At 64.0% G+C, this 228,538-nt stretch carries 202 protein-coding genes, 1 tRNA gene and 1 riboswitch (2 of these 204 cut by a window edge); of the genes, 104 read left to right on the top strand and 99 right to left on the bottom strand.

Going from position 1 to position 228,538, the window contains the following annotated elements:
- Positions 1 to 869: the 3' portion of a hypothetical protein gene (locus U5822_RS04820; protein WP_322854492.1), read on the top strand. The gene continues 478 nt to the left of window position 1, outside the view; the window shows 869 of its 1,347 coding nt (coding positions 479-1,347); the start codon falls outside the window, past its left edge; its stop codon occupies positions 867 to 869.
- Positions 870 to 890: 21 nt separating this feature from the next.
- On the opposite strand, the gene U5822_RS04815 is transcribed toward U5822_RS04820, so the two are convergent.
- Entirely contained in the window at positions 891 to 1,820 is a 930-nt protein-coding gene (locus tag U5822_RS04815; RefSeq protein WP_322854491.1) for a 2-hydroxyacid dehydrogenase, read from the bottom strand.
- A gap of 307 nt (positions 1,821 to 2,127) precedes the next feature.
- On the opposite strand from U5822_RS04815, the gene U5822_RS04810 reads away from it, so the two are divergent.
- The 4 genes from U5822_RS04810 to U5822_RS04795 all read left to right on the top strand — a co-directional run bounded on the left by U5822_RS04810 (position 2,128) and on the right by U5822_RS04795 (position 7,861).
- Positions 2,128 to 2,922 carry an IclR family transcriptional regulator gene (locus U5822_RS04810; RefSeq protein WP_322856884.1) on the top strand — a complete coding sequence of 265 codons (795 nt, stop codon included), beginning with the start codon at positions 2,128 to 2,130 and terminating at the stop codon, positions 2,920 to 2,922.
- A gap of 186 nt (positions 2,923 to 3,108) precedes the next feature.
- The gene (locus U5822_RS04805; RefSeq protein WP_322854490.1) at positions 3,109 to 5,202 is read left to right on the top strand and encodes a 3-hydroxyacyl-CoA dehydrogenase NAD-binding domain-containing protein; all 2,094 of its coding nucleotides are present in this window, start codon (positions 3,109 to 3,111) and stop codon (positions 5,200 to 5,202) included.
- A gap of 19 nt (positions 5,203 to 5,221) precedes the next feature.
- A complete protein-coding gene (locus U5822_RS04800; RefSeq protein ID WP_322854489.1) occupies positions 5,222 to 6,406 on the top strand; it encodes an acetyl-CoA C-acyltransferase in 1,185 nt (394 codons plus the stop codon).
- A 39-nt stretch (positions 6,407 to 6,445) separates the two neighbouring features.
- Positions 6,446 to 7,861: an aldehyde dehydrogenase family protein gene (locus tag U5822_RS04795; protein ID WP_322854488.1), complete on the top strand. Its 1,416-nt coding sequence runs from the start codon at positions 6,446 to 6,448 to the stop codon at positions 7,859 to 7,861.
- 123 nt (positions 7,862 to 7,984) lie between these two features.
- Here the strand turns inward: U5822_RS04795 and U5822_RS04790 are convergent, their stop codons facing one another.
- Complete coding sequence (locus tag U5822_RS04790; protein WP_322854487.1) at positions 7,985 to 8,566, bottom strand: QsdR family transcriptional regulator; 582 nt, start codon at positions 8,564 to 8,566, stop codon at positions 7,985 to 7,987.
- A gap of 55 nt (positions 8,567 to 8,621) precedes the next feature.
- On the opposite strand from U5822_RS04790, the gene U5822_RS04785 reads away from it, so the two are divergent.
- The 4 genes from U5822_RS04785 to msrB all read left to right on the top strand — a co-directional run bounded on the left by U5822_RS04785 (position 8,622) and on the right by msrB (position 13,163).
- Positions 8,622 to 9,599, top strand: a complete 978-nt coding sequence (locus U5822_RS04785; RefSeq protein ID WP_322854486.1) for an NAD(P)H-dependent flavin oxidoreductase — start codon at positions 8,622 to 8,624, stop codon at positions 9,597 to 9,599.
- A 106-nt stretch (positions 9,600 to 9,705) separates the two neighbouring features.
- Positions 9,706 to 10,407, top strand: coding sequence for a response regulator transcription factor (locus tag U5822_RS04780; protein ID WP_322854485.1), 702 nt, complete (start codon positions 9,706 to 9,708; stop codon positions 10,405 to 10,407).
- 3 nt (positions 10,408 to 10,410) lie between these two features.
- Positions 10,411 to 11,886: a sensor histidine kinase gene (locus tag U5822_RS04775; RefSeq protein WP_322854484.1), complete on the top strand. Its 1,476-nt coding sequence runs from the start codon at positions 10,411 to 10,413 to the stop codon at positions 11,884 to 11,886.
- 95 nt (positions 11,887 to 11,981) lie between these two features.
- Entirely contained in the window at positions 11,982 to 13,163 is a 1,182-nt protein-coding gene (msrB, locus tag U5822_RS04770; protein WP_322854483.1) for a peptide-methionine (R)-S-oxide reductase MsrB, read from the top strand.
- Here msrB and U5822_RS04765 read toward each other — a convergent pair.
- The 4 genes from U5822_RS04765 to U5822_RS04750 all read right to left on the bottom strand — a co-directional run bounded on the left by U5822_RS04765 (position 13,160) and on the right by U5822_RS04750 (position 21,384).
- Positions 13,160 to 13,885, bottom strand: a complete 726-nt coding sequence (locus U5822_RS04765; RefSeq protein ID WP_322854482.1) for a 3'-5' exonuclease — start codon at positions 13,883 to 13,885, stop codon at positions 13,160 to 13,162. The genes msrB and U5822_RS04765 overlap by 4 nt on opposite strands.
- Positions 13,875 to 15,752 (bottom strand): putative nucleotidyltransferase substrate binding domain-containing protein, encoded by a 1,878-nt coding sequence (locus U5822_RS04760; protein WP_322854481.1) that lies wholly within the window; start codon positions 15,750 to 15,752, stop codon positions 13,875 to 13,877. Before U5822_RS04760 ends, U5822_RS04765 begins: the two co-directional genes overlap by 11 nt.
- A 119-nt stretch (positions 15,753 to 15,871) precedes the next feature.
- The gene (locus U5822_RS04755; RefSeq protein WP_322854480.1) at positions 15,872 to 18,889 is read right to left on the bottom strand and encodes a parallel beta-helix domain-containing protein; all 3,018 of its coding nucleotides are present in this window, start codon (positions 18,887 to 18,889) and stop codon (positions 15,872 to 15,874) included.
- 23 nt (positions 18,890 to 18,912) lie between these two features.
- Positions 18,913 to 21,384, bottom strand: a complete 2,472-nt coding sequence (locus tag U5822_RS04750; protein ID WP_322854479.1) for a hypothetical protein — start codon at positions 21,382 to 21,384, stop codon at positions 18,913 to 18,915.
- A gap of 354 nt (positions 21,385 to 21,738) precedes the next feature.
- Positions 21,739 to 21,959: riboswitch (cobalamin riboswitch) on the top strand.
- A gap of 183 nt (positions 21,960 to 22,142) precedes the next feature.
- Here U5822_RS04750 and U5822_RS04745 point away from each other — a divergent pair.
- The 7 genes from U5822_RS04745 (at position 22,143) to U5822_RS04715 (ending at position 29,673) form a co-directional block, all read left to right on the top strand.
- On the top strand, positions 22,143 to 23,924 hold the full coding sequence (locus tag U5822_RS04745) for a TonB-dependent receptor domain-containing protein (RefSeq protein ID WP_322854478.1): 1,782 nt from the start codon (positions 22,143 to 22,145) through the stop codon (positions 23,922 to 23,924).
- Between the two features lie 29 nt (positions 23,925 to 23,953).
- On the top strand, positions 23,954 to 24,877 hold the full coding sequence (locus U5822_RS04740) for a cobalamin-binding protein (protein ID WP_322854477.1): 924 nt from the start codon (positions 23,954 to 23,956) through the stop codon (positions 24,875 to 24,877).
- 46 nt (positions 24,878 to 24,923) lie between these two features.
- On the top strand, positions 24,924 to 25,838 hold the full coding sequence (locus U5822_RS04735; protein ID WP_322856883.1) for a FecCD family ABC transporter permease: 915 nt from the start codon (positions 24,924 to 24,926) through the stop codon (positions 25,836 to 25,838).
- A gap of 3 nt (positions 25,839 to 25,841) precedes the next feature.
- On the top strand, positions 25,842 to 26,609 hold the full coding sequence (locus tag U5822_RS04730; protein ID WP_322854476.1) for an ABC transporter ATP-binding protein: 768 nt from the start codon (positions 25,842 to 25,844) through the stop codon (positions 26,607 to 26,609).
- Between the two features lie 34 nt (positions 26,610 to 26,643).
- Positions 26,644 to 27,312, top strand: a complete 669-nt coding sequence (locus tag U5822_RS04725; protein WP_322854475.1) for a DNA-3-methyladenine glycosylase I — start codon at positions 26,644 to 26,646, stop codon at positions 27,310 to 27,312.
- A 95-nt stretch (positions 27,313 to 27,407) separates the two neighbouring features.
- Positions 27,408 to 28,925: a sensor domain-containing diguanylate cyclase gene (locus U5822_RS04720; RefSeq protein ID WP_322854474.1), complete on the top strand. Its 1,518-nt coding sequence runs from the start codon at positions 27,408 to 27,410 to the stop codon at positions 28,923 to 28,925.
- Between the two features lie 88 nt (positions 28,926 to 29,013).
- A complete protein-coding gene (locus U5822_RS04715) occupies positions 29,014 to 29,673 on the top strand; it encodes an energy-coupling factor ABC transporter permease (protein WP_322854473.1) in 660 nt (219 codons plus the stop codon).
- A 19-nt stretch (positions 29,674 to 29,692) separates the two neighbouring features.
- Here the strand turns inward: U5822_RS04715 and U5822_RS04710 are convergent, their stop codons facing one another.
- Together U5822_RS04710 and U5822_RS04705 are read right to left on the bottom strand one after the other, a co-directional pair.
- Positions 29,693 to 30,226, bottom strand: a complete 534-nt coding sequence (locus U5822_RS04710) for a response regulator transcription factor (protein WP_322854472.1) — start codon at positions 30,224 to 30,226, stop codon at positions 29,693 to 29,695.
- On the bottom strand, positions 30,219 to 31,475 hold the full coding sequence (locus tag U5822_RS04705) for an ATP-binding protein (RefSeq protein ID WP_322854471.1): 1,257 nt from the start codon (positions 31,473 to 31,475) through the stop codon (positions 30,219 to 30,221). The genes U5822_RS04710 and U5822_RS04705 overlap by 8 nt, the downstream gene beginning before the upstream one ends.
- A 146-nt stretch (positions 31,476 to 31,621) precedes the next feature.
- On the opposite strand from U5822_RS04705, the gene U5822_RS04700 reads away from it, so the two are divergent.
- From U5822_RS04700 to U5822_RS04680, 5 genes are read left to right on the top strand one after another with little or no spacing between them, the layout of a single operon-like run.
- Positions 31,622 to 32,863 (top strand): efflux RND transporter periplasmic adaptor subunit, encoded by a 1,242-nt coding sequence (locus tag U5822_RS04700; protein ID WP_322854470.1) that lies wholly within the window; start codon positions 31,622 to 31,624, stop codon positions 32,861 to 32,863.
- Positions 32,860 to 36,024 carry an efflux RND transporter permease subunit gene (locus U5822_RS04695; protein WP_322854469.1) on the top strand — a complete coding sequence of 1,055 codons (3,165 nt, stop codon included), beginning with the start codon at positions 32,860 to 32,862 and terminating at the stop codon, positions 36,022 to 36,024. Before U5822_RS04700 ends, U5822_RS04695 begins: the two co-directional genes overlap by 4 nt.
- A gap of 28 nt (positions 36,025 to 36,052) precedes the next feature.
- A complete protein-coding gene (locus U5822_RS04690) occupies positions 36,053 to 36,754 on the top strand; it encodes an ABC transporter ATP-binding protein (RefSeq protein WP_322854468.1) in 702 nt (233 codons plus the stop codon).
- Between the two features lie 4 nt (positions 36,755 to 36,758).
- The gene (locus tag U5822_RS04685; protein ID WP_322854467.1) at positions 36,759 to 39,047 is read left to right on the top strand and encodes an ABC transporter permease; all 2,289 of its coding nucleotides are present in this window, start codon (positions 36,759 to 36,761) and stop codon (positions 39,045 to 39,047) included.
- Positions 39,044 to 40,141, top strand: coding sequence for a lipocalin-like domain-containing protein (locus tag U5822_RS04680; protein WP_322854466.1), 1,098 nt, complete (start codon positions 39,044 to 39,046; stop codon positions 40,139 to 40,141). The genes U5822_RS04685 and U5822_RS04680 overlap by 4 nt, the downstream gene beginning before the upstream one ends.
- A gap of 1 nt (position 40,142) precedes the next feature.
- Here U5822_RS04680 and U5822_RS04675 read toward each other — a convergent pair whose 3' ends face one another.
- From U5822_RS04675 to U5822_RS04640, 8 genes are all read right to left on the bottom strand, one after another.
- Positions 40,143 to 40,868: a proteasome-type protease gene (locus U5822_RS04675; protein WP_322854465.1), complete on the bottom strand. Its 726-nt coding sequence runs from the start codon at positions 40,866 to 40,868 to the stop codon at positions 40,143 to 40,145.
- Between the two features lie 184 nt (positions 40,869 to 41,052).
- Positions 41,053 to 42,261: an ammonium transporter gene (locus U5822_RS04670; protein WP_322854464.1), complete on the bottom strand. Its 1,209-nt coding sequence runs from the start codon at positions 42,259 to 42,261 to the stop codon at positions 41,053 to 41,055.
- A gap of 212 nt (positions 42,262 to 42,473) precedes the next feature.
- Positions 42,474 to 43,454 carry a MotB family protein gene (locus tag U5822_RS04665; RefSeq protein ID WP_322854463.1) on the bottom strand — a complete coding sequence of 327 codons (981 nt, stop codon included), beginning with the start codon at positions 43,452 to 43,454 and terminating at the stop codon, positions 42,474 to 42,476.
- 3 nt (positions 43,455 to 43,457) lie between these two features.
- The gene (pomA, locus tag U5822_RS04660) at positions 43,458 to 44,234 is read right to left on the bottom strand and encodes a flagellar motor protein PomA (RefSeq protein ID WP_322854462.1); all 777 of its coding nucleotides are present in this window, start codon (positions 44,232 to 44,234) and stop codon (positions 43,458 to 43,460) included.
- Positions 44,235 to 44,302: 68 nt separating this feature from the next.
- A complete protein-coding gene (locus tag U5822_RS04655) occupies positions 44,303 to 44,722 on the bottom strand; it encodes a YkvA family protein (protein ID WP_322854461.1) in 420 nt (139 codons plus the stop codon).
- 70 nt (positions 44,723 to 44,792) lie between these two features.
- A complete protein-coding gene (locus tag U5822_RS04650; protein ID WP_322854460.1) occupies positions 44,793 to 45,413 on the bottom strand; it encodes a tRNA-uridine aminocarboxypropyltransferase in 621 nt (206 codons plus the stop codon).
- Positions 45,407 to 45,904 (bottom strand): DUF6231 family protein, encoded by a 498-nt coding sequence (locus tag U5822_RS04645; protein WP_322854459.1) that lies wholly within the window; start codon positions 45,902 to 45,904, stop codon positions 45,407 to 45,409. The genes U5822_RS04650 and U5822_RS04645 overlap by 7 nt, the downstream gene beginning before the upstream one ends.
- Complete coding sequence (locus U5822_RS04640; RefSeq protein ID WP_322854458.1) at positions 45,901 to 47,226, bottom strand: DASH family cryptochrome; 1,326 nt, start codon at positions 47,224 to 47,226, stop codon at positions 45,901 to 45,903. Before U5822_RS04640 ends, U5822_RS04645 begins: the two co-directional genes overlap by 4 nt.
- Before the next feature lie 253 nt (positions 47,227 to 47,479).
- Between U5822_RS04640 and U5822_RS04635 the strand changes: the two genes are divergently transcribed.
- A complete protein-coding gene (locus tag U5822_RS04635; RefSeq protein ID WP_322854457.1) occupies positions 47,480 to 48,592 on the top strand; it encodes an S-(hydroxymethyl)glutathione dehydrogenase/class III alcohol dehydrogenase in 1,113 nt (370 codons plus the stop codon).
- A gap of 13 nt (positions 48,593 to 48,605) precedes the next feature.
- On the opposite strand, the gene U5822_RS04630 is transcribed toward U5822_RS04635, so the two are convergent.
- Both U5822_RS04630 and U5822_RS04625 read right to left on the bottom strand, forming a co-directional pair.
- Complete coding sequence (locus tag U5822_RS04630) at positions 48,606 to 49,652, bottom strand: peptidoglycan -binding protein (RefSeq protein ID WP_322854456.1); 1,047 nt, start codon at positions 49,650 to 49,652, stop codon at positions 48,606 to 48,608.
- Complete coding sequence (locus tag U5822_RS04625) at positions 49,649 to 50,377, bottom strand: MotA/TolQ/ExbB proton channel family protein (protein WP_322854455.1); 729 nt, start codon at positions 50,375 to 50,377, stop codon at positions 49,649 to 49,651. The genes U5822_RS04630 and U5822_RS04625 overlap by 4 nt, the downstream gene beginning before the upstream one ends.
- A 152-nt stretch (positions 50,378 to 50,529) precedes the next feature.
- On the opposite strand from U5822_RS04625, the gene U5822_RS04620 reads away from it, so the two are divergent.
- Positions 50,530 to 51,483, top strand: a complete 954-nt coding sequence (locus U5822_RS04620) for an AraC family transcriptional regulator (RefSeq protein ID WP_322854454.1) — start codon at positions 50,530 to 50,532, stop codon at positions 51,481 to 51,483.
- On the opposite strand, the gene U5822_RS04615 is transcribed toward U5822_RS04620, so the two are convergent.
- The 3 genes from U5822_RS04615 to U5822_RS04605 form a co-directional block, all read right to left on the bottom strand.
- Positions 51,480 to 52,289 (bottom strand): IclR family transcriptional regulator, encoded by an 810-nt coding sequence (locus U5822_RS04615; protein WP_322854453.1) that lies wholly within the window; start codon positions 52,287 to 52,289, stop codon positions 51,480 to 51,482. The two genes, U5822_RS04620 and U5822_RS04615, sit on opposite strands and share 4 nt — an antisense overlap.
- Positions 52,290 to 52,406: 117 nt before the next feature.
- Positions 52,407 to 53,405 (bottom strand): porin, encoded by a 999-nt coding sequence (locus U5822_RS04610; protein WP_322854452.1) that lies wholly within the window; start codon positions 53,403 to 53,405, stop codon positions 52,407 to 52,409.
- A gap of 93 nt (positions 53,406 to 53,498) precedes the next feature.
- The gene (locus tag U5822_RS04605; protein ID WP_322856882.1) at positions 53,499 to 54,617 is read right to left on the bottom strand and encodes an S-(hydroxymethyl)glutathione dehydrogenase/class III alcohol dehydrogenase; all 1,119 of its coding nucleotides are present in this window, start codon (positions 54,615 to 54,617) and stop codon (positions 53,499 to 53,501) included.
- A 149-nt stretch (positions 54,618 to 54,766) separates the two neighbouring features.
- Here U5822_RS04605 and U5822_RS04600 point away from each other — a divergent pair, with 149 nt between their 5' ends.
- Complete coding sequence (locus U5822_RS04600; protein ID WP_322854451.1) at positions 54,767 to 55,648, top strand: LysR substrate-binding domain-containing protein; 882 nt, start codon at positions 54,767 to 54,769, stop codon at positions 55,646 to 55,648.
- A 33-nt stretch (positions 55,649 to 55,681) separates the two neighbouring features.
- Here U5822_RS04600 and U5822_RS04595 read toward each other — a convergent pair whose 3' ends face one another.
- The 9 genes from U5822_RS04595 to U5822_RS04555 form a co-directional block, all read right to left on the bottom strand.
- Positions 55,682 to 56,395, bottom strand: coding sequence for an ABC transporter ATP-binding protein (locus tag U5822_RS04595; protein ID WP_322854450.1), 714 nt, complete (start codon positions 56,393 to 56,395; stop codon positions 55,682 to 55,684).
- On the bottom strand, positions 56,392 to 57,162 hold the full coding sequence (locus U5822_RS04590) for an ABC transporter ATP-binding protein (RefSeq protein WP_322854449.1): 771 nt from the start codon (positions 57,160 to 57,162) through the stop codon (positions 56,392 to 56,394). Before U5822_RS04590 ends, U5822_RS04595 begins: the two co-directional genes overlap by 4 nt.
- Before the next feature lie 2 nt (positions 57,163 to 57,164).
- Positions 57,165 to 58,121, bottom strand: a complete 957-nt coding sequence (locus tag U5822_RS04585; protein WP_322854448.1) for a branched-chain amino acid ABC transporter permease — start codon at positions 58,119 to 58,121, stop codon at positions 57,165 to 57,167.
- Positions 58,122 to 58,134: 13 nt separating this feature from the next.
- Positions 58,135 to 58,998, bottom strand: a complete 864-nt coding sequence (locus U5822_RS04580) for a branched-chain amino acid ABC transporter permease (protein ID WP_322854447.1) — start codon at positions 58,996 to 58,998, stop codon at positions 58,135 to 58,137.
- A gap of 95 nt (positions 58,999 to 59,093) precedes the next feature.
- Positions 59,094 to 60,269, bottom strand: coding sequence for an ABC transporter substrate-binding protein (locus U5822_RS04575; RefSeq protein WP_322854446.1), 1,176 nt, complete (start codon positions 60,267 to 60,269; stop codon positions 59,094 to 59,096).
- A 274-nt stretch (positions 60,270 to 60,543) separates the two neighbouring features.
- Positions 60,544 to 62,004 carry a benzaldehyde dehydrogenase gene (locus U5822_RS04570; protein ID WP_322854445.1) on the bottom strand — a complete coding sequence of 487 codons (1,461 nt, stop codon included), beginning with the start codon at positions 62,002 to 62,004 and terminating at the stop codon, positions 60,544 to 60,546.
- A gap of 30 nt (positions 62,005 to 62,034) precedes the next feature.
- Positions 62,035 to 63,597, bottom strand: a complete 1,563-nt coding sequence (locus U5822_RS04565) for a GMC family oxidoreductase (RefSeq protein WP_322854444.1) — start codon at positions 63,595 to 63,597, stop codon at positions 62,035 to 62,037.
- A gap of 16 nt (positions 63,598 to 63,613) precedes the next feature.
- Positions 63,614 to 64,201: a gluconate 2-dehydrogenase subunit 3 family protein gene (locus U5822_RS04560; RefSeq protein WP_322854443.1), complete on the bottom strand. Its 588-nt coding sequence runs from the start codon at positions 64,199 to 64,201 to the stop codon at positions 63,614 to 63,616.
- A 65-nt stretch (positions 64,202 to 64,266) separates the two neighbouring features.
- On the bottom strand, positions 64,267 to 65,178 hold the full coding sequence (locus tag U5822_RS04555) for a transporter (protein WP_322854442.1): 912 nt from the start codon (positions 65,176 to 65,178) through the stop codon (positions 64,267 to 64,269).
- A gap of 294 nt (positions 65,179 to 65,472) precedes the next feature.
- Here U5822_RS04555 and U5822_RS04550 point away from each other — a divergent pair, with 294 nt between their 5' ends.
- Positions 65,473 to 67,371, top strand: coding sequence for a sigma-54-dependent Fis family transcriptional regulator (locus U5822_RS04550; protein WP_322854441.1), 1,899 nt, complete (start codon positions 65,473 to 65,475; stop codon positions 67,369 to 67,371).
- A 15-nt stretch (positions 67,372 to 67,386) separates the two neighbouring features.
- Here U5822_RS04550 and U5822_RS04545 read toward each other — a convergent pair whose 3' ends face one another.
- The 5 genes from U5822_RS04545 to U5822_RS04525 form a co-directional block, all read right to left on the bottom strand.
- On the bottom strand, positions 67,387 to 68,313 hold the full coding sequence (locus U5822_RS04545) for a methyl-accepting chemotaxis protein (RefSeq protein ID WP_322854440.1): 927 nt from the start codon (positions 68,311 to 68,313) through the stop codon (positions 67,387 to 67,389).
- A gap of 174 nt (positions 68,314 to 68,487) precedes the next feature.
- Positions 68,488 to 69,276 (bottom strand): alpha/beta fold hydrolase, encoded by a 789-nt coding sequence (locus U5822_RS04540; protein ID WP_322854439.1) that lies wholly within the window; start codon positions 69,274 to 69,276, stop codon positions 68,488 to 68,490.
- A gap of 14 nt (positions 69,277 to 69,290) precedes the next feature.
- The gene (pcaF, locus tag U5822_RS04535) at positions 69,291 to 70,493 is read right to left on the bottom strand and encodes a 3-oxoadipyl-CoA thiolase (protein ID WP_322854438.1); all 1,203 of its coding nucleotides are present in this window, start codon (positions 70,491 to 70,493) and stop codon (positions 69,291 to 69,293) included.
- 8 nt (positions 70,494 to 70,501) lie between these two features.
- Complete coding sequence (locus tag U5822_RS04530; RefSeq protein ID WP_322854437.1) at positions 70,502 to 71,278, bottom strand: CoA-transferase subunit beta; 777 nt, start codon at positions 71,276 to 71,278, stop codon at positions 70,502 to 70,504.
- A complete protein-coding gene (locus tag U5822_RS04525; RefSeq protein ID WP_322854436.1) occupies positions 71,278 to 72,093 on the bottom strand; it encodes a CoA transferase subunit A in 816 nt (271 codons plus the stop codon). The genes U5822_RS04530 and U5822_RS04525 overlap by 1 nt, the downstream gene beginning before the upstream one ends.
- A 196-nt stretch (positions 72,094 to 72,289) precedes the next feature.
- Between U5822_RS04525 and U5822_RS04520 the strand changes: the two genes are divergently transcribed.
- Positions 72,290 to 73,069: an IclR family transcriptional regulator domain-containing protein gene (locus U5822_RS04520; protein WP_322854435.1), complete on the top strand. Its 780-nt coding sequence runs from the start codon at positions 72,290 to 72,292 to the stop codon at positions 73,067 to 73,069.
- On the opposite strand, the gene U5822_RS04515 is transcribed toward U5822_RS04520, so the two are convergent.
- Positions 73,070 to 73,972: a LysR family transcriptional regulator gene (locus U5822_RS04515; protein WP_322854434.1), complete on the bottom strand. Its 903-nt coding sequence runs from the start codon at positions 73,970 to 73,972 to the stop codon at positions 73,070 to 73,072. It abuts the gene before it with no gap.
- A gap of 106 nt (positions 73,973 to 74,078) precedes the next feature.
- Between U5822_RS04515 and U5822_RS04510 the strand changes: the two genes are divergently transcribed.
- From U5822_RS04510 to U5822_RS04465, 10 genes are all read left to right on the top strand, one after another.
- Positions 74,079 to 75,200, top strand: coding sequence for a muconate/chloromuconate family cycloisomerase (locus tag U5822_RS04510; RefSeq protein WP_322854433.1), 1,122 nt, complete (start codon positions 74,079 to 74,081; stop codon positions 75,198 to 75,200).
- A gap of 32 nt (positions 75,201 to 75,232) precedes the next feature.
- On the top strand, positions 75,233 to 75,523 hold the full coding sequence (gene catC / locus U5822_RS04505; RefSeq protein ID WP_322854432.1) for a muconolactone Delta-isomerase: 291 nt from the start codon (positions 75,233 to 75,235) through the stop codon (positions 75,521 to 75,523).
- 67 nt (positions 75,524 to 75,590) lie between these two features.
- Positions 75,591 to 76,532, top strand: coding sequence for a catechol 1,2-dioxygenase (gene catA, locus U5822_RS04500; RefSeq protein WP_322854431.1), 942 nt, complete (start codon positions 75,591 to 75,593; stop codon positions 76,530 to 76,532).
- 121 nt (positions 76,533 to 76,653) lie between these two features.
- On the top strand, positions 76,654 to 78,030 hold the full coding sequence (locus U5822_RS04495) for a Rieske 2Fe-2S domain-containing protein (RefSeq protein WP_322854430.1): 1,377 nt from the start codon (positions 76,654 to 76,656) through the stop codon (positions 78,028 to 78,030).
- On the top strand, positions 78,027 to 78,518 hold the full coding sequence (gene benB / locus U5822_RS04490; RefSeq protein WP_322854429.1) for a benzoate 1,2-dioxygenase small subunit: 492 nt from the start codon (positions 78,027 to 78,029) through the stop codon (positions 78,516 to 78,518). The genes U5822_RS04495 and benB overlap by 4 nt, the downstream gene beginning before the upstream one ends.
- Positions 78,519 to 78,537: 19 nt before the next feature.
- Positions 78,538 to 79,566: a benzoate 1,2-dioxygenase electron transfer component BenC gene (gene benC / locus U5822_RS04485; protein WP_322854428.1), complete on the top strand. Its 1,029-nt coding sequence runs from the start codon at positions 78,538 to 78,540 to the stop codon at positions 79,564 to 79,566.
- On the top strand, positions 79,563 to 80,342 hold the full coding sequence (benD, locus tag U5822_RS04480) for a benzoate diol dehydrogenase BenD (protein WP_322854427.1): 780 nt from the start codon (positions 79,563 to 79,565) through the stop codon (positions 80,340 to 80,342). The genes benC and benD overlap by 4 nt, the downstream gene beginning before the upstream one ends.
- A gap of 47 nt (positions 80,343 to 80,389) precedes the next feature.
- Complete coding sequence (locus U5822_RS04475) at positions 80,390 to 81,739, top strand: MFS transporter (protein ID WP_322854426.1); 1,350 nt, start codon at positions 80,390 to 80,392, stop codon at positions 81,737 to 81,739.
- Positions 81,740 to 81,854: 115 nt separating this feature from the next.
- Entirely contained in the window at positions 81,855 to 83,084 is a 1,230-nt protein-coding gene (locus U5822_RS04470) for a benzoate/H(+) symporter BenE family transporter (RefSeq protein ID WP_322854425.1), read from the top strand.
- Positions 83,081 to 83,548 carry an acyl-CoA thioesterase gene (locus U5822_RS04465; protein WP_322854424.1) on the top strand — a complete coding sequence of 156 codons (468 nt, stop codon included), beginning with the start codon at positions 83,081 to 83,083 and terminating at the stop codon, positions 83,546 to 83,548. The genes U5822_RS04470 and U5822_RS04465 overlap by 4 nt, the downstream gene beginning before the upstream one ends.
- Before the next feature lie 13 nt (positions 83,549 to 83,561).
- Here the strand turns inward: U5822_RS04465 and U5822_RS04460 are convergent, their stop codons facing one another.
- Positions 83,562 to 84,245: a type 1 glutamine amidotransferase domain-containing protein gene (locus U5822_RS04460; protein ID WP_322854423.1), complete on the bottom strand. Its 684-nt coding sequence runs from the start codon at positions 84,243 to 84,245 to the stop codon at positions 83,562 to 83,564.
- 213 nt (positions 84,246 to 84,458) lie between these two features.
- Between U5822_RS04460 and U5822_RS04455 the strand changes: the two genes are divergently transcribed.
- Together U5822_RS04455 and U5822_RS04450 are read left to right on the top strand one after the other, a co-directional pair.
- Positions 84,459 to 85,841 (top strand): ribonuclease J, encoded by a 1,383-nt coding sequence (locus tag U5822_RS04455; protein WP_322854422.1) that lies wholly within the window; start codon positions 84,459 to 84,461, stop codon positions 85,839 to 85,841.
- A gap of 89 nt (positions 85,842 to 85,930) precedes the next feature.
- Positions 85,931 to 86,362, top strand: coding sequence for a hotdog fold thioesterase (locus tag U5822_RS04450; protein WP_322854421.1), 432 nt, complete (start codon positions 85,931 to 85,933; stop codon positions 86,360 to 86,362).
- A gap of 5 nt (positions 86,363 to 86,367) precedes the next feature.
- Here the strand turns inward: U5822_RS04450 and U5822_RS04445 are convergent, their stop codons facing one another.
- Positions 86,368 to 87,732 carry a cyclic di-GMP phosphodiesterase gene (locus U5822_RS04445; protein WP_322854420.1) on the bottom strand — a complete coding sequence of 455 codons (1,365 nt, stop codon included), beginning with the start codon at positions 87,730 to 87,732 and terminating at the stop codon, positions 86,368 to 86,370.
- Between the two features lie 177 nt (positions 87,733 to 87,909).
- Here U5822_RS04445 and U5822_RS04440 point away from each other — a divergent pair, with 177 nt between their 5' ends.
- Positions 87,910 to 88,587 carry a hypothetical protein gene (locus tag U5822_RS04440; RefSeq protein WP_322854419.1) on the top strand — a complete coding sequence of 226 codons (678 nt, stop codon included), beginning with the start codon at positions 87,910 to 87,912 and terminating at the stop codon, positions 88,585 to 88,587.
- Between the two features lie 39 nt (positions 88,588 to 88,626).
- Here U5822_RS04440 and U5822_RS04435 read toward each other — a convergent pair whose 3' ends face one another.
- Positions 88,627 to 89,358, bottom strand: a complete 732-nt coding sequence (locus U5822_RS04435; RefSeq protein WP_322854418.1) for a sulfite exporter TauE/SafE family protein — start codon at positions 89,356 to 89,358, stop codon at positions 88,627 to 88,629.
- Between the two features lie 112 nt (positions 89,359 to 89,470).
- Between U5822_RS04435 and U5822_RS04430 the strand changes: the two genes are divergently transcribed.
- Entirely contained in the window at positions 89,471 to 89,929 is a 459-nt protein-coding gene (locus U5822_RS04430) for a YchJ family protein (RefSeq protein WP_322854417.1), read from the top strand.
- 1 nt (position 89,930) lies between these two features.
- Here U5822_RS04430 and U5822_RS04425 read toward each other — a convergent pair whose 3' ends face one another.
- Together U5822_RS04425 and U5822_RS04420 are read right to left on the bottom strand one after the other, a co-directional pair.
- On the bottom strand, positions 89,931 to 90,320 hold the full coding sequence (locus tag U5822_RS04425; RefSeq protein WP_322854416.1) for a thiol-disulfide oxidoreductase DCC family protein: 390 nt from the start codon (positions 90,318 to 90,320) through the stop codon (positions 89,931 to 89,933).
- Entirely contained in the window at positions 90,304 to 91,656 is a 1,353-nt protein-coding gene (locus U5822_RS04420; RefSeq protein ID WP_322854415.1) for a CHAD domain-containing protein, read from the bottom strand. Before U5822_RS04420 ends, U5822_RS04425 begins: the two co-directional genes overlap by 17 nt.
- A 229-nt stretch (positions 91,657 to 91,885) precedes the next feature.
- Here U5822_RS04420 and U5822_RS04415 point away from each other — a divergent pair, with 229 nt between their 5' ends.
- Complete coding sequence (locus U5822_RS04415; RefSeq protein WP_322854414.1) at positions 91,886 to 93,562, top strand: methyl-accepting chemotaxis protein; 1,677 nt, start codon at positions 91,886 to 91,888, stop codon at positions 93,560 to 93,562.
- Between the two features lies 1 nt (position 93,563).
- On the opposite strand, the gene U5822_RS04410 is transcribed toward U5822_RS04415, so the two are convergent.
- Positions 93,564 to 94,748 (bottom strand): response regulator, encoded by a 1,185-nt coding sequence (locus U5822_RS04410; protein ID WP_322854413.1) that lies wholly within the window; start codon positions 94,746 to 94,748, stop codon positions 93,564 to 93,566.
- A gap of 188 nt (positions 94,749 to 94,936) precedes the next feature.
- Between U5822_RS04410 and U5822_RS04405 the strand changes: the two genes are divergently transcribed.
- The 10 genes from U5822_RS04405 to U5822_RS04360 all read left to right on the top strand — a co-directional run bounded on the left by U5822_RS04405 (position 94,937) and on the right by U5822_RS04360 (position 106,364).
- Complete coding sequence (locus tag U5822_RS04405; RefSeq protein WP_322856881.1) at positions 94,937 to 96,001, top strand: TRAP transporter substrate-binding protein; 1,065 nt, start codon at positions 94,937 to 94,939, stop codon at positions 95,999 to 96,001.
- A gap of 127 nt (positions 96,002 to 96,128) precedes the next feature.
- Entirely contained in the window at positions 96,129 to 97,250 is a 1,122-nt protein-coding gene (gene potA / locus U5822_RS04400; protein WP_322854412.1) for a spermidine/putrescine ABC transporter ATP-binding protein PotA, read from the top strand.
- Positions 97,243 to 98,103, top strand: a complete 861-nt coding sequence (gene potB / locus U5822_RS04395; protein ID WP_322854411.1) for a spermidine/putrescine ABC transporter permease PotB — start codon at positions 97,243 to 97,245, stop codon at positions 98,101 to 98,103. Before potA ends, potB begins: the two co-directional genes overlap by 8 nt.
- Positions 98,100 to 98,870, top strand: coding sequence for a spermidine/putrescine ABC transporter permease PotC (gene potC, locus U5822_RS04390; RefSeq protein WP_322854410.1), 771 nt, complete (start codon positions 98,100 to 98,102; stop codon positions 98,868 to 98,870). Before potB ends, potC begins: the two co-directional genes overlap by 4 nt.
- Entirely contained in the window at positions 98,867 to 99,907 is a 1,041-nt protein-coding gene (locus tag U5822_RS04385) for an extracellular solute-binding protein (protein ID WP_322854409.1), read from the top strand. Before potC ends, U5822_RS04385 begins: the two co-directional genes overlap by 4 nt.
- Positions 99,908 to 100,060: 153 nt before the next feature.
- Positions 100,061 to 101,146, top strand: coding sequence for an extracellular solute-binding protein (locus U5822_RS04380; protein WP_322854408.1), 1,086 nt, complete (start codon positions 100,061 to 100,063; stop codon positions 101,144 to 101,146).
- A 4-nt stretch (positions 101,147 to 101,150) separates the two neighbouring features.
- Complete coding sequence (locus U5822_RS04375; RefSeq protein ID WP_322854407.1) at positions 101,151 to 102,242, top strand: ABC transporter ATP-binding protein; 1,092 nt, start codon at positions 101,151 to 101,153, stop codon at positions 102,240 to 102,242.
- Complete coding sequence (locus tag U5822_RS04370; protein WP_322854406.1) at positions 102,239 to 103,099, top strand: ABC transporter permease; 861 nt, start codon at positions 102,239 to 102,241, stop codon at positions 103,097 to 103,099. The genes U5822_RS04375 and U5822_RS04370 overlap by 4 nt, the downstream gene beginning before the upstream one ends.
- 12 nt (positions 103,100 to 103,111) lie before the next feature.
- A complete protein-coding gene (locus U5822_RS04365) occupies positions 103,112 to 103,972 on the top strand; it encodes an ABC transporter permease (protein WP_322854405.1) in 861 nt (286 codons plus the stop codon).
- A 160-nt stretch (positions 103,973 to 104,132) separates the two neighbouring features.
- Positions 104,133 to 106,364, top strand: coding sequence for a sensor domain-containing diguanylate cyclase (locus U5822_RS04360; protein WP_322854404.1), 2,232 nt, complete (start codon positions 104,133 to 104,135; stop codon positions 106,362 to 106,364).
- A gap of 17 nt (positions 106,365 to 106,381) precedes the next feature.
- On the opposite strand, the gene U5822_RS04355 is transcribed toward U5822_RS04360, so the two are convergent.
- The 5 genes from U5822_RS04355 to U5822_RS04335 all read right to left on the bottom strand — a co-directional run bounded on the left by U5822_RS04355 (position 106,382) and on the right by U5822_RS04335 (position 110,589).
- Positions 106,382 to 106,822, bottom strand: a complete 441-nt coding sequence (locus tag U5822_RS04355; protein WP_322854403.1) for a universal stress protein — start codon at positions 106,820 to 106,822, stop codon at positions 106,382 to 106,384.
- A 36-nt stretch (positions 106,823 to 106,858) separates the two neighbouring features.
- A complete protein-coding gene (locus U5822_RS04350; RefSeq protein WP_322854402.1) occupies positions 106,859 to 108,145 on the bottom strand; it encodes a TRAP transporter large permease in 1,287 nt (428 codons plus the stop codon).
- Positions 108,146 to 108,180: 35 nt separating this feature from the next.
- Positions 108,181 to 108,774, bottom strand: a complete 594-nt coding sequence (locus U5822_RS04345; RefSeq protein ID WP_322854401.1) for a TRAP transporter small permease — start codon at positions 108,772 to 108,774, stop codon at positions 108,181 to 108,183.
- A 107-nt stretch (positions 108,775 to 108,881) separates the two neighbouring features.
- Entirely contained in the window at positions 108,882 to 109,910 is a 1,029-nt protein-coding gene (locus U5822_RS04340) for a TRAP transporter substrate-binding protein (protein ID WP_322854400.1), read from the bottom strand.
- 139 nt (positions 109,911 to 110,049) lie between these two features.
- Entirely contained in the window at positions 110,050 to 110,589 is a 540-nt protein-coding gene (locus U5822_RS04335; RefSeq protein ID WP_322854399.1) for a YqiA/YcfP family alpha/beta fold hydrolase, read from the bottom strand.
- Positions 110,590 to 110,781: 192 nt separating this feature from the next.
- Between U5822_RS04335 and U5822_RS04330 the strand changes: the two genes are divergently transcribed.
- Positions 110,782 to 111,330 (top strand): glutathione peroxidase, encoded by a 549-nt coding sequence (locus tag U5822_RS04330; protein WP_322854398.1) that lies wholly within the window; start codon positions 110,782 to 110,784, stop codon positions 111,328 to 111,330.
- A 9-nt stretch (positions 111,331 to 111,339) separates the two neighbouring features.
- Here the strand turns inward: U5822_RS04330 and U5822_RS04325 are convergent, their stop codons facing one another.
- Complete coding sequence (locus U5822_RS04325) at positions 111,340 to 112,329, bottom strand: LLM class flavin-dependent oxidoreductase (RefSeq protein ID WP_322854397.1); 990 nt, start codon at positions 112,327 to 112,329, stop codon at positions 111,340 to 111,342.
- Positions 112,330 to 112,556: 227 nt separating this feature from the next.
- On the opposite strand from U5822_RS04325, the gene U5822_RS04320 reads away from it, so the two are divergent.
- The gene (locus U5822_RS04320; RefSeq protein ID WP_322854396.1) at positions 112,557 to 113,429 is read left to right on the top strand and encodes an Nmad3 family putative nucleotide modification protein; all 873 of its coding nucleotides are present in this window, start codon (positions 112,557 to 112,559) and stop codon (positions 113,427 to 113,429) included.
- Here the strand turns inward: U5822_RS04320 and U5822_RS04315 are convergent.
- Complete coding sequence (locus U5822_RS04315; protein WP_322854395.1) at positions 113,395 to 114,171, bottom strand: crotonase/enoyl-CoA hydratase family protein; 777 nt, start codon at positions 114,169 to 114,171, stop codon at positions 113,395 to 113,397. The genes U5822_RS04320 and U5822_RS04315 overlap by 35 nt on opposite strands.
- 115 nt (positions 114,172 to 114,286) lie before the next feature.
- Between U5822_RS04315 and U5822_RS04310 the strand changes: the two genes are divergently transcribed.
- Positions 114,287 to 115,432, top strand: coding sequence for a mechanosensitive ion channel family protein (locus tag U5822_RS04310; RefSeq protein WP_322854394.1), 1,146 nt, complete (start codon positions 114,287 to 114,289; stop codon positions 115,430 to 115,432).
- 47 nt (positions 115,433 to 115,479) lie between these two features.
- Positions 115,480 to 116,235 (top strand): putative 4-mercaptohistidine N1-methyltransferase, encoded by a 756-nt coding sequence (locus U5822_RS04305; protein ID WP_322854393.1) that lies wholly within the window; start codon positions 115,480 to 115,482, stop codon positions 116,233 to 116,235.
- A 29-nt stretch (positions 116,236 to 116,264) separates the two neighbouring features.
- Here the strand turns inward: U5822_RS04305 and nfsA are convergent, their stop codons facing one another.
- Positions 116,265 to 117,002, bottom strand: coding sequence for an oxygen-insensitive NADPH nitroreductase (gene nfsA, locus U5822_RS04300; protein ID WP_322854392.1), 738 nt, complete (start codon positions 117,000 to 117,002; stop codon positions 116,265 to 116,267).
- A 234-nt stretch (positions 117,003 to 117,236) separates the two neighbouring features.
- On the opposite strand from nfsA, the gene U5822_RS04295 reads away from it, so the two are divergent.
- Positions 117,237 to 118,415 carry a GGDEF domain-containing protein gene (locus U5822_RS04295; protein WP_322854391.1) on the top strand — a complete coding sequence of 393 codons (1,179 nt, stop codon included), beginning with the start codon at positions 117,237 to 117,239 and terminating at the stop codon, positions 118,413 to 118,415.
- On the opposite strand, the gene U5822_RS04290 is transcribed toward U5822_RS04295, so the two are convergent.
- Positions 118,408 to 123,003: an EAL domain-containing protein gene (locus U5822_RS04290; protein ID WP_322854390.1), complete on the bottom strand. Its 4,596-nt coding sequence runs from the start codon at positions 123,001 to 123,003 to the stop codon at positions 118,408 to 118,410. The genes U5822_RS04295 and U5822_RS04290 overlap by 8 nt on opposite strands.
- A gap of 90 nt (positions 123,004 to 123,093) precedes the next feature.
- The gene (locus U5822_RS04285; protein ID WP_322854389.1) at positions 123,094 to 124,062 is read right to left on the bottom strand and encodes a helix-turn-helix domain-containing protein; all 969 of its coding nucleotides are present in this window, start codon (positions 124,060 to 124,062) and stop codon (positions 123,094 to 123,096) included.
- Positions 124,063 to 124,279: 217 nt separating this feature from the next.
- Between U5822_RS04285 and U5822_RS04280 the strand changes: the two genes are divergently transcribed.
- The 3 genes from U5822_RS04280 to eat are packed head-to-tail and all read left to right on the top strand — an operon-like array spanning position 124,280 to position 127,977.
- A complete protein-coding gene (locus U5822_RS04280; RefSeq protein WP_322854388.1) occupies positions 124,280 to 125,692 on the top strand; it encodes an ethanolamine ammonia-lyase subunit EutB in 1,413 nt (470 codons plus the stop codon).
- Complete coding sequence (gene eutC / locus U5822_RS04275) at positions 125,685 to 126,515, top strand: ethanolamine ammonia-lyase subunit EutC (RefSeq protein ID WP_322854387.1); 831 nt, start codon at positions 125,685 to 125,687, stop codon at positions 126,513 to 126,515. The genes U5822_RS04280 and eutC overlap by 8 nt, the downstream gene beginning before the upstream one ends.
- A 25-nt stretch (positions 126,516 to 126,540) precedes the next feature.
- A complete protein-coding gene (gene eat / locus U5822_RS04270; protein ID WP_322854386.1) occupies positions 126,541 to 127,977 on the top strand; it encodes an ethanolamine permease in 1,437 nt (478 codons plus the stop codon).
- Between the two features lie 52 nt (positions 127,978 to 128,029).
- Here eat and U5822_RS04265 read toward each other — a convergent pair whose 3' ends face one another.
- Both U5822_RS04265 and U5822_RS04260 read right to left on the bottom strand, forming a co-directional pair.
- Positions 128,030 to 131,149 carry an EAL domain-containing protein gene (locus U5822_RS04265; RefSeq protein WP_322854385.1) on the bottom strand — a complete coding sequence of 1,040 codons (3,120 nt, stop codon included), beginning with the start codon at positions 131,147 to 131,149 and terminating at the stop codon, positions 128,030 to 128,032.
- Between the two features lie 203 nt (positions 131,150 to 131,352).
- Positions 131,353 to 131,670 (bottom strand): hypothetical protein, encoded by a 318-nt coding sequence (locus tag U5822_RS04260; protein ID WP_322854384.1) that lies wholly within the window; start codon positions 131,668 to 131,670, stop codon positions 131,353 to 131,355.
- Between the two features lie 294 nt (positions 131,671 to 131,964).
- On the opposite strand from U5822_RS04260, the gene katG reads away from it, so the two are divergent.
- Positions 131,965 to 134,193 (top strand): catalase/peroxidase HPI, encoded by a 2,229-nt coding sequence (katG, locus tag U5822_RS04255; RefSeq protein WP_322854383.1) that lies wholly within the window; start codon positions 131,965 to 131,967, stop codon positions 134,191 to 134,193.
- A 72-nt stretch (positions 134,194 to 134,265) separates the two neighbouring features.
- On the opposite strand, the gene U5822_RS04250 is transcribed toward katG, so the two are convergent.
- Positions 134,266 to 134,706 carry a hotdog fold domain-containing protein gene (locus U5822_RS04250; protein WP_322854382.1) on the bottom strand — a complete coding sequence of 147 codons (441 nt, stop codon included), beginning with the start codon at positions 134,704 to 134,706 and terminating at the stop codon, positions 134,266 to 134,268.
- A gap of 142 nt (positions 134,707 to 134,848) precedes the next feature.
- Between U5822_RS04250 and U5822_RS04245 the strand changes: the two genes are divergently transcribed.
- Positions 134,849 to 135,472, top strand: coding sequence for a TetR/AcrR family transcriptional regulator (locus U5822_RS04245; RefSeq protein ID WP_322854381.1), 624 nt, complete (start codon positions 134,849 to 134,851; stop codon positions 135,470 to 135,472).
- A 13-nt stretch (positions 135,473 to 135,485) separates the two neighbouring features.
- Here the strand turns inward: U5822_RS04245 and U5822_RS04240 are convergent, their stop codons facing one another.
- Positions 135,486 to 136,391 carry a LysR family transcriptional regulator gene (locus tag U5822_RS04240; RefSeq protein WP_322854380.1) on the bottom strand — a complete coding sequence of 302 codons (906 nt, stop codon included), beginning with the start codon at positions 136,389 to 136,391 and terminating at the stop codon, positions 135,486 to 135,488.
- A 161-nt stretch (positions 136,392 to 136,552) separates the two neighbouring features.
- Between U5822_RS04240 and U5822_RS04235 the strand changes: the two genes are divergently transcribed.
- Positions 136,553 to 137,029: a DoxX family protein gene (locus U5822_RS04235; protein ID WP_322854379.1), complete on the top strand. Its 477-nt coding sequence runs from the start codon at positions 136,553 to 136,555 to the stop codon at positions 137,027 to 137,029.
- Positions 137,030 to 137,827, top strand: coding sequence for a DODA-type extradiol aromatic ring-opening family dioxygenase (locus U5822_RS04230; RefSeq protein ID WP_322854378.1), 798 nt, complete (start codon positions 137,030 to 137,032; stop codon positions 137,825 to 137,827).
- Here the strand turns inward: U5822_RS04230 and U5822_RS04225 are convergent.
- The 3 genes from U5822_RS04225 to U5822_RS04215 all read right to left on the bottom strand — a co-directional run bounded on the left by U5822_RS04225 (position 137,818) and on the right by U5822_RS04215 (position 139,835).
- Positions 137,818 to 138,237 carry an acyl-CoA thioesterase gene (locus U5822_RS04225; RefSeq protein WP_322854377.1) on the bottom strand — a complete coding sequence of 140 codons (420 nt, stop codon included), beginning with the start codon at positions 138,235 to 138,237 and terminating at the stop codon, positions 137,818 to 137,820. The genes U5822_RS04230 and U5822_RS04225 overlap by 10 nt on opposite strands.
- A gap of 46 nt (positions 138,238 to 138,283) precedes the next feature.
- The gene (locus U5822_RS04220) at positions 138,284 to 139,441 is read right to left on the bottom strand and encodes an iron-containing alcohol dehydrogenase (protein ID WP_322854376.1); all 1,158 of its coding nucleotides are present in this window, start codon (positions 139,439 to 139,441) and stop codon (positions 138,284 to 138,286) included.
- A 148-nt stretch (positions 139,442 to 139,589) separates the two neighbouring features.
- Entirely contained in the window at positions 139,590 to 139,835 is a 246-nt protein-coding gene (locus tag U5822_RS04215; protein ID WP_322854375.1) for a hypothetical protein, read from the bottom strand.
- Positions 139,836 to 140,055: 220 nt separating this feature from the next.
- Between U5822_RS04215 and U5822_RS04210 the strand changes: the two genes are divergently transcribed.
- The 4 genes from U5822_RS04210 to arsJ all read left to right on the top strand — a co-directional run bounded on the left by U5822_RS04210 (position 140,056) and on the right by arsJ (position 143,935).
- On the top strand, positions 140,056 to 140,787 hold the full coding sequence (locus U5822_RS04210; protein ID WP_322854374.1) for a substrate-binding periplasmic protein: 732 nt from the start codon (positions 140,056 to 140,058) through the stop codon (positions 140,785 to 140,787).
- Between the two features lie 134 nt (positions 140,788 to 140,921).
- Positions 140,922 to 141,686, top strand: a complete 765-nt coding sequence (locus U5822_RS04205; RefSeq protein WP_322854373.1) for a metalloregulator ArsR/SmtB family transcription factor — start codon at positions 140,922 to 140,924, stop codon at positions 141,684 to 141,686.
- Positions 141,687 to 141,732: 46 nt separating this feature from the next.
- A complete protein-coding gene (locus tag U5822_RS04200) occupies positions 141,733 to 142,737 on the top strand; it encodes an ArsJ-associated glyceraldehyde-3-phosphate dehydrogenase (RefSeq protein WP_322854372.1) in 1,005 nt (334 codons plus the stop codon).
- Position 142,738: 1 nt separating this feature from the next.
- Entirely contained in the window at positions 142,739 to 143,935 is a 1,197-nt protein-coding gene (gene arsJ, locus U5822_RS04195; RefSeq protein ID WP_322854371.1) for an organoarsenical effux MFS transporter ArsJ, read from the top strand.
- 63 nt (positions 143,936 to 143,998) lie between these two features.
- Here arsJ and U5822_RS04190 read toward each other — a convergent pair whose 3' ends face one another.
- The 9 genes from U5822_RS04190 to U5822_RS04150 all read right to left on the bottom strand — a co-directional run bounded on the left by U5822_RS04190 (position 143,999) and on the right by U5822_RS04150 (position 151,383).
- Complete coding sequence (locus U5822_RS04190) at positions 143,999 to 144,262, bottom strand: sulfurtransferase TusA family protein (RefSeq protein ID WP_322854370.1); 264 nt, start codon at positions 144,260 to 144,262, stop codon at positions 143,999 to 144,001.
- Positions 144,243 to 144,383 carry a hypothetical protein gene (locus U5822_RS04185; RefSeq protein ID WP_322854369.1) on the bottom strand — a complete coding sequence of 47 codons (141 nt, stop codon included), beginning with the start codon at positions 144,381 to 144,383 and terminating at the stop codon, positions 144,243 to 144,245. Before U5822_RS04185 ends, U5822_RS04190 begins: the two co-directional genes overlap by 20 nt.
- The gene (locus U5822_RS04180; RefSeq protein ID WP_322854368.1) at positions 144,380 to 145,552 is read right to left on the bottom strand and encodes a formate dehydrogenase subunit gamma; all 1,173 of its coding nucleotides are present in this window, start codon (positions 145,550 to 145,552) and stop codon (positions 144,380 to 144,382) included. The genes U5822_RS04185 and U5822_RS04180 overlap by 4 nt, the downstream gene beginning before the upstream one ends.
- An 84-nt stretch (positions 145,553 to 145,636) precedes the next feature.
- A complete protein-coding gene (gene fdh3B / locus U5822_RS04175) occupies positions 145,637 to 146,245 on the bottom strand; it encodes a formate dehydrogenase FDH3 subunit beta (protein ID WP_322854367.1) in 609 nt (202 codons plus the stop codon).
- 15 nt (positions 146,246 to 146,260) lie between these two features.
- The gene (locus U5822_RS04170) at positions 146,261 to 149,146 is read right to left on the bottom strand and encodes a formate dehydrogenase subunit alpha (protein WP_322854366.1); all 2,886 of its coding nucleotides are present in this window, start codon (positions 149,144 to 149,146) and stop codon (positions 146,261 to 146,263) included.
- Between the two features lie 87 nt (positions 149,147 to 149,233).
- Complete coding sequence (locus U5822_RS04165; protein WP_322854365.1) at positions 149,234 to 149,425, bottom strand: ubiquinol-cytochrome c reductase iron-sulfur subunit N-terminal domain-containing protein; 192 nt, start codon at positions 149,423 to 149,425, stop codon at positions 149,234 to 149,236.
- 41 nt (positions 149,426 to 149,466) lie between these two features.
- Entirely contained in the window at positions 149,467 to 150,078 is a 612-nt protein-coding gene (locus U5822_RS04160) for a TorD/DmsD family molecular chaperone (RefSeq protein WP_322854364.1), read from the bottom strand.
- Between the two features lie 115 nt (positions 150,079 to 150,193).
- Entirely contained in the window at positions 150,194 to 150,805 is a 612-nt protein-coding gene (locus U5822_RS04155) for a DUF3306 domain-containing protein (RefSeq protein WP_322854363.1), read from the bottom strand.
- Complete coding sequence (locus U5822_RS04150; RefSeq protein WP_322854362.1) at positions 150,805 to 151,383, bottom strand: DUF3305 domain-containing protein; 579 nt, start codon at positions 151,381 to 151,383, stop codon at positions 150,805 to 150,807. The genes U5822_RS04155 and U5822_RS04150 overlap by 1 nt, the downstream gene beginning before the upstream one ends.
- A gap of 147 nt (positions 151,384 to 151,530) precedes the next feature.
- Here U5822_RS04150 and U5822_RS04145 point away from each other — a divergent pair, with 147 nt between their 5' ends.
- The 4 genes from U5822_RS04145 to U5822_RS04130 are packed head-to-tail and all read left to right on the top strand — an operon-like array spanning position 151,531 to position 155,588.
- Entirely contained in the window at positions 151,531 to 153,510 is a 1,980-nt protein-coding gene (locus U5822_RS04145; RefSeq protein WP_322854361.1) for a 4Fe-4S binding protein, read from the top strand.
- A gap of 18 nt (positions 153,511 to 153,528) precedes the next feature.
- The gene (locus tag U5822_RS04140) at positions 153,529 to 154,374 is read left to right on the top strand and encodes an Mrp/NBP35 family ATP-binding protein (RefSeq protein ID WP_322854360.1); all 846 of its coding nucleotides are present in this window, start codon (positions 153,529 to 153,531) and stop codon (positions 154,372 to 154,374) included.
- Positions 154,371 to 155,075: a biotin/lipoate--protein ligase family protein gene (locus tag U5822_RS04135; RefSeq protein WP_322854359.1), complete on the top strand. Its 705-nt coding sequence runs from the start codon at positions 154,371 to 154,373 to the stop codon at positions 155,073 to 155,075. Before U5822_RS04140 ends, U5822_RS04135 begins: the two co-directional genes overlap by 4 nt.
- 36 nt (positions 155,076 to 155,111) lie before the next feature.
- Positions 155,112 to 155,588 (top strand): DUF6505 family protein, encoded by a 477-nt coding sequence (locus U5822_RS04130; RefSeq protein ID WP_322854358.1) that lies wholly within the window; start codon positions 155,112 to 155,114, stop codon positions 155,586 to 155,588.
- Here U5822_RS04130 and U5822_RS04125 read toward each other — a convergent pair whose 3' ends face one another.
- The 7 genes from U5822_RS04125 to U5822_RS04095 all read right to left on the bottom strand — a co-directional run bounded on the left by U5822_RS04125 (position 155,589) and on the right by U5822_RS04095 (position 161,184).
- Positions 155,589 to 156,851 (bottom strand): molybdopterin-binding protein, encoded by a 1,263-nt coding sequence (locus U5822_RS04125; protein WP_322854357.1) that lies wholly within the window; start codon positions 156,849 to 156,851, stop codon positions 155,589 to 155,591.
- Positions 156,848 to 157,369: a molybdopterin-guanine dinucleotide biosynthesis protein B gene (gene mobB / locus U5822_RS04120; RefSeq protein ID WP_322854356.1), complete on the bottom strand. Its 522-nt coding sequence runs from the start codon at positions 157,367 to 157,369 to the stop codon at positions 156,848 to 156,850. The genes U5822_RS04125 and mobB overlap by 4 nt, the downstream gene beginning before the upstream one ends.
- On the bottom strand, positions 157,366 to 157,953 hold the full coding sequence (mobA, locus tag U5822_RS04115) for a molybdenum cofactor guanylyltransferase MobA (RefSeq protein ID WP_322854355.1): 588 nt from the start codon (positions 157,951 to 157,953) through the stop codon (positions 157,366 to 157,368). Before mobA ends, mobB begins: the two co-directional genes overlap by 4 nt.
- Before the next feature lie 50 nt (positions 157,954 to 158,003).
- On the bottom strand, positions 158,004 to 158,873 hold the full coding sequence (fdhD, locus tag U5822_RS04110; RefSeq protein WP_322854354.1) for a formate dehydrogenase accessory sulfurtransferase FdhD: 870 nt from the start codon (positions 158,871 to 158,873) through the stop codon (positions 158,004 to 158,006).
- 99 nt (positions 158,874 to 158,972) lie between these two features.
- Positions 158,973 to 159,773: an ABC transporter substrate-binding protein gene (locus U5822_RS04105; RefSeq protein WP_322854353.1), complete on the bottom strand. Its 801-nt coding sequence runs from the start codon at positions 159,771 to 159,773 to the stop codon at positions 158,973 to 158,975.
- Positions 159,774 to 159,785: 12 nt separating this feature from the next.
- Complete coding sequence (locus tag U5822_RS04100) at positions 159,786 to 160,496, bottom strand: ATP-binding cassette domain-containing protein (protein WP_322854352.1); 711 nt, start codon at positions 160,494 to 160,496, stop codon at positions 159,786 to 159,788.
- Positions 160,489 to 161,184, bottom strand: a complete 696-nt coding sequence (locus tag U5822_RS04095) for an ABC transporter permease (RefSeq protein ID WP_322854351.1) — start codon at positions 161,182 to 161,184, stop codon at positions 160,489 to 160,491. The genes U5822_RS04100 and U5822_RS04095 overlap by 8 nt, the downstream gene beginning before the upstream one ends.
- Positions 161,185 to 161,848: 664 nt before the next feature.
- On the opposite strand from U5822_RS04095, the gene U5822_RS04090 reads away from it, so the two are divergent.
- Positions 161,849 to 164,482: a bifunctional diguanylate cyclase/phosphodiesterase gene (locus U5822_RS04090; protein ID WP_322854350.1), complete on the top strand. Its 2,634-nt coding sequence runs from the start codon at positions 161,849 to 161,851 to the stop codon at positions 164,480 to 164,482.
- Positions 164,483 to 164,548: 66 nt separating this feature from the next.
- Here the strand turns inward: U5822_RS04090 and U5822_RS04085 are convergent, their stop codons facing one another.
- Positions 164,549 to 166,840, bottom strand: a complete 2,292-nt coding sequence (locus tag U5822_RS04085) for a 7TM diverse intracellular signaling domain-containing protein (RefSeq protein ID WP_322854349.1) — start codon at positions 166,838 to 166,840, stop codon at positions 164,549 to 164,551.
- A 378-nt stretch (positions 166,841 to 167,218) separates the two neighbouring features.
- Here U5822_RS04085 and U5822_RS04080 point away from each other — a divergent pair, with 378 nt between their 5' ends.
- The 4 genes from U5822_RS04080 (at position 167,219) to U5822_RS04065 (ending at position 174,230) form a co-directional block, all read left to right on the top strand.
- Positions 167,219 to 170,701 (top strand): PAS domain S-box protein, encoded by a 3,483-nt coding sequence (locus U5822_RS04080; RefSeq protein ID WP_322854348.1) that lies wholly within the window; start codon positions 167,219 to 167,221, stop codon positions 170,699 to 170,701.
- A 218-nt stretch (positions 170,702 to 170,919) separates the two neighbouring features.
- Complete coding sequence (locus U5822_RS04075) at positions 170,920 to 171,792, top strand: metal-dependent hydrolase (protein WP_322854347.1); 873 nt, start codon at positions 170,920 to 170,922, stop codon at positions 171,790 to 171,792.
- Positions 171,793 to 171,825: 33 nt separating this feature from the next.
- Positions 171,826 to 172,662, top strand: coding sequence for an SDR family NAD(P)-dependent oxidoreductase (locus U5822_RS04070; protein ID WP_322854346.1), 837 nt, complete (start codon positions 171,826 to 171,828; stop codon positions 172,660 to 172,662).
- A gap of 44 nt (positions 172,663 to 172,706) precedes the next feature.
- Complete coding sequence (locus U5822_RS04065; RefSeq protein ID WP_322854345.1) at positions 172,707 to 174,230, top strand: flavin-containing monooxygenase; 1,524 nt, start codon at positions 172,707 to 172,709, stop codon at positions 174,228 to 174,230.
- Positions 174,231 to 174,298: 68 nt separating this feature from the next.
- On the opposite strand, the gene U5822_RS04060 is transcribed toward U5822_RS04065, so the two are convergent.
- Positions 174,299 to 174,375: transfer RNA gene (locus U5822_RS04060), tRNA-Arg, on the bottom strand.
- A gap of 97 nt (positions 174,376 to 174,472) precedes the next feature.
- Complete coding sequence (locus tag U5822_RS04055; protein ID WP_322854344.1) at positions 174,473 to 175,015, bottom strand: YaeQ family protein; 543 nt, start codon at positions 175,013 to 175,015, stop codon at positions 174,473 to 174,475.
- A 75-nt stretch (positions 175,016 to 175,090) separates the two neighbouring features.
- Between U5822_RS04055 and U5822_RS04050 the strand changes: the two genes are divergently transcribed.
- The 12 genes from U5822_RS04050 to U5822_RS03995 all read left to right on the top strand — a co-directional run bounded on the left by U5822_RS04050 (position 175,091) and on the right by U5822_RS03995 (position 186,529).
- Positions 175,091 to 175,456: a CidA/LrgA family protein gene (locus U5822_RS04050; RefSeq protein ID WP_322854343.1), complete on the top strand. Its 366-nt coding sequence runs from the start codon at positions 175,091 to 175,093 to the stop codon at positions 175,454 to 175,456.
- Positions 175,449 to 176,171, top strand: coding sequence for an LrgB family protein (locus U5822_RS04045; protein WP_322854342.1), 723 nt, complete (start codon positions 175,449 to 175,451; stop codon positions 176,169 to 176,171). The genes U5822_RS04050 and U5822_RS04045 overlap by 8 nt, the downstream gene beginning before the upstream one ends.
- 156 nt (positions 176,172 to 176,327) lie before the next feature.
- Entirely contained in the window at positions 176,328 to 177,890 is a 1,563-nt protein-coding gene (locus U5822_RS04040) for an ABC transporter substrate-binding protein (protein ID WP_322854341.1), read from the top strand.
- 87 nt (positions 177,891 to 177,977) lie between these two features.
- Positions 177,978 to 179,027: an ABC transporter permease gene (locus U5822_RS04035; RefSeq protein WP_322854340.1), complete on the top strand. Its 1,050-nt coding sequence runs from the start codon at positions 177,978 to 177,980 to the stop codon at positions 179,025 to 179,027.
- Positions 179,024 to 179,956, top strand: coding sequence for an ABC transporter permease (locus U5822_RS04030; protein ID WP_322854339.1), 933 nt, complete (start codon positions 179,024 to 179,026; stop codon positions 179,954 to 179,956). The genes U5822_RS04035 and U5822_RS04030 overlap by 4 nt, the downstream gene beginning before the upstream one ends.
- A 16-nt stretch (positions 179,957 to 179,972) precedes the next feature.
- The gene (locus U5822_RS04025; RefSeq protein WP_322854338.1) at positions 179,973 to 180,971 is read left to right on the top strand and encodes an ABC transporter ATP-binding protein; all 999 of its coding nucleotides are present in this window, start codon (positions 179,973 to 179,975) and stop codon (positions 180,969 to 180,971) included.
- Positions 180,968 to 181,984 carry an ABC transporter ATP-binding protein gene (locus tag U5822_RS04020; RefSeq protein WP_322854337.1) on the top strand — a complete coding sequence of 339 codons (1,017 nt, stop codon included), beginning with the start codon at positions 180,968 to 180,970 and terminating at the stop codon, positions 181,982 to 181,984. Before U5822_RS04025 ends, U5822_RS04020 begins: the two co-directional genes overlap by 4 nt.
- A gap of 60 nt (positions 181,985 to 182,044) precedes the next feature.
- Positions 182,045 to 182,959: a LysR family transcriptional regulator gene (locus U5822_RS04015; protein WP_322854336.1), complete on the top strand. Its 915-nt coding sequence runs from the start codon at positions 182,045 to 182,047 to the stop codon at positions 182,957 to 182,959.
- Positions 182,952 to 184,244: a Xaa-Pro dipeptidase gene (gene pepQ / locus U5822_RS04010; RefSeq protein ID WP_322854335.1), complete on the top strand. Its 1,293-nt coding sequence runs from the start codon at positions 182,952 to 182,954 to the stop codon at positions 184,242 to 184,244. The genes U5822_RS04015 and pepQ overlap by 8 nt, the downstream gene beginning before the upstream one ends.
- A gap of 99 nt (positions 184,245 to 184,343) precedes the next feature.
- A complete protein-coding gene (locus U5822_RS04005; protein WP_322854334.1) occupies positions 184,344 to 184,550 on the top strand; it encodes a bacterioferritin-associated ferredoxin in 207 nt (68 codons plus the stop codon).
- Positions 184,551 to 184,690: 140 nt separating this feature from the next.
- A complete protein-coding gene (gene bfr, locus U5822_RS04000; protein ID WP_322854333.1) occupies positions 184,691 to 185,167 on the top strand; it encodes a bacterioferritin in 477 nt (158 codons plus the stop codon).
- A 9-nt stretch (positions 185,168 to 185,176) separates the two neighbouring features.
- Positions 185,177 to 186,529: a phosphohexomutase domain-containing protein gene (locus U5822_RS03995; RefSeq protein ID WP_322854332.1), complete on the top strand. Its 1,353-nt coding sequence runs from the start codon at positions 185,177 to 185,179 to the stop codon at positions 186,527 to 186,529.
- A 90-nt stretch (positions 186,530 to 186,619) separates the two neighbouring features.
- Here the strand turns inward: U5822_RS03995 and U5822_RS03990 are convergent, their stop codons facing one another.
- Together U5822_RS03990 and U5822_RS03985 are read right to left on the bottom strand one after the other, a co-directional pair.
- Entirely contained in the window at positions 186,620 to 187,750 is a 1,131-nt protein-coding gene (locus tag U5822_RS03990) for a phospholipase A (RefSeq protein ID WP_322854331.1), read from the bottom strand.
- A 10-nt stretch (positions 187,751 to 187,760) separates the two neighbouring features.
- Complete coding sequence (locus U5822_RS03985; protein WP_322854330.1) at positions 187,761 to 188,099, bottom strand: hypothetical protein; 339 nt, start codon at positions 188,097 to 188,099, stop codon at positions 187,761 to 187,763.
- A 199-nt stretch (positions 188,100 to 188,298) separates the two neighbouring features.
- Here U5822_RS03985 and U5822_RS03980 point away from each other — a divergent pair, with 199 nt between their 5' ends.
- Entirely contained in the window at positions 188,299 to 188,712 is a 414-nt protein-coding gene (locus U5822_RS03980; protein WP_322854329.1) for a c-type cytochrome, read from the top strand.
- A 66-nt stretch (positions 188,713 to 188,778) separates the two neighbouring features.
- Here the strand turns inward: U5822_RS03980 and U5822_RS03975 are convergent, their stop codons facing one another.
- The 3 genes from U5822_RS03975 to rep all read right to left on the bottom strand — a co-directional run bounded on the left by U5822_RS03975 (position 188,779) and on the right by rep (position 193,727).
- Positions 188,779 to 189,333 (bottom strand): hypothetical protein, encoded by a 555-nt coding sequence (locus tag U5822_RS03975; protein WP_322854328.1) that lies wholly within the window; start codon positions 189,331 to 189,333, stop codon positions 188,779 to 188,781.
- Between the two features lie 20 nt (positions 189,334 to 189,353).
- The gene (locus U5822_RS03970) at positions 189,354 to 191,612 is read right to left on the bottom strand and encodes a galactose oxidase early set domain-containing protein (RefSeq protein ID WP_322854327.1); all 2,259 of its coding nucleotides are present in this window, start codon (positions 191,610 to 191,612) and stop codon (positions 189,354 to 189,356) included.
- 96 nt (positions 191,613 to 191,708) lie between these two features.
- Positions 191,709 to 193,727, bottom strand: a complete 2,019-nt coding sequence (gene rep / locus U5822_RS03965) for a DNA helicase Rep (RefSeq protein ID WP_322854326.1) — start codon at positions 193,725 to 193,727, stop codon at positions 191,709 to 191,711.
- Between the two features lie 137 nt (positions 193,728 to 193,864).
- Between rep and U5822_RS03960 the strand changes: the two genes are divergently transcribed.
- The 4 genes from U5822_RS03960 to rmf all read left to right on the top strand — a co-directional run bounded on the left by U5822_RS03960 (position 193,865) and on the right by rmf (position 199,952).
- Positions 193,865 to 195,601, top strand: coding sequence for a GGDEF/EAL domain-containing response regulator (locus U5822_RS03960; protein WP_322854325.1), 1,737 nt, complete (start codon positions 193,865 to 193,867; stop codon positions 195,599 to 195,601).
- A gap of 55 nt (positions 195,602 to 195,656) precedes the next feature.
- The gene (locus U5822_RS03955) at positions 195,657 to 197,999 is read left to right on the top strand and encodes a Tex family protein (RefSeq protein WP_322854324.1); all 2,343 of its coding nucleotides are present in this window, start codon (positions 195,657 to 195,659) and stop codon (positions 197,997 to 197,999) included.
- 68 nt (positions 198,000 to 198,067) lie between these two features.
- Positions 198,068 to 199,627 (top strand): glutamate--cysteine ligase, encoded by a 1,560-nt coding sequence (gene gshA / locus U5822_RS03950; protein WP_322854323.1) that lies wholly within the window; start codon positions 198,068 to 198,070, stop codon positions 199,625 to 199,627.
- A 109-nt stretch (positions 199,628 to 199,736) separates the two neighbouring features.
- Positions 199,737 to 199,952, top strand: a complete 216-nt coding sequence (rmf, locus tag U5822_RS03945; RefSeq protein WP_322854322.1) for a ribosome modulation factor — start codon at positions 199,737 to 199,739, stop codon at positions 199,950 to 199,952.
- A gap of 14 nt (positions 199,953 to 199,966) precedes the next feature.
- On the opposite strand, the gene U5822_RS03940 is transcribed toward rmf, so the two are convergent.
- Positions 199,967 to 200,410, bottom strand: a complete 444-nt coding sequence (locus U5822_RS03940; RefSeq protein ID WP_322854321.1) for a flagellar basal body-associated FliL family protein — start codon at positions 200,408 to 200,410, stop codon at positions 199,967 to 199,969.
- 123 nt (positions 200,411 to 200,533) lie between these two features.
- Between U5822_RS03940 and U5822_RS03935 the strand changes: the two genes are divergently transcribed.
- Both U5822_RS03935 and rsd read left to right on the top strand, forming a co-directional pair.
- Positions 200,534 to 201,040: a disulfide bond formation protein B gene (locus tag U5822_RS03935; RefSeq protein WP_322854320.1), complete on the top strand. Its 507-nt coding sequence runs from the start codon at positions 200,534 to 200,536 to the stop codon at positions 201,038 to 201,040.
- Positions 201,041 to 201,141: 101 nt separating this feature from the next.
- Positions 201,142 to 201,621 (top strand): sigma D regulator, encoded by a 480-nt coding sequence (rsd, locus tag U5822_RS03930; protein WP_322854319.1) that lies wholly within the window; start codon positions 201,142 to 201,144, stop codon positions 201,619 to 201,621.
- Between the two features lie 67 nt (positions 201,622 to 201,688).
- Here rsd and bamJ read toward each other — a convergent pair whose 3' ends face one another.
- The 3 genes from bamJ to U5822_RS03915 form a co-directional block, all read right to left on the bottom strand.
- Positions 201,689 to 202,411 carry a BamJ family beta-barrel-assembly machinery protein gene (bamJ, locus tag U5822_RS03925; protein ID WP_322854318.1) on the bottom strand — a complete coding sequence of 241 codons (723 nt, stop codon included), beginning with the start codon at positions 202,409 to 202,411 and terminating at the stop codon, positions 201,689 to 201,691.
- A 124-nt stretch (positions 202,412 to 202,535) separates the two neighbouring features.
- A complete protein-coding gene (locus tag U5822_RS03920; RefSeq protein ID WP_322854317.1) occupies positions 202,536 to 202,919 on the bottom strand; it encodes a DUF4124 domain-containing protein in 384 nt (127 codons plus the stop codon).
- Positions 202,916 to 203,476, bottom strand: a complete 561-nt coding sequence (locus U5822_RS03915; RefSeq protein WP_322854316.1) for a DUF2390 domain-containing protein — start codon at positions 203,474 to 203,476, stop codon at positions 202,916 to 202,918. Before U5822_RS03915 ends, U5822_RS03920 begins: the two co-directional genes overlap by 4 nt.
- 46 nt (positions 203,477 to 203,522) lie before the next feature.
- Between U5822_RS03915 and U5822_RS03910 the strand changes: the two genes are divergently transcribed.
- The gene (locus tag U5822_RS03910) at positions 203,523 to 205,472 is read left to right on the top strand and encodes an ATP-binding cassette domain-containing protein (protein ID WP_322854315.1); all 1,950 of its coding nucleotides are present in this window, start codon (positions 203,523 to 203,525) and stop codon (positions 205,470 to 205,472) included.
- Positions 205,473 to 205,478: 6 nt separating this feature from the next.
- On the opposite strand, the gene ppx is transcribed toward U5822_RS03910, so the two are convergent.
- Positions 205,479 to 207,008, bottom strand: coding sequence for an exopolyphosphatase (ppx, locus tag U5822_RS03905; protein ID WP_322854314.1), 1,530 nt, complete (start codon positions 207,006 to 207,008; stop codon positions 205,479 to 205,481).
- 251 nt (positions 207,009 to 207,259) lie between these two features.
- On the opposite strand from ppx, the gene trxA reads away from it, so the two are divergent.
- Positions 207,260 to 207,586 (top strand): thioredoxin TrxA, encoded by a 327-nt coding sequence (trxA, locus tag U5822_RS03900; protein WP_012139190.1) that lies wholly within the window; start codon positions 207,260 to 207,262, stop codon positions 207,584 to 207,586.
- A gap of 261 nt (positions 207,587 to 207,847) precedes the next feature.
- Here the strand turns inward: trxA and U5822_RS03895 are convergent, their stop codons facing one another.
- The 4 genes from U5822_RS03895 to moaB are packed head-to-tail and all read right to left on the bottom strand — an operon-like array spanning position 207,848 to position 210,387.
- A complete protein-coding gene (locus U5822_RS03895) occupies positions 207,848 to 208,303 on the bottom strand; it encodes a molybdenum cofactor biosynthesis protein MoaE (protein ID WP_322854313.1) in 456 nt (151 codons plus the stop codon).
- 1 nt (position 208,304) lies between these two features.
- The gene (gene moaD / locus U5822_RS03890; RefSeq protein WP_322854312.1) at positions 208,305 to 208,565 is read right to left on the bottom strand and encodes a molybdopterin converting factor subunit 1; all 261 of its coding nucleotides are present in this window, start codon (positions 208,563 to 208,565) and stop codon (positions 208,305 to 208,307) included.
- A gap of 2 nt (positions 208,566 to 208,567) precedes the next feature.
- The gene (locus U5822_RS03885) at positions 208,568 to 209,782 is read right to left on the bottom strand and encodes a molybdopterin molybdotransferase MoeA (protein ID WP_322854311.1); all 1,215 of its coding nucleotides are present in this window, start codon (positions 209,780 to 209,782) and stop codon (positions 208,568 to 208,570) included.
- A gap of 32 nt (positions 209,783 to 209,814) precedes the next feature.
- Positions 209,815 to 210,387 carry a molybdenum cofactor biosynthesis protein B gene (moaB, locus tag U5822_RS03880; protein WP_322854310.1) on the bottom strand — a complete coding sequence of 191 codons (573 nt, stop codon included), beginning with the start codon at positions 210,385 to 210,387 and terminating at the stop codon, positions 209,815 to 209,817.
- A 356-nt stretch (positions 210,388 to 210,743) separates the two neighbouring features.
- Between moaB and rho the strand changes: the two genes are divergently transcribed.
- The 3 genes from rho (at position 210,744) to U5822_RS03865 (ending at position 214,757) form a co-directional block, all read left to right on the top strand.
- Positions 210,744 to 212,006 (top strand): transcription termination factor Rho, encoded by a 1,263-nt coding sequence (rho, locus tag U5822_RS03875; protein ID WP_322854309.1) that lies wholly within the window; start codon positions 210,744 to 210,746, stop codon positions 212,004 to 212,006.
- A 257-nt stretch (positions 212,007 to 212,263) separates the two neighbouring features.
- Entirely contained in the window at positions 212,264 to 213,751 is a 1,488-nt protein-coding gene (ubiD, locus tag U5822_RS03870; RefSeq protein WP_322854308.1) for a 4-hydroxy-3-polyprenylbenzoate decarboxylase, read from the top strand.
- A gap of 13 nt (positions 213,752 to 213,764) precedes the next feature.
- Positions 213,765 to 214,757: a 2Fe-2S iron-sulfur cluster-binding protein gene (locus U5822_RS03865; protein ID WP_322854307.1), complete on the top strand. Its 993-nt coding sequence runs from the start codon at positions 213,765 to 213,767 to the stop codon at positions 214,755 to 214,757.
- A gap of 35 nt (positions 214,758 to 214,792) precedes the next feature.
- Here the strand turns inward: U5822_RS03865 and U5822_RS03860 are convergent, their stop codons facing one another.
- From U5822_RS03860 to U5822_RS03835, 6 genes are all read right to left on the bottom strand, one after another.
- Entirely contained in the window at positions 214,793 to 216,034 is a 1,242-nt protein-coding gene (locus U5822_RS03860; RefSeq protein ID WP_322854306.1) for a heme biosynthesis HemY N-terminal domain-containing protein, read from the bottom strand.
- Positions 216,031 to 217,158: a uroporphyrinogen-III C-methyltransferase gene (locus U5822_RS03855; protein ID WP_322854305.1), complete on the bottom strand. Its 1,128-nt coding sequence runs from the start codon at positions 217,156 to 217,158 to the stop codon at positions 216,031 to 216,033. Before U5822_RS03855 ends, U5822_RS03860 begins: the two co-directional genes overlap by 4 nt.
- Positions 217,159 to 217,175: 17 nt before the next feature.
- Complete coding sequence (locus tag U5822_RS03850) at positions 217,176 to 217,979, bottom strand: uroporphyrinogen-III synthase (RefSeq protein ID WP_322854304.1); 804 nt, start codon at positions 217,977 to 217,979, stop codon at positions 217,176 to 217,178.
- Complete coding sequence (gene hemC / locus U5822_RS03845) at positions 217,960 to 218,901, bottom strand: hydroxymethylbilane synthase (RefSeq protein WP_322854303.1); 942 nt, start codon at positions 218,899 to 218,901, stop codon at positions 217,960 to 217,962. The genes U5822_RS03850 and hemC overlap by 20 nt, the downstream gene beginning before the upstream one ends.
- 95 nt (positions 218,902 to 218,996) lie before the next feature.
- Complete coding sequence (locus U5822_RS03840; protein WP_322854302.1) at positions 218,997 to 219,758, bottom strand: LytR/AlgR family response regulator transcription factor; 762 nt, start codon at positions 219,756 to 219,758, stop codon at positions 218,997 to 218,999.
- A gap of 9 nt (positions 219,759 to 219,767) precedes the next feature.
- Entirely contained in the window at positions 219,768 to 220,832 is a 1,065-nt protein-coding gene (locus U5822_RS03835; RefSeq protein WP_322856880.1) for a sensor histidine kinase, read from the bottom strand.
- Positions 220,833 to 220,933: 101 nt separating this feature from the next.
- Here U5822_RS03835 and argH point away from each other — a divergent pair, with 101 nt between their 5' ends.
- A complete protein-coding gene (argH, locus tag U5822_RS03830; RefSeq protein ID WP_322854301.1) occupies positions 220,934 to 222,343 on the top strand; it encodes an argininosuccinate lyase in 1,410 nt (469 codons plus the stop codon).
- Between the two features lie 14 nt (positions 222,344 to 222,357).
- Here argH and U5822_RS03825 read toward each other — a convergent pair whose 3' ends face one another.
- Complete coding sequence (locus U5822_RS03825) at positions 222,358 to 224,796, bottom strand: EAL domain-containing protein (protein WP_322854300.1); 2,439 nt, start codon at positions 224,794 to 224,796, stop codon at positions 222,358 to 222,360.
- A gap of 104 nt (positions 224,797 to 224,900) precedes the next feature.
- Between U5822_RS03825 and U5822_RS03820 the strand changes: the two genes are divergently transcribed.
- The 3 genes from U5822_RS03820 to lysA all read left to right on the top strand — a co-directional run.
- The gene (locus U5822_RS03820) at positions 224,901 to 227,759 is read left to right on the top strand and encodes a class I adenylate cyclase (RefSeq protein WP_322854299.1); all 2,859 of its coding nucleotides are present in this window, start codon (positions 224,901 to 224,903) and stop codon (positions 227,757 to 227,759) included.
- 64 nt (positions 227,760 to 227,823) lie between these two features.
- Complete coding sequence (gene lptM / locus U5822_RS03815; RefSeq protein WP_322854298.1) at positions 227,824 to 228,000, top strand: LPS translocon maturation chaperone LptM; 177 nt, start codon at positions 227,824 to 227,826, stop codon at positions 227,998 to 228,000.
- A 39-nt stretch (positions 228,001 to 228,039) separates the two neighbouring features.
- Positions 228,040 to 228,538 carry the 5' end (the start) of a diaminopimelate decarboxylase gene (lysA, locus tag U5822_RS03810; RefSeq protein WP_322854297.1) on the top strand. The gene runs 752 nt beyond the window's last position, so the window shows 499 of its 1,251 coding nt (coding positions 1-499); its start codon is at positions 228,040 to 228,042; its stop codon lies off the right edge, out of view.

Here is a 228,538-nt window from a genome sequence, read left to right as displayed (position 1 = left end):
CCCGGTTGCGCTGGCTCCGCAGCGTGTTGATCAGCGCCCTGCGCGGTTTTTCCCTGGTGCCCCTGGTGGCGCCCACCAGTGTCGCGGTGGCGATTCTGACCCGCGAGCTTACCGACCTAAGCTGGTCCATGCTGGTGCCGTTCGGGATCCTGGTGGCCGCGGGTCTGGTACTGCTGGGCTGGCTCCTGGAGCAGCGCCGGTTCCGTCAGGTCAGCGCCGAACGGGTGGCCCTGGACGGCTGGCCCGAGGGCACCGGGAAGCTGATGCAGTTGATGCTGGCGGTGTTTGCCGGCATGGGCCTGCTGGTGGCCCTGACCGACCTGAAAGTCTCCGCCGCCGCCATGCTGGTGGTGCCCGGCATCACCCTGGGCTACATGCTCTGGCGGGACCGGGCGCCGGCCGCGGCGGCCCAGGAGGGGGCGACCCAGGTGGCGTCGATGGTGAACGAAATGGCGATTTTTGCCGCGTCGGCGATTCTGGGTGTCGCCCTGTCCGGGGTGATTCCCAGGGACGCGCTGGCGGGACTGGCGACGTCGGGGGCGGGGGTGTTCCTGCTGGCCGCGGGTGGACTGCTGATGATGCCGTTGTTGTCGGCCATCGGCATCATTCCGATTACCGTGCTCAGCATTCAGGCCGGGTTGTTGCCGCCCCTGGTGGCCCAGGGCATGGACCCGCTGCCCATTTCCCTGGCGCTGGTCACCGGGTTTTCCCTGGCCATGATGCTGTCGCCGTTCGGCCCCGCGGTCATGCTGCTGTCGCGCTTTGGCCAGGTGTCCCGCTGGAAGGTGGCATTCCGGTGGAACGGCACCTTTGTGCTGCTTGCCATCCCCCTGTTGCTGGCGTTTCTGGCAGTGATTACCCGGTCCTGATAACCGGTCTTAATAACCGGCTTAATAACCCCGTGACCGGTCGACCACGCCGGAAATGGCGCGCCCGGCGGCGTGGTCGCGGATCTTGGTGCTGATCTGCTCGATCGTGGTGTCGCGCAGGGTGCGGGCCGAGACGTGTGGGGTGATGGTTACGGACGGGTGGCGCCAGAACGGGTGCTCAGCTGGCAGCGGCTCCTGGCGGAACACGTCCAGCACGGCGTGACTGACCCGGCCGTCATCCAGCGCCTGCAGCAGGTCCTGGTCTACCAGGTGCTCGCCGCGACCGACGTTGATCACGACCGCATCGGCCTGCAGCTTGCCGAGCAGGCGGCGGTCAATCAGGTCCCGGGTCTGTTCGGTCAGGGGCAGGGTGTTGACCAGGACCCGAGTGGCGCCCAGGAACCTGTCCAGGTCCTCGGTACCGGCGTAGGTAGTCACGCCTTCCAGCTGGTGCGCGCCACGGGACCAGCCGCTGACCGGGTAGTCCAGGGCGGCTAGGGTGCGGGCCACGCGCTGGCCAATCTGGCCCAGGCCCATTGCGCCCACTGGCCACTGATGGCGCTGGGTCGGTCGGTGGATCTGCCAGCGGGCCTCAGCCTGCTGGTCGCGGTAACGGGCCATGCCGCGGCTGATGTCGACCACCTGGTGCAGGACGTACTCGGCCATCTGGGCCGACATGCCGGCGTCTTCCAGACGCACGACGGTGAGTTCCGGCGGCAGGTAGGGCAGCGCCATCAGGCCGTCCACCCCGGCCCCGAGATTGAACACCGCCTTCAGGCCGGGTTCACGCTCGAACAGGGCCGCCGGCGGTTGCCAGACAATGGCGTAGTCGGCGTTGACGGTGCCGCCGTTCGGGTCCCAGGCGATCACCTCGGCGTCGGGCAGGTGCTCCTGAATGGGGCGGGTCCAGCGTTCGGGTTTGGGATCGCCGGCAACAAACAGGACTTTCATGGCAGCTCCGTATTCGAAAAGTGTCGTTTAACTGGTTATGCTGTTTCGATCAGCAGAACGATGTGTCGAAAGCGGTTGGTGAGGGTCCAGTCGGGCATCACTCCCGCCGGAGAATTTTGAAACACAAAGAAAGAGTGTTTCACATTCGGCACGATTTTTGAAAAGACTTTGTGGTACTTGATTTTTCGAACCATTAAAATACCGCATCTTTAAAATGGGTGGCCAAGCTTGGAGCCACCGGATCAGGCGATGCTGTTGGAGGGCGCCTACTATTATGTCGAAAGCACAGACCACCTCACCGGAACTCATGGTTGCCTCCGGTGATGGCGAACCGGTAAAGCCGGAAAAAGACCGCAAATTTGTTGAGGCGCTCTCCCGTGGGCTTGATGTCCTGCGCGCCTTCAGCCAGGGCTCGGTCATCCTGGGCAACCAGGACATCGCGCGGATCACCGGGCTGCCCAAGCCGACCGTGTCGCGCATGACCTACACCCTGACCAAACTGGGATACCTGAGCTACAACCAGCAGCTGGAAAAGTACCAGCTCAGCTCCGGCGTCCTGGCCCTGGGTTATGCCTACGTCTCCAACCTGAAAGTGCGCCAGCTTGCCAAGCCGTACATGGACGAGTTTGCCCGCCAGACCAACATGTCCATCGGTCTGACCTGCCGTGACCGCCTGCACATGATCTACGTGGAAAACCGGTTGCCGCCAGAGGCGTCCCTGTTGCGCATGGACATCGGTCTCAAGTTGCCGATGGCCACCACCTCGGCCGGTCGCGCCTATTACTGCGCGATCACCGACAAGGCCCGCAAGACCATCGACGACGCCATGGAAGCCAAGTACGGGCCGGCCGGCTGGCTCGAGAAGAAAGAAGGCCTGGACCGGGCCAAGGAAGACTTCGAGAAGCACGGCTTCTGTCTGTCCCTGGGGGAGTGGGATCGCAACATCAACTCCGCCGGCGTGCCCATCCACCTGCAGGACGGCACCATTATGGCGCTGACCTGTGCCGCGCCGTCCTACCTGGTGTCCGGCGAGAAGCTGCGCGAATCCATCGCCCACCAGCTGGCGATGCTGGCCAGCGATATCGAGTCCCTGGGCGTCTGACCGGCCACCGGAGCGCCGGCGACCACCGCGCCCAATCGGCTCAAACCTGAAAAACCGCAGAGGCAACTCTGCGGTTTTTTTATGCCCGGTCTTTAATTCATGGTTGAAACCACGAAAAAACTCCTATTAAATCGTTCCTAAGTTTCGCTTGTTAAAACTAGATTCCATATTAGGCGAGGAGAGCATATGTCTGAGGTCGTAACCTATAACCGTGACGGCAGCGTTGGCGTGATCACTGTTAACTATCCGCCGGTCAATGCCCTGGGCCATGCGGTTCGTTCCGGCCTGCTCGCGGCCCTGAACCAGGGCCTGGCGGACGCCGAGGCCAAGGTTCTGCTGCTGGTGTGCGAAGGCCGCACCTTCATCGCCGGCGCCGATATCCGTGAATTCGGCAAGCCGATTCAGGAGCCGGTGTTGCCCGAGGTCATGAACCAGTTCGAGAACAGCAGCAAGCCGGTGATTGCCGCCATCCACGGTACCGCCCTGGGTGGTGGTCTGGAAACGGCCCTGGGCTGCCATTACCGCGTTGCCCTGGGCAGTGCCAAGGTTGGCCTGCCGGAAGTGAAGCTGGGCCTGCTGCCCGGTGCCGGCGGCACCCAGCGTCTGCCCCGCCTGACCGGCGCCCGCAAGGCGCTGGAAATGATCACCACCGGTGACTTCGTGGCCGCGCCGCAGGCCCTGGAACTGGGCATTGTCGATGCGGTCGAGGCCGGTGACGACATCCGCGAGGTGGGCCTGGCCTACGCCCGCAAGGCCGTCGAGGAAGGCTGGCCGGTGCGCCGGGTGCGCGACCTGACCGACAAGGTCGAGGCCGACAAGGGCAGCGAGGTCTTCGATGAATTCCGCGCCGCCCTGGAAAAGAAAGCCCGTGGCCTGTTCTCGCCGTTCAAGTGCGTCGACGCGGTCGAAGCGGCCTTTACCCTACCGTTCGACGAGGGCCTTCAGCGCGAACGCGCCCTGTTCTCCGAATGCATGGCGTCGCCCCAGCGTGCCGGTCTGATCCACGCCTTCTTCGCCGAGCGCGAGGTGTCCAAGGTCAAGGGCCTGGCCAAGGACACGCCGGTACGGGACGTGAACAGCGTCGGCATCATCGGTGCCGGTACCATGGGCGGTGGCATCGCCATGAACTTCGCCAACGTCGGCATTCCGGTCACCCTGGTGGAAGTCAAACAGGAAGCCCTGGACAAGGGCCTGGGCGTCATCCGCAAGAACTACGAGAACTCCGCCAAGAAGGGTCGCATCAGCCAGCAGCAGGTGGAAGAGCGGATGGCGCTGATCACTGGCAGCCTGACTTACGACGACTTCAAGGACGCCGACATGGTGATCGAGGCGGTGTTCGAGAACATGGCGATCAAGAAGGAAATCTTTGCCAAGCTCGACGCCGTGTGCAAACCCGGCGCCATCCTGGCGTCCAACACCTCCACCCTGGACATCGACGAGATTGCCTCCGCCACCGCGCGGCCCCAGGACGTGGTCGGCATGCACTTCTTCAGCCCGGCCAACGTGATGAAGTTGCTGGAAAACGTGCGCGGCAGCCAGACCTCGGATGAGGTCAAGGCCACGGTCATGGCGGTGGCCAAGAAGATCAAGAAGGTTGGTGTGCTGGTCGGCAACTGCTACGGCTTCGTCGGCAACCGCATGCTGCACAAGCGCGGCGCCGAGGCCATGGCGCTGGTGAACGAAGGCGCCACGCCCCAACAGGTGGACAAGGTCCTGACCGACCTGGGCTACCCCATGGGTCAGTTCGCCATGTCGGACCTGGCGGGCATCGACGTCGGCTACCGCATCCGTCAGGAGCGCCGCAATTCCGGAGAGGACGTGCCCCTGAGCTGGCTCGACAAGCTGGCCGAGCAGGACCGCTTGGGCCAGAAGACCATGGCCGGGGTCTACCGCTACGAGGAAGGCAGCCGCAAGCCCATCCCCGACCCGGCCGTTGACGCCATCATCGAGGAATTCCGCAAGGAGCAGGGCATTACCCCGCGCCAGATCACCGACCAGGAGATCCTGGAGCGCTGCATGTTCGTGATGATCAACGAAGGCGCGAAAATCCTGGAGGAAGGCATCGCCGATCGTTCGCTGGACATCGACATCGTCTGGATCTACGGCTACGGCTTCCCGGCCTACCGCGGTGGCCCCATGTTCTGGGCCGACCAGATTGGCCTGGACACCATCCTGAACGCGGTCGAGAAGTACTACGACGAGCTTGGTGGCGACCAGTGGCAGCCGTCGGCGCTGCTGAAGAAGCTGGTGGCCGACGGCCGTTCCTTCGGCGATCTCTAACCCAATTCGGGAGCTTTCCATGTCAGATGCAGTCATTGTTTCCACCGCGCGCACCGGTCTGGGCAAGTCCTACCGGGGCGCCCTGAACAACACCCACAGCGTCGACCTGGCCGGACACGTGATCCGGCACGCGGTCGAGCGGGCCGGAATCGACCCGGAGGTGGTTGAGGACGTGATCCTGGGCGCCACCTTCCACGAAGGGGCCCAGGGCAAGAACATGGCCCGGCTGGCGGCGATTCGCGCCGGCCTGCCGGCCACCACCGCCGGGCTGTCCATCAACCGGTTCTGCAGTTCCGGACTGCAGTCCATCGCCATCGCCGCCCAGCGGGTGGTGTCCGAAAAGGTACCGGCCATGGTCGCCGGTGGCGTGGAATCCATCTCCCTGGTGCAGAACGACAAGCTCAACAGCTTTCATGCTCGCAATGAATGGCTGATGAAACACAAGCCCGAACTGTACCTGTCGATGATTGAAACGGCGGATATCGTGGCCCAGCGCTACCAGGTCAGCCGTGAGGCCCAGGACGAATACGCCCTGATCTCCCAGCAGCGCACGGCCGCGGCCCAGGAAGCGGGCCGGTTTGATGATGAAATCGTGCCGTTCGACGCCACCATGCTGGTGAAGAACAAGGAAACCGGCGAGATCAGTGAGCGCGACGTTACCCTGAACCGGGACGAGTGCAATCGCCCGAACACCACCCTCGAAGGCCTGCAGGGCCTGGATCCGGTGCGCGGCGAAGACCAGTTTGTCACCGCCGGCAACGCCAGCCAGCTGTCCGACGGCGCCTCCGTATGCACGGTCATGAACAGCACCTTTGCCGAACAGAACAACATCGAGCCCATGGGCATCTTCCGGGGCTTTGCCGTCGCCGGCTGTGAGCCGGACGAAATGGGCATCGGCCCGGTGTACGCAATTCCGCGGTTGTTGCAGCGCAATGGCCTGACCATGGACGATATTGATCTGTGGGAACTGAACGAAGCCTTTGCCTCCCAGGTGGTGTACTGCCGGGACCGGTTGGGCATTCCCATGGACAAACTCAACGTCAACGGCGGCTCCATCGCCATCGGTCACCCCTACGGTGTGACCGGGTCCCGGCTGACCGGCCATGCCCTGATCGAGGGCAAGCGTCGCGGTGCCAAGTACGTGGTGGTTACCATGTGCATCGGCGGTGGCCAGGGCGCGGCTGGCCTGTTCGAGGTGGTGTGACCCGGGGCGTCGAACTTTCGCACAGAGGAGGAAACCGGCATGAAGGATCTGAGCAGGAACTACATCAACGGACAGTGGGTGGACTGGCAGGGCGATACCCTGGACGTGTTCGAGGCGGCCACCGGCGAGGTCATGGCCCGGGTCCCGGCCTCTGACCGCGACCAGATGAACCAGGCCATTGCCGCCGCCGACAACGCCTTTGAAGCCTGGTCCGAAAGCACCCTGGAGCAGCGGCTCAAAGTGCTGGAGCAGCTTCATGCCGGCCTGAAAGAACGCCGCGGCGAGATCGCCGAGACCATCAGCCGCGAGGTCGGCATGCCGATCAAACTGGCCACCGGGATCCAGGCCGGACTGCCCGCCACGGTCACCGAAAGCTACCTGAAACTGTTGCCGGACTTCGCCTTCACCGAGCAGGTCGGCAACTCCGAAGTGCAGTACGCACCGGTGGGGGTGGTTGGCTGCATCACGCCCTGGAACTACCCGCTGCACCAGGTGATCCTGAAAATCGTGCCGGCCATCGCCGCCGGGTGCACCGTGGTGCTCAAGCCGTCCGAAATCGCCCCCCAGAGCGCCTACATCCTGGCCGAGATCCTCGACGGCACCGACCTGCCCAAGGGCGTGTTCAACCTGGTTTGCGGTCTGGGTGAGACCGTGGGCGATACCCTGATTTCCCACCCGGACGTGCGCATGGTGTCCTTTACCGGCTCCACCCGCACCGGCGGTCGCATCGCCCACGCCGCAGCTGAAGATTTCAAACGCTTCGCCCTGGAAATGGGTGGCAAATCCGCCTCGGTGGTGCTGCCGGACGCCGATCTGGGCGCGGCAGTGAAGGGCACCGTCAACAACTGCCTGCTCAACTCCGGACAAACCTGTACCGCGCTGACCCGGCTGCTGGTGCCGGCCGACCGTCACGACGAAGCCTGCGAACTGGCGGCCGCCGCGGTGGCGAAAATGACACCGGGTAATCCGCTGGAAGACACCACCCGCCTGGGACCTCTGGCCTCGGCGCAACAGCGGGACAAGGTCCGGGGCTTCATCCAGATCGGTCTCGACGAGGGCGCCACCCTCGTAGCCGGTGGTCCAGATGCGCCGCAAGGCTGTGATCAGGGCTACTTCGTGCAGGCTACGGTGTTCGGCAACGTAAAACCGGACAGCCGCATTGCCCAGGAAGAAATCTTCGGCCCGGTCCTGAGCATCATCCCCTACACCGACGAAGCCGACGCCATCCGCATTGCCAACGGCACCGCCTATGGCTTGTCCGGCGCGGTCTGGTCCGCCGACCAGGACAACGCCAAGCGGATCGCCGGAAAATTGCGCACCGGCCAGGTCTTCGTCAATGGCGGCGCCTTCAACCCCCTGGCACCCTTCGGCGGTTTCGGCCACTCCGGCCTCGGCCGCGAATTCGGCAAATGGGGCCTGGAGGAATTCCTGGAAGTGCGGTCCCTTCAGCTGTAACCCGAGAAGTTTGCTCGGTCCCCGGGGTGGGGTGTCTTTTCTGCCGGGAAAAAGATGTCTGAGCGCAGCGAGTTATTTTTCCCAGAAGAAAAGATACCCCGCTGCGGGGGCCAGGCACCGAGTCTAGGCTTTGCCACCAAGAAGGATGCGAACGGCCGTACACGCGTCCTCGAGTTCTTCATCCCGGGGCTCACGACCACCCAGGATGTCGCTGTACAGGCAGGATTCAGCCAGGCGGACCATGAAGTAGGACAGGCTTTCGATGTTCATGGGAGGGGTGATCTGGCCCCGGGCCACCTGGTCTTTCAGCAACCGGGTGTTGGCCTCCACGGTGCGGCTGCGCAGCGTGGACTGAGACGAGGTCAGGATTTTCAGCGCGTATTCCGGGTCCTGGTGGATGAACTGCCGCAGGGGCCCGAAATGCAGGACGGTGGAGTTGATGTGCCGGTACACGCCCACCACGTAGTCGATCCCGGTACCGGGCGTGACCGCCAGTGCCTCCTGGCGCAGGGGATCGTACATCGACCAGAGGACCTCGCCGATCAGCAGGTCCTTGTTGCCGACCCAGCGAAACAGGGTGGCCCGGCCGATGTTGAGTTCGTCGGACAGCGAGGCGAGATGGATGCGCTCGCCCTTGAGCCACATGCGCCGGGCCCGCTTCAGCGCGTCGGCCGGGGTTGCTCGGGTTGGTGTGTGCTCGGTCACTGAAACCTCTTGCCGTGGTTTGACGCCATTCTAAACACAATAAAGGGAAGCTGCTATGCAGACCAGAATCACCGAATTGTTTGGTATCCGTTATCCGATTATCCAGGGTGGCATGCACCATGTAGGTTACGCCGAACTGGCCGCAGCGGTTTCCAACGCCGGCGGGCTTGGCATCATCACCGGGCTGACCCAGCCCACGCCCGAGGATCTGGCCCGGGAGATCGCCCGGTGCAAGACCATGACCGACCGGCCGTTCGGGGTCAATCTGACCTTCCTGCCCTCGTTCAAGGCGCCGCCCTATCCCGACTACATCGACGCCATCGTCGAAGGTGGGGTGAAAGCGGTGGAAACCGCCGGTCGCAGTCCGGAGCAGTACATGCCCCAGCTGAAGGCTGCCGGTATCAAGGTGATCCACAAATGCACCTCGGTGCGGCACGCCTTGAAGGCTGAGAGCATTGGCTGCGACGCGGTCAGCGTGGACGGATTCGAGTGCGGCGGCCATCCCGGTGAGGACGACATTCCCAACTTCATCCTACTGCCCCGGGCGGCCGAGGAACTGACCATTCCGTTCGTGGCCTCCGGGGGCATGGCCGACGGCCGCAGCCTGGTGGCGGCCATGGCCCTGGGTGCCGAGGGCATGAACATGGGCACCCGGTTCCTGGCTACCCAGGACGCGCCCATCCACGACAACGTCAAGCGGGCGATCGTCGAGGCGGACGAACTCCAGACCCGGCTGATCATGCGCAACCTGCGCAACACCGAGCGGGTGATGAACAACGCCGCGGTCGAGGAAATCATCCGGATCGAGCAGGAGAAAGGCGAGGCCGAGACCATCGACGACATCCGTCACCTGGTTACCGGCGCCAAGGGTCGACTGGTGTTGCAGGAAGGCAAGATGGACGAGGCCGCCTGGAGCTGCGGCATGGTGGCTGGCCTGATCCACGATATCCCCACCTGCGAGGAGCTGATCAGCCGGATCATGGCCGATGCCGACGCCATCGTGCGCGAGCGCCTGACCGGCTTCCTGGCCTGACGCCATCGCCGCCGTGAAGGTTTTGTGAACTTTCCGGGTTACACTCAGACGGTGACGGCGTGCCGGATGCGCGCTGATCGCGGACACTGGGCAAGGGCCGGAAACCATGACGCGGACCGTACTGATCATTGAGGACAACCCGGGCATCGGTGAGCTGGTGCGCATGCAGGTGGCCGACCTCGGGATGCAGGCCTTGCTTGAGGATCGGGGCGATACAGGTCTCGAACGCTTCCGCCAGGGCGGTATCGATCTGGTCATCCTGGATCTGATGCTGCCGGGCAAGGACGGTCTCTCGGTGTGCCGGGAGATCCGGTCCAGCCCGGGCTACGTGCCGGTGCTGATGCTGACCGCCAAGAGTACCGAACTGGATCGGGTGCTGGGACTGGAAATGGGCGCCGACGATTACCTCACCAAGCCATTCAGCGTGGCGGAGCTGGCGGCCCGGATCAAGGCGCTGTTCCGCCGCGTCGACGCCCTGTCGGCGCCGTCCCGGGGTGAGCCCGAGGCTGGCCTGCTGGAGGTGGAAGGCCTGCGCATCGATCCGGTGCGGCGCCGGGTCCATGTCGACGACCGGGAAGTGGAGCTCACCGCCCGGGAATTCGACCTGCTCTGGCACTTCGCCCAGCACCGGGGCCGGGTGTTCAGCCGGGCGCAACTGCTGGACTCGGTCTGGGGCTACAACCACGAAGGGTACGAGCACACCGTGAACACCCACATCAACCGGCTTCGCAACAAGATCGAGGCGGACCCGGCCGCACCGCGCTACGTCCAGACCGTCTGGGGCGTGGGCTACCGGTTTATGGACTGAGCCATGGCGCTGTCGCTGTTCCGAACCCTCTACGCCCGCCTGGCCCTGGGCCTGTTTCTGCTGCTGGTGATCGTCGGTGGCCTGTTCACCGCCCTGAGCCTGTACTCGGTGCGCGAGTACACCGCTGCCGTCAACCAGGAACTCAACCGGGACCTGGCCCGCAACCTGGTGGCCGACCGCAACCTGGTGACCGAGGGGCGGCTTAACCGGGCTGCGCTCAAGGAGTTGTTCCAGCTCTACATGACCATCAACCCCAGCATCGAGATCTACCTGCTCGACCGGGATGGCCAGATCCTGTCCTACTCGGCCGACCCCGACAAGATCAAGCGCAACCGGGTCTCGCTGGCGCCGATCCGGACCCTGCTGGCGGACCCCGGGGCCTATCCCCTGCCCGGGGACGACCCGCGCAGCCACGATCGGCGCAAGGTTTTCTCGGTGACCCCGGTGCCGTCCGAGGCCAACCCCAGCGGCTACCTGTACGTGGTGCTGCGCGGCGAGGAGTACGACAGCGCCGAGAGCATGGTGCACAGCGATCGGCTGTTGCAGATGGGTGCGGGCGCCCTGGCGGTGAGCCTGTGCGTGGGTCTGCTGGCGGGCCTGGTGTTTTTCCGGCTGCTGACCCGCCGGCTGTCGCGACTGACCGAGCGGGTGGAGAGTTTTGAAGTGGGCGATCCGGAAGACCGGTCCGGTACGGACGCCGAGCCGGTCCCGACCGGCGGCGACGACATTGACTACCTGACCGGCCAGTTCGACCGCATGGCCCGGCGCATCGCCGCGCAGCTCGACCTGCTCAAGGACAAGGATCACCAGCGCCGGCAACTGGTGGCCCAGGTCTCGCACGACCTGCGTACCCCGCTGGCGTCGATCCAGGGCTACCTCGAGGCCCTGCAACTGAAACAGGCCGAGTTGAGTCCGGACGAACGCGCCCGCTTTCTCAAGGTGGCGCTGGCGGAAAGCCATCGCCTGGGCCGGCTGGTGGATGAGCTGTTTGAGCTGGCCGCGCTGGAGGCCCGGGAGCAGCAGCCGGCGCCAGAACCCTTCCTGCTGGCCGAGCTGGTCCACGACGTGGTGCAGAAGCATGAGCCGGAGGCGGAACGGGCCGGGTTGGCGCTCGCCATCGTCGATGCCGACCCGGTCATGGTGACCGCGGACATCGCCATGACCGAACGCATCCTGGACAACCTGATCAGCAACGCCATCGGCCATGGTCCCGCTGGCAGCCGGGTCACCGTGGCGGTTCGGGCCAGCGATGGCGGTGCCAGCATCCTGGTCGCCGACGCCGGCCCCGGTATCGACCCCGAGGACCTGGCGCACCTGTTCGAACCCTTCTACCAGGCCTCAGGCGCTGCCCGTGCCGGCCATGCCGGCCTGGGCCTGGCCATCGCCCAGCGCCTGGCCGAGCTGCAGAAGGGCCGGATCTCGGCCCACAACGGCGACCCTGCCGGCGCCGAGTTCCGGGTCTGGCTGCCGGCACAATAAACCCTCGCCGTTATAGATTCGTAATAGTCTTTGAACGTTTTCGTGAAGCCGCGCCCCTACGCTGGCAGCATGGATTCATTCACAGGAGAGGATGTATGAAACGCAATCTGAAAGCCTTTGTCGCGGCGCTGGTGGTGGGCTCGGCCAGCGCCCTGTTCGCCGCCTACGCCACCGCCGACAAGCAGGCGAACGACACCGAATTTGCCCCGGACAACCCGGACCTGGCGGTGGCCACCTTTGCTGGTGGCTGCTTCTGGTGCGTCGAGGCCGGTTACGAGAAAATCCCGGGCGTGGTCGAGGCGGTGTCCGGCTACGCCGGTGGCGAGGAGCCCAACCCCACCTACAAGCAGGTGGCCTCGGGCCGCACCGGCCACACCGAGGCGGTGCAGGTCTACTACGACCCGGACCAGATGACCTACGAGGGCCTGTTGCAGGGCCTGTGGCGGATGATGGATCCAACCGACGCCAACGGCCAGTTCGTGGATCGGGGCCAGCAGTACCGCCCGGCGATCTTCTACCACGACGCCGAGCAGAAGCGCCTGGCCGAGGCCGCCAAGGCCGAACTCCAGGCCTCGGGCGTCTACGACAAGCCGGTGGTGATCGAGATCGTGCCGCTGCAGACCTTCTACCCGGCCGAGGGGTACCACCAGGATTACTACAAGAAGAACCCGCTGCGGTACAACTTCTACACCTTCAACTCAGGCCGGTACCAGTTCATCGAGAAGGTCTATGGTGAGGACTACGAGCTGGATTTCAGCCAGTTCCAGCCCGACGCCATGACCAAGACCGCCGAGCCGGAGCCGGCGCCCGGCTTTGACGCCCAGAGCTTTGTCAAACCGGAGCGGGACGTGCTGAAGCAACGCCTGACCGACATGCAGTACAAGGTCACCCAGCGCGACGGCACCGAGCCGGCCTTCAACAACCGGTACTGGGACAACAAACAGGCCGGGCTGTACGTGGACATCGTCTCCGGCGAGCCGCTGTTTTCGTCCCGGGACAAGTACAAGTCTGGCACTGGCTGGCCCAGCTTCACCCGGCCCATCGCCCCGGATGTGCTGGTGGAGCGGGAGGACAAGTCGTTCTTCATGACCCGCACCGAAATCCGCAGCCGGCACGCGGACTCCCACCTGGGCCACGTGTTCAGTGACGGTCCGGCGCCCACCGGTCTGCGCTATTGTATGAACTCGGCGGCGCTGGAATTCATCCCGCTCGAACAGATGGCGGCCCGGGGCTACGGCGAGTACATCGACGCGGTCACCGGCGGCCAGAGCAGCTAAAGCCAGAGGTCCCGGACCGGCGTGTCCGGGCCGAAATGGTGGTGTACCTGGGCCTGCAACAGCTCCGCGGTGGCAATGGCGTCAATCAGGGCATTGTGGGCGGCGTAGTGGGGCAGGCCGTAGCGGGTACGGCTGTCGGGCAGCCGGATGGACACCGGCTTCTTGCCCCAGAACTGCTGCCACCGGGTCGGATTCCGGTGCGGGTGCAGGTGCGCCTCGATCGCCATGGTGTCCAGCACCGGAAACTGAATGCCTTCCCCCAACCGCCACTTCAGGGCGACGTCCAGAAACCCCCGTTCAATGGCGCGGTAATGCACCACCGGAATGCGGCCGCGCATCAGCTCGAACATGGGCTCGAGGATGTCCTCCATGTCCGGCGCCTTGGCGATGTCGGCGTGGGTGATGCCGTGGATCTCGATGGAGGTCTGGTGCAGCGGCAGGCGCGGGCGCACGATCCAGTGGCGACCGGCCCCGAGCTGGATGCCGTTCAGGGTGAAGGGCACCAGCCCGACGCTGACGATGGAATGCTGGTTCGGGTCCAGGCCGGTGGTTTCGAAATCCAGCGCCACCAGGGGCACGTCCCGGACCGGGGCGTCGGCAGCCGCGCAGCCGGCCTCGTAGTAGCCCTTGACCAGCGGGTGCCGGGCCCGGCCCGCCAGTGTCCGGAGTTTCTCAGGCCAGTTCTCGGACTTGGCGTCGGCGCCAATGGGTTCACTGGACATTGCGACCCACCCCGGCGTTGTACCGGAAACGCAGGAATTTCTGGGCGTTGCTGACCACCTGGAAGGCGTCTTTCAGGTGGCTGCGCTCGAACGGCGACAGGTCTTCGGGGTGCACGTTGTTGTCGGGTTCCTGGCCTTCCTCGATGGCAATGGCCTGATGCCGGATCCGGACAATGGAAATGAACTCCAGGGCGTCGCGCAGGTTGCCCAGATCGTCATCCAGCAGCAGCTTGGTCTTGCCGATGGCGCGCAGGCGCTCGAAGGAGTTCTGGGCCCGGGAGCCGCACGCCAGGGCGTGCACCCGGATCAGGTCGGACAGGGGCGCGGTGCCCCGGCGCTTGAGGTTGAAGCTCTTGCGCTGCTGGCCGTCTTCCTCGAGCACGAAACTGCGGAAAAACCCGATCGGCGGTGTCCGGTTCAGGGCATTGCGGGCCAGCAGGGTCAGGAAGCGCTGACTGTTGCTGGCCTTTTCCGCCACCAGGGTTTTCAGGTCCTCGGCGAACTCGGTCTTGCCGTAAATGCCGTCCAGGTCGAAGAAGATGTTGCTGTTGAGCAGGGCCTCGGCCTTGGGGTTATCGATCCAGTCGGTGAAGTAGGCGCGCCACACGCTCAAAGGCTGGCGCCACTTCTGGTTGGTGGCCATGATGTCGCCGGTGCAGTAGCTGTAGCCGCACTCCGCGAGGCCATCGCTGACAAACCGGGCCAGATTGAGAAAGTACTCGTCGTGCAGCTTGGGGTTAAAGCTGTCGTCCAGGATCATGGCGTTGTCCTGGTCGGTCACCACCAGCTGCTCGTCCCGGGCCATTGAGCCCAGGGCCATGAAACAGTAGGGCACCGGCGGCGGTCCGAATTTCTCCTCGCCCAGCTCCAGCAGCCGCTGGGTGAAGCTGCGGCCAATGCCGGCCATGGCGCTGCCGATCATGTGCGAGTTGGCGTCTTCGTTGACCATCCGGACAAAGCTGTCGCGCACGTCCCGGCTGATCTTCTGCAGACCCTGAACATCCTGCTGATGGTAGATGTTGCTGACCAGGTACAGGCTGCTCTGGCTCTCGTATTTGACGATGTCCGACAGCGCAATCACGCCGCGGACCTCGTTCTTGTCCATCACCGGCAAGTGGTGCACGTTGTTGTGCAGCATGGTCAGCATGGCTTCGAAGATGAAGGCACTGGCGCGGATGGTGATCAGCCCCTCGGACATGATGTCGCGGATCGGGGTCTCGGACGGCAGGGCCTCGGCCAGGGCGCGGGTGCGCAGGTCCCGGTCGGTGATGATGCCTTTCAGGTCGGAATGGCCGTTCTGTTCCTCCATCAGCAGCAGGGCCGACACCCCCTGATCGGTCATGATCCGGGCCGCTTCCTGCAGGCGCACGGTGCAAGGCGCGGACACCACGTCCCGGCTGATCAGCCGGGTCACCCTGGAGGTCATCAGTTCGTTCGACTTTTCACGGCGGGAAAGTGCCGATCTCAGTCGGGATTTGTCCTCAATTTCGACGAAGTCCGCGAAATTGTCGTCATGTTCGAACAAATACCGGAACATCTCCTCGGGGAAGCGGTAGATCAGCGTGTCTTCCAGGGCCTTGGCCGGGAAGCGCACCTTCTGGTGCATCAGCAGGCCAAACTGGCCGAAGATCTCCCCCTCGCCGATGCGGTTGTAAAGCTCGCCGGAGCGTCGGTAGATCTCCACCGCACCACTGCGGATGTAGTACAGCCAGTGGTTGGCGTCGCCGAATTCCAGGATGCTGGTGCCGGCGCGGAAGTATTCCACCTCGATGGTGCCGACCACCTGCTCGAGCAGTTCCTCGGGCATCTCGTCAAACGGCGGGTAGTTGGCCATGTGGTTGCGGATGTCGATCAGCTCGGCCTGCATAACGGTCCCTGCTCCGTGCTCTGAAAGTCGTTGTAAAGACAGGAATATAGCAGGCTCCTGGCCGGAGCAGAAAGCCGGAGGCCGCGAACGCGGCCTCCGTGGGGAAGGGGAACCCCGGGTCAGTCGCCCAGGGACTGGAAGATGCTGCCGTTGCCGCAGGCGTCGCCGTTGCTGTAATCGCTGTCGACCACCTCGTTGATCCAGTACCGCAGCAGTTCCAGACCCTCGGTGTGGGTCACACTGCGGGCGATGGGCGGCATGCGCCGCTGTGGATCGTTCTCGCTGGCGACCCGGCATTCGACGATGGAGCTGTCGGCATCGCCCGGCACCACGATGTGCTGGCGACCGCAGGAGCCACCACCGGTGGCGGTGGGTTTCTTGCAGATGCCGTAGCCGGCATCGACCGCGCGGTAATGATCCAGGTAGTAGCCGGTGTTGGAGGCGGCGCCGCGATCGTTGTGGCAATGCTGGCAGTTCACCTCCAGGTAGGCCCGCAGCCGCGCTTCCACATCGTCCGGGGAATTGGCCGGCGCGCCGCTGTCGCCCGGCTTGTTCCAGTGCGGCAGGCGCTCGATGTTGGTGGCCACGCCCTCGCCGTTCAGTTCCAAGTTGGGCACGTTGGTGAGCAGGCCCTGGTCGACCCAGTACTGAAGCTGGTTGACCTGGGGGGAGCCACCCTGGCCGCCGGTGCCCATGAACGTCGACTCGGGCTGGTAGGCCCGGTTCATGTTGCGGGGCTTGGGCCCAATCGGTGCCGAGCCCGCCTCCTGGTCGTCGTTGCTGTGGCAGGTGATGCACTGGTTGGCGTTGGGGATGGCGTAGGCGTCGGTCGAGCCGGTCAGCAGCTCGCCGGTAACCTGATCCTCATAGTGCCAGCTGACGGCCCGGGTGCCCCCTTCCGGAGCCAGCCGTGTGACGGCCTGGCCATTGCCGTCGGTGTCCCAGATGTAGGTGATACCGTCCCAGAAGCCACCGCCGGTGGAGCTGGTGCGCTTGATCAGCAACCGGGTTTCCACCAGCTCTTCGCTGCCCTGGCTCTCATCGGTGAAGGCAAAGGTCTTGGCCAGCACGGTGCCGTTCGGGAAATGGATGGTGCCGTTCAGGTTGTTGCCGTCCTGGCCATCCCGGTACACCGCCCGGGTGCCGGGCGGCAGGAAGGCGACCCGGTACTTGGTGGCGTAGTCGGAGAAGAGTTTGCTGTTCAGAACGTAGGGCACGCCGTTGCCGTGGGGCGTGCTGCGCGGATCGTTTGGATCGGCAAACAGGTTGTACTGCTCCAGTCGTGGACAGTTGACCGCCAGGGCGTCCCAGTTCACCTCGCCAGAGCGGGTGGGGGCGTTACACAGCCGGTCGATTTCCGCCTGACTGGGCGCCGGGTCTACGGTGCCGCTGCGCTCGAACGGCGGAATGGTCACTCGGGGCAGCGGTGGCAGCAGTTTTCCGTATTGGCCCTGGCAATCATGCACCGAGGCGTCGGTGTCGCCCACTGCGCCGTCCAGGCCCGCCAGCACCGACTGCAGGCCTTCCAGGCTGAGGATGCTGGGGTCCTGTTCGGCCGCAGCCAGCACCAGTTCCAGGCCCTGGGTGCCGTGGAAATTCAGGTATGGCTGGCCCTCACCCCGGTACTCGTTGGTGTGAAAGCACGAACCCCACTGGGGCTGAATCCGGTTGCCCGCGGCGTCGAACTTGTACTTGTTGTAATGGCAGGCCGGGTTGGGGTGTTCGTTGGTGTGGATCGGCTTTCCGTTGCTGTCCTGGGGCACCGGGTCGCCGTTGGCGTCCTCCGGGTAGGGGCAGTCGGCGTCCAGCTCATCCAGCAGGCCGTCCCAGACGATGTGCGCGCCCTTGCCCGGGTTGGTGATGTTCTTCAGCCCGATCAGGGTTGGCAGCACGCTTTCCACCTGGCCTTCCAGCAACACTTTCTCGTAATTGGGCGGCGGCAGGTCGTAACCGGAATTAACCATTACGTTGTCGTGAATGTGCAAGCCCTCAGTGTAGGGGTCGAGCTTCTTGTCGGTGGTCTTGCCCTTGCCGTCGATCAGCTCGTAGCTGGCGTAGATGATGGCTGCGGTGCTGTGATCCTCGAACCGGTTGTTGACGATCTCGATGTTGTCGTAACCCAAAGTCAGGAACCCGGTGCCCCGGGGCACCGCCGACACCAGGCCGCTGTGGGCGAAGTTGTAGGTGTTGTTGTTGCGGGCCAGGTTGTTGAGCATCACCGAGGTGTCGCCGTACTGGGTGATGTTCTCCAGGTCGTAGATCAAAAAGCCGCCGGTGTTGCACTCGGCGAGGTTGTTGTCGTACTCGCCGCCCTGGACGTTCTCGATCTCAAAGCCCATGACGTTATAGACCGCGCGACTGTTGCGGATGATGGCGGTGTTGGTCTGGCCGACGTAGATGCCGGCGTCCGAGGCGCCCACCGACTCGGCGTTGTCCACCAGAATGTTTTCCGACTCCACCGGGTAAATGCCGTAGCGGCCGCTGGCCGAGCTGGGAACATAGTCCGGGGTCGGATCGCCTTCGTTCATGGGCGGCTCGGTGCAGGCCACCTGCAGCCGCTCCGGGTAGTTGCCGGCGGTGATGAGTTCCCCGCCACCGGACCAGTAAGCCCGCACGTTCAGCAGGGTGCCCCATTTGACGCCTTTGAGCTTGAAAGCATCGCCGGGGGAGTCGGCAATGGTCAGGTCGCGCACGGTGATGCCACGCACGTTCAGGGCTTCCAGGCCGGTTACATTGTCGCTGTTGCGGAACGACAGCACGGTGGCGTCCCGACCGCAGCCTTTGACCGTTACGTCCTCGGTGGCCTGGATCAGCAGGCCATGGTCGAGTTCGATGAAACCGCAGTCGAACTCCAGGGTGTCGCCCGGGCGCAGCTGGATCATGGCGCTGACCATGTCCCGGGTGGCGTCGGGACCGGCTTCCACGAAGAAGGTCCGGCCCTCGCTGAAGGGGTTGTTCGGTGGGGTGACCACCGACGGTGGCCTGGGCGGTGTCTGGGGTTGGGTGGCCTTATCGCTGGCGGCGGGGGACGATGAATCGCCGCCCCCGAGGCAACCGGCGAGCACCAGGCTGGCGGCGGTGGCCAGCAATCCGGAACGGAGGCGCAGGGTGCGCCCGGTGGTGTTGGTTGTTGTCATTGTTGGTTCTCCGAATGCTCGATTCACTGAGGTGCGTTCTCAATGCGTTCCCACATCCGCAGGTAGGCTTCCGCGGAGGTGAACAACTGGTTGACGGCGTCGTCGATCTGGGCCGGTGGACGGTCGCTGTGACGGATCATGTCCTCGATCTGGTCCGGGTAGAGGCCGTAGTGGGCCACGCCCCGACCGTCGTAAAGGCCGAATTCCCGGTCGCCGGTGCGCTGCTTGTGGAAACGCACGCGGCCGTCGACGGAGGTGAACGGGTACAGGGAGGCGTCGTCGGCGGGCGTGCCCGGGTTGGAGGCCAGCTGGGCAATGCCGTTGACGTCGGACGCAAAGCCGGCGCCACCGAAGGGCCCGACCTTGAAGGCGTCGGACCGGGGCCGATTGCCGTCCCGGGTCAGGCGGTCGACCCAGCCACCCCGGGTGCCGCCGAAGGAGGCGCTGACACCACCCTGGGCGGCAATGCGGTCGCGCAGGGCCTCGGTACCGCCCCAGCCGCCGTGGCTGTTGATCACCGGGTAGTCCAGGGGTTGGGTCAGGGCCAGGATCCGGGCCGCGGCCTTGCGGCTGATGTGATCGGTCTCGATCATCATCTTGCGCTTGATCAGTTCCTGGATCAGGAAGTCACCCAGGTCGCTCAGGCCCCGCCGGTTGCAGTGCTGATCGGTGCCGCGGCGGGGATCCAGGGCCGCCATCTCCTCCGGGGTCTCGGGAAAGCGGTCGCCCAGGTAGTCGATCTGGTACAGCAACTGGTCGATCAGGCCGAACGGCTGCAGCGAGGCATTCTGGTCCGGCTCGTCACCGGTGTATTCCACTTCCTCCGGGCAGGCCTCGAACTCGACCGGGTGACCGGTCTCCAGCAGGTTGCCGCCGTAGAGGATGGCGCCAATGCCGACGCCACTGGACAGGTCCGGCAGGTGGCCACCGAAGGCGTTGTCGAACTTGTGCACCGGGAAGATGTTGCGGACCCCCAACTGGTACAGCTGGTCGAGACGCTCGACGATCTCCGCCCGGGTGCATTCGGCCACGCCCTGAAACTCGCCGCAGCGGAACACCTTGGACATCTCGATGCCCAGCACCACCGCCAGGTGGCCGTCGGCGATCGCCTGGCGGGCTTCGCCGGCGCTGGTGACAATGCGGAACCAGCCGAGCCCCGGGCCGCCGTGCTGGGCGTCGATGTAGGCCTGCATCTCGTACATGCGCTGGATCTGCAGCAGGATCGCCTCCATCGGGTCGCAGTCGTTCTGTTTCTGGGGATTGATCCGGCACAGCACCTCGTTGTGCACCAGGTGATTGACCAGGATTTTCATGCCGGCGAGGTGGGCCCGTTCCAGCCAGCGGAAGTAACTCTGGTGGTGTTGCAGCGAGTTGTGACGGGGCCAGTCGTTGAAGCCGGGCCAGCCCTGGGTGTCGTGCAGGCCGATGCCCGAGGTGGCCAGTTCCACAAAGCCGGTGGCGCCCCAGGGGCCGTGCACCGCTTCGCAGTCTTTCAGGGCGTGGGTTACCCCGAAGCGATGGAAGGGCGCGCCGTAGTTGACCCGGCCGCCAATGAATTCGTAGGCCGAAATGTGGGAGTGGGTGTCCACGAACCCGAACACGTCGTCCTGGTCGATGCCCGGGACCCTGCGGAAGCGCTCGACCTCCTTCAGGTAAATGGCCGGCTCGGCATCGCTCAGCAACTCGGCATTGAGTTCGGCTTCCGGGTAGGAGGTGCACCCCTCGGCGGGTACCAGCCGGAATTCGTTGGCGGTGCCGGCGAGGGCGGGGGAGGTCAGGGTCAGGGCGTCACCATCGACGCCGAGCAGCAGCCCGGTGACGTCGGAGGCCAGGGTAAAGACCTCGTCCCGGACCGTATTCAGTCGCCAGACTGCCAGATCGCTGGGGGCATCCACCATCGCCAGCGCTGGCGCGACCGTGATGTCGCCGACCCGGTCGCCGGCCGCCTCCAGGCTCTCGCCCAGCTCCCGCAACAGGCCACCCAGGGGCGCAATGGGGTCCAGCACCAGATTGGTGGTGTCGCCCAGCCCCGCGACCAGGTAGCTGAGCTCGCCGATGAAGGTGCCGGTGTCGTCGAGGAACTCACCGGCCGGATCGCTGATGCCCAGCAGCTCGAAGGCACCGGTGCTGGCCGGGCTGCGTTCGAATCCGGACATCAGCAGATAAGAGCCCAGGTCGGTCGGTTTCAGATAAAACGGCGTGGCCTGGCTGGCGGTGTCCGTTGCGCGGTATTGGTTGGCGTCCGGTGTGGCCGTCAGGTAGCGGTCGGCTGCGGTCAGGGCATAGCAGCCGTTGGCCGGACTGTAGCGGGTGATGAGCGTGTCGGGCGCCTTGGTCGGCCCCGGTTGCGCCGGGCTGGCGGCCGTGGGGACGGGGCTGGGCTCATTGCCATCGTCGCCACCGCCGCTTTTACAGGCAGGCAGGGCTAGCAGGGAGCTTGCCAGCATCAGGCCCGCCAGGGACTTCGGCAGAAAGGGGCGTTTGCTGTGTGTCATGGGCCTCTCCGTAGGCACTGTGGCGCGGGTTGAGCGCCGGTTTTTGTTGTTTGGAGATAAATCTGCGTGAGCACTCGCTCTTACTTTCCCGTGCTCGCAAGCACTCCGGCACCGGGCGTGACGAAGTGAAACGGTTTGTAACACGGGTAAAAAAATGTGATTTAGATCACATTGGGCCAATCTGATGGCCGTCCGGGCCAGGGAGTGATGTCCGGCGCCAGGCCAGGCGCGGCTCTGACGCCGGACCGTCGCACAAACACCGTCGGGGCCGGGGAGGTGTTTTGGCCCGGAATGAATGATCCGGCCGTCAGTCCGGCCCAGGTTTAATTGAAAAGGGACGGCGCTGTTGCTAGCCTTGCCGCACTTTTTGCAGGTGTCCGTCGCAAAGCGCGACGGGTGAAACGGGAAATCGGTGAGTCCGGCCATGGCCGGCGACTCCGATGCTGCCCCCGCAACGGTAAGCAGGACAACGGCAATCTGATGCGCCACTGTGCCTCTGGCATGGGAAGGTGATTGCCCGGGAGCGACCAGTTCCGCCTGCAAGCCCGGAGACCGGCCTGCAGGAACACCCGACGTTGCGGTGGGCAATAAGGGTGGGCGACTCTCCCGACCCGTACTCCGTGCCCGTCTGCCGCCCGCCCCTCTGACTCCCCGTGCCGCAGCAATACCGATAATTCCCGTGCGGGTGCGCGCGGAACATGGAGTTGATCAGAATGCCCCGATTGTCCCTACCTGCCACCGTCGCAGGGGTTTCCCTCGTGTCCCTTCAGTCCCTGTCCTTCCAGGTCCTGGCCCAGTCCGGGCAGGACAACACCGCCATGGACCCGATCGTGGTCACCGCCACCCTGGGTCCCAAGACCGTGGGCGAGAGCCTGTCGTCGGTCACGGTGATCGAGGAAGAGGAAATTCGGCGTCAACAGCCGAAGGAGTTCCGCGAGGTGATCGAGTCCCAGCCGGGGGTGTCGGTGGTCGGCAATGGTTCCTACGGCAAACAGACCAGCGTGTTCCTGCGCGGTAACGCCTCGGACGCCTCGATTCTGCTGGTGGACGGCATTCGCATCCGCTCCGCCACGGTCGGCGGTCCGGCCTGGCAGTACCTGCCGCCGCAACTGGTGAACCGGGTTGAGATCGTTCGTGGCAGTCGCAGTAGCCTGTACGGCGCCGACGCCGTCGGTGGCGTGGTGCAGGCCTTTACCACGCCCACCCGACAGGGCACCCAGGGCTGGGTGGAAGCCGGGGCCGGCAATTTCGACAGCCAGCAGTACGGCGCCGGTGTGTCCTCGGTGGAAGGCGGCTCCCGCCTCAACGTCGGCGTCAACCACTTCCAGACCGACGGCGCGCCGGTCGTTCGCGGCGGTGACGACAAGGGCTACGACAACACCTCCGGCGTGGCCAGCGCCAGTCACGAATTCAGCAATGGCGTGCGCGCCGGCTTTACCTTTCTGGGCGCCGAGGGCCGCACCGAGTACGAGGGTGGCGAGGAAGATTTCCGCTTCCAGACCGCCGGCGTCAACCTGGAAGTGCCGGTCACCAGCCATTGGCGCGCCGCCGTGCAATTCTCCGACGCCCGGGACGAGCTGGAGGACTTCAGCAGCTTCCCCGGCCGATTCAATACCCAGACCCAGAGCTCACGCCTGGAAAACTGGCTGACCTACGGTACCCACGAATTCGTGCTGGGCGCCGAGCAACAGGTCGACCGGGTGGAGAGCACCACCGCCTACGACGAATCCAGCCGTGACAACACCGCGGTCTTTGGCCAGGCACTGTTCAATTTCGGCGCCCTGGATACCCACCTGAGCCTGCGCAATGATGACAACGAAGCCTACGGCAACCAGACCACCTGGGGCGCCGGGGTCGGTTACGAGTTCGACCGCCATCACCGGGTCCGCACCAGCGTCGGTACCTCGTTCAAGGCGCCGTCCTTCAACGACCTGTACTTCCCGGGCTTTGGCAATCCGGACCTGGAACCGGAGGAAGCCACCAGCTACGAAGTGGGCTTCGAGGGCCGCTACGTGAGCTGGTTCTGGGACGTTGCGCTGTTCCACACCGATGTGGAAGACCTGTCTCTGCCAACCCAGGATGCCGCCGGCAGTGTGCCTGAGGCGCGCCTGCGCGGGGTTGAGCTCAGTGCCGGCTGGCAGTCCGACGGCTGGTCCCTGAAAGCGGCCGCCACCGTGGGCGACTACGAAAACAAGGAAGACGACCAGCAACTGATCCGCCGGGCCGAGAACACCGTGCGTGTGGACCTGGACAAGGAACTGGGCCAGTGGGTGCTGGGCACCACGGTCCGGGGCGAGAGCTACCGCTACGATGGCGTGTTCAATCCGTCCACCTTCCAGGTCGACCGCAAGCGCCTTGCCGGCTTCGGCGTGTGGGATCTGCGCGCGTCCCGGACCCTGGCGCCGGGCTGGCTCGCCTCCCTGACCCTGGACAACGTGCTCGATCGCGAATACAGCACGGCGGCCAACTCACCCACCGCCAACTTTATCAGCGCTGGCCGAACGGTGTTCCTGTCGGTACGGTATGATTTCGTCCGATAACATGAGCTAGCGTGGCGGCGGGAGCCAGCATGGAGAGAGGGGAAAACCGGCAGACCATCCGGCAGGGCAGCGCCCGGCTGCTGTGGGTCACCATACTGGTGCTCCTGCTGTCGGGCCGGGCCGCGGCCGAACCGGAGCTCTGCGCCCGGGACGCGCTGGACCAGCGCCTCTGCCTGGCGGAGCCCGCCACCCGGATTGTAGCGCTGTCCCCCGGCGCCACCGAACTGCTGTTTTCCGCCGGCGCCGGTGACTCTGTGCTGGCGGTCAGTGCCTGGAGCGACTACCCGCCGGAAGCGGCGGCCCTGCCCCGGGTCGGTGACAGCAACCGGCTCGATCTGGAGGGCATCGTCGCCCTGGCGCCGGATCTGGTGGTGGCCTGGGTCGATGGCAACTCCCGCAGTCAGCTGGAGAAACTGGCCAACCTGGGCATTCCGGTGTTCTGGCTGGCGCCCCGCCGGTTCGAGGACATCGCCCAATCGGTGGAAGATCTGGCCCGCTTGACCGGCCGTCCGGCCCTGGGCGCGGAGCAGGCCAAGGACTTTCGGGACGGCCTGGCCCGGCTCCGGGCCGAGCATGCCGACGCCCGCCCAATCAGTGTGTTCTACCAGATCTGGGATCAGCCGCTGATGACGGTGAATCGCGAGGAGCTGATCAGCAAGGCGATTGGCCTCTGTGGCGGGGTCAACGTCTTTGGTGATCTGCCCCGGCTGGTGCCCCGGGTCAGCACCGAGGCGGTCCTGGCCGCCGATCCGGAGGCCATCGTCACCTCGGGGCGTGAGGACGGCGACCAGGCCTGGCTCGAGCGCTGGCGGCGCTTCCCCGAGTTGACCGCGGTGCGCACCGGCAACCTCTTCCTGGAGCCGCCGTCGCTGCTGGTGCGTCCCACCCTGAGAATGCTGGCGGGAACCCGCCACCTGTGCGATACCCTGGAGCGCGCCCGTGGCAATCTCTAGTGTCCTGCGCCCGTTACTGCTCCTGTTGCTGGCCTGCCTCGGGGCCATGGTGCTCTCGGTCAGCATCGGCTCCAGCGCCATGGACCTGGGCCAGACCCTGGCGGTCCTGGCTGGGGGCGGCACCGAGCTGCACCAGACCCTGATCCTCGATCTGCGCCTGCCGCGGACCCTCAGCGCCTTTGCCACCGGCGGGCTGCTGGCGGTGGCCGGCGCCCTGATGCAGGTGCTGTTGCGCAACCCCCTGGCCGACCCCTACGTGCTCGGGCTGTCCGGTGGCGCCGCGGTGGGCGCACTGCTGGCCATGCTGGCGGGACTGGCCGGCACCCTGGTGTCCGGCTCCGCCTTTGCCGGGGCGCTGTTGGCCACCGTGCTGGTGTTTGGCTTGGCCCACGGCACCGGCAGCTGGACGCCGTCCCGGCTGCTGCTGACCGGCGTGGTACTGGCGTCCGGCTGGGGCGCGCTGATCACTCTGATCCTGGCCATGACCCCGGCCAGCCGCCTGCCGGGCATGCTGTACTGGTTGATGGGGGATCTGTCCCACGCCGCCGCCCCGGGGCCGGCCCTGGGCATTCTGCTGCTGATCTGCCTGTTGGTGATTCCCCTCGGCCGCACCCTGAACGTCCTGGCCCGTGGCCCCATGCAGGCCGCCGCCCTCGGGGTGTCGGTGCGGCCACTGGAGTGGCTGGTCTACCTGCTCGCCAGCCTGCTGACGGCGACGGCGGTGACCATGGCCGGCAGCGTCGGGTTCGTCGGTCTAGTGGTCCCGCACATGCTGCGCCTGGTGCTGGGCAACGACCAGCGCCTGATTCTGCCGGCCTGCGCCCTGGCCGGCGGTGGCCTACTGGTGCTGGCAGACGCCCTGGCACGGGTTGTCATTGCGCCGGAACAGCTGCCGGTGGGCGTGATCACCGCCCTGGTCGGGGTGCCCACCTTCCTGTACCTGCTGCACCGGAGTCGCTAGCCCATGACCGCTCTGGCCACCCGCGAGCTGATCATCGACATCCCCGGACGCCGGTCCGGCCGGCCCTTGACCCTGGGCCTGGAGCCGGGGCAGGTGTGGGGGGTGCTGGGCCCGAACGGGGTTGGCAAGAGCACCCTGATGCACACCCTGGCCGGACTGCGCCCGGCCCGAGCCGGCGAGGTCCGGGTCGGTGGCCAGGCCCTGGCCGGTGTGAAGCGCAAGACCCTGGCCCAGAAGCTGGGACTGGTGTTCCAGGACCGGCTCGACGGTTTCCCGGCCACGGTGCTGGAAACCGCCCTGATCGGACGCCATCCCTGGTTGCGGCCCTGGCAGATGGAAAGCCGCGCCGACCGTGAGCTGGCCGAGCAGGCGCTGTCGGCCCTGGATGTCATCCACTTGCGCGATCGGCTGGTACATACCCTGTCCGGTGGCGAACGCCAGCGCGTGGCCATCGCCACCCTGATGACCCAGTCGCCGGACATCTGGCTGCTGGACGAGCCCACCAACCATCTGGACCTGCACCACCAGGTCGCGGCCATGGAGCTGCTGACCGGGCAGGCCAGTGCCGGACGGACCGTGTTCATGTGCCTGCACGACCTGAACCTGGCGGCGCGCTGGTGTGACCACCTGTTGCTGCTGTTCCCCGACGGTGAGGCCTGCTGGGGCCAGGCCGAGAACATGCTGGTGCCGGCGGCGCTGGAGCAACTCTATGGCCAGAAACTGGTGACGGTGCAGGCGGACGGCGCCCCGGTTTTCGTGCCGGCCCGGTAACCGGTTCGGCCCTGATCAGTTTGGGAGATCAACCATGAGTTTTGCACGAATCTACGAGCAGGCCGTGGCCCGCAAGGGCGGCGAGGCGGCGCTGCGGACCCTGCTGCCGCCCCTGGCGGACCCGGGCCATCTGGAGGCGCTCACCGACGATCGCTATCTGGCCGAGGTAACCAAGTGCATCTTCCGGGCCGGGTTCGTCTGGCGGGTGATCAACCAGAAGTGGCCGGATTTCGAGGCCGCCTTCGAGGGCTTCGTGCCGCTGTACTGGCAGCAGGTGCCGCCGGAGGTGCTGGAACGGCTGGCCCAGGACGAGCGCATCGTCCGCAACATGCAGAAAATCCGCACCGTGCCGGAGAACGCGCGGATGATCGTCGACGCCGCCCGGGACCACGGTAGCTTTGGCCGGTTCCTGGCGCACTGGCCGTCGGACGACCAGGTCGGCCTGCTGCTCTGGCTCAAGCGCCACGGCGCCCGCCTGGGGGGCGCTACCGCCCAGTATTTTCTGCGCAGCGTGGGTTGGGACGGCTTCATCCTGTCCCGGGATGTGGTCGCGGGCCTGCGCCGGGAGGAGTTGCTGGACGCCTCGCCTGGCAGCAAGAAAGCCCTGGACCAGGCCCAGGCCGCGTTCAACCGCTGGCACGAGGAAACCGGCCTGCCGTACAGCCACCTGTCCCGCATTCTGTCCTTTACGGTCGAGAGCTGACCCGGCCTTGATGGCCGGCTCGGCCTGACCGGCCGGCCTGAACTACACTAAGAAATAAATGGAGAAGCGAATCCTCGTTTAGGAAAGGGCTGGTTATGGCGAAGAGTCACGCTAAAGCGACGGTGGCGCCGGCGCCGTCTCCGGATTTTTTTCACAAGCTCGCTTCTTCGGTTCCGAGCATACTCTTCGCTTATTGGCTCAGCGCCGATCGTCAGTCCCACGCGTTCCCTTACATCAGCGCTCACGTCCTGCATTTGTTCGGCATTGAGCCTGAAGATCTCAAGCAGGCTGCCGACCCTTTATTTTCCCTGATCCATACCGACGACCTGGCGGGCGTCGGCGACAGTATTCAGGAATCCGCCCACAGCTTCGAACCCTGGCAATATCGGGCGCGCCTGCGCCTGCCCGATGGCAGCTATGAGTGGTTCGAGGCCCACTCACGGCCCGAGCGCCAGGCCGATGGCAGCATTATCTGGTACGGCCAGTTCTACAACGTCCAGCACTACAAGGACATGGAACAGGAGCTGCGGGCCAGCGAAACCGAGTACTCGTTCCAGGCCGGATTCCAGAAACTGGTGGCCCGGCTCTCGTCCGAGTTCATTAACCAGGGGTTTGGCTCCATCGACGAGTGCATCGGCGAACTGCTCCAGAGCGTGGGCCAGTTTTTCGACATGGATCGGGCCTATCTGTATGCCTTCAATGACAAGTACACCGCCATCACCAAGACCCATCAATGGCGTCGGCCCGGGGTCACCGCCCTGGTAGATAAGGATGAAACCATCGCGGTGGATGCCTTTGACTGCTGGCGCGAGCGTCTGCTGGCGATGGTGAATGAAAACCGGCAGGTGCCGGGCGAGGACCGCGACGACAACCTGTCCGGGGTCGAGGTGGTGCACGACCATTCGCCGTCGGCGGACGCCGCCTCGGTGTTCTGCGTGCCGGTCCGGGTGCAGGGCCGGGTGGTGGGCTTCCTCGGGCTGGATTCCCTGGCGCCCCGGGACTGGCGTGGCGACCTGGGGGATTTGCTGACCATCGTGTCCGGCCTGCTGTCGGGCGCCTTGGAGCGCAACCTGCTGGAGGAGCAGCTGCTGAGTCAGTCAATCCGCGACCCGATGACCGGGCTGCACAACCGCCGCTACCTGATGCCGCGACTCAATGAGCTGGTAGAGCGGGCCGAGCGCTACGACGAGAACTTCACCATCGCCATGATCGACATCGATCACTTCAAGCAGATTAACGACTCCACCGGCCATCTCGGCGGGGACTACACCCTGCGCCACTTTGCCGAAATCGTCACCGACCTGGTGCGCGCCACCGACGTGGTGGCCCGGTTCGGTGGCGAGGAGTTTATTGTGGTGTTCCCCGGCACCGAACAGGCCAGTGTGCGCCAGATGATTGGCCGTATCCTGAACGCAGTGCGGCAGGGCCACTTTGTCTTCGACCGCCGGCTGATCCCGGTTACCGTCAGCATCGGGGTGGCCTCGGCCCGGGAAAGCGAGGACCACATGATGTCGGTCGACGCCGTCATCGGTCGCGCCGACCATCGTCTGTACCTGGCCAAGCAGGCCGGCCGGGATGGCGCCGTGGACGTGTCCGGGCCCATGGGGCTCTAGCGCGCTAAAACCGGGCAACCGTAGTCCTCCCGAGTGCCGGTCCCGTATCATGGACACTCTGTCCGACAGACCAACGGTGGCACGCGCAATGGGAATGACCGACAACCTGCTCCCGACCAGCCAGTGGTTGATTACCCTGGTGCTGTTCGCCCTGATCCTGGTGCGGGCGCTGCGGGTAATCGACTGGCAGGCCCTGCGTCGGGACAACGCGCTCCAGCATTCCCTGTTCGGGGCCGCGGTGGTGCTTGGTTTTCTCTGGCAATTGCGGGCCGGGATTTCCCCGGGCCTGGCGATTCACGTGTTCGGCATTACCGTGGTCACCCTGATGCTGGGCTGGGCCCTGGCGGTGGTGGCCGGGCTGCTGGCCCTGGTGATCACCGTGATCACCGGCCGGGAACCGTTGCTCATGTTTGCCGCCAACGGCCTGATCACCGTAATGGTGCCGGCGCTGGTGAGTCACGCCATCATGTTGTGGGAGCGCAAGCGCAATTTCCGCAACTTCTTTGCCTACATCTTCTTCTGCGGGTTCTTCGGGGCAGGCATCGCGGTGGCGGCGGCGGGACTGGTGATGTGCCTGTTGCTCTGGACCAGCGGCGTTTACGAGTTCCACGAGCTGGTGCACGAATACATCCGCTACCTGCCGCTGTTCATGATTCCCGAGGGCTTCGTCAACGGCACCCTGGTCACCGGGTTGATGGTGTTCCATCCGGACCGGCTGACCACCCTGGACCAGCGGCGCTACCGCTAGGGCGGGCAGTAGGCCGGCGTCAGTGGCGCCAGTGTGAGTGTTTCTGCAGTTTGCGCTGCAGGGTGCGCCGGTGCATGTTCAGGGCCCGTGCCGTCGCCGAGATGTTGCCCGCATGCTCGTTCAGCACCCGCTGGATGTGCTCCCACTCCATCTCTTCCACGGACGGGGGCTCCGGGCGCAGCGATGGGCCGGGTGCGACCGGGTCGAACCCGGCCAGCAGCTGGTGCACGGTCACCGGTTTGCACAGGTAATTGATGGCACCCCGGCGCATGGCCTCAACCGCGGTGGCAATGCTGCCATAGCCGGTGAGCACCAGCACCTCCAGCTCGGGCTGCAGCTCGAGCAACTCCGGCAGCAGCTGCAGGCCGCTATCCCCGGCCAGGTTCAGATCCAGCACGCAGCGCTGGAACGGCTGCCGGGCCAGCGCCTCCCGGGCGTCGTCCGGAGAGCCCACCGCGGTCGCCTGGATGGACTGGCGCTCCAGCGAGCGTTTGAGCACCGAGCGGAAGGCGTCGTCATCGTCGATCAGTAACCAGTGTGCGGGTTCAGTCATGGGGGGGCTCCGCGTGCGCCCGGGGCAGTTCAATCACCATGGTGGTGCCGGTGGCGCTGGTCCGGGCGCGCAGTGTGCCACCAAAACGCTGCAGGGTCGCGTTGGACAGGAACAGACCCACCCCCAGCCCGGTATCGGATTCCACCGGCGCCTGCCCGAGGGCATTTGCCATGTCGGTGTCCAGGCCGGCGCCGCGATCCTCGACAATCACCTCGACGTCGCCCGCCTCGGTGTTGCGTGCGCAGATCCCGACCCAGTCGGGGCTGGCGCCCAGGGCGTTGGCGATCAGGTTGAGCGCGGCCTGATCCAGGGTGGTATCCACCGCCACCGGGGTGTCCGGGAACGGTGGCTGCCATTCGATGGCGCTGGCCGGCCACAGCAGGGTGGCGGATTCGCGCAGGCGGCTCAGCCAGGCCGAGACCGCCAGGGTTTCGGTCTGGGCGGTCTTGGCCTGGGCCGCGGCGGCGGTCAGTTGCTGCAGGTGGTCGCTGCACAGTCTCAGTTGCTGTTCCATCAGATCCAGATCCTGGCCCAGGTCCGCTGAGTCCGGAGCATGGCGCAGCTCATCGACCAGCAGTGCCAGGGTGTTGAGCGGGGTGCCGACCCGGTGGGCAATGCCGGCGGCCGACAGCCCCAGGGCGATGATCTGCTCGTCCCGCAGCCGGCTTTCGCGGCTTTGGGCCAGTTGACTCTGCTGCCGCTGCAGGCGCCGGGCCAGGGTGCCCACCACCAGCAACAGGATGGCCGCAGTCAGGGCGAAGGTGGCCCACATGCCAAACAGGTGCAGTTGGGCCATGTCGGCGCCATGGGTGCCGGTGGCGATGGGGGTGTGGAACAGCACCAGCAGGCTGTAGATGGCGATGCCCAGACCGGTCAGCGCAATGCTCTGGCTCAGGGGTACCAACAGCACGGCGACGGCGATGGGCAGCAACAGCAGGGAGGTGAACGGGTTGGTGTAGCCGCCGGTCAGCAGCAGCCAGCCGCCGATCAGGACCAGGTCCAGCGCCAGCCCGGCGCTCACGGTCAGGGCCGCGCTGGGTGGCCGGCGGGTGAACCAGAGCCATCCCAGGGTCGCCAGCACCCCGTACAACAGGCACAGCAACAGGGCTTCGGCCCGGTAGGTCAGCACCATCAGGGTTTCGGCGATCCACAGGGCCACCAGTTGAATGCCGGCGATCGCCAGGCGCATCCAGAGCAGGTATTGGGCCGCCTGTCGGAAATCGTGTTGGGAATAGGTCAGCCATTGCATGGGAAGCATTCCAGCGGACGGGCGGTGGGTCAGGCATGCTCTTACGGGGTCAACTGTGGTTAACTCCCAGACGTAAAAGCCGATTGTATAGTAGATTTAAGCCTTTGACCTGACCGGTTCCATTTACCCTAGTTGGCTACGAAGTAATGTCCAAACGACTCTTGCCCCTGATCATCCTCGCCCTCGGTGTCCTCGGATTTCTGGCTTTGAAAATGACCCGCCCGGAACCGGCCGAAGTCAGCGCCTCGGAACGCAGCTGGCGGGTGAGCACCCAGCGTGTCGAGCCTGGCTCCCATACCCCGCTGTTGCCCCTGTACGGTCAGGTGGTGGCGCCCGAGCAACTGGATGTCACCGCCACCCTGGCCGGTCGCATTGACGCCCGGCCGGTGTCCGAGGGCCAGCGGGTGCAGGCCGGCGATCTGCTGGTGGCGCTGGACGATGCCGACATCGAGCCGGTGCTGGCCCAGGCCCGGGCTCAGGTGGACGACCTGAAAGCGCAATTGGCCGCGGAGCAGGTTCGGCACCGCAACGATTCCGCCGCGATCAGGAGTGAGCGAAACATTCGGGACAACGCCAGCCGACAGCTGGAGCGCACCAAGGCCCTGGTCCAGCGCAATCTGGCGTCCCAGGAAGACCTGGAGGCGGCCACCGACGCCCTGGCGCGGGCCGAGCTCACGGTCAGCACCCGGCAGCGGGCCATTGATGAGCACCCGTCCCGGGTGCAGAGCCTGGAGGCCAAGCTGGCCCAGGCCCAGGCCAACCTGGCCACCATCGAGCGGGATGCCCAGCGGGCGCGCCTGACTGCGCCCTTCGACGGCGTGGTCACCGGGATTCAGGTAGCGCCCGGGGACCTGGTGGCCCGCAATGAGCCCTTGCTGTCCCTGTATCCGGACCAGAGCCTGGAGCTGCGGGCGCGGGTGCCGGCCCAGTTCCGCTCGGAACTGCTCGATGCCCTGGCCCGGGGCGAGGCCCTGAGCGCCAGCAGCAAGGACGGCAGCCATCGCTTCGAGTTGGTCCGTTTTGCCGGCACCGCCGATCCGGCCGGCACCGAGGCCATCCTGGCCCTGGTCGGTAACGGCGGCGGCTTGCGCCCGGGTGAGCTGCTGCCGGTGAACCTGCAGCGCCCGGAGCGGGCGAACACGGTGGCGGTGCCCTTCAGCGCCCTATACGGCGCCAACGCCCTGTACCTGATGACCGACGACCAGCGCATGCAGCGCATTACCGTCGAACGGGTGGGTGAGGCCCGCGCCGGCAATGGCGAGCGCTGGCTGCTGGTGGCCGGTGACGCCCTCGAGCCGGGCGCGCAACTGATCACCACCCACCTGCCCAATGCCATGACCGGTCTGAAAGTGGAGCCGGTGGACGCCGCCGGGGAGTCCGCGGAATGAGGCGTCGCCGGGGCGTGATCGGTTTCTTCGTGCATCACCGGGTCGCCGCCAACCTGGTGATGCTGATGATGCTGCTGGGTGGGGTGCTGGCCCTGACCCGGATGAACATGCAGTTTTTCCCCACCTTCGCCCTCGATGTGGTCAGTGTCCGGGTGGTCTGGAGCGGTGCCTCCGCCGAGGACGTGGAGCAGGGCATCACCGACCCGCTGGAACAGCGGCTGCGCAGCATCGACGGCCTGAAGAAGATGACCTCGACCTCAGCCCAGAGCGTGTCTTCCATCACTCTGGAGTTTCACGAGGGCACCGATCCCATGCAGGCCCTCGACGACGTCAACCAGCAGGTGGACGAGTTCACCAACCTGCCGGCGGACGCCGAGGAGCCCCAGGTCACCCGGGTGGAAAGGTACGAGCCGGTAGCCCGGTTGTTGGTGTATGGCGACATCGACCGCAGCGAACTGCGGGCGCTGAGCTACCGCTTCGAGGATGAGCTGCTGGAGCAGGGCATTGACCGGGTCGAAATCACCGGCCTGCCGGAGCAGCAGATCAGCATCGATGTGCCGGTGGAGAGGCTGGAAACCCTGGGCCTGTCCCTGGAGCAGATCGCCGACCGGGTGGCGTCCATCTCCCGGGACCTGCCGGCGGGCATGATGGCGCAGCAGGACGCCACCCGGGAACTGCGGGCGGTGGAGCAGCGGCGCTCGGCCCAGGCCTTTGAAGACATTCCGGTGCTCAGCGGCGACCGCATCCAGCTCCGCCTGGGCGACATAGCCATCATCCGTCAGGAGGCACGGGACAATCAGATCACCCTGAGCCGCAATGGCCATCCGGCCGCAGAGCTGGTGCTGCAGCGGGCCGAGAACGGCGATTCCCTGGAGTCGGCCCAGGTGCTGGAGAAGTGGCTGGAACAGACCCGGCCGACGCTGCCACCGTCCCTGACCCTCGAAGTATACGACCAGTCCTGGCAGCTACTGAACGACCGTATTTCCCTGCTGGTAAACAACGGCCTTGGCGGTCTGGTGCTGGTGGTGTGCCTGCTGTACCTGTTCCTGCCCGGGCGGGTGGCGGTCTGGGTCGCCATCGGCATACCCACCGCGTTTCTGGCCTCCATGGCCGTGCTCTGGGGTATCGGCGGCTCCATCAACATGATTTCCCTGTTCGCCCTGATCATGGCCCTGGGGGTGATCGTCGACGACGCCATAGTGGTGGGTGAGGACGCCGACGCCCATGCCCGCATGGGGGAGGCCTCGGTATACGCCTCCGAGGGCGCGGCCAAGCGCATGGTGTGGCCGGTGCTGGCGTCGTCCCTGACCACGGTGGCGGCGTTCATGCCGCTACTGGTAGTGGGCGGCGTAATCGGCAACATCCTGGGTGACATTCCCACGGTGATGATCTGCGTGCTGGTGGCCTCGCTGCTGGAATGCTTCATCGTGCTGCCCGCGCACTTGCGCCACGCTTTTGTCCCAAAAACCACGGCCCGTACGGAGGGCGCGCCCGAACGCCCCAGCGGCAACCCGATCACCCGACTGCGGAACGGCTTCGAACAGAAGTTCGATCGGTTCCGGGAAGGACCGTTCCGGCGCCTCTCGCTGAAGAGCCTGGAACACCGGGGCGTCACCTTGGCCGGGGCGCTGGCGCTGGCACTGGTGACCGTGGGCCTGCTGGCCGGTGGTCGCCTGGGCTTCAACTTCTTCCCAACTCCGGAGCCCTCGATCTTCTACGCCAACGCCAGCTTCGTGGCCGGTACCGATGAGCGCACCGTCGAGCAATTCCTCCAGGACATGCGCCAGGGCCTGGCCGAGACCGAGGCAGCCCTGGGCGGCGATCTGGTGCTGCACGCGGTGACCCAGGAAGGCGCCACCCTGGGCGCCGGCGGCCGCTCCCGCACCGGTGAGGAACTGGGCTCCATGTTCATCGAACTGGTGCCCTCGGACCAGCGCTCGGTGCGCAACCCCCAGTTCATCAACGAATGGCGAAACCGACTGGCGTTGCCGGCGGGGCTGGATAACCTGAGCATTTCCGAGCGCCAGGCCGGTCCGCCCGGCCGGGACGTGAACGTGCGCATGACCGGCGACGACGCCGAGGCCCTGAAGGCGGCGGCCGAGGCCCTGTCCCAGGCGCTGTCGACCTTGCCCGGGGTGCTCGATGTGGAAGACGACATGCCCTGGGGCCGGGAACAGCTGATCTACCAGGTCAGCCCCTACGGCGAGGCCCTGGGCCTGACCACGGCAGATCTGGGCCGGCAGTTGCGGGCCGCGTTTGACGGCCGCATCGCCCAGATCTACCAGGATGGCCGGGACGAAGTGGAGGTGCGGGTGCAGCTGCCCCAGGACCAGCGCGAGCGGTTGTCCACCCTGTCGCAGTTGACGGTGCGGGTGCCTGATGGCCGCTTTGTACCGCTCACCCAGGTCATGAACCTGGACCACCGCCAGGGCTTCGAGGCCCTGCGCCATGCCGACGGCAAGCTGGCGGTGGAGGTCACCTCCGGGCTCAACACCCAGGTCAGCACCACCGACCAGATCCTCGACAGCCTGCAGGCCGAGGCGCTGCCGGAAATCGCCAGCCGCTACAACGTGCGTTACAGCTTCGAGGGCCGGGCCGCCGATCAGCGCGAAACCCTGGCCGACATGCAGACCGGCCTGATCATCGGCCTGGGCCTGATGTACGTGGTGCTGGTGTGGGTGTTTGCGTCCTGGAGCCTGCCGGTGATCGTCATGGCGATCATCCCGTTTGCCCTGGTCGGCGCCTTGCTGGGCCACTGGCTGATGGGACTGCAGCTGACCATCCTGTCCCTGTTCGGCCTGTTTGGCCTGTCCGGGATAGTGGTCAATAACGCCATCATCCTCGTAGCTTTCTACAACCAGCAGCGGCAGAAGGGTCTGGGCATCACCGAGGCCCTGAACGAGGCCGCGGTGCAGCGGGTGCGGGCGGTGTTGCTGACCTCCCTGACCACCATCGGCGGCCTGTTGCCGCTGCTGTTCGAGACCTCGCTGCAGGCCCAGTTCCTGATTCCCATGGCCACCTCCATTGCCTTTGGCCTGGGGCTGTCGACCATGCTGGTGCTGTTGGTGATACCAGCCCTGCTGTCCTGGGTCGAGCAATTCCGGGAGTGGCGCGCTGAGCGCCGCGGCGAACAGGCCCCGTTGCTGACAGCCGAGGATTAGGGGCCGGCAGACGGAGGTAATGACACACATGGGACAGGTCTTGCTGATGCTACGCGGTCTGACCAAGGGCTTTGACAGTGGCAACGAGCGGATCCCGGTGCTGGCGGATCTGACGTTGACCCTGGACCGGGGCCAGTCCCTGGCCCTGATGGGGCGCTCCGGTTCTGGCAAGAGCACCCTGCTGAACCTGCTATGCGGGCTGGAGCAGCCGGATGCCGGCGTGATCGATATTGCCGGCGAGCGCTTCGACGCTGATCAGGGTGGCAGTCCTGGCCACCGTGGTATCGGAGCAGAAACAGCCCGGCGCTGGGCCGACCTGCGGCGCCAGCGAATCGGCGTGGTGTTCCAGGACGCCAACCTGATGCCGGCACTGTCGCTGCTGGATAACGTGCGCCTGCGGGCGCGACTGGCCGGTCAGGACGACGGCCAGTGCGAGCCCTGGCTGGATCGCCTGGGTATTGGCGCCCTGGCCAACCGTTACCCCGATCAGGTCTCTGGTGGCCAGCGCCAGCGCGCGGCCCTGGCCATGGTGTTCGCCATGAAGCCGGCGTTGATCCTGGCCGATGAGCCCACCGGCAGTCTGGACCGGCACACCGCCGACGAGGTCGCCCACGAACTGTTCGCACTTCAGGCCGACCAGGGCTGCGCCCTGATTCTGGCCACCCACGACCCGGAACTGGCGGCCCGCTGCGGCCAGCGCCTCGACCTGGCCCATACCGCCGCTTCCTGATGCCATGAAACTCCTGCTGCCTGCCCTGTTCAGCCATTACCGGCGCCACCCGCTGCAGCTGCTGGCGCTGGCGCTGATGATTCTGGTGGCCACCATGCTCTGGACCGGGGTCCATCACCTGACCGCGCAGGCCCGGGCCAGCCTGGGTCAGAGCGAACAGGCAGTGGCCGAACGGCGCCAGGTGGAACGCATGGATGGCCAGCCGGTGACCGTGACTGACTTCGTTACCCTGCGCCGGGCCGGCCTCTGCGTCATGCCCTGGCTGGAGGTGGAACGGCCGGCCCCGGCCGGTCGTGTGGTTGGGGTGGATGTGCTGGCCGCCGGTTGTTTTGCCGGCACTGAAGATTCGGCCCAGGGCTGGAATCAGCCCCTCAATGGTGAACCCTTCCTCGATATCCGCGACGCCGCGGCCATGGTCACGGACAACGGCGAGGCCAAAGCAAGCCTGTCCCTGCTGCTGGCAGACTCGGTGCCGGCCAGCGCCTTGCCTGGGGACTACCGCGTCAGCCGCTTCAGTCTTGGCCCGGACACCGGCGAACTGGGGGAGAGTTTCTTGCTCAATCTGGATGCCCTGGGGGTGCTGGTGTTGCTGATCACCGCGTTGCTGCTGCGCAGCGTCTATCAGTTGGGTCTGGCCCAGCGCCGGGACAGCTTCGCCCTTCTGCACCGGTTCGGCGTGCGCGAGCTCCAGATCCGGCTCGCCCTGGTGCTGGAGATCCTGGTGCTGGCCGCCCTGTGCGTGGTGCCCGGCGTTGCCCTGGGTCGCCTGCTGGCCGGCCTGTTGGGCGGCGGCTTCGGCCAGGCTCTGGACAACCTGTTCGATACGCCCCTGTTTGCCGGCCAGGACGCTGGCTGGCTGGCCCCGATTGCGCTCATGATGGCGGTGGTGCTGGGCGTCTGCCTGGTTGATTGGTTCCGTCCCGCCGGACGGATAACGAACTGGCTGCCGGGCGCTGTCCGACCGGCCCTGGCGCTGATCGCGATACTGGCCGGGTTGGTCCTGGCCCTGCTGGCGCCGACCTTGGCATTGGTGTTCGGCGCCGTGGCCCTGGTGTTTGTCGGGGTGGGGCTGCTGACGCCGGTGCTGCTGTCGGCCCTGGCCCGGCGGGGCGCCTCGGCCGCCGGCGATCCACTCAAGCGCTGGCAGTTCGCGGAGTATGGCGTGCTCGCCCGTCGCCTGGCGCTGCCCCTGGTGGCGCTGCAGTTTGCCCTGGCCATGGTGCTGGCGGTGCAGGCCCTGGTCACGGTGTTCGAGGCCACTTTCGACGACTGGCTCGATCAGCGCCTGGCGGCGGAGTACTACGTCGAGCTGCCCCGGGGTGCCGACAGCCAGGCCGCGGCCGACTGGCTGCAGGGCCAGCCCGAGCTGGCCGAAACCGGCGACTGGCACCGGGTGGTCCGGGGTCGGGCCGAATTCCGCAGGACCGAAGCGGAGGCCGCCGTAGGCGTGGACCTGCTGGCGGTAAGCCCGGTCACTGGGTTGCTGACCCAGTGGCGGTTGCTGGCCTCGGCGGGGCAACCCTGGGTCGGCTTTGAGCGGGGCGAGGGACTGCTGATCAACGAACAACTGGCGCGCCGGTATGGGCTTGAGGTCGGCGAGTCCCTGGTGCTGACCGTCGCCGAACGGCGCTGGTCGCTGCCGGTGCTGGCGATCTATCCGGACTACGGACGTCCGGCCGGCGAGGTGATGATCAACGCCAGCGATTTGCCGGTGAGTTTTCGGCCCGGTTTCGAGGGCTTGTCCATCAACCCGGGTACGCTCGGTATGGCCGCCATCGAAGCCGGCCTGAAGCAGGTCTGGCAGACCGACAGCCTGACCGTCCGCGAGAACCGCCGAATTCGGGCCCTGGCCGACGCGGTGTTCGACCAGACCTTCCTGCTGACCCGGGCCATGACCGTGCTGACCCTGATCCTCGCGGCCTCGGCCCTGCTGATCATGGGCTGGGTCTTCTTCTCCACCCGGGTCTGGTACTACCGGCTGCTGGCGGTGTGGGGGCTGCGCGATCGCGAAGTGGCCGGCCAACTGGTGCGTCTGGCGGTGGCCCTGACCGGGGGCATAGCGCTACTGGCATTGCCCCTGGGCATCTGGCTGACCTGGGTGCTGGTACACCGCATCAACCCGCTGGCGTTCGGCTGGTCGTTGCCGATGGCGGTTTACCCCGGCTTCTGGGTTGAGCTGCTCGGGTTGAGTCTGGTGATCGGGCTGACCATCGCCCTGCTGATGCGCCGTCAGTTACAGCAACCGGCGACCCTGCCGGTATCCGCCACCAGCCTGGCCGGAGGTGACCGATGAAGTGCTGGCTCGGATTGCTGCTCGTGCTGGCGCTGGCTGCCGGTTGCAGCCAGGACTCGGAGCAGGGCGGCTTCGCCGGTCTGGCGGAGGTCCAGCAGGCCGAGTCCGGGGTGCCGTTCCTGCAGCCCGCACCGGGCGACCGGCTGCGGTTTCCCGAGGATTTTGGCGCGCACCCCCAACATCGCATCGAATGGTGGTATCTGACCGCCAACCTGGAAACTGCCGACGGCGAGCCCCTGGGGCTGCAGTGGACCCAGTTCCGCCAGGCCCTGACCCCGAGGCCAGAAGGCGCGGAGGCGCCGGCGGCGTCTGCGTGGCCCCTGGACGCGGCCTGGATGGCCCACGGCGCGGTGAGTTGGCGCGGCCAGCACCGGTTTGCCGAGAAGCTGGCCCGGGGCGATATCGGCCACGCTGGTGTCAGGCTGGCGCCGTTTCAGGTCTGGCTCGACGACTGGCAACTGACCGGTCCGGACCCGGGCGGTCCCTGGCGCTTGCAGGTGGCTACTCCGGATTGGTCCTACGACCTGACCCTGAGCCTGAACGGTGCGCCCATCGCCCACGGTGACAAGGGGTTCAGCGCCAAGTCCGCCAGCGGCGGGGGCTCGATGTATTTCAGCCTGGTCGACATCGCCATCGAGGGCACGGTGACCCTCGACGGCGAAACGCTGGCGGTCCGCGGCCAGGGCTGGTTCGACCGGGAGTGGAGTAGTCAGCTGCTGAAGACCGGCCAGCAGGGCTGGGACTGGTTTGCCCTGCACCTGGAGTCTGGTGACAAGCTGATGGCATTCCGATTACGGGAAGAGGATGGCGCCTTTGTGGCCGGTACCTGGATCGCCGATGGCCAGACCCCGGTGGCGCTGACGGGCGACGACCTGAGCCTGACCCCGGAGCCGGATGACGGCGCGCCTTCTACCCCAACCCCGACCCGCTGGCGCCTGCAGTTGCCGCGGTTTGAGGTGGATGTGCAACTGGCGGCGCCGCCCGGCGATTACCGCAACCAGGGCCAGTATCCGTACTGGGAAAGCCCGGTCAGTGTCTCCGGCAGCCACGGCGGCGTGGGCTACATGGAGCTGACCGGGTACGGGCCGGACTAGCCTAGCCGAGGTTGGGCGGGGTCAGGTTGGCGAACAGGTCCTGAATGCCCTGGTGCCAGCGTTGCCGAAGCTCGTGGAAATACGCCGACTGGTCGTCCACCCGGTCCATCAGGCAGGGCTTGAGCTCGTTCGTCCGGTAGATGGCGATGTCCAGGGGCATGCCCACGGACAGATTGCTCTTCATGGTCGAGTCGAAGGAGATCAGGGCGCACTGGTAGGCCCGATCCAGGGGCGTGCGGTAATTCACCACCCGGTCGATGATCGGTTTGCCGTACTTGGATTCGCCGATCTGGAAGTAGGGCGTTTCTTCGGTGGCTTCAATAAAGTTGCCCTCCGGGTAGATGTTGAACAGCCGCGGCACCTCGCCCTTGATCTGGCCGCCCAGGATCAGCGAACAGCTGAAATCCACCTGGCCGAGCTTGCCGTCCGGATTGTCCCGGCGAATGACTTCGCGCATGGTCTGACCCACCAGTTCCGCGGTTTCGAACATGGAACCGGTGTTCAGTACGTTGGTCACGTCGGTGCCGGCCCGGCGCTCAAGCAGACTGATGACGCTCTGGCTGGTGGCCAGGTTACCGGCGGACAACAGCACCAGTTCCCGCTCCCCGGCCTGCTCGAACACGTGCATCTTGCGGAAGGTGGAAATCTGGTCGAAACCGGCGTTGGTCCGGGAATCCGATGCGAACACCAGCCCGTCGGCCAGGCGCATCGCTACGCAATAGGTCATACAAGCCCTCCTGAAAGGCCCTTTTCACGAGCGTAATCTAATCACATCCACACCAAAGGTGTGAGTGATTTTCGACCAGGAAAGGCTGTTTTTTTTTGTGACCGAAAGTCGCTACTTTTCTTGGGACCAGAAACGCAAACAGGCGGCCCGTAGGCCGCCTGTTTCAAACCGCTGCGAAGCCGGTTTATTCCATGGAGGTGGCACCGATGCGGTGGATGCTGACGTCGGCACCGTTGAACTCTTCCTCTTCGGTCAGACGCAGGCCGGAGATGACGTTGATCACCCCGTACACGATCAGGCCGCCCACGAAGGCGACGACAACACCGGCGATGGAGCCGACGATCTGGGACATCAGGCTGATGCCCCCCAGGCCGCCGAAGGCTTCCTGACCAAAGATGCCGCAGGCGATGGCGCCCCAGACACCACAGACACCGTGCAGCGGCCAGACACCCAGCACATCGTCCAGACGTTCGATCTTGGCCTGGGCCCACTCGAACATGTAGACGAAGATGGCGCCGGCGACACCGCCGGTGATCAGCGCGCCCACCGGGTGCATCAGGTCGGAACCGGCACACACCGCCACCAGGCCGGCCAGCGGACCGTTGTGGATAAAGCCCGGGTCCTTGCGACCCAGCAGCATGGACACCAGGATACCGCCGACCATGGCCATCAGGCTGTTCACCGCCACCAGGCCGCTGATGCCGTCCAGGGTCTGGGCCGACATGACGTTGAAGCCGAACCAGCCGACGGTCAGGATCCAGGCGCCCAGGGCCAGGAACGGAATGTTGGAGGGGGCGAAGGCCACCACCTTGCCGTTGCGGTAGCGGCCGTTACGGGCGCCCAGCATCAGTACCGCGGCCAGGGCGATCCAGCCACCCACGCCGTGCACCACAACAGAGCCGGCAAAGTCGTGGAAGGATGCACCAAACTGGGACTCGAGCCAGCTCTGGAAGCCGTAGTTGCCGTTCCAGATCAGGCCTTCGAAGAACGGATACACCAGGGCCACGATCAGGCCGGAGGCGATCAGCATCGGGTAGAACTTGGCGCGCTCGGCGATACCGCCGGAGACGATGGCCGGGATGGCTGCGGCGAAGGTCATCAGGAAGAAGAACTTGACCAGTTCATAGCCGTTGCCCGCGGTCAGTTCGCCGGCGCCGGTCATGAAATGGCTGCCGTAGGCGATGTAGTAGCCGACGAAGAAGTAGGCCACGGCGGACACGCCGAAGTCGGTCATGATCTTGACCAGGGCGTTGACCTGGTTCTTGTGCCGCACCGTACCCACCTCGAGGAAGGCAAAGCCGGCGTGCATGGCCAGTACCATAATGGCACCGATAAGGATGAACAGCGTGTTGGCGCTTTCGGTCAGGGTGTGTACAGCACTCGTGATGTCCACGGGTTTTCCCTCCTGATGGTGTGTTTTGACCTCTGTCGGGCCTTAAATGCATTGACGGGGTGCATTCAAGCAAGAGGTGTTCCAAAACAATGCAAAATCAGTGAGGTTAGTCAGTTGTGGTCAGGAGTGGGGCGGGAAGGTCGAGTGGTGAGGGAATAAAGGCACCAATACGGTGCAGAATTTAATGGCGTGCACCGTATTGGTCGGGCGGGTTACCAGCTGATGTCGCCGTCGGCCCGATTGTCGTTCGCCGAATTGCGGTCGGATTGCAGGTCGATGATCGGCTCCAGCGAGAAGGATTCTGATTCGATGTCCATGGTCGAATCGGCGGCCCGGGATTGGGACTCGATCAACTCCCGCAGTTCCAGTTCCTGTTCCCGCAAGGGGCCGGACAGGTCGACGATGATCTCGACCCGGCGGTTCTTGGCCCGGCTTTCGGCGGTATCGTTGCTGACCCTGGGCTCGGTATCGGCCAGGCCCTTGACCGCCAGGCGGGTGGGCTCGATTTCCTCGGTCGCTAGCAACGCGTTGGCCACGGCGGCGGCCCGAGCGGCGGACAGATCCCAGTTGCTATAGAAGCGCGCGGTGCGGATCGGAATGTCGTCGGTGTGGCCCTCCACCGTCAGCCTGCCCGGGATATCCACCAGCACGTCGGCCATTTCCAACAGCAGGCCTTCGAACTCCCAGGTCAGGTCGGCTGAGCCGGACGGGAAGGAGCCTTTTTCTTCGATCCGGATCACGATCCGTCGCTGATCTTCATCCTGAGCAACATTGACCCGACCGTCCTCGATCTCCTGGTCCAGAATGTCCAGGATTTCCTGGGTGCTCTGGTCCAGCTCCTCCTGCAGGGCAGATTCGATCGCCTGATCGGTCGGGCTTTTCAGGGTCTGCAATTCCGGCTTTTGCTCGGTGGTGGTCTGGCGGACTTCGTTCACCACCGTCGGTTCTGGCGGTGCCGGCGAGAAGGAATCGAAGATCGGGCTGGTGCCCATGGGGATATCCAGGGTTGCTACATCCCGCTGGACCCCAAAGGCTTTCGACAGCTCCCCGGCGATCTGCTTGAACTTCATGGCGTCGATCTCGGAGAACGACAGCAGCAGCACGAAAAAGCACATCAGCAGCGACATCAGGTCGGCGAAGGTAACGACCCAGGCCGGGATGCCCGGTTTTTCCTCTTCCGGCAACTCGTCCATGGCTCAGCCGCTCACGGCTTCCGGTTCGCCGGCCTTGTCACGTTCCTTGGGCGGCAGATAGCTGGACAGCAGCTGTTCGATTACCCGGGGGTTGGTGCCTTCCTGAATGGCCACCAGGGCGTCGATGTACAGGGACTGCATGCGCGCCTCCTCGGTCATGCGCAGGGACAGTTTATCGGCGATGGGCGAAGCCACCATGGTCGCCAGCATGGCGCCGTACAGGGTGGTCAGCAGCGCCACGGCCATGGCCGGGCCGATGGACTTGGGGTCTTCCATGTTGGAGAGCATCTGCACCAGGCCAATCAGGGTACCGATCATGCCCATGGCCGGGCCGACGTCGGCCAGGGCAGTGAACACCTTGGCGCCGGAGCGGTTATGATCCAGGGTCATCACCCGTTCCTTGCTCAGCAGTTGCTTGATGGTGTCGGCGTCGTGACCATCCACCAGCATCTGAATGCCCTGTTCCAGGAATGGGGAGCCGACCTCGCGCCCCTCCAGGCCCAGCACGCCCTCTTTGCGGGCAACCTGGGCAACTTCCACCAGCTCTTCGATGGCGTCCCGGGTTTCCGGTAGTTTGAATTTGAACGCTCGAGCGGCGACTTTGAATGCGTCGAAGAACTGGCCGAAACTAAATTTGGCCAGCACCACCAAGCAGCTCCCGCCCAGGACAATCAGCAACGACGGACCGTTGACGAACACATCGGGTGAGACCCCGAGAATCACGGCGGAGGCGATGAGCAAAATGGCCCCGACCAGGCCAATGAGGGTGGCGAAATCCACGAGAACTCCAGAATCAAACGGTGGTGGCGTCGATAAGTCCGGCAGAGTACCGTTGGTTCAGTTTCCAATCAATTGGATTCTGTAACCTTGTTTTGCGCCTCGTGCTCTTCCTTCCACGCGGCGTAACGGTGCAGGTCCGACTCGACCAGCTTCAGGCACAGAGCGACCACCCCGGCGTCGTCGATAAAACCAAAGCCGAGGATCAGGTCCGGGATCACGTCCAGGGGGTTGAGCACATACAGCAGGGCGCCGGCGACCGCGGCGATGGTTTTCCAGGGCACGCTGCGGTAGTTGCCTTGCCAGTAATCGCGGATCATCGAGAACATCAGTTTGATGTCGGCGCTGAACCGGTTGAGCTTGCCGCTGCCCTTCACCTTGGCCTCGATGGCGCGCTGGCGCTCGAGGACCTTCTCCAGGTCGATGCGATTGACCTTCTCCGATTCGGCCTTCAGTTGTTGTTCGGCGGATTTCTCGCTGAAAAGGGCCATGGTCTGCTGTCCTCCGGGTGCCCGATAGGGTGGCCGTTATCATCGCTCAAGCCCGAGGGCCTTGCCAAGCTCAGGTGGGTGGCGGTTTGGGGTACCGGTGTCGCAGCGGCGCCGGAATCTGGGCCAGCTGTTGCTCGACCAGGGCGGTCATGGCGTCGTCGATGGGGCCGGTGTCCAGGTCGGGCTCCGCCTGTTTCAGCAGGTAGCTGACCGCTTCGGCGGTCGCCAGGTGGTGGTCGCCCGGGGCCTTGCGCACCACGTACCGGGACGTCGGCGGCTGCGCGAAATGATAGCGGGGCAGCTCGGCCAGGGCGGGGTTCTGATGCAGAATCCGTGCGGCCTTGCGCCAGGTGCCATCGAGTACCAGCCAGTGGTCGATGGCGCTCAGGTCGGCCTGCTCCAGGGGCTGGCTGGTCGGGCCCGGAAACAGCAGACCGGTTCGGGTCAGGTCGCCGCTGGCCAGGCCGGCCAGTTCGAACTGCTCGGCGGTCTCACCCACCAAGACCCGCACCGAGCCCAGGCAGCGCTGGAGAATCCGCAGGGTGCCCTTGGCCCGACCCACCTCCGAGGGGTGCTGCAACACGGTGACCGGGGTCCGGTTGGGCACCGGCCGGCACCGGTCGCACACGCAGATGTTCGGATGCAGTCCGCACTGGGGGCAGGTCGGCCGGCCCGGCTTGGGGGCTACCACCAGGCCTTGCCCCACATTTCGGGATTGGCCCAGTGGTCCGGGTTGTTCCAGGCCCGTTTGTGGTTGTAGCTGTCCAGGTTGTAGGTGTAGAGGGTGAAATGGCCCTCGGGCCCGGACAGCTCGGCGTGGCGCCGGAACCCCAGGCCGATGAAATCGGTGAACGCCCAGTCCGGGGTCTCGCCCACCAGCACCGCGATCTGATGGGTGCCATAGTTGCGCAACTGGCCCAGCAACAGCGCGCCCTCGTCGTGGGGCAGGTGTTCCAGGATGTTGGAAATCAGCGCCAGGTCCTGGACCCGGTCCAGCGGCAGGGCCGCGTTCGGGTCGCTGGTGTCGAGGGCTTGCAGCTGCGACTCCGGTTGGTGCTGCTGCCACAGCTGCGCCACCTCGTCGGCCAGCGCGCCACAGCTCAGCAGGGTCTTGGGCTGGGCGGTGTCGATGATGCGGGCCAGGGTCTGTCGGGGGCTGTCGGAGTCGAAAGCGGTGCTCATGATATCGGCCAGTCTGCTGCGTCCACGGTGTGTAGTCCGACCGGCTGGTCGGTGTCGCCGCCCCAGCGATCCACAAAGGTACCCAGGGGGTCGTACTGTTTCGCCTGTTTCTCGAGGTTGAATTGCCGCAGGCCTCGGGGGTCGGCGCCTACCCCCGCCAGATACTGCCAGTTGCCGTAGTTGCTGGCCACATCATAATCGATCAGCTGCTGCTCGAACCACGCCGCGCCGTAGCGCCAGTCCAGCTCGAGCTCGTTGACGAAGCAGCTGGCCACCAGCTGCCGGGCCCGATTGCTCATGTAGCCGGTTTCCCGCAGCTGGTTCATGGCGGCGTTCACCAGCGGGTACTCGGTGTTGCCCTGGCACCAGGCCTTGAACCGGTGGCCGTAGAAGGTCGCCGTCCGGCGCTTGCGCTGGACCCCGTCCCGGTGGAACAGGTTGGTGCCGTGCTTGAGCGCGTACCAGTAGAAATACTCCCTCCAGAGCAGCTCGAACCAGAGCCAGTAGGTGGATTCGTTCCTGGTGTGGCTGGCTTCGTACTCGCTAATGGTCTCGGCCACCTCGCGCACCGACAGCGAACCGTTGGCCAGCCAGGGTGAAAACTTGGAGGAGGCGTCCCAGGTGTCGAGGGCGTTGCGGGTCTGCTTGTAGTCGTCGATGGCGTGGCGAATGAACAGGAATTCCTTGAGCTGGTCGAGACCGGCCTGCTCGCCGCCGGAAAACTGCAGCGGGTGCCGGGGTTCAGCGATGGCCGGGCATTCGCCCCGGTTGTCGTCGGGGAACCCAGGGGGTGGCGGCAGCGCGGTCAGGGTGCGGATGCGCAGGCGTTCGGAGCAGCGCTCGCCGGTCTTCTCCACCTGCTTGCGGAACTGGGAAAAGGTGTCGGGCAGATCGTCCAGGGCCATGGGCAGGGAAGCCTCGGTGAACAGGCTGAGGGTTTCGAACTGCTGGAACAGGGTGTCCGGCAACTGCTCCTTCAGCGCCTGCCACTGCCCGGCTTCCTTGGTACCGGGCTGGCGCGAGCGAATCACCCGGGCCAGCCGGTGTTCGCGCACCAGCTCGGGAATCACCCGCTCGGGCTCGCCGTAGGCGATGTGCAGCCGTTGTCCCAGGGGCCGGAGGCTACGCTCCAGCGCCATCAGGCTCTGCCACAGAAAGCGCCAGCGGTGCTCGCCCATGGCCCGGCTCTGCAGCGGGCCGGGGGCGAACCAGCGTGGGTCGACCACGAACACGCACAGCAGCAGGTCCGACTTGGCCGCCGCCAGCAGTGCGGCGTTGTCGTGAAGTCGGAGATCCCGGGTAAACCAGTAGAGGGTGTGCAAGGGACTGCGCTCCTGTCCTGAGGGTTTAGATCGGCCGTTTCTGTCGGTCTGTACGTTTCCGCCTGTACTTAGGATTATTGCAGACAACGCCGGATTGACCGAACCGGCCGTCCAATTCGCCGCGGCGACGTATCTATTGGCGCCCGGGTGCCGGATTGGGCCAAAGTCGCGCTGGCGATCAATGCGGCCACCTGCTTGAATGATGAAACCTGGCGCGTCACCCGACGCCGCCAACCACCAAAGGAGCTGCCCCGTGATCAAGTCCCGTGCCGCCGTGGCGTTTGAAGCCAACAACCCCCTGGAAATTGTCGAAGTGGACGTGGCCCCACCCCAGGAGGGCGAGGTGCTGGTGCGCATCGTCGCCACCGGGGTCTGTCACACCGACGCCTATACCCTGTCCGGTGCCGATCCCGAGGGCCTGTTCCCGACCATCCTGGGCCATGAGGGTGGCGGCATTGTCGAGGCGGTCGGCCCGGGGGTGACCGACCTGGAGGTGGGTGACCACGTGATTCCGCTGTACACGGCCGAATGCGGCACCTGTAAATTCTGCACCTCCGGCAAGACCAACCTGTGTGGCGCGGTGCGGGCCACACAGGGTAAGGGTGTGATGCCCGATGGCACCTCCCGGTTCTCCTACCAGGGCAAGCCGCTGTATCACTACATGGGTTGCTCTACCTTCTCCGAGTACACGGTGCTGCCCCAGGTCTCCCTGGCCAAGATTCCCAAGGAGGCGCCTCTGGACAAGGTGTGCCTGCTCGGTTGCGGCGTCACCACCGGCATCGGCGCGGTGCTTAACACCGCCAAGGTGGAGGAAGGCGCCACCGTGGCCATCTTCGGTCTGGGCGGCATCGGCCTGGCCGCCATCATCGGCGCCACCATGGCCAAGGCCGGCCGGATCATCGCCATCGACATCAACCCGGGCAAGTTCGACATCGCCAAACAACTGGGCGCCACCGATCTGGTCAACCCGAACGACTACGACCAGCCGATTCAGGAAGTGATCGTGGAGATGACCGACGGCGGCGTCGACTACTCGTTCGAGTGCGTTGGCAACGTCCAGCTCATGCGCTCGGCGCTGGAGTGCTGTCACAAGGGCTGGGGCGAGTCCATCATCATCGGGGTGGCCGGCGCCGGTGAGGAAATCAGCACCCGGCCGTTCCAGCTGGTCACCGGACGGGTCTGGAAAGGCTCCGCCTTTGGGGGAGTGAAGGGCCGCACCGAGTTGCCGGGCTATGTCGAAAAAGCCGAGAAGGGTGAGATTCCCCTGGATGTGTTCATCACCCACGAGATGCCCCTGGACGACATCAACAAGGCCTTCGAGCTGATGCACGAGGGCAAGAGTATCCGCTCGGTCATCCACTTCTGAGACAAGGCGGTGGCTAGCGGTCGGTCAGCTTGAGCTCGATACGACGGTTTTTCTGCAGGGCATCCGCCGTGGTGCCCTCGGCCACCGGGACGAACTCGCCAAAACCGGCCGCCACCATGCGCCGCTCCGGCACCCCCTGGTCGGCCAGGTAACGCACCACCGCCACCGCCCGGGCTGTGGATAACTCCCAGTTGGAGGGGAACTGCGGGGTGTTGATGGGAATGATGTCGGTGTGGCCGTCGATGCGCAGGATCCAGTCGATGTCGGCCGGAATGGCGCCAACCACATCCAGCAGCACGGTCGCCAGCTTGTCCAGCTCGCGCTTGCCGGCCTCGCCCAGCTGGGCCGAGCCAGAGGCAAACAAAAGCTCCGACGGCAGCAGGAAGCGGTCGCCGACGATGCGGATGTTTTCGTTGGTTTCCAGGATGTTGCGCAGGCGCGAGAAAAACTCCGACTGATACTGCTCCAGTTCGCTGACCCGCTCGGCCAGCAGGGTGTTCAGCCGGCGGCTGACGTCGGCCAGCTCGCTTTCCTTGTCCGCGGTTTCCTGCTCCTGCAGCCGCAGGGCGGCGGTGATCTGGCGTAGCTGCTCCCGCAGCGAGGCGATCTGGTTCGACAGCCGCATGATCATCGCCTGCTGGCTGGCGGACAGCTGATCCTTCTCCTCCAGCTCATCGCTCATGCTGGCCAGCCGCCCGGCCCGGGCCTCCGCGTCGGCGCTCTGCTGCATCAGCTGATTGCGGGAGGCCTCCAGCCGATCCTGCAGCTCGTCGTTGCGGGCCAGGGACGCGCTGTAGTCGTTCTGGACCGAGGCCATCTCCTGCTCCAGGGCGGCGGTCTTGCTCTGCTCCAGGCCCAGCAACTCGGAGATTTCTGCCAGGCGCTGATTTAGGCGAAACAGTTCGGTGTTGCGGTCGGACAGGGTCTGGGACAGGTACAGCTGGCTGACCACGTAGATCAGCAGCATGAAGATCACCAGCATCAGCAGCGCCGACAGGGCGTCGACGTAGCCGGGCCAGGCGTTGGTGGCGCTGCGACTGCGGCGCTTGGAGCCGATCATGAGGCGCGTTCGTCCTCGTCCACGATATCCACCAGGTTGGTGACCCCGGTGAGCCACTCCTCCAGGCCGTCGTAGAAGCGGTTCTGGGCGTGCCCGGCCTGGATGTCCAGGAAGCCGAGGATGAGCGAGCCGCCCAGGCCCAACAGGGAGGAGCTGAACGCCGTACCCATGCCCTGCAGGGGCGTGAGCAGCCCGGCCTGCAGATCGGCGAACACCGCGCCGAAGTCGCCCTGGCCCATGTCCAGGTTGGTGATCACCTGGCCCACCGAATTAATCGTCCCCAGCAGGCCCCAGAAGGTGCCGAGCAGCCCCAGGAACACCAGCAGACTGATGAAATAGCGGGTGATTTCGCGCTGCTCGTCCATGCGCGAGTGAATGCCGTCGAGCACCGTGCGCAGGGACAGGGTGGAGAGCTTGAAGCGGTCGCGCTTGGATTCCTCCCCGAGCTGGCGCGCCAGCGGCTTGAGCAGGCGCGGCTCCTGCAGCACCGAGAGCCCGGAGTGGCCGGTGCGGAACTGGGAAATCCAGCGCAGCTCTGGGAACAGCACGAACACCTGCCGGTAGGTGATTGCGATGCCGACGATCAGGACCCCGACAATCAGCAGGTTGAACACCCAGTTCGCCATGAAGGCGTCGATCAGCGGCCGATGGATGAGGGCGCCGACCACCACAACAACTGCCAGGAAAAGCGTCATCCAGAAGAGAGTGTGCTTTGGATTGCTCATGACCACCGCCAGTGATTGAGGGAAGTATCAGGAAAACATAGCACAGCCCCATGGCATTGCAGTGACGGCGAGGCGGGTGAAATTGGTTGTTGATTGACCGATCCTGTTTATATAAAGTGAACGCATTAATAATAAGTAAATCGAGCTGCGCTATGTTTCAACACACTCTCACCGCCAACACGGTTTTCGCGGGCGCCTTTCCCGAAGAGGTCTCCGGTTTCGTCAACGATCACATCGGCCAGCACCGCCTGGAGTTGAGCGGCCGCAGTCGGGCGGCGTCCAGCCTCAGCTTTCGCGAGTTTGCCGGCTTTGGTCTGTCCCGTATCAGCTATGGCAACCAGGTGCGGGTCAAAAGCCCGGAACTGGAGGCGATCTACCATTTCCAGGTGGTGACCCGCGGCGAGTGCCTGTGGCGCCAGGGCGCCGAGTCACTGCGCCTGCGCGCCGGCGAGGCGATGATGGTGAACCCGTACGAAGCCATCGACCTGGAGTACTCGCCGGATTGCGAAAAACTGATCATCAAGGTGCCGGAAGAGGTGCTGTGCTCGGCGCGGCCGATGAACCGGGTGGGCCAGGCCGAGGCCCTGCGCTTCGAACGCCGGCCGGTGAACCTGCACCAGTGCCCGGCGCTGCCGAGTATTCTCAATGCAGTGTTCTCGGAGCTTGAGGAGGGGGGCGACGACGATATCCGCTCGGTGTCCGTGCCCTACCGGGACATCATCCTGAACAAGCTGCTGACGGTGTTTCCCAGTACCTGGACGGTGACCGACGAGCAGCCCCGACTGTCGCCGGCGGTGGCCCGGATGGTGCATTACATCGACCAGAACCTGAAGCAGGCGATCGATGTGGAGGAGCTGTCGGCGGTCTCCAACATGAGCGTGCGCTCGATCTACAACGCCTTCTCGAAGAGTTTCTCGGTCACCCCCAAGTGCTACATCAAGCAGCGCAAGCTGCAGCAGCTGCGGACCGACCTGCAGACCGGGCGCTGCCGGAACGTAACCGAAGTGGCCCTGGACTATGGCTTCGTCCACCTGGGCCGGTTCTCCTCCGATTACCGCAAGCTGTTCGGTGAGCTACCCTCGGAAACCTTGCGCATGGCCGGCTAGTCCCGGCCCTGCTCCAGCTTCTGCTGCCCACAAATCTGGCGGGTGACCTTGTCGGCACAGTCCCGGACCTGTTGGAACAGGGGCGAGCCCTCGCTGATGTCGGTGTCCCGGGCCAGGCCCAGCAGGGTGATCACGGTCACGATGGAGCCGTTCAGGTCGTACACCGGCATACTCAGGACATTGATTTCAGGCAGGTAATCGCTGAAAAACGCACAGTAACCCTGGCGCTTGATGGCGTCCAGGTGGGCGCCCAGTTGCTCCCGGGGAATGTCCTTGCCCCGGTGCTTGGGCAGGTTGGCCGATTGCTTGTAGAACTGGTCGATCAGCTGGCGCCGGCGCTCAACCGGCAGCGCGGTCAGGAAGATCCGACCGGACGCCGAATTCAGCGGCGACAGTTCGGCGCCCAGGCGTACGTTCACCGAGATCGGCAGGCTTGAATCCAGCCATTTGATGACCAGCGGGCCGGCGCCGTTCCAGACCGTGACCGACACGGTTTTGTCGGTGTCCTCGTTCAGCTGATCCACGGCCTCGTAGGACAGCTGGATCGGGTTGATCCGACGCAGCGCGGAGATACCCAGAGTCAGCGCGGAGTTGCCCAGGGTGTACTGGGTCTGGTTGACCTGGTTGATGTAGCCCTCGCGCAGCAGGCTGACCAGGTACTTGTGGGCCCGGCTCGGAGACAGGTCCAGGGCCTTGGACAGCTCCTTGAGCGACGGTGGCCGGGCCGCGCTGGCGATGTAATTGAGAATGTGCAGACCAATTTCGAGAGAACCGATTCCCTGCCGCTTGGGGCTTTCGTCTGTCATGTAGGTCGTCGCCATGAAGTGGTTGATGGTTCCGGGGGCGCGTGGGGCCCAGGTGCCGGGAAGACGGTCGGCACCTGGGTCCAGTCGCGGTAAGGGTACCAATTCTGAGGACTCAGGTCAGAACGAGTATTTGGCCATGACCTCGACCTGCTGCCCCTCCGGGATCAGCGGGCCAAAGGCCAGGTTGTACTTGCGCCACTCCACCCCGACTTCCAGCTCGGGGATGATGTTGTGGATCAGGTTGACCCGCGGGGCCTCGTAATCGGTGTCCGCCTGGTCGTCCACCTCCACCTTGGTGTAGGCCACGTTGGCGCGCCACTGGTCGTTGATGACGTAACGGAAGCCGGCGTTGAAACCGGTCTGGCTGACCGCCTCGCCGTTTTCCACATCGCTGGCCAGGGAGCCGCCGACCCCGACGCCGGTGAAGGCGCCCAGGCCCTCACCGTGGTGGGCGTTGAGGGTCAGACTGTGGCGTCCGAGCTTGATCTCGGAGCCGATGGCGCCGCCGCCGACGTAGTCGCCGTTGGCCACTTCCCGACCGCTGGCGGTCAGGATCAGGCGGTGGCCGCCGTCGAAGTTGAGATTGTAGTTGATCGCCAGATCCGGGGCATCGGCGTCGTTGTTGACCGGGTCCTGGGCGGTGATGCGCAGGTTGTTGAACTGGTAGCTGGCCAGGGTGGTGCGGAAGTTGAGGCCGCCCAGGGTGCCGCGGGGCCCGCCCAGGAAGTCGAGGTAATCGTTGTAGGCCACGGCCCAGAACTGGCCGGTCCAGGTCTGGCCGACGGTGGCGTTGTCGAACTTGATGAACGCGTGGCGCAGGCGCAGGTCGTTGTTCTCACCGGGGTAGAGGCCACCGTAAAAATCGCCCTCCACAAACCCCACGATGGTGTGGCCCTGTTTCTGGGTGACGGTCTTCAGGTTGATGCGGCTCTGGTTGGCCCGGCCGAAGAAGCGGTCGTCGTCCTGCTCGGGGTCCTCGTAGATGGCCTCGGCTTTCAGGTAACCACCGATGCTGATGCTGGTGTCATTGTAGGTGCCGAGATCGAGGGCGAGGGCGGGTGCGGCGCTGAAGGAGGTTGCCACCGCCAGCGCCAGGAGTGATTTTGGATAGTTCATTTGCCTTCTCCTTATTGTTGGGCAAGTGAACTATCGGTGATTCAGGGGGCAGCAAATATCCTGAAACTGAACATCGCTATCCGTTTTCTGTAGTCATCGATCGAAATGGATGACGCTGCGAATGCTCTTGCCCTCGTGCATCAGTTCGAATGCGTGGTTGATGTCGTCCAGGCCCATGGTGTGGGTGATGAAGTCGTTGAGCTTGAATTCACCCTGCAGGTAGCGCTCGACCATGCCCGGCAGTTCCGAACGGCCCTTGACGCCACCGAAGGCGGAGCCCTTCCAGACCCGGCCAGTGACCAGCTGGAACGGCCGGGTGGCGATTTCCTGGCCGGCGCCGGCGACCCCGATGATCACCGACTCGCCCCAGCCTTTGTGGCAGCATTCCAGGGCCGAGCGCATGACATCGACGTTGCCGATGCATTCGAAGGAGTAATCGACCCCGCCGTCGGTCAGCTCGACGATCACCTCCTGAATGGGGCGGTCGTGCTCCCGGGGGTTGATGCAGTCGGTGGCGCCCAACTGCCGGGCCAGCTCGAACTTGCTGTCGTTGATGTCGATGGCCAGGATGCGACCGGCACCGGCCATGGTGGCGCCGATGATCGCCGACAGGCCGATGCCGCCCAGGCCGAAAATGGCCACGGTGGCGCCGGCCTCCACCTTGGCGGTGTTCATCACCGCGCCCATGCCGGTGGTGACGCCACAGCCGAGCAGGCAGACCTCTTCCAGGGGCGCCGCCTTGTTGACTTTGGCCAGGGCAATTTCGGGCAGCACCGTGTACTCGGAGAAGGTCGAGCAGCCCATGTAGTGGAAGATGGGCTGACCGTCCTTGTAGAAGCGGGTGGTGCCATCCGGCATCAGCCCCTGGCCCTGGGTCTCGCGGATCTTCTGGCACAGGTTGGTTTTCCCGGACCGGCAGAACTTACACTCGCCACACTCCGGGGTGTACAGGGGAATGACATGGTCCCCGATCTCGACGCTGGTCACGCCCTCGCCGACGGCTTCGACGATGCCGCCGCCCTCGTGGCCGAGAATGGCCGGGAAGTTGCCCTCCGGGTCGTCGCCGGACAGGGTGAAGGCGTCGGTGTGACAGACACCGGTCGCAACCACCCGGACCAGAACCTCGCCCGCTTGCGGGGGCATAACCTCCACTTCCTCGACCGACAGGGGCTGGCCTGGGCCCCAGGCAATCGCCGCTTTGGATTTGATCATTTCCGCCATATCTCGCTCCGTTGAATCGATGAACCTGCGTGAGTTGGCGCGCAGTATAATCCCGACTTTCTGGTAAATAATCGGGCTATATAGCAAATCACTTTTACTGATATGCAATAATCGCGACGGAATTCGAGGAGGAGCAGGTCATGGTGCGCTGGGACGGCGTCAATGAATTTGTGGCGGTCGCAGAGACCGAAAGTTTTACCCGTGCGTCCGAGCGGCTGGGTGTCTCCACCGCCCAGGTCAGCCGGCAGATCAGCGCCCTCGAGGCCCGGCTGGCCACCCGGCTGTTCTACCGGACCACCCGGCGGGTCTCCACCACGGACGCCGGGCAGCTCTACTACCAGCATTGCCGACAGGTGCTGGATGCGCTCGAACAGGCGGAACAGGCGGTGACCCACCTGCAGGCGGTGCCCCAGGGCAAGTTGCGGCTGACTGCGCCGGTCACCTACGGCGAGCAGGTGATTGCGCCCCTGGTCAACGATTTTGTCCTGCGCTACCCGGGCCTGGAGGTGGAAATGCACCTGACCAACCAGCAACTGGACCTGGTGGCCGAGGGCTACGATCTGGCGGTGCGCCTGGGGCAGTTGGAGAGCTCGAGTCTGATGGCCCGGCGACTGGGGTCGCGAACCCTGTACGTGTGCGCGTCGCCGGCCTACCTGTCGGCCTGGGGCACGCCCCGGTCGCTGGCGGAGCTGGACCGGCACAATTGCCTGCAGGGCAATCTCCGGCATTGGCGGTTTCAGGAGGACGGCCGGCCGCGCACGGTGCGGATCAGCGGCAACCTGCGGTGTGACAGCGGCCGCGCGTTGCTGGACGCGGCCCTGAAAGGGGTAGGCATGGTCCAGCTACCGGACTATTACGTGCAGCCGGCGCTGGATGCCGGCGCCCTGGTGCCGCTGTTGACCGGTTACCAGGATGACGACGACGGCATCTGGGGCGTCTATCCCCACAACCGCCACCTGTCGCCGAAGGTGCGGCTGCTGCTGGATTACGTTGCCGAGACCCTGGGCTCGGCCGCGGCCTGAGCCGCCAGGGCCCGAGGGCCCCGGCGGCGGGGGTCAGACGCTGAGCGCCGTTTCCACCTTGTCCACGTTGGCGTCCAGCTCCGCGCCGTCGCCGTCGAAGTGGACCTGGCCCTTCACCAGCACCACGTGGCGGTCACAGAGCTTCTTCAGAGCCTTGATGTTCTTGTCCACCACCAGGGTCGAAATGCCGGATTCGCGGATGGTGGCGATCACGTTCCAGATGTCCTGGCGGATCAGCGGCGCCAGGCCTTCGGTGGCCTCGTCCAGGATCATCAGCCGCGGGTTGGTGACCAGCGCCCGCCCGATCGCCAGCATCTGCTGCTCACCACCGGACAGCTCGGTGCCCAGGTTCGACAGCCGCTCCTGAAGGCGCGGGAAGGTGGTCATCACCCGGTCGAAATCCCAGCCGGTCTGGCCTTGGCTGTCGGGCCGGGCCGCCATCTGCAGGTGCTCGCGCACGGTCAGGTTGTGGAACATGCCGCGGCCTTCCGGCACGTAGGCGATGTCCCGGCGCATGCGTTTCCAGGTCGGCAGGTCGCTGATGTCCAGGCCGTCGAAATAGACGTGGCCACTGCGCGGCCGGACAATGCCCAGGATCGACTTGAGCGTGGTGGTCTTGCCCATGCCGTTGCGCCCCATCAGGCTCATGGACTGGCCCTGGTCGAGCCGGAACGAGAGGTCGTGCAGGATGTGGCTGCGACCGTAGAGGGTGTTGAGATTCTTCACTTCCAGCAGGCTGTCGGTCATGCCGCTTGCTCCTCTTCTTCTTCCTTACCCAAGTAGGCTTCTTTCACCCGGGGCTCATTCCGGACCTCGTTCACCGTGCCGGTGATCAGGTGGGTGCCGTTGTCCAGCACGGTGAGCTGGTCCGACAGCTCGAAGATGGCGTCCATGTCGTGCTCCACCAGGACGATGCTGTAGCTCTGCTTGAGCTCGTTGAGCAGTTCGATGATGCGCTGGGACTCCTCGTGGCCCATGCCGGCCATGGGTTCGTCCAGCAGCAGGATGCAGGGGTCGGTGGCCAGGACCATGGCCAGCTCCAGCTGGCGCTGCTCGCCGTAGGAGATCTCCGCCGCCACCGTGTGCATGCGTTTTTCCAGCCCGACCTGGCACAGCGCCTTTTCCGCTGCTTCCCGCACCAGCCGGTTGGCGTGCCGGGAGGCGAACAGGTTGAAACTGCCGGTGAACCGGCGCTGGGCCGCCACCGCGCAGTTCTCCAGGCAGGTGACCTCGGTGTAGATGTTGGTCTTCTGAAAGCTGCGACCGATGCCGCGTCGGACGAATTTCCAGGGCTTCATGCCGTCGATGCGGTCGCCCTTGTGGAAGATGCAGCCGCTGGTGGGGGTCAGAGTGCCGCACAGCATGTTCAGTAGGGTGCTCTTGCCGGCGCCGTTGGGGCCGACCACGCCGTGCAGCTGACAGTCCCGGAACTGCAGCGAGATGTCGTTGAGCGCCTTGATGCCGCCCCAGTGTTTGCTGAGGGATTCGGTTTCCAGAATGATGTCGTTGGCCATGATCATTTCTCCAGCAGTTTTTCCAGGTAGCCGGCCAGGCCTTTGCGCAGCAGCAGGACCATCAGGATGATGGCACCGCCCATGAACAGCATCCAGTCCTCGCTCATGTGCTCGAAGAAGTACTGCAGGCCCTCGTAGGTGATGGTGCCGAGCAGGGCGCCGTAGATGGTGCCCATGCCGCCCAGGATCGACATGACCAGCGCCGTGCCGGACATTTCCCAGGTCATGAATTGCGGGTTCACGTAGCCGTATTGCAGGGCAAATAACAGACCGGCGTAGGCCGCCAGGGTGCTGCCGATGATGTAGCTGATCAGCCGGAAGGCGAAGATGTTGTAGCCCAGGGCCTCGGTGCGCTGCGGGTTCAGCCGGCTGGCTTCGACAATGCGGCCGAAGCGCGAGCGCAGGATGACCTTGATCGCCACCAGGGTCACGGCCACCGCCAGCAGCGCCAGGTAATAGAAGTGGGTCGGGTTATCCAGGTTCAGGAAGTTAACTCCGAACACGCTGGTGTCCGGCTTCATGAAGATGAACAGGCCGTCGTTGCCGCCGAAGTCCAGGGAGTCGAAGAAGAAGTAATAGACCATCTGGGAGATGGCCAGGGTGATCATGATGAAGTAGATCCCGGAGGTGCGCAGCACCACCACCCCCACCACCAACGCGACCAGGGCGCTGATGGCCAGAATCGCCAGGGCGTAGAGCCAGAAGTTCACCGCCTCGTACTCGGGGGTGATGATCACGAACAGGTAGCCGCCCAGGCCGTAGAACAGGGCGTGGCCGAGGGTGACCAGGCCGACCCGGCCGACCAGGAAATCCAGGGACATGACAAACACCGCCAGGATCAGCACGGTGGTGGCCTTGCCCACGAAGAAGGAATTCTGTTCCAGGAACAGGGGAATGCACAGGGCGACCAGGAAGAAGATCGCCAGGAAGATGCGCTCGGTGCGTTTTTCGAAAATCATGTTCGGCTCCCGCTTACTTGGCGAACAGGCCCTGGGGCTTCGCCAGCAGCACCAGGATCATGAAGATGTAAATGATCATATTGGACATGGTGGGCACCAGGACTGCGGCGAAGGTGCTGATGATGCCGACCAGCAGCGCGCCCACGAAGGCGCCCTTGATCGAGCCCATGCCGCCGATGACCACCACCACGAAACAGGTGATCAGCACGCTCTCGCCCATGCCCGGCACGATCGAGCGCATGGGCGCGGCGATGATGCCGGACACCGCGGCCAGCATGACCCCGATGGCAAACACGATGGTGTACAGGCTCTTGATGTTGACCCCGAGGGCTTCCACCATCTCGCGGTTGGATTCGCCGGCGCGGATCAGCATGCCCAGGCGGGTCTTGCTGACGACAAAATAGAGCGCGGCGGCGATGGCGACGCAGATCAATGCGGCAAAGATCCGGTACACCGGGTAGCTGGAGTTGTCGGTGAAAGGCACCGCACCGCCCAGGGCCTCAGGCACGGCGACGCCGTAGGGATCATTGCCCCAGAGGATGCTCTGCAGGGAGTTGAACACGAAGATCATGCCGATGGTCAGCAGCACCTGGTCCAGGTGATTGCGATTGTACAGCCGCTGGATCAGCACCCGCTCGATGACGATGCCCAGGCCGAGGGCGATCACCGCCGACAGCAGTGCGCCCAGGGTAAAGCTGCCGGTGACGGTCACGAAGTACCAGACCAGGTAGGCACCGACCATGTACATGGAGCCATGGGCCAGGTTGAGGATGCCCATCACGCCGAACACCAGGGTCAGGCCGGAGGCGATCAGGAACAGCAACAACCCGTACTGGACACCATTCACGAGTTGCACGAAGAAAAGTTCGGTAGACATAGCGACACCCAACGGTTGAGCGAAAAATCAGTTCGGGAGCGGGGGGAACGCGGCGGGACATCCCCCGGCCGGGGCCGGGGGAGGCAGGGCCGGGATCAGATCCGGCAGCCGCGGGCCGGGTCTTCCAGCGCTTCGGCGGCCACACTCTGGACCACGTTGACGCCGTCCTTCACTTCCCGCAGGTAGATGTTCTGCACCGGGTTGTGGGCCCGGGAGAAGGTGAACTGGCCCCGTGGGCTGTCGATGGTCAGCTTCTCCATGGTGCCGATCACCGCCTGCTTGTCGGAAATGTCACCCTTGAGCTGGTCGATGGTGTTGGCGATGGCCTGACCGGCGTCATAGCCCTGCACCGCGTAGATGTCCGGGTAGTGACCGTACTCGGTGTGGAAGGCCTCCCGGAACTGCTGGTTCTTGGGCACGTCGAGCTGCTCGGCGTAGTGCAGGCCGGTCATCACGCCCTCGGCGGCCGGGCCCTGGGCCTGCAGCGTGCCTTCGGTCAGGAAGCCGGAGCCGAGCAGCGGGATCTTGCCGCGCAGGCCCATGGCGTCGTAGTCCTTGACGAACTTGATGGCGCCGCCGCCGGCGAAGAAGGTGAACACCGCGTCCGGATTCTCGTCGGCGATGTCGCTGACGTGGGACTGGAAGTTGGTGGACGGGAACGGCAGCAGCACCTTCTCGACGATCTCACCACCGCCGGCCTCGAAGGATTCGGCGAAGGCGTCCAGGCTCTCGCGCCCCATGCCGTAGTTCCAGCTGATGGCGTAGACCTTTTTGTAGCCCTTCTCCAGCGCCACCTTGCCCATGGGGTAGGACGGCTGCCAGGACGAGAACGAGGTGCGGAAGACGTTGGGCGAGCACAGCGGGCCGGTGGCCGCGGCCGAGCCGGCGTTGGGGATGATCATGATGGTGTCCTTGCCGCGCAGCATCTTGATCATGCCCATGGCAACTCCGGAGTGCACCGGCCCGATCACGAAGTCCGCCTCGTGCTGGTTCAGCAGGGACGACGCCAGTTCCGGGGCCCGGGACGGCTTGGCCTCGGTGTCCAGTTCGATGAATTCGATCTCGGCGCCGTGCAGTTGGTCGGCGTGCTCCTTGAGCGCCAGCTTCAGACCGTCGCGGCCGGCTTCGCCCAGCTGGGCGTAGATACCACTGAACGGCAACATGACACCGATCTTGACCGGGTCGCCGGCGGCCGCCAGGGCAGAGGTAGAGAGCCCGGCGGTAAGGGTGGTTGCCAGTACGACACTGGCAAGCGGTTTGATCCTGCTCATTTCAACACCTCGGATTGTTGTTGTGGGTTCTGTCATTAGAGGCGTGTCGGGACGACAGAAATATCCGTTTTCTGCACAGGGGTGTCCGGTGCTTGCAGAGGTGTGGGTAGCGGCGCCGGTTGAAGCGCCGGTAAGGGTGCTGGTCGGGGTCGTGTGGAGGGGCCTGCGGCGCCAATGCAAAAAGGCCCGGAGCGCGAGGATGCGCGCCGGGCAAGGGCAGATCGTCCCCGCGGGGACCGCTGCCTGAGCAGGCAGGCGGGCGTGGAGACGGTGCTCAGAAGGGGTACTGGATGCCCTCGTCCAGGACACTGACCCACTGGCTGGTGGTGAACTCGTCGAGGTTGGCTGGTCCGCCAAAGCGGCCGCTGTTGCCGGAGCTGCCGAGGCCTCCGAACGGCACCTGGAACTCGTTGTTCACGGTCTGGTCGTTGATGTGGACCATGCCCACCCGGATCCGCTCGGCGATCCTGCGCGCCCGCTCGGTGGAGCCGGAGTGGATGGCGGCCGCCAGGCCGTAGGGCGACTCGTTGACCAGGTCGGTGGCCTGGTCGTCGGAATCGAAGGCCATGACCGGGGCCACCGGGCCGAAGATCTCCTCCGAGAACACCGGCATGTCCGGGGTCACGTCGGCAATCACGGTGGCGTCCACGAAATTGCCGCGCCGGCGGCCACCGACCACAATCCTGGCCCCCATGGCCACCGAGCGCTGCAGGATGTCCTCGACCCGTCGGGCCTGGGCCTCGTTGATCAGCGGCCCCAGGTGCACCTGCTGCCGCCAGGGGTCGCCGCAGGCCAGATTGCCGGCGCGGGCCGCCAGGCGCTCGATGTAGGCGTCGGCGACCGAGCGATGCACCAGGTGACGGCCGGTCTGCATGCAGATCTGGCCCTGGTGCAGGAACGAGCCCCAGGCGCCGCAGGAACTGGCGGCGTCCAGGTCGGCGTCGTCCAGCACCACTTGGGCGTTGTTGCCGCCCAGCTCCAGGGCGGCTTTCTTCAGCATGCGGCCACAGGTTTCCCCGATTTTCCGGCCCACGGCGGTGGAGCCGGTGAACGAGATCATCTTCACCAGCGGGTGCTCGACCAGGGCCTGGCCTACCTCCGGGCCGCCCGGCAGGACATGGAACACGCCCTCGGGCAAACCGGCATCCTGCAGGACCTGGGCCATGAGGGCGCCGCCGCAGACGCTGCTTTTCGGGTCCGGCTTCAGGATCACGCAGTTGCCCAGGGCCAGGGCCGGCAGCACCGAGCGCATGGACAGCAGGATCGGAAAGTTCCAGGGCGCAATCACGCCCACCGTGCCCAGCGGAATCCGTTGCCAGTAGTTGCGCTTGCCTGGCAGGTTGGAGGGAAAGATCTGCCCGCTTGGCTGCATCGGCAGGGCGGCGGCCATCTGGGCCTGTTCGTAGGTGGCCTGCAACTCCCACTCGGCTTTCGGGCCGATGGACCCGCACTCCCGGGTGTTCCAGCCATTGATCTCCCCGGCCCGCTCCTTGAGCAGGGCCGCGGCCGTACGCAGGATTTCCGCCTTCTGGTCGAACGGCACGGCGGCCCAGCGCTGCTGGGCGTCCCGGGCGATGGTGGCGGCCCGGTCAACGTCGGCCGGGGTCGCGGCCTTCACTTGCGACAGCCGTTCGCCGGTGGCCGGCTCGGTGACCGCCAATGGCTCGCCCTCGCCGGTTTGCCACCCGCCCAGAAACAGGTGCTGCTGCCAAACAGGGTTTACTGGCATATCCATGATGTGTGCTCCTCAGTCGTTGGGCCGGTGTCAGCCGTGGGCCCGGTTGATCTGGTCACTGATGTAGTGGGCCAGGGCGTACACGGTCTCCGACGGGTTGTAGCCAATGGAGGTGGGCAGCAGGCTGGCGTCCACGATGTACAGATTTTTCACCTCGTGGGTCTCACCGGTGGGCGACACCACCGTGGTGTCCGGGTCGGCGCCCATGCGGCAGGTGCCCTGGGGGTGAAACGAGGTGTAGCGGTAACGGGCCGGTTCGTTGTCCAGGCTGTCGATGACCGCGTCGATCTGGTCGACACTGTCGATGGTCAGCTTCTGGGAGGTGGGGATGTAGAGCTGCTTGGCACCGGCGGCGAACAGCACCCGGGCGTTGGTTTTCAGCCCCGCCTTCATGATCTGGAAATCCTTGTCGTCCACGAAGTAGGTGATCTCCTTGGCGCCGTTGTTCCAGTTCACCTCGCCCACGTTCTGGTCGTGGATCAGGGTAATCAGCCGGACGCTGTTCCGGTACTTGGACATGTAGGACATGTAGGGCTTGCCCGTGCCCGGTTCGGCCTGGAAGCTGGCCTCGACCGGATCCTGGATGGCGTCCAGCAGCAGGTAGCCACCGTCCTCGGGCATGGTGTACTTGTCCATGTACAGGGAGTGGGTGGCGCCGTAGAAGTTGTCGACGTTCTCCTCGAACATGCCGGTCACCGACAGGGTCGGATGGCAGGCGAAATTCTTGCCGACCTGACCGTTGCCGTTGAGGTTGCTCTTCTGCAGCAGCAGGGGCATCTGGACCGGGCCGGCGGCACCGACCACGATCGGCGCATTGACCCGGAGCTGGCATTTCACGGTCTTGCTCTGGGGGTCGACGATCTCCGCCAGCACGCCGCTGGCCTTGCCGTCGGCGGCGAGGATCTGGGTCGCCCGGGTGTCGGCGTAGATGCTGGCGCCGTAGGCCACGGCCCAGGGCAGGTAGGTCACCAGCATCGATTGCTTGCGGTCCGATTTACAGCCGGCAAAGCAGAACCCGGTCATGGCGCAGTTGCGGATGTTGCGATGGGCGTTGCCTTCCGGCAGGTTCAGTTTCTGCATGCCGCCCTTGAGCAGCTGGGCCCCGGCGCTGGTTTCATAGGCCTTGTTGGGGGCGATGCCCAGGTTGGCCTCCACTTTCTCGAAGTAGGGGCGCATCACCTTCGGGGTCAGGTTGGTCAGCCCGAATTCCTTGCCCCAACGCTCCAGGTAGTAGTCCGGGGTGCGGAAGCACAGGGCGGCGTTCACCACCGTGGAGCCGCCCACGCAGGCGCCCTGGAGAATGGCGATGTCGCCGGCAGAATTGGCCTGGCCGCCGTGGTCGGCGTACAGGGTATCCATGGACACCGCCATCATCTCGGTGAACTTTTCGGAGGGTACGTAGGGGCCGGCCTCCAGCACCACCACGTTCTTGCCAGCCTTGGCCAGTTCGTAGGCGGCAATCGCGCCGCCGGCACCGGAGCCGATGATCACGGCGTCGGCGTTCAGTTCGAGCGTGTCACGGGTCACGTCGGACGCCTGGGTGACCGCCAGGCCCCGGGCAGGGACGTTCTTGGCCTTGATTGTGTCTTGCATGATCTACTCCCGCCGTTCAGCTTTTCGGTAGAGGGGCGTTGCCCAGCGATTCCAGTTTCCACTTCTCCGTCACCGGCCCGCCGTAGCCGAGCGGGGTCCAGGTGGGCGGGTTGGCCCAGTAGGCCAGGCCGACCAGCTTCTTCAGGCCCATGGCCAGGGCTCGCTGGGGCACTTCGTCGGCGTCGGCCCAGGTGTCACAGAAGGCGGCGGCCTGGGTGTCAGAGAGTTCCACGAAGGGTTGGCCATACTCGGCCCGGGGACCGTCGTTGAAGTAGGCGATGCCGCCCTTCAGGCCTTCGAGGATGTGCGGTTCCATGGTGGCGAGCAGTGCTGCATCCAGGGTCTGCATGACCGGAATCTCGCTGGCCGGGACCAGTCCGGTGCCCTGGGTTACCAGCGTCACCTGCATCAGCCGGTGCATGACCTGGTATTCGCTGGCGGACATGACCTTGATGCCCTCGGGCACGGCGGCGAAGGCGTTCGCCGCGCCCAGCAGCCCGGTGCCCAGGGAGGCGGCCACGGCCAGGCCGCTGGCGGCCTTCAGGAAGCTGCGTCGGCTCAGGCGATTGATCTGGTCGATGGCTTCTTTTGTTTGATCGCTCATCTGACTCATAGTGTTCTCCGGATTGTGTGCCTGGTTGAGGCAGGCAGGTGTTCGAGCGGGTGGGTTCAGAATACCTTCAGCACCCGCAGATTCACGCGGGCCTCTTCCTCGAACCCGTTCTCCACATGGATGTCCTGGCCGGCCTGGACTTGCAGCTGCACGGTCGGCGCCACGAAGGTCGCGTAGGTGGCCAGCCAGCGGTTGGTATTGACCCGGTCATCCTGCTCCTGGCCGCCGACCGTGGTCTCACCCCCGAAGGAATGATAGTAGGACAGGGCCAGGTGGCTCTGCTCCGGCAGCAGGTAGCGCATGTGGGCCTGCAGGCTCTGGGCGTCGTCCTGCTCGCGGGTGACGCCGAGAAAATCGTCGTTGTCACCGTACACCGAGTACTCGGCAATCAGGTCCAGTACCACACGGTTGCTCAGGTGCTTTACATAGGCCGCCTGGAAGATGCCTTTCCAGCGGTTCTCGCCGATGTTAACCGGGCCTTTGTCCTCGTCATACTGGCCGACCGGGACTGAGACAAACGCCGACAGGCCCACCCACTGTTGGGCCTCGGGCTGGTTCAGGACCCAGGCGGTGGCGCCGACGATGGGGTCGCCGACGCCGCTTTCCGACGTTGGCTGCAGTGGGCCAAACGTCTCTTTCAGTTCCACCTTGCCGAACGGCACGATGATCTGGGGGTCGACGATGATGCCCCCGATGTCCATGTAGTGGACAAATCGGGCCAGGCCGATGGTGGTATCCAGCCCGGCGTCCACCGGGACCTTGTCGCCGTCGGAGTAGACGGTGTCCCGGGTCGCGTACTGGCCGTAGAGCAGGCCAAGGTTTACCCCGGCCGGCAGCGGCGTGTAGTCGCCCGGGTCGGTGGCAATTTCGGCAGCCTGGGCCGACGTGGCGCCAAGGCCGGTGGCCAGGGCCAGGGCTGAGGCCTGGACGAAGGCAGTGACGGTGGTGGTTTTCATGGTCGATCGCATGGTCGGACTCCCGTTCTCTGTTGTTTTTGTCAACGCGCTAGCCCTTGAGCGACGTTCGTGCCAACCGCGGCGGCCAGGGTGAATTCGATGCCATTGTCTTGTTTTTATTGATAATAATTTTTCCGGGCTGGGTGCCGCCCGGGTTTCGGTCTGTCTCAGTCCGGGACGCCGCGAGACACAGTCTCAAAATGAGACAGTGCCGGGCGGGCTGGTGGATTTGCGAACAACCGGCCACGCCAACGTGCTAGAGTTTCAGTCCTATGACAAAAAGAGCCGACATGGCCAGGTAGCCCAATGAACGTACCCATTCCTGCCGACCACCGGCGCGCCCAAGCCCGGGAAGCCTTTTTCGAGCGGGGCCAGATCCCCACTGGCCTGATCGACGATGCCATCGTGCATTCCTGGCAGCGGTGTTCGGCCGCCAGCAAGAGCGTCAGCGAGCAGGTCCAGTTCGACACCCTGTCCAGGGCCGGACTGGTGGAGCTGATGGACAGCAACCGCATCCTGCTGGAGGCGGCCAGCCAACCGCTGGAGCAGTTGGGTCAGACCGTCAATGGCGCGGGCTACTCGGTGCTGCTGACCGACAGCCAGGGGGTGGCGCTCGCCGCCCGTCGGTCCGGGCGGTGCGCCAACACCCTGATCAACGGCGCTTTCCGGCAGGGGGTTAACCTGTCTGAAGCCACCATTGGAACCTCGGCCATGTCCTGCGCGGTGTCTGAGCGCCGTCCGGTGCTGGTGTCCGGGGTCGAGCACTACCTGCACGCCAACCGGGTGTTCAACTGTGCCGCCTCGCCCATCGTGGACCCCATGGGTCGGGTGCTCGGCGCCATCGATATCACCCGCGGCAACGCGCTCGAACCGGGTAGCGCGCTGTCGCTGGTGCAGCAGTGTTCGGCCCGGATCGAACGCCAGCTGATGGGCATGTTGTCGCCCTGGCTGATGCTCAGCCTCGGTTGGGAAGCGGGCGACCGGAGCGCGCCCGGGGACCTGCTGGTGGCGCTCGGTCCGGATGGCCAGGTGCTGGGCCTGTCGCCGCGGGTGCGGGAACTGACCGGGTTGGCAGGCACCGATGCCACCATGGGCTTCCAGGACCTGTTCGACCTGCCGTTCGAGGCCCTGGTGGACAGCTTCCGCAGTCGCCACCAGCCAATCACCGCGCGCATGCACTCCGGGCTGTCGTTCTCCCTGCGCCCGGCCGAGACCGGTGGTCGCAAGCCTGCCCGCCCGGTCGCCGTCAGCCAGCCCTGCCGTCGGTCGCCGGAGTCCGCGGATTTTGGCGACGCCGCCCTCGGTCGCCAGGTGCCGGTGGCGATCCGTGCCCTGGACAAGGGGCTGCCGGTGTTGCTGCTGGGCGAAACCGGTACCGGCAAGGAGGTGATGGCGACCGCGTTGCACAAGGGCAGTGCCCTGGCCTCCGGCAATCTCGTGGCCATCAACTGCGCCGCCATCCCCGAAACCCTGATTGAGGGCGAGTTGTTTGGCCACGCCGACGGCGCCTACACCGGCGCGCGCCGGGGCGGGGCCCCGGGCAAGATCGAACAGGCCGATGGCGGCACCCTGTTCCTGGATGAAATTGGCGACATGCCGCTCGCCCTCCAGTCCCGGTTGTTGCGGGTGCTGGAAACCCGGGAACTGACCCGGCTGGGCAGCGTTGCCCCGAAACAGGTCCGCTTCCAGTTGATCTGCGCGACCCATCGGGACCTGTCCGTGGCGGCTCGCAACGGCGAGTTCCGGGACGATCTGCTGTACCGGATCAAGGGCATGACCCTCCGTCTGCCGCGCCTGGCGGAGCGGTCTGATCTGGCCAGTTTCATTGTCGACCGCTGTCGGGAACTGACCCAGGGCAGTCGCCAACTGTCGGCGGTCTGCCTGGAGCGTCTGGCTGACTACGACTGGCCCGGCAACGTCCGTGAGCTGGTGTTTGCACTGCGCCACGCCGACGCGTTTGCGGAACCCGGAGAGGTGCTGGAGCTGGGCCACTTCCCGGAAGAAATCGCGGCGCCCCGGACTGCCGCTGCCCGCAGCCGTCGCACCACCGGCGAGGGTGGGACGCTGGACCTGGTGGAGCGGGCGGTGATTGACGAGGCGCTGGCCCTGGAAGGTGGCAATGTCAGTCGGGCTGCCAAGCGCCTGGGTATCGGCCGGGCCACCCTGTACCGGCGGCTGAAAGCGGCCGGGCAGAGCAGCCACTAGGGCGCGCCGGGCGCCTCAGTGCCTGGCGCTCAGATCCGTGTAAAGCTGCTGGGTCAGCTCCCGCTGGACCTGCAGCCGGTCGGTAATGCCCTGGACCACTTCCATGCGCGCGACCGCGCCGGCCTGGATGTCCTTCATGGCCTGCAGCGCCTCCCCGGACTGCCCCAGGCATTGAGTGCACGACTCCCGAATTCGCTCCATGCCGTTGCCGGCCTCCACCGAGGTGGCGTTCAGGTTGTTGGCGATGGCGCGAATGCCCTCACTGGATTCGTTGGCGCGCACCGCCAGGTGCCGCACCTCGTCGGCCACCACGGCAAAGCCGCGGCCGTGCTCGCCGGCCCGGGCCGCCTCGATGGAGGCATTGAGCGCCAGCAGGTTGGTCTGCTTGGCTATGTCCTGGATGTTGCCCACCATGTTGCCGATTTCTTCCGACTGGTTGCCCAGCTGAGTGAACACCTGGTCGATGCGGCCCATGAAGTCGGCCAGGTCTCGGATCGACGCTTCCGAGTCGGAGATGCAGCTGGCGCTGTGGCTGACCTTGGCGCCGGAAGCCTTGGCCAGTGTCCCGGCCTCGGCCATTTCCTCGAGAATCACCTGCACGTTGGTGCGCAACTCATCGAGGTGCGAAAGCAGTTGGGGATCGGGGGCTGACGGTGCCGGCAGGGACTCCGGGGCTGGCGGGTCGACCGGCTCGGGCAGCGGGGCCGGCACCTGGACCTCTTCCCGCACCGTCACGGTGGCCGGCCGCACCCGTTTTGCCAGAAGCAGCGCGGTGCCGACAAGGCCCAGGGTGACGGCCGACAGCGCCGCCTGGATCGGGGTATCGGCCAGAACCATCAGCGCCAGGGCGCTGACGATGGCAAGGAGCAGGGCGCCGTAGATCGGGGCTCTGGACGAGCCGGCTTCGGTGGCGGTGGCGGCAAGGCTGAGGGTGTCTTCCATGGTGTGCGGTCCGCTGGCTGAGGGGTGGCAAGATGCCCCCTAAGCTAGGGCCTTCCACGCCCGGAACCTATCCGCAGAGTGCACATCCCTGTCCGTTTTCTGAAACCAGGGCGGTGCGGGCCGATGGTAACGGCCAGGAACCGGGGCGCCCCGGTTCCTGGACCACCGCCGCGTTCAGGTGAGGCTGTCGATCAGGATCCGGCTGAAGCGGTCCGGGCATTCCACCGACGGCACGTGGCCAACCTGGTCGAGCACCCGTGGCGCGGTGGCGCCACTGCACTGGGCCAGGGCCTCGAGCGCGGTCGGTGGGGTGGCGACGTCATCGGCACCGGCGATCAGGCGCAGGGGAATCTGGCAGTCGCCCAGGTGTTCGCGGAAATCGGACCGACCCAGCAGTTCGCAGAGCAGCGCGTAGCTCTCGTCGTCGCCGCGGCCCATGATCACCCGCCAGCCTTCGATCAGTGCCGGCTGCTGTTCGCAGGCCGCGGGGCCGAACCAGCGGGGCACGATGTTGACGGCCATGGCGGCCAGGCCCTGGCTCCGGACGTCAGCGGCCCGACCATTCCAGGCCTTAGGCGTGCCGATCACCGGGCCGGTGTTGGTGAGCGTGGCCGACAGCAGCCGGTCGGCGTGACGGCTGATCAGCTGCTGGCCGATGACGCCGCCAATGGAGGTGCCGACAAAGTGGAACTGCGCGGCGTCGGCCAGGTCGGCCAGCGCCAGTGCTTCCTGGGCCAGGTCTTCCGGGGCGATCTGGCCGCGGGCCTCGGGCCAGCCGCTGCTGGCGCCATGGCCCGGCAGGTCCCAGGTCAGCACCCGGAAGTGCCCCAGCAGCGCGGGCAGCATGTCGTCCCACGCGCCCTGGGTCATGCCCAGGGGGTGGCCCAGTACCATCAGCGGCTTGCGGCTGTCGCCCAGCAGGCGGTAACAGACCGTGCGCCCGTTGTGTGTCAGAAAAGCCATGTGTACTCCTCGCCTCAGACCCGTTCGATGAGTGTAGCAATACCCTGGCCGACGCCGACACACATGGTGCACAGGGCGTAGCGGCCGCCGGTGCGCTGCAGCTGGTGCGCGGCGGTCATCAGCAGGCGGGCGCCGGACATGCCGAGGGGGTGGCCCAGGGCGATGGCGCCGCCGTTCGGGTTGACCCGGGGATCGTCGTCGGCGATGCCCAGTTCCCGCATGACCGCCAGACCCTGGGCGGCGAAGGCTTCGTTCAGCTCGATCACGTCGATGTCGTCGATGCCGATGCCCTGTTTTTCCAGCAGCTTGCGCACCGCCGGTACCGGGCCCACGCCCATGATGCGCGGTTCCACCCCGGCGGTGGCCATGCCGAGGATCTTCGCCATGGGGGTAAGGCCCTGGTCTTTGACGGCGGCTTCGCTGGCCACCAGCATGGCGGCGGCGCCGTCGTTGACGCCGGAGGCGTTGCCTGCGGTCACGCTGCCGCCGTCACGGAAGGGCGCCGGCAGTGCCGCCAGTTTTTCCAGGGTGCTGCTGCGCGGATGTTCGTCGGTGTCGAACACCAGCGGGTCCTGCTTGCGGCGCGGAATGGACACCGGCACGATTTCCTCCGCAAACACCCCGGCCTTCTGCGCCCGGGCGGTTTTTTCCTGGGACCGGAACGCGAACAGGTCCTGGTCCTCCCGGGACACCTGGAACTGCTCGGCCACGTTTTCCGCAGTCTCGGGCATGGAGTCGATGCCGTACTGCTGCTTCATCAGCGGATTCACAAACCGCCAGCCGATGGTGGTGTCCTCGATCTTCTGGCCACGGGAGAAGGCGCTGTCGGCCTTGCCCATGACGTAGGGCGCGCGGGACATGGATTCCACGCCACCGGCCAGCACCAGGTCCATTTCACCGGCACGAATGGCACGGAACGCGGTGCCGACCGCGTCCATGCCCGAGCCGCACAGGCGATTGAGGGTGGTGCCGGGCACCGAGGTGGGCAGACCGGCCAGCAGCGCCGACATGCGCGCCACGTTGCGGTTGTCCTCGCCGGCCTGGTTGGCCGAGCCCATCATGACCTCGTCGATGGCGGCCGGGTCCAGGTCGGGCGCCTGGGCCAGCACCGCCTTGAAGATGTGCGCCGCCAGGTCGTCCGGGCGGACCCCGGCCAGGGTGCCGCCGAAGCGGCCAATGGCGGAACGGCGGGGATGGCAGAGAAATACGTCAGTCATGGTGGACCTCACTGTTGACCGGAATGGTGGGCGTTGGTGCGGGCTTTCAGGTCGCGCAGCACCTCCAGTTCCTCGGCGGTCGGCGCCGGGGTGGTGTCCAGCTGGTCGGCGAAGCGGATGTCCCAGCCGGTGGCCTCGATGACGTCGTCCCGGGTTACGTTCGGGTGCAGGGAGGTCACCACCAGCTCCTTGGTGTCCGGATCCGGCTTCAGGATGCACAGGTCGGTAATCACCACGGTCGGGCCGCGGCCGATGTTGGGCACATTGTCCCGGGCCTTGCCATCGCGGCCAAAGCCGACGGTAGTGACAAAGTCCACGTCCTTCACGAAGGTGCGCTTGGAATGCTTGACGGTGATGAACACTTCCCGGGCGTTGGTGGCGATTTCCGGGGCGCCGCCGCCGCCGGGCAGACGCACCTCGGGTTCCCGATAGTCGCCGATCAGGGTGGTGTTCAGGTTGGCAAAGCGGTCGATCTGGGCGGTGCCCAGGAAGCCGACGCTGATGTGCCCGCCCTGCAGCCAGTAGCGGAACATTTCCGGCACCGACACCGTGGTCAGGGCCGACTCGCACAGCTCGCCGTCGCCGATGGACAGCGGCAGGACATCGGGCTTGGTCTGCAGGGTGCCGGACTCGTAGATCAGGGTGACATCCGGAGCGTGGGTCAGGCGCGCCAGGTTGGCGGCCTCGCTGGGCAGGCCGATGCCGACGAAGCAGGTCATCTCGTTGGTCAGTGCCCGGGCGGCAGTGACGCTCATCATTTCGGACGCGGTAAATTCAAGGCTCATCACGCAGCTCCTTTGTCAAAAACGTTGTCTTTCAACCAGGCCTGGAAGGCGTCGCGGTCACGGGCGATGCCGTCCCAGTCCTTGTAGAAGGCGTTGTCGCGGTCGTAGTAACCCAGCGCGTAGGACGGCTTGGCGCCTTTCGGGGCCTCGGCAATGGCGGTCACGGCCCAAGACGGCAGCACGCAGGCGTTTACCGACGCACCCAGGTCATCCACCACTTCCTCCACGGTCACGATGCTGCGCTTGGCGGCCAGCACCACTTCCTTCTGGATACCGACAATGCCTTCGATCAGCACGTTGCCCTTGCGGTCGGCGCGCTGGGCGTGGATGACCGCCACGTCCGGACGGACCGAAGGCACGGCGGCCAGGCGCTCGCCGGTGAACGGGCAGTCGATGAACTTGATCTGGTCGTTGACCTTGGGCAGGTCGCTGCCGACGTAGCCGCGCAACACCGCCAGGGGCAGACCGGCGGCACCGGCCTCGTAGGCGCAGGCCATGGCGGCGTGGCTGTGCTCGAGGATCTCGAGCTTGTTGGGCCAACCTTTCTCCACCGCGTCCCGCAGGCGGTGCAGGGAGCCGACGCCGGGGTTGCCACCCCAGGAGAAGATCAGCTTCTTGGCGCAGCCGGCACCGATCATCTGGTCGTAGACCAGGTCCGGAGTCATGCGGATCAGGGTCAGGTCACGCTTTTCCTGGCGGATGATTTCGTGGCCGGCGGCAAACGGAATCAGGTGGGTGAAGCCTTCCATCGCCACGGTGTCGCCGTTGTTGACGTGTTTGCTCACCGCTTCCTGAAGGGAGAGAAATTCAGCCATTGCAGTGTCTCCTAGGTGACTGGGTCGTAAGTTCGCTATACGAATATATGTTTAATATGCGAACATCATGGCTCGATTCGATTTGCACCGTCAAGTACAAATTTTCACCAGCGACGGTTTTGCACCGATGTTCGGAATGCGAACGTGCTGGTACCATGCGCTGTTACTGAGTGGGAAAGGCGCTGAAGGAGCCGGAATGGAAGAACAGATGCTGAAACCCGGAGACCGGGATTACGTGGGCGCGCTGGCGTCGGGCCTGGAGGTGTTGCAGACCTTCGATGCCGAGCATCCGCGCATGACCCTGAGCGAAGTGGCCGCGCGCACGGGCATGGATCGGGCCAAGGCGCGCCGGTTCCTGCTGACCCTGCATGCCCTGGGCTTCGTCAAGCGCAGCGGGCGCCAGTTCGAGCTGACCCCGCGGGTGCTGCAGCTGGGCTACGCCTACCAGGCCTCGAACCAGTACCGGGCGGTGATCCAGCAGTACCTGGAAGACATCACCGCGGAGCTGGGGGAGTCGTCGTCGCTGGCGGTGCTGGACGGCGATGAGGTGGTGTATGTGGTGCGTTCGGCGGCGCGCCATCGGCTGATGGCGATCACCCTGTCGGTGGGCACGCGACTGCCGGCGGCCTACACCTCCATGGGTCGGGTGCTGCTGGGTCAGCTGCCGGAGCCGGAGCTGGACGCCTTTCTGGATCGGGTGCAGCTGTCGGCGCTGACGCCGTCGTCGATTACCGAGCGGGACACGCTGCGGGCCGACATCCTCAGGGTTCGGGCCCAGGGCTATTCGATGGTGGACCAGGAGCTGGACCTGGGGCTGCGCTCGGTGGCGGTGCCGGTCTTTGCCGGCAATGGCGAGCTGCTCGGTGCCATCAACGTCAGCACCAACGCGGCCCGGGTGAGCATGGAAACGCTGATGGACGTCTACCTGCCGCGCCTGCAGTCGGCGGCCGACCGCATCCGGCAGACCACCCGCTGATCAGGGGTAGCGCCCGGTCAGCCGGTTCTGCACCAGTTCGTCCAGAATGGTGTTGGCCAGGCGCATGACCGCGTTCGGGTTCTCCCCGCGTCGGCGCGAGGCGATCACCGGGGTGGTGATGTTGGGATCTTCCAGCGGCGTGAAGTCCACGCCCTCGCGATTGAGCTTGCGCACCTGCTCCGGCACCAGGGTGAAGCCCATCTCCGAGGCCACCAGGGACAGTGCGGTCTGCAGGTCGTTGACGTGCTGGCTGACCCGGACCTTGAGCCCGCGGCGGTGGAACAGGCCCTGGGTGATGTCGGCAAAGTTGGGGCCGGGGCCGGACGGAAACACCACCATCGGCCACTGGGACAGGTCCTTCATCGACGGCGGCTTGCGCGCCAGTTCGTGACCGGTGGGGATGGCGGCAATGATCGGCTCGTCGAACAGCAGCTCCTGCTCCACGTCCGGGTCGTCGATGCTGACCCGGCCGAAGCCGATGTCGATCTTGCCGGTTTTCAGGGCCTCCACCTGTTCCCGGGTCTTCAGTTCGTGCAGCACGATTTCCAGGTTCTTGTTCCGACGCAGACGCCGGACCATCAGCGGCAGCTGGCCGTAGAACACCGACGGCACGAAGCCGATGGAGAAGATGGTCTTGCGGTGCTGGGCGATGCGCCGGGTGTCCTCCACCGTGGCCGATACCTTGTCCAGGATCTGGCGGGCCTGCTCCAGAAAATACTCGCCGCCGTTGGTCAGCTCCAGGCCCCGGGGTTTGCGGATGAACAGCTCGACCCCAACCTCTTCCTCCAACTGCTTCATGGCCCGGGTCAGGGGCGGCTGCGCGATGAACAGCTTCTCCGCCGCCCGGGTCAGGTTCCGCTCCTCCCCCACGGCCACGAAGTAGCGCAAGTGTCTCAGCTCCATCCATACCTCCAGGGTATCGGTTATTACTTAATCAATATTGGTTCACATCCGTGAAACTTCGTACTGTTCGAATCACAGGCTTTTCAACTTGCGATTCGGAGACCCCATGTCCGCCACCATTCAATCCATCGAAGCGATCCTGGTCGATATCCCGACCATCCGCCCCCACAAGCTGTCCATGACAACCATGGGGGTTCAGAGCATGGTGATCGTGCGGATGAAAGACTCCGATGGCATCGAGGGTCTGGGCGAGGCGACCACCATCGGCGGCCTGGCCTACGGCGCGGAAAGTCCCGAGAGCGTGAAACTTACCATCGACACCTATTTCAAACCGCAACTGATTGGCCAGCCGTCCGAGAACATCAATACCCTGAGAGTAATGTTAAACCGCTCGACCCGGGGCAACAACCTGGCCAAGTCCGCCATCGAGACCGCGCTGCTGGATCTGCAGGGCAAGCGTCTGAACCGTCCGGTTGCGGATCTGCTCGGTGGCGCCGTGCACCAGCACATTCCGGTGCTCTGGACCCTGGCCAGTGGCGACACCGCCAAGGACATCCAGGAAGCCCTGGGCCTGATCGAGACCCGTCGGCACTGCGATTTCAAACTCAAGATCGGTTCCCGCCAGCTGATGGACGATGTCCGCCACGTGGCTGCCATCAAGGACGCGGTCGGTGAGTCCGCCAGTGTCCGGGTGGACGTCAACCAGGCCTGGGACGAGTCGACCGCGGCCAAGGGCATGGCCGAGCTGCAGGCCGCCGGTATCGACCTGGTGGAGCAGCCGACGCCGATGAAGGACTACGCCGCGCTGGTGCGCCTGGCCGACAAGTTCCATCTGCCGATCCTGGCCGATGAGGCGGTCGCCGACGCCAAGGACCTGTACACCCTGGCCGCCGCCGGTTTCTCCGGCGCCGTCGCCATGAAGATTGCCAAGGCCGGTGGTCCGGCCCGGGCCTTGGAACAGGCGACGGTGGCCCAGGCCGCCGGTATCGGCCTGTACGGCGGCACCCTGCTGGAAGGCACCATCGGTTCGGTGGCGGCGCTGCACGCCTGGTCGACCCTCGAAACCCTGCACTGGGGCACCGAAATGTTCGGCCCGCTGCTGATGAAGGACGACATCGTGGTGCAACCGCTGAATTTCCATGACAACGGCGTCGACCTGCCGACGGGCCCAGGCCTCGGGATCGAGATCGACGAGGACAAACTGGCCCATTACCGCCGCCAGGCCTGAGACGCCGCCAATCCCAGAACCGGAGGAATCCCATGCTGTTCAAAGTTGAGATGAAGGTGAACATCCCCCACGACATGCCGGCCGAGGTGGCCGCGGACATCAAGGCGCGGGAGAAGGCCTACGCCCAGGGCCTGCAGGAGCAGGGCAAGTGGCGTCACCTGTGGCGGGTCGCCGGCAGCTACGCCAACGTCAGCATTTTCGATGTGGAGGACAACGCCGAACTGCAGGAGCTGATCAGCAACCTGCCGCTGTTCCCCTACATGGACATCACCGTCGCGCCCCTGTGCCGACACCCGTCGTCCATCCGTGAGGATGACCGTTAAACGCACGACACCGTTGCCAACCGATACGTTGAATTGAGCAACAACAATAAGTACGAGGAGACCAACAATGACCGTCAAGACCATGCACACTGCGGAAGTTAAGGATCTGCTGGAGAAAGTCGCCGGCTTCAACACGGAAGGTGGAAACGAGCGGATGAAGACCATCGTTCACCGGGTCATGCACGACGTGTTCCAGCTCATCGAGGACCTGGACATCACCCCGGACGAGTTCTGGCAGGCCGTGTACTACATCAACGAACTGGGCCAGAACGGCGAGGCAGCCTTGTTGGCACCGGGTCTGGGTATGGACAAGTACCTGGACATTCGCCTGGACGCCGAAGACGAGCAGGCCGGCCTGAACGGCGGCACACCGCGCACCATCGAAGGTCCGCTGTACGTGGCCGGCGCGCCCAAGAGCGAGGCCTTCGCCCGCATGGACGACGGCACCGACGAGGCCGCTGAAACCATGATCCTGACCGGTCAGGTCACCGACGATCAGGGCCAGCCGCTGGCCAACGCGGTGGTGGACATCTGGCACGCCGACACCAAGGGCGCCTACTCCTACTTCGACCAGTCCCAGAGCGAATACAACCTGCGCCGCCGGATTGTCACCGACGAGAACGGACGCTACACCGCCCGCTCGATCATCCCGTCCGGCTACGGTTGCCCGCCCGAGGGTTCCACCCAGCAGCTGCTCAACCTGCTGGGCCGGCACGGCAATCGCCCGGCACACATTCATTTCTTCATCTCCAAGCCGGGCTTCAAGCACCTGACTACCCAGATCAACCTGGCGGGCGACGAGTACACCTACGACGACTTCGCCTTCGCCACCCGGGACGAGCTGGTGATCGATGCGGTGCGGGTGGAAGACCCGACCCAGGCGGAAACCTACGGTTTGAACGGCGCCTTCACCCGGGTCGAGTTCAACATCGAGCTGGTGAGTACCGACAAGCCGGAGCTGCAGACCCGTCACGAGCGCCAGCGTGCGCTGGAAGGCGAGGCCGCCTAAGCGCCCCGATTACCCCTACCCAAGGTTCAGCGTTTTTGTGATTGGCCGCCCCGAGCCGGGGTGGCCCGGGGAGACTCACGCCCGAAACCGGGCATCACAAGAACAAGAGGAGTGAGATGACATGAGCAAGAAACTCGAACAACTCGCCGACAAGGTCCGCAACGCGGTCGTTGCCGATCCGGAAACCGGCCGCTACCAGTGCGACCGGGGCATCTTTACCGACCAGGAGCTGTTTGACCTGGAAATGAAGTACATCTTCGAGGGCAACTGGGTGTACCTGGCCCACGAAAGCCAGATTCCCGAGCCGGGCGACTACTTCACCGTGACCGTCGGTCGCCAGCCGGTGATCATCACCCGCACCAAGGACGGCGATCTCAAGGCCATCCTGAACACCTGCTCGCACCGCGGCGCCACCCTGTGTCGCAAGAAGCGGGGCAACAAGACCTCCTTCACCTGCCCGTTCCATGGCTGGACTTTCCGCAACGACGGTCAGCTGTTGAAAGCCAAGGACCAGAAGAAGGGCGGTTACCCGGAGCAGTTCAACACCGACGGCTCCCACGACCTCAAGCAGATGCCCAAGTTCGGCAACTACCGCGGCTTCCTGTTCGGCAGCCTAAACGCCGACGTGGTGTCCCTGGAAGAGCACCTGGGTGAGACCACCAAGATCATCGATAACATCGTTGATCAGTCCGAGGACGGTCTGGAAGTTCTGCGCGGCAGCTCCACCTACACCTACGAAGGCAACTGGAAGCTGACCGCCGAAAACGGCGCCGACGGCTACCACGTTGGCACGGTGCACTGGAACTACCTGTCCACCATGGGGCAGCGCAACTACGAGAAAGGCGGCACCGAGGCGGTGGACGCCAAGAGCTGGTCCGCCGACGGCGGCTTCTACTCCTTCGAGAACGGCCACATGATGCTGTGGACCCGCCTGCTGAACCCGGAAGTGCGGCCAATCTTCAGCCAGCTCGAGCGGCTGCAGCAAACCTACGGCGAGGCCCGCGCCGATTCCATCGTGCGCACCACCAAGAACCTGTGCCTGTACCCGAACGTGTACCTGATGGACCAGTTCTCGACCCAGATCCGGGTCACCCGGCCGATCGACGTCAACAAGACCGAGGTCACCATCTACGCCTTCGGTCCCAAGAACGAGCCGGCCGAGCTGCGGGCCAAGCGCATCCGCCAGTACGAGGACTTCTTCAACGTCACCGGCATGGGCACGCCCGACGACCTGGAGGAATTCCGCGCCTGCCAGAACGGCTACGAAGCCCGCGACATGCGCTGGAACGACATGAGCCGCGGCGCCGCCCACTGGATTGACGGCCCGGACGAGCACGCCAACCAGATCGACATGAAACCCACCATGAGCGGTGCACGCCCGGACGACGAAGGTCTGTACGTGAACCACCACAAGCACTGGCAGGTGGAAATGGCCCGCGCCATCGAAGCCGAGCGTGCCCGTTTCATCCCAGTGACTGCAGAGGAGGCGTCGGCATGAGCCTGAGTTACCACGACATCGAGCAATTCATCATCCGCGAGGCCCGCTTCCTGGATGACCGCGACTGGGACAGCTGGCTGGCCTGCTATCACGAGGACGTGACCTACTGGATGCCGGCCTGGGACGACGACGATGAGCTGACCGAAGATCCCCAGAGTGAGATCTCGCTCATCTACTACCCGAACAAGGACGGCCTGGAAGACCGGGTCTACCGCATCAAGACCGAGCGGTCGGCGGCCAGCTCCCTGCCGGAGCCGCGCACCAGCCACTTCACCAGCAACCTGGAGATCCTGTCCCAGGACGACAAGGAAGTGAAGCTGCGCTTCAACTGGCTGACCAAGTCCTACCGCTACAAGAAAACCGCGGAATACTTTGGCACCTCCTTCTACACCCTGGACGTCTCCGGCCCGCAGCCGCTGATCCGGGAGAAGAAGCTGGTCCTGAACAACGATTGCATCAATCAGGTGCTGGACGTTTACCACCTGTAATTGATGGGAGGGCATCATCATGAGCTACAACATCGCGCTTAACTTTGAAGACGGCGTTACCCGTTTTGTGACCTGCAACGAAGGGGAAACGGTGCTGGACGCCGCCTACCGTTCGCAGATCAACCTGCCCATGGACTGTTCCGACGGCGTTTGCGGCACCTGCAAGGGTGCCTGCCGCCAGGGCGAATTCGACATGGGTGACGAATACATCGACGAGGCGCTGTCGGACGAGGAAGCCGAACAGGGCATGGTCCTGACCTGCCAGATGGTGCCCTCCAGCGACTGCGTGGTGGAGGTGCCCGTCGCCTCCACCATGTGCAAGACCGGCAACGCCGAAGTCGGCGGCACCGTGGCCGAGGTCAACCTGATCTCGCCCACCTCGATCGAACTGAAGATCACCGCGGACGACGACATCGCGTTCCTGCCGGGCCAGTACGTGAACATCCAGGTGCCGGGTACCGAGGAGACCCGGGCCTACTCCTTCAGCTCAAAGCCCGGCAGCCGGGACCTGAGCTTCCTGATCCGCAACGTGCCGGGCGGCCTGATGAGCTCCTGGCTGGTGGGCAAGGCCCGCACCGGTGACCAGGTAACCCTGACCGGCCCCATGGGCAGCTTCTACCTGCGTCCGATCGAGCGTCCGGTGCTGATGCTGGCCGGCGGTACCGGCCTGGCGCCGTTCCTGGCCAAGCTTGAGCACATGAAGGCGAACGGCTGCGACCTGCCCACCCACCTGATCTACGGCGTCAGCAACGACGACGACCTGGTGTGCCTGGACCTTCTGGATCGCTTTGCCGAGGAGCTGGACAACTTCAGCTACGTCACCTGCGTGTCCGGTGACGACAGCGACCACCCACGCAAGGGCTACGTCACCCAGCACATGGATGGCGCGCCCCTGAACGACGGCGATGTCGACGTCTACCTGTGTGGACCGCCGCCGATGGTGGATTCGGTGCTCGGCTTCTTCCGGGAGCAGGGCATGGAACCGAACTCCTTCCACTATGAGAAGTTCACCCCGAGCGCACCGGCGGCCAAGGAGAAAGTGGCATGAACGCCCGATTCACCGACAAGGTCATGGTGATCACCGGTGCCGCTCAGGGCATCGGCCGCCGGGTGGCGGAACTGGCCGGGGCCGAGGGCGCCCGCCTGGTCCTGGTGGACATCGCGGACTTTGTCCAGGGGGTGGCCTCGGACTTGCGGGACCAGGGCGTCGACGCCCTGGCCGTGCAGGCCAACCTGGAAACCTGGGACGGCGCGGAAGCGGTGATGGCGAAAGCCCACGAGCGCTTCGGCCGCATCGACATCCTGATCAACAACGTCGGCGGCACCATCTGGGCCCAGCCGTTCGAGCACTACCAGCCGGAGCAGATCCAGAAGGAGATCCAGCGGTCCCTGTTCCCGACCCTGTGGTGCTGTCGGGCGGTGCTGCCCTACATGGTCGAGCAGCAGGGCGGTGCCATCGTGAATGTGTCGTCGGTGGCCACCCGCGGTCTGATGCGGGTGCCCTACGGCGCGGCCAAGGGCGGCGTCAATGCCATGACCGTGAACCTGGCGTTCGAGTACGCCGGGCACGGCATCCGGGTCAACGCCACCGCGCCCGGTGGCACCGAGGCGCCGCCGCGGCTGACCCCACGCAACACCGAAGCCCAAGGTGAGCAGGAGAAGGCCTGGTATCAGACTCTGATCGACCAGACCAACGCCACCAGCTTCATGCACCGCTATGGAACCCTGGACGAGCAGGCGGAACCCATCCTGTTCCTGGCATCGGACGCCGCCTCCTACATGACCGGCACCGTCCTGCCCGTGGCAGGCGGCGACCTGGGTTAATCCAATACAGCAACTCCGCACAAGAACAACAGCGGGAGTGAGAGAGTATGAAAACCATCGACGTAAACGACGTTATCGATAACGCCGTCTTCAACAAGTTCCACTGGAAGGTGCTCTTCTGGTGCACCCTGATCATCATCTTCGACGGCTACGATCTGGTGATCTACGGCGTCGTCCTGCCCATCCTGATGGACCAGTGGGGGCTCAATCCCTACGTCGCCGGCCTGCTCGGCAGCAGCGCCCTGTTCGGCATGATGTTCGGGGCCATGGGCTTCGGCATGCTGTCCGACAAGCTCGGGCGCAAGAAAACCATCCTCATGTGCGTGGTGCTGTTCAGCCTCACCACCGTGATTAATGGCTTTGCCACCACGCCCTGGGAATTCGGCATCCTGCGCTTCATCGCCGGTCTGGGCATTGGCGGAGTTATGCCCAACGTGGTCTCGCTGATGAGCGAGTACTCACCCAAGAAGAGTCGCAGTACCCTGGTGGCGCTGATGTTCTCCGGCTATGCCGTGGGCGGCATGATGTCGGCCGGCCTGGGCATCTGGATCGTGCCCAACTTCGGCTGGGAGATCATGTTCTACCTGGCGGTCGTGCCGCTGCTGATGCTGCCGTTGATGATGCGCTTCCTGCCCGAGTCTGTGGCCTTCCTGATGGCCCAGAAGCGCAAGGACGAGGCCCGGGCCATCCTCAACAAGGTCGCTCCGCGCAAGGATATCAGCGACCAGGACGACCTGGTGGTGCCGCCGACCACCGACAGCAAGGCACCGGTGCTGGAACTGTTCCGGGGTGGTCGGGCCATGAGCACGCTGATGTTCTGGACCGCCTTCTTCAGCTGCCTGCTGATGGTGTACGCCCTGGGCTCCTGGCTGCCCAAGCTGATGTCCGCCGCCGGCTACGCCCTGAGTTCCAGCCTGATGTTCCTGATGGTCTTGAACATTGGTGCGATCGTCGGTGCCGTCGGTGGCGGCTGGCTTGCCGACCGCTTCTCCCTGCGTTCGGTGCTGGTGAGCTTCTTCCTGCTCGGCTCCGGATCCCTGATCCTGCTCGGCTATGAGAACCCGATGTGGTTCCTGTACACCCTGATGGGCATTGCCGGGGCCACCACCATCGGCTCCCAGATCCTGCTGTACGCCTACGTGGCCCAGTACTACCCGGTCAGCATCCGTTCCACCGGCCTGGGTTGGGCCTCGGGCATCGGCCGCAACGGCGCCATCGTCGGGCCCCTGCTCGGTGGCACCCTGCTGGCCCTGGCGCTGCCGCACCAGATGAATTTCCTGGCCCTGGCGATCCCGGGTGCCATTGCCACGGTCGCCGTTGCCCTGGTCGACCGGAACGGATTCCCGCGCAAGTCCGGTGCGCGGGTGGGGTCGGTGGCCACCGCTGCCGGCAATTGATGTGAGCGTTGTCGTTGTGTCTGGGTAGGCGGTCAGTCTTACCCCTCCTTGGCCCGGAAGCGTATGCTTGGCGGGCCTTTTTTTATTTGATCACAGTGTCTGACAAGGATCTCTCATGCCCACTCTAATAAAAGACCTGTCCCTGTCGGCGGTGGTGGCCGGCTTCCTGGCGGTGCTGGTGTCCTACTCCGGACCCCTGGCCATCGTGTTCCAGGCCGGCAACAGCGCCGGCATCGGCCCCGAGATGATGACCTCCTGGGTCTGGGCCATCTCCATGGGCGCCGCGGTGTCCGGCATCGTCCTCAGTCTCTGGCTCAAGGCGCCGGTGGTGACCGCCTGGTCCGCGCCTGGCACGGCGCTGCTGGTGACCCTGTTCCCGGAGTTGTCCCTGAATGAGGCCATCGGCGCCTACCTTACCGCGGCCGTGGCCATCTTCATCATCGGGGTGACCGGCACCTTCGACGCCTTCGTGCGCGCCATCCCCAAGGGCATCGCCGCCGGCATGATGGCCGGCATCCTGTTCCAGTTTGGCATCGGCGCCTTCACCGCCATCGAGACCACGCCGGCGCTGGCGCTGGGCATGCTGCTGGCCTACGTGGTGTTCCGGCGCCTGCTGCCCAAGTACACCCTGATCCTGCTGCTGATCACCGGGGTGGTGCTGGCGGTGGTGCTGGAGGGCGCGTCCCTGGCCGGGGTGCGCTGGAGCATCGCGGTGCCCCAGTTCATCCGCCCGGAATGGAGCCTGGAGTCGACCCTGAGTCTGGCCATTCCCCTGGTGCTGGTCAGTCTGACCGGGCAGTTCCTGCCGGGCATGGCGATCCTCAATGGCGCCGGGTACCACGTCAAAGCCAAGCCGGTGATCGGGGTCGCCAGCCTGGTCTCGCTGCCCATGGCCCTGTTCGGTGGCATCACCACCGTGGTGGCGGCCATCACCGCCGCCATCTGCACCGGAGAGGACGCCCACAAGGACCCTGGCAAGCGCTACGTCGCCGGGGTCGCCAACGGCGTCTTCTACCTGGTCGGTGGACTGTTTGCCGGCACCATCGTCGGCCTGTTCACCTCGCTGCCGGCGGCCTTCGTTGCGGTGCTGGCCGGGCTGGCCCTGCTCGGCGCCATCGGCGGCAACCTGTTCGCGGCCCTGGAAGAGGCCAGTCACCGGGAGGCCTCGCTCATCGCCTTCATCGTGACCGCCTCCGGCATGTCGCTGTTTGGCCTGTCCTCGGCGTTCTGGGGGGTGGTGATCGGCTATGGCTGCTATCTGGTGCTCAATGGCCGGGGCCGGCGGACATTCGCCACCGGTTCGGCTAGGCTGGGGGCACAGTCATCAGAATCGGAACAATCATGACCGACCAGAATCAGCCGCCCTTCCGTTTCCGCTTCCGCGTTCGCTACGGCGAGTGCGACGCCCAGGGCGTGGTGTTCAACGCCCGCTACGGGGATTTTGTCGATATCTCGGTGAACGAGTACATCCGCACCCTGTTCGGGGATTATCAGCGGCTGCTGGATCAGGACCTGGACATCCAGGTGGTCAGCCTGACCGTCAACTGGAAGGCGCCGGCGAAGTTTGACGAGGTGCTGGAGGCGCGCATTCGCGCCGGGCGCATCGGCACCACCTCGTTCACGCTGCATCTGGAGTTTGTCCGTTTCGGGGAAGAGCAGCTGATCGCCGATGCCGACATCACCTACGTGCTGATCCAGCCCTCGCGCATGGGCAAGACCGAGGTGCCGGCCAGGATTCGGGCGTTGCTGGAGGAAGGAGCCCCCGGCGTGCTGATCAGCCACGCCGGGGAACACGCGACAGCAGGTTAACACCGCAAACTGGTTACCCCTGCTGCAGGGCCTGAATCACCGCCTTGGCCGTGCCTTCGGAGGACGGCGGGTTCTGGCCGGTGATCAGCTTGCCGTCCACCACGATGTGCGGGGTGAAATCGTCGCCCCGGGTGTAGGTGGCGGTTTTCTCTTTCAGCATGTCTTCCAGCAGGAAGGGCACCACCTTGGTCAGGCCGACCGCTTCCTCTTCGCTGTTGCTGAAACCGGTGACGTTGCGTCCGCCCACCAGGTTCTGGCCCGGCTTTACTTCCACATCCCGGAACACCGCTGGCGCGTGGCAGACGGCACCGATGACCTTGTCCTGCTCGTAGGCGGTCTTGATCAGTGCCACCGATTTGGCATCGTTGACCAGATCCCAGAGTGGGCCGTGGCCGCCGGGGTAGAAGATGGCGTCGAAATCGTTCATGTCGACGTCCACCAGTTTCTTGGTGCTGGCCAGGGACTCCTTGGCGTGGGCGTCCTGCTGGAACCGGCGGGTGGTGTCGGTGAGCGCGTCCTCGGCTTCGCTGTTCGGGTCCACCGGTGGCTGGCCGCCCTTGGGCGAGGCCAGGGTGATGTCGGCGCCGGCGTCCCGGAACACGTAGTAGGGCGCGGTGAACTCTTCCAGCCAGAAACCGGTCTTGTGGCCGGTGTCGCCCATTTGATCGTGAGACGTCAGAACCATCAGAATCTTCATAGCGTGCTTCCTTCTCGTTGACTCGTGAGTGGCAATTCTCAACAGCGCCTGTGAACAACCTTGTGCCGTGACCGGCAAATTCAACCATGGGTACGGCCGGCCCGCGCCGACAGATCTGTAGGCGACGATTTGGGGTGAGCTCGGGTAGACTCCAGAATGTAGGTGCCGGTTAACCGCCGCATCAAGGCTCAATTTCTGGGAAAAGCTCCACTTATGACGCCGGATCACAACGACCTCTGGTTCCTGCCCCTGGGTGGCACCGGGGAAATTGGCATGAACCTCAATCTTTATGGCCACGACGGCGACTGGCTGATGGTCGATTGCGGGGTGACCTTCCCCAAACCCGGCCGGATTTCCGCCGACGGCAGCGTCCATCACCGGGGCGAGCCGCCGGTGCAGATGGCGGACCCGGCGTTCATCGCCGACCGTCGCGACCGGCTCGCCGGCCTGATCATTACCCACGCCCACGAAGACCACATCGGCGCCGTGCCTTACCTGTGGCCGCTGCTGCAATGCCCGGTCTACACCAGCCGGTTCACCGCCGAGATCCTGCGCCGCAAGCTGGCGGAGTTCGATCTGCTGCATCGGGTCCCGATCATCGTGGTGGACACCGGCGAGCGCCGGCAGATCGGTGCCTTCAACGTCGAGTGGCTGGCCCTGACCCACTCGATCCCCGACCCCAACGCGCTGATGATCCGCACCTGGATCGGCAACATCTTCCACAGCGGCGACTGGAAGCTGGACGACCAGCCCCTGGTGGGCCATGGCTATTCTCCCAAGACCTTCACCGACCTGGCCGAAGAAGGGGTCGACGCCATGGTCTGCGATTCCACCAACGCCACCGTGGCCGGCCACTCGATCTCCGAGGCGGCCCTGCACGCCGGGCTGCTGGCGGCGGTGCAATCGGCCACCGGGCGGGTCGTGGTCACCTGTTTTGGCAGCAACATTGCCCGCCTGCACACCCTCGGGCTGATTGCCCGGGCCACCGGGCGCTACATGGGGCTGCTGGGGCGCTCGCTGATCAATATGAGCGCCGCTGCCCGGGCTGCGGGGATCTGGGACAGCGCCGACCGGCTGATCAACCCGGGCCACCTCGGTTACCTGCCGCGCCACGAGGTCCTGGCCGTGGCCACGGGCAGTCAGGGCGAGCCCCGCACCGCCCTGCGCCGGCTGGCCCTGGGCAATCATCCGGATTTTGAACTCGAGGCCGGCGACACCGTGATTTTCAGCGCCCGCGCCATCCCCGGCAACGAAGAGGCCATCGACGCCCTGATTGCCCGCCTGCGGGCGCTGGGGGTAACCGTGATCACGGCCGAGGACTCGCCGGTGCCCATCCACGCCTCGGGTCACCCGGCCCGGGACGAGCTGGAGGCCATGTACCAGTGGGTGCGCCCGCGTGTGGCCATTCCGGTGCATGGCGAGGCCGAGCACATGGACGCCCACGCCGAGATTGCCCGCCGGACCGGCGTTGGCAAAACCCTGGTCGGGCGCAACGGCGATCTGTTCATGATCCGCCCGGTCCCGGGCATGCGACGCCAGGTGGTGGAAACCGGCCGCCTGGGCTGGGACCGGCAGGCGTTGGTTCGGGTCGACTGAGTTGTCGGAAAATTCCGATAGTCGTTCGCATCCTATCTGGTTAGACTGACCCTCACATCCAACAACAGTGAGCAGGAGACAGTCCCACCATGGCCATCTGGACCCGTACCCCGAATTTGGAAGCTTTCCTGGAATCCAGCAAGAACACCGCCGTCGGTCACATGGGCATTGAGTATCTGGAAGTCGGTGACGACTACGTCAAGGGACGCATGCCGGTGGACGAGCGCACGGTGCAGCCGTTCGGCATCCTGCATGGCGGCGCCTCAGTGCTGTTGGCCGAGACCCTGGGCAGCATGGCCGCCAACTGCTGCCTGAAAGATCCGGACACGGTGGCCGTGGGTCTGGACATCAACGCCAACCACCTGCGCCCGGTGAGCAAGGGCTGGGTTTATGGCACCGCCCGCGCCATTCACATCGGTCGGGCCACCCAGGTCTGGGAAATCCAGCTGGAGAACGAAGAGGGCAAGGCCACCTGCATTTCCCGCCTGACCATGGCGGTCACGGCCCGCCCCAAGCTCTGACGCGGTCAGATGCCCTCGGGCATCTCCACCACCGGGGCTGTGACAATCAGCCCCTCGTCCACAAATTCCTGCAGCACGATGCCGTAGGTGCCATCCGGGACTTCCTTGGCGATCTGGTAGGTGTCCCCGGTGTCGTCCCTGGGTGAGTCCATCAGGTCGATGCGTACGAACGGTGCCGCCATGGACTTGTCGGCCTTGCGCACCATCAGCACTTTCGGCTTGAGCTTGTGCTTGGCGTGGCTCTCGACCACGATCCCCACCTCGCCATTGAGCATCTCGACGATGGAGCCAGGCGGGTAGATGCCCACCATTTGAATGAAGGCCTCTGCCAGTTCCGTGTCGAACTGGGTGCCCCGGTGCTTGTGGATGATGTCCAGCGCCTGCATTGAGGCCCGCCCCTTGTCGTAGCAGCGGTTGCTGGTGATGGCGTCGTAGGTGTCCACCAGACCGACGATCTTGGCGAACAGGGGGATTTGATGGCCCTGCAGTCCGCGCGGGTAGCCCTGTCCGTCCATGCGCTCGTGATGGCTGTAGGCGACATCCACGGCGGTGTTCAGGGACTGGCTGGTGCCCATTAGGATGGAGCGGCCGTGGGTGGTGTGGCCGCGCATTTGTTCGAACTCGGCCGGGGTCAGGGCGCCGGGTTTGTTCAGGATCTGATCCGGAATTTGGGTCTTGCCCACGTCGTGCAGCAGGCCGCACAGGGCCAGGTTGCGGATTTCCCCCTCCAGTAGGCCCAGATGCTTGCCGAAGGCGGCGGACAGGATGGCGACGTTGATGCAGTGCTCGGCGGTGTATTCGTCCTGGTTCTTGATCTTGGACAGCAGCATCAGCGCGTTTTCGTTGCGCAGCACGCTCTCCACACAGCTGTTGACCACCGAGCGGGCGTTGTTCAGATCCAGGGTGCGGCCCATGCGCAGGCCGGACATGATCGATTTGGCGGTTTTCTGGGCGTCCTCGAAGCGGACCTTGGCAATCGGCATTTCCGTGCCGACGTCCACCTGGTTCATGTAGTTGACGCGCCGGCGCGGCTTGACCGATTTGGCCGGGGCGGGGGGCTGGGACGGTGCCGCGGGCTGGGCTTTTTTCTGGCCGTTGCGTTTGAACAGGCCAAACAGCCCGGACTTGGGCTTGGCCTTCCCGGGCGAAGAAGCGCGCGGTGTTGCGCTGGTTTCCACCCGACCCTCGATAAACACATGGCGGCATTGCGCCCGCAATGCCTGGATTTCCTCGTTATCCCGAATCACGAAGCCCTGGATCAGGAAGTTGGTGTCTTCCCAGGGCCGATCGAGACGCACCACGTGCATACCGATTGACAGTTCGTCGACGTCAATCTGGGTTTCAACAATATCCTGGTGCAGTCGGTTCATAGCTAAATCCACGTCTCCGGTGGGAGTATTCTGGCCCAAGCCGGCCGAATTTTCCTTTATACGGGGTGAGACAAATTGCAAAATCTGGTCAAAGGATAGTCCCGATCATCCTTGCTGACCATCGGTCGGTAGCCGCACACGCGCTAACACCGGCGAAATGGGCACGAGGAGCGCGCCATGAACGATCAAAACAGCATACCGCTCTGGTGGCTGGCCCTGGCGGCCGCGCTGGTGCCCATGCTGACCATTCACCTGACCTTCCTAGTGTCGGCCATGGAAGGCCATGTCGCCTGGTGTATGCCCTATTGGGACAGCTGCACCAGCATAAGCCGGACCGGACGCCATGGTACAGCCTATTTCCTGTTCAAGGGCACCATGTTGCCCTCGGCCCTGCTGGGCATCCTGTTCTGGTGGTTCAACGCCCGCTGGCTGCGGCAACTGGGTCTGACCGGCGCCGGCATTGCCTGGGTGCCCTGGCTGGGCCTGGTCGCCTGCCTGGCCCTCGGGTTCTACACCGTGGCCCTCGGCCACGCCGGAGATGGGTTTTATCTGATCCGGCGCATCGGTGTGGTGCTGTACCTGTCCTTCACCTTCCTGTGCGAATTGCTGATCAGCGCGGCCCTGCGCCAGCACCCGGTCTGGCGCTGGCACGGTCGCGGTTTGCTGGGGGTGTGTCAGCTGACCCTGGCCGTGGGCATCCTGTCGGTGCTGATCAATGGCCTGGCGCCGGAGCTGTACCGGCGCACCGACGACGCCTTCGAGTGGGTGTTTGCCTTGCTGATCAACCTGAACGCGCTCTGGCTGGCCTGGCTCTGGCGCATCAGCCGGTTCCGGGCCCGGTTCTGGGCCGGTTAGACAACGGGTGAGGGGTTCGCGAAGGCGCAGGCAGCGTGCCTACAGCGACCACAGCCCCCGGACCAGCGCAGCCGAGCCGGCGGCCGCGGCAACGGCGAGAATCACTGGGCGCAGACCGTTGAAGGGCATGCGGTTGACCAGCCGCCCGGACAGCCAGAAGCCGATCAGCACGCCGGGGAAGGTGAGCCCGAACAGCTGCAATTCCCGCAGCCCCAGGTAGCCGGACAACAGTAGGGCGCTGAGGCTGAAAAAGCTGGCGGTGAGGAAGAACGCCGACATGTTGGCGCGCACCAGCGGGCCTTTTTCATTCTGGTAGATCATCGCGATCGGCGGGCCGCCCACAGCGGTAATGGTGCCCATGTAAGTGGAGGCGGCACCGGCGATCACGCTGTTGCGGGCATTCAGGGTTGGGCGCAGGCCGGCCACGCTCAGGGCTACGCCGGTCAGAATCAGCACCCCGAAGATCAGCTCGAAACCGGTCGGTGACAGCACCAGCAGGGTGAGGCCGGCCAGGGCGGTACCCAGGGCACCGCCCCAGATGGCGAACCGGACCTGGCGCACCTGCAGCGCGCCGCGATTGCGGATCAGCATCAGGATGGTCAGCACGGTGGCGTTCAGGATCAGCGGTCCGGGTAGCAGCAGCGGGCTGACCAGGAACAGCAGCGGCGCGGCCAGGGTACCTATGCCGTAGCCGGCGACGCCCTGCAGGCAGGAGCCGGCAAGGATGGCGAGGTTGGCAAGCAGGATCTGCAACGGGCTGATGTCGTCCAAGATGGGTCACCGGGTGAAGACTGGTCCGCTTTGATAGCACAGCCAGCGATGGGTTGAAACTGCTAGACTGGCGAACCGAATCAGACCTTCGTGGCAGAACGGAAGACCCGCAATGACCGAACAAGCCCCCCTGGCGAGCTGCCCCTGCGGTTCCGGCCAGACCTACCCGACCTGTTGCCAGCGCTTTCACCTGGGGGAGCCGGCACCGACCCCGGAAGCCCTGATGCGCTCCCGCTACAGTGCCTTCGTGCACGGCCTGGTCGACTACCTGCAGCAGACCTGGCACCCCAGTACCCGGCCCGCAGACCTGAGCCTGGACGACTCGCCGGCCTGGACGTCACTGACGATCCTTGGAAGCGGGCAGCAGGGCGACAGCGGGCAGGTCCAGTTCCGGGCCGTCTACCGGGTGGGGACGGGCTGGGGCTTTCTGGAGGAACGTTCGGCATTTGTCCGGGAGCAGGGCCGCTGGTACTACCTCAGTGGCGATACCCGCGAGGGCACCCTGAAGCCCGGCCGTAACGATCCCTGCCCGTGCGGCAGCGGACGCAAATACAAAGTCTGCTGTCAATGACTCAGGACTGGCTCAGCCGGTCGCCATCACCTGCGCACAGGGCGCAGGCGTATTTGCGCTCGTAGCGGCGGTCGGCCCAGCGTTCGTAGACGGCCCGGGCGATGGGGTGGATGATCGGCCAGAGCAGCGGCCGGAACAGGAAGCCCAGGCGGGTGTGGGACCAAGCCCGGACATTGGCCTGCAGGCCGGAGACCCATTCGCCGTCCCAGGTCATCAGGTGCAACCGCCGCAACAGCTGTTCCCGGTTGGGCAGGGTCTCGCTGTCTTGGGCCTGCTCGTGCACGTCCGCAAACAGCAACCGACCACGCTGCAGGCGCCGTAGCGTCCTGATCTCGCGGGTGCACAGCGGGCATTGGCCGTCGTAAAACAGGGTGTCATAGCGTGGGTCCATCAAGTCCTCGCAAAGCCAGGGTCTGTCGACGGGCGTCCGCTTTTTGCCATTCCAGCTCCCGTCTCAGGTTGGCAACGGCGGCGGGCAGCGTGTCCGGTGCGTCCCGTTCGAACTGCCGCATCAACTCAACCTGAGCGTGCAGGTCCTGGAAGCGGCCAAACAGCTGCTGGCGCTGCTTGACCTCCTTCAGGGTTGGTTTCCAGCCGGCCCGGTCCAGTTCCATCAGGTAGCGGATGCGTTTGAGCAGCTTGCGCAGCCGATGTACGTCCCCGTCCGGTGAGTCGAACAGCAGTTCCGCGGTACGCCGATTGTATTCCCTGATACGTTGCGCAACGGCGGTTCGGATGTCCCCCGGTTGCAGGCCGGCGGTTAACCGGCGGAATTGACGGGACTCGACCAGAGCCTGCCAGTCGGTCAGGTCTCGGCGATGGCGATTGCTGTCCAGGCGTTGCACCAGGGCGGCCTGTTGCTCGTCGGCCTGGCGCTCAAAATAGGTGTGCAGGGCGGTCACCACGTCGTCGTTGTCGGCGCCGAGGCCCGGCAGCTGGCCAAGCCAGACGTGCAGGTCCCTCAGTGTGCTGGTGGCCCTGGCTGCCCGTTTCAAGCCCTTAATCGCAGGCAGCAGGTGCTTGTCGCCGGTGACCGCCTGGACCGCCTCGGCAATGGCGCGGCTGCGGCGCAGGGCAATCCGGTACTGGTGCAGGAATTCCTCGTCCAGGCCCAGGCGGACTCCGGGCTCCAGCTGCGCCAGCCACTGCAACTGGTGGCTGAGGGCGGCGGGGATGTCCCGGTCCGGTCGGCTGCCGTCGGTATCGGCCCGCTTGCGGCGTTTGCGGGCAAACTCGGTGTAGCTGAAGTCGTTGGGGGTTTGCAGCGACTCCAGGCGGGCCTTGCCCTTGGCCAGTTGGTGCCAGTGCGCAATGGGCAGGCGCAGGTGCAGGAAGCTGGCGGTGGGCAGTTGCTGGGGCGGGTGCTTGAGCAGCCACTGCGCCAGTTCCAGCAGGGCCGGGTTGTGGCCGACGATGGCCAGGGTCTCGGCGCCGTCACAGCGTTTCAGCCAGTCCGCCAGCCGGCGACGGTCGAAGGTGTACAGCGCCGGGTCGGTCTGCGCCGCCGTCTCGGGCAAGCCGGCGGGGCGTATGCCCGCAAGGGTCTGCTGGGCCCGGGCGGCGGGGCTGGCGCACACTTTGCCCGCGAAGGCGCCGGCACGCGCCAGGGCGCGGCCCAAGGGGACCAGTTGCCGTTGGCCCCGGGCGTTCAACGGCCGTTCCCGGTCGTGCAGGGTGTCATCGGCCCAGCTGGATTTGGCGTGTCGAATCAGGAACAGGTGCTTCATCACGTCTCCGTACCGGGAGGTGTCGTCTCCATCCTCAAGATCTGCCCGGTTCGGCCGATACCCCAGTCAATGACGTCGGCCGCCGACACCGGTTACCCCATTCCCAGTGTACCGGTGTCCGGTGGCGAGTCTATCGGGACTGACGGAAACCTGTTTTAACAATATGGAACAGTCCCGAACGCCTCTCTGTGCATAATCACAAGAAAACAAGATGTTGAGGATGACCCTGATGAGCTTTGTCAACAACCTGCGGATTCGCACCCGATTACTGGCAGCGGTACTGGTGCCGGTACTGCTTACGGCGGCCACCATTGCCTGGATTACCGCCAGTCAGATCCAGGCCAATGGTGAGGCGGAACTGAAGCGCCTGGAGGCCAACCTGCTGGAGGCTCGCAAAACCGGGCTGAAGAATCTGGTGGATGCGGCCCGCGCGGTGGTGTTGGAAGCCAAGAACGATCCCGACCTGTCGGAAGCGGAGGCCAAGGCCGAGGCCGCGGCTCGTCTGCGGACCATCCGTTTCGACAAGACCAATTACGTGTTCGCCTACACCCGCGACGTGGTCAACCTGGCCTACGCGCCGGACCCGTCCAAGGAGGGGCCGACCAACAACCCGACCCTGAAGAAACTGGTGGGTGCCCTGTTTGATGCTGCAGAGTCGGGCGGCTTCTACAGCTACGAATGGATGAACCCGGGCTCGGGCAACGAAGAGCCCAAGGTGTCTTACTCCACCATCATCCCGGGCTGGGACTGGATGATCGGTGCCGGTGTCTACGTCACCAACATTGATCGGGAAGTCGCCGCGGCCCGGGCCGAGATTGAGCAGAACCGGTCCGCCACCCTGGGCTTCATCCTGCTGGTGACCGCCGTGGTGGTGGCCATTTCCGTGGTGATCGGCCTGGTGGTCGGGCGTACGGTCACTAAGCCGCTGAAGACCGTTACCGACATGATGCAGGAAATTGCCGACGGTGAGGGCGACCTGCGCCAGCGTCTGCCGGATGAGGGCTCCAACGAACTGGCGGAGCTCGGACGCCGGTTCAATGCCTTTGTCACCAAGATCCAGGACACCATCCGGGAGGTGGGTGCCACCACCGACCAAGTGGCCTCGGCCGCCGAAGAGTTGAGTCGGGTGGCCAACGAAACCCGCGCTTCTGTGCAGGAGCAGGGCTCGGAGACCGACCAGATCGCCTCCGCCATCAACGAAATGGCGGCCACCATCCAGCAGATCTCCGGCAACGCCAACGAGGTCGAGAGTGCCGCCTCCGACGCCGACCGGGTCGCCCGCGACGGCGGGGAGACCATCTCCAGCGCCCAGGGCGCGGTCAATGAGCTGTCCGGCGAGATCGAGGAGAGCGCCCGTACCATCAATGCCCTGGCGGAGAAGTCGGACGACATTCAGCAGGTGCTGGACGTGATTCACGCGGTCACCGAGCAGACCAACCTGTTGGCTCTGAACGCCGCCATCGAGGCCGCCCGCGCCGGCGAACACGGCCGTGGTTTCTCGGTGGTGGCCGACGAGGTGCGCCAGCTGGCCCGGCGCAGCGCCGAGTCTGCCGACCAGATCCGAGAAATGATCGGTGGCTTCGTCGCCGAATCCCGCTCGGCGGTGGAGCGCATGACCAAGTCCCGCGACCGGTCGGCGGAGACCGTGGAACGGATCAATCACGCCTCCGGCGCGTTGGCGACCATTGAGAAGTCGGTCAGCCAGATCCACGACCAGGTGACCCAGATTGCCACCGCGGCCGAGCAGCAGAGCCAGGTGGCTGAGGAAATCAACCAGAACGTGGTGCGCATTGTCGATGCCGCCCAGCGCAGCGACACCGGCGTGACCCAGACCAACGAAGCCAGCCAGGAACTGGCGCGCCTGGGCGAGAGCCTGCGCGGCCTGGTCAGTCAGTTCAAGGTCTGAGTCAGCCCGGCTGGCGCAGCGCCAGCACCTCGCGCAGCCGCCGTGAGCGCCGGGCCCGGGCCATCACGGCGGTGAGCAGATAATCCGGGTCGAAGGGCTTGAGGATGAAGTCGTCGCCCCCCAGGGCGGCGCCCATGACCTTCTGGTCCGGATGGCTGTCCGAGGTCAGGAACAGGATCGGGATGACGTCGAACTGCCGGTCCTGGCGCAGGGTTGCCGCCACTTCGGTACCCGAGACCTCGGGCATGAGCACATCCAGCAGGAACAGGTCGGGGTTGAAGTTCCGGGCCGCGTCCAGGGTGTCCAGCGGGTTGGCGATGGCGCACACCTCCAGGCCGGCCCGCTCCAGGATGGCCTGGGTCACCGACAGAGTGGTCTCGTCGTCGTCCACCATCAGCACCCGGAAGGCGGAGGCATCCCGTTTGTCCACGTATTCGTGCGCCAGCTCCACCAATTCCCGGCGTGATACCGGTTTGTTGAGGTAGCGGGAGGCGCCAGCGCGCAGGGCCGCCAGGCGCGCTTCCATGTCGTCCCGGATGGACAGGAACGCCACCGGGGGCAGGTTGCCCAGCTTCTGTTTCAGGAAGTCGACAATGCGCGGCCCCGCGTTGGGCTCGTCGCCAAAATTGATGTCCATGATGATCAGGTCGGGCCGGGGCAGCACCTCGAAGGTGTCGCCGTAGATGGTGGCGGACATGAACACCTGGGCATCGAAACCGGCTTCCTCCAGCCACACCTGCATCTCGTTCGCGGTCAGCGGGTTGTCATCGACAACGTGGATGGTGCGGGACTCCGGCCGGGGCGCGGCATCGCTGCTCTCGCTGCCGGCGTCGTCGGCCTGGCCCATGGTGCTCAACAGATCCAGGATCTGGCCCTGTTTGCTCAGGGGTTCCTCGGTGGCGTCGGTGAACCAGTGGTCGAGGATCTGCAGCACCGCCTTGGCCGCCTCGGACATGGCGTGCAGGCCGACGGAGCCGGCCGAACCGGCCACCTTGTGGAATTCCTGGTAGGTGATGTTCAGGCGCGAGCGCAACTCGCCACCGTCCTCCCGGTACGTGCGTTCCACCGGAATGGAACGCACCAGATAATCCAGCCGCTCCAGTCGCTGGGGCAGGCCCTTGAGGTAATTGGCGCGCAGTGCCGCCAGCCGCGCCCGATGCTGTTCGAGCTGATCGTTGGTGTCCATGCCCAGGGTACGCCTCCATCGCGGATCGGGGAGCCGGCACGGTCCCCAATACCTGAATCTAGTCGCTTCTTTCGGCCGAATCCAGTCGCCGATTCCAGTGCTTGGCGTCCGACCGCCTCGCAAGCTAGTATTGGTCGGGTTGAATAAAAATACATTACATAATAACGGGATAAATGGTGCCAACCATGATGAATCGTCTGTTCCGGACGGCCGCCGCCGCGGCGCTGCTGGCCGTCAGTCCGCTCAGCCTGGCTGAGGATACGTTTACCCTGCGCCTTGCGCAGACCTGGGGACCCAATTCGCCGATTCTGGGCGAAACCGTCGAACACATGGCCGAGATGGCCAAGACCATGTCCAATGGCCGGTTGGACATCCGCATTGATCCGTCCAACAAGCACAAGGCGCCCTTTGGCATTTTTGACCTGGTGCGCAACGGCCAGTACGACATGGGCCACACCGCGTCCTATTACTACAAGGGCACCATTCCCAACGCCATGTACTTCACCACCGTGCCCTTCGGCATGATCGCGCCGGAGCAGTACGCCTGGTTCTATCACGGTGAGGGCATGGACCTGATGCAGGAAGTCTACGAGCCCTACGGCCTGCTGTCGTTTCCAGGCGGCAACACCGGCAACCAGATGGGTGGCTGGTTCCGGGACGAGATCAACTCCCTGGACGACCTGAAGGGCATCAAGATGCGGACCCCGGGGTTTGCCGGCGAAGTCATGGCGGAACTGGGAGTTGCGGTGACCAACATCCCGCCGGGTGAGCTGTACAGCTCGCTCGAGCGCGGCACCATCGACGCCGTGGAATGGGTCGGTCCGGCCCTGGATTTCAGCATGGGTTTCCATCAGATCGCCAAGAACTACTACTCCGGCTGGCAGGAGCCGGGCGCCGAGGTGCAGTTCCTGATCAACAAGGGCTCCTGGGACAAGCTGCCCAAGGACCTGCAGGAAATCCTGCGGGTTGCCATGCGCACCGCGGCCTACGACATGTACATCCAGAGCACCCACGAGAGTGGCGTGGCCTGGGACCGCATGAAGGAAAACTACCCGGACGTTACTCACCGGACCTTCCCGCCGGAAGTGATCGAGGCCCTGCGCTCGGCCACCAACAAGCTGCTGAAAGAGGCCGCCGAGGGCGACGAACTGGCGGCGCGGATCATCGCCTCCCAGCGTGAATACCTGCGCCAGGTGCGCCAGTGGACCAACATCTCCGACAAGGCCTACCTCGACAGTGTCGCCGGAGAATAAACCGGCCTGAGGCCGGGCCCGACCTGGGCCTGGCCCGGGGGCGTCAGGGTTTCGGATTGTCCTGACGCCCCTTTTTGTTTGCCCCGCTTTCTGAAAGAATAGGTTGCTCATTCTCTGGGCAGGGCCAATGAAGACAACACTCCTTTCGTTGCGCGAACTCTCCAAGCAGTTTGGTGGCAAGACCGTTCTGGATTCCCTGGACCTGGACATCCTCGATGGCGAGTTCATCACGCTCCTCGGGCCTTCCGGCTGCGGCAAGACCACCTTGCTCCGACTGATCGCCGGGTTTGAACACCCGGACGCCGGCCGCGTCACCCTGGACGGCCAGGACCTGACCGAGGTGCCCCCCGAGCACCGCCCGCTCAACACCGTGTTCCAGCACTACGCGCTGTTTCCGCACATGACGGTGTTCGACAACGTCGCCTACGGGCTGAAGATGGAAAAGCGCCCGAAAGAGGAAATCCGCGAGCGGGTGCATGAGGCCCTGACCATGGTCCAGCTCCAGGGCTTCGCCCGACGCAAACCGCACCAGCTCTCCGGTGGCCAGCAGCAGCGGGTCGCCATCGCCCGCGCCGTGGTCAAGCGGCCCCGCCTGTTGTTGCTGGATGAGCCCCTGTCGGCGCTGGATTACAAGCTGCGCCGGACCATGCAGGGGGAGCTGAAACGCCTGCAGCGGGAACTGGGCATCACCTTTGTCTTCGTCACCCACGACCAGGAAGAGGCGCTGTCCATGTCCGATCGGGTGGTGGTGCTCAAGGACGGCCTGGTGCAGCAGCTGGGGACCCCGCGGGAAGTTTACGAGCGCCCGGCCAACCTGTTCACCGCCCGGTTCGTGGGCGAGACCAACCTGTTTCCCGGGCGGGTGCAGCGCCAGACCGACGAAGCCATCTCGGTGGACGTGCTGGGCGTCCAGCGTCAGCTGCGGCGGCCGCCGTTCGCGGTGGCCGAGGGGCAGCCGGTGCACGTGCTGCTGCGCCCCGAAGACATCCGGGTGCTGGCGCCCGACGACGATCAGGGCTTGGCCGGCAAGATCGTCGAGCGCAACTACAAGGGCAGCACCCTGGATTCGGTGATCCACCTCGAGGACGGCACCGAAGTACTGGCCAGCGAGTTTTTCGACGAGGACGACCCCATGTTCGATTACCGCCTGGGCGAGCCGGTGAAAGTCAGCTGGGTCGACGGCTGGGAGTGGCTGCTCCCGGAAGAAGCGGGTGAGATTGCCGACAAGGAATTGTCGGCCGATGCATAGTATTCGCCAACAACCCTTCAGGACCGCGGTCCTGGTGCTGGTTTGGGGCTGGTTGCTGTTCCTGGTGCTGGCGCCCAACCTGCTGGTGGTCGGTGCCAGCGTGTTGACCCGCGACCCGGCCAGCTTCATTGCCCTGCCGCTCAACCTGGAGGCCTACCGGCAGCTGTTCGACCCGCTGTACCTCAAGGTGTTCCTGCACTCCCTGTATATGGCGGCGATGACCACCCTGGTGTGCCTGCTGATTGGCTATCCCTTCGCCTGGGCGCTGTCGAAGGTCGGCCGGCAGCGGCAGCTGCTGCTGATCTTCCTGTTGATCGTGCCGTTCTGGACCAACTCCCTGGTCCGGACCTACGCCTTGAAACTGATCCTGGCCACCAACGGCCTGCTCAACAAAGCGCTGCTCTCGCTTGGCCTGATCGAGGAGCCGTTGCAGCTGCTGTACACCGAGGGCGCGGTGATCATCGGCCTGGTGTACCTGCTGCTGCCGTTCATGATTCTGCCGCTGTACTCGGTGTTCGACGACCTGCGTCAGGAACTGCTGATGGCCTCCCACGACCTGGGCGCGGGCCGGCTCGCCACCTTTGTCCACGTGATCGTGCCACTGACCCTGCCCGGGGTGCTGGCCGGGGTGATGCTGGTGCTGCTGCCGGCCATGGGGCTGTTTTTCGTACCCGATATTCTCGGCGGTTCCCGCAACCTGCTGGTGGGCAACGTCATCAAGAACCAGTTCCTCGATGCCCGCAACTGGCCGTTTGGCGCCGCCGCCAGCATCGTGCTGACCCTGACCATGGCGCTGCTGCTGTTCGCCCACCGGCTGAGCAAGCGCCGCCTGGGTGAGGAGGTCGAGGCATGAGCCGCTGGCTGCCGCGCACCTACCTGACCCTGGTGTACGTCCTGCTGTACGTGCCGATCGGGGTGCTGGTGGTGTTTTCCTTCAACGACGCCCGCACCGGCTACGACTGGGGCGGCCTGAGCCTGCGCTGGTACGAGGCCCTGTTTGCCAATACCGCCATGGTCCGGGCCATGTGGAATTCGCTCTGGCTGGCCCTGTCGGCGGCCACCGTGTCGACCCTGATCGGTGCGCTCACGGCCCTGGCCCTGCACCGCTACCGGTTCCGGGGCAAGCGGGTACTCAATGGCATGTTGTTCGTGGTGATGATGTCGCCGGAAATCGTGCTGGCGATCTCGCTGCTGGCGCTGTTCCTGCTGGTCGGGCTGCAGCTGGGTTATGTCTCGCTGCTGCTGGCGCACGTCACTTTCTGCCTGCCGTTCGTGGTGATCACCGTCATGGCCCGGCTCAGCGGGTTCGATGAGCGTCTGCCGGAGGCGGCCCGGGACCTGGGCGCCAGCGATTTCACCATGACCCGCACGGTGTTGATTCCGGTCATCATGCCGGCCCTGCTGGCGGGCTGGCTGCTGGGCTTTACCCTGTCCCTGGACGATGTGGTGGTCAGTACCTTTGTCAGCGGACCGAGTTACGAAATCCTGCCCCTGCGCATCTATTCCATGGTGCGGGTGGGCCTCAAGCCCGAGGTGAACGCCCTCGGCACCCTGTTGCTGGTGTTTTCACTGGTCATGTTGATCTTGTCCCAATGGATTCTGATAAGGAGCAAACGATGAAGAAACTGGCACTGGCCGGCCTGCTGGCGGCGAGTCTGACAGGCTGCAGTTCGGAAGAACCCAAGGTTCTGAACCTGTACAACTGGTCGGAATACATGCCCCAGGAAGTGCTCGACCGCTTCCAGGAAGAGACCGGCATCCAGGTGGTCTACACCACCTACGACAGCAACGAGGCTATGTACGCCCGGCTCAAGCTGCTGGACGAGAGCGCGGCCTACGACCTGGCGGTGCCGTCCACCTACTACGTCAGCAAGATGCGCCAGGAAGACCTGCTGATGCCGATCGATCGCAGCAAGATCGAGGGCTTTGACCGGCTGGACCCGGAGCTGGTGAACCTGGACATCGACCCGGGCAACGAATACAGCGTGCCCTACCTGTGGGGCACCACCGGCCTGGCGGTGGACACCTCCGACATCGAAGGCGAGCCGGTCACCGCCTGGGAAGACCTGTGGGATGACCGCTTCGACGGCCGGGTCATGCTCACCAACGACATGCGCGAAGTGTTCCACGTGGGCCTGCGGGTCCTGGGTTACAGTGGCAACAGCACCGATCCGGAGGAGATCGAGGCGGCCTACGAGAAATTGTCGGAGCTGATGCCCGCGGTCCGGACCTTCAACTCCGACGCGCCCCGCATGCCTTACCTGGAAGGGGAGACCGACGTGGGCATGATCTGGAACGGCGAAGCGGTCATGGGCAAGGACACCATGCCGTCCCTGGAGTACGTCTATCCGGAGGAGGGCATCATTGCCTGGCTGGACAGCTTCGTGATTCCCAAGAACGCCAAGAACCCGGATGCGGCGCACCAGTTCATCAGCTTCGTGCTGCAGCCGGAGATCTCTGCCCTGATCAGCGAGGAGATTGGCTACGCCACCCCCAACCTGGCCGCCCGGGACCAGCTGGATGAGGCCGTGGCCAGCGACCGCGCCAGCTACCCGACCGCCGAGGACATGGTGAACGCGGAATTCCAGACCGACATCGGCGACGAGGCCCTGCAGGTCTACGCCAAGTACTGGGAGATGCTGAAGTCCGGTCGCTAGGTCCGGCTGGCACTCGGTACTGATCCTGAAAACGGAGGCTTCGGCCTCCGTTTTTTATCGCTGCGGTTTCACACAACTGACATCTATGGTCTATAACGTCCTGATAACAAATGGTTAGCTCATTCTCGAAACCACGATAACCAAGGAAGCGTTATGACCAGGTTCACCCGCTCCACCCGCAACCCCGCATTAGTTGTTTTTGCCACGCTGATCGCCGGCTTGCTGCCGCACCTGGCCGCCGCCGAGGAGCTGCGGCTGATCACCTGGGGCGGCTATGCCCCGGATGAGGTGGTGGCCCAGTTTGAAGAAGAGACCGGCATTGATGTGAAGGTGACCCTGTCTAACAACGAGGACATGATTTCCAAGCTGCGGGCCACCGGTGGCGCGGGTTTCGATCTGGCGCAGCCGAGCCAGGACCGGATCGTGGGGGTGCAGCGCCAGTTCAATATCTACAAGCCCATCGATTACAGCCGCATTGAGCTCGCCAACCTGCAGCCGGCCATGGTCAAGGCGACTCAGCGGGCCACCGAACTGGACGGCGACTTCTACGGCGTGCCCTCGGTGTGGGGCACCAGCGGCCTGATCGTGCACGATTCGGTGGCGGACACCGTGTCCGACTACACCGACCTGTGCGACTCGGCGGTGGCGGGCGAGGTCAGCTACCGCCTGAAGCGACCGACCCTGATCGGGTTTGCCTTTGCCCTGGGCCTGGACCCGTTTGCCGCCTACGGCAACCGCGACCAGTACCAGTCGATCATGGCCCAGGTGGAGGACAAGCTGATTGACTGCAAGGCCAACGTCAAAACCTACTGGACCGGCGGCGACCAGCTGCTGGCCCTGCTGCGCACCGGCGAGGTGAAGGCCGCCATGGCCTGGGACGCCGGCGGCTGGAAACTGAACGCCGAGAACCCGGACATCCGCTTCGTCGCGCCCGAGTCCGGGGCCCTGGGCTGGATCGACACCTTCGCCATCCCCCGCCGCAGCGAGAACGAGTCCGCCGCCTACCGGTGGATCAACTTCGTCATGCAGCCGGAGATCGCCGCCAAGATCACCAACGCGTCCGGCAACTTCACCGCCTCCAAGGGCGCCGATGAGTTTGTCCGGGCCGAGTTGCGGGACGCCTACCGGGCCAGCTTCAGCGATCAGGCCATCAACAACATCAAGTGGTATCCGCCGGTGCCGCCGGGACTGGAAACCCTGGAAGGGCAGGTGCTCGATCGGGTTCAGGCGGCCAACTGATCCCATGGGACTGGAATCCGACCTGTTCTGTTCCAACCTGGTCCGCCGCTTCGGCAACCACCTGGCGGTGGACCATGTGTCCGTGGACATTCCGGCCGGCACGTTTTTCTCCATCCTGGGCCCGTCCGGCTGTGGCAAGACCACGCTGCTGCGGCTGCTGGCGGGCTTCGACCGGCCCGATTCGGGCGATATCCACATTCGCGGCGAGCGCATGAACCGGGTGCCGCCGAACCGGCGGCCGGTGAACATGGTGTTCCAGCATCTGGCGCTGTTTCCCACCATGACCGTGGGCGAGAACATCGGCTACGGCCTGAAACGCCAGAAGGTGCCGGCGGCACAGCGCCGCCGCCGCATTGCCCAGGTGCTCGAGCAGGTGGGCTTGCCGGGCCTGGAGCAGCGCAACCCACAGCAGTTGTCCGGCGGCCAGCGCCAGCGCGTGGCCCTGGCCCGCTGCCTGGTGCTGAAGCCGACGCTGTTGTTGCTGGATGAACCCCTGGGTGCGTTGGACCTGAAGCTACGGGAGCAGATGAAGGTGGAGCTGAAACACCTGCAGAAGGCGTTCGGGACCACCTTCGTGTACATCACCCACGACCAGTCCGAGGCCATGATGATGTCGGACCGGGTGGCGGTGATGCGCAACGGTCGGTTCGATCAGGTGGCGCCGCCGGAGGAACTGTACCGGGAGCCGGCGACGCCGTTCGTGGCCGGCTTCGTCGGCGATAACAACCGGATCAGCGGTGATCTGGTCGCCATCCGCGACGGCCTGGCCGACATTCGGCGCCCCGACGGCAGTACCGTCCAGGGCCGGGTCGCCGGCGAGCTGGAACTGGGGCAGCCGGTGTCGCTGTTCGTGCGACCGGAAGCCCTGGTGCTGACCGGTGAGGCCCTGCAAACCGGGTTTTCCGGCGCCCAGGCCCGGGTGAAAACCACCCTGTTTGATGGCGCCAACAGCCGGGTGGAGGCAGACAGCCTGGGCGAAACCATCTATGCCCGGCTGCCGCAGGACGGCTCTGCCCCGCGGATGCACGAGGACGGCCCGATCCGCCTGGCCTGGGATCCGCAACTGGCCCGGGTCTTCGCCGCGGAGGAAGGATGAACTCGCCGGCCGGACGCCTGTCGCTGTGGCTGCTGCTGACCCCGTTCCTGCTCTGGATCGTGCTGCTGGTGGTGCTGCCGCACCTGCAGATGCTGCGGGTCTCGTTCCAGGTCCGGGAGAGCTGGGATACCCTGGCCTGGGGCCTGCAGCAGTACCAGAACTTCTTCGCCGAGGCCTATTACTGGCGCACCTTCGTGCGCACCGGGCTGATGTCGCTGTTCACCACCTTGCTGACCCTGCTCATTGCCTTCCCCATCGCCTGGTACATCGCGCGGCTGGCCCGAGGGCGGGCCAAGGGGCTGCTGTTCCTGGGCTGCCTGATCCCGTTCTGGGCCAGTGAGCTGGTGCGGACCTACGGCTGGATGATCCTGCTGCGCGAGAGCGGGCTGTTCAGCAGCTGGCTCCAGGCCCTGGGATGGGCCGACGGCCCGGTGGAGATGCTCTACAACGACGTGGCAGTGATCATCGGCCTGGTCTACAACGGGCTGCTGTTCATGGTGGTGCCGCTGGTGACCACCCTGGACGGCCTGGACGAGAACCTGGTCGAAGCCGGCTACGATCTCGGCGGCGGGCACGGCACGGTGCTGCGCGAGGTGGTGGTGCCCTGGGCCATGCCCGGGATCGTGTCCGGTTGCATCGTGGTGTTCATGCTCACCCTCGGCAGCTACCTGACGCCCACCCTGATGGGCGGTAAGGACAGCGCCTGGTTCACCCAGCAGATCTTCACCCAGTTCATCACCCGGTTTAACTGGGAGCAGGGCGCGGCCCTGGGGGTGTTGCTGCTGGTGCTGTCCTCGGCCATCGTCTGGCTGGGCCTGAAGCTGACCGGCCAGTCCCTGCGCCGGGTGATGGGCTGATGGAGTGATGCCATGATCCGTTCCGTACCCCGCTCGCGCTGGTTCGATGGCCTGTATCTGGCCTATCTGGTCGCGTTTTTCCTGTACCTGGCGCTGCCGCTGCTGGTCACCAGTGTGTTTGCCTTCAACGACGCGCCCTATCCGTCCTTGCCCTGGCAGGGGTTCACCGTGGACTGGTACCTGGCCGATGGCAGCGCCGGTCGCACCGGGCTGTTTCACGACGATGGCCTGCTGTCGGCGCTCTGGGTCAGCGCCCAGATCGCGTTCTGGGTCACCCTGGTCAGCGTCGGTCTGGGCTGCGCCAACGCCGTGCTGTTTGAGCGTCTGCAATTCCGCGGCAAGGAGTTCCTGTACCTGCTGATGTTGCTGCCGCTGGTGATTCCGGGGGTGATCCTCGGAGTGTCCATCCTGGTGTTCTACAGTGGCCTGGCCAACGATCTGTCCCGGGCCTGGGCCATCGAACTGGATCTGTTCCGGCCCGGCCTCACCCTGGTGGTGATGGGGCAGGTGGCGTTCATCGCCAGCCTGAGCACCCTGGTGATTGCCGCCCGGCTGCGCAAGTTTGATCGCCAACTGGAGGAGGCCGCACTGAACCTGGGTGCCACGCCGCTGACCGCCTGGTTCACCGTCACCCTGCCGTGGCTGCTGCCGTCCATCGTGGGCGCGGCCGCCATGGCCTTCCTGATGTCGTTCGAGAACTTCAACACCACCGTCATGCTGACCGGCAGCGACACGCCCCTGACCGTGGCCCTGTTCAACCGGTTGCGGGAAGGCTCGACCCCGGTTCTCAATGCGGTGGCTCTGCTGCTGATGGTGGTGTCGGCGGCGCTGGCGGTGCTGCTGATGGGGCGCTCCGGAGCCCGGCGCACCTAGCCGGGCGCGGTGGCCCAGCCACCCTCGCGGAAAATTGTCTGTACAGTTTTCGGTCAGACGGTGAATTCCTGACCTATACTTGGTTTCGATCCCCCCTCGACCGCAGGTCCGTTGCCTCATGTCTGTTGTCCGGCCTTTGCAGACGGTACTTCTCCTTCTGATGGTATTGGCACTACCGGGGCCGGTAACGGCCGCCCCCCACCCTCTGGCCGAGGGTTGGGAGTATCGGTGGGGCGACTCCCCCCTGGGCCCGGACGGGGTGCCGGAATGGACCCGGGCCGAGGCCCCCGGCGACTGGCAGGTGATCGGCTTTCCCTCCAACCCGCCCAATCGCGAGGGCCGGGAACAGGTCTGGTTCCGGGTGCCGTTGCCTGAGGGCAGCTGGCAGGAGCCGGTGCTCTACATCTACAGCGTGGACATCATTGTCCAGGTCTATCTGGACGGAAAGCAGATTTATCAATACGGGACCTTCGACGAGCAGGGACGTGGCCGGTTCGAGGGGTGGCCCTGGCACGCGATCCCACTGCCCGAGGATTTTGCCAACAAGACCGCGTATTTTCGGGTGTTCTCCGACTACACCGACATCGGCTTGTGGGGTGAAGTGGCGGTCATTGGCCAATCGGAACTGGTTCTTTTTCTGCTGAAAGAATCACTGAATGCGCTCATCGTTGGCGGCGTTGCGCTTCTGTTCGCCCTGCTGGCGCTGGTGTTTGCGCCTCTGCAGGGTGACCGAAAGTCCCTCGCCAGCCTGGCATTGTTCGCCCTGGCGGCGGCGATCATGCTGGTGGCCGAAAGTCAGGCCAGTTTGCTGCTCCTGTACCAGCCGCTGTTCTGGGACTATCTGGCGGCAGGCTCCTACTACATGCTGCCGGTGGCCCTGGCCCTGATGCTGGCCCAGTGGCTGTCGGACCATCGGCCCCGGCTGATTACCCTGATCTGGCAATGCCACCTGGTGTATCTGGTCGTTGCCCTGGGGCTGGCGCTGACGGGGCTGGTCGACCTGTCTTCCACCTTCCCGGTGTTTGACGCCCTGTTGCTGGTGTCGCTGCTGGGCATGACCCTGGTGCTGGCGCAGCGCTACAGGGATCTGTCCAATGAACAGCAACTTCTCGTCATCGCCTTTGGCCTGTTTGCCGGTCTGCTGATCGTGGACATGGCGGTCGCCCACGGCTACCTGCCCTGGAGCCGGGTGCCGGTCAGTTGGGGTATTCTGGCCTTCCTGCTGGCGGTGGTGGTGATTTCGCTCAAGCACTACGCCCGGACCCAGCGGGCGCTGAAGCAGCTGACTGTGTCCCTGGAGCGAAAAGTGGCTGAACGCACCGCGCGGGCGGAGGCGCTGGCGCGCCGGGAGCAGGCGCGGGTGCGGATGCTGACCTTCGAGAACGAGAAAAACCGGGTGCTAGGTGACATCATCACCGGCCTGCAGGACTGCCTCAGCCTGGCCCAGGCCTTTGGCCTGCTGGTACAGAACCTGCCGGACTTGTGCAGTCCGCTGCGCGGGGCCCTGTATCGGCGTCGATCCGGTAACCTGTTCGACCGGCTCACCCTCTGGGGCGTCGAGGGCGAACGGTCGTCGCTGCCGCCACGGCTGGACGAACGGACCGGGGTGCCCTTGCCGTCGTCGGTGCCCTCGGCCGCGGGCCTGACCGATGGTGAAAGTTTTGACCGTGCCGTGACTGGCCACCTGTGTTTCTGGATGAACGTCGAGTCCGTGGACGAGGGCGTGGTCACCGAGGCGGTGGTGTTGCTTGAGCGAGACGGCCTGTTCGAGTCGGAGGAGAGTGGCTATGGCATGGCCCGGCTGTTTACTGCCCTGGACCAGGCCATCCAGCGGATCGGCATCACCCTGTCCAGCATTGCCCTGAGAGAAGAGTTGCAGAAGTTTTCCTACGAGGACGCGCTGACCGGACTCAAAAACCGGCGCTACTTCGACCAGCTGTTCGAGCACCAGTGTGCGGTCGCGGTCCGCAGCCAGATGCCGCTGTCGCTGTTGGTGGTGGACATCGATCACTTCAAGGACTTCAACGACACCCACGGCCACGAAGCCGGCGACTGTGCGCTCCGTGCCATTGCCGGCGTGCTGCACCGTCAGTTCCGGGAGAGTGACATCGTCTGCCGGTACGGGGGGGAGGAGTTCGTGGTGATTCTGCCCGGCGCCCACACCGCCGACGCCCGCGAACGGGCCGAAACCCTGTGTCGGGTGGCTGCGAAAACGCCGCTGCTATTTGAGGATAAGACCCTGGCTCCGGTCACGGTGTCGGTGGGGGCGGCCAGCTGGCCCGAGAGCTGTACCTCGCCGGAGCAGTTGCTGACCCTGGCCGACCAGGCCCTGTACCGGGCCAAGCACGATGGCCGCAACCGGGTCTGGATCCACGGCGGCCAGGCCGCCTGACGGCCAATGCCCGAGCGCTAGACCACCAGAACCGGGCACTTGGCCTGGGAGGCCACCCGGTGCGACACGCTGCCCAGCAGGATGCCGTCCTTGTCGCTGTGGGTGCCGCGGGTGCCCACCACGATCAGATCCGCCTCCTTGTCCTGGGCAAACTTCACAATCACCTTGGACGGCCGACCGGCCTTCACGAAGCCCCGGATCTTGGTGGCGCCGTGGGATTTGGCCAGTTCCTTGGCGTGCTTGACCACGTCCTTGGCATACTCCGACAACACCTTGTCCGGGATGTCCATGCCCGGCGGTCGGCCAATCGACAGCGAGGCCTCGAACAGGCTGTGGTGCTTGTACACGCACAGCAGGAAGATTTCCGCCTCGGTCAGTTGCTGGAACTCGATGGCCTTGTCCAGAGCCTTCAGGGATCCGGAGGAGCCATCGATCGCGACCAGGATGCGGTTGAACATGGGGGTCTCTCCTTAGGGTGCCAGTCCGTTTAAAGGTCAATCCCTGAAGGCCACATCACGCAGGAACAGGGCAATCTCCGGGAACGCAATGATCAACCCGGCGGCCGCCACCAGGATGAAGATGAACGGCGGCGTGCCGCGGATCACCTCCAGGTAGGGCCGTTTGAAAATGGCAATGGCGGTGAAGATGTCGCAGCCGAACGGCGGCGTTGCCGAGCCAATGGCCACCTGCAAGGTGATCAGCACACCCACCAGAACCGGGTCCAGTCCGGTGGATTGAATGGCCGGGGCAAAGATGGGGGTGAGCACCAGGATCACCACAATCGGGTCGACAAACATGCAGGCGATGAAGAACGCGATACAGATGGCGACCAACACGCCGACCGGTCCAGCGTCGTTGACACCAACGGCCTCGAGGATGGCCTGGGGAATCTGGGCAAATGAAATGATCCAGGAGAAACCATTACCAACCGCGACCAGAATAAACACCACCGCAGTGATCAGGCCGGTCGACTTGGCAATGCGGTAGATGTCCGCCAACTTCAGCTCGCGGAACACCACGAACTCCAGCAGGAAGGCGTACAGAACGCACACCGCGGCGGCCTCGGTCGGGCTGAAGATGCCGCCGTAGATACCGCCGACGATGATCACCGGGAAGAACAGCGGCCACAAAGCGTCGCGTACGGATAGTGCGCGCTGGCCCCAGGTGGCCTTGTCCTCGGTGGGCACGTTGTTCTTGTAGGCGTAGATCAGGCAGTAGATCGAAAACATGAACAGGATCAGGACGCCGGGCCCGATGCCGGCGATGAACAGCTCGGCAATGGAGGTTCCCGAGATGACCCCGTAGATGATCATGCCGATGCTGGGCGGGATCAGGAAGGCAATGTCACTGGCGTTGATGATCAGGGCCAGGGTAAACGGGTCTGAGTAGCCGGCTTTCAGCATTTTCGGACGCAGTGGAGAGCCGACGGCCACTACGGTAGCTTGGGTAGAGCCTGAAACGGCACCAAACAAAGTGCAGGAGGTGGCGGTGCTGATCGCCAGCCCACCTTTGAAGTGGCCAATGAAGGCCATCACCATATTGATCAACCGGTCGGCCGACTGGCCCCGGGTCATGATGTCAGCCGCCAGGATAAACATGGGCACCGCAATCAGCGAGGCTGGCCGGATGCCGCCCATCATTTGCTGAACGAAAGTGCCCATCTGGCCGAAACCATCGAACATCATTACAAAGCCGAACACCGCAGCGGTGATCAGCGGCACCATCATCGGGAAGCCGAGCAGCAACAACCCGATCATGATCAACATCATTGTAGTTGCCATGTTTCTCTTTCCTTACCTGGTTTCAGCCGCGTGGTTCATACTTCCGATTCAGTGTCGTGGTAGCCGTCAATCACCCCGGTCGACAGGTACACGTCCTTGCTGGTCAGGTTCTTGACGGCGGTCAGAAAGTACTGGATGCCGGTGATGGCGAAGCCCACCGGTACCCAAACGTAGATCCACCAGATTTCGAAACCGAGTGCTGGCAGGATTCGGCCGCGACTGTAGAGAGTCTCGACGTAACCGAATGAGTGATAGCAAAGAAAAAACATGACCACGGAGGTGAACAGGGCAATCAGGATCATCAGCACCTTGCGGCCTTTGGCCGGAACGGCGTCGTACACCGCGGACATGCGGATGTGACGACCGTGGCGGGCGGCGTAGCCGATGCCAGCAAAGGTGATCAGGATGATGAGAATCCGGTTAATCTCGCCGGAGAAGAACAGACCTTCGCCAAACACGAAACGTGCGACGACGTTCACGCAGGTGTTGATGGCCATCAGGATAACCCCGAGTGCCAGCATCACCGCTTCAACCTTGCTGATCCAGACATCAATCGTGCCCAGAAAGCCGGGTAGGCCGGATTCGTAGGTGCCGGTGTCGTCTTCCAGATCCGGGGAGTTCTCGGACATGCAGTCTGCTCCAGAACTTGCTGCTCCCGGCCGGTAGGAGATCCCCGGCGGGGCGGGGTTAAGAGAAAAACCCGCCGGCAGGCGCCGGCGGGCGCTGATCACTCAGATCAGTTGCTTTGTACTTCTTTCAGGTCTTCCTTGAACTGGTTCAGCAGCTCTTTGCCGCTTTCGCCAGTCATCTCGATGAACTTCTTTTCCACCTGAGGTGCGCGCTCCTTGAAGGCGGCAATCTGCTCGTCGTTAAGACGGGTCACGGTCACTTCGTCGGAGGCCTTCTGGATTTTCGCCAGGGCTTCGTCAGCCAGACCGTCGATGTGCTTGATGATTTCCTCGAAGGCGTAGTCCGCGGCCATCTGCACCAGTTCCTTGTCCTGCGGTGCCAGGTCCTCGTAGAAGCTCTTGTTGGCCATCATGGCGGTGGTGAACCAGCCGTGGCTGGTGAAGACCAGGTTCGGGGACACTTCGTACAGGCCGCCGGACTCGATCCAGAAGATCGGGTTTTCCTGACCCTGGATCATGTTGGTCTGCAGGGCACCGTAGACCTCACCCCAGGGCAGAGGCGTCGGGGTCGCACCGAAGGCGGCGTAAGTCTCGGACAGCAGCGGGTTGGTCATGACCCGGATCTTCTTGTTGTTGAAGTCCTCGGGCTTGGTCACCGGCTCATCCACGGTCACCACCATCTCGCCTTCCGGGTACATCTTCAGCAGTTCCAGACCCTTGTCGGCGTACAGCTCCGGGAAGTCCTCGTTGATCGCTTCACTTTCCCGGAAGAACTTGATGACCGTGTTCATGTCGGTCGGCATCAGGTAGGGAATGAAGAAGATCTGGGCTTCCGGAATCAGCGCGCCGGTGAAGCCCGGGGACTGGTTGACGAAGTTCAGGATACCCGCCTGGGTCTGCTCCATGATGTCGTCGGATTCACCCAGCTCGCCAAAGCGATAGATCTGCAGGGTGTGGTCGGAATTCTCTTCGATGTATTCCTTGAACTTGTAGGCGAACACGTCCTGGACGTCGCCCTCGTACTCCTCATGGGCATAGCGCCAGTTGGCGGCATGCACCGAATTCACCGCGGTCATGGCGGCAAACGCGAACGCTGAAAGTCCGGCCAGTTTCTTGAGTTTACTCATCCTGCTCATCGGGTTTCTCCGTCCGTTAAATTACTGAAATTTATTGTTACATTTTTAAAGACTGGCAAAACAAATCGGTTTTCGCAAGGAAACGGGCAAAACAAAAGGTCGGATTGGAAACCGGAACCACCGCTGCAAGTTTATGAAATTAGGATTGATTCAGACCGGGGTGGCAGCCCTCCAGGAAGCGCCGGAACTCGCTGGCGACGCGATCCACGCTGTGTTCGAGCCGATGGCCATCGGGCAGCACCAGGGCCGGTAAACCCTGGCTCCGGGCCAGTTCCAGAACCGGCATGACCGGCACCACATCGTCGTCCCAGCCGTGGATGATCTGGCAGTGGTCGGCCTGGATGCCCGGGCTGGATTCGGGGTAGTCGGCCATCGCCAGCGCCGGGGCCAGCAGAAAGCAGCCCAGTACCGGGTGTCGGGCACTGGTCTGGGCACACACCCAGCCGCCCATGCTGGAACCGGCCAGGACGGTTCGGGCCGGGTGGGCGCCAGCCTCGGCCATGGCGGCCCGCATTTGTTCCAACCGGGTGGCCGGGTCTTTGGAGCTGGTGTGGTCGATGGCGACAGCGACCACCCCGGGCAGGGTTTCCGCCACCTGCTTCATGGCCTGGATCTTGGTGCTGCCGGGGCCACTTTCCAGGCCGTGGGAGAGAAAAACGAACAACTGCGGTGATGACATAAACCGGGTCCTGATCGATGGGCTCGTGGGAGCGGATTCAAGGGAAGCCTGCTGATGGGCACAGCATGGTGGCTGCAACCGGGGCTGTCCAGTGGCCCGGTTGCCCTCGGCCACCGTGTCATTGGACGTGATTCGAAACCAATTCAGTCCTCGGGCCGTACAGATGACATTGAGTAAACGAGCATCGATACCATGACCAAACTGATCCTAGCCGCCATCCTGGCCATCGTTGCCGGGACCGCCCACGCGGACAGCGACGGGGCCGCGCAGTGCCCCGGTTTTCTGGACCACGAGCTGCGCAAACTGCATTCCCGGGATCACATCAACCTGTGTGCGGTGGCGGCCGGCAAGCCGATACTGGTGGTGAACACCGCCAGCCACTGTGGCTACACCGGCCAGTTCGAGGGGCTGGAGGCGCTCCATCAGGCCTACCGCAAGCAGGGCCTGGTGGTGATTGGTTTCGCCAGTGACGACTTCCGCCAGGAAGCGGCCACGGAAGCCGAGGCGGCGTCGGTCTGCTACAAGAATTTCGGTGTCACCTTCACCATGATCGCACCTGGGCCGGTGACGGGCGCCGACGCCAATCCGGTGTTCGCCCACATCAACGCCCAGAGCCAGCCGCCGCGCTGGAACTTCTCCAAGTACGTACTGGATGCCGAGGGTCGGGTGGTCGAGGCCTTCCCGAGCCAGGTCCGGCCCAACGACCCGGAACTGATCCGGGCCATCGAATCGGTGCTCTAACAGCCCAGGTCAGGCCTGGGTCTGGGCCAGCAGGTCGAGCGCGTGCCGGCGCTTGGCCGGATCGTAGATGTCGACGGTGAACATCAGCTCGTCCACCTCGATGTCGGCCAGCAGCGCGTCCAGCTGGCGGTTCAGGGCGGCGGTGTCGCCCAGCAGCTGCAGCGCCAGGAAATCCTGCACACTGGCTTGCTCGCCGGCATTCCACAGGCCGGCCATGGACTCGACCGGCGGTTTCATCCACAGCGGCTGACCCCGGAACAGGGCGAGAATGCGCTGGTGACTGGTGGTCGCCAGAAATTCCGCCTCCTCCGGGGTATCGGCCGCGATGGCGGGCACCGCAAGCATGGCGTAGGGCGCGTCCAGTTGCGCCGACGGCTGGAAATGGTCGCGGTACACCTTCAGGGCTTCCCGGTACAGCCGGGGGGCAAAATGACCGGCGAAGGCGTAGGGCAGGCCGCGCATGGCGGCGAGCTGGGCGCTGTACAGACTGGAGCCCAGCAGCCAGATCGGTACCTCGGTGCCGGCGCCGGGGATGGCCTTCACCGGCTGGCCGGGCTGCAGCGGCCCGAGCAGCTCCTGCAGTCGGGCCACGTCCTCGGGGAACTGCTCGGCCCCCAGGCCGTCCCGCCGTAACGCCCGGGCGGTAACCGGATCGGTACCCGGTGCCCGCCCCAGACCCAGGTCGATGCGGCCGGGGTAAAGGCTCTCAAGGGTGCCGAACTGCTCGGCAATCACCAGCGGCGGATGGTTGGGCAACATCACACCGCCGGACCCGACCCGGATGCGCTCGGTCTGGCCGGCAATGTGGCCGATCAGCACCGAGGTGGCGGAGCTGCTGATTCCTTCCATGTTGTGGTGCTCGGCCAACCAGAATCGCTGGAAGCCGAGTTGCTCGGCGTGCCGGGCGTAGGCCACGCTGTTGGCCAGGGTAGTGCCGACGGAATCGCCTTCGCGTACCGAGGCGAGTTCAAGCAGGGAATAGGGCGGTCTTTGGGGCATGCAGATCCCGGATTGTGAAGGGTGATGGAAACGTGTGCAGGCAATCATGGGTGCTGGCTGGGGCGCTTTCAACCCGACCCGTGTGCGGGCGGGCGCACGGGCATTCGCTGGACGGTTGCGTTAGCATGGCCCTCGCAATCACAGGGGCTTCCATCCATTCATGCCCTCTTTATTCTTCATTCTCCATTCACCCAGTGCACCAGAGCGGATAGTTTTACGGTGATGCCATGCGCCTGATTCTGAGTCGGAAAGGGTTTGATTCGTCCGCCGGCGGCTGTCCCAGTCCGGTGCTGCCCGACGGCTCCCTGTGTGTCCTGCCGATCCCCGATGCCAGTTCCGGTATCCGCTACGATCAGGTGCGCTTTGGTGAGCGCCGGTTGGGCAAGCTGGTCCGGGATCTCAGTGGTGGTCGGGTCGGTGCCGGTGACGGTGCCCACCTGGACCCGGACCTGTCGGCCGAGGCCTACCCCCGGGCCCAAGGCTGGCGACCACTGCTGGGGCAAACCGGCTCGGCCCAGGGGCATCTGCGCAATCAGGGGGTGACGGCCGGGGACCTGTTTGTGTTTTTCGGGTTGTTTCGGCGGGCGGAAATGCACCGGCGCCGGTGGCGGTTCGTGCCCGGCAGCCGGCCGTTTCACGCCATCTGGGGCTGGTTGCACGTGGCTGAGGTGCGGTCCGTGGACGACCTGGCCGAGGACGCCTTGCCCTGGGCCCGCTATCACCCCCATTGCCATGGCCGACCCGATCCGGGCAATACCCTGTACCTGGCCTCGGACGGCTTTCGCTGGTCGGATTGCCCGGACCCGGTGGCTGGCAGCGGTGTCTTCGCCGGCCTGGCGCCGGCGCAGGTGCTGACCGATCCGGAGGGTCGACTGCCCACCCGGTGGCGGTTGCCGTCGGGTTTTTATCCGGGCGAGCACCGGGCACCCCTGAGTTACCACGCCAGCCCGACACGCTGGCGCCTGGAGCCACCCTGGTGCTATCTGCAATGCGCGGCCCGGGGGCAGGAGTTTGTGCTCGACCTGGCGGCCTACCCGGAGCTGGAACCCTGGTTGGCCGGCCTGCTCAAAACTGACCGTGGCGGCCAGCCCCGGCTTTGAACCGGCGGGCGCCCTCGACCGCTTCCGCGAACACCACCGGGTAACCCCCGGCTCCTTCCGCCACCAGCGCCTCCGGTGCTGGCAGGTCCCATTGGCGCAGGGCCGAGGCCCGATCGGCCAGCAGGCAGCGCTGGGGGAAACCGGCCAGGGTCTGCGCCAGCTGCCGGGCTGCCGCCAGGGCCGTACCCTCGGCCACTACGCGATTGGCCAGGCCCATGCCCTGGGCCTCCTGCGCCGATACCGGGCGGCCGGTCAGAATCATGTCCATGGCGTGGCCCTGGCCCACGATCCGGGGCAGGCGGACGGTGCCACCATCGATCAGCGGTACGCCCCAGCGCCGGCAGAACACCCCGAACACCGCGGAGGTTTCCGCCACCCGCAGGTCGCACATCAGCGCCAGTTCCAGGCCACCGGCCACGGCGTAGCCAGACACCGCGGCGATCACCGGTTTCGACAGGGCCATGCGGGTCGGGCCCATGGGCCCGTGGCCGGTACCGTGGGGATCCACGTCGTTGCGTCGGTCCGGGTCGTCCAACGCAGTGAGGTCGGCGCCGGCGCAGAAGTTGCCGCCGGCCCCGCACAGGATGGCAACCTTCAGGTCGTCGTTTTGCTCGAACTCCACGAACGCCCGACGCAGGGCATCGGCGGTGGGACGGTCGACGGCGTTGCGGTGCTCCGGCCGGTTCAGGGTGATGGTAAAAATGCCGTCAGTGGCATCGGTGAGTACGGGAGTGGCGGTCATGGTGGTGCCCTGCGTTATTGTCGGTATTGATCCATAATTCGGGTATCCCCCTAAGATAGCAGGGGTTATGGCCACCATGGTGGCCGAGGTGAGGGATCGGAAAAGGACAACAACCATGGCGGACAGCACCTGGCAGGCGGTGATCGAGCAGCTCCAGAAGAATCTGGGGGATTCCTTTGCTGCCCTGGGGGCCGGCCAGCTGGACTGGGGTGGCCTGGGTGTTGGCCTGCTGAGCCAGCTGCTGATTCTGATGGTCTACCTGGCGCTCTACGCCGGCATCTATCTGGTGCTGGTGACCGTGCTCAAGACCCTGGTGGGTCAGAAACGGGCCGGTGGCCTGGTGTTTGCCCACGTGCGTTCGGGCCTGCGTTACCTGGTTGGCCTGGTGTTCCTGCTGACCGTGTTGGCCCAGTTTGGCGCCGGCCCCGAGTTGCTGCAGTCGGTGGCCAAGGCCGGCTTTATTGCCCTGGGCTTCTACGTCGCCTGGCTGGTGCTGGGGCGGGTGATTGCCGAGTCCATGCAGCGGGCGCACCTGGACCCGTCGATCCGGCAGCTGGTGGATAACCTGTTCTCGGTCCTGCTGGTGGCCTTCGGTGCCGTCACGGTGCTGGCGCAGTTCGGGTTTGACGTACTGTCCATCGTCGCCGGCCTGGGCATTGTTGGCATCGCCGTGGGGTTTGCCGCCCAGTCGACCCTGTCCAATTTCATTGCCGGTGTGACCCTGCTCATCGAACGCCCGTTCCGCATCGGCGACTGGGTCACTATCAACGGTCAGGACGGCAAGGTGGTGAAAATTGCCCTGCGCACCACCTGGTTGCGGACCCGGGACAATATCTTCACGATGATTCCGAACGACAGCGTGGCCTCGTCCGAGATCGTCAACTACAGCACCGAGGGCGCGATCCGGTTGAACATCCCGGTCGGTATCGCCTACAAGGAGTCGGCCGAGGCCGCCCGGCAGGTCATCATGCCGCTCCTGGACCAGCACCCGGAGGTGCTGCACGTGGCCGATATGCAGCCCCGGGTGCTGCTGTCGAGCCTGGGCGATTCGTCCATCGACCTGACGGTGCAGGCCTGGATCGGCCCCGACAACCTGGATGTCCAGCCCACCATCAAGGCGGAGCTGCTGGAGGAGATCAAGACCGCCCTGGATAAGGCCGGCATCGAGATCCCGTTCCCGCATTTGCAGCTGTTCATTGACGACGCCAAGGGCCTGAGGCCGGTGCTGGAGCCCCTGTACCCGAAACTGGCCGGCAAATGACGCCGACACCCGACCGCGCGCCCCACCCACAACCGGAGGATGACTCTGTGCAGCAACACGCGTTCTATGAAGACGACACCGCCCTGGCCCAGTACCTGGAGTTTCATTTTGGCGAGCAGTGGCACGGGGAACCGAATTTCCCCAGGGAGCTGGCGGAGGTGGCGCTGGACGCCATGGACGGACGGCCACTGGGCCGGGCCCTGGACATCGGGTGTGCCTGCGGGCGCACCAGTTTCGAATTGGCACGCAAGTTCGATCATGTGGACGGCATCGACTACTCCGCCAACTTCATCCGCAAGTGCGTGGAAATGGCGACGGAGAAACGCATCGGCTACGCCCGCCCGGAGGAGGGCGAGCTGGTTAGCTACCACGAACGCACCCTGGCCTCACTGGGCCTGGAACAGGCGGCGGCGCGGGTGGCGTTCCATCAGGGTGACGCCTGTGACCTGAACGCCACATTCACCGGTTACGACCTGGTGCTGGCGGGGAATCTCATCGACCGGTTGTACGAGCCGGCCCGGTTCCTGACCCGAATTCACCAGCGGCTGAACGAGGGTGGCCTGCTGGTCATCGCCTCGCCCTACACCTGGTTGGAGGAATACACCCCACGGGAGGCCTGGGTCGGCGGGTTCATGAAGGATGGCGAGGAATACACCACCCTAGATGGCCTGCGGGACATGCTGGCGCCCCAGTTCCGGCAATTGGGGGAGGCGCGCAGCCTGCCGTTCGTGATTCGGGAGACCCGCAACAAATTCCAGCACAGTTTCTCGGAACTGACGGTCTGGCAGAAGGTGGCTCCCTGACCCTTAACCTTTGACCCCTGACCGGGCCATCACTTCACGTCGAAGCCGCGATCCTGCAGGAAGCTCTTCATGTGCGGACGGAGCTTGGTGGTGAACAGCGGTTTCAGCTGTTCGGACCAGGTGGTGTCCTTGTTGCCGCCGGTACGCTCGCGGTAATACCGATGCATGGTGTCGTCGAATTCGGCGACCCGGTTCTGGTCTTCCTCGTCCTGGTAGTAGTCCTGCTTGAGGATGGTATCCACCGACAGCCGGGGCTTTACTTCCGGAGCCTGGTCCGGGTAGCCCAGGCACATGCCGAAGACCGGGTAGACGTGCTCGGGCAGACGCAGCAGGCTGCTGATCTCGGCCGGGTTGTTGCGGATGCCGCCGATGTAGCACAGCCCCAGCCCTTCCGACTCGGCGGCGATCGCCACGTTCTGGGCCATCAGCGCGGTATCCACGCTCGCCACCACCAGCTGCTCGGTGGTGCCGCGGATGACGTCCGCTCCGGCCCGTTCCGCCGCTTCCGTGGACCGCTTCATGTCGGCGCAAAACACCAGGAAATCCGAACACTCGGCAATGTAGGCCTGGCCGCCCGCCAGTTCGGCGATGGCCCGGCGGTTGTCCGGGTTCACCACGTGAATGACCGAATAGGCCTGGACGTGGTTGGAGGTGGCCGCGCACTGGCCGGCCCGGATCAGATCGAGCAGCAGCTCGCGCGGGATCTTCTGATCGGTAAACTTGCGGATGGAGCGGTGGGATTGCAGCAGATCGATGGTGGCGTTCACGGGACTCTCCGTTGGTCGGTTTCAGGTAGCCGTCGGTCGGTTTCAGGTAGCATACGAACTATCTAAAGGAATAGAGCCTACGACATCTTGGCCGCCGGGTAAAAAAACGTGACGCTGGAGATACCAATCGCTACAAACTCCGCCACCGCAGGCCGGCCCGCGGCTGCTACCCTGTGAAGTCATGTGGGTGTATCCGGCCCATAGGCTGGCAGACCCCCGGAGGACGATGACTCAATGGATCTGAATGTGCATCTGCCGACACTCATGCTGCTGTCGATTGCAGTCAACCTGCTGGTCGGTGGACTGTTGTGGGCGGTTTACCACCTGCGTCGGCGCCAGGCCTGCTTTCGGCTCTGGGCCCTGGCCTGCGCCACCTTCGTGCTGGGCAGCCTGCTCGCCGGCGCCCGGACCCTGGTGGATCTGCCACTGCTGACCGTGCTGGCGGCCCATTTGCTGCTGGGCGCCTCGCCCTTGCTGGTGCTGGCGGGTATCCACAGCCTGATGGGGGTGTCGGCCACCGGCACGCGGCGCTCGTCCCGGTTTCTGACCGTCGCCGGTGTGGTGTACGTGGCGGGTCTGCTGATCTGCTTCCACAGCGATGCCATCCTGGCCCGGTTGCTGACCGCTCTGTTTTCCGCACTGCTGTTTGCGCTCGCCATCGGCCGGCTGCTCACCATCCGGCGCAAACCGCGCTTGCCGTTCCGTATCCTGCAAACCCTGTTCGCGGTCCATGGCTTGCTGCTGATGACCCAGGTGCTGGTGATCGTTGGCGATCGCGCCGGTCTGGTGTCGGTGGATCTCGAGGCCGTGCTCACGCTGATCCTGGCCAATCACCTGTTGCTGGCCTCGGCCACGGCCATGGCTCTGCCCCTGCTGGCATTCACCGAGGCCGAGCGCAGCCTGCGTTTTCTGGCGGAGCGGGATGAGCTGACCCAGTTGCACAACCGACGCTCGTTCCTGCAACTGGGCGCCGCCGCCCTGGACCGGGCCAAACGGGCGCGCCAGTCCATCACCGTGCTGATGATCGATCTCGACTACTTCAAACGGATCAACGATCGCTGGGGTCACGACGTGGGCGATCAGGCCCTGCAGATGGTGGCGCGGATCATGGTGGAGGAACTGCGGGACGAGGACGTGGTGGGGCGTATCGGTGGCGAGGAGTTCGCGGCAGTGCTCAACACCAACGATCGTCACGAGGTGGAAGCCATCACCGCCCGGTTACGGCGCAAACTCGAGGAGCGGGGCCAGATCGTCAATGGCCTGCCGCTGCACCTGTCGGCCAGCATCGGTGGCGTTGCCACCCAGCCCACGCGTGAGGATTTTTCCGACTTGATGCGCGCCGCCGACCAGGCCATGTACGAGGCCAAACGCAAAGGCCGTAACCGGGTTGAGCTGCACTCCCTGGTTACCTAGCGACCGGCGCTGTGTCGTCACCGGTGTGCACCTGGGTCGAGATCAGGGTTTCGGTTTGTTCGGCCGTCAGCGGCCGGGACAGCAGGAAACCCTGGACGCAGTCATGGCCGGCGCCTGCCAGCAGATCCAGCTGGGCCTCGTGCTCTACTCCCTCGATGGCAATGTGATAGCCGATCTCCTTGAGCATCTTGATGATGGCGCGCAGGCGTTTCAGCTTGGCCGGGTTGGTCTCGATTTCAGTGACGATGGCCCGGTCCAGCTTGATTTCCCGAATCGACACCAGGTCGGTGATGTAGACGAAATTCGAAAAGCCGCTGCCAAAATCGTCGATGGAGATGCGCACGTCCATGGCCTCGAGGGAATCCAGGCCCTCGCGCAATTCGTCGTTGTGGTCGATCAGGCCGTGCTCGGTGATTTCCAATGTCAGCCGGGGGCGATTGACGTCGTCGTCCAGGTTCGAAAGCAACGCGCTGATCTGGCTGCGAGTCAACAGGCTCATGTTGCTGGGATCGATGTTCAGGGCGAACCGGTAGCCGCTTACGCCAGGGTGGGCGTGATGCCACTCCGCGTAATGGGACAGAAAACGCCGAAACACCCAAAGATCCAAGCGCTTGGCAAATCCGGCGGAGCGGGCGATCGGCAGGAAGCGATCGGGCGGAAGCTGCCCCAAGTCCGGGTGGTCCCAACGGACAAGGACTTCAAAGCCATTGACGACATTGACGTTGCCGGCGTCGTAAATGGGTTGGAAATTCAGGTGTAGGCCAACCTCTTCGCCGTCCACGAGGCCCCGGCGCAGAGCCGCCTCCAGTTGCAGCTGTTCCCACAGCACGCCGCTGCGTTCGGGGTCGACGAACCCGACCTGGGCCTTGCCCCGCTGCTTGGCCCGATACATGGCCAGATCGGCGTTGCGCAGCAGCAGCTCCGCCGAGTCGCCGTCCTCCGGAAAAATGGCGACGCCGACGCTGACCGACAGCAGCAGATCGCCACTGTCCAGTTTGTAGGGGCGGGAAATTTCGTCGATGATTCTCTGCGCTAACTGGTGGGCGTCCGATGGGTCAGAGAGGGCGTCGAGAATCAACACAAATTCATCGCCGCTGATCCGGCCAAAGGTGTCGTTCTCCCGTATCAACCCCCCGACACTCTGGGCCAGGTGTTTGAGCACCATGTCCCCGGTTTTGTGGCCGAGGGTGTCGTTGATGCGCTTGAAGTTGTCCATGTCCAGGAACATCAAGGCAAAACGCTCGCTTTTTCGCTTGGCCCTCGCCACCGCTTCCTGGAGTCGTTCCCGGAATAGGGTCCGGTTTGGCAGATTGGTTAGCGGATCAATCGTGGCCAGCCGCTTCAGCTCTTTTTCCCGTTTCTTCAGCTCGGTGATGTCGCTGGCAAGCATGACGTAGTGGGGAGCAATGTTGTCCGGGCCGCGCACCAGGTTGATCGACACCAAGAGTGCGACCGAATCATGGGGCAGCTTGAGCACCAGTTGGCCCTGCCAGCGTTTCTGTTTGCGAACGGTGCGCCAGACAGAGTCGAAGGAATGGTGCGCCTTGATGGTCTGGAGCGAGGCCACCCCCTGTAGGGGCTGACCAATCAGGTCCTTCCGGGTACTGCCCAGCAGCCGGTTTGCGGCCGGGTTAAGGTACTGGATGGCTTGGTCTTCACTCAGGATCAGAATGCTCTCCTGGGTATTTTCGAAAACCGAACGAGAAAAGGCGCTGTCTTTCTCGGACTGAACCAAGTCGGTGACATCGGTTTGAATGCCGACAAAGTGGGTCAGTTTGTTACCCTCGAATATCGGCGACAGCTCCAGCCAGTTATAGAACTCGCTACCGTCTTTCCGGTAGTTCACCAGTTGACCGCTGAAATGTCGGCCTTCGGCGACCGCCTGGGACAAGCGCTCCCGCGCTTCGGGGCTGGTGCCGGGGCCTTGCAGGAAACGACAGTTGCGCCCGAACACCTCCTCCTTGCTGTACCCGGTCATTCGGGTAAATGCGTCGTTGGCGTACACTAGGGGCATGGTTGTGCGGGTCGCATCCGCGATGGTAATGCCCTGTTGCGCCGCTTCCAGGGCCCTGCCCTGGAGGTTGGATCGTGTAATCGAATCCTGTAAGTCTTGGTGGGTGTTTAGCAGTTCGGTGTTGTTCCAGAAGATCAGTACGGCGCCGGTATGCCTACCTTCGGAATTCTCGTAGGGGGTGACCGTGAGCCAATACCGCTGCTCGCCCACAATCTGTACGAACTGCTCCTTGTGGTTTCGGCACGCCTCATCGATCAACGTGGCCAGGTTCGGGAGTTGGTATTCGGTCGACAGGGCGGTGAGTCGATGCCCCTGGAGCCCAAACTCGTACTTGAAGATTTCATGGCAAGCGGTGTTGTGATGCACGATGTTCAAGTCGTGATCCACCAGCAGCATCGGATGCGGCAGGCTGTTCTGAAGGTTCAGAAGATCGCTGTTGAGCTGGTTTAAAGCCTCGGTTTTGACCTGCAGCTCTTCGTTTACCGTCACCAGTTCTTCGTTGCTGCTTTGCAGCTCTTCGTTGGCGGTCTCCAGTTCCTCGTTCGTGCTCTGCAGTTCCTCGTTGGAGGACTGTAATTCCTCGTTGACCGACTGCAGCTCCTCGTTGGAGGTCTGAAGCTCCTCCATGGCGGTCTGAAGGTGCTCGCGGTTCACCGAGAGCTCATGCTGCAGATGCATTACGGTTTGTGAGTCCGCGGCGGCCCCATCGAGGGGCGGGTGGTTAATCGCCTGTTGTTCATAGCGAATAAAGAACAGCTCGACGTCGTTTTGGTCCAGGCCTTCCAGGGCAGTGCCTTCAAAGAAGGTGAGGGTGTGGTCGTCGTAAACTGGCGCAGACCGTGCGGCAACCCTGTCCTTACGCAGGCGGTAGATCAGGCTCTTGAGTTCGGCCAAATACTGCGGTGCGATCAGGCCTTGTACGTTGAAGGTGGGCTTACCCCGGGCCACCTGGCTAATGGGTGACAGGTCGCCGTATATGTACTGTATTTCCAGAGTGGCATCGACCACGAAGCCCCGATCAATAATCTGGTCACTGATGGCTTGCCGAACCGATTCCTCCATGGACATTCTCGTCAGGGCTTCGGCTCTTTTTCCGGGTTTCGTTCGGTTTTCTGCCCGTCGCTGGGCATAGCTTTGAATCGCTTTGGCATGGGATCCGGGTACTTTACGAAACAGCTTAATGCGGGAGTCAACGTTCTCGAAGCTGGTGGCGCTGGCAATGCCTTCGGATTTCCCCAGCAACAGCAGGCCCTTGGGTTGGAGGCCGTAATGGAAAATGTCCAGGACCTTTTGTTGCAATTCTGGCTTGAAATAGATCATGACGTTGCGACAGCTGATCACGTCCAAATGCAGAAAAGGGGGATCCAGGGTCAGGTTGTGGTGGGCAAACAGGATGCGTTCATGAACGAAGTCCCGGATCTGGTATCCGGAGCCCATGGGTTGGAAATAGGTGTCACGTACCTCTGGGTCTAGCTCTCGCAGGCTGTAAGCCTCATAGAAGCCCTTGCGGGCGATGGACAGCGCACCGTCGTCAATGTCCGTGGCGAAAATCTGGATGCGGTAGGACTGAGTCAGGGAACCCAGCAACTGATCGATCAGTATGGCCAGGGTGTAGGCTTCCTCCCCGGTGGCACAACCGGGCACCCAGACCCGAATCTCATCGCCCGGGGATTTGGTTTTCAGGAGGGTTTCCAAATAAGGCTTCACCGAGTGAAAGATCCCTGGGTCCCGGAAGAACGAAGTGACCGAAATAATCAGATCCTGGTACAGAAGGTTCAGTTCGTTGGGGTTTTTGGCGGCAAATCGGGCGTAGTCGTCCAGCTCCGTGTGGTTGGTCGCCAGCATCCGGCGGCTCAGGCGGCGAAAAATGGTGTTGTCTTTATACTGGCGAAAATCGATGTTGTACGTCGATTGCAAGGTGTCGAACAGGGCTGAGAACGGCTCGCGCTCAAGCTCGTCGGGTGCCTCCGGTTGCCTCGGAGGTTTCCGGTCGCGCAAATTTGGTATCACATTGCCCATGTCCGCGGGCGCCAGGATGAAATCCACGGCCGTCGCGGCAATGGTTGCCTTCGGCATGCCATCGTACTTCGCGGTATCGGGCTCCTGGGCAATGACAAAGCCGCCCCGGGTTTTGATTGCGCGCGCACCCACGGCGCCGTCGGAGCCGGTGCCCGACAACACAATCGCCACTGCGTTCGTGCCGAAGGTCTCAGCAAGAGACACGAACAGCGCGTTGGCGGACGGGTGGGGTGACCCGCTCCGGCTGCTTTTTTTGAGCACAATCTGCTGATTTTCCACCACACCATCAAAGCCTGGTGGAATCACCAGTATGGAGCCGGCGGTCAGGCGTTGGCCCGGGTGAGCCACAGTCACTTCGCGCTGCAGGGATTTTGACAGGATCGAGGGTAACAGGCTTTCGTATTCTGGAGAGGTGTGCTGGGCGACGATCAGCACCAGACCATCCAGGTTGTCAAAGCTGCTTAGTGTGTCGGTTAATGCCTCCAGCCCGCCCGCGGAGGCGGCGAGGCCGATGGCCGTGAGGGATGGCGCCGTCACCTCTTGCTCTGCGCTCATCCGTCGGTTCACCTCGCATGGTACTGAGTGCCGGTCAATTGCCGCACTCTTTTGTTGTTTAGAAAAGAGTCGTAGCTGCAAGTATATGCATCAGGGATGGGTTGTACCACTTCGGGATAGTGCCGTGGCCAGGGTGCTCGACGGCAGCTCCCCGAACAGGTGCTTGTAATCCCGGGAGAACTGGCTCAAATGGTAGAAGCCGTGGTACGCGGCGGCCTCGGAGACTGACGTGGCCTCGGCCGCGCCCAGCATGCGCTTTACCCGGTTGAGCCGATGAACCCGCAGGAACTGGGACGGGCTGATGTCCAGGATGCTCTCAAAGCTGTACTGCAGGGTGCGGCGGCTGACGCAACCGATCTCGCACAGTTCGCTCACGGTGAGCGGAATCTCTTCATTTGCCGTCAGGTACTGACGGATTCGATCCACCACGGCCCGCCGTTGCCGATAGCTGGGCGGACCAGAGACGCTTGGCGTTTCGATGTGCATTACCTCAAGCAGTGCCATGATCAGCAAGTCATGGTGGATGCGTCCGTCCAGCCGATCGACCCGGCTGTTAACGATTCGGTCGGTCAGGTAGCGGAGTTGCGCCAACGTTGTGTCCGGTAACTGCAGTCGGGCATGGCGCTCGGCATCCAGAGGCTGGATGTCCAGGCTCTGCAGGCTGGCGGAATCGAGCAGGGTCTGCTTGCTGACCACGATGCCGTGCATGTCGAACCGTCCCGGGGTGACCAGTTCGAACGGCTGGCTGCCCGGGTGGCAGAGAATGTCGTTCCGGTTCACCCGTTGTCCGTTGATGCGACAGCGCTCGTGCTGGCTGGGTATGCCAAACCAGAGTGCATTGGCTTTCACCAGGCATTGCTGGTGCAGGGTGTGGCTGCTGTGCTCCCGGTAGACCTGCAAGTCCCGGATCTGCAATTCGTCGATGCGGCCATAGAAGCGACCCGCATCCACCTGGTCGTACTGCTGGTGCCAGTCGGTCAGGTTGTCCGCTTGCTCATTGGCATCGTGAGTCTCAATCGCGCACCGCTTTGGTGCAAACTTTGTGGGCTTGTGGTGCATCGAGAGGACCCGTTTGTCGTCTGTCGTGAACCTGTCTGGTGCTGTGTTCCGGGGTGTCCCGATTTTTTCCAGTGATTTCATTTGATTCGCCCACCTGCGCGGGTTTGCCGATTTCCGATAACCGGTCTTCAGTAAGAGAAGTACAGTGAAGACAGAGCAAGAACCGTTCCCCTGGCCGGGCTGAATGGCTGGGCGTCGGGAACCGCAGGAGATGGCAATGCAGCACAAATATTCTTTCCAGGTTGGCGAGCGTACCTGGACCTTCCGGAGCCTGGCGGAGCTGATGGCCAAAGCCACGCCTGCCCGGTCCGGTGATCGTCTGGCCGGAGTGATCGCGGACTCCGCCGAGGAGCGGGTGGTGGCGCAGATGCGCCTAGCAGAGCTGCCCCTCAAGACATTCCTGTCCGAGGCGCTGGTGCCCTATGAAGACGATGAGGTCACCCGGCTGATACTCGACGGTCACGATGCCCAGGCGTTCCTGCCGGTTGCTCATCTGACCGTGGGGGATTTTCGCAACTGGTTGCTGAGTGACCAGGCCACGCCGGACGTCCTGTCAGCCCTGCGCCCCGGCCTGACCCCGGAAATGGTCGCCGCCGTGAGTAAATTGATGCGCAACCAGGATCTGATCCTGGTCGCCCAGAAATGCCGGGTGCAGACGGCGTTCCGGAACACAATCGGCCGGCCCGGGCATTTGTCTACACGCTTGCAGCCGAACCACCCGACCGACGATATGGCGGGGATCGCCGCCAGCATTCTTGATGGCCTACTGTACGGCAGCGGGGATGCGGTCATCGGCATCAACCCGGCCACCGACAACGTCGCCCAGGCCACCAAACTCATGCGGATGATGGACGAGGTGATCCGCAAGTACGACATCCCGACCCAGTCCTGCGTGCTGACCCATGTCACCAACACCCTGGAAGCCATCGAGCAGGGGGCGCCGGTGGATCTGGTGTTCCAGTCCATCGGTGGCACCGAGGCCACCAACCGCAGCTTCGGCTTCAATCTGGCGACGCTTCGGGAAGCCCGGGAGGCGGCCCTGTCCCTGCAGCGCGGTACCCTGGGCAACAACGTCATGTACTTCGAGACCGGCCAGGGCAGTGCGCTGTCGGCCGACGCTCATCACGGCCTGGACCAGCAAACCTGTGAGGCTCGGGCCTATGCCGTGGCCCGACACTTCAGTCCGCTGCTGGTGAACACCGTGGTCGGGTTTATTGGCCCGGAGTACCTGTTCGACGGCAAGGAAATCATCCGGGCCGGCCTGGAGGACCATTTCTGCGGCAAGCTGCTCGGCCTGCCCATGGGTTGCGATATCTGTTACACCAATCATGCCGAGGCCGACCAGAACGACATGGACAACCTGCTGACCCTGCTGGGGGTGGCCGGTTGCACCTTCATCATGGGCATCCCCGGTTCCGATGACATCATGCTCAACTACCAGACCACCTCCTTTCACGACGCGCTCTACGCCCGCCGGGCTCTGAACCTGAAACCGGCGCCGGAGTTTGAGGCCTGGCTGGCCCGCATGGGCGTGTTCGAGGACACCGGGCGCTTTACCCCCAGCGCCGCGTTGCCCAGCGCCTTTCGCCACAGCCTGAAAGCGGTCGGTGCCGGAGGTGACCATGACTGAGCCCAAGCATCCTCCGGTCACCGAGAACCCGTGGCGCGCCCTGCGTCGCTACACCGACGCCCGCATCGGCCTGGGACGGGCCGGGGTCAGCCTGCCCACCTCGGAGCTGCTGGCGTTCCAGTTGGCCCACGCTCGGGCCCGGGACGCGGTGCACTTTCCGCTGGACCGTGGGTCCCTGCTGGCGGCACTGGCCGGCCTTGGCCCCATCGGCGGTCGTGCCGAGCCCCTGGTGGTGAACAGCCAGGCCGAAGACCGCCTGACCTACCTGCAGCGCCCGGACCTGGGCCGGCGGTTGTCGGACGCGGGGCGCCAGGCTCTCACCAAAGCTCAGGATGATGGCGAGTCAGGGCCCGATCTTGCGGTGGTGGTCGTCGATGGGCTGTCTTCGGCGGCAGTGCAGGCGAATGTCGCGCCGTTTCTGACCTGTTTGTTGCCCGCCCTGGCGGAGCAAGCCCGACCCATGGCCCTGGCACCGCTGACCGTCGTGCAGAAGGGCCGGGTTGCCATTGGTGACGAGATTGGCGCCCTGCTCAGGGCCCGCATGGTTGTTGTCCTGATTGGCGAGCGTCCGGGGCTGAGCTCGCCCGACAGCCTGGGCATCTATCTCACGTTCGGGCCCCACGCGGGGCTGTCCGACGCCCACCGAAACTGCATTTCCAACGTCCGCCCGGCCGGGTTGAGTTTTGAGGACGCCAGCCAGCGTTTGCTTTACCTGATCCGCGAAGCCGACCGCTTGAAGCTCTCCGGCGTCGGCCTGAAGGACCGGACCGGGGAAGTGGTGATCGAACAACAGCAAGCCAACAACAATTTTCTGACCAACTGACCTTTTGTATCTCAGGAGAATGCACATGACGACCGCCGTCGACGAAGACTATCTGGCCAAGCGCCAGTTGAAAAAAGGAACCGCTGGCTGGGTACTGCTGGCCGGGCTCGGGGTTTCCTACGTAATCTCCGGCGATTTTGCCGGCTGGAATTTCGGCATTGGCGAGGCCGGGTGGGGCGGCTTTGCCGTCGCCATGGCGCTGATGGCGGTGATGTACTTTGCCCTCGTGTTGTCACTGGCCGAGATGTCAGCGGCCATTCCCGCGGCCGGTGGCGGTTACAGCTTTGCCCGCCATGCTATGGGCCCGACCGGCGGTTACCTGACCGGGCTGGCGGTGTTGATCGAATACGCTCTGGCGCCCGCTGCCATCGTGATTTTCATTGGCGCGGCGGTGGAAGAATTGCTCGGGGTCAATGGCCCCTGGGTCTACGCGCTGTTCTACGCGGTGTTTGTGGGCATTCACCTGGCCGGCGTGGGTGAGGCGCTCAAGGTGATGATGGTGATCAGCGGGCTGGCGGTGTTTGCCATTCTGGCCACGGCGGTCGCATTGGTCGGTGAGTTTGATACCGCCAACCTGTTCGATATTGCCCCGTCGGCGGCGGCCGGAGCCACTGAGGTCTTGCCCTTCGGCTGGTACGGTGTCTGGGCGGCCCTGCCGTTTGCGATGTGGCTGTTCCTGGCGGTTGAAGGGGTTCCCCTGGCCGCGGAAGAGGCCAAGAACCCGGGCCGGGATATGCCGCGGGGCATTATCGGCGCCATGGTGTTCCTGTTGTTCACCGCGGTGCTGGTGGTCGTGCTGTTGGCCGGCGCCGCCGGTGCGTCGATGATCGGTGCCAGCGGCGTGCCTCTGGTCGATGCCCTGAACGCGGTGGGCAACCCGACCCTGGCCACGGTCATTAATGTCCTGGGGTTGGCGGGTTTGATCGCGTCCTTTTTTTCGATCATTTACGGCTACAGTCGACTGGTTTTTGCCTTGTCACGGGCCGGTTACCTGCCCAAGACCCTGTCCCTGACCAGCAAACGCAAAGCGCCGGTGTGGGCACTGATTGTGCCGGGCGTGTTTGGCTTCCTGGTGTCCTTGACCGGCGAGGGTGATCTGATCCTGGGGATGGCGGTGGTGGGCGCGACCTTGTCCTACGCCCTGATGTCGGCCAGCCACATCCTGCTGCGTCTGCGTCAGCCGGCCTTGGCCCGGCCCTACAAGACCCCCGGCGGTATGCTGACATCGGCGACGGCCCTGGTGCTGTCCCTGGTGGCCATGACCGGCGTTTATGCCTTCGACCCGCGCGCGTTCAATTACACCGTTGTGCTGTTCGTGGTTGGTGCCGCCTACTACTTCCTCCACGGTAGGAACCAGCTGGTGGCCCGATCGGCTGATGAGGAACTGGCACTGGTGCTGAGTGCGGAATCAACGCTGGACGAGGACGGGGTATTGGAGTCTGGGAAACCAATAGAAGCTTGATGCCGACGTCCCTGCCCTTGACCGCGCGGAGGCAGGACAAGGATCCGCGCGGCTAGGCTAGGGATTTGGCGGCGTCAGGCAGGGCTATGCTGATCCTGTCTGCGCCGCTGATTTTGGCGATGTAGAGCGCCTGACGAGCTTTGTTCAAAAACTGATCCATGCTGGCAATGGTGCCATTGGAGGGTTCGCTGTGCACGGCATAGGTGGCGGTAAACGTTGCTTCAGGCCAGCCGGGGTGGGTGTCCCGCGGCGCCTGGAACGCGTGCTTCAACGCCGTAGCCAGGGCCTGAGCCCGAGCCAGCGAGGTATCCCGGCACAGCAAAACCATCTTGTCACCTTCCATGCGGAACGCTTCGACGCCGAGGTGTTGTTCGGCGAAACTGGATACCACGGTGACCACATGGGCGAGGCACTGATCCCCCTGCTCAAACCCTTGGCTGGTATTGAGCTCTTTGAACCGATCGATGCCGATCAGTATCAGGGCCAGTTCGGTCTCATCCTTCGAGGCCTGATGCCAGAGGTTTCTCAAGCGGGTATTGAAAGCCCGCCGGGATTTGCCGATCAACAGACCCGCATCTGCTTGGCCCGTCCCGTGAGCCAATTCAGATTCGATCATGGCACCCAGATTGATCAGAAGATCCCGCTCGTGGCTCTGCAATTCCCTGGGGCTGTGGTCGAGCAGGCACAGGGTGCCAATCATCTGGTGGTTGGCCGCCATGATGCCGAGCCCGGCGTAAAAACGGACGCCAGGTGACTCGACCACGGCGGGACTGTTTTGGAAAAACGCGTGTGAGCGTGCATCGGGTATTTCCAGAATATCGATTTGTCGAATGGTCTGATGGCAAAACGCGGTAGAGCGTTGGAACTGGCTGTCGGGCAAACCAAATGGGACCCAAGTGGTCACGGTGTCTTCTTCCACCAGATTCAATGTCGCCATTGGAACCCCGATTGCGTTGGCGGCCATTGCCACAATTCGGCGCAATTTCTGTCTCTTGCTGGTAATGCTGGCCTTACTGCTGGCCACCGCTCGCAGTCTGATCGTTTCATCCGACAGGCTGGCTGGCATGGTGTCGTCGGTTTCGTTCACGGTTTGGGAGACAGTGACCGCCCTGTCCCGATTCGATCTGGTTCGGGCATGACAGTGCTCCTTTAGCCACTCCGAGGCCGCTTCCGCCGGCAGGGGTTTGGCCAGCAGGTAGCCCTGGACTTCTTCGCAGCCTTGCTGGAGCAGGAAGTCGAGCTGCTCGTCCGTTTCCACACCCTCTGCAATGACTTGGCAACCGAGGTTATGGGCGAGCGAAACAATGGTTTTGCAGATGGCTGCATTTTCCCGAAACTCCAGGCACCCGTTGACGAAGGTTCGATCAATCTTGATCCGGTTGATTGGGAAATAGCGCAGGTAACTCAGGCTGGAGAAACCGGTACCGAAATCGTCGATGGCCACTCCAAGTCCGGCTTGCCTCAATTCGTGCAGCTCGCGGAGTATCCCCTCGGTGTTGTCCAGAGCGATGGTTTCGGTGATCTCAATCTCCAGACTCCGGCCTGGCAACCGGAAGTGCTCAAGATGCTTGGTGATGATTTGGGTGAGCTCGCCCCGAAGGAACTGAACGCCGGAAACGTTGATGGCCACCGGGACCGTTTCCAGACCCTGATTCCGCCACTGGCTAATCTGACGGCATGCCTCGTGGATGACCCACTCTCCCAGTTCAGCGATGAAGCCGGTTTGCTCGGCGGCAAGGACCAGTTGGTCGGGCGCGATCGGTGCCCCTCCCGGTGGCATCCAGCGCAACAGAGCCTCCATGCCGATGAGGCGTCGATCACCAATGGTGAACTGGGGTTGGTAATACAGCTGGATTTCACCGGCGGCCAATGCGTCTGGAATTCTGTCCGCCAGTAGCAGGGTGTTGAGTTCAGCCGCCCGGCGAAGCGAATCAAAAATCCGGTAGGTCGCCCGGCCGCACCGTTTCGCGTCATACATCGCCGTATCCGCTGCCTTGAGCAGGTCCATGGCGCCTGTACCGTGAGCCGGCGAGAACGCAATCCCCATGCTGACGGTTGGCTGGACCCAGCTCTGGCCAAGGGGGAGCTTCTCCGAGAGCGAGAGGTGTAGCCTGTGGATCCAGTCAAGGAAATGGGGATCCGTTTCGGCGTCGGGCGCCGCGATGACGAATTCGTCGCCGCCAAATCGCGCCGAGATCATGCCCGGCAGGGCCGTTGCTTCGATTCGATTTGCGAGGGCTTTGAGCACATCGTCCCCACCCATGTGATTAAAGGCGTCGTTGAACCTTTTGAAGTGGTCAATGTCGATGAGAATGACGGCAACGGCTGCCTCTGAGCGTTTCAACATACCCTTGAGGCTGGCCTCGAACGATGCCCGATTGCGGAGCCGGGTCAGGTGATCATGGGTTGCCTGATACCTGAGTTCTTCCCGAAGGTTCACTTCCTCGGTCACGTCAGCCTGAATGCCGGCGACGCGCTCAGGGTTGCCGTGCTCGTCCAGATAAAACTGGCCCTTGGACCAGAGCCAATGAATGCTGCCGTCGGGCCAGCGCACCCGAAAACGCAGGTCATACTCCTTGCCGCCCTTCATGGCATCTCGATAAGCGTTGTCGACCCTGGCACGGTCAAGGCCGATGACGTGACTCAGAAAGGTGTCGTAGCCCCAGTGTTCTTGCAGGGTTCGATAGCCAAAACACTGGTCGTGGAGCAGTGACCGGCGAGTGGCATTTTTCTTGATGTCCATGTCCCAGGTGCCAATGCCGGCAGCGTCCAGCGCTAGCCGGTAGCGCTCTTCGTCTTCCTTGACCCTGGCCATCGCGGCCTCGTTGGCCCCGATAGGTACCAGTTTAAGCAGGCAGCTCTGATTATCCGTTCGAAATGCCGTAGCGATCACACCGTGTTGCTGACCGTCGGACGTTTTGATGGGCAATTGGCAGGAATAAGGCGAGGGACCTTGAGGCTCTTGCAGCAGAGCTTGCAGTCGGGCGTCAGATTCGAGTCCGAGGCCGTCAAGGCCTGTAGCGCGAAGTTCGCTCTCGCTGCGGCCCAGCAGTTCCTGGGCCGGAAGATTGGCGCCGACGATCGTGTGTTGTCCGTCCAATACCAGAAGCGCCACGTTCTGCTCAGAGCTGAGCCAGTGCAGCAGCGGATCCATGATGGCGGCGGACGTCACCCTAGGTCACCTCTCTTGGAGGCGCTGGTAAAACCGGCACCCCGCTCGTCAATCCAGCGGTCCCTGCTTTTTTTCGTTACCGCACCAGTGAGCTCGCGTGGCGCTCCGATGCTGGCAACGTTGTGAGTTGTTGGAAGTATAGGTGAGCTGGCCCAGGACCACCACCAGCGGCCCCTATGTTCCAGGGGCGCTGGTGGTGGGAATCAGGACCGCAGTCCTTCCACCTCCCGGCGCTGATGGTATTGGGTCAGTGCCACGTTCACCACGGCCAGAACCACGAACAGCAGGATGCCCTTGGGCACCAGGGCGTGGATGGCCGGGTTGGGCGCGGTGCTGGCGGTGACCAGGACCAGGCCGAGCACGTTGCGGGCCAGGCGCACCGTCAGGATAGCCCCCAGATAGCCGGACTGAAGCGCCGTCTCCACGGAGCGCAGGCTCCGGCCGAGCGCCGGCATCAGATGCACGGTGTTTAGTAGCAGAACGGTAAATATCAGAAGTTGGGCAATGCTGAAAATAGTCATAACTGCAGGGTATGGAAAAGTGAATGGAATGGTTAAGAAACGAGCGACATTATCCCCGATTGATCACTTTTAATCCAGTTTGGGGTCTGAGGCCCGACAACTAAAAACTATGGCTGCGGTTGGAAAAAGCAAATAGTTGGGCCCGTAACTGACTGCTACAACTATAAATACACAGGCGGCTCGGAAGCCAAGACAGCATCTTCCCGACCGAAACGGGTTTGGCGGCCGACTGGATGGTGAACCTGGTCTATCTTGGATAGACCGACCAACAAAATCGCACAACGGGAGAGAACGATGAGCTCGACACCGAATCAGACAGGCGCTGGCAAGTGTCCGGTCATGCACGGTTCCATGACCAAGATGGACAGCCACGGTACGTCTGTTAAGGACTGGTGGCCAAACCAGCTGAATCTCAACATCCTGCACCAGCATGCGCCCAAGTCGAACCCGCTGGGCGACGCCTTCAATTACGCCGAGGAGTTCAAAAAGCTGGACCTGGCGGCGGTGAAGAAAGACCTTGCCGACCTGATGACCGACTCCAAGGACTGGTGGCCGGCAGACTATGGCCATTACGGCGCCTTTTTCATCCGCATGACCTGGCACAGCGCCGGCACCTACCGTCAGGGCGACGGTCGCGGTGGCGCCGCCACCGGCAACCAGCGCTTTGCGCCGATCAACAGCTGGCCCGACAACGGCAACCTGGACAAGGCCCGGCGCCTGCTTTGGCCGATCAAGAAGAAGTACGGCAACAAGCTGTCCTGGGCCGACCTGTTCATCCTGACCGGCAACGTGGCCATGGAAACCATGGGCTTCAAGACCTTTGGCTTCGGTGGCGGCCGGGAAGACATCTACCAGCCGGAAGAGGACATCTACTGGGGCGCCGAGGACGAGTGGCTGGCCACCAGTGACAAACCCAACAGCCGCTATTCCGGCGATCGCGACCTGGAAGATCCGCTGGCGGCGGTGCAGATGGGCCTGATCTACGTGAACCCGGAAGGCCCGGACGGCAACCCGGACCCGCTGGCCTCCGCCAAGGACATTCGTGAAACCTTCGCCCGTATGGCGATGAACGACTACGAGACCGTGGCCCTGACCGCCGGTGGCCACACCTTCGGCAAGACCCACGGCGCCGGCGACCCGGACAAGGTCGGCCCGGAACCGGAAGGCGCGCCCATCGAGGAAATGGGCCTGGGCTGGAAGAGCAGCCACGGCACCGGCAAGGGCCGGGACGCCATCACCAGCGGCCTGGAAGGCGCCTGGACCGCCAACCCCACGACCTGGGACATGGGCTACTTCGATGTGCTGTTCAAGTACGACTGGGAACTGACCAAGAGCCCGGCCGGGGCCAACCAGTGGAAGCCGGTGGGCTTGACCGAAAGCGACATGGCGCCGGACCCGGAGGATCCGTCCAAGAAGGTGCCGATCATGATGTCCACCGCGGACATGGCCATGAAGCTGGACCCCGATTACCGCAAGATCTCCGAGCACTTCCACAAGAACCCGGAAGAGTTTGCTGACGCCTTCGCCCGGGCGTGGTTCAAGCTGACCCACCGGGACATGGGACCGAAAGTCCGGTACCTGGGCCCGGAAGTGCCGGCCGAAGACCTGATCTGGCAGGATCCGGTTCCGCCGGTGGATCACGAACTGGTGAATGCCCAGGACATCGCCGATCTGAAGGCCAAGGTGCTGGCCTCCGGCCTGTCCACGGCTGAGCTGGTGTACACCGCCTGGTCGTCGGCCTCCACCTTCCGGGGCTCCGACATGCGTGGTGGTGCCAACGGCGCCCGCATCCGGCTGGCGCCCCAGAAAGACTGGGAGGTCAACGAGCCCCAGAAGCTGGCCAAGGTGCTGCAGACGCTGGAAGGCATCCAGAAGGCGTTCAACGACGCCCAGTCCGGCAACAAGCGGATTTCACTGGCTGACCTGATTGTGCTGGCGGGTTCCGCCGCGGTCGAGAAGTCGGCCAAGGACGCCGGGCACAATGTGCACGTGGACTTTGCCCCGGGTCGCACCGACGCGACCGACGAGCAGACCGACGCCGAGTCCTTCGAGCCGCTGAAGCCGGAAGCCGACGGTTTCCGTAACTACCGCCGGGCCCGGTTCACCGTCTCGGACGAGGAAATGCTGGTCGATCGGGCCCAGCTGCTGGGACTGAGCGCACCGGAAATGACGGTGCTGGTTGGCGGCCTGCGAGTGCTGGATGCCAACTATCAGGGCAGCAAGCACGGGGTCTTCACCAAGACGCCGGGTCAGCTCAGCAACGATTTCTTCGTGAACCTGACCGACCTCGATACCGAGTGGAAGCCGAAATCGGACGAAGCCGACGTGTTCGAAGGTCGTGACCGCAAGAGCGGTGACCTGAAGTGGACCGGCACCCGGGTCGACCTGATTTTCGGGTCCAACTCGCAGCTGCGAGCCATCTCCGAGGTCTATGCCCAGGACGATGCCAAGGAGAAGTTCGTGAAGGACTTTGTGGCCGCCTGGACCAAGGTGATGAACGCCGACCGGTTTGACCTGGCCTGATTCAGGGCCAGTAACCTGAAACCAGCAGGGCGCGGCGGTTAACCGGCGCGCCCTTTTTGGTGCTGATGATCCTCACTCCGCCTTCACATTCATGGTGATGGCGGCGGTAAACACCGCTTGCTCACTCTCGTCGTACAGGGTGACCGGCACCACTTTCTCACCGGGGCTGTCCCAGTCCACGTCACTGCCATCGGCCACGGCGCGCAAGCCGGTTTTGGCCTTGGCCAGGTACTGCACCGCCATGCCCTGGGGAATCCAGCGGCTGCCCGCGGGAATCGAGGCGTCCGTCATCAAACCGGCCACCAACTCGGCGGCGTTGCACATGGCAATGGCGTGCACGGTGCCGATGTGGTTGGTGATTTCCTTGCGAAACGGCATGCGTGCCTCGGCGTAGGTGGGCTTCAGTTCGACCAGCTCGGGCGCGATGGTGCTGAAATAGGGGGCCTGTTGGCAGACCATGGCGCTGAACTGTTCGGCGCCGAAGGCGTTGAAGGCGGCAAGGGATTGGCTCATGGGAGTGTCTCCAGTCAATTTTCAGTAACAGAATAATATTCTGTAAAAGAGCATTATTCTTTGCTTGTGGGGCTGTCAACGAAGAAAATGGCCGGGCAGGCGGTAGAATGTCCGCCATCGAGAATCAGAGTCGGAGTGAATCATGACGCAGAGCGCCATGCTGGAGCGTTGTTTTCCCGGGCGACGAGCCGGGCTGAAACGGGAAATCCTGGGCCAGGCCCTGGCCTGCTTCAACGAGTTCGGGGTTGAGGCCACCACCATCGACGCCATCAAGACCCGCTGCAACACCAGCGTTGGCGCCATCTATCACCATTTCGGCAACAAGGAAGGGGTCCTGGCCGCGCTGTTTTTTGCCGCCCAGGACGATCAGCAGGCGTACCTCAAGCCCTACCTGGACAACGCCGGGAGCCTGCGCGACACGGTGATGGCGTTGGTCACCAGTTACCTGGACTGGGTGGTGGACAACCCCGACTGGGCCCGTTTCCTGTATCAGGCCCGCTCCGCTGTGGCGAAGGGCCCGCATCGGGAGGAGCTGGAACGGCGCAACGCCGGTAATCGTGGGCATCTGCGTCAGCGTCTGGAGGCCTTGCAATCCCGGCAGGCGGAGTTGACCGTACCCTTCGAGCTGCTGCCGTCGCTGATCATCGGCGCCGCCGAGAATTACTGCCGGGCCTGGCTGTCGGGCCGGGTTGCCACCTCACCGGCCGAGTACCGGCAGACGCTGTCGGAGGCGGCCTGGCGGGCCGTAGGCCAACCCTACAGCTGAGGCCCGGCGCGGCTCAGAAATCGTCCCAGTAGGGCGGGTCGCCGAAGAAGCCGTCCATGAAATCGATGAAATAGCGCACCTTGCTGGCGAGCAACTGGCGGTGCGCGTAGACCGCGTACAGGGACATGGGCTCCGGCTCGTAATCCGGCAGCAGCACCTGGAGCTGGCCGGCGCGGATGGCGGCACCGGAGATGAACGTCGGTTGCAGGGCAATGCCGGCGCCGGCCTCGGCGGCGGCTACCAGCACATCCCCATTGTTGCTCACCAGCTCGTCTCTCCCACTGCGCTGACCGCCCTGAAAGCCCCGATAGAGTGCCGGACTGGCTTCCGGATCCATATAGCTGTAGCGCAGGTAACGGTGGTCCCGAAGGTCGTCCGGGTGGCGCGGGGTGCCGTGGCGGGCCAGATACTCCGGTGACGCGCAAAGCACCAGGCGAATGGGGGCGATGCGTCGGGCGATCAACGATGAGCTTTTGAGGTGGCCGATGCGCAGGGCGATGTCGAAGCCTTCTTCGACAATGTCGACCTTGCGGTCGTTCAGCTGCAGGTCAATGCCCACGGCCGGATGCGCCTGCTGGAACTGGCTGAGCAACGGTGCCATGTGGCGGATGGCAAAGGACACCGGGGCGCTGATGCGCAGCGTGCCCCGGGCCTGGGTCTGCAGGTCGCCCAACTGGTCTTCCATGTCGTCGATGTCGGCCAGGATCTGCTGAGCCCGCTGATGGTAGCGTGTGCCGGCTTCGGTCAGGTGCAGCCGGCGGGTGGTGCGGTTCAGCAGCCGGACGCCCAGGTGGGTTTCCAGCTGGGCCACGTACTTGCTGACCAGTTGCGGGGAGGTGTCCAGTCGCTCGGCCGCGCGGGTAAAGGTGCCTTCGTTGACCACGGTTACGAAGGCGCGCATGGTGTCGATCCGGTCCATGGGAAAGCCTGCTCGTCGGTTTTGTTGATTATCAATCATGTGTTGATAATCAAGCAACAGATGCCCTCTTAGTTGTCGCGGGTGAGGATAGTAAAGTGGTTCCATCGCCTGGAGGGAGTCTTCAGGCTCCTCCAAAACGAGACCACTTAGAGGTGAATGACATGAACAAGCAAACCGTACAGACCCTGCTCCAGTCCAACGCCGGCATCGCCGCCCTGATCCTTCGGGTGCCGCTCGGTGTGATCCTCGCCGCCCATGGCGCCCAGAAACTGTTCGGCTGGTTCGGCGGCTACGGGCTGGAAGGCACCGGTCAATGGATGGCCAGCATTGGCCTGGAGCCGGGCTACCTGATGGCCCTGCTCGCCGGCAGCGCGGAGTTCTTCGGTGGCCTGGCCCTGGTGCTGGGACTGCTGACCCGCCCGGCGGCCCTGGTATCCGCGCTGACCATGCTGGTCGCCATGTTCGCCGTCCACATTGGCAACGGTCTGTTCATGGCCAACAACGGCTACGAATTTGCCCTGAGCCTGCTGGCTGCCAGCGTGGCGCTCACGGTCCAGGGTGGCGGCCGGTTGGCCCTCGACAACCTGCTGGCGGCGCAGCTGGGCCAGGCTCGCCCGGCAACCGCAGGAGCGGTGTAAATGAGTCGTCAGCCGGACGTGCTCTTCATCTCCCACGGTGGCGGTCCGCTGCCACTGCTGGGAGATCCTGGTCATGAGGAACTGGTGGCGCGGCTTCAGGGCATCGCCGCCAACCTGGCCAGGCCCTCGGCCATCCTGGTGGTCAGCGCCCACTGGGAAGAGCCGGTCCCGACCATCACCGCAGGCGCCCATCCCTCGCTGATCTATGACTACTACGGCTTCCCGGACGAGGCCTATGAGGTTCAGTACCCCTGCCCGGGCGAGCCGGAACTGGCCCACAAGGTCCAGGCGGCGCTGACCCAGGCTGGCATCCCGGCCCGACTCGATAGCCAGCGCGGCTTCGATCATGGCCTGTTCGTGCCCCTGAAGCTGATGTACCCGGAGGCGGACATTCCCTGCATCCAGTTATCCCTGACCGACAACCTGGATGCCGCCAGCCACCTGGCCATCGGCCGGGCGCTGCAGGCCCTGGAGTATGAGAATCTGCTGGTGATTGGGTCCGGGTTTTCGTTTCACAACATGCAGGCGTTTTTCGCGCCACCGACCCCGGAAAGCCAGGCCCGAAACGAGGCCTTTGAAGCCTGGCTGGCGGACACCTGCTGCAGTACCGAGCTGGAAGAGGCCGAACGCCATCACCGCCTGGTGAATTGGGCCGACGCCCCCCACGCCCGCTACTGCCATCCGCGGGAGGAGCACCTGCTACCCCTGCACGTGTGTTATGGCCTGGCGGGGCGCCCGAGCCACACCCGATTGAGCGCCACCGTCCTGGGCAAGCAGTCGGGCATGTTTCACTGGTGAGTGAGGCTGGCCAGGGCGCGGCGGATGGTCTCGGGGATGGGCGTGGGTTGACTGCTGGCGCGGTCGACGAACACGTGCACCACCTGGCCCAGGGCCGCCGGCTCCGGGTCCTGTTCCTTGAAGATCGCCAGTTCGTAGGTTACCGAGCTGTTGCCAAGCTTGGCGACCCGCAGACCCACCGCAATGGCCTCGGGGTAGGCGAGGGGTTTGCGGAACTGGCAGTTGGAGCTGACCACAAAACCGACCACCTCGCCGCCGTGGATATCCAGGCCGCCTTCTTCAATCAGATAACGGTTGATGGCTGAGTCGAAGTAGGAATAGTAGGTCACGTTGTTCACATGACCGTACACATCGTTGTCCATCCAGCGGGTGCTGATGGGGTAGAAAACCGGGAAATCGTTGCGTTCCAAGTCGTGTCTCCTGCGGGTGGGGATGCAAGCCTGGCCTGGCTCTTCGTCAGAACGCCGCCTGGTACACGGCCAGGGCATCCGCCTCGGTGACTTCCCGGGGGTTGTTCACCAGCAACCGGGTCTGTTTCATGGCGTCGGACGCCAGGGTCGGCAGGTCGGTCTCGCCAATACCCACATCGCGCAAGGTCTGCTCCAGTCCCAGATCGGCGCTCAGTGCTTCCAGGCGGTCGATGAACTGGTTCACTCGCTGATCCGCGGGCACCGAGGCCAGATCCGGGAAGGCGTCGGTGGCCAGGGTCGCGTAGGCGTCGCCACAGGTATCGGCGTTGAAGCGCATGACGTGGGGCAGCACCAGGGCGTTGGACAGGCCATGGGGCACATGGAAGATGCCGCCAATCGGGTAGGCCAGGGCGTGCACCGCCGCCACCGGTGAGTTGGCAAACGCTTGGCCGGCCAACATGGCGCCCAGCAGCATGTCGGAGCGGGCCTGGACGTTGCGGCCATCTTTTACCGCGGTTTCGATGTTGGCACCCAGCAGGCGCAGGCCTTCCCGGGCCAGGGCCTTGGACACCGGGTTGTTGTTGGCCGACGCCGAGGTGTAGCTTTCGATGGCGTGCACCATGGCGTCGACGCCGGTGGCCGCGGTTACCGGTGCCGGCAGGCCCAGGGTCAGCTCGGCGTCCAGCAGGGCAATGTCCGGTAGCAACTGGGGCGCGACCACGCCCTTTTTCTCGGTCTCGCCAACGGTGATGATGGAGATCGGGGTGACTTCCGAGCCGGTACCGGCGGTGGTCGGAATCTGAATCAGCGGCAGGCGCTGGCCTTTGGCCATGCCGACGCCATAAACGTCGTCCAGCTTTTCACCGCCGCCAATCAGCAGGGCAATGAGTTTGGCCACGTCCATGGACGAGCCGCCGCCAAAGCCGATCACGCCGTCGATGTTGGCTGCCCGAGCCTCGGCCAGTGCCGCCTCCACGACGGCAACGGGAGGATCGGCCACCACGCCGTCAAACACCCGGTACTGGACACCGGCTTCGTCCAGGGCATTGGTGGCAGAGTCCAGCAGGCCGGCCTTGATCAGGCCCGGGTCGGTGACCAGCAGCACACTCCTGCCCATCTGCTCACTGACGATGGAGCCCAGGCGTTTGATGGCGCCAGGTTCGCAAATCACGCTCTTGGTGGTGTTGAAGGTAAAGGCGGTCATGGTTGCTCTCCCCAAATTTTCGAGCCAATTGTTTGTAATTGTTGCCAGCCGATCCTGAAACGGGGTTTCGTAGGCGTTGGGCATCGCGGAGAGCTTCAGCATAGCATCGAAAGCCGGCTGGCTGGCTATGGCTTTTGGGGGGCGACTGTCAGGCCTGGGCGGCAGGGTGTGAAGCGGCGCGGGTCTGTTGTTCCCGACTCTCCGGCAGCGCCATGTTGAGCGCCATCAGCAGGTCGGTGATCTGGCTCATCTTCACCCGCAGTCGGCTGGAGCAGGCGCTGTCCTCGCAGTCGGACTGCTCGGTGGCAAGCTCGTACTGCTTCTCGAGGATGATGTCCTGGATCGTTGTGATCTGCTGATTGGTCAGCATGATCGGAATCTGTTCGTCCTTCATGGGTACAACTTCCTTTTAAGCGATGGGTTGGAGTCGAACGATATGCTACGGCGATTTAATGGCTATGGATTGCATTTGCGTGATTGATTTAGTCAATGTTGCTGAGCGGGACGGAGTGGATGGCCTCGCTCACGGGCTGCGGACGCCTGCGTTATCGGGCGTGGGCAATTGCTTCTGCATCGTGTAGTTTGTGATGAGGCGTTGTTGGAGGGGAAGTCCGATGATATTGCGAACCCTGGTGTTGTTGTGCTCAGTCCTCGTTGTCAACGTTGGTTGGGCTCAGGAACGCACCATCACGGTCGTTGGTGATAAGTGGTGCCCATTCAATTGCAGCGATGACCCGGGGGACCGAGGCCTACTGGTCGAGCGAGCCGCCGCTGCGCTTGCCGATGCCAACATTGGAATGCGGTATCTGGAGCTGCCCTGGAGTCGTGCCATCGCCGAGGTCCGTGCTGGCGAGATCGACGCGATCGTCGGTGCCGGGCCGGAGGAAACCCCGGATTTTCACTTCCCCGCGCGGCCCCTCGCCATTGCCCGTCACAGTTTTTTTACCTTGCCCTCCAGCGACTGGCAATACACCGGACTCGAGTCTTTGGCGCAGGTCCGCCTGGGAGTGATCCAGGACTACTCCTACGGCACTCTCTTTAATGATTACATCCAGCCCCATAAGAATGACGAGCAACGGATTGTGGTGTTGCGAGGCAACGACGTTCTGCCGCGCCTGATTGAAATGCTGAGGTTGGGTCGAATTGATGCATTTGTCGCTGAAGAACGGGTGCTCGCTTATCACTTCAGTTCCAAAAGCATGCCCAATCCACTGCGAAACGCGGGATTGGCGAGTGAGGAAAATTTGTACATTGCATTCTCGCCCGCACTCGGGGATGGAGTCACTTTAGCTTCGCTGCTCTCTCAGCAGTTGCCGCAGCTATCGATAACCTCGCAATACGATTGAGCTGCCACTTTTTGGTGGCTAACTGACGCTGCTCGAACAGATTTCGATCGCCGGTGAGGCTGTACGAAAAGCTTCGTTCACTTTATTATTCGAAAAACGGCATATTCGTTTATCTGAATATAATGGAGTGGAGCATGAAACGTCGTGTCTTGTTCGTCTGCACCGCCAACAGTGCCCGTTCCTTGATGGCCGAGGCCCTGCTCCGGGACCTGGCCGGCGACCGGTTCGAGGTGGCCAGCGCTGGAACCGAGCCCGCCACACCGCACCCAATGGCGCTTCAGGTTCTGCAGGACGCCGGCATTGCCACCGAGGGCCTGCGCAGTAAACGGTTGGCGGACCTGCAGGACCAACCCTGGGACTACGTGATCACCCTGTGCGAGAAAGCCGCCCAGGAGTGCGGAACGGTGTGCCAGCCGGCCCAGCAGATTGCCTGGGATTTTCCCGATCCGGTGCCCTCGGCCCGCCTCGCTACCTTCGTGGTGACCCTGAAAGACATCAAAGAGCGGCTCTCCCTGTTCACCCTGGTGCATCAGAAAACCGCTGGGCGCCAGGCGGCCAGCTTCGATCCGGTCATCGTCTTCAAAGCCATGGCCGATGAACTCCGCCTGTCGGCGCTGTTGTTGATCAAGGACCAGCAGCAGCTCTGTGTCTGCGAGCTGACCGAGGCCTTTGACGCCGCCCAGCCGAAAGTCAGCCGTCACCTGGCCAGCCTTCGGGATGCCGGGTTGCTGGCAACCGAACGCCGGGGGCAGTGGATTTATTACTCCCTGAACCCGGAGTTACCGCCCTGGCTGGCTCGGGTACTGGACGAAACCGCCCGTTCCAACAGCGAATTGATCAAACAGCCCCTGCAACGCCTGGACGCCATGGCCAACCGGCCTGTGCTCCAGTGTCAGTAAGCAGCAGGCGGCAACGTCACGGTTTATCACCTTGCAGGAGTTTCGCATGAGCACAATCAAAGTGGGTATCAATGGATTCGGGCGCATCGGGCGCCTGGCACTTCGGGCCGCCTGGGGCTGGCCGGACATGGAATTCGTCGCCATCAACGATCCGGGCGCCGACGCCGGCACCCTGGCGCACCTGCTGAATTTTGACAGCGTGCATGGCCGCTGGGACCGTGAGGCCATCACCGACGGCACCAGTATTGTCATCGACGGTCAGCGCCTGCGGGTGACCCACAACCGCAGCATCGGTGAGACCGACTGGTCCGGTTGCGATCTGGTGATTGACGCCAGTGGCGTGAACAAGAAGGTCAAGGACCTGGAAGCCTACCTGGAGCAGGGCGTACAGCGGGTCGTGGTCACTGCGCCGGTTAAGGAGCCGGGGGCGAAGAACTTTGTGGTTGGCGTCAACGACCATCAATTCGATCCGGCCACGGACCGGATTGTGACTGCCGCTTCCTGCACCACCAATTGCCTGGCGCCGGTGGTGAAGGTTATTCACGAGAAACTGGGCATCAAGCACGGCTCGATCACCACCATTCACAGTCTCACCAACACCCAGACCATCGTTGATGCGCCCCACAAGGACCTGCGTCGGGCCCGGGCCTGCGGCAGTTCGCTGATTCCGACCACCACCGGCTCTGCCACCGCCATCATCGAAATCTTCCCGGAACTCAAGGGCCGACTCGATGGCCATGCGGTGCGCGTGCCCCTGACCAACGCCTCCCTGACCGACTGCGTGTTTGAGGTGGCGCAGGCCACGGATCGGGAGACCGTCAACCGTGTGCTGAGGGAAGCCGCTGAAGGCGAGCTTGCGGGTATCCTCGGGTATGAGGAACGGCCGCTGGTGTCCATCGATTACCGGACCGACCCGCGGTCCTCGATCATCGATGCATTGTCCACCATGGTGGTGAACGGCACCCAGGTGAAAATCTACGCCTGGTACGACAACGAATGGGGCTACGCCAACCGCACCGCCGAACTGGCGCGCAAGGTGGGTGCCGCCTGACATGAGTGCCGCCATCCGACAGTATCTGGTCATCACCGGCAACTACTGGGCTTTCACCCTGACCGATGGCGCCCTCCGGATGCTGGTGGTCCTGCACTTTCACCAGTTGGGTTACTCGCCGCTGGACATTGCCCTGTTGTTCATTTTTTACGAGTTCTTCGGGGTGGTGACCAACCTGGTCGGGGGCTACCTGGGCGCGCGCCTGGGTCTGAACCGAACCATGAACGTCGGGCTGTTCCTGCAGATCCTTGCCCTGGCCATGCTGGCGGTACCGGCGGCCATGCTGTCGGTGCCCTGGGTCATGGCGGCCCAGGCGCTGTCGGGGATCGCCAAGGACCTGAACAAGATGTCGGCCAAGAGCGGCATCAAACTGCTGGTGCCGGATGGTCAGCAGGGCACCTTGTACAAATGGGTCGCCATTCTCACCGGCTCCAAGAACACCCTCAAGGGTGTCGGCTTCTTCCTCGGCGGAGTCCTGCTGATGGCGGCCGGCTTTACCGGCGCCGTGGTCATCATGGCGGTGGCCCTGACCCTGGTCTGGCTGGCCAGTCTGGTGCTGCTGAAACAGGAACTGGGCAAGAGCAAGGCCAAGCCGAAATTCACCGATATCCTGTCCAAGAGCCGGGCCATCAACGTGTTGTCCGCGGCCCGAATGTTCCTGTTCGGGGCTCGGGATGTGTGGTTTGTGGTCGCTCTGCCGGTGTATCTGCACACCGCATTTGGCCTGGATTTCTGGCAGGTGGGCGGGTTCATGGCCAGCTGGATCATCGGCTACGGCTTCGTCCAGACCCTCGCGCCCCGGATTACCGGCGGGCGCGAAGGCCGGCAACCGGCGGTGCTCTGGGCCTCGGGGCTGGCGGTGATTCCGGCGGCCATTGCCCTAGGGCTGGGGGCAGGCTGGTCGCCCGAGTGGGTGGTGTACGGTGGCCTGCTGTTGTTTGGCGTGCTGTTCGCCATCAACTCGTCCCTGCATAGCTACCTGATCGTCAGCTACGCCCGGGGCGACGGCGTATCGCTCGATGTCGGCTTCTATTACATGTCCAACGCGGCTGGGCGGTTGCTGGGCACACTGCTGTCGGGCTGGGTTTACCAGGCGTACGGCCTTGAGGCCTGCCTGTGGATTTCCGCACTGCTGGTGGCGGCCGCGGCGGCCTTGTCGTTGAGGTTACCGGTGAGGCGGCCGGCACTCGCGGGGTAGCCGCCAGCGGGCGGGTGGCCGCGTTTTCGAACCAGAGCGGATAAATGGAGACGGGCGAAGGGGTTAAGCCAACCGAATGCGATATCGGGTCACGCCCGCGTCTTCCTCGCGCAGCCACTCGATCCGGTGGCCGGTCAGCTCGCACAGGGCCTGCAGGTCCTTGCGGCCGCTGGGGTCGTCGGCGAGGAAATCGACCTGGGTGCCGCTGGGCAGGTGTTGGGTGCGTTTCTTGAAGCGCAGGATGGGCAGCGGGCATACCAGACCGACGGCGTCGATCTGGTATACCTCGCCCGGCTCAGGCGTTGGGTCAGTGGCCGGATTGATCAAGGCGAACGCTCGACTCGCTGCTGTACTGTTCGGCCGAGGACCAGCCGAACTGGTTCAGCGCCAGCGGGGCGGCGTAGGCAATGACCAGGGCGGCAACGAAGCCGGCGATCATGACTTTCATGACGAGCCCCCCTTGCCCTGTTTGGCCTCCACTTCGGCCACCCACAGGTCGTGGTGCTGGCGCGCCCACTCCACGTCCACCTGACCGTTGCCCATGGCGTCGAAGGCGCCTTCCATGCCGACCGAGCCGATGTAGATGTGGGCGATGATGGCCACCATCATCACGAACGCCACGATGGAGTGCCAGATGTTGGCGTACTGCATCTCCTCGTGGGGCGCCAGCTCGGTGGGCAGGCTGGTACCAAGGACACTGTTGATCAGGCCGAAGGTGTCGGCAAACATCGGCATCTGGAACGGGAACAGCAGCGACAGGCCGGACAGGGATACGGAGACACCCAGCACCATCACGGTCCAGAAGATGATCTTCTGGCCGGCGTTGAATTTCTTCGCTGACGGGTGGCCCTTGGTGAAGATGCCACCGCCGGCCTTGATCCACTGCCAGTCCAGCTTGTTGGGGATGTTGTGCATCACCCACATGCAGAAGGTCATCACCAGGCCCAGCATGAAGGCCCAGGCAACGTTGTTGTGCAGCCACTTGGAGCCGGCGGCCAGGGTGGCGAAGGCTTCAGGTCCCATCACCGGTATCAGGAAGCTGCGCCCCATCAGGGTGATCAGCCCCGTCAGTCCCAGCGCAATGAACGAGCCGGCCAGCAGCCAGTGCCCGAAACGCTCAATGGCCTTGAACCGCTCGATGGTGGTGCCAGCCGGACCACCGTCAATCCTGATGCGGCCGCGGATGAAGTAAAACACCGCGAGCAGGGCAATCATGCCCAGGATCGCGCCGCCACCGTAGGTGATGACCGGCCCCTCCCGCAGCTTGTACCAGGGCATGCCGCCGTCCTGGATTAGCACGTTGGCGGCGGGGCTTTTGACCTGAGTCTGGGGATCAAGTTCGTTGTAGCGCAGGCCGCGCCACACGTCGGCATCCGAACGTCCGCCGTTGGTGCCCAACTCGCCACTGATCGGGGCGGCGTTGGCCGGATTGCCAAGGTTTTCGGACCGGAAGGATTCGTCGACTTTCAACCGTTCCTGACGGGCCATGATGTCTTCGAGGGTTTGCGCCCCCCCGGTGGCGGATCGATCAACCGCCCCGGGCTCTTCCGCCCAGGTCGGATTAGCGACCAGCGCCGCCAGGGCAAACACGGCGGCACCAAAGAATTTTAGGTTCATGCGTGCACTCCAACGGAATCAACAAGAAGAAATCGGGGCCTGGTACGAACCGGGGCCCGAAGGCCCCGGTTCGGCCAAGCGGTGTTACGCTCCTTTCTTCTCGTAGGCGGTGCCCCAGCCCCAGGCGCCGGAACCGAAACCACGGTTCACCACGCGCTGGCGATAGATGTCCGCCACCTCGTTGCCGTCACCGGCCAACAGGGCTTTGGTGGAGCACATTTCCGCACAGATCGGCAGTTTGCCTTCGGCGATCCGGTTGCGGCCGTACTTGTTGAACTCGGTGGTGGAGTTGTCCTCTTCCGGGCCACCGGCGCAGAAGGTGCACTTATCCATCTTGCCCCGGCTGCCAAAGTTGCCCGCTTGCGGGAACTGGGGCGCGCCGAACGGGCAGGCGTAGAAGCAGTACCCACAGCCGATGCACAGGTCCTTGGAGTGCAGCACCACACCGTCCTCGGTCTGGTAGAAGCAGTCCACCGGACAGACGGCCATGCAAGGCGCGTCGGAACAGTGCATGCAGGCGACCGAGATTGAGCGCTCGCCTGGCTTGCCGTCTTCAACAGTGACCACGCGGCGCCGGTTGATACCCCAGGGAACCTCGTGCTCGTTCTTACAGGCCGTTACGCAGGCATTACATTCGATGCAGCGCTCGGCGTCGCAAAGGAATTTTGCTCTTGCTTGTCCTTCAAGTGCCATGGTCTACACCTCTTGTTATGCCGGCATAATCGTACACAGGGTGGCTTTGGTCTCTTGCATCTGCGTGACCGAGTCGTACCCGTATGTTTGGACCGTGTTAGTGGATTCACCCAGGACATAAGGATCGGAGCCCTTGGGGTACTTGTCCCGCAGGGACTTGCCTTCCAAATGCCCGCCGAAGTGGAAGGGCATGAAGGCCACGCCTTCGCCCACACGCTCGGTGACCATTGCCTTCACCTTGATGCGCCCGCCCTCGGGGCCGGACACCCAGACGTCATTGCCGTCACGGATGTTCAGGTTGTTGGCGTCGCGCGGGTTCACTTCGATGAACATCTCCTGCTGCAACTCGGCCAGCCAGGGGTTGGAGCGGGTCTCGTCACCGCCACCCTCGTACTCGACCAGACGGCCGGAGGTGAGAATGATGGGGAACTCCTTGCTGAAGTCCTTCTTCTGGATCGACTCGTACAGGGTCGGTACCCGCCAGAAGGTCTTGTCGGCGTAGGTCGGGTACTTCTCGAGCAGGTCCCGACGCGTGGTGTACAGCGGCTCGCGGTGAATGGGCACCGGATCCGGGAAGTTCCAGACAATGGCCCGCGCCTTGGCGTTACCGAAGGGCGCGCACTCGTGCTTGATCGCCACCCGCTGGATACCGCCCGACAGGTCGGTCTTCCAGTTGGTGTCGGCACCGGCAATGCCATCGATGGTGGCACGCTCTTCCGCAGTCAGGTCCTTGTCCCAGCCCAGTTCCATCAGCATCTGCATGGTGAACTCGGGGTAACCGTCCTTGATCTCGGAGTTCTTCGAGTACACGCCGTCGGCCAGCAGGCTCTCGCCGTTGCGCTCAACCCCGAACCGGGCCCGGAAGGTGAGGCCACCCTCAGACACCGGCAACGACAGGTCGTACAGGTTCGGGGTGCCCGGATGGTTCATCTCGGGGGTGCCCCAGCACGGCCACGGCATGCCGTAGACATCGCCGTCACAGGGACCGCCCACGGCACGCAGGGTGGTCTTGTCGAAGTGATGCTGGTTGGCCATGTGCTTCTTGAGACGCTCGGGCGACTGGCCGGTGTAGCCGATGGTCCACATGCCCCGGTTGAATTCCCGAGTGATGTCCTCGATGGACGGCTCGTCACCGTCGATCGCGATGTTGCGGAACATGCGGTCGGTGAAGCCGAACTTGTCGGCGAACAGCTTCATGATCTCGTGATCGACCTTGGAGTCGAACAGCGGATCGACCACCTTTTCACGCCACTGCAGCGAGCGGTTCGAGGCGGTCACCGAGCCGTGGGTCTCGAACTGGGTGGTGGTCGGCAGCAGGTAGGCGCCGTCCTTCCGGTCGTGCAGCACGGCCGACACGGTCGGGAAGGGGTCCACCACGACCAGGAGGTCGAGCTTCTCCATGGCTTCCTTCATTTCGAGCTGGCGGGTCTGCGAGTTGGGGGCGTGCCCCCAGAGCACCATGGCCCGGGTGTTGTCCGGCTGTTCCAGGTTTTCCTTGGCTTCCAGGACGCCATCGATCCAGCGCGATACCGGGATGCCCTTTTCGTTCATCATGGCTCGGGTCTTGCCATCCTTGTCCCAGGTGGCAAACCGTCCCTTCAGCCAGTCCAGATCCTCTTCCCAGACCCGGGCCCAGTGGCCCCAGGCACCGGCACTCAGGCCGTAGTAACCGGGCAGGGTATCGGCCAGAACGCCCAGGTCGGTGGCGCCCTGCACGTTGTCGTGACCCCGGAAGATGTTGGTGCCGCCACCGGCCACACCCATGTTGCCCAGCGCCAGCTGCAGGATGCAGTAGGCCCGGGTGTTGTTGTTACCGTTGGTGTGCTGGGTACCACCCATGCACCAGATCACCGTGCCCGGGCGGTTGTTGGCCAGGGTGCGGGCGATGCGCTCGAGCTGCTTGCCGGGCGCACCGGTGACCCGCTCGACTTCCTCCGGATTCCAGCGCGCAACCTCTTCGCGGATCTCGTCCATGCCGTAGACCCGGGTGCGGATGAACTGTTCGTCCTCCCAGCCGTTTTCAAAGATGTGCCAGAGAATGCCCCAGGTCAGCGCCACGTCGGTGCCCGGGCGGAAACGCACGTATTCATCGGCGTGGGCGGCGGTGCGGGTGAAGCGGGGGTCGCACACGATCAGCGGCGCGTTGTTCTCTTCCTTGGCCTTCAGGATATGCAGCAACGACACCGGGTGCGCTTCGGCGGGGTTGCCCCCGATCAGGAAGATCGCCTTGGACTTGTGGATGTCGTTGTAGGAATTGGTCATGGCCCCGTAGCCCCAGGTGTTGGCTACGCCGGCGACCGTGGTGGAGTGACAGATCCGGGCCTGGTGATCGACGTTGTTGGTGCCCCAGTAGGCGGCAAACTTGCGGTACAGGTAGGACTGCTCGTTGTTGAATTTGGCGCTGCCCAGCCAGTACACGGAATCGGGCCCGCTTTCCTCGCGGATCTGCAGCATCTTGTCGCCGATTTCGTTGATCGCCTGGTCCCAGGAAATTTTCTGCCACTGGCCATCGACCATCTTCATCGGGTGTTTCAGGCGGCGTTCGTTGTGCGCGTGCTCACGCACTGCCGCGCCCTTGGCACAATGGGCGCCCATATTAAAGGGGCTGTCCCAGCCCGGTTCCTGGCCGGTCCAGACGCCGTTCTGGACTTCGGCCTCCACCGTACAGCCCACCGAACAGTGGGTGCACACCGATTTTTTATGAACGACTTCGCCACCTTCCGTTGAGGGCGTTGCTGCCTGGACCCGATTGGTCGTCAATGACAAGGCAGCCATCCCGCCAACGGCGACCCCGGAGGTCGCCAGAAACTGGCGGCGGTCCATGGTCTTGGCAGTGAGGGATGAAAGCAAAGAGCCTGCACGGGAGCCTTTCGCAACCCCGTTGGTCTTCTTTCTTAACATGTCAGTTACCTCAGTTGTTTTTCTTCTCGGTTCGGAGAAGTGCCGTTACCCGTGGGCATCACGCAACCGCGGACAACGCACGCTTCCTCAAAAGCGAGCCGATTCGAAGTACTTACGTGTGTGCTCAGTGTCACGGAGCCCGCGGCTTTTCGGTGCATCTGGTTTAGCGACCTCGGCTGCGGCGTTTGGTGCAACGGCGACGGCTACCGCAGCGGGTGCGGCAGCAGCGGCCAGTCGCAGGAAACGGCGACGACTGTTTTCATGCTTTGGGTGGTCCATCGGACACCTCCACCTGAGTTAAGGGATCGGTTTGATCCCGCCTATTGAATCGCAAACGCATCGGCTTCCACCGCCATGAAGGCTCGCCCAAGGGAGCCCACCGGCGCGTAGAAAACCGCGGCCTGCGCTTGTTCCAAATCGGTGAAAAACAACTCCGCCCACTTGGCAAGGTGAGCGTCAAAGAAGGCTTTTTGCGAGCTCAGGTCGCTGTCGCAAGCGAACTCACCCGTGATGATGCCGGCCATGATTTCACACAGGGTGCCCATGTGGTCTTCCGGCTCTTTCACGCTCTCGTTCGCTTTGATGCCGCGCGCCATCAGGTCGGTGCGCAGCTCCGCCAGGGGGCGTTCGTTCAGGAAACCGGTGAGGTAATAGCTGGCGTAGGGCAGCAGCTCGCCGCGGCCAAGGCCAACGAACAGGTTGTTGTATTCCCGTTCGACATCGGCCGGCTTGGTGCGCTCGGCGAGGGCGGCCAGATTTTTCGAGGCAGAGCCTATCGGCGTGTCGTCACCGGTCAGGGAGGTAAGTCCCTGAAGCAGGTCGGCCGATGGCGGGTTGCCGAGCAGGACGCCCAGCAACTGATACATCTGCGCGCGCGCCCGATCTTCTTCGCAGATCGAGCGCGGGCACTGCGCTTCAGCAGTGTTGGTCACAACGTCTCTCTCATTCTGTTTTTTTGGAATTGTTTTACGTACTTTCTATAGACCCGTTTGGATCATCGCGCAAAGAAAAGTGAGACACTCATCTATTGCGTTGGTTCCCAAATGCTCAGTCGAATCGCATCCTCGGCCGGTATTTCGGTTCCGGCTGTGGTTCGGTGTCGGCAACCTGAGGCTCGGTTCGCACTTTTGCATCGAGCTCATCGGGCACATCGGGCACAGCAGCCTCGGCATGCTGGGCCGACCCCGGTTCCGGACGGTCGGCGGCAGCCGTAGCCTGTTCCGTGGCCGTGTCGTTTTTGCCAGCGTCCTGTTCTTGTCGGGCGGTTTTGTCGATCAGCCCTTTGCCCACCTGGTACAGCGTCTTCGCCCCTTTAACCCCGGGCGCGGCGTCGGTGAAGTCCTCGTCGTAGTCGTTGAGCCCATCGAGCACCGCCAACACCGGATTGGATTTCCACAGGGAGCGCAGGGCCTTTCGGCGCAGTAGTTCGGGAATTTCTTTGCCCATGAAGCCGGTAATGTCAGTGCCCATTTGGATGGTGTCCGGGTCGGGCAGGTTGTACTTCGCCAACACTTCCTGCTCGGGCAGGGCCTCGTTGATGGCCAGTTCCTGCGCCTCGGGCGCCGGTTCCGTGTCCACCACGGGCGGCGGAGTGGGCTCGACGTCTTTCCGGGCTTCGGTTTTCTTGCGCGACCAGCGCTGCCAGCGAGACTCGGTCATCAGTGCACCCTCGGTTTCCGGCTGTTCGAGGGGGCGCGGAACACGTCGCTTTCCTGGCTGATGCGGGCATCGCCTTTGCCGTCTTCAATCTGGTCAGTGCGGTGTTTGTCCCGGCGACGTTTCTTGAACGGCTCTTCGATGTAATGCAGGTCGACGAATTCCTTGATCCAGGCGGCCAGGGACTCGGGCACAGGGACTGGTTCAACGATGCTTTCGCCGCTGTCGAGCGCGCCCTGGGCCTCGAAGGCGCTGGCGGTAATGGCGCTGACAAACCAGCCGGAGGGGGATTTGCGGCTCTCGTCGCGGTCCATGATGATCCAGACCGACGGAACCGTCATGTTCAGGGAAACCAGATAGCCTTCGACGTCGGCGCGAAACAGCTCCATGGTCACGGTGGCGGCGTGATAGTCCACCACCTCGCCGTCACGCACCAGCTCTTTCCAGAAGGCGTCCGGGGCGCCTGGAATCACCGCGACCGGCTTCCAGACTTCTCGAGCCCAGCGGGTGACCCCGGGGGTGCGACGCACGACAGCACCGACTGGTAACTCGCGCTTCCAACTCTCAGTACGACTGCTCATGGCACTTCTCTAATTATTGTCTGTCAACGCTAGCAAGGGTCTTGCGTCTAGCCTATTAGCCCATTGTCCAATTAGAAAACTATGTGGCATGCTCGATTTTAGACCCTTCTACGTATACGTATAAAAACAACGAAAGAGTCACTCCAGATGAGAGAACCCAAGACGCTTCTGCTGTGCAGTTGCGACAAGACCCAATCCTTTGATGCCGAGGCCTTGAAAGCGGCGGCGGGTGCCGAACAGGTGATTCCGGTGGATCAGCTGTGCGGCCAGGATATGGCCGTTGCCGCGGAACACCTTAGTGGCAAGAGCGAAGTATTGATTGCCTGCGGCCAGCAGGCTGCGCTGTTTGAGCGGCTTCGGGAAGATGTGGAAGCCGAAATTCAGCACGCTGCCCCTCTGCATACCATCGATATACGAGACCGCGCGGGCTGGAGTTCGCCCAACGCCAACCCGGACCGCCTGCGTGCGAAACAGGCGGCGCTGCTGGCCGCGGCCCAGTTGCCGTCGCCCATGGCGCCGGTCAAGAGCATCCACTCCAACGGGGTGTGCTGCATTGTCGGCCCTACCGAACAGGCCATCCGCATGGCCGAGCTGGTGCAGGACGAACTCGGTGTCACCTGCGTAGTGAGCGATGCCGGTGTGATCCAGCTGCCCTCCGCCGGGTACGACCTGGCGCGCGGCCAGTTGACCTCGGCCCGAGGCGCGCTGGGCAATTTCACCCTGGAGTTTGCCCAGCTCCAGACCCTGAACCCGGCCGGTCGCGGCGAGCTCGGCTACGGCGCGGTGAAAGCCACCGCCCAGAGTGAGTGCGACATCTTCATCGACCTGCGCGGCGGCGAACCGGCCTTTCCCAGCCACCAGAAGCGCAATGGCTATTTCTGGGCCGATCCCAACAAGAGCGGGGAGCTGGAGCGCATTGCCGTCACCGCCCGGGACCGGGTCGGCGAGTTTGAAAAGACCGTGTACTTCCACCTGGAAACCTCCTTGTGCGCCCACTCCCGGGCCAACCAGACCGGCTGTACGCGCTGCCTCGATGTGTGCCCGACCGAGGCGATTTTCTCCGCCGGCGATTCCATCCAGATCGATTCGGACATCTGTGCCGGCTGCGGTTCCTGCGCGGCGGTGTGCCCGACCTCCGCGGTGACCATGAATGAAACCCCGTTCGAGGCGATCACCAAGGCCGCCGAGGTGATGGCCAAGGTGTATCGGGAGCAGATCCACGAGTCCCCGCGCCTGGTATTCCACACCCTGGGAGCCGGTGGTGATGCCATCGCCCATCTGGCCCGCTATGGCAATGGTCTGGCGGACGACCTGATTCCCCTGGGGCTGGAACATGTGGACCGGATCGGTCACGCCGAGCTGCTGGCGGCCCTGGGCGCCGGTTACGCCGAAGTGCTGATCCTGGCGGACAACGACACTGATCGCGAGGCGGTCGGCGCCGAGGTGGAATTGACCCGGGCCATGGTCGCCGGTGCCCATCACTCACCCACACGGGTTCGCATTATCAGTGCCGATGAGTTGGGCGCCGAAGGCGACAACGCCGGCCGGGTCAGTGAGCCGGTGCTGCTGGTGGGCGGCCGTCGCGACATCACCCGGGTGACCGTGGCTGCCATGGCGGATAAGGTGGACGCCCCCATCCCGCTGCCGGTCGGCGCCCCCTATGGCGCCATCGAAATCGATTCGGACAAGTGCACCCTGTGCCTGGCCTGTGTCTCATTGTGCCCGACCGGTGCCCTGACCGATCATCCGGACCGGCCGGAGGTGCAGTTCACCGAGAACGCCTGCGTCCAGTGTGGCGTGTGCGAAAGCACCTGCCCGGAAACGGCCATCACCCTGAAACCGCAGCTGGACCTCTCCAAGGACGCGCTCAGTGCCCGGACCCTGCACGGGGAGGAGCCGTTCGAATGCATCAGTTGTGGCAAGCCCTTCGGCGTGGCCAGCACCATCAATCGGATTGTGGAAAAGCTGGAGAATCAGCACTGGATGTACACCAAGACCGACAACGTGCAGCTCATCAAGATGTGCGACGACTGTCGGGTCAAAGCCCAGTTTCACGGTGACAATGCCCCCATGGCTGGCGGCGAGCGCCCACGGGTGCGCACCAGTGACGACTATCTGGACAGTTAACAGGCAACAGGACAACACATGGTTCAATACGTTGACGCCGGCAAGCCCAACATCATCGGTACCGATGCGCCCCGGCCACAGGACAAAAACCCCAAGGGCATTGACCGCATCATTGCCATCGCTTCCGGCAAGGGCGGCGTTGGCAAATCCACCGTGGCCTCCAACCTCGCGGTGGCCCTGGCCTCCAAGGGCCTGAAGGTAGGCCTGCTGGACGCCGACGTTTACGGCCCCAGCCAGCCGCGCATGCTCGGCGTGTCGGGCCGGCCGTCGAGCCCGGACGGCCACACCATCCTGCCCCTGCGCAACCACGGCGTGACCCTGATGTCCCTGGGCCTGATGACCACCGAGGACGAGGCCATCGTCTGGCGCGGGCCGATGTTGATGGGGGCCCTGGAACAGATGATGAACCAGGTCGACTGGGGCCGGCTCGACGTGCTGCTGGTGGACCTGCCGCCGGGTACCGGCGATGTCCAGATGACCCTGAGCCAGAAGTTTTTCGTGGCCGGCGCGGTGGTGGTGTCGACACCCCAGGACATCGCGCTGATGGACGCGCGCAAGGGCATCGACATGTTCAACCGCATGGAGGTGCCGCTGTTCGGCCTGATTGAGAACATGGCCTCGTTCATCTGCGACGGCTGCGGCAAGCAGCACCACCCCTTTGGCTCCGGCGGCGCCCGGGCCGAGGCGGAAAAACTGGGCGCGCCTTTCCTGGGCGAGATCCCGCTCGATCTGGACATCCGGGTCGGCTCCGACGGCGGCGTGCCGATCGTGGTGTCCAAACCGGACAGCCCCCAGGCACAGGCGTTCCAGCGCATCGCCGATGAGATCATGGCCTCCGACGTCTACGCCCGGGCGGTGCTATGACCCACTCGCCCCAGTTCCCGCCGCTGCTTACCGGGGAGGTCGTCGCCAGGCACACGGACCCGTTCGACAAGGCCGTCAGCCGCGCCATTGCCGGCGTGGATTCAGGCACCATCTTCTATTCCGAGGCCACGGACACCCTGTGCGCGGCCCTGGTGCTGGCGCCGGAGACGCCCCTGGAAGACGCCATCCAGGCGGTCTATGTGGCCCAGGTGGGCCTGGCCGAAAGCCTGGGCGCCCTGGCGCCGCCGGAGGTGCCGGTGCATTTTGTCTGGCCCGATCGCATCAAGGTCAACGGTGCGGTCTGCGGTCAGGTGCGTTTTGCCGCGGACGTGTCCGACCCCAAGGCCGAGCCCAACTGGTTGGTGATCGGCATTGAGGTGCCCTTCACCCACGCCGGCTCCGATCCCGGGGAGAACCCGAACCGCACCTGCCTGCACGAGGAAGGCTGTGTCGACATCACCCCCATGAGTCTGCTGGAAAGCTGGTCCAAGCACACGCTGCTATGGCTGACCTATTTCATGGACAGCGGATTCCAGCGGGTGCACGACGAATGGCGCCCGCGCTGCGACAGCCTGGGTGAAACCATCGAGGAACCCAAGCCGGGCGTGTTCGTGGGCCTGGATGAGAAAGGCCGGATGCTGTTGCGCCAGGGCGTGATGACCGAGGTGGTGAGTCTGACGGAGTTTGCCGAACACCGATAAAAAGCACCTATAACGAGCACTTGTGAAGGAAAACCTATGAAACTGGCCCGCACCTTGAGACTGGATGTGTCCGACGACAACGTGTTCGAGAACCCGGCCCCCAGCGGCGAATGGGCGATCTCCGGCGGCTTCGAATTTTCCAACTGGACCGAGGCCAACCTGAAGGGCAAGGCCAAGCAGGCGTTCAGCAACGGTTGGTACAGCATCGAATCGGGTGGGCGCGCCAGCTTTGTCGGCGTCTGCGACATCACCGAACCGGAGCTGGAGCAGCTGCGCCAGACCCTGGCCCGGACCTTCGTCGAGTGCTACGGCGCGCCGGACATCGACGCCGCCTACCCGGTGGCGTGCGAGGAAATCGACCAGATGCGCGGCATGTGTGAGGACTTCGAGGACAACACCCTGTTGATGGTCAGCCGCGCCCTGACCGAGCTGGGGGTGGAGGAAACCTACCGCTCCCGGGCGCCGCAGGACGCCTCGCTCGAGGCCTTTGCGGTGCACGGCAGCGTCGAGTGATTACAGGCCGAAACTGCCGTAGGGAATGAACCGCACCAAAGTGCCCGGCTCGATCTGCCGGGCGCTTTCATCCAGCTCCACCAGGCCGTCGGACCAGGCCAGGCCGGTCACTCGGCCGGAGCCTTCGGAACCAAATACCTCGACCTGACCGTCACGAACCCGGGCCCGCAGCATTTCGCTGCGTCCGGGTTTCTTGTTCTTGGCGAAGTTGGCGGGCAGCTCGTAGGCCTGGGGCTCGAACCATTCACCACCGGCCAGCAGGGCCATCGCCGGCGCGCCAAAGCGCAGGGCACAAACCCAGGCGGCGACCGGGTTGCCGGGCAGTCCCAGCACCGGGGTGCCGTTGAACATGGCCAGGGCCAGGGGGCGGCCCGGCTTGATGGCGATGCGCCAGTTGCTGATCTCGCCGTGGGCTTTCAGGGTCTTCGAGACGTGGTCTTCGTCTCCGGCGGAGACGCCACCACTGGTCAGGATCAGGTCACACTGGTCGGCCCCGCGCTCCAGTGCTGCTTTTACCTCCTCGGCCCGGTCCAGCACGTGGCCCAGGTCGACCAGTTCATAGCCCAGTTGGGTGACCAGCGCACTGAGCATCGGGCGGTTGGCGTCGTAGATCTGCCAGTCGGTGACCTTGGCCCCCACCGGTTTGACCTCGTCGCCGGTGGACAGCACGCCGACCCGCAGCCGCTGGAACACGTCCACCTCTGCCACGCCGACGCTGGCCAGCACGGAAATCTGGGTGGGCGTAATCCGCGTGCCCGCGGTCAGGATTTTATTCCGGGCCTGGATGTCTTCGCCGGCCTTGCGCCGGTTGGCGCCCGCTTTCAGGGTGCCCTGCAGATGCAGTTCCTGGCCGACCACCTCGCAGTCTTCCTCCAGCACCACGGTGTCGGTGCCGGCGGGCATCACCGCACCGGTAAGAATGCGGATGGCGTGGCCTGCGGGCACGTTGCCGGTGTAGGGCTCGCCGGCAGCGCTGCGGCCGTCCACCAGGGGCAGGGCGCAGGGCACGTCAGTGACGGGGCCGGCCAGGGCGTATCCGTCCACCGCGGAATTGCTGCTGGGTGGATGGGCCCGGGGCGCGACGACGTCGCTGGCCAGGATGCGGCCGTTGGCCTCGTGCAGCGGCACTGCCGTGTCCACGCCCACCACCGGGTGCAGCCGCGACCGCAACCGTTCGAGGGCTTCCGGCACCGGTGTCCAATTCACCCCGGGCGGCAGGGCGAAACAGTCATTGCGCAGTGGCTTGGCCTTGTGGTCGCTCATGCGTCTTCCCTGTGTTGCTGGGTCGCCGGGGCAGCCGCCTGACTCAGGACGAAGTCGGCGATGCCGGCGATGTCGTTGGGATCAAAGACCGGGCCGTTAAAGTCTGGCGCATAGTCGGCGGCCACGGCAATGATGCCGTCGTCCTTCAAAAACAGTGGTGCCCGGGGGCTGTCTTGCCGGTGCACCTCGATCTTGGGGTGGTTGTGGGTCTTGAAGCCTTCCACCACTACCCAGTCGCAGGGACCGAAGCGGGCCAGCAGCTCCTCCATGGTGGGCTCTTTGGCGCCGCGCAACTCGTGCATGATGGCGAAGCGCTGGCCCCCGGCCAGGATCACTTCCTGGGCGCCGGCTTCCCGGTGCTGGTAGCTGTCGGTGCCGGGCTGGTCCACGTCCACGCCGTGGTGGGCGTGCTTGATCGAATTCACCGTCAGGCCCCGGGCGCTGAGCTCGCGGATCAGGGCGCTCGCCAGGGTGGTTTTGCCCGAGTTTTTCCAGCCCACAATGCCAATCACGTTCACGTTAGGTGCTGCTCCGCCCACGCCAGGTCTTCCGGTGTGTTGATGTTGAAAAAGTCGTCCGGCCCGAACACCACCAGGGATTCGCCCTGAGCCTGGGTCCACTGCCGGATCTTGCGCACGCCGTCGTTCAGGGCCGCACGTAAATCGTCCCGCAACGCCACCCGCCAGCGACCAAAGGTCGGCTGGGGCAGACGACCGCGGTCCGGGTCCGGCGTCGCCGCCAACACCACGGGGGTGTCGCCTTCGGCCAGGCGCTCGGCCAGGTCCAGCGGGAACGACGGGGTATCGGCCGCCACGCTGATCAGCCAGTCGTGCCCCTGTTCGGCGGCCCAGTCCATACCGGCAAGCACACCGGCCAGGGGGCCCGGATAGTTCGGGATGGAGTCGGCCACCACCGGCAGGCCCAGATCGTCAAATCGGCTCGGGTCGCCGTTGGCGTTCAGCACCATCGCGTCCACCTGGGGGCTGATGCGCTCAATCACCCGTTCGATCAGGGACTGTTCGCCCAGCATCAGCCGCCCCTTGTCGCCCCCGCCCATGCGGTTGGCCTGGCCCCCGGCCAGAATCACGGCGCACGTTGTCATGTCTGTTGTCCGATCGTCATGGCATGTTCCATCGTCATGGCTGGCGGCCCTCAATCTCGGCTGGCGCCTTTGCGGCGCATTTTCTTGTCCTCATCCGGCACCTGGGACAGGTCCTGGTCGTACACCAGACGATGCTGGCCGCTGAGGCAGGTGAACTTCTTGCCACGCATGCGCCCAATCAGGGTCAGCCCCACCTCGCGGGCGATGTCCACGCCCCAGGCGGTAAACCCGGAGCGGCTGATCAGGGTAGGAATGCCCATGAGCGCGGTCTTGATCACCATCTCCGAGGTCAGCCGGCCGGTGGTGTAGAGCACCTTGTCCGCCGCCGGGATGTTGTTCAGGTGCATCCAGCCGGCAATCTTGTCCACCGCGTTATGGCGCCCCACATCCTCCATGTAGGCCAGGATCTCGCGGCCCTGGCACAGGGCGGTGCCGTGGATGGCGCCGGTTTCCATATACAGGCTGGGGGTGTGGTTGATCTGGTACGACAGGTCGTAAAAGCTGCTGGTCGGCACCGGGGTGTCCGGCAGGCTCAGGCCCTCAAGGCCGGCCATCATGTCCCCGAACACCGTGCCCACGGCGCAGCCGGAGGTGCGGGTTTTCTTCTGCAGCTTGTCTTCGACGTCGGTGCTGCCCTCGGTGCGCACCACCGCCACCTCCAGCTCCTCGTCGAAATCGATCTTGGTGACCTTGTCCGTGTCCCGCAGCATGCCCTGGTTCAACAGGAAGCCCAGGGCCAGGTATTCCGGGTAGTCGCCAATGGTCATGGCAGTGACGATTTCCTGGCTGTTCAGGTAGATGGTCAGCGGCCGTTCCTCGATCACGCGGATCGACTTTGGTTGCCCGGTTTCATCCACGCCCTCCACGGGGCGCGATAGCCGGGGATCGGTCGGATTGGGAAGCAGAGGTTCGGTGGTCATTTTTTGTTATGGCTCGTATCGGGTTGGTTCGAATCAATGTCTGAGATCAGGATACCTGCGTTGGATTACGCTCACGGGCAGTAATCGTATCTGTCTGGCCTAGTCGGCGTTCGGGAAGAATAGCTGCTTGCCATCCACCCGGTAGTCGGCAATCGCGGCCTGTCCGGTATCGGACAGCAGCCACCGGGTGAAGGTTTCCGCGCCGTCCCGGTTGACGCTCGGGCACCGGTCTTTGCTAACCGGAATCACGCCGTACTGATTGAACAGGGTCGGGTCGCCTTCGAAGAGGATGGTGGCGTCCTGCTTGTTGGCAAAGGTGATCCAGGTGGCCCTGTCGGTCAACACGTAGGCGTTGAGTCCGACCCCGGTATTCAGGGTCGCGCCCATGCCGCTGCCGGTCTCAAGGTACCATTGCCCAGACCCCTGCACCGGATCTATGCCGGCCTCCTGCCACAGGGCGAGTTCTTTCTTGTGCGTGCCGGAGTCATCGCCCCGGGAGGCGAATTTGGCGTCGGCCTGCTTGATCCTGAGCAGGGCGTCGATGGCATCGCGGGCGCCGCTCACCTGGGCCGGGTCGTCTGCCGGCCCGACGATGACAAAGTCGTTGTACATCAGATCATGACGGTAGTCGCCGTAGCCCTCGGCGACGAATTTTTCCTCGGCAGCCTTGGCGTGTACCAGCAGCACATCGCCGTCACAGCGCATGGCGTTCTTGATCGCCTGGCCGGTACCCACGGCGACCACATTCACCCGGAGCCCGGTATCTTGCTGCAGGATCGGCAGCAGGTAATCGTACAGGCCGCTGTTCTTGGTGGAGGTGGTGGACTGGACGATGATGGTGTCGGCCAGGGTCGGCGTGCTCAGCGCCAGGGCCAGGGTTACTGCCAGGTGTTTCATCATTATTGTTGTCCTTTAAAACAGAATTTCACCGGCGAGGTAGGCCTGAGCCACCGGCGTTTGTGGCGCGGAAAAGAATTGCTCCGCCGGACTCTGTTCGGCCACCCGTCCGTTCGATATAAATACGATCTCATCCGCCATCCGTCGAGCCTGACTTTGGTCGTGGCTGACCAGGATCACCTTGGTGCCCTGGGCGCTCTGGGCTTTGACCAGGGATTCGATCAGCAGTACCGACGCCGGGTCCAGGCTCGCGGTGGCCTCATCCAGCAGCAGCAGATCCGGTTTGCTCAACAGGGCCCGGGCCAGGGCCAGCCGCTGCTGCTCGCCACCGGACAGCATCCGCGCGGGCTGGTCGGCCCGGTCGCCCAGATTGACCGATGCCAGGGCCTCGAACAGACGCTGGGGTGTCTTTTTCGCGAGCTCGGGCGCGGCAAAGGCCAGGTTCTGCAGCGCTGTCCGCCGCAGCAGTACCGGTTGCTGGAACACCATGGCCTGGCGGGAGCGGCTGCCGGAAACAGTCAGCGGCCCCAGGGTAATACGGCCCCGGTCGGGACTGATCAGGCCGTGCAGGCAGCGCAGCAACAGGCTCTTGCCGGCGCCGTTCGGGCCCATGATGACGGTGACGCCGGGATGGTCAATGGTCAGGTTGACCCCATCGAGCAGTGCCCGTTCGCCCTTGACCAGGCGCAGGTCGTTCATGCGTATGGGGGTGAGGGAGTTAGGCATACTGACGCTTCGCTGCGAATTCCCGGACCCCGATCACCAGAGCGTTGACCAGCAGGGACAGGGTGAGCAAGACCGCGCCCAACGCCAGCGCCAGGGTCAGGTTGCCCTTGGACGTTTCCAGGGCAATGGCGGTGGTCATGACCCGGGTCAGGTGATCGATGTTGCCGCCCACGATGATGACCGCGCCCACCTCGGCGATGGCCCGGCCGAACCCGGCCAGGATGCAGGTGGTCAGGGCGTAGCGGGCGTCCACCAGATAGGCGACCACGGCGCGTCGGCCGGTCACGCCCATGGAATGGAAAGTGTCCCGGTACTCCTGGTTCAGGTTCTCGATGACCTGATGTGACAGGGCCGCGATGATCGGGGTGATCAGTACCACCTGGGCGATGATCATGGCAGTCGGGGTGTACAGCAGCCCCATCCAGCCCAGCGGGCCCGAGCGCGACAGCAGCAGGTACACCATCAGACCCACCACCACCGGGGGCATGCCCATCAGCGCGTTGATCAGCAGGATGCAGAACTTCCGGCCCGGAAATTTGCTGATCGCCAGCCAGGTGCCCAGGGGCAGGCCGATGACGGCGGAGACGACCAGGGCAATCAGGCTGACCCGGATGGACAGCCAGAGGATCTCGAACAGATCCGCGTCCAGGGTGATGATCAGACGAAAGGCTTCAGCCAGTGAATCCATTTATGGGGCAGAGTCCTGCAGGGATGAAACGTCGATTGAACCTTCTTTGTTACAGATTCTCAAGGGCTTCGGGCGGACTCAGAAGGTAAAGGCCCGTTGCCGCGGGGGTAGAGTTAGCTTAGGCCTCACGGAGAACGACTGCTTGGTGGATGTTTTGGATTGGTAGTGGTTTGGCGTTCGCTACTGGCGATGGCTCGTCAGTGACAAGGTGGCGATGTTCTTTCCCGTGGCCTGAGTTGTAGCCGATGGAATGGCGTCGCGAATGGTCCTGTTATTGTCAGTGGTTTTACTACTGAATCCGGCGATCAGTAAGGCAGCCAGAGTCGCGGTAAGTACCAGTCGGGAATTCAAGGTGTCGCTTTTTCTGTGTTTTGACATGGGACTAAACCCCTTGATTTTTATTAGTCTTTTCATGAACAGCCGATGCTTTTCGCTTCTCAAAAAATGAAGAGGCTTCTCGGAAGGAATTCAGGATCGGTGCGTCGATGTTGTCTTACACGGAGTTTCGCCTAAATGGTTCAAACTTAATGATGGGGCTGGAGGTCTCAGCGGTTCTGAGTTGGTGATTTTGATGCCGACAATGAGGGAGATTTCGTCAGGACGTTAAAAACTGTAATTTTTAGGATTGCTATCTAAAGGATCGACTGCGGATCAAGTACCATTGATGTTCGGCGAACAAACCAGTTTTGAACACTGCGCGCCTTCATGGGCTGTAAGTGATACACCACAACAAGAACAGACACAGCTCATGAATAGCCTCCGCTTTGTTGATACCACCACGCCGACCGAACTTGCGTTTGTCGGCGAATATTCCCTGCCTCTGGTTGCACTATCGGTCCTGATTGCTTCACTGGCTGCTTTCGCCGGTATTTGTCACCTTGATCTTATGCGGGACACCCAAACCAAGCGAGTGCGAGTTAGGTGGCACGTCAGTGGGGCTTTGGCACTGGGCGTTGGTGTCTGGACGATGCATTTCATCGGGATGGTGGCGTTCAAGTTACCTATCGAAGTGCGGTTTGACCCGGTTTGGACTCTGATTTCTGTAGTGCCTGCGATCGCTGCGGGCTTCATGGCCTTGAACGTCCTTAAGGCACCCACGCCGACTTCGCTAGGCATAGCCTGTGGGGGACTTCTGATGGGGGGCGGGATTGCGCTCATGCACTACGTCGGTATGAGTGCCATGATGGTTGAGGCTCAAATGTATTACACCCCAGGCCTTTTTGCCCTCTCGATCTCCGTCGGTGTCATCATGGCAGGGGTGGCGCTGGCGGTCCCGCGATTCGTCCTGCAGAAACGGGGGATCGATACCTCTCGAGAAACCCCGCTGCTCCCAAAGCTTATCAGTGCCATATCGATGGGGATTGCCATTTCCAGTCTGCATTACGTAGCTATGGCGGCAACTGTGTTCGTGCCGGAAGAACCTGAACGTCTGTTAACGGGGACGGCTACCTTTGGTGAACCTTTGATCCTCAGCATTGTGGCGCTTGGCTGTGTGCTGATACTTCTGATGTCCACCGGTGTCGTGCTACTGCGATCCAGAATAATGGCGTCAGACGATCGCGCGGCACGGTCTGCCCAAAAAGCAAAGCAGCTTGAGGATCGCTTCGAAAAACTGGTTTCGAGGTTGCCGGGCATGGTCTACCAGTTGCAAGTCGGGCCTGACGGCCGGATATGCATGCCTTATGCAAGCGACGCTATTCTCTCGGTCTATGGAATGACTGCGGAAGATGTAAAACATGACGCCAAAAAACTCTTGCAGGTAATCCATCCTGAGGATGTAGAAGGTTTGTTGGCGTCGATCAGGGAATCGGCGGCAAAGCTCAGCGTTTGGCGCCACGAATATAGAGTATGTCTGAATGGCAATGAGCTCTGGCTCGATGGCAACGCAATACCTGATTTATTGCCCGACGGGACGATGCTGTGGAGTGGTTTCATTACCGACATCAGCGAAAAAAAGCGCGCGGAAGCCCGAATCCACGAATTGGCTTTTTACGACGATTTGACCGGTTTACCGAACCGTCGTCTTTGCGAGGATCGAATCGAACAGGCTCTGGCGAATTCTCGTCGAAACGGTATGTATGGCGGCATCATTTTCATGGACCTGGACGATTTCAAGAGCCTCAACGATACCCTGGGTCATTCGTTTGGCGATGAACTGCTCCGGAAGCTGGCGGGCATTCTCATTCAGAATTTTCGAGAGACGGATACGGTGGCGCGTTTGGGCGGGGACGAGTTTGTCATTGTCGTTAATCACTTGGGCAGTGATGAAGACGCTGCGGCTCGCCACGCAGAAAGCATGGCTGAGGATCTGCTCGAGTTACTGCGTGATCCGATCAACCTGAACGGACACCAATACAAGTGTGAAACGAGTGTTGGTATCACGCTTTTTTGCGGGGACACGGAATCTCGTGAGGAGCTGCTGAAACGAGCGGACACCGCCATGTACGAAGCCAAAGCGGCGGGGCGAAGTGTTATTCGTTTTTACGATCCAAACACCCAGTCTATTCTTGCGCAACGATTTCGACTGGAAGTGGAGCTCCGGCATGCATTGGAACGGGAGGAGTTTTCTCTGGCTTTCCAGAAGCAGGTCGGTTTGAAGGGGCAGTGTGTTGGGGTTGAGGCCTTGTTGCGCTGGAATCATCCGGTCAGGGGGGAAGTTCCGCCGTCACAGTTCATACCGATTGCAGAAGACAACGGATTGATCGTTGAAATAGGTGATTGGGTTCTTGCTTCAGCATGCCGTCAACTTGCCCTCTGGGAGGGGCGCTCGCAGGCAGGAAAGATCACGGTATCGGTCAACGTGAGTTCGCGCCAATTTCATCAGGCTGACTTTGTTGAAAAAGTTGTCCGTATTGTAGATGAGTCAGGCATTAGGCCGGCCGGGCTGTGCCTGGAAATAACCGAATCCATGGTGTTGTCGGATCTTGATGACACGCTGCGTAAGATGATGGCGCTTCGGGCCCATGGGATTCAGATTGCCATGGACGATTTTGGTACTGGTTTTTCCTCGATGGCGTACCTATCGCGATTGCCTTTCGATGAAGTCAAGATTGACAAGTCCTTCGTGCAGCAAAGTGGGGAACACGCCTCGGGCAATGCGTGGATCATCATTGAAACGATTATCAATATGGCGCATAACCTTGGTATGCGGGTGGTGGCAGAGGGCATTGAAACGTCCCAGCAGCATGAGTTCCTGACGAACCTGGGTTGTGATCGTTTCCAGGGATTCCACCTTGGACGCCCAGGGAATGTTCAAGCTCTCGAACAATCCCTGGACGTAGCCTTGGCCACAGATTAGGCGGTTGTCCGTGAGACCAGGCCTCGAACAACACTGTGAGGCGCAACTAGCGGGCGCGGACCCAAATCACCGGTTGGTCACGTTTTGGGCAATAATATCCCTCAACTGTTTCAGCCGCAGTGGTTTGGTGTAGTAGTCGTCCATGCCAGCGGTCAGACACTGGCGGCGGAAGCTTTCGCTGGCGTTGGCGGTGACGGCAATGATTGGGGTATCCAGATTGGCGGCCGCTTTCTGTCGGATTTCCCGGGTGGCCTCGATGCCATCCATGATCGGCATCTGGCAGTCCATGATGATCAGGTCCCAGGCTTCGTTCATGGCCGCTTCCACTGCCTCGTGACCGTTTTGCACGCCCTCTGATTCCACGCCGATCCGTTCCAGCTGTTTGCGAATGATCATCCGGTTGGCGGCGTCGTCTTCCACCACCAGGATTCTCGGCGCCGGGTTAAAGGACTCCGCGCGCTCCGAGCTTGGCTCATCGGTGCCAGCCTGGTGAACGTCGCCGTAGGGGACCGTGACTTCCAGGGTGGTGCCGCGGCTCGAGGACTCGACGAGCTGGACTTGGCCACCCAGGGCGCTAACCAGTGAGCTGGCCAGGGGCAGGCCAAGGCCGACGCCGCCATAACGACGGGTAAGGCCGGCCTCGCCCTGTATGAAGGCCTGGAACACCTTCTCCCGCTGGTCCTCCGGAATGCCCGGTCCGGTGTCCGTAACCAGGATCCGCAACGCCGAGTCGTCCGGCTGCACAGAGCCCTGAACCAGCACCTGGCCTCCGGCGGGGGTGAACTTCACGGCGTTGTCGATGAGCTGGTACAGCACCTTCTCCAGCATAAGGCCGTCCATGGAGACCTTGGCCGGCACCTCGTCGTGCAGGCGGAAGGTCAGCGACACTGGCTTGGCCATCGCCGCCTCCCTGAATTCGCTGTCGAGCAGGTCAAACAGGGACTGTGGCTCAAACACCTGGGGTGAGCTGAGCAGCTTCTCACCCTGGGCGTCGACGAAATCCAGAATGCCGCCGACCTGCCGGGTTACGCGCAGGTTGGCCCGCTCTATCTGCTGGAAGGCTTCGCTTTGTTCGCCATTGAGCGGTGCTTCCCGCAGCAGGTCCAGCTGGCCCTGGATGGTGTGCAGAGGCGTGCGCAGCTCGTGGCTGACCGCATTGAGAAAGTCGTCCTTGATGCGGTTGCTGCGCTCGAGGGCTTTCCGGGCGTTTTCGCTGACCCTGATCTGGCGGGCCTGGAGCGCGTCCCGTTCATCCCGCAAGATGGTGATGCGGGAGGCCAGCGCCAGGGAGAACAGTGCCATTTCCCATGACAGCGCCGCCGGGACGAAGTACGAGGCCCAGTTGGTGGGCTCAATCAACGACGCATACTCGAAACTGGTCAGGACAATGGCCGCCAGATAGGGGATCCAACCGACCAGGAAGTACCGGGCCGGTCGATAGCCGTTTTTCGCCAACGGGCAGGCCAGGATCAGCGCCCCCAAATATACCGTGTAGCCTATAGCCATCCAGCCGGCCAGCAGGACGTTGAAGGTCAGCAGTGGGGCCGTGAACAGCCAGGCAATGCCGCACGCGGAGAGCCCATAGGCAATCTTGTGGATGCGTGGGTAATGCTTTCGGGTGTCCAGCAGTCGCTGGAAGAGAAAGACATGAAGAATCAACGAGCCCAGGCCGGCGACAAACCCGATCTTGGGGGAGAAGTCGGTGACATCGAGGAAATACACCTGGACGTTCGTCAGCAGCGCAGAGTAGGCCAGGGTCGCCAGGGACGCCGCGACGTAGATCAGGTAGACCTTGTCACCCACGCTGAAATACAGGAACAGGTTGTAGACCGCCATGATGACAATGATGGCGAGCAGGGCAAAGGCCAGCATGGTATGAAAGGTCAGTTCACCAACCAGCTCGCGGTCATCCAGCAGGTAAAAGAAGGTGTTGATGTGCATGTGCGGCTCGATCCGAATGTGGACCGTGTGCTCGTCGACTTGCGGATCCAGTGCCACCGTGTCCAGGGGGATGGCCAGGAAGTGGTGCGGCACGGGCCGCCGTTCCGGGTGGCTCCAATAGGTCACCGGCTCCGCGGTGGTCGCCTCACCATCAATGTAGACGTGCACGTTCTGGGCGTAGGGGTGCAGCAGCAGCCACGGCTTGCTGGTAAGTTCGGAACGCGTCAGCTCGGTGCGCAACCAGATGAACTGCCTCTGGTCCTGCGCCCTGAAGGAAGTCGTGCTCAGCGGTACCCAGCCGTCCCGCGCCTGGGCCGGACGGGTTGAACGATCCCAATCACCCTCGAAGACCTCCATTCGGGCTTCCAGATCCAGAAAGCCCGATGCATCGTCGGCCGCGAATGCGGGTGCCGACAACAAAAGGAAAACGAAAACGAGCAGTGCGCGGAGCCTTGGGGCGCTCCAATATTTGTGGATCATCTAGCTGTCGATGCCTTCTCAGGTTTTGAACAATAAGGATGGTTTGATGTGGCGCTGAATTTGGGACTGGTGTGTGGTCGGTGACGACACGTTGGAGCCTAATAAAAAGGGTGCTCCATGTATAGCTTCACAGTAGGATGTTAAACCAAATTTTGCATTGTGCCGACACGCCGACACGCCGACACGCCGACTCCCATCCCGGGATGGTCTATAGTCCAAAGCATCAGCGTTACCTGCGCCGGCATGGGTGTGTGCCTGAAATGCAGGAGCGAATGTCTGGTTCATTGATCGAACAACAGGCACAGGGAATCCCCTATGAACGTTTCTGAAGCCTCGGTAGTCAGCCCGGGTGGCAAAGCCCTGGCCACCCTTGTCTTTGCCCTGCTGGCGGTAGGGGGAAATTACCTCAGCCTGCCCCTGTTCTTTGGCGTCAGCTTTATCTTCGGCTCTATCCTGGTGATGCTGGCGGTCCGGTTTCTGGGCATTGTTCCGGCCACGCTGGTGGCCATCGCCGGCGGTCTCTACACCCTGGTGTTGTGGGGGCATCCCTACGCCCTGGTAATCTTCACCCTGGAGGCCCTGGTGGTGGGCGCGCTGTACCGACGAGGGCAGGACAACCTGGTCCTGGCTGACCTGGCGTTCTGGCTGGTGCTGGGTGCGCCGCTGGTGCTTCTGTTCTATCGCGGGGTGATGGGGATGGAGTGGCACGCCGCCACCCTGATTACCCTCAAGCAACCGTTGAACGGCCTGTTCAACGCGCTGCTTGCCGGACTGATCACCCTGGGCCTGCAACTGTATTGGCGTGGTGGCCAGCAACGGATCTTGGGCCGCGCTGGGTTGCCCGGTCTCCTGTTCCACGTGCTCCTGACGGCCATTCTGGTTGCCGGTGCGGTGCCCGTGATTGTTGAAGGTCACAACCAGCGGGGGCAATTGGAGGCCTTCATGGCCGAACGGTTGTCGGACCGTGCGGGCGATGTGGCAGCCCGTCTCAGGAATGACGCGTCCGGGCAATGGGCAGAGCGTCTGCTCCCGGGGCAACCACGTGACGACCTCGGGATCGCCGTGCTTGGATCGGATGGCCAGATCCTGGCACGGGCAGGGGAAGTGGCGAGCCTGTCCGAGCGCCCCGGCCAGTTGCAGGCCCTGGACCACGGCCTGTCCATCTGGCTGCCCAGCGGTGACATGCCGGCCATGCCCCGCTGGAAGCAGGGGCGTTACCAGGTCCGTGTGCCGATCGACGGCGGGCAAGGCGTGACCGAAGTGATCCTGGAACAGCCGGCGACACCTCTGGTCCAGACGCTGGAGCAGGGCAGCGTCAGCATGTTTGCCTTCCTCGTCGGGCTCCTGGCCCTGGGGATTCTGGCGGCCCGACTCCTGAGTCAATGGCTCACCCACCCCCTGAGTCAGCTGGCCCGCACCAGCCGGGATCTGAGTGGCCAGATCAGCCAGGGAGTCAGGCCGCAACTGCCCGACAGCCCCATTGCCGAATACGCCGGCCTCAGCAAAAGCCTGCGTGAAATGTCCGGTCTGCTGGCTGGGCGGGTTCGTGAATTGCGTGATTTCAACGCCGCGCTGTTCAGTGCCGCTGGCGCGATCATCGCGGTACTCGACCGTGACGGCAGGATTGTCCGCTTCAACCAGGCTGCGGAAATCGCCACCGGGTACAGCGCGGACGAGATCGAGGGCAAGATCAGCTGGCAGTACCTGGCGCCGCCGGAGGACCGGGAGCGGGTCGCGGCCGTTTTTGAACGGCTGACGAAGGACAGCGTTCCCGCCCGGCATGAAAGCCAGTGGGTGATGCGCGACGGCACGCGTCGCCTGTACGACTGGTCCAATGCGGTGCTGGCGGACGAGCAGGGCGAGGTCGAATTCATCGTGGCCATCGGTGTCGACATCACCGAGACCAAGCGGGCGCAGAAGGAGGTGCGGGAGCAGGCCCGGCACACTCAGGCCATTCTCGACAACATGGTGGACGGCTTGGTGACCATCAACGCCGGCGGCATCATCCAGTCGGCGAATCAGGCCGCAATCGGCATCTTCGGGTACGAGGCGAGCGAGTTGATTGGGCACAACGTCAGCATGCTCATGCCCAGTCCGCATCGGGAGGCCCACGACACCTACCTGCGCAATTACCTGAGCACCGGTGTGGCGCGCATTCTCGGCGTTGATCGGGAAGTGGAGGGGCAACGCAAAGACGGCAGCCTGTTCCCCATGGAAATCGCGGTGTCGGAGATCACGCAGCACGAGCAGCCTCTGTTCGTGGGTATGGTGCGGGACATCAGTGAACGCAAACGCATGGAGCACATGAAGACCGAGTTTGTCTCCACCGTCAGTCACGAGTTGCGCACACCGCTGACCTCCATTTCCGGCGCCCTGGGGCTGGTGATCGGCGGCGGTCTGGGAGAGTTGCCGGACAAGGTCCAGCACATGATCGGCATTGCCCAGAACAACAGCCTGCGCCTCACCCATCTGATCAATGACCTGCTCGATATCGAGAAGATCAGCGCCGGCAAGCTGCAGTTCGACATGAAGGTGGAGCCGCTGCTGCCACTCATCGAGCAGGCCCTGGAAAGTCATCGCACGTTTGGCGGCAAGCAGGAGGTCCGGTTGGCGCTGGACCCCGAATCGACGGCTGCCGATGTCCGCGTGGATGGTCAGCGACTGCAACAGGTGCTTGCGAACCTGTTGTCCAATGCCATCAAATTCTCGCCCAAGGGCGGTACCGTCCGGGTGTCGGTGCAGCAGGTGTCGGGTCAGGCGCGGGTGACGGTGACGGATCAGGGGCCGGGCATCCCTGAGGCATTCCAGCCGCGTATTTTCGAGAAATTCTCCCAGGCCGATTCCTCCGACACCCGTCAGAAAGGCGGCACCGGCCTGGGGCTGGCGATCACCCGTGAGTTGGTCGAGCACATGGGTGGCTGCGTGGGGTTTGACTCGGTGGAGGGCCAGGGCACGACGTTCTGGTTTGAGCTGCCGTTGATCGATAAGGATCGATTCAACCCCGATGTGAATCCGGAAGCACCGGTGCAATTGGGTGCGCCCCGGATTCTGGTCGTGGAAGACGAACCGGATGTGGCCGAGGTGCTGGGTATCCTGTTCACCCGCAGTGGCTATCGCATTGATATTGCTCACACGGGCCGGGAGGCGCTGGCGGCACTGGCGGAAACCCGTTACGACGCCATCAGTCTTGACCTGATGCTACCGGACATCAGCGGCATGGATATCATTGGCCAACTGAGGTCGCAGCCCGACACCCAGGATCTGCCGATCATGGTGCTGTCCGCGAAAATGGAAGAAGGCCGCCTGGCCATCAACGGTGAGTTTTCCGGCATCGAGTGGCTGGCCAAACCCATAGACGAGTGGCGATTGATGGAATCGCTCGAACGACTGCTGGGCGCCTCGAAGCAGTCCAAGGCCCGTGTCCTGCACGTGGAGGATGATGCAGACGTGCATCAGGTCATTCGCGCCATGGCCGGCGACCGGTTTGAGTTCGAGCTGGAGCACTCGGTGCGTAAGGCCCGTGCGCGCATCGCCCTGGAGCGCTTCGATGTGATTGTTCTGGATATTGGGCTGCCCGATGGATCGGGCTGGGATCTGTTGCCGGAAATACGCGCCCGCCAGCCGGAGGCGCGGGTCCTGGTGCTATCGGGCACCGAACTGACCCCCGTTGAAGCCCGCAAGGTCGAGTCGGTCCTGCTCAAATCCCAGATTACCCCGAGCGATCTGCTGGTGGCCCTGGATGAGCGAATCCAGGACCGGAACTCCAGGCACCGGGAAAAGCCGGTGTATTCCGGCTAGTCCCATCGGCCTGTAGCGTTCACTAAACCTGCCCAAATCTTGCCTTTTAAGGTCTAAGGTTTGCCATCCGAGGCCGATTGGGGGTTGGGCCAGAGGCAAGGCCGGAAAACCTCGATATGCTCCTGTCCATAAGCGAACGCAGCAATGGACAGGTGGCTCCAATGACGACAGCAACGACTCCCCAACATGCCCCAGTAAGCACCCGGAGGCGATCCGAGGTGCCCATCCGCCATATGGATTTCCAGTTCGACGCCAGGGAACTGGACGATACCTTTTACCGGAACACCGAATTGGCATCCGCCTACTTTGAGGCCTTGTCGATCTTTCTGACCTTCGGCGAAGACCTGGTGATCGATACCGCGCGCCATCACCGGCAGTTCGTGAAAGATCCGGAACTCAAGCGGCTGGTGACCGCCCTGATCGGTCAGGAGGCCATCCACTCCAAGATGCACAACGAGTTCAACGATGTGCTGGCCGAGCACCGGTTCCCGGTGACCTTCTACCGTCTGCTGGCGGACAAGGTGTTCGAGCACGGCTTCAAGAAACTCTCGAACCGCATGCAGCTGTCGTTGATGGCGGGTATCGAGCACTTCACGGCGGTGCTGGCGGAATACATGATGAAGAATGAAGCGGTGTTCTACGCCTCCGATGACGAGAAACAGCGTGCGCTGTGGATGTGGCACATGCTGGAGGAGTCCGAGCACAAGGACATCGCCTACGACGTGTTCCAGGAGTTGTCCGGCGATTACGCCCTGCGTATGCGGGGCTTCGCCCTGGCGGCGTTCACCATCCTGTTTCTGGTGCCCCTGGGCGGTTCACTGATCCCGGTTATTCGCAAGCCTTCGAACCTGCTGAGCCTGGCCTACTGGAAGGACGTGAAGCGCAGCCTGGCCTTGATCGCCGGACCGAAAGAAGGCGTGTATGGCAGTACCATCGGCCACATTCTGGATTACGCCCGCCGGGATTTTCACCCCAACGATCACGACACCAGTGCCTACCTCGAGTACTACAAAGAGAAGCTGCTGCACCCCGACACCGGGCTATTGACGCCCTACCTGACCCGAGAGTTCGTGCCGGGCCTGCGTGCCTGAACGAATCCCATGTGACCTGAAGGGCTGAAAGCCATGCTGAATATTCTGAAGTTTCGTTCCCGTAAGCCGAGCTACGACGGCTACGCCGTGGTGACCGGTGCCGGCAGTGGTATCGGCCGCAGTTTTGCCCTGGAGTTGGCCAGGCGCAATACCGCGGTGGTCTGTGCCGATCTGAACCTGGACAGTGCCGAGGAAACCGTGGCGCTGATCGGACAGGCGGGCGGGCAGGCCTATGCGATGGCCTGTGATGTCGGCAAGGCGGCCCAAGTGAAGAAACTGGCCGAGCAGTCGGAGAAGCTCCTCGGCCATCCGGTCACCTTGCTGATCAACAACGCCGGTGTCGGCATTGGTGGCCGGTTTGACGAGCTGAGCCTGCAGGACTGGAAGTGGGCGATGGATGTGAACCTGTGGGGTGTGGTCCACGGCTGCCATTACTTCGCGCCCCGTTTCAAGAAGCAGGGCCAGGGCGCCATCATCAACGTGGCATCTGCCGCGTCCTATACCGCGGCGCCGGAGATGAGTGCCTACAACGTGACCAAGGCCGGGGTGCGCGCCCTGTCCGAGACTCTGTACGCGGAACTCAAGCGCGACAACATCAAAATCAATGTGCTGTGCCCGACCCTGGTACCCACCAACATCATCAAGGATGGCCGCATTCCGGCCCGCTATTCGAAGCTGGCGGACCACGCCCTGATGAATTACGCCCTCACCACCAGCGACTCCGTGGCGAAGCTGACCCTGAACCGTCTGGACAAGGGCGAGCTCTACACCACGCCCCAGATCGACGCCAAGCTGTTTTGGGTCATGAAACGTGTGTCGCCCAACCTGTACGCCGACCTGCTCGGCTTTTCCTACCGCTTCGTCAAGTGAGCCCCAAGCGGTTCCTCCGAATCGAATGACAGAGACTGTATCCCATGGCTAAAGCAAAACAGGGCGTGGCCGCTGAGCCGCGCATCTACGACACCCTGATCGTTGGCGCCGGCATCTCGGGTTTGTGTGCGGCAATCAAGATGAAGACAGCCGGCTACCACGATTTCAGGATCATCGAGAAAGCCCAGCGGGTGGGTGGCACTTGGCGCGAGAACACCTACCCCGGTTGCGGCTGTGACGTGCCGTCCTCCCTGTATTCGTTCTCTTTCGCGCCGAGCAGTAAATGGAGCCACCTGTTCGCCCGTCAGCCGGAAATCCTCAGCTATCTGGAAGAGGTCAGCGCGGACTTCGGCATCAACGAACTGATCGACTTTGGCACCGAACTGGACAACGCCCGGTGGGACGAGAACCAGGCCTTGTGGGTACTGGATACCAGCGTCGGCGGCAACAAGGCCCAGATCCTGGCGCGGAGCGTGGTGTTCGCCACCGGCCCGATCACCGAAGCCCAGATACCGGCCCTGCCGGGACTGGAGACGTTCAAGGGCGAAATGTTCCACTCCGCCAAGTGGAACCACGACTACGACCTGACCGGGAAACGGGTCGCGGTGATCGGCACGGGCGCCTCGGCAATCCAGTTTGTGCCGCAGATCCAGCCCAAGGTGAAAGAGCTGCACGTGTTCCAGCGCACCGCGCCCTGGGTGTTGCCCAAGCCGGACATGAACCTGGGTGACACCAGCAAGCAATTGATCGACAAGCTGCCGGTCATCCAGCAGGTGTGGCGCCAGACCGTGGCCCAATCCCTGAACGCGATCAACTTTGGTTTGCGTAACCCAGCCGCCCTGAAGCCCGTAAGCGCCGCCGCCAGGCAGCTACTGCGGGTCCAGGTGAAAGACAGGGCGCTGCGCAAGGCTGTGACCCCGGATTTCACCCTGGGCTGCAAGCGGATCCTGTTCGCCAACAACTATTACCCGGCCCTGCAGGCGGACAATGCCAACCTGATTCCCCATGGCCTGGTGGCCGTGGACGGCAATACCGTGATCGCAGCCAACGGCGAGCGCCATGAGGTCGACGTCATCATCTGGGGCACCGGCTTTGAGGTCTCGCACCCACCCATCGGCCGCCGGGTGATGAATGCCCGGGGCGAGCGGCTGTCGGAGGTATGGAAAAACAGCTCACCGGAAGCCTTCCTGGGCGCCGCCCTGAAGGATGTGCCCAACGCGTTCTTGGTGCTGGGGCCCAACGTGCTGGTGTATGACTCCTTCATCAGCCTGGCGGAGGCGCAGCTGGATTACATCATCGATGGCCTCAAAACGATCAAGGCCAGGGGCATCAGCCGGCTTACCGTCAATCCGACGGTCCTGGCGCGGCACAATGCCCGAGTACAGAAGCACCTGAAGACCACCGTGTTCAACAGCGGTGGCTGCAAGAGCTACTACCTGGATCAGAATGGCCGCAACTTTGCCGCCTGGCCCTGGTCGCTCAAGGCACTGAGGCAACGGCTGAGCAGCTTCAATCTGGCGGATTACGATGTGCATTACGGTTCGGCGCAGAAACGCACGGCCGCCTAGCTTGCGGAATTCGCTGATTACTCGCGCACAAAAAAAGCCCGCACTAGGCGGGCTTTTTTTATGGAATATGGCCCGCCCGATAGGATTCGAACCTATGACCTTTGCCTCCGGAGGGCAACGCTCTATCCAGCTGAGCTACGGGCGGAACGAAAGTTAACGCGATGCGTTAATTTCGAGTGCGCAATCTTACGTGCGCAGCGGGGCTCTGTCCAGCCCCCACGGCATGATTGGCTAATGCGGTTTTATTCCGGGTAGCGGCGTTGCGGGGTAATGCTTACCAGGTCGTCTTGGTTGCTGATCGAGACCTCTCCGTCCTGAATCGTCACCTGAACGTGCATGCTGCGCTGGGCCAGCTCGGCCAGGGCCTCGGTGGCCTCTTGGGGCAGGTTGATGACGGTCAGGTTGTCGAACCGGCTGAGCTTGTGGTGGTGTTTGTCCCACCACACCGGCACTGCGCGCCCGCCGTAGGTGTACAGAACCACTTTTTTGGCCCGGTTGCAGGCCTTGCGCAGCCGGCTTTCCTCGGGCAGGCCCAGCTCGATCCACAGCTCGATCTCGTCACTCAGGCTTTTCTGCCACAGCTCCGGCTCGTCGTCGGTGCTCAGACCCTTGGTGAATTCCAGATGCTCGTCGGCGTTCAGGGCGAACGCCAGCAGGCGGATCATCATGCGTTCGTCGGTTTCCGACGGGTGCCGGGCCAGGGTCAGGTGGTGGTCCGCGTAGTAGTGGCGGTCCATGTCGGCAATGTTGAGCGTGGCTTTGAAGATGGTTGCTTTGAGCGCCATGGGTGGTCCGAAGTGGTGACAAGCTGTGAGTTTGCGCTAGTGTAGTGCAATTCTGTCCGGGATGAGCATGACTCCATGTCGATGTTGCGCGGTTTTCTGATTCTCTTGCTGTTTTTCATGCTGGGTGAGGCCCTGCGGCTGGTGTTCCTGGTGCCGGTCAGTGGCGGTGTGCTGGGCATGATCGCGATCACGCTGACCCTGATGGTCCGGGGTGAGGTCAGTGATGCCCTGGCCAGCGCCAGCCAGAGTCTGATTTCCGTGCTGGTGCTGCTGATCATGCCGGGCGTGGTCGGGGTCTTTTTCACCGCCGGGCAGTTCCAGGGCCAGTGGCTGGCGGTGGCGGCGGCGCTGCTGCTGGGCACCCTGCTGAGTGTGGTGACCACGCTGCTGTTGATGAAGGCCCTGGTTCGGGGCGGCCGTCGGACAACGATCCATGACTGACTGGCTGGACCGTGTGCTTGCAGTGCCCGAGGCGCTGGCGGCGACGCCGGTGCTGGCCATCGCCCTGACCCTGGGGGCGTTCTTTGCCGGCAACGGCGTGTTCGCTCGGATCGGGCGCCCGATCTGGTTGCCACCGGTGGTGCTGTCGGCGGTGCTGTTGTCTGCCACCATCGCGCTGCTGTCCCTGGACTACCAGCGCTACCAGCAGGGCGCGCAGTGGCTGATGCTGTTGCTGGGGCCGGCGACCGTGGCCCTGGGCATTCCGCTGTACCAGCAGATGCACCACATCCGCGCATTGTGGCGTCCGATCCTGTGCACCCTGCCGCTGGCGGCCACGCTGGCCGCCGTCTATGCCCTGGTCATTGCCTGGGCCCTGGGGGCCACGCCGGAGGTGCTGGCGTCCCTGGCGCCCAAGTCGGTCACCGCGCCCATCGCCATCGGCATCACCGAGCAGCTGGGTGGCTCGGTGCCCCTGATGATGGGCGGTCTGCTGATCACCGGCGTGGTTGCAACCGCCTTCGTGGACCTGATGGCCAGGCCCCTGGCCATCGACGACGATCGCATCCTCGGCTTCGCCCTCGGGCTCAATGGCCACGCCATCGGCACCGCCCGGGCGTTCGAAATCAGCCACACCGCCGGCGCGTTTGCCTCCCTGGGCATGGGGTTGACCGGGGTGTTTACCGCGCTGATTCTGCCGCTGTTTTTCTGGTTTTAATGCCTGCACGGTATTAGGTCATTCACCTCGCGAATAACGCCATGTCGCAATTTCGATTGCTGTTAGGGGATTCCCCGACTAGTTTTTAGCGCAGACATCTGGTGCGAACGTGTACCGATGCGCCGCAAAATTCTTAAAACAGCGACGGAAAACGCGATGAAAAAACTACTGACCGCTTTTGTTGGTTCCATGGCCCTGGCGGCCGCCCCGGTGGCCATGTCCGCCGAAGCCAACAAGGAACTGAAGATGGCGTACGACGCCGACCCGGTAACCCTGGACATCCACGAGCAACTGTCTGGTGGTATCTTGCAGCTGTCCCACATGACCTTTGACCCGCTGGTTCGTTGGAACAAAGAGCTGGGTTTTGACGGCCGCCTAGCCGAGAGCTGGGAGCGGATCGACGACAAGACCATGCGCTTCAAGCTGCGCGAAGGCGTCAAGTTCCACTCCGGCAACGAGCTGACCACCAAAGACGTCGAGTTCACCTTCAACCGCCTGAAACAGAGCCAGGATTTCAAGGCCATCTTCAAGCCGTTCAGTGGCATCAACATCATTGATGACTACACCTTCGAGCTGGTCACCAGCGAGCCCTACCCGCTGCTGCTGAACACCGCCACCTACATTTTCCCGCTCGACAGCGAGTTCTACAGCGGCAAGACCGAGGACGGCCAGGACAAGGACGCCATCGTCAAGCACGGCAACTCCTTCGCCTCCACCAACATGTCCGGCACCGGTCCCTACACCGTCACCGGCCGCCAGCAGGGCGTACGGCTCGAATTCGAGCGCTTTGACGACTACTGGGACACCGAGTCCCCGGGCAACGTCGGCAAGATCGTGCTGACTCCGATCAAAGAAAATAACACCCGCGTCTCCGCGCTGCTGTCCGGCGGTGTGGACTTTATTGCGCCGGTGCCGCCGACCGATCTGGAACGCATCCGCAATGACAAGAACTCCGAGCTGGTGACCATGAGCGGCACCCGCATCATCCTGTTCCACATGAACCAGGAGCGGGTTGAGGCGTTCAAGGATCCGAACGTGCGTCAGGCCGTCGCCTACGCCATCAACCAGGAAGGCATTGCCGCCAAGATCATGAAGGGCTTCGCCACTCCGGCGGCGCAGATGTCACCGGAAGGCTACCAAGGCCATAACCCGGCTCTGACTCCACGCTTCGACGTGGCCAAGGCCCAGCAGCTGATGAAGGAAGCCGGCTACGAGGATGGCTTCACCATCACCATGATGGCGCCGAACAACCGCTACGTGAACGATGCCAAGATCGCCCAGGCGGTAGCCGCCATGCTGGCGCGCATCAACATCACCGTCGACCTGAAGACCCTGCCGAAGGCGCAGTACTGGCCGGAATACGACAACCGCGCTGCCGACATGATGATGATTGGCTGGCACGCGGACACCGAAGATTCCGCCAACTTCTTCGAGTTCCTGACCTTCTGCCCGGACGCCGACAGCGGCTCTGGCCAGTACAACGCGGGTAACTACTGCAACGAGGAGCTGGACGCGATGGTGGACAAGGCCAACGTCGAGACCGACCTGGACAAGCGTGCCGCCATGCTGCAGGACGTGGAGCAGCGTCTGTACGACGACGCCGCCTTCATCCCGCTGCACTGGCAGGACCTGGCCTGGGCCAGCAAGAAGAACGTCCAGATCGAGCCGATCCTGAACGTGATGAACTTCCCGTACCTGGGTGACCTGGTCGTCGAGTAAGCGCCTCTGAAGGCTGGCCGGCGTCGGAGGTCCCGGCGCCGGCCTTTTATTTGAAGCACGCTTTTTAGCAAATTCTGGAATCTATCCATGTTAGCGTTTTTGGTTCAGCGGATATCCCAGGCACTGCTGGTCATGTTTGTGATCAGTGTGATTGCCTTTGCCATCCAGGATGGCCTGGGGGATCCCCTTCAACAGATGGTTGGTATGTCGGTCTCCGAGGAGGAGCGCGAAGCCATCCGCGAAGAAATGGGTCTGAACGATCCTCTGGTCGTCCAATACCTGCGCTTTGCCGGTAATGCCATCCAGGGCGATCTGGGCATTTCCTACTTCTACGGCAAGCCGACGCTGGACGTCATCCTTGAACACCTGCCAGCGACCCTGGAACTGGCCATCGGCGCCAGCCTGATCATCCTGTTTTTCTCGGTGCCCATTGGCGTCTACGCCGCCATCCGGCCCCAGGCCTGGTTGTCCAAATTTTTCATGGGGGTCAGCACCGTCGGGATTTCCATCCCGGTGTTCCTGACCGCCATCGTGTTGATTCAGCTGTTCTCCATCGGGGTCACCGTGGACTGGTTCCCGTCCGACACTGGCTGGGGCCAGGGCCTGAACAGCGCATTGTCCACCGAGGGCGGGCTGCCGTCCTACGGTCGCGGTGACGAACTGACGCACCTGTTCGGCACCTGGCACTCCGGCTTTTTCTCCACCGGAGGCATCCTGCACCTGATCCTGCCGGCCATTTCCCTGGCCTCGATCATGCTGCCGCTGTTCATCCGCCTGATCCGGGCCGAAATGATGGAAGTCCTGCAGAGCGATTATGTGCGCTACGCCCGGGCCAAGGGCCTGAAGCCGGGCCGGATCAACTTCCTGCACGCCCTGAAGAACACCATGCTGCCGGTCATTACCGTTGGCGGGGTGCAGATCGGCACCATGGTGGCCTACACCATCCTGACCGAGACGGTGTTCCAGTGGCCGGGCGTGGGCCTGATGTTCCTGGAAGCCATCACCCGCAGTGACATCCCGCTGATCGTGGCCTACCTGATGGTGGTCGGGCTGATTTTCGTGATTACCAACACCATCGTGGATCTGATCTACGGCCTGGTGAATCCCACGGTTAAACTGACAGGTAAGAAAGCATGACGACGGCGACGATTTCCCGCTGGGATCGCTTTCGCGACTCCTTCCTCTGGTACAGCTTCAAACGCGACAAGATTGCCATTGTCAGCTTTCTGGTGCTGGTGCTGATGGTGGCCGCGGCGGTGTTTGCCCCGCTGCTGGCCCCGACCGACCCCTACGATCTGGCCCAGATCAACATCATGAACTCGGAATTGCCGCCGGTGGGCATGAGCGGCGCCGATGCAGCCTTCCCGCTGGGCACCGACGCCCAGGGCCGGGACATGCTGTCCACCATCCTGTACGGCACCCGGGTGTCGCTGGTGATCGGTTTTGGTGCCGTGGTGCTGCAGGCCGTGCTGGGTATCCTGTTCGGCCTGCTGGCCGGCTACTTGGGCGGCCGGGTCGACTCCATCCTGATGCGCATCGCCGACGTGCAGCTGTCGTTCTCCACCTTGATGGTAGCGATCATTGTTGGCGCCGTGTTCAAGGCCAGCTTCGGCAACCTGATGTTTGGCGAGATCGCCATCTACATGCTGATCTTCATCATCGGCGTGGCCGAATGGCCGCAGATCGCCCGCACCGTGCGCGCCTCGGTGCTGGCGGAGAAGAAGAAAGAGTATGTCGATGCCGCCAAGGTGATGGGTTTCGGCACCCGCCGGATCATGTTCCGGCACATCCTGCCCAACACCCTGTCGCCGATCTTCGTCATTGCCACCGTGCAGATCGCTAACGCCATCATCTCCGAGGCGGCGCTGTCGTTCCTGGGCCTGGGCATGCCGGAAACCCAGCCGTCCCTGGGCTCGCTGATCAAGTCCGGCTTTGACTACATCCAGAGTGGTTCCTGGTGGATCACCCTGATCCCCGGCCTGGTGCTGGTGGTGCTCGTGCTGGTCATCAACCTGTTGGGTGACTGGCTGCGGGATGTCATGAATCCACGGCTCTACAAAGGTTAAAAGGCAGGGGAAAGTAATGGCACTGTTGGAAGTAAAAAATCTGGATGTTCGCTTTGCCGTGCGCGGCGGCGACCTGACCGCCCTGCGCGGCATCAGCTTCAGCCTGGACAAGGGCGAGCGCCTGGGCCTGGTGGGCGAATCCGGCGCCGGTAAATCGGTGGCGGCGTTCTCCATCCTCAACCTGATTGCCCGACCCGGCTACATCGCCGGCGGCCAGATTCTGTTCGAGGGCAAGGACCTGGCGGCCATGAGCGAGCGTGAGCTGCGCAAGATCCGCGGCAACCGCATCGCGATGATTTTCCAGGACCCGATGATGACCCTGAATCCGGTGCTGTCGATCGGCACCCAGATGGTCGAGGCCATCAAGGCCCATCGCCGGATCAGCACCAAAGAGGCCCGGGCCATCGCCCTGGACAAGCTCACCAAGGTGCAGATTCCGTCGCCGGAAAAGCGGCTGGACCAGTACCCCCATGAGTTGTCCGGCGGTATGCGCCAGCGGGTGATCATCGCCATCGCGCTGCTGCTGGACCCGGAAATCATCATCGCCGACGAACCCACGACGGCGCTGGATGTCACCATCCAGGCCGAGATCATGGCGCTGTTGCTGGAACTGTGTGAGCAGGACAACGTGGCACTGATGCTGATCACCCACGATCTCGGTGTGGTGTCCCAGGTGACCCAGCGCATGCTGGTGATGTACTCGGGCCGGATCATCGAGCAGGGCTCGACCCGGGAAATCATCAACGACGCCCAGCACCCCTACACCCAGGGCCTGATCAACGCGCTGCCGCAAATGGGCGAACCGGGCCATCGGCTGTACCAGATTCCGGGCTCCATGCCGTCGCTGAAGAACGTGCCCAGCGGCTGCCCGTTCCACCCGCGCTGCAAATTCGCCACCGAGCAGTGCAAACGCGCCATGCCGGAGTATGTCCGGTCCGGCAACGTGGACGTGGCCTGTTACGAAGTCAGCAACCTTATTGAGCAAGAGCAACGCATGCAGGAGTCGGAATCATGACCTCACCGTCCCCCTTGGTTGAAATTCGCGGGCTGGAGAAGAGGTTTGATCTGTCCGGCAGCCTGCTGGAGCAGATCAGCTTCGAGAAGGGCCGCTTCCACCGCAAGCAGGAGGCGGTGCACGCCATCAACGGCGTGGATCTGCAGGTCCAGAAGGGCGAGGCCCTGTGCGTGGTGGGTGAATCCGGCTGTGGCAAGTCCACGGTGGCGCGCACGGTGATGGGCCTGCTGTCGCCGAGCGCCGGCGAGATCCATTACGACGGCGAGCGCATCGACAATCTGGACGGCAAGGACGTGCTGCCGTACCGCCGCAAGATGCAGATGATCTTCCAGAATCCCTATGCGTCCCTGAACCCGCGCATGACCATTCAGCAGACCCTGGAAGAGCCGATCCGCTTTCATCATCCGGACTGGGACACCGACAAGGTCAAGGCCAAGGTCACCGAGGTGATGCAATCGGTGGGCATCGACCCGGACTGGGGCAGCCGCTTTGGTCACGAGTTTTCCGGCGGCCAGCGTCAGCGCATCGCCATCGCCCGGGCGCTGGCGGTGGACCCGGAGTTCATCGTCGCGGACGAGCCGATCTCGGCCCTGGACGTGTCCATCCAGGCCCAGGTGCTGAACCTGCTGATGGACGCCCAGGAGAAGCGCAACCTGACCTACCTGTTCATCACCCACGACCTGGCGGTGGTGGAGCATTTCGGTACCCGGGTGGCGGTGATGTACCTGGGCCGCGTGTGTGAACTGGCGGACACCAAGACCCTGTTCAGCTCGCCCCGGCATCCCTACACCCAGGCGCTGCTGTCGGCCATTCCCAAGCTGGAGGACGACCGGCCCAACCACATTCGCCTGCAGGGCGAAGTGCCCACCCCGGTGCACCTGCCGTCCGGCTGTGTGTTCCATGGCCGCTGCCCCTACGCCAACGAGCGTTGCCGGCAGGAAATTCCGCAGCTGATTGCCACCGATCAGGGCAGTCAGGTGGCCTGCCACGCGGTGGCAGAGGGGCGGTTGTAACAGGGGCCCCGCGTTAGGCTATGATGCCGTTCACAGTCTACTGCCCCTCCCGGTGACTCCATGGAAATACGCTGGCTAGAAGATTTTATGGCGCTGGCTCGCACGCGCCATTTCTCCCGTGCGGCCGAGTTGCAGCACGTGAGTCAGCCAACCTTCAGCCGTCGCATCAAGCTGCTCGAAGAAGCCATGGGTGCGACCCTGATCAATCGCCAGACCCTGCCGCTGTCGCTGACGCCGGCGGGGGAGGCGTTCGTGGACCTGTGCGAGCGCATCACCCGGGATGTGCGGGACACCCGGGACCGGATTCACGACATGGAGGCCGAGGCGTCCGCCCGGATCAGCGTCGGCTCCACCCAGGGCCTGTTCTCCCACTTCTACCAGGGCTGGGCCCGCCAGGCCGGGGTGGCCGAACGGCTGCAACTGAACCTGAAAGCCACCAATTGGGTCGGCGAGCAGTTCCTCGACGCCCTGGACAGCGGCGAGTGCGAGCTGGTCCTGTGCTACTGGCACCCGGACCTGCCCTGGGGCGAGCGGCTGACGCCGGAGCGCTACGAACACCTGACCCTGGCCCGGGAGGCCCTGGTCCCGGTCAGCGTCATGGACGACGCCGGCCAGCCCCGCTACCCGTTGCCGGGGACCGCGGAGCAGCCGGTGCCCCTGATTGCCTACCATGGCCGCGGGTTTCTGCAGTCGGCCATCGAGGCCCATCTGGGCCGGCAGAAGCAGGCGGCCAACCTGTTGCCGCTGAATGAAAACACCCAGTCCGCCAGCATCAAGGCGCTGGTGAAGCAGGGCTTCGGCATGGGCTGGTTGCCCCAGCGCATGACCGAGAAGAGCGAGCAGTTTGGCAGCCTGGTGCGCGCCGGCGACGAGCGCTGGGACGTGCCGCTGGAGATCCGCCTGATCCGCCTGCGCGATACCCGCTCCGACGAACTTCTAACCCTCTGGAACACACTGGAACGCCAACATGTCTGAGACCGATCTGCTGACCCTTCAGGTGACGCACATCCGCACGCTGCAGCAACGTTACGAGCAGGCCCTGGCCGAGTGCGGCTACGACAGCCTGCTGATCAGCTCCGGGGCGGCGCCCCTGCGTTACGGGGATGATCAGGCGTTCGAGTTCCAGGGGTATGGCCCGTTCCTGCACTGGACCGGCCTGACCGGCCAGGAGCACAGCTGGTTGCTGATTCGCCCCGGCCAGGCCCCCGTACTCTGGCTGTACCAGCCGGTGGATTTCTGGCACGCCAACCTGGAGCTGCCCGAGGAGCCCTGGCACCAGGCCGTGGAACTACGGTTCAGCGAGCAGCGCGAGGCACCGTCCATGGCCCGGACCGGCCAGCTGGCGGTGATCGGCGATCCCGCGTTCCTGGGCGAGGTGCCCGGTGAGCACAACCCCGAGGCACTGCGGCAGGCCCTGGATGAAACCCGGGTGCGCAAGACGCCCTACGAAATTGCCTGCCTTGCCCGGGCCAACGAACTGGCCGTAGCCGGCCACGCCGCGGCCCGGGACACCTTCCTGGCCGGGGGCAGCGAGTTCGACATCAACCTGGCCTATCAGCAGGCGACCCGCCAGCCCGAGGCCGAGGCGCCGTACCACAGCATCATCGGCGTCAACGAGCACGCCGGCACCCTGCATTACCAGTATTACGACACCGCCGCGCCCGCTCAGGCCCGCAGCCTGTTGATTGACGCCGGCGTGCGTTTCCGCGGTTACTGCTCGGACATCACCCGCACCACCCCGGGCGTCGGGGAAGGGCGCTTTGCGGCCCTGGTCCAGGGCCTGGAGCGATTGCAGCACCGGCTGTGCGACATGGTGGCGCCGGGCGTGGACTACGTCGCCATCCACCGCAAAACCCACGAAGGCATCGCCGCGCTGCTGAGCGCCGCCGGTCTGGTGTCCGGCCTGGACGACCAGGCCCTGGTGGAGCAGGGCGTGACCCGTGCCTTCTTCCCCCACGGCATTGGCCACTTCCTCGGTGTTCAGGTGCACGACGTGGTTGGCGAGCGACAGCCTAGCCCGGAAGATGCGCCCTTCCTGCGCCTGAACCGGACCCTGGAAGCCGGCATGGTGGTCACCATCGAACCCGGTCTCTATTTCATACCGTCGCTGCTGGAGCCGCTGCTGGACGGCCCGCTGGGCCGGCACCTCGATCGCGACATGATTGACGAATTGCGGGGCTGCGGCGGCATTCGCATTGAGGACAACGTGGTGGTCACCGAGGCCGGCAGTCGCAACCTGACCCGGGAGGCGGGCGGCTGAAACAGATCGTTGCATTAAATTAACAGCATGGGGTTGTAAATTCGGACGCGAATAACAATAATTATCACTAACTTTTTGGTCGTTAGTGAGAGAAGTCCTATGTACGTGTGCCTTTGCCACGGGGTTACCGATCGCGAGATCCGCGAAGCCGCCGAGAACGGTGTAACGTCCATGCGCCAGCTCGGCAAGGAAATGGGTGTCGGCCGCCAGTGCGGTCGCTGTGCCAGCACCGCCCGGGAAATCCTGCGCGAGTGCACCACCCCCGACTATCTGTCACTGGCCAACCTGCTGGCGCAACCCGCCTAAGCCCCGCCAGAGCCTCAGTTTTTTCCAAAGCCGGCCGCCGCGCCGGCTTTGTTGCGATTGTTTCCCGCCTGCAATTTTTTATTACCGCGTAACCGTCTATCCTTAGAGACCGTATTCATCCCTGATCAAGGAGCCCGGTCATGAAAGGCGATAAGAAAGTCATCCAGTACCTCAATAAGGTGCTTTGCAACGAACTCACCGCGATCAACCAGTACTTTCTCCACTCGCGCATGTACAAGGACTGGGGTATCACCAAGCTGGCGGCCAAGGAGTACGAAGAATCCATCGACGAGATGAAGCACGCCGACCAGCTCATCGAACGCATCCTGTTCCTCCAGGGCCTGCCCAACCTGCAGGATCTGAACAAGCTGCTGATCGGCGAGAACGTCGAGGAAATGATTGCCTGCGACCTGAAGATTGAGCACACCGCCCACGTCGACCTGAAAGAAGCCATCGCCTACTGCGAGCAGGTTCAGGACTACGGCAGCCGCCAGCTGTTCCGCAGCATCCTGGACAGCGAGGAAGAGCACATCGACTGGCTCGAAACCCAGCAGGAGCTGATCGCCCAGATGGGCATCCAGAACTACATCCAGCTGCAGTCCGACTCGGCGGAGTAAGTTCAGACCATGGACCTGTCCTGTTTCAAAGCCTATGACCTGCGCGGCCGGGTGCCGGACCAGCTCAACCCGGCCCTGGCCGAGCGCATCGGCCGGGCCTACGTGGAAATCACCGGCGCCAAGCGCGTCATCGTCGGTTACGACATCCGCCTGTCCAGCCCCGACATCGCCGAAGCCCTCAGCTCCGGCCTGATGGCTGCGGGCGCCGACGTGTTCGACATCGGCCTGTGCGGCACCGAAATGGTCTACTTCGCCACCAGCCACTACGGCATGGACGGCGGCATCATGGTCACCGCCAGCCACAACCCGAAAGACCACAACGGCATGAAAATGGTGGGCCCGGAGTCCCGGCCCATCAGCTCGGACAACGGCCTGAACGACATCCGCAACCGGGTGCCGGAACCCTTTGCCGACGCGCCGGAGCAGGGCCGCTATGAGCCGCTGGAAGTGATGAGCGCCTACATCGACCACCTGCTGGGCTATGTCGACGCCACCGCCCTCAAGCCCATGACCCTGGTGGTCAACGCCGGCAACGGCGGCGCCGGACTGGTGATCGACGAACTCGAACAGCATCTGCCGTTCGAATTCGTCAAGGTGCACCACGAGCCGGACGGCCACTTCCCGAACGGCGTACCCAACCCCATCCTGCCGGAAAACCGAAGCGCCACCGCGGACGCGGTCATCGCCCAGGGCGCCGCCATGGGCATCGCCTGGGACGGCGACTACGACCGCTGCTTCTTCTTCGACGAGAATGGCCGCTTCATCGAGGGCTACTACATCGTCGGCCTGCTGGCCGACCAGTTCCTGCGCAAGACCGGCGGCGGCAAAGTCATCCACGACCCGCGCCTGACCTGGAACACCCTGGACCTGGTGGCGGCCGCCGGCGGCCAAGCCATCGAAAGCAAGACCGGCCACGCCTTCATCAAACAGCGCATGCGCGACGAAGACGCGGCCTACGGCGGCGAAATGAGCGCGCACCACTACTTCCGGGACTTCGCCTACTGCGACAGCGGCATGATCCCCTGGCTGCTGGTGGCCGAGCGCCTGTGCCAGTCCGGCCAGACCCTGTCGTCACTGATTGACGCCCGCATCGACGCTTACCCGGCCAGCGGTGAGATCAACCGCACCATCGCCGACCCGCCCAAAGTGATTGCCGCCATCGAAGCCAAGTACGGCGTCGGCGCCAACAAGGTCAGCCACGTCGACGGTGTCAGCATCGAATTCGACGACTGGCGCTTCAACCTGCGCATGTCCAACACCGAACCGGTGGTGCGACTGAACGTGGAATCGCGGGCTGATATCCCGCTGATGGAAGCGAAGACCGAAGAGTTGCTGGCGGAGATGGAACGGCTGAACGGGTAAGTTGGGAAGTAGAGACTGGCATGCCTCAGCCGGGCGGCAAACGATCAGCTCGCAGGCCCTGACCGCTTGCCCAAACACCTATGCCAAAAATCAGAGCCAGTCGTTCAGCATGATCCCGATGCCGATCCGCTCAATCCGCTCGTTGTAGTCAATCAGACTCTCCCCATACCCGTTGTAGTACTGGAAAAAGCCCTTAACCGTATCCCCCATGGGAAAACTGTAGCCAAACTCCACCGACGTCTTGTTGTCCGACCGCAGGTTGTTCATCAGGCTCAGGGAAAAGGTCCGATCCTCGGACAGCTTGTACACCGCCGTGTAGTTGGCGTGGCCCAGATAACGCTCGATGTCGGCGTTATCGTCCTTGTCGCCCTCGGGAATGCGCCACCAGGGCTGGATCATGAACAGCCAGCGGTCGTAGCTGTAGGCGATTGAGCCCATCACCCGGTTCCAGCTGCGCGACCGCGGCTCGGATTGGCCGTTGGATTGGTGATTGAAGCCGAGGGTGACCGCGCTCAGTGTGCCCTTGCCGATTTTGTAATCGGTCTGGTAGCGCAGAAAGATCTCCGGCTCGTAGTTGGTCTCCCGGAACGGGGCCGACTCGTCCCGGTTGTAAACCTGCCAGAAGGACTTCTGGGTGTAGCCGAACCACATGGTGGTGCGGTCGTCGAGCAGACCGGTGAGCAGCGGCACCTTGAAGCTGATCTGGTACTTGGCTTCCTCCCGTTCCAGATCGTAGTCGTAGTCGGTGCCGCCCAGGCGGGGGCTGACGGGGTTCGGGTTCGGATCCTTGACCCAACTGATGGGCAGGATATAGGTCGGCCGGTAGCCGACAAAGCTGCCGGAAAACGAAAACACCGCCTTCTCGGCGGCAATGTAACGATCCACCAGGGCGGCCATCACGCCCTCGTCGCTGTCGCCATCCGCGGCCACTTCCTTCACCGTGGTTTCCCGGCTCGGCAAGGTCTTGTCGGCTTCCTGCTCGACCTGCTGGACCTTGTCCGGCGGCGCCTGCTCCCGGGCCTGGTTGGGATCCAGCACCTGATCGTAGCAGGCCAGCCGGCGCACCCCGTTCTCGATCAGCGCGCATTCCTCGGCCGACAGCAGCTGGGCCGCATCGTCCTGGCCTCCGGTGTCTTCCGAGTTGCTGGCTGGCTGGGCGCCGACGGTGCCGGCCACCAGGGCCAGGCCAAAAACCGGTGAAACAGACAGGAATGAGCGCATCAGTGAGTCCTTAACTGGCGGAGAGACTGAACCAGGTATTGGCCACGCCGTATACCCAGACACCGATCAGGGTAACGGCCAGCAGCGAAAAGATGACTTTGTGACGGAACCGGTTGGCGGTCTCCGCCGCCGCGACCCAGCGCAGGTACATCAACCCGATGAAGCTGAGGAATACGCCCAGGCTGGCCAACGCCGGAATCAGCAGCCAGGCCGGCTGGATCTGGCCGCCGTCCCCGGTCTGGCCGGACAGCCAGGCCATGGACCCCAGCAGGATGGCCAGGGCGGTGAATTCGGCAATCAGCAGCAGCTTGCGCAGCGGGTGAGGCGAGGGCATGTCGGGTTGAGGCATAGTGGGTCCTGAATTCAGAGAGTTAACACCAGTTTATGGTAATCGTATGACCGGCAAAACGCTGTTTGACTTACGAAATGGCAATCCAGCCGGTTGAACCGAACCGCGGATTCTGCCGTTTGGTTTTTTTGGCAGGGTTCAGTCGCTATAATGCGGGCACTGACGATTATAACGCGCTAACGCGAGGTGCATTGTGAAGATGAAGAGAGTCCTGGCTGTCGTACTGCTTGGTTTCGGCCTTACTGCCGGTGCCGTGATGGCAAACGTTGAAGATGAAATTCGGTCACGCATCGCGCCGGTCGGCGAAGTCTGCCAACAGGGTGACGATTGCGGTGCCGCCGCCGCACCTGCCCAGACCGCCAGCTCTGGCCCGCGTCCTGGCCCGGAAGTGTATGACGCCGTGTGCATGGCCTGCCACACCACCGGTGCCGCTGGTGCGCCCAAGAAAGGCGACGCGGCTGCCTGGGCTCCGCGTATCGACAAGGGCATGGAGACGCTGATCAGCCACGCCATCAACGGCTTTAACGCCATGCCGGCGAAAGGCGGTTGCGCCAGCTGCCCGGACGAGGAAATCGCCAACGCGGTCGAGTTCCTGGTCTCCGAGAGCCAGTAAGACGCCACCCGTCCGGAACGAGAAAGCCCCCGCATTGCGGGGGCTTTTTTGTGCCTGGGCGGTTGCTCAGGGCGCGGTTGAATAGCTTTCGAACGACAGTTCACCCCGCAGATGGCGCACCGGGCCGGACTCGCTCCGGATCGGAATCCGCCACTGGGCAAATTCCCCGGCGTCGCCGTGGGCCCCCTCCAGGGCGTTCAGGCGCGGATCCAGCCAGCCGAAGCTGTTGGAGTTGGACAGGGTGATCCAGGCGCCGGCCTCCGTGGACGCGGCCTTGGACACCGTGGCCTCGGGCAGGGCCTGCCAACTGGCACTGCCGGTATAAGCTTCCACCCGGTCCGGACTGAAGCGCAGGAATGCCTCGCCCTCCGTGCCGAGGATGGTGATGGGCTCGTTGCCCCGGTAGCTGAGCAGGATTCCGGGCCGTGGCGCGTCCAGAATCAAGGTGCTGAGCCCGGGAATGCCCGGTTGTTCGGTGATGCTGGCCTTAACCACACCGGCCGGAACCTTGTCCGCGTCCGGGGCGCCGTGAGCCCCTGCCGGTCCGGAGACCGCCAGGGACACCAGGCCGAACAGCACCAGGGCCGGCAAGCGCGGCCCCCGGTCAGGTTCGACTCGCATACGCAGGCTTCCTTTCCCGGTTACAGGAGGTCGATGGTGGACTCGATGACGCCGTCCACCGTCATGGTGGAGTCGGCCACCTGGGTCGGCGCCATGCACTCAAGCCCCTCGTTGACCACGGTGATGGGCGCCGACACCGACGGCACCCGGCCCTCCGGGGTGTCCTTGCTGACAAACAGCATATACTCGCCCGCCGGCACCACATTGTGGTTGTCCGGCATCCGCAGGGTCATCTTCTGGCCCTGGGACTTTTCCACCACCAGTTCGATGGCGCGCTGGTCGCCGTCGATCAGGTGGGTCATCACCGTGCGCCGAATCAACAGCGCCTGGTCGATGTCCTCGGCGTTGCCCTCAAGTTTGATGCGGAAGCGGTCGCCAATGGTCAGGCTGCGCGGTGCCTGCTTGATCTCCGGGCGGTCGTTGCGCAGGGCATAGGGCGGCGTGTAGATCTCGAAGCTTGGATCGCGGCCGTCATAGGGCGCCAGACCGAAGTCCTGCAGGTCGACGAACGACAGGTAGGCGGTGTTGATCGGCGAGTGCCCGGCGATCATCACCCGGCCATCCTCCATCAGCACCGCGGTGTTGTGGTAGGTGCGGGACTGGTTGGCCATGGCCATTTCGGTCCAAGTGCCGGTGGCCGGATCAAACCGCTCGGCGGTGCGGATCGGACCTTCCAGGCCGGGCGCCGCGACGCCGTCGCGGGTGCCGCCGCTGAACACCATGACACTGCCATCCGGCATCAGCACGTTGGTGCCGTACCAGCGCGGCTGGTTCAGGGGCCCGGTCAGTCGGGATTCGTAATCGATCTGGTCGCCGTTGGTGCGGATGGTGTCGATCCGGCTCTGGGCGATCGGCACGTAACCACCGGGGTTGGTGAGCAGGCCGTAGCTGGGCACGCCGCCGGCGGTCAGCAGTTCCACGTCCGTGTAGTTGCCATTGGCGTCCGGTTTGAGCGGCAGCATGGTCGAGGAGGTGGAGCCGCGCATACCGCCGGCGATGGCCATCTTCAGGCTCTCCTCGGAGGCGGTCACGGTCACGCTGGTCTCGCGCAGCTCAGCCGGGCTGCGGACCACACCGCCCAGTAACTCGGCCGCCTGTTCCAGCGAGCCGTTGGTGATGTTGAGGGTGCTGCTGAGCTGGCCCAGGCCATTCTCGTCCAGGCGCAGGGGCAGACCGGCGTAGCCGATGTCGTTCCAGCGCTGGGTGTCCGGGTTGTAGCTGGCGACGATGTTCCACAACGCCTGGTCGTAGCCCTGGCCGAACGGGTTGAAGGCCTGACCGCCGGCGTTGTAGAGCACGTGGCCGTTGGGCAGCAGGTGCATGCGCGGGTACAGCGGCAGCGACCGGTCCGCGGTGGACGGGTTCTGATGCCAGGTGCCAGCACAGGGGTTGTAGGTTTCCGTTTGCACGACATTGCGGCCGCTGTTGACCGGGTCTTCCGGGTACACCGGCTTGAGCAGTTTGGTCACACCGCTGGCGACGAACACATTGCCGTTACCCAGGGTCACCAGCGAGGGGTACCAGCGGCCGAAGTTCATATCACCGCTTTGAGTCCAGGTGTTGGAGGCCTCGTCAAAGATCCGGGAATTTTTGATCCCCTCCAGCTCCGCGACCCCCAGGGGCATGCCGTCGATGCCGGGCTCGGAGTAGTAATCGGTGCCGCCCACGGCCAGCACGTTACCGTTGGCCAGGCCGATGACGTCGGAGCAGAACAGGGCGCCGTCGTTGTGGGCGCTTTCATCGGCGTTGTCGATGGCGCCGTCCAGCAGCGTATCGTTCAGCAGGGTCTGGCTGTCATTGCCGTCCGGGTTGGCACCGGCTCGCAATGGATCGGGCTTGCGCCAGGTCGGGGTGTCGTCGGCGCCCAGGGCCAGCACCCGGGATTGGTCGTTGATGGAGACCTGGCCGAATTCCCCGACGATGGAGGTCTCCACATTCTCCGTGCCTTCCAGGGCGTTCAGGTACAGGATCCGGCCGTCCTTGAGCAGGGCCATGGTGCCGGCGGCGGGCTTGCATTCCAGGTCGCCTTCGGCATTTTCGACGCATTTTTCGTCGGTGGTCACGGTTTCGCCGTCGACCACGATGGTGGGTTCGGCAAACGGCGAGCCAAACCGGCCCTGTTCGCTGTAGCCCGGCTGGAATACCGGTGTCGTCGTTTGGGAAGCGCCATCCTCGGCATCGTCTGAGTCAGAATCATCCAGATCTGCGTGAATGCTACCGGCGGCCACCAATAGCAGCGAGCCGGTGATTGCGGAAAAACGCTTGTGGAAACGGGACATTACGTCCTCCTGATTTGTTGTTGTCTGGAGAGGATCGGATTCCTCATTAACTCAACGTGTCAGGAGGCGGGAAGGTTTCATCTGGCGGCTGTCAAATCAGGCCCCGAGGTCCCCCAGCAGGGCACTCAGGGTGGCCTTGCCTTTCTTCTGGTTGGCTTCGACGTCCAGGTCGCCCTGGCCTTCCCAGCGCAGGTCCTCCTCTGGCAACTCGTCCAGGAAGCGGCTGGGGATGGTCTCGATCTTTTCGCCGTATTGCTTGCGGGTGGCGGCGTAGGTGAGGGTCAGGGTTTCCCGGGCCCGGGTGATGCCCACGTACATCAGCCGCCGCTCTTCCTCGATGTTGCCTTCCTCGATGCTGCTGCGGTGCGGCAGGATTTCCTCCTCCAGGCCCATGATGAAGACATGGGGGAACTCCAGGCCCTTGGAGGCGTGCAGGGTCAGCAACTGGACCTTGTCGCTGTCGTCGTCCTCTTCCCGCTGTTCCATCATGTCGCGCAGGATTAGCTTGGTGATGGCGTCTTCGATGCCCAGCTCGTCGGCGGTGCCCTTGCCGTCGTCCAGCATGCGCTGGATCGACTCCACCAGGTACCAGATGTTTTCCATCCGGCGCTCGGCCTGTTTCGGGGTGCCCGAGTGCTGGTGCAGCCATTCCTCGTACTCGATGTCGGTGAACAGCTGCTTGATTACCGGAATCGGGTCCTCGCTGTGCAAGCGCTCGCAGGTGCTGTCGACCCAGTGCGCGAACCGGCGCAGCCGATCCAGGCCCTTCTCGGCGACGTGGGTTTCCGCCCCCATGTCGCCCAGGGACTTGAACAGGCTGACGTTGCGGGCCCGGGCGTAGTGGCTGAGCTGTTCCAGGGTGCGCGGGCCGATCTCGCGCCGGGGCACGTTCACCACCCGCAGGAAGGCGGCGTCGTCGTCCGGGTTGATCAGCAGGCGCAGGTAGGACATGGCGTCCTTGATCTCGTTCTTGGAGAAGAACGACTGGCCGCCGGAGATCCGGTAAGGGATCTGGTAGGCCTGCAGCTTCATCTCCAGCAGCCGGGCCTGGTGGTTGCCCCGGTAAAGCACCGCGAAATCCCGGAACTCCAGGCCCTGTTTCAGCTTCTGGTCGAGGATCTCGGTGGCCACCCGCTCGGTCTCGGCGTCTTCGTTGCGGCAACGGATCACCCGCAGTTCCTCACCGATGGTGTGGTCACTCCACAGCGCCTTTTCAAACACGTGCGGGTTGTTGGCGATGACCGTGTTGGCGCTGCGCAGGATGCGCCCGGTGGAGCGGTAGTTCTGCTCCAGCTTGACGATCTTCAGGCTGGGAAAGTCCTCGTTCAGCTGCACCAGGTTTTCCGGCCGGGCCCCGCGCCAGGCGTAGATCGACTGGTCGTCGTCGCCCACCACGGTGAAGGCGGCGCGCTCGGCTACTAGTAGCTTGACCAGCTCGTACTGGCACACGTTGGTGTCCTGGTACTCGTCCACCAGCATGTAGCGGATCTTGCGCCGCCATTTCGCCAGCACCTCGGGGTTGGTGCGGAACAGCTGCACCGGCAGCAGGATCAGGTCGTCGAAGTCGACGGCGTTGTAGGCCTTCAGGTACTCGTTGTACTTCTTGTAGATCAGGGCAATGCGCTGTTCGCGCTCGTCCGCGGCCTTGCTCAGGGCCTCAGCGGGGCCGCGCAGGGCGTTTTTCCAGGACGAGATGGTCATCTGCACGTCGTTCAGCTCGTCGCCGGCTTCGGCGCTGCCGGCATTGAGCATCAGGTCCTGCAGCAGGGCCTTGGCGTCCTCGGCATCGAAAATGGAAAAGCCGGGGTGGTAACCCAGGTGGCTGTATTCCTCCCGGATCATGTTCAGGCCCAGGTTGTGAAAGGTGGAGACAATCAGGCCACGGGTCAGCTTGCGGTCGACAATGCGGCCGACCCGCTCCTTCATCTCCCGGGCAGCCTTGTTGGTGAACGTCACCGCCGCGATGTGCCGGCCCGGAATGCCGAGCTGCTCGATCAGGTAGGCGATCTTGCGGGTGATCACGCTGGTCTTGCCACTGCCAGCGCCGGCCAGCACCAGCAGGGGGCCGTCAGCGTAGCGCACCGCTTCACTTTGTCTGGGATTGAGTTTACTCACAAATCACGGGCCAGAATGGAACTGAAAGGACTATCGGACGTTTGGGCTATTCTACACCAGCGAGACTTTCTGTACCTTGAAGATCTTTCGACTATCCTAGAAATCACGGACGGCCACGCACGAATGGATTACGCTGAATGACATTGCCTCTGGAGACGGTCAGACCAAGCCAGCTGCGTCTGTTGGTGCTTGTTCCGGATTACGTCGATTTTCTGTGGCTGACAGCGCTGCTGTCGCGCGACCCCGAATTGGTTCCCGACGCCACCTGGTGTCCGGACCTGATCGATTGTGACGACCTGATCCACAACGCCAGTTTTGATGTCATCGTCTGGGACTGCGTGTTCCACTCCGGTTCCGAGTCCGCCTTCCTGCAGTACCTGGCCGTGGCCAGCAACGAAAAGCCCATCCTGGCCCTGAGTGCCGAAACCGAGCGCGCGCGTGCGCCGGACCTGCTGGCGGCCGGCGCCGACGACTATCTGTGCCGGCAGAGCCTGGACCAGTGGAGCCTGCGCCGGGCCGTGCGCGGGCTCTGGTACCGGGAACAGCTGTCGGAATCGGCCCATGGCCAGTTGGGCCGCGACGTCGCCACCGGGTTCATCAATCGCGACCTGTTCTTCGACCGGCTACAGCAGTCGTTGCTGCGGGCGGAACGGGGCGGCGACCGGCTGGCCCTGCTGCACCTCAACATCGACGATTTCCGCAGCATCAACGAATCCTTCGGTTACCAGAAAAGCGACCTGCTGATGATCCGGCTGGCCGAACGCCTGCGCCAGGCCCTGCGCCGGGTCGATTCGCTGATGCGCATCGGCGGTGACGAGCTCGCCATCATCGTCGAGAAGGTCGAGGATTCCCTCGACATCACCCAGATCATCCGCAAGGTAGTCAGTGTGCTGGACGAGCCGGTGACCCTGGATGGCCAGGCCATCGCGGTCAACGCCAGCCTCGGCGTGGCCACCTACCCGGAGGCCGGGGACAGCCCGGAGACCCTGCTGCGCCGGGCCAATCGCGCCATGTTCGAAGCCAAGCGCGACCCGGGCACCAGCTACCGCTTCTACGACCGGCACCTGCACGTGTCCGCCGGCTATCAGCTGCGCCTGGAGGCCGACCTGCGGACCGCACTGCGGGGCCGGGAGCTGGAACTCTACTACCAGCCCCGCATTGACCTGGCCACCGAGGAGGTGCGCGGGGTGGAATGCCTGCTGCGCTGGAATCATCCGGAGCGTGGCCTGGTGGGACCGGACGAGTTCATTCCGGTGGCCGAGCGCAGCGGGCTGATCGTGCCCATCGGCTACTGGGTGATCGAGCAGGCCTGCCAGCGCCTGCAGGAGTCCGCCGACCTGGGCTTTCCCGGCCTGGTGTTCGCGGTCAACCTGTCGTTCCGTCAGTTCCACGACCGCAAGATGACCGAGACCATCTTCCGCATCATCTTCAACGCCAATGTCGACACCAGCCTGCTGGAGCTGGAGCTGACCGAAAGTGCGATGATGCACGACCCCGAATACGCCCAGCGGTGCCTGCGCGAACTCAACCAGCTGGGCATCAGCTTTGCGCTGGACGATTTCGGCACTGGCTTCTCGTCCCTGAGCAACCTCCAGCACCTGCCCATTTCCCTGGTCAAGATCGACAAGTCCTTCGTCCAGGAATTGGGCCACTCCGCCGACGCCGAGCACATCATCCGCGCCATCATCAGCCTGGCCCACAGTCTGCAGATCAGTGTCGTGGCCGAGGGTGTGGAAACCGAGGGCCAGCTCGAGTTCCTGCGCCAGCAGCACTGCGATGAGATCCAGGGCTACTATTACGCCCGTCCCATGCCCTGGCACGACCTTGTGCAATTCCTGCGCAGCCGCGGACAGTCCGCTTGCCTGCAACGTTAAGCCGCTGTACCTTTCCTCCTTTAATCCGACACCGATCCCAGTTTACAGAGGTTGCATGAACAGTATTTCCAGGCGCATCGCCGACGAGCTCGGCGTTCGTGAACAACAGGTCAATGCCACCGTCGAACTGCTTGATGAGGGCGCCACCGTTCCGTTTATCGCCCGTTACCGGAAGGAAGTCACCGGATCCCTGGACGACAGCCAGCTCCGCTCCCTGGAAGAGCGCCTGCGCTACCTGCGTGAACTGGAAGACCGTCGCAGCACCATCCTCAACAGCATCGAAGAGCAGGGCAAGCTGACCGACGAACTGCGTGCCAGCATCAACGATGCCGACACCAAGAACCGCCTGGAAGACCTGTACCTGCCGTACAAGCCCAAGCGCCGGACCAAGGCCCAGATCGCCCGGGAAGCCGGTCTTGAACCCCTGGCCGACGCCCTCTACGAGGACCCGACGCAGGACCCGGAAACCACCGCCCAGGGCTACCTCAATGCCGAGGCCGGGGTGGACGACACCAAGGCCGCCCTCGATGGCGCCCGCTACATCCTGATGGAGCGCTTCGCCGAGGACGCCGAACTGCTCGGCAGCCTGCGGGACTTCATCTGGCAGGAAGGTCAGCTCAAGGTGTCGGTGATCGAGGGCAAGGAAACCGAAGGCGCGAAATTCCGCGACTACTTCGATCACGTGGAGCCGCTGAAGAAGGTGCCCTCGCATCGGGCCCTGGCCATTCTCCGTGGCCGCAACGAGGGCATTCTGGCTTACACCCTGGTGGTGGGCGACGCCGACGAGGATCGCCGGGCCCCGCACCCGGCCGAGCAGCGCATCGCCGCGCACTGGAACATCCGGGACAACGACCGGGCTGCCGACAAGTGGCTGTCGGAGGTGGTGCGCTGGACCTGGCGGGTCAAGCTGTCGACCCAGATCGAGACCGATCTCATGGCCCAGGTGCGCGAAGCCGCCGAAACCGAAGCCATCAACGTCTTTGCCGCCAACCTGAAAGACCTGTTGCTGCTGGCGCCGGCCGGGCCGCGCCCGACCCTGGGCCTGGACCCGGGGCTGCGGACCGGGGTCAAGGTCGCGGTGATCGACGGCACCAGTCAGGTGGTCGGCCACGGCGCCATCTACCCGCACGCGCCGAAGAACCAGTGGGACCCGTCCATCGAGCAGCTGGCCAAGTGGTGTCGGGACTACAAGATCGAACTGATTGCCATCGGTAATGGCACCGCGTCCCGGGAAACCGAAAAGCTGGTGGCGGATCTGTGCAAGCGCTACCCGGAACTGAAGCTGGCGCGCATCGTGGTGAGCGAATCCGGGGCCTCGGTCTATTCCGCCTCCGAGTTCGCCTCCCGGGAACTGCCGGACCTGGATGTGACCATCCGCGGCGCGGTGTCCATCGCCCGCCGCCTGCAGGACCCGCTGGCCGAGCTGGTGAAGATCGAACCCAAGTCCATCGGGGTCGGCCAGTACCAGCACGACGTGTCCCAGGTGCAGCTGTCCCGCAGCCTGGACGCGGTGGTCGAGGACTGCGTCAACGGCGTCGGCGTCGACCTGAACACCGCCTCGGTGCCGCTGCTGGCCCGGGTGTCCGGCCTGAACCAGAGCATTGCCCAGAACATCGTTGATTTCCGCAGCCAGAACGGTCTGTTCAACAACCGCAAGCAGCTGCTCAAGGTCGCCCGCCTGGGCGACCGCACCTTCGAGCAGGCGGCGGGCTTCCTGCGCATCGCCGGCGGCGACAACCCGCTGGATCGCTCGTCGGTGCACCCGGAGGCCTACGGCGTGGTGCAAGCCATCGCCGCCAAGAACAACCGCAAGGTCGAGGACATCGTCGGCGATTCCGCGTTCTTGCGTGGTCTGAAACCCCAGGACTACGTAACAGAACAGTTCGGGGTGCCGACCATCAAGGACATCATTGCCGAACTGGAGAAGCCGGGGCGCGATCCGCGACCGGAGTTCCGCTTTGCCAGCTTCGAGGAAGGGGTGGAAACCCTCAGTGACCTGGAGCCCGGCATGGTGCTGGAAGGCTCGGTCACCAACGTCACCAACTTCGGCGCCTTCGTCGACATCGGTGTGCACCAGGACGGACTGGTGCACATTTCCGCGCTGTCCCATACTTTCGTGAAGGACCCGCGGGAAGTGGTCAAGGCCGGGGACATCGTCAAGGTCAAGGTGCTGGATGTGGACATCCCGCGCAAGCGCATTGCCCTGTCCATGCGCATGGATGACCAGCCCGGTGCCAAGAACGACGGCAAACCGGCCGGTGCCGGACGTGGCCGGAGCGAGTCGAAAGGCGGTGGCCGTGGCCCGCGCCAGTCGGGCGGCGGGCAGAAACAGCAGCAGGGTGCCATGGCGGGCGCACTGGCCCAGGCCCTGGCCTCGGCGCGCAAGGATGGCCGGTAACCGGTTCTCTATCTTTTCATCGGTCCAGGCCGCTCACGAGGCGGCGCGGACCAGAGCAGGAGTTCACCATGGCTGAATCCCGCCACTCTGTGTTTCGCCAGTTTGCCGCCAGTGACTGGAATGGCTTCCTGAAAGGGGTCGAGAAGGAAGGTCTGCGGGTCGACCGGAACGGCTTCATTGCCCAGACTCCGCACCCCCAGGCGCTGGGCTCGACCCTGACCCACCCGCGCATCACCACCGACTACTCCGAGGCCCTGCTGGAGTTGATCACCCCGGTGTGTTCCAGCACCCAGGCCATGCTGGCGTCGCTGCGGGACATCCACCGGTTTGTGCAGCAGAACCTGGGCGACGAGCTGTTCTGGTCAGCCAGTATGCCCTGCGAGCTGGACGGCGATGCCAGCATTCCCATCGCCGAGTACGGCAGCTCCAACATCGGCAGGCTCAAGCATGTGTATCGACAGGGCCTGGCGGTGCGCTATGGCCGGATGATGCAGAGCATCGCCGGGGCGCACTACAACCTGTCGCTGCCGGACAGTTTCTGGCGCACCTGGCAGCAGGCCCTGGGGAATGAACAGACCTTAAAAGACTTCAAGTCGGACCAGTACTTCTGGCTGATCCGCAACTTCCGCCGCCGCAGCTGGCTGCTGATGCTGCTGTTCGGCGCTTCACCGGCGCTGGACGCCAGCTTTGTCGCCAACGTCAGCCACGAGCTGAGCCGGTTTGACGCCCACACCTGGTTCGGGCCGGACGCCACCTCCCTGCGCATGGGGGATCTGGGCTACCACAACAACGCCCAGTCGTCCCTGAACATCTGTTTCAACGAACTCAGCACCTACACCCAGACCCTGGACCGGGCCATCCACACCACCTGGCCAGCCTACGAGGCCATCGGCACCCGGCGCGGCGACGAGTTCATCCAGATCAACACCAGCGTGCTGCAGATCGAGAACGAGTACTACAGCGCGGTGCGGCCCAAGCGGACCACCGAGCGCGAGGAAAAACCGATACAGGCGCTGGAGTCCCGGGGCGTGGAGTACATCGAGGTGCGCTGCCTGGACCTGGACCCGTTCTCGCCGGTTGGGGTGAACGAAGCCCAGGTCGATTTCCTCGACCTGTTCCTGCTGGACTGCCTGCTGGCAGACAGCCCCCGCATCGGCGATGCCGAGTGCGAGCGGCTGGATGACAACTACAAGGACGTGGTGGCCCGGGGCCGGTATCGGGACCTGAGCCTGTGCCGGGGCGGGAACCGCACCCCGGTCGACCAGGCGGCCCGGGAACTGTTCGATCAGCTGGAGCCGCTGGCGGAACTGCTGGACGGCTGGAACGGTGGTGACACCTATCGCTCGGCCCTGGCCGAGCAGCGCCGGAAACTGCCGGACACCGGCGCCTGGGCCGTTCCCTCGGCCGAGGTGGTGGCGGCCATGCAGAGCTCCGGCTTGGGCCATCGGGAGTGGGTCATGGAGCAGTCCCGTCGCCATCAGCAGGCGTTGCGCAGTGAGACCCTGGATCCGGAGGTGCTGGCCGCGTTCCAGACCATGACCCGGGAGTCACTGGGCGAGCAGCAGCGCATGGAAGCGGCGGATGGTCAGCCCTTTGCCGAGTTCCTCGACCAGTACCTGAAATCCTGAGCGCAGCCCCTGCCTCCGAAGTGGACCTGGTGCACAGAAACTGACCAGAAACCTGTCAGACTGTGGCTTTACGGTTAGCGTCTGTAACACCACGGGCAGGGGAGCGGTCATGGCAAGGGATATCAAACTCGGCTGGGACGTCGAGGCATTGAACAAGGCGTACCGTCAGGGCCATATGGCGGCCTCCATGGGGCTGGAGAAGGCCCGGTGCCCGTACCGGGGCGAGGTGGTGATTGCCGCCTGGGAGGCCGGTTGGGACGACGCCGACCTGGCGGTCCGGCAAAGCCGACCGGATCCGGACGACCTGTTCTCCCGCATCGCCTGACCCGGCCCGGTTACCTACTTCTGCACCACAAACTCCGTAAACAGCACACCGGTGACCGTCTCACCGGTTTCCTGCGCCGCCAGCACCTGGTTGATCCGGGTCTTGGCTTCTTCCCGCAGGGCCGTCTGGCCCTCCATCGAGCTCAGGCGTTCGGCATCGGTCTGTTCACCGAACAACATCACCAGCTCGTGGCGCAGGCTGGGCATGTGCGCCTCCACCGCAGGCCGGGCACCGGTGCTGGACACCCGCAGGCTGACCGACGCTTTCAGGTAGGTGACCTTGGCGCCGGGCTGGCCCACGTGGGTGACGAACGGCGGGTCCATGGCGACGTAGTCGGTGATGCCCGGTTCCTCGGTGGTCTCCTCCTCCGCTTCGGTGTCCTCGGCATGGAGCGGCATCGCGGCCAGGGAACTCAGGAGAAACGCCAACATCAGAACGGGTTTTAGCTGAAGTGTCATAAGCTTGAAGTTGATCCTGGTTTAGGGTTTAGTGGCCAATCATCAGCGACGCCACCGGACGCTCCGAGAATAGCAGGCCCGGTGTGTGGATGCAGGTTCAATTAATCAATCCGAGGTGTTCTTTTGACAAGCAGATGGGTGTTCGGGCTGGTATTTCTGGTGTGCGCCGGGTTGCTCGGGGTGGCCTTTTACATGGAGCACGTGATGGGGCTGGAACCCTGCCTGCTGTGCTGGCTCCAGCGCTTTGGTTTCATGGGGGCCGGACTGGTCAGCCTGTTCGCCTTCCTGCAGGGGCCGACCGGCGTGGGCGTGCGTATCTATGGCGGTCTGCTGGCGGTCACCGCCGGGGTCGGCCTGGGCATCGCCGGGCGTCAGCTCTGGCTGCAGAGTCTGCCGGCCGATCAGGTGCCGGCTTGTGGCCCGTCGGTGGACTACATGCTGGAAGTACTGCCGTTCTTCGACGTGCTGGCCACGGCGCTCAAGGGCACCGGTGATTGCGCGGAAGTGGTGTGGCGCTTCCTGGGCCTGAGTATCCCGGGCTGGACGGCGGTGTTCTTCACCGGGTTGGTGCTGGTTGGTCTGGTGCTGTTGTTCCGTCGACCAACACCGCCTGCCAGCATTGCCGGCTGAAACGGTTGCGGCAGACCGCAGGCATGGGGTAAGTTGAAATCAACTTAATGCACACGAGACCGGATCAGTAGAACCAGATCACCAAGCGGAGAACAGGCGTCATGTTGGAAAATTGCCGGAATGCCAGGGAAAGATGGGGCGGGGTCAGCGAACTGATCGATCGCTGGCTCAAGGAACGTCAGGAGCTGCTGGTCTACTACTGTGAGCTGTCCGGTGAAAGCGATTTCACCCAGACCGAGGCGCTGAAGGAAAAATTCGTGCGGCTGTGCGAGGTGCTGGTGGATTACGTGTCGACCGGGCACTTCGAGATCTACGAGCAGCTGGTGCGGGAAGCCAAGGAATTCAACGACGGCGGCACAGAGCTGGCGGCCAAGGTCTACCCACGCATTGCCGAGACCACCGAGGTTGCGCTGAACTTCAACGACCGCCTGGATGGCCGCGCGCTGTCCGAGAGCGACATCAAGGCGTTGTTCGAGGAGCTGTCGAAGCTGGGCGAGACCCTGGAAACTCGCTTCGAGATGGAAGACTTCCTGATCGAGCATCTGCACAACGTGCACGCCAGCAAGGTGGCTTCCGCCTGAGTCACCGAACGGGCAAAAAAAAGCCTCAGCACCGGACACCGGGCTGAGGCTTTTTTGTGGCTGCGAGTTACTCGGAGCCGTCCGCCTGCGGGTTGATGTCCAGCAGTTCGACGTCGAAGATCAGGGTTTCGTTCGGGCCGATGGCGCGGTTGCCACCCGGGCCGTAGGCCAGGTCGGCGGGAATGTAGAGCTTGTAGCGGGCGCCTTCACTCATCAGTTGCAGACCTTCGGTCCAGCCCGGAATGACCTGGTTCAGGGCGAAGGTGACCGGTTCGCCGCGCTCCCGTGAGCTGTCGAAGACCTCGCCGGACAGGAGCTCGCCGGTGTAATGCACCTGAACGGTGTCGGTGGCGGCCGGCTTGTCTCCGGAGCCTTGCTCGAGGACCTCAAACTGCAGGCCGGACTCGGTGGTTTCCACTTCCTCGCGGTCGGCGTTCTCGGCCAGGAAGGCTTCGCCCGCTTCCTGGTTCTTCTGGGCCAGCTCTTCCATCTGCTGGCTCTGCTCCTGCTGCAGCTCCTGCTGGTAGGCCATCAGCGCCTGCTGGATCTCTTCCCGGCTCATGCGCTGGGTTTCCTGATCGCCGGCGTGGCCGTGCTGGATGCCCTGGAGGAACTGGTCCATCTGCAGGTCTGGCAGGTCGTTGCTCATACGCTCACCGAGCACCAGACCCATGCCGTAACTGACTTTCTGGTCGGTGGACTCCAGTTGCGGATCTTCCGGAGTTTCTGGCGGGGTGGAGCAGCCAGCCACAATGCCAGTCATCGCCAGTGCAAGCAGTGTCTTTTTCATTGCTTCATCCTTTAACGTATGTGCAGGGGCGAGCGCCCCGAAGAGTGTGTGTCAGTACGCAGAAGGTAACGGGTTCCCGCGGCCGTTGCCACTGAACATGTGTTAACAAACCAGACGGATTCCCTTAACTGCCATTGACCCCCGGGGAGGGAGCCATCGAGAAGGGGGCGCTGTAGGGGGACTGCCAATCGGTGTCCGGATCCACGGCCCGGCGCCGGCTCAGTTCCTTCTCCGAGCGTTCGATGGCCAGGGTGTTCCAGGGGCCCTGGGCCGGCGGCTGATCGGCGTAGTGCCAGTTGCCCTCGGTGTCCTGCCATTTGAAGACGATGGACGGCCCCTCGGTCGGAATCGGGGACGGAACCAGCCCCTCAAACGCGGGGATGTCGGTTTCCGGTTCGTCGGCGACGGTCTCGGTCACCTGCTCGGGGCCATTGAGGCCGAAGACGATCAGCAACAACAGGAAACCCAATGCCGGGAACGAGAGCCGTATAAGCCATTTGGTGATCATGGCTGGAGGTCTCCCTTGGAGAAGGCGGCCAGGGTGCCGGCCAGTGTGTTCAGTTGGGGCTGCATGCGATCGGCAGCCCCCGCGGTCGGCGCAGCGGCCACCAGATTGGCCCGAATCAGTTCTCTGCTTCCTTGCATATCGCCGGTTTCCGGATCGTTGGTTGTCAGGGTTTGCCAAGCCAGTGCCAATTCAATACGTTCGGCATCCAGTTCGAGACTTGCCACGCCGGCCCGAAATTTCCCCGGCTCGGCGTCTGCCTTGGGCAGGGCCTGTCGAATCGCCCGCAGGGCACCGGTTACACGCTCCCGCCACTCTGTTACCGTAGCGTCCTCGAGGCCCGAGTAGCGGCGGCCATGCAACGCCAGCCAACCGGCCGACAGCAGGCGCGTGACGCTCCAGCCCTGCTGCTGCAACGCCAGGCACTGCGCCTGCACGTTGTCGAATTGCCAGAACGCCAGGGCAAACCGCCACAGCGGATTGTCGGGCTGCAGGTTGGCCGGTAAAGCCAGGCCGGTATCGGTCGGTGTTTTCGTTGTGCTTTCTGGAACAGCCGACATAACCACGGGGCCTTCCTTGACAACTTTACGTTGATAAAATAGACACATGCTAACGATAACGGATCTCAGTTTACAACGGGGCGGCGTCTGGTTGCTACAGTCGGTCAACCTGACCGTTCAGCCCGGCCAGCGGGTGGCCATTGTCGGCGCCAACGGCGCCGGCAAATCCAGTCTGTTCCAGCTCCTGCTCGGCCAGTTGGCGCCCGAGCAGGGCACCGTGTCGCTGCCCGGCGGCTGCCGGATTGCCCACATGGCCCAGGAGGTCGAGGCGTCCGAACGCAGCGCCCGGGATTTTGTCCTCGACGGTGACCTGGAGCTCCGACGTCTGGAGCGGGAGCTGGCCCAGGCCGAAGCCCGGGGTGACGATCACGCCCAGGCCCGGCTCCACGGTGAACTGGACGTGCACGAGGCCTGGTCCGCGCCCCGGCGGGCCGAAGCCCTGCTGCGCGGTCTCGGTTTTTCCGACGCCGACACCGGTCGTCCGGTCTCGGCCTTCTCCGGTGGCTGGCGCATTCGCCTCAACCTGGCCCAGGCGCTGATGCGCCCGTCCGACCTGTTGCTGCTGGATGAGCCCACCAACCACTTGGACCTGGACGCCTGCCTGTGGCTGGAAAACTGGCTGCGCCGGTACCCGGGCACCCTGCTGTTCATTTCCCACGACCGGGATTTCATGGACCGGGTCGCCAGTCACGTGGTGCACTTCGATCGCCAGCAGCTGGAGCTGTACACCGGCAATTACACCGCCTTCGAAGGCCAGCGCAGTGAACGCCTGGCGCAACAGCAGGCCGGCTTCGAGCGTCAGCAGGCCCGGATTGCTGAAATCCAGCGGTTCATCGACCGGTTCAAGGCCAAGGCCACCAAGGCCCGTCAGGCCCAGAGCCGGGTCAAGGCGCTGGAGCGGATGGAGCGGATTGCCCCGGCCCACGTCGACTCGCCGTTCAGCTTCGAATTTCCGGTTGCCGAGAAGGTCTCCAACCCGCTGTTGTCGATCCGACACGGCCAGGCTGGTCATGGCTCGACGCCGATTCTCGATGGCATTCATCTTACGCTCTTGCCGGGCAGTCGAATTGGCCTTTTGGGCCCGAATGGCGCCGGCAAATCGACCCTGATGGACGCTCTGCGCGGCGAGAAGACCCTGCTGGCGGGCGAGCGCACCTGTGGCGAGCACCTGGCCATCGGCTACTTCGCCCAGCACCAGCTGGAATCACTGGATCTGGACGCCAGCCCGTTCCTGCATCTGCAGCGCCTGGCGCCCAAGGCGTCCGAGCAGAGCATTCGCAATTTCCTGGGCGGTTTCGATTTTCATGGCGACGAGGCCCTGAGCGCGATCCGGTCGTTCTCCGGTGGCGAAAAAGCCCGGGTGGCCCTGGCCGTGATCGCCTGGCAGCGGCCAAACCTGCTGTTGCTGGACGAGCCCACCAACCACCTGGACCTGGAGATGCGTCAGGCCCTGACCATGGCCCTGCAGAACTTCGACGGCGCCATTGTCGTGGTGTCCCACGATCGCCATCTGCTGCGCAACACCGTGGATGAGTTCTGGCTGGTGAACGAGGGCCGGATCGAGGAATACCAGGGCGACCTGGAGGATTACGAACGTTGGCTGGCGGATCGCCGCAAGGACGAGGCCGAGGCGCCCCGGCGACCGCAGAACGGCGACGGCGCCAACGGTGCGGCCGCCACGGACAGCGCGGTCGGTGAAAGTGCCGAGGATCGCAAGGCGCGCAAACGGGCCGAGGCGGCCCTGCGCCAGAAGCTTAGCCCCTATCGCAAGCAGCAGACGGCGCTGGAGGCGGAAATGGACAAGTTGCAGCAAACCCTGACGGCGCTGGAGTCGGATCTGGCCGATCCCGGTCTGTACGACGCCGACGGCAAGGCCCGGCTGCAGGAACTGCTGGGCCGGCAGGCCGAGGCCAAGGGCCGACTGGAAACGGTGGAAGCGGAATGGCTCGAGGTCAGTGAAACCGTGGAGTCCCTGGAGACCGAGCTGGCCGGCTAGGCCGGCTCAGCCGCCGACAATCTCCAACTGGAAGTCCTGTTTCGCCAAATAGTCGCGCTCGTTCTCCAGGTCGGCCAGGGTGAGCGGCCGGTCGGCCAGCCAGCCCTCGTCAAACTCCACCACCAGCTTGCGGTCGTCGGCGCTCAGCCGGAACCGGGGCGGGGGCTCGAGATTGCGCGGATGCTGGATCAGCACCGCCAGACGGACCAACACGCACAGGTAGCGCAGCCGGGTTTCGTCTTCCGGTTCCAGGCCCTCGAAAATGGCCGGGGAGAACTTGCGGCGATGGCCGCGCACCAGGGTGGCCAGGTCCCGCTGGAACTGCTGGCTGAAGCCGGGCAGGTCGGAATAGCGCAGCAGGTAGGCGCCGTGCTTGTGGTACTGGCTGTGGGAAATGGTCAGGCCAATCTCATGCAGCCGACAGGCCCAGCGCAGGGCTTCCTCGTCACTGGTGGTGCGCAAGTTCCAGGTGTTGGCGACCTGCTCCCAGGCCGCCACGGCCGTGGCCTCGACCGCCGCGCCATGATCCTGATCGACGTGGTAGCGCTCCTGCAGCGCCGAAATGGTCCGCTCGCGCACATCCTCGTGCCGGAACCGGCCGGCAATGTCGTACAGCAGCCCCTCGCGCAGGGCGCCGTCGGCGAAGGTCATGTCGTCAATGCCCAGGGATTGGAAGGCGGCCATCAGGATGGCAAAGCCGGCCGGGAAAATGCTCCGGCGGTCTTCCCGGATCCCCAGGTCCCCCAGTTTCTCGGTCTTGCCCATGTCCACCAGGCGTTTGCGCAGTTCCTGCATGCCGGTGCGGGTGATGGTGCCATCGGTGATTTTCAGACTGGCCAGGGCGTTGGAGATGGCCTTGATCGAGCCGGACGAACCCACGGCACTCTGCCAGCCAACGGAGCGATAATGCTGGCGGATGTTGAGAAGTTCCTGCTCGGCGTGGGTAATGGCCTTGTCCATCTGCCGGCGGGTGATCTTGCCGTCGGGGAAGTAGCGGTTGCGGAAGGACACGCAGCCCATGTGCAGGCTCTCGAGGACCTGGGGCTCGAAGCGCTGACCGATGATGAACTCGGTGCTGCCACCGCCGATGTCGATCACCAGCCGCCGGCCACTGTCGTCGGACAGGGTGTGGGACACCCCCAGGTAGATCAGGCGGGCTTCCTCGCGCCCGGCGATGATCTCCACCGGATAGCCCAGCACTTCCTCGGCCCGGTCCATGAACGCCTGGGCGTTACGGGCCACCCGCAGGGCGTTGGTGCCGACAATCTGCACCGAGTCGGCGGGGATGCCGTTCAGGCGCTGGGCAAAGCGACTCAGGCAGGCCAGGGCCCGTTCCTGGGCTTCCGGGGTCAGCCGGTTGTGCTCGTCGAGCCCGGCTCCCAGTTGCACCTTCTCGCCCATCTTTTCCAGGGTGCGGATCTCTCCGTGTACCAGCCGGGCCACCACCATGTGGAAACTGTTGGACCCCATGTCGATGGCGGCGAGGACCTCTGAAGAGGAAGGCGCAGCGTTTTCGGCGGTGGATGCGGCCGTCACGTTGGTCGAAATCCTTTTAAGATGAGCTTTGGCGCTACTATAAGCGAAATCCCTCAGGACTGTCAGTAACGGACAGACCGATCTACCGCTTCACATATTGCGGACCAATCGCGTAAAGTATGGCGTATCTCGATTAGGGTGAAAGGCCGCCGGCCATCGAGCCAGAGGCCTTTCGACGAAGTAAACAGCGCCCCGCCGCAGTAAGACACGCACACTGCCAGGGTGTGGGGCGCACGAATCAGGAAAGGGTAATGAGCGGAAATATCGTAAACGTAACCGACGCTTCTTTTGAGCAGGACGTACTGCAGTCCGACGTTCCGGTACTGGTTGACTACTGGGCCGAGTGGTGCGGTCCCTGCAAGATGATCGCGCCGGTGCTGGAAGAGATTGCCGACGAGTACGATGGCAAGCTGAAGATCTGCAAGCTGAACATCGACGAGAACGAGCAGACTCCGCCGAAGTTCAACATCCGCGGTATTCCGACCCTGATGCTGTTCAAGAACGGCAATGTCGATGCCACCAAGGTGGGCGCCCTGTCCAAGTCACAGCTGGCCGCCTTCCTGGACAGCAATCTCTGATTGCCGTCCGTTAAAAAAACCGCCCCTGGGCAGCGCTCACGGGCGGTTTTTTGTGCCTGTATGTCGGTGACCCGGATGGGCTGAGGTGCTTATCACTCCCAAGTAGGTCGGCCTGGCAAAGGCAGGTTTGAAAATGTGCGGAGCCATGGATGGCGGAGCCAAGCGTACACGGACGTATTCACAGCGGTTTTCAAACCTGCCTTTGCCAGGGCGGCCGGTCGCCAGTCTCAGTTCAGGCCCAACGCCTTTTGTCAGGCGTCGCTACTTCCCGGGCGTCCAGGCGTCACTGCGAGCAACATCGGACTCTTTCTGCTCCACCCAATGTTCCCCGGTGGCGGTTATTTCCTTCTTCCAGAACGGCGCCGAGGTCTTCAGCGCATCCATCAGAAACTGGCAGGCGGCGAAGGCGTCGCTCCGGTGCGCACTGCACACCCCGACGAAAACAATCTGATCCTGCAGCGCCAGACGCCCCACCCGGTGGATCACCCGCGCCTGACGCACGTCCCAGCGGGAGGACGCCTCGGCGATCAGTCCCTCGATGACCTGCTCGGTCATGCCCGGGTAGTGCTCCAGGTACAGGCCTTCGACCCCGCTCAGGTCGCCACTGTCCCGCACCAGGCCGGTGAACGTGGCGATGGCGCCGGTGCCGGCGCCGCTGGCCCGGAGTCGCTGGTATTCGGCTGCCGGATCGAAATCACCGGTTTGGATGGAAATCATGTCAGCCTCCGGTCACCGGCGGGAAAAAGGCCACCTCATCGCCGGCTTGTACCTGGGTGGACAGCTTGGCCATGGTCTGGTTCACCGCAATCATCACCGGCTGGTCGCCCTGCAGTTGGGCCCAGGCACCGCCCCGTTCGGCCAGGGTCGCCAGAATGGCGCCAGTGGTCAGATCGGGTTCGGCCGGCAGCGTCAGCTGTTCGGTGTCCAGCTCCTCCCGCAGGCGGGCGAAAAAACGGATGGTGATGGTGTCTGCAGTCATGGTCAGGCCAGAAGCTCGGTGAATGAATAGTAGGTTAACACGTCGCCGACCCGGACCTCGGCGTTTTCCGGAATCACCGCCAGGCCATCGGCCCAACAGGCCGAGCTGAGCATGCCGGAGCTCTGGTTGGGGTAGGCCGACAGGCGCAGCTCACCGGCCTCCAGCCCCTTGCGGGCCCGGAAGAAACCACGACGGATGGACGGTGAGGGCACCTCGAAGCCCGCCGGCAGGCGCTCGCCCACTGGGTGAATCCGGGGCTGGCCCTGGCACTGGCGGATGAACGGCATGACGATCATCGCGAAGGTGACCAGGACCGCGGCCGGGTTGCCGGGCAGCCCGAGTAGCGGGGTGCCCTCGATCTGACCGAACGCCAGCGGCTTGCCCGGTTTGATCGCCAGGCGCCAGAGCGACAGCTTGCCGGAGGCTTCCAGGGTCGCCCGCACGTGATCTTCCTCGCCCACCGAAACTCCACCGGTGGTGATGATCAGGTCGGCCTGGCGGGCGGCGCGCTGCAGGGACGCCTCGGTGGCGGCGCGGTCGTCCGCCAGGCTCTCGCACAGCACCACCTCGCAGGCCGCGTGCTGCAACAGGCCCAGCAGGGTGAAGCGGTTGGTGTTGTAGATCTGGCCCGGCCCGAGCGGAGCGCCGGGTTCCACCAGCTCGTCGCCGGTGGTCAGAATGGCGACCTTCAGTCGGTTCTTGACCGGGACCCGGGCCACGCCCATGGAGGCCAGCAGCCCCAGTTCCTGGGGGCGCAGCCGGGTGCCCGCGGGCAGGGCCAGATCGCCTTGCTTCAGATCCTGGCCCCGGCGCCGGATGTTCTGTCCCGGCGTGACCTCGGTGCCGACCCGGATGCCGGCGTCCGACACCTCCACCTGCTCCTGCATGACCACCGCGTCGGCGCCCGCCGGTATCTCGGAGCCGGTAAAAATCCGCGCGGCGCTGCCCTCGGCCAGCGGCGTGGGCGCGGTGCCGGCGGGAATCCGTGCCGACACCGGAATGGTCTGGCCTTGTGCCAGGTCGCCCTGGCGCAGGGCATAGCCGTCCACGGAACTGTTGTCGGCCGGCGGCACATCCGCCGGCACCAGCTGGTCCTGGGCCAGAATGCGGTCCAGGGCCTCGGGCAGGGCGACGGTTTCGGTGCCGGTCAGGCTGGGCGCCCGGGACAGCAGATGGGTCAGGGCGTCTTCCAGGGGCGTCAGGTCAGAGCTGGCCATGCGCGGTCCTCCTCGGTGGTTCGGCAATGGGCTCAGTTGGGTGCCCGGGTTACGATGGCTTCGTTGACCCGGTGCAGGGGTTTGTCCGGCTTGCGCAGCACCAGCCCGGCAAAGTTGCAGGGGTTGTGGCGGCTGTCGAGCTGGTTGCGCAGGATGCCGTCCCAGCCGGTGCGGCAGGCCCCGGTGGAGCCGGGCAGGCAGAAGACCACGGTGTGGTTGGAGAGGCCGCCAAAGGCCCGGGACTGAATGGTGGAGCTGGCGATCTCGGCGGCGGACTGGCGCCGGAACTCCTCGCCAAAGCCGTCAATGGTCTTGTCCAGCAGCGGCGCGACCGCTTCCGGCGTGCTGTCCCGCTCCGAAAAGCCGGTGCCGCCGGTGATCAGCACCACGTGCACGCCCGGGTCGGCAATCCAGTGTGCGACCAGGGCGCGTATCAGGTACACGTCGTCCGGCAGGATGCGGCGGGCGGCCAGCTGATGGCCGGCTTTCAGCAGACTGTCGGCTAGAAACTGGCCGGAGGTGTCCTGATCCGGGCCGCGGGTGTCCGACACGGTCAGCAGGGCGATGTTGAGGGGCTTGAATTCGCCGTTCAGGTCGATGCCCATGGTGTGGTCTCCGTAAACTTCGATAGATACTGGTCTGCCAAGTATCCGGATCACGGCCGGGGATTGGAAGGGCCGGCCCGGTCAGGGCGCGAGTCACCCGGCTGTGCCGGGAAGTGGTGTTAATTTGGGCAGTTTACTTGACATTCGCCAGTGAGGTGGTCGATGATCCTTGTTGCCCGGGAAGCGGTTGTTTCCACTCTCTGGCTTCAGACCCTATTTAATCCGGACTCCATCTACCCGGTTGCTCCATCTGGCCAGCAACAAGTTCAACGACGTTAACTTTTGATCAACCCGTTCAGGGGCACCCCTGTCATCCCATTATTCGTTTACTTCCATTCCTGAAAATCCAACAAACTATGAATCTAACTGAACTCAAGCAGAAATCCATGCCCGAATTGCTCGATATTGCGCAAGAGATGGGCCTCGATAACCTGGCTCGTTCGCGCAAGCAGGATGTGATCTTCACGATTCTGAAGAAGCATGCCAAGAGCGGCGAAGACATCTACGGTGACGGCGTACTGGAAATTCTGCAGGACGGTTTCGGCTTCCTTCGTTCTGCCGATGCCTCCTACCTGGCCGGTCCTGACGACATCTACGTATCCCCGAGCCAGATTCGTCGATTCAACCTGCGCACCGGCGACACCATCGCCGGCAAGATCCGGCCTCCGAAAGACGGCGAGCGTTACTTCGCGCTGTTGAAGGTCAACGAGATCAACTTCGACAAGCCGGACAACGCCCGCAGCAAAATTCTGTTTGAAAACCTGACGCCGCTGTTCCCGGAAGAACGGCTGATGCTGGAGGCCGGCAACGGCAGTACCGAGGACCTGTCCTCGCGGGTGCTGGACCTGGTGGCGCCGATCGGCAAGGGCCAGCGTGGCCTGATCGTGTCCCCGCCCAAGGCCGGTAAGACCCTGCTGATGCAGAGCATCGCCCAGTCGATCACCCGCAACAATCCGGAGTGCCATGTGATGGTGCTGCTGATCGACGAGCGTCCGGAGGAAGTCACCGAGATGCAGCGCACCGTGCGCGGCGAAGTGATTGCCTCCACCTTCGACGAGCCGCCGGCCCGTCACGTGCAAGTCGCCGAGATGGTGATCGAGAAGGCCAAGCGTCTGGTCGAGCACAAGAAGGACGTGGTGATCCTGCTGGACTCCATTACCCGTCTGGCCCGCGCCTACAACACCGTGATCCCGTCCTCGGGCAAGGTGCTGACCGGTGGTGTTGACGCCCACGCTCTGGAAAAGCCGAAGCGGTTCTTCGGTGCCGCCCGTAATGTTGAGGAAGGCGGCAGCCTGACCATCCTGGCGACCGCGCTGGTGAACACCGGTTCCAAGATGGACGAGGTGATCTACGAGGAGTTCAAGGGCACCGGTAACATGGAAGTGCACCTGGATCGTAAGATCGCCGAGAAGCGTACCTACCCGGCCATCAACATCCGCAGCTCCGGCACCCGCCGCGAAGACCTGCTGATGAGCGAGGCGGATATCCAGAAGGTGTGGATCCTGCGCAAGCTGTTGCACTCCATGGACGACGACATTGGTGCCATCGAGTTTCTGCTCGACAAGCTCAAGGACACCAAGACCAACGACGAGTTCTTCCAGTCGATGAAGCGTCGTTGATAGGCCTGGTCCGGAGCAGGCGCCGTTGCGCGTCTGGCTCCGGAGTGGCCAGTGCCGGGCCTTCGCGTCCCGGACACGCCGTTAATACGTCCCTGTAGGCTTGGTCTTGCCATCCCTGGCAAGACACAGTCCGGGACGCGAAGGCCCGGCACTGACGGTGACCGGTTCGCGCCCCGACCTTCCTCCCTGCTTCGGTCACGGAAGGCATCCGTTAGCTACCCAGACCCGTACAAAGCCCGAAACCTTCGGAGTACGCGATGAAATACAACGACCTGCGAGACTTTATCGACCAGTTGGAAAGGCTGGGCGAACTGAAGCGCATCTCGGTTGAAGTCGACCCCCACCTGGAAATGACCGAAATCTGCGACCGTACTTTGCGGGCGGGTGGACCGGCGTTGCTGTTCGAGAATCCGAAGGGCTATGACATGCCGGTGCTGGCCAATCTGTTCGGCACGCCGAAACGGGTGGCACTGGGGATGGGGCAGGACAATGTCACCGCGCTGCGGGACATCGGTAAGCTGCTGGCGTTTCTGAAGGAGCCGGATCCGCCCAAGGGGTTCAAGGACGCCATCGAGAAACTGCCGCTGTTCCGGCAGGTGATGCGGATGAGCCCCAAGGTGCTGCGCTCGGCGCCGTGCCAGGAGGTGGTGCTGGAGAAGGATCAGGTCGATCTGTACCAGATCCCGGTGCAGCACTGCTGGCCGGGGGATGCCGGGCCGTTGGTGACCTGGCCGCTGGTGATTACCCGCGGGCCGCATAAGGAGCGGCAGAACCTGGGCATTTACCGGCAGCAGGTGATTGGTCGCAATCGGCTGATCATGCGCTGGCTCAGTCATCGCGGCGGCGCGCTGGATTTTCAGGAGTTCCAGAAGGCCAATCCGGGCCAGCCCTATCCGGTGGCGGTGGCGCTGGGCGCCGATCCGGCAACGATTCTGGGCGCGGTGACGCCGGTGCCCGATAGCCTCTCGGAGTACGCCTTTGCCGGGTTGCTGCGGGGCAGTCGGACCGAGCTGGTCAAGGCCGGGCTGAGTGATCTGCAGGTGCCGGCCAGTGCCGAGATTGTGCTGGAAGGGTTTATCTATCCGGACGACATGGCGCCGGAAGGCCCGTTCGGGGATCACACCGGGTATTACAACGAGGTCGATCAGTTCCCGGTGTTCACCGTGGAGCGGGTCACCCATCGCAAGGACCCGATCTACCACAGCACCTACACCGGTCGCCCGCCCGATGAGCCGGCGATTCTTGGGGTGGCGCTGAACGAGGTGTTCATTCCGATCCTGCAGAAGCAGTTTCCGGAAATCGTGGATTTCTATCTGCCGCCTGAGGGTTGCTCCTACCGGCTTGCAGTGGTGACCATGAAGAAACAGTACCCCGGCCATGCCAAACGGGTCATGATGGGGGTATGGTCGTTCCTGCGTCAGTTCATGTACACCAAGTTCGTGATCGTCACCGACGATGACGTCAATGCCCGGGACTGGAAGGATGTGATCTGGGCCATGGCCACGCGTATGGATCCGGCCAGGGACACGACCCTGGTGGAGAATACGCCCATCGATTACCTGGATTTTGCCTCGCCGGTGTCCGGTCTGGGCTCCAAGATGGGCCTGGACGCCACCAACAAGTGGCCGGGTGAGACCGACCGCGAGTGGGGCGAGCCAATCACCATGACCGACGAGGTCAAGCAGCGGGTGGATGCCATGTGGGATCGCCTGGGGATTGAAACTGGCCCCGATCGCCCCGATTGATAGGGGCAGATCGATGCATCGGGTGGTCCTGCGACCGGCCGGCCTGACTGTGGTGGCCGGTGATGGCGATGACCTTTTGAGTGCCGCTGGCGCCGCCGGCGTCCAGGTACCGTCCGCCTGCCGCAACGGCGTGTGCGAGTTGTGCGAAGCGCGCCTGTTGGCCGGCCCGGTCCTCAATACCCGAAACCAACAGACGATAGCGGTCGGCGAGTCCCTGATGCTGTGCAGAAGCCAGGCGCTTGGTGACCTTGAACTGGAGATAGACGCCGTTATGGCAGCCGGAGACATTCAGCCTCGCAACTTTCAGGCAAAGGTGGTGGACGTGCGTTCCATCAGTCACGACGTGTATCGCGTGGAGTTGCAGTTGCCGCGACGGCGGGAGCTGAGCTTTCACGCCGGTCAGTACCTGTCGGTGGTGCTGCCGGACGCTGACCCCTGCTACTTCTCCATCGCCAGCGCGCCGTCCCAGGAGCGCATTGAGCTGCACATCCAGGCATCGCCTGAGTGGGTGTCGGCCCAGAAGGTCATGGATGCCCTGATGGCCGGCGGCGAGGTTACCCTGCAACTGCCTCATGGCAAGGCCTGCCTGGCCGCGGCACCGGACAAGCCGCTGCTGCTGGTGGCCGCCGGTACTGGCTTCGCCCAGATGAAGAGTCTGGTCGATTACCTGCGGGGCACCCGCTACGATCACCCGGTGCAGCTGTTCTGGGGCGTTCGGCGCCACGAGGACATGTACCTGCGCTCCATGGCCCAGCAGTGGCAGCAGGAGTGGTCGGGCTTCACCTTCCTGCCGGTGGTGGGCGACGACGAGGACAACGACTGGGGCGGCCACCACGACCAGTTGGTGCGTGCGGTGCTGGCGTCGGGCATGGACTGGAATAATGTGGAAGTGCACGCCAGCGGTTCTCCGACCATGGTGTACACCTTGATGGACGCTCTGGTGGAGGCCGGTTTGCCCCAGGCCGCGTTCTTCTCCGACGTGCTCGAGTACGCGCCCCGGGCCTGATCCGGCCCAAGAGGGGCCGGTCGGCCCCGTCTCTCCTAGGCTTTTGGCATCGGCAGTTCGGGCAGTCCGTTGTCGTTGGCGAGGCCCTGCATCATCAGCTTGATGCTGAGTTCTTCCTCGCCCATGTGGGCATTCAGTCGACTCAATTCCGCCAGGGTTTCCCGGCTCCGACGCAGCCGCAGGCTGGTTTCAAAGTATTCCCGGGCCTTGCCCCAGAGCTGGTTGCGCAAACTCAGCCGGCCCAGGGCCAGCAACAGCTCCGGGTTGTTGGGGCGATCCTTCAGCCATTGCTCGGCCAGCAGCAACTGCTCGTCCGGGCGCTGGCCCTCGATGCGTCCGTACAGATTGATCAGTTCGTCGCTCCAGTGATTGCGCAGCACCTTGCGCAGCAGGGTTTCGGTCTGGGCCTCGTCGCCCAAATCGGCCAGCAGCCGGGCGTAATCGCGGATGGTGTGCTCGTCCCTGCGCAGGTAGCCCGGCAATTCGTCCCAGAGCCGGGTCAGCGGCTCCAGGGAGGCGGTGGCGTCTTCCTTGCGCTGGCGCCGGCAGTCCTCGGCCGCACTCTCCAGCAGGTTGTGCCAGACCAGGCGCTGCAGATCGTGGAATTCCTCCTCCGGCAGCACGTTGCGCTTGCGCAGTTCCGGCAGCAGTTTGGACAACTCGCGCCAGTCCTCCAGCCGCAGGTAGGTATTCTTCAGCAACTTGAGCACGAACGGGTGGTGGGGCGACTGTTTGCGCAGGCGGATCAGGGTGGCCAGGGCCTGCTCCAGGCGGTTGCCGGCCAGTTGCAGCTGGGCCTGGGTGATGCCCACCGCCAGGTCTGAGCCGGGGGTGCTTTCGAAGGCCTTGCGCAGCAGGTCGTCGACCGAGTCGTGGTCGCCGGATTCAAACGACGCCTGGGCCGCCGCCAAGTAGTTGATCAGCGGGGTGTCGGCGTTGCTCGCCGACGAGGTCAGCAGCTTGCGGGCCCGGGGCCAGTTGCCTTCGGCCAGGGCCAGCAGGCCCTGGGTGGTGCGCCGGCGGGCCCGCCGTTCGTTGCCCCGGGCGATCCAGCCGGCGACCAGGCCGGTGCCCCGGCGAAACCGGCGAATCAGGCCGATGGCGGCCAGAATCAGCATCACGGTCACGACCAGCAGGGCCAGGCCGACCCAGAAATTGGTTTCGATCAGGTAGTGGCCCAGGCTGACGCGGATGTAGCCCAGGTCGTATTGCAGTCCGAGCGACAGTCCGGTGCCAATGAGCAGTGCCAGCAGGATGATGAGCAGCAGGCGAATCATGAATCGTCGCCTCCGTTGCCCTGATTGCCCGCCGGGGCTTCACCCTGGTTGCCGTTGTTGGCGGCCAGTCGGCCGGCCAGGCGTTCTTTCAGCAGGCCCAGGGACTGGCTGATGTCCGGCAGGGTCGGATCCACGTCGCGCTCGGCCAGCTCGTCCAGGGTGGTGGCGATGGCCCGCACCCGGGGATTGCTGTCGTCGTACCAGTCCTGGATGGTGGCGCTGGCTTTGGTCAGGGCCCGCTGATACAGCGGTTGGTTGCCCCGCAGTACCGCCATTTCCGCCTCTTCCAGCATCAGCTGCAGGTTCAGCCGGGCGTAGGCACTCTGGTCCGGCGACAGCAGGGGTTTGACCGGCTCGTCCATGCGCCGCACCACCACCACCTGTTTCAGGGTGGTCTTGAAGTCGCCCCAGGCCTCGACCAGGGCATTGTCGGCGGCGCTTGTGTCACCATCACCACCTGTGCCTGCGGTGCCGAAGCCTGGCCCCTGGCCGTTGATCAGGGCCTGGTCGGTCAGTTGGTGGACGCTGTCGATGGCCGCTTCCAGTTTCAGGTAAAGGCCGGTGCGGTCGACGCCGGCGATGCCCTTGAGCGCCAGGATTTCCTTGGCCAGCTGCTGGCGCACCGGATAGACGCCGATGTCGTCGGACTCGTTCAGCACTTCGTCGGCGGCTTCCAGGGCGGACAGGGCGCCGCGGATGTCTTTTTCGATCTGCAGGCGCTGGTTGGCGATGCGCAGCAGGTATTCGGCCTCGGCCAGCAGCCAGTCGGTCCGGGTCCGGTTGCCGGCTTCCAGCAGTTCCCGGGCGTTGTGGTCGATCTGCCGCTGCTGGGTGGCAATCAGTTCGCGCTGGGCCGCCAGTTTCTGTTCCAGACTCTGCAGCCGCTGGGCCTGCTGGCTGCCCCGATCACCGTACAGATCCTCCAGTTGCGAGGTGTCCTGCTGAAGTTGTTGCAGGGTCTGTTGCAGCGACTGGTGATTGTTCCACTGTTGCCAGCTCCACAGCGCCAGGGCAATGGCCAGCGCCAGTGCCAGCAGGGCAATCAGCCAGACCGGCCAGAGTTTCTGGTGTTTGGCGGGTTCCGGGGTGAGGGTGGCGGGCAGTTGGTCTGTTGTCTCAGTCACGGGCGTCCTTACTTGGCTTATTCGGAGCCACCGTCCCGGCCGTTCAGTTGCGCTGCAACGGTGGCCACGATGTCGTTGTCGGCAAGGCTTCCTGGTATGCACGGATGTTCGAATCCCGCGACGCGAGCCTGCTCGGCGACCCGATCTGCGGGAACAATCAATAACCTATCGTATAGATTATGGCCGCTATTCGCACATAGTGCGATGAGATTGTTCAAGGTTTCGCCCGACAGGGTGACAATGGCCTCCGGGGCGAACTGGCCGAACAGTTGGTTGACGGTGTCGGCCGAATGATCCGGTTGGCTGCGTCGGTACAGGGCCAGGGCGGTGACCTGGGCGCCCCGGGCTTCCAGGGTCTCGCGGATCAGCTCGCGACCGTCCTCGCCCCGGGCCAGCAGCACCCGTTCGCCGCTGACCCGGGCCAGGGAGGGCAGTGCCAGCAGGGCTTCGCTGGTCCAGCCCTCGGCCGGTTGGCGCACGCTCAGGCCATGGTCGGTCAGGACTTTCGCGGTCGCCGCCCCGACCGCGTACCAGCGGATGCCGGTGGGCAGTTGCGGCCACCAGGCATCCAGCTCATCCAGCAGCAGCCGGGCGGCGTAGGGGCTGACGGCGATGACGTGGGTGAACTGGTCCAGATTGAGGATCAGGGTGCGCCGCTCCGGGGTTTCCGGTAACGGCGTGCGCTCCAGCAGGGACAGGACCCGGGCTTCGGCGCCGGCGTCGATGAAACTCCGGGCCAGGCGTGAGGCCTCGGGTTCGGGCCGGCAGATCAGGACCCGCCGGCCGCTCAGGTCGGGCGACTCAGCGTGGGGTGTGGCCATAGATATCGGCCAACACCTTGTCGGCACCGAGGGCCAGCAGGTCCTCGGCCAGTTCCCGGCCCAGGCGTTCGCCTTCGGCCCGGGGTGCCCGGCCTTCGACCCGGAAAATCTGGCTGCCGTCGACGGCACCAACCAGGCCCCGGAGCCAGAGGGTGTCGTCATCTTCCAGCAGGGCGTAGGCGGCGATGGGCACCTGGCAGCCGCCTTCGAGGCGCCGGTTCAGGGCCCGTTCCGCGCTTACCCGATCCCAGGTGTCGACGTGATTGAGCGCCGACAGCATGTCCCGCAGTTCGCGGTCGTCCAGCCGGCATTCGATGCCGAGGGCGCCCTGGCCCACGGCCGGCAGGGAAATGGTGTCTGGCAGGCAGTAGCGGATGCGGTCGTGGAAGCCCAGGCGTTTGAGGCCGGAGCTGGCCAGCACGATGGCCTCGTACTCGCCGGCATCCAGCTTGGCCAGGCGGGTGTTCACGTTGCCCCGCAGGACCCGGATCTGCAGGTCGGGCCGGTAGGCGCGCAGCTGGGCTTCCCGGCGCAGGCTGGCGGTGCCGACCACGGCACCCTGGGGCAGGGCATCGACGGTGTCGTAGTGGTTGCTGACAAAGGCGTCGGTGGGGTCTTCCCGCTCGCAGATGGCGACCAGGCCGAGACCGTCCGGAAAATGCATCGGCACGTCTTTCATGGAGTGCACCGCCAGGTCGGCGCGGCCGTCCAGCATCGCTTCCTCCAGCTCCTTCACAAACAGACCCTTGCCACCGATCTTGGCCAGGGGGACGTCGAGGATCTTGTCGCCCTGGGTTTTGATCTTGACCAGTTCCACATCCACGTTGTCGTTCAGGCGCTCCAGCTCGGCCTTGATGAATTCCGCCTGCCACAGCGCCAGGGCGCTGCTGCGGGTTGCGATGCGAAGGGTTCGTTTGGACATGACACTCACTGCCGGTGTTAAAAATGTCCGCCAAGGTTACCTTGTGACGGCGAAAATGTCCCGCGGTGGATGTCGGGGGATGCCGAGGGGCCGGGCTAGCCCGGGCGGTGTTCCTGCAGCCACTGGCGCACGTTGCTGGCGTGGCGTCGGCTGACCGGCAACTGCCCCCGGTTGTCCCGCAGCACCACCAGATTCTGGCCATCCGGAGTGCGCTTGAGCGCTTGGATGTAGCGGACCCCAACCAAGGTATGGCGGTGGATGCGCAGCAGCTGGCGCGGGTAGGTGGTTTCCAGTTCTTTCAGGGTGTAATCGCACACGGTTTCGCCGTGGCTGTGATGCAGGGTGACGTACTTCTGGTCGGCTTCGCAGTGCTGGATGTCGGCCAAATCGATCAGCTCGGTGCCCCGGTGGGTGCGCACGGCGATCTGTTCGCCGTCGTTCTCGCTCAGGTCGGTCAGGGTCTTCAGTTGCACCCGGTTGATCCGGCCGGTGCGGGCCAGGGCGTCGGCCAGTGCCTCCCGTCGCACCGGTTTCAGCAGGTAGGCGGCCGCGCGCACGTCGAAGGCCTGGATGGCGTAGTGGTCGTAGGCGGTGCAGAAGATCAGGGCCGGCGGGTTGGTCAGTTTCTCCAGCTGGGTGGCCGCCTCCATGCCGTCCATGCCGGGCATGCGGATGTCCAGCAGCAGCACGTCCGGCTCCAGCGCCGCCACCTGTTTCAGGGCGGTGTCCCCGTCCGCCGCTTCGCCGCAGACCCGGTAGCCGGGGAGCGCCTCCACCAGCCGCCGCAGCCGCTCCCGGGCCAGCGGCTCGTCGTCGGCAATCAGGATGCTGCGGGTGGTGGTGGCGCTGGTGGACATGGCGTGCAATCAGGTCCTTGTGCGTGCGTTGCCCCGGCCATTGGCGCTCTGGCGCGGCAGGCGCAGGGTCACGGTGTAAATGTCGTTCTGGTGGCTGTGCTTCAGTACCGCGGGCTCGCCGAACAGCGCCTGCAATCGCAGCTGGATGTTGGCCAGGGCCATGCGGTTGCCCTCGTGCTGGCGATCATTCTGGTCCGGCTTCGGGTTCTGCACCAGCAAGTATACGAAATTGCCCCGGGCCTGGGCTTCGATGCGCACGGTACCCCCCTCCGGCCGGGGTTGGATGCCATGGTACACGGCATTTTCCACCAGCGGCTGCAGGGTCAGCGGCGGGATGGCCTGGTGCTCCAGGCCGGCGCCAATCTGCCAGTCGAGGGTCAGCCGGTCGCCCAGGCGCAGGGCTTCGATGGCCAGATAACGCTTGCACAGATCCAGTTCCCGGGCCAGGGGGATCAGCTGGTCAAACGTGCGCAGGCTGGCCCGGAACAGTTCCGACAGATCGAGCACCGCGTCCTCGGCCTTGTCCGGATTCACCGCGATCAGGCTGGCGATGGTGTTCATGCTGTTGAACAGGAAGTGGGGCTGGATCCGCGCCTGCAGCGCGGTCAGATGGGCCTGCATTTCGGCCTCGCGCTGTTGCTGCCACTGGTGCTGCAGGTAAAAGTAGCGCAGCACCATGAGCACGATCAGCAGCGCCAGCAGCAGTTTCTTGGCAATGCCCTGCCAGACCGCGATCCCGGGCTGGGGGTGCAGCACGCTGTCGGCGAACAGGCTGAAGGCCAGCACGTCCAGCAGCACGATGGCCACGATGCTGAGACTGGCCCGGGCCACCGACAGGCGCGCCAGCCGTTGCCGCAGCAGGCAGATGAGCGCGGCGCTGGTGAGGGTGGTCCATTGCACGAACAGCGACAGCAGGCCGAAATAGTTCCAGTCGATCCAGCCCGCCTCGGCCTGGACGATGGCCAGCACCAGTACCAGCAACTCGCTGGTGACCAGCAGCAGGAACACGGCCCGGACCCGGCACAGGTCCGGCACAAAGAAATCGCTGGTACCCGCGCCCTGGTCGGTGAGCAGGGGTGGCTCCTTTACAACGGTCAGAATGCTATACTCCCGCCTCGTTCAATGTACCCAATTCCCGCCAGATGATGCCGGGCTGTCAGCAGGAAAGATAGACCATGACGGATCAGAACAAGCCGGACCAGGCCGCAACCTCCGAAAAACCCTGGGGCGGACGCTTCAGCGAACCCACCGACGCCTTTGTGGAGCGGTTCACCGCCTCCGTCGGCTTCGATCAGCGTCTGTACCATCATGACATCACCGGCTCCATCGCCCACGCCACCATGCTGGCGGCGGTGGGTGTGCTGACCGAGGAAGAGCGCGACACCATCATCGAGGGCCTGAACGGGGTCAAGGCTGACATTGAGGCCGGCACTTTTCAGTGGTCGGTGAGCCTGGAAGACGTGCACATGAACGTCGAGGCCCGGCTGACCGACCGCATCGGCATCACTGGCAAGAAGCTGCACACCGGTCGCAGCCGTAACGACCAGGTGGCCACCGATATCCGCCTGTACCTGCGCGACGAGATCGACGTCATCGCCGAGGAGCTCAAGCGCCTGCAACTGGGCCTGCTGGAGCTGGCCGAGCGCGAAGCCGACACCATCATGCCCGGCTTTACCCATCTGCAGACCGCCCAGCCGGTGACCTTTGGTCATCACCTGCTGGCCTGGTACGAGATGCTGGTGCGCGACGGCGAGCGCCTGCAGGACTGTCGCAAGCGGGTCAACGTCATGCCCCTGGGCGCGGCCGCCCTGGCCGGCACCACCTACCCCATCGATCGTGCCATGACCGCCCGCCTGCTGGGCTTTGACCGGCCGACCGAGAACTCGCTGGATTCGGTCAGCGACCGGGATTTCGCCATCGAATTCTGCAGCTTTGCGGCGCTGCTGATGACCCACCTGTCCCGCTTCAGCGAGGAACTGGTGCTCTGGACCTCGGCCCAGTTCGACTTCATCGACCTGCCGGACCGGTTCTGCACCGGCTCCTCGATCATGCCCCAGAAGAAGAACCCGGATGTGCCCGAGTTGGTGCGCGGCAAGACTGGCCGGGTCAATGGCCATCTGATCAGCCTGCTGACCCTGATGAAGAGTCAGCCGCTGGCCTACAACAAGGACAACCAGGAAGACAAGGAACCGCTGTTCGACACCGTCGATACCGTCAAGGGCTGCCTGAAAGCCTACGCCGACATGATCCCGGCCATTCGCTCGAAGGCCGACAACATGCGGGTGGCGGCCAAGCGTGGTTTCTCCACCGCCACCGATCTGGCCGATTACCTGGTCAAGAAGGGCGTGCCCTTCCGCGATGCCCACGAGATTGTCGGCAAGTCCGTGGCCTTCGGCGTGGCCGAGGAGCGCGACCTGTCCGACATGACCCTGGCCGAACTGCAGCAGTTCTCGGATGTGATCGGCGAGGATGTGTTCGATGTCCTGACCCTGGAAGGCTCGGTCCAGGCCCGGGATCACCTGGGTGGCACCGCACCGGCTCAGGTGCGCGCGGCGGTGGCGCGGGCGCGCAAGCTGCTGGGCTGATCCGGCCGCCCCGGTCAGCCGCCGATGCGCCCGGTGCTCAGGTCGACCGCGGCCGGCGCCAGCTCTGACAGCGGCTGTGGCCGGGCCAGCCGGAAGCCCTGACCGTAGTGGATGCCCAGGGTCCGGACCTTGCCCAGGGTGGTGTCACTCTCAATGAAGGTGGCCACCGTCTGTTTGCCAGCCACCTCGGCGATCCGGTGCAGGGCTTCGACCATGACCTGCTGCACCGGGTCGTGTTCCAGGTGCTGCATGGTGCGCCGATCGAACTTGATGATGTCCACCGGCAAGGTCGCCGCCAGGCTGTAACTCTCCACCGAGGCTCCGGCACCGTCCAGGGCCACCCGACACCCGACCCGGTGCAGGGCGTCGCACAGGACCGCCACATCATCGGGGTACTGGGTGGCGTGGGCCTCCCGGATCTCCAGACAGAAGCAGCTCGGATCGAACCGGCTGTCCCGCACTACGCCCTCCATGAACTCGGCAAAGGTCTCGTCCAGGACACTGGCCAGGGACAGGTTGAAACCACAGTACTTCAGGCGCGGCTCGAGCAGGCGTTGGCGACCGAGCCAGTCGATGGCCTGGCGGATCACCTGACGGTCCAGGCGCTTGGCCAAATCAAAGCGCTCGGCCACCGGCAGGAACTGCTCCGGCCGCAGCGGCTCGTCGCCGTCGCCCGGTACCCGGCACAGGATCTCGATGTGGTCGCCCCAGGTCACGCTGGCGATGGGCCGGAGGGGTTGGTACAGCAGGGTTAACTGCTGCCGGTCCAGGGCCTGGCGAATCAGCTCCACCTGATGGTTGGCGGTGGCGTCGTCGGTGTGTCGGGCCAGGGCTCGGGCGGTGTGGATGCGGTTGCGACCCGAGGTCTTGGCGGTGTGGCACAGTTCCGCAGCCTGGCGCAGCAGTTGCTCCGGATCCCCGGGCAGGTCCTGGTCCATGACCAGCAGCCCGCCGGATGCGGTGGTCTGCAGGGTGTCGCCCTGCCATTCGAACTCGAACTCGCGGACCAGGGCCAGGATGTCGTCGGCGATCTTGCGCGCCCGGGGCTCGGGACAGTTCTCGATCAGCAGGGCGAAGGTGTCGCCGGACAGCCGGGCCAGAGCGTCCCGTTGCCGTACCCGGGTGCCCAGGTTGCCGGCCAGTTCCCGCAGGTAGCGGTCGCAGGTGCCACTGCCGACCCGGTCGTTGAAGCGCTCGAATTGGTCGAGATCCAGATACAGCAGGCTGTCGCAGGATTCCCGGTGGGTTTTCTGCTCCAGTGTGCGCAGCAGGCGGGCCAGAAAGGCCCGGCGGTTCATCAGGCCGGTCACCGGGTCGTGGCGGATGCGGTATTCCTTGCTGGCTCCCGGTTGGGTCCGTTGGCTGACATCCCGGGCCACCTGCACCGCGCCCGACACCTCCCCCAGATGATTGGTCAGCCGCTGGTAATGAAATTCGTACACCGGCAGTTCCCGGTTCTGCTGGGCCAGGGGCATTTCCACCACGAAGCTGTCACGCTCGAAGGCCCGCTGCCAGAGGCGTTCGATCAGGCGGCGTTCATTCGGGTGCTCGGCCAGCAGGGTTTTCAGGTTGTCGCCGGTCTGCGGGCTGATACCGAACACCGCGGCGAACTGCTGGCGGAACGGCTGGTTGCAGTGCAGCAGGGTCAGGGTGCGGTCGACCGCCGCGACCAGGTCCGGGGTGGCTCGGGTGGTGGCCGCCAGAATCCGGTCGGCCTGGCTCCGGGCCTGGTCCTTCAGGCTCAGCGGCGTCTGGTCGACCAGGGTGCCGCCAATACGGGTGATGCGTCCGTCGGCCTTCAGGGCCCGCCCGTGCAGGCGGACCTGGCGCAGGTTCTGGCGGGCGGTCAACAGGGTCAGTTCCAGGCTGAAGGCCCGCCCGGTGCGGATGCAGCGTCGGAACAGGGCCCGGACCCGGGCCTGGCCATGCTGGCAGTAAAACAGCGCCTGTTCCGGGGTGATGTCGGTGTCCGGGCGCAGTTCCAGAACCCGGAACAGACCCTCGGACCAGGCCATTTCATTGCTGCCGGTGTCCAGCTCCCAGAGACCGGAGCCGGTGCTGTCCTCGACCGCTTTCAGCAGTCGGGCGTCCATGGCGTTGGTGTCGCGGGCGCAGATGCTGGCGTTGGCGGCCTTGTCGGAGTCGCGCATGGCCAGGTGCAGGCTCAGACACGCGGTGTAGAAGAAGCCTTCCTTGTGGCGGAAAGTGACCAGGACGTCCTGGCCCCGCTCGATCCGGTGACGGTTGGTTGGGGCGAAGGGGTCGTCCTGGCGCGAGGCCAGGATCCGGTGCACCGGCCGGCCCTGGAGTTCGGTCGGCTCGAAGCCCAGTACCGCCTCGGCGTGACGGTCGGCGTGAAGCACCAGGCCCTCGTCGTCGATGCGCAGCAGGGTGCTGCGCTCCGAGCCTTTGGGCTGATCGGAACGGTAGCGGCGAATGACGAATTCTTTCACGACGGGCGGGCCTCTGGTTCAGCTTTTATTTTTTTGCCGGTTTTGCCAGGATGCGTCCATCATACTGATACTGTCATCGAAATGAACCTCTCCCCGGAGCCGCCTTGACCGCCCACGTTGCCCCGATTGCCCTGGACTTTGACGAGGGCATTGACCGCAAGACCCTGCGTCGGCTCAGGGACCGGTTCCTGGCGGTCAATCAGCAGCGCTGGGAGCGGGCCCGCTCGGCCCTGACCTACCGTCAGCAGATCGTGCTTGAAGTCCTGCCGCTGGTGTTCCACACCAATCACCCGTCCCTGCCCGGGTACCAGGATGCCGACTGCCCCTATGGCCTGTGCCACTACCAGCCGGCGCCGTCGACTCTGAACGCCGCGCGCCGAGTGGCCCGAACCTTCAGCGTACGGGACGAGGGCCGGCGCCGGCCCGATCTCGACGCCCTGTTCCTGATGGGCAGCCCCGGTACCCTCGGGCATTCGGTGGCCAGCGACCTGGACCTGTGGCTGTGTCACCGCCAGGATCTGCCGGAGCGCGGTATCCGCAGCCTGGAGCGCAAGGCCGAGCGGCTGTCGGAGTGGGCGGCTTCCCTGGGGGTCGAACTGCACGTCTTTGTGTTCTGCGCCGAGGACTGGCGCGCCGGTCGCCAGCGCGCCGAAGTGACCGGTGAGAACTGCGGCAGCGCCCAGCATTACCTGCTACTGGACGAGTTCTATCGCACCGGTATCCACCTGGCGGGCCAGGTCCCGATGTGGTGGCTGGTCCCGGCCGAGCAGGAGGGCCGCTACGACGACTGCCGGCGACAGCTGGTGGAATGCCGCTTCGTCCGGGGTGACGAGTACATCGATTTCGGTCCGGTCCCCGCCATCCCGCAGGAGGAGTTTCTGGGCGCCGGCGTCTGGCAGCTGTACAAGGGCATCGACGCGCCCTGGAAGTCCATCCTCAAACTGCTGCTGCTCGAGTGCTACGCCCAGACCGGGGATCAGCCGCTGCTGTCCAGTGTGTTCAAGCAGGCGGTGTACCGGGGAGTGACCGACGTCGACGCCCTGGATCCGTACCTGCTGCTGTACAACCGGCTGGAGGACTGGCTGTCGACACCGGAAACCGCGGCCCGGCTGGATCTGGTCCGGCGCAGTCTGTACCTGAAGGCGGGGTTGCCGCTGACCCGGGCCGAATCGGCCTCGGAGCAGTGGCGGGTGCGGTTGCTGAAACAGCTGGTGACCCGCTGGGGCTGGGGTGAGCAGACCCTGGCCGAGCTGGATAACCGCCAGCGCTGGCGCGCCGAGGAGGTCACCAGCCTGCGTCGGACCATTGTCACCGAGCTGACCCACAGTTACCGGCTGCTGTCCCGGATGGCCCGGGAACACGGCACCCGGGCGGCCATCAGCGCCAACGACATCAACCTGCTCGGGCGCAAACTGTACGCGGCCTTCCAGCGCAAGGCCGGCAAGATCGAGCAGATCAACCCGAACCTGGCGCCGTCCCTGGAAGAAGAAAATCTGGCCTTCCACCACCAGTCCGAGCAGGGCCGAGACGGCAACGGCTGGCTGCTGTACCGGGATCTGGAGGATCCGGCCGACGCCTTCTGGCAGCCGGTCATCCGGCGCTCGGGCAATCTGACCGAGCTGATGGTCTGGTGTTACTGCAACGGCCTGTTGTCCCGGGCCACCCGGCTGAACGTCCGGGCCGGCACCACCGTGGCGTCGGTCAGCGAGCTGCGGGAGATGCTGGAGGCGCTGACCGGGTTCCTGCCGTTTCCGCTGGTGCCGGCCGAGCGTGGGGCCCTGGCCCGGGCGATGGTGCCACTGCGCCACTTGCTGCTGGTGAACGTCGGGGTTGATCCCCAGGCCAGTCTGACCGACAAAGGCCTGCACAAACTCAGTGCCCGGCACGACTCCCTCGGCTTCAGTGGCGGCCGGGAAAACCTGGTGCTGACCATCGACCAGATCACCTTCAACAGCTGGCACGAGGTCAGTCTCCAGCATTACGCCGCCGGCGACACCCTGGTGCAGTGCCTGAAAAACGTGCTGGCGTCCGTGGCCGGCAACCCCGCGGCGCTGCCGGGCATCCAGGTGCACGGCCACAACCGGGGGCACGGCACCGCCATCGCCCGCCGGGTCGAGGAACTGTTCACCGACGTGCTGCGCCAGTTCTTCGCCGGCGGCCAGGGACCGCATCCGATCCGCTACGTCATCGAGATGGACCGACGCTATTTCCTGTTGCAGTTCAGTGGCGCCGAACCCGGGTTTGTGGTGCTCGACAGTCTGGCCGAACTGATGGAACACCTGGCCTTGCCCCAGGAACGCTACCTGCCGGTGGTGTTCGACCGCTACGCGATCCCCGAGGATCCAGCGTTGCGGGCGGTGTGTCAGGCCAGTGAGCCGGACAGCATTCAGGTGTTCTACCAGCTGCGGGGCGAGCGGGCCCGACTCTGGGTGGTGGACGAGCTGGGCTCGTTGTCGGCCTGGGAACAGCCGGTGGTGGATCGACGCTACCTGATGAGCCCCTTGCTCCGATTCCTGGAAAATCTGGTGGAGCGCCGCACCCTGCGGCGTGGCGACCTGCCGGACCTGGTCTCCGGGGTGCGCTGCCTGGAGGTGGTCAACCGGGACGGTCGGTGGCTGACCGAGCCCCGGCCCGATCAGCCCGCAGCCCCGGCGCTGCCGGGACTGGAAGTGCAGGCGGTGGGCGTGCAGGAGGGCGGCCGCCGGGTGCGCTTCGACATCTTCTGCGGCGACCAGGAGTTCACCGTGCAGGAGTACGGCGACCAGCTGATTCCCGCGGTCGCCCATTACATCCGGTCGCTGCGCCAGAGTGCCGAGCGCTACCCGGTCTACCTCACCGACGTTCATCTGCCCCACGACCTGGACCCGCAGGTCTACCAGCAGGACATACAGACCAGCCAGTACCTCCACTATCGCTCGGTGCTGGAGCGGGCCCTGAACCAGGCGCTGCATCGCGAGTCCTAGTGTTCTCGCCGCGCGGGCCGGGTCTCAGGTATACTGCCGCCATGACAAACTCAGGGGTGGCACAATGCGCGCGGTAAAGCTAACGATCACCGGTCTGGTCCTGCTGATGGCCCTGTCGGGCTGTGGCCAGAAAGGGCCCTTGTACCGGGAGGCGCCGGCCGAGGTGCCCGGCACTGCGGCGTCGGCCCCCGCCGAGCCCGGCAGCCGGGACGTGCGCGATGATGAGGAAGCCGGCGACTGACGCGCCGGAACCCGCCCCGTCAAACCAATCAGGATACACATGGACCACTTCAACTATCGCAACGGCGAACTCCACGCCGAGGACGTGCCGGTTGCGGCCATTGCCGAGCGCTTTGGTACCCCGGCCTACATCTACTCCCGGGCGACCCTGGAGCGCCATTACCGGGCCTACGACGACGCCCTCAAGGATCGGCCGCACCTGGTGTGCTACGCGGTCAAGGCCAACAGCAATCTGGCGGTACTGAACGTGCTGGCCCGGCTGGGCGCCGGTTTTGATATCGTCTCCGCAGGCGAGCTGGAACGGGTGCTGCGCGCCGGCGGTGATGCCGGCAAGGTGGTGTTCTCCGGTGTCGGCAAACAGGAGTGGGAGATGAAGCGGGCGCTGGAAGCGGGCGTGCGCTGCTTCAACGTGGAGTCCGACACCGAACTGGATCGGCTCAACGCGGTGGCCGGCGAGCTGGGGGTCAAGGCGCCGGTGTCGCTGCGGGTCAATCCGGACGTGGACGCCGGTACCCACCCCTACATCTCCACCGGTCTGA

The organism is Marinobacter qingdaonensis, from assembly GCF_034555935.1.
Classification (GTDB): domain Bacteria; phylum Pseudomonadota; class Gammaproteobacteria; order Pseudomonadales; family Oleiphilaceae; genus Marinobacter; species Marinobacter qingdaonensis.
The sequence above is the reverse complement of the archived record's forward strand: the minus strand, read 5'-3'. Positions and strand labels throughout refer to the sequence as shown.

Bases quoted from the DNA above. Each gene is read 5' to 3' on its own strand.
- U5822_RS04815 (WP_322854491.1), bottom strand. From the start codon at position 1,820: ATGAAAGTCCTGTTTGTTGCCGGCGATCCCAAACCCGAACGCTGGACC.
- U5822_RS04810 (WP_322856884.1), top strand. From the start codon at position 2,128: ATGGTTGCCTCCGGTGATGGCGAACCGGTAAAGCCGGAAAAAGACCGC.
- U5822_RS04805 (WP_322854490.1), top strand. From the start codon at position 3,109: ATGTCTGAGGTCGTAACCTATAACCGTGACGGCAGCGTTGGCGTGATC.
- U5822_RS04800 (WP_322854489.1), top strand. From the start codon at position 5,222: ATGTCAGATGCAGTCATTGTTTCCACCGCGCGCACCGGTCTGGGCAAG.
- U5822_RS04795 (WP_322854488.1), top strand. From the start codon at position 6,446: ATGAAGGATCTGAGCAGGAACTACATCAACGGACAGTGGGTGGACTGG.
- U5822_RS04785 (WP_322854486.1), top strand. From the start codon at position 8,622: ATGCAGACCAGAATCACCGAATTGTTTGGTATCCGTTATCCGATTATC.
- U5822_RS04780 (WP_322854485.1), top strand. From the start codon at position 9,706: ATGACGCGGACCGTACTGATCATTGAGGACAACCCGGGCATCGGTGAG.
- U5822_RS04775 (WP_322854484.1), top strand. From the start codon at position 10,411: ATGGCGCTGTCGCTGTTCCGAACCCTCTACGCCCGCCTGGCCCTGGGC.
- msrB (WP_322854483.1), top strand. From the start codon at position 11,982: ATGAAACGCAATCTGAAAGCCTTTGTCGCGGCGCTGGTGGTGGGCTCG.
- U5822_RS04765 (WP_322854482.1), bottom strand. From the start codon at position 13,885: ATGTCCAGTGAACCCATTGGCGCCGACGCCAAGTCCGAGAACTGGCCT.
- U5822_RS04760 (WP_322854481.1), bottom strand. From the start codon at position 15,752: ATGCAGGCCGAGCTGATCGACATCCGCAACCACATGGCCAACTACCCG.
- U5822_RS04755 (WP_322854480.1), bottom strand. From the start codon at position 18,889: ATGACAACAACCAACACCACCGGGCGCACCCTGCGCCTCCGTTCCGGA.
- U5822_RS04750 (WP_322854479.1), bottom strand. From the start codon at position 21,384: ATGACACACAGCAAACGCCCCTTTCTGCCGAAGTCCCTGGCGGGCCTG.
- U5822_RS04740 (WP_322854477.1), top strand. From the start codon at position 23,954: ATGGAGAGAGGGGAAAACCGGCAGACCATCCGGCAGGGCAGCGCCCGG.
- U5822_RS04735 (WP_322856883.1), top strand. From the start codon at position 24,924: ATGGTGCTCTCGGTCAGCATCGGCTCCAGCGCCATGGACCTGGGCCAG.
- U5822_RS04730 (WP_322854476.1), top strand. From the start codon at position 25,842: ATGACCGCTCTGGCCACCCGCGAGCTGATCATCGACATCCCCGGACGC.
- U5822_RS04725 (WP_322854475.1), top strand. From the start codon at position 26,644: ATGAGTTTTGCACGAATCTACGAGCAGGCCGTGGCCCGCAAGGGCGGC.
- U5822_RS04720 (WP_322854474.1), top strand. From the start codon at position 27,408: ATGGCGAAGAGTCACGCTAAAGCGACGGTGGCGCCGGCGCCGTCTCCG.
- U5822_RS04715 (WP_322854473.1), top strand. From the start codon at position 29,014: ATGGGAATGACCGACAACCTGCTCCCGACCAGCCAGTGGTTGATTACC.
- U5822_RS04710 (WP_322854472.1), bottom strand. From the start codon at position 30,226: ATGACTGAACCCGCACACTGGTTACTGATCGACGATGACGACGCCTTC.
- U5822_RS04705 (WP_322854471.1), bottom strand. From the start codon at position 31,475: ATGCAATGGCTGACCTATTCCCAACACGATTTCCGACAGGCGGCCCAA.
- U5822_RS04700 (WP_322854470.1), top strand. From the start codon at position 31,622: ATGTCCAAACGACTCTTGCCCCTGATCATCCTCGCCCTCGGTGTCCTC.
- U5822_RS04695 (WP_322854469.1), top strand. From the start codon at position 32,860: ATGAGGCGTCGCCGGGGCGTGATCGGTTTCTTCGTGCATCACCGGGTC.
- U5822_RS04690 (WP_322854468.1), top strand. From the start codon at position 36,053: ATGGGACAGGTCTTGCTGATGCTACGCGGTCTGACCAAGGGCTTTGAC.
- U5822_RS04685 (WP_322854467.1), top strand. From the start codon at position 36,759: ATGAAACTCCTGCTGCCTGCCCTGTTCAGCCATTACCGGCGCCACCCG.
- U5822_RS04680 (WP_322854466.1), top strand. From the start codon at position 39,044: ATGAAGTGCTGGCTCGGATTGCTGCTCGTGCTGGCGCTGGCTGCCGGT.
- U5822_RS04675 (WP_322854465.1), bottom strand. From the start codon at position 40,868: ATGACCTATTGCGTAGCGATGCGCCTGGCCGACGGGCTGGTGTTCGCA.
- U5822_RS04665 (WP_322854463.1), bottom strand. From the start codon at position 43,454: ATGGACGAGTTGCCGGAAGAGGAAAAACCGGGCATCCCGGCCTGGGTC.
- U5822_RS04655 (WP_322854461.1), bottom strand. From the start codon at position 44,722: ATGGCCCTTTTCAGCGAGAAATCCGCCGAACAACAACTGAAGGCCGAA.
- U5822_RS04645 (WP_322854459.1), bottom strand. From the start codon at position 45,904: ATGAGCACCGCTTTCGACTCCGACAGCCCCCGACAGACCCTGGCCCGC.
- U5822_RS04630 (WP_322854456.1), bottom strand. From the start codon at position 49,652: ATGATCGGCTCCAAGCGCCGCAGTCGCAGCGCCACCAACGCCTGGCCC.
- U5822_RS04625 (WP_322854455.1), bottom strand. From the start codon at position 50,377: ATGAGCAATCCAAAGCACACTCTCTTCTGGATGACGCTTTTCCTGGCA.
- U5822_RS04620 (WP_322854454.1), top strand. From the start codon at position 50,530: ATGTTTCAACACACTCTCACCGCCAACACGGTTTTCGCGGGCGCCTTT.
- U5822_RS04615 (WP_322854453.1), bottom strand. From the start codon at position 52,289: ATGACAGACGAAAGCCCCAAGCGGCAGGGAATCGGTTCTCTCGAAATT.
- U5822_RS04610 (WP_322854452.1), bottom strand. From the start codon at position 53,405: ATGAACTATCCAAAATCACTCCTGGCGCTGGCGGTGGCAACCTCCTTC.
- U5822_RS04605 (WP_322856882.1), bottom strand. From the start codon at position 54,617: ATGATCAAATCCAAAGCGGCGATTGCCTGGGGCCCAGGCCAGCCCCTG.
- U5822_RS04600 (WP_322854451.1), top strand. From the start codon at position 54,767: ATGGTGCGCTGGGACGGCGTCAATGAATTTGTGGCGGTCGCAGAGACC.
- U5822_RS04595 (WP_322854450.1), bottom strand. From the start codon at position 56,395: ATGACCGACAGCCTGCTGGAAGTGAAGAATCTCAACACCCTCTACGGT.
- U5822_RS04590 (WP_322854449.1), bottom strand. From the start codon at position 57,162: ATGGCCAACGACATCATTCTGGAAACCGAATCCCTCAGCAAACACTGG.
- U5822_RS04585 (WP_322854448.1), bottom strand. From the start codon at position 58,121: ATGATTTTCGAAAAACGCACCGAGCGCATCTTCCTGGCGATCTTCTTC.
- U5822_RS04580 (WP_322854447.1), bottom strand. From the start codon at position 58,998: ATGTCTACCGAACTTTTCTTCGTGCAACTCGTGAATGGTGTCCAGTAC.
- U5822_RS04575 (WP_322854446.1), bottom strand. From the start codon at position 60,269: ATGAGCAGGATCAAACCGCTTGCCAGTGTCGTACTGGCAACCACCCTT.
- U5822_RS04570 (WP_322854445.1), bottom strand. From the start codon at position 62,004: ATGGATATGCCAGTAAACCCTGTTTGGCAGCAGCACCTGTTTCTGGGC.
- U5822_RS04565 (WP_322854444.1), bottom strand. From the start codon at position 63,597: ATGCAAGACACAATCAAGGCCAAGAACGTCCCTGCCCGGGGCCTGGCG.
- U5822_RS04560 (WP_322854443.1), bottom strand. From the start codon at position 64,201: ATGAGCGATCAAACAAAAGAAGCCATCGACCAGATCAATCGCCTGAGC.
- U5822_RS04555 (WP_322854442.1), bottom strand. From the start codon at position 65,178: ATGCGATCGACCATGAAAACCACCACCGTCACTGCCTTCGTCCAGGCC.
- U5822_RS04550 (WP_322854441.1), top strand. From the start codon at position 65,473: ATGAACGTACCCATTCCTGCCGACCACCGGCGCGCCCAAGCCCGGGAA.
- U5822_RS04545 (WP_322854440.1), bottom strand. From the start codon at position 68,313: ATGGAAGACACCCTCAGCCTTGCCGCCACCGCCACCGAAGCCGGCTCG.
- U5822_RS04540 (WP_322854439.1), bottom strand. From the start codon at position 69,276: ATGGCTTTTCTGACACACAACGGGCGCACGGTCTGTTACCGCCTGCTG.
- pcaF (WP_322854438.1), bottom strand. From the start codon at position 70,493: ATGACTGACGTATTTCTCTGCCATCCCCGCCGTTCCGCCATTGGCCGC.
- U5822_RS04530 (WP_322854437.1), bottom strand. From the start codon at position 71,278: ATGAGCCTTGAATTTACCGCGTCCGAAATGATGAGCGTCACTGCCGCC.
- U5822_RS04525 (WP_322854436.1), bottom strand. From the start codon at position 72,093: ATGGCTGAATTTCTCTCCCTTCAGGAAGCGGTGAGCAAACACGTCAAC.
- U5822_RS04520 (WP_322854435.1), top strand. From the start codon at position 72,290: ATGGAAGAACAGATGCTGAAACCCGGAGACCGGGATTACGTGGGCGCG.
- U5822_RS04515 (WP_322854434.1), bottom strand. From the start codon at position 73,972: ATGGAGCTGAGACACTTGCGCTACTTCGTGGCCGTGGGGGAGGAGCGG.
- U5822_RS04510 (WP_322854433.1), top strand. From the start codon at position 74,079: ATGTCCGCCACCATTCAATCCATCGAAGCGATCCTGGTCGATATCCCG.
- catC (WP_322854432.1), top strand. From the start codon at position 75,233: ATGCTGTTCAAAGTTGAGATGAAGGTGAACATCCCCCACGACATGCCG.
- catA (WP_322854431.1), top strand. From the start codon at position 75,591: ATGACCGTCAAGACCATGCACACTGCGGAAGTTAAGGATCTGCTGGAG.
- U5822_RS04495 (WP_322854430.1), top strand. From the start codon at position 76,654: ATGAGCAAGAAACTCGAACAACTCGCCGACAAGGTCCGCAACGCGGTC.
- benB (WP_322854429.1), top strand. From the start codon at position 78,027: ATGAGCCTGAGTTACCACGACATCGAGCAATTCATCATCCGCGAGGCC.
- benC (WP_322854428.1), top strand. From the start codon at position 78,538: ATGAGCTACAACATCGCGCTTAACTTTGAAGACGGCGTTACCCGTTTT.
- benD (WP_322854427.1), top strand. From the start codon at position 79,563: ATGAACGCCCGATTCACCGACAAGGTCATGGTGATCACCGGTGCCGCT.
- U5822_RS04475 (WP_322854426.1), top strand. From the start codon at position 80,390: ATGAAAACCATCGACGTAAACGACGTTATCGATAACGCCGTCTTCAAC.
- U5822_RS04470 (WP_322854425.1), top strand. From the start codon at position 81,855: ATGCCCACTCTAATAAAAGACCTGTCCCTGTCGGCGGTGGTGGCCGGC.
- U5822_RS04465 (WP_322854424.1), top strand. From the start codon at position 83,081: ATGACCGACCAGAATCAGCCGCCCTTCCGTTTCCGCTTCCGCGTTCGC.
- U5822_RS04460 (WP_322854423.1), bottom strand. From the start codon at position 84,245: ATGAAGATTCTGATGGTTCTGACGTCTCACGATCAAATGGGCGACACC.
- U5822_RS04455 (WP_322854422.1), top strand. From the start codon at position 84,459: ATGACGCCGGATCACAACGACCTCTGGTTCCTGCCCCTGGGTGGCACC.
- U5822_RS04450 (WP_322854421.1), top strand. From the start codon at position 85,931: ATGGCCATCTGGACCCGTACCCCGAATTTGGAAGCTTTCCTGGAATCC.
- U5822_RS04445 (WP_322854420.1), bottom strand. From the start codon at position 87,732: ATGAACCGACTGCACCAGGATATTGTTGAAACCCAGATTGACGTCGAC.
- U5822_RS04440 (WP_322854419.1), top strand. From the start codon at position 87,910: ATGAACGATCAAAACAGCATACCGCTCTGGTGGCTGGCCCTGGCGGCC.
- U5822_RS04430 (WP_322854417.1), top strand. From the start codon at position 89,471: ATGACCGAACAAGCCCCCCTGGCGAGCTGCCCCTGCGGTTCCGGCCAG.
- U5822_RS04425 (WP_322854416.1), bottom strand. From the start codon at position 90,320: ATGGACCCACGCTATGACACCCTGTTTTACGACGGCCAATGCCCGCTG.
- U5822_RS04420 (WP_322854415.1), bottom strand. From the start codon at position 91,656: ATGAAGCACCTGTTCCTGATTCGACACGCCAAATCCAGCTGGGCCGAT.
- U5822_RS04415 (WP_322854414.1), top strand. From the start codon at position 91,886: ATGAGCTTTGTCAACAACCTGCGGATTCGCACCCGATTACTGGCAGCG.
- U5822_RS04410 (WP_322854413.1), bottom strand. From the start codon at position 94,748: ATGGACACCAACGATCAGCTCGAACAGCATCGGGCGCGGCTGGCGGCA.
- U5822_RS04405 (WP_322856881.1), top strand. From the start codon at position 94,937: ATGAATCGTCTGTTCCGGACGGCCGCCGCCGCGGCGCTGCTGGCCGTC.
- potA (WP_322854412.1), top strand. From the start codon at position 96,129: ATGAAGACAACACTCCTTTCGTTGCGCGAACTCTCCAAGCAGTTTGGT.
- potB (WP_322854411.1), top strand. From the start codon at position 97,243: ATGCATAGTATTCGCCAACAACCCTTCAGGACCGCGGTCCTGGTGCTG.
- potC (WP_322854410.1), top strand. From the start codon at position 98,100: ATGAGCCGCTGGCTGCCGCGCACCTACCTGACCCTGGTGTACGTCCTG.
- U5822_RS04385 (WP_322854409.1), top strand. From the start codon at position 98,867: ATGAAGAAACTGGCACTGGCCGGCCTGCTGGCGGCGAGTCTGACAGGC.
- U5822_RS04380 (WP_322854408.1), top strand. From the start codon at position 100,061: ATGACCAGGTTCACCCGCTCCACCCGCAACCCCGCATTAGTTGTTTTT.
- U5822_RS04375 (WP_322854407.1), top strand. From the start codon at position 101,151: ATGGGACTGGAATCCGACCTGTTCTGTTCCAACCTGGTCCGCCGCTTC.
- U5822_RS04370 (WP_322854406.1), top strand. From the start codon at position 102,239: ATGAACTCGCCGGCCGGACGCCTGTCGCTGTGGCTGCTGCTGACCCCG.
- U5822_RS04365 (WP_322854405.1), top strand. From the start codon at position 103,112: ATGATCCGTTCCGTACCCCGCTCGCGCTGGTTCGATGGCCTGTATCTG.
- U5822_RS04360 (WP_322854404.1), top strand. From the start codon at position 104,133: ATGGTATTGGCACTACCGGGGCCGGTAACGGCCGCCCCCCACCCTCTG.
- U5822_RS04355 (WP_322854403.1), bottom strand. From the start codon at position 106,822: ATGTTCAACCGCATCCTGGTCGCGATCGATGGCTCCTCCGGATCCCTG.
- U5822_RS04350 (WP_322854402.1), bottom strand. From the start codon at position 108,145: ATGGCAACTACAATGATGTTGATCATGATCGGGTTGTTGCTGCTCGGC.
- U5822_RS04345 (WP_322854401.1), bottom strand. From the start codon at position 108,774: ATGTCCGAGAACTCCCCGGATCTGGAAGACGACACCGGCACCTACGAA.
- U5822_RS04340 (WP_322854400.1), bottom strand. From the start codon at position 109,910: ATGAGCAGGATGAGTAAACTCAAGAAACTGGCCGGACTTTCAGCGTTC.
- U5822_RS04335 (WP_322854399.1), bottom strand. From the start codon at position 110,589: ATGTCATCACCGCAGTTGTTCGTTTTTCTCTCCCACGGCCTGGAAAGT.
- U5822_RS04330 (WP_322854398.1), top strand. From the start codon at position 110,782: ATGACCAAACTGATCCTAGCCGCCATCCTGGCCATCGTTGCCGGGACC.
- U5822_RS04325 (WP_322854397.1), bottom strand. From the start codon at position 112,329: ATGCCCCAAAGACCGCCCTATTCCCTGCTTGAACTCGCCTCGGTACGC.
- U5822_RS04320 (WP_322854396.1), top strand. From the start codon at position 112,557: ATGCGCCTGATTCTGAGTCGGAAAGGGTTTGATTCGTCCGCCGGCGGC.
- U5822_RS04315 (WP_322854395.1), bottom strand. From the start codon at position 114,171: ATGACCGCCACTCCCGTACTCACCGATGCCACTGACGGCATTTTTACC.
- U5822_RS04310 (WP_322854394.1), top strand. From the start codon at position 114,287: ATGGCGGACAGCACCTGGCAGGCGGTGATCGAGCAGCTCCAGAAGAAT.
- U5822_RS04295 (WP_322854391.1), top strand. From the start codon at position 117,237: ATGGATCTGAATGTGCATCTGCCGACACTCATGCTGCTGTCGATTGCA.
- U5822_RS04290 (WP_322854390.1), bottom strand. From the start codon at position 123,003: ATGAGCGCAGAGCAAGAGGTGACGGCGCCATCCCTCACGGCCATCGGC.
- U5822_RS04285 (WP_322854389.1), bottom strand. From the start codon at position 124,062: ATGCACCACAAGCCCACAAAGTTTGCACCAAAGCGGTGCGCGATTGAG.
- U5822_RS04280 (WP_322854388.1), top strand. From the start codon at position 124,280: ATGCAGCACAAATATTCTTTCCAGGTTGGCGAGCGTACCTGGACCTTC.
- eutC (WP_322854387.1), top strand. From the start codon at position 125,685: ATGACTGAGCCCAAGCATCCTCCGGTCACCGAGAACCCGTGGCGCGCC.
- eat (WP_322854386.1), top strand. From the start codon at position 126,541: ATGACGACCGCCGTCGACGAAGACTATCTGGCCAAGCGCCAGTTGAAA.
- U5822_RS04260 (WP_322854384.1), bottom strand. From the start codon at position 131,670: ATGACTATTTTCAGCATTGCCCAACTTCTGATATTTACCGTTCTGCTA.
- katG (WP_322854383.1), top strand. From the start codon at position 131,965: ATGAGCTCGACACCGAATCAGACAGGCGCTGGCAAGTGTCCGGTCATG.
- U5822_RS04250 (WP_322854382.1), bottom strand. From the start codon at position 134,706: ATGAGCCAATCCCTTGCCGCCTTCAACGCCTTCGGCGCCGAACAGTTC.
- U5822_RS04245 (WP_322854381.1), top strand. From the start codon at position 134,849: ATGACGCAGAGCGCCATGCTGGAGCGTTGTTTTCCCGGGCGACGAGCC.
- U5822_RS04240 (WP_322854380.1), bottom strand. From the start codon at position 136,391: ATGGACCGGATCGACACCATGCGCGCCTTCGTAACCGTGGTCAACGAA.
- U5822_RS04235 (WP_322854379.1), top strand. From the start codon at position 136,553: ATGAACAAGCAAACCGTACAGACCCTGCTCCAGTCCAACGCCGGCATC.
- U5822_RS04230 (WP_322854378.1), top strand. From the start codon at position 137,030: ATGAGTCGTCAGCCGGACGTGCTCTTCATCTCCCACGGTGGCGGTCCG.
- U5822_RS04220 (WP_322854376.1), bottom strand. From the start codon at position 139,441: ATGACCGCCTTTACCTTCAACACCACCAAGAGCGTGATTTGCGAACCT.
- U5822_RS04215 (WP_322854375.1), bottom strand. From the start codon at position 139,835: ATGAAGGACGAACAGATTCCGATCATGCTGACCAATCAGCAGATCACA.
- U5822_RS04210 (WP_322854374.1), top strand. From the start codon at position 140,056: ATGATATTGCGAACCCTGGTGTTGTTGTGCTCAGTCCTCGTTGTCAAC.
- U5822_RS04205 (WP_322854373.1), top strand. From the start codon at position 140,922: ATGAAACGTCGTGTCTTGTTCGTCTGCACCGCCAACAGTGCCCGTTCC.
- U5822_RS04200 (WP_322854372.1), top strand. From the start codon at position 141,733: ATGAGCACAATCAAAGTGGGTATCAATGGATTCGGGCGCATCGGGCGC.
- arsJ (WP_322854371.1), top strand. From the start codon at position 142,739: ATGAGTGCCGCCATCCGACAGTATCTGGTCATCACCGGCAACTACTGG.
- U5822_RS04185 (WP_322854369.1), bottom strand. From the start codon at position 144,383: ATGAAAGTCATGATCGCCGGCTTCGTTGCCGCCCTGGTCATTGCCTAC.
- U5822_RS04180 (WP_322854368.1), bottom strand. From the start codon at position 145,552: ATGAACCTAAAATTCTTTGGTGCCGCCGTGTTTGCCCTGGCGGCGCTG.
- fdh3B (WP_322854367.1), bottom strand. From the start codon at position 146,245: ATGGCACTTGAAGGACAAGCAAGAGCAAAATTCCTTTGCGACGCCGAG.
- U5822_RS04170 (WP_322854366.1), bottom strand. From the start codon at position 149,146: ATGTTAAGAAAGAAGACCAACGGGGTTGCGAAAGGCTCCCGTGCAGGC.
- U5822_RS04165 (WP_322854365.1), bottom strand. From the start codon at position 149,425: ATGGACCACCCAAAGCATGAAAACAGTCGTCGCCGTTTCCTGCGACTG.
- U5822_RS04155 (WP_322854363.1), bottom strand. From the start codon at position 150,805: ATGACCGAGTCTCGCTGGCAGCGCTGGTCGCGCAAGAAAACCGAAGCC.
- U5822_RS04150 (WP_322854362.1), bottom strand. From the start codon at position 151,383: ATGAGCAGTCGTACTGAGAGTTGGAAGCGCGAGTTACCAGTCGGTGCT.
- U5822_RS04145 (WP_322854361.1), top strand. From the start codon at position 151,531: ATGAGAGAACCCAAGACGCTTCTGCTGTGCAGTTGCGACAAGACCCAA.
- U5822_RS04140 (WP_322854360.1), top strand. From the start codon at position 153,529: ATGGTTCAATACGTTGACGCCGGCAAGCCCAACATCATCGGTACCGAT.
- U5822_RS04135 (WP_322854359.1), top strand. From the start codon at position 154,371: ATGACCCACTCGCCCCAGTTCCCGCCGCTGCTTACCGGGGAGGTCGTC.
- U5822_RS04130 (WP_322854358.1), top strand. From the start codon at position 155,112: ATGAAACTGGCCCGCACCTTGAGACTGGATGTGTCCGACGACAACGTG.
- U5822_RS04125 (WP_322854357.1), bottom strand. From the start codon at position 156,851: ATGAGCGACCACAAGGCCAAGCCACTGCGCAATGACTGTTTCGCCCTG.
- mobA (WP_322854355.1), bottom strand. From the start codon at position 157,953: ATGACAACGTGCGCCGTGATTCTGGCCGGGGGCCAGGCCAACCGCATG.
- fdhD (WP_322854354.1), bottom strand. From the start codon at position 158,873: ATGACCACCGAACCTCTGCTTCCCAATCCGACCGATCCCCGGCTATCG.
- U5822_RS04105 (WP_322854353.1), bottom strand. From the start codon at position 159,773: ATGATGAAACACCTGGCAGTAACCCTGGCCCTGGCGCTGAGCACGCCG.
- U5822_RS04100 (WP_322854352.1), bottom strand. From the start codon at position 160,496: ATGCCTAACTCCCTCACCCCCATACGCATGAACGACCTGCGCCTGGTC.
- U5822_RS04095 (WP_322854351.1), bottom strand. From the start codon at position 161,184: ATGGATTCACTGGCTGAAGCCTTTCGTCTGATCATCACCCTGGACGCG.
- U5822_RS04090 (WP_322854350.1), top strand. From the start codon at position 161,849: ATGTTCGGCGAACAAACCAGTTTTGAACACTGCGCGCCTTCATGGGCT.
- U5822_RS04080 (WP_322854348.1), top strand. From the start codon at position 167,219: ATGAACGTTTCTGAAGCCTCGGTAGTCAGCCCGGGTGGCAAAGCCCTG.
- U5822_RS04070 (WP_322854346.1), top strand. From the start codon at position 171,826: ATGCTGAATATTCTGAAGTTTCGTTCCCGTAAGCCGAGCTACGACGGC.
- U5822_RS04065 (WP_322854345.1), top strand. From the start codon at position 172,707: ATGGCTAAAGCAAAACAGGGCGTGGCCGCTGAGCCGCGCATCTACGAC.
- U5822_RS04055 (WP_322854344.1), bottom strand. From the start codon at position 175,015: ATGGCGCTCAAAGCAACCATCTTCAAAGCCACGCTCAACATTGCCGAC.
- U5822_RS04050 (WP_322854343.1), top strand. From the start codon at position 175,091: ATGTCGATGTTGCGCGGTTTTCTGATTCTCTTGCTGTTTTTCATGCTG.
- U5822_RS04045 (WP_322854342.1), top strand. From the start codon at position 175,449: ATGACTGACTGGCTGGACCGTGTGCTTGCAGTGCCCGAGGCGCTGGCG.
- U5822_RS04040 (WP_322854341.1), top strand. From the start codon at position 176,328: ATGAAAAAACTACTGACCGCTTTTGTTGGTTCCATGGCCCTGGCGGCC.
- U5822_RS04035 (WP_322854340.1), top strand. From the start codon at position 177,978: ATGTTAGCGTTTTTGGTTCAGCGGATATCCCAGGCACTGCTGGTCATG.
- U5822_RS04030 (WP_322854339.1), top strand. From the start codon at position 179,024: ATGACGACGGCGACGATTTCCCGCTGGGATCGCTTTCGCGACTCCTTC.
- U5822_RS04025 (WP_322854338.1), top strand. From the start codon at position 179,973: ATGGCACTGTTGGAAGTAAAAAATCTGGATGTTCGCTTTGCCGTGCGC.
- U5822_RS04020 (WP_322854337.1), top strand. From the start codon at position 180,968: ATGACCTCACCGTCCCCCTTGGTTGAAATTCGCGGGCTGGAGAAGAGG.
- U5822_RS04015 (WP_322854336.1), top strand. From the start codon at position 182,045: ATGGAAATACGCTGGCTAGAAGATTTTATGGCGCTGGCTCGCACGCGC.
- pepQ (WP_322854335.1), top strand. From the start codon at position 182,952: ATGTCTGAGACCGATCTGCTGACCCTTCAGGTGACGCACATCCGCACG.
- U5822_RS04005 (WP_322854334.1), top strand. From the start codon at position 184,344: ATGTACGTGTGCCTTTGCCACGGGGTTACCGATCGCGAGATCCGCGAA.
- bfr (WP_322854333.1), top strand. From the start codon at position 184,691: ATGAAAGGCGATAAGAAAGTCATCCAGTACCTCAATAAGGTGCTTTGC.
- U5822_RS03995 (WP_322854332.1), top strand. From the start codon at position 185,177: ATGGACCTGTCCTGTTTCAAAGCCTATGACCTGCGCGGCCGGGTGCCG.
- U5822_RS03990 (WP_322854331.1), bottom strand. From the start codon at position 187,750: ATGCGCTCATTCCTGTCTGTTTCACCGGTTTTTGGCCTGGCCCTGGTG.
- U5822_RS03985 (WP_322854330.1), bottom strand. From the start codon at position 188,099: ATGCCTCAACCCGACATGCCCTCGCCTCACCCGCTGCGCAAGCTGCTG.
- U5822_RS03980 (WP_322854329.1), top strand. From the start codon at position 188,299: ATGAAGAGAGTCCTGGCTGTCGTACTGCTTGGTTTCGGCCTTACTGCC.
- U5822_RS03975 (WP_322854328.1), bottom strand. From the start codon at position 189,333: ATGCGAGTCGAACCTGACCGGGGGCCGCGCTTGCCGGCCCTGGTGCTG.
- U5822_RS03970 (WP_322854327.1), bottom strand. From the start codon at position 191,612: ATGTCCCGTTTCCACAAGCGTTTTTCCGCAATCACCGGCTCGCTGCTA.
- U5822_RS03960 (WP_322854325.1), top strand. From the start codon at position 193,865: ATGACATTGCCTCTGGAGACGGTCAGACCAAGCCAGCTGCGTCTGTTG.
- U5822_RS03955 (WP_322854324.1), top strand. From the start codon at position 195,657: ATGAACAGTATTTCCAGGCGCATCGCCGACGAGCTCGGCGTTCGTGAA.
- gshA (WP_322854323.1), top strand. From the start codon at position 198,068: ATGGCTGAATCCCGCCACTCTGTGTTTCGCCAGTTTGCCGCCAGTGAC.
- rmf (WP_322854322.1), top strand. From the start codon at position 199,737: ATGGCAAGGGATATCAAACTCGGCTGGGACGTCGAGGCATTGAACAAG.
- U5822_RS03940 (WP_322854321.1), bottom strand. From the start codon at position 200,410: ATGACACTTCAGCTAAAACCCGTTCTGATGTTGGCGTTTCTCCTGAGT.
- rsd (WP_322854319.1), top strand. From the start codon at position 201,142: ATGTTGGAAAATTGCCGGAATGCCAGGGAAAGATGGGGCGGGGTCAGC.
- bamJ (WP_322854318.1), bottom strand. From the start codon at position 202,411: ATGAAAAAGACACTGCTTGCACTGGCGATGACTGGCATTGTGGCTGGC.
- U5822_RS03920 (WP_322854317.1), bottom strand. From the start codon at position 202,919: ATGATCACCAAATGGCTTATACGGCTCTCGTTCCCGGCATTGGGTTTC.
- U5822_RS03915 (WP_322854316.1), bottom strand. From the start codon at position 203,476: ATGTCGGCTGTTCCAGAAAGCACAACGAAAACACCGACCGATACCGGC.
- U5822_RS03910 (WP_322854315.1), top strand. From the start codon at position 203,523: ATGCTAACGATAACGGATCTCAGTTTACAACGGGGCGGCGTCTGGTTG.
- trxA (WP_012139190.1), top strand. From the start codon at position 207,260: ATGAGCGGAAATATCGTAAACGTAACCGACGCTTCTTTTGAGCAGGAC.
- U5822_RS03895 (WP_322854313.1), bottom strand. From the start codon at position 208,303: ATGATTTCCATCCAAACCGGTGATTTCGATCCGGCAGCCGAATACCAG.
- moaD (WP_322854312.1), bottom strand. From the start codon at position 208,565: ATGACTGCAGACACCATCACCATCCGTTTTTTCGCCCGCCTGCGGGAG.
- U5822_RS03885 (WP_322854311.1), bottom strand. From the start codon at position 209,782: ATGGCCAGCTCTGACCTGACGCCCCTGGAAGACGCCCTGACCCATCTG.
- moaB (WP_322854310.1), bottom strand. From the start codon at position 210,387: ATGGGCATCGACCTGAACGGCGAATTCAAGCCCCTCAACATCGCCCTG.
- rho (WP_322854309.1), top strand. From the start codon at position 210,744: ATGAATCTAACTGAACTCAAGCAGAAATCCATGCCCGAATTGCTCGAT.
- ubiD (WP_322854308.1), top strand. From the start codon at position 212,264: ATGAAATACAACGACCTGCGAGACTTTATCGACCAGTTGGAAAGGCTG.
- U5822_RS03865 (WP_322854307.1), top strand. From the start codon at position 213,765: ATGCATCGGGTGGTCCTGCGACCGGCCGGCCTGACTGTGGTGGCCGGT.
- U5822_RS03860 (WP_322854306.1), bottom strand. From the start codon at position 216,034: ATGATTCGCCTGCTGCTCATCATCCTGCTGGCACTGCTCATTGGCACC.
- U5822_RS03850 (WP_322854304.1), bottom strand. From the start codon at position 217,979: ATGGCCACACCCCACGCTGAGTCGCCCGACCTGAGCGGCCGGCGGGTC.
- hemC (WP_322854303.1), bottom strand. From the start codon at position 218,901: ATGTCCAAACGAACCCTTCGCATCGCAACCCGCAGCAGCGCCCTGGCG.
- U5822_RS03840 (WP_322854302.1), bottom strand. From the start codon at position 219,758: ATGTCCACCAGCGCCACCACCACCCGCAGCATCCTGATTGCCGACGAC.
- argH (WP_322854301.1), top strand. From the start codon at position 220,934: ATGACGGATCAGAACAAGCCGGACCAGGCCGCAACCTCCGAAAAACCC.
- lptM (WP_322854298.1), top strand. From the start codon at position 227,824: ATGCGCGCGGTAAAGCTAACGATCACCGGTCTGGTCCTGCTGATGGCC.